This is a genomic window from Nonomuraea roseoviolacea subsp. carminata (assembly GCF_024172185.1).
GTDB lineage: Bacteria > Actinomycetota > Actinomycetes > Streptosporangiales > Streptosporangiaceae > Nonomuraea > Nonomuraea roseoviolacea.
In genome coordinates, this window is sequence record NZ_JAMZEC010000001.1 from 6785116 (window position 1) to 7012218 (window position 227103).

Sequence of the window (227103 nt, forward strand, 5' to 3'; positions counted from 1 at the left end):
GGCGGCCCGATAGGCGCGGAACACGGCCACACGTCGGTCATGGGAGGTCGTCGCGCCGGCCGGGATCGGGGTGTCGGGGAGCGCGCGCAGGATCAGCGCCGCCAGCAGGTGGGACAGCAGGGCGGGCGACGCCAGGCGCGGTGTTCGTACCGCTGCGCCGTGCTCGCGATCGAGGTGGTCGGCGGCGAGCAGGGCGAGGGACAGCCGCTGCCGGTCCAGGTGCCAGCACGCCGGCGTGCCGGCCTCCGATGCTGTGAGGCCGGAGAGGAAGCCGGGCCGGAAGAGGATCAGCGGGCCGTCGCAGGCGTCGATGTCGCTCCAGCGGTGCACCATCCCCGGCCGGATCCACACGGCACTGCCTTCCTCCAGCCGGTAGCCGTGGAAGTCCGCCTCGTGGCTCCCGGTCCCGGAGCTGACCAGGGCGAACACGTGGAAGTCGGGGCGTTGCGGTTGTGTGCGGCGGCGGTGGGCGTCCATCGAGCGCAGCGCGGCGAAACTGAGCACCTCCACCCCGTACGCCGATCCGACGGCAGGCAGATAGCGCAGTTGCCGCACAGCACCGTGTCCGTTTTTCACAACTACTGTGCTCCTTTCCGCCAAAGGCCGGACGCACCCCTCGAGTACTGTCGCGGCTGGGCCTGACTGCCAGGTCAGGCTACCGGTTCGGAGCCGCGGCAGGACGGACGGGCGCCGATCTTCGCGGCCGACAGGAAGGCATGACGATGACGGAAACGACAATGACGGTTCCCGTGCCGGGCGGGTCGCTCGACGTGCGGGTGGGCGGAGGTGCCGGTCCGGCGCTGGTGTTCGTCCACTACTGGGGCGGCTCCGCCGGCACCTGGAACGGTGTGATCGACCATCTGCCGCCCGGGCAGGCGACGGTCCGCTTCGACCAGCGGGGCTGGGGCGCCTCCCAGGCGCTGCCGGGGCCGTACCACCTCGACCAGCTTGCCGACGATCTCGCCCGGGTGGCCGGGGCGAGCGTGCGCGGAGCGTTCGTGCTCGTCGGCCATTCGATGGGCGGCAAGGTGAGCCAACTCGTCGCGGCCCGCCGGCCGGCCGGGCTGGCCGGCCTGGTGCTCGTCGCGCCCGCACCGCCACAGCCGCCCGCCGCGGTGACCGAGGAGTACCGGCAGGGTCTGTCGCACGCCTACGACTCGCCCGAGACGGTGCGGCACGCCCTCGACCATGTCCTGACCGCCACGCCGCTGCCCGGGATCCTGCGGGACGCCGCGGTGCGCGACAGCCTCGCCGCCCGGGCCGAGGCCCGGCACGAGTGGCCCCTGCGCGGCATCGCGCAGGACGTCACGGGCGCCGCGCGGGACATCGAGGTCCCGGTGACGGTGCTGGCCGCGGCGGACGACGTGGTGGAGCCGCCACATGTCCTGCGCGACCACCTCCTGCCGCACATCCCGCACGCGACCCTGACGACCGTCCCCGGGGCCGGCCACCTGCTGCCCTTGGAAGCCCCCGCCGCCGTCGCGACCGCCCTCGGGGACTTCCTCACGGCCATCCGGCGCTGACCGCGCGATCCCGTAGCCGCCCAACGGGCAGGGTAGGGGGATGAGAGTGGTCGTCCTTTCCGACACGCACGCGCCCCGCCGCTGGCGCTCCTGCCCGCCCCGGGTGGCGGGGCACCTGCGCGGCGCCGACGTGATCCTGCACGCCGGTGACGTGTGCGTCGCGTCCGTGATCGACGAGCTGTCGGCGTACGCGCCGGTCCACGTCGTCAAGGGCAACAACGACGGCCCGGACGTGGTCGCGCCCGAGACGCTGGAGCTGACCCTGGACGGCCTGCGCGTCGGCATGATCCACGACAGCGGGCCGGCCAAGGGGCGTCTCCCGCGGATGCGCCGCCGCTTCCCCGGCGCCGATCTGGTCGTGTTCGGCCACTCCCACATCCCGATGGACGAGACGGGCGACGGCCTGCGCATCTTCAACCCGGGCTCGCCGACGGACCGCCGCCGCCAGCCCCACGGCACGATCGGCCTGCTGACGATCGAGCGCGGCGAGCTGCGGGAGGCGCGCATCGTCCCCGTCACTCCCTGAACTACGCGGCCGCCCGCCGGCACGACACGCCGCGCAGCGGAGCGGGCCCGATCACGCTGTCTTGGCGCCGAGGGCCGGGGCGACGGGCCGGCCCGCCGCGGGGGCGCTCAGGTGGAGCGGCGTTCGAGTAGGTCCTCCACGAGGGTGTTCACCAGGTCGCCGGGGATGCTTGGCCCCAGCAGGGCCCGATGGACGATCGGGCCGACGAGGGCGTCGATCGCGGCGTCGGGGGGCGAGCCTGGACGTGATCTCCCCGGTGTCGATCGCCCGCGCGAGCAGGTCGCGTTTCCGTTCGCGGCGCGAGTCGAGGTAGCGCTGGTGGAAGCTCGCGGCCGTGGCGGGATCGTGCCGGGCCTCGGCGACGAGCGGTGGCGACGCGGTGCTGTAGCCTTGACGCAACGTCTCGTCTAGACATCGCGTCGCGTCCAGAGGAACCCCTCGCCTCGAAGGAGCTCACATGTCCGCCACGACCGACCGCCAGGCCCTCGTCCTCGGAGCCTCCCGGGGCCTGGGGCTCGTTCTCGTCGGCGAGCTCGCCCGGCGCGGCTGGCGCGTCATCGCCACGACCCGCAGCGACGGCGCCGACCTGCGGGCCGTCGCCGACGCCTCGGACGGACGGGTGACGACCGAAACGCTGGAGATGACCAGCCCCGAACAGCTCGGCGCGCTGCGCGAGCGCCTGGCCGGCCGCCGGCTCGACCTGCTCTTCGTCAACGCCGCGATCGACCGGGGCGACCTGCCCGTCCACGAGGTCCCGACCGGCATGTTCACCGAGGTGATGATCACCAACGCGCTGAGCCCGCTGCGCGCCCTGGAGGCCCTGCGCGGACTCGTCGCGCCCGGCGGCACCGTCGCCGTCATGTCGTCCGAGCAGGGCAGCATCACGCGCAACACCGAGCCCGGCTACGAGCTCTACAAGGCCAGCAAGGCCGCGCTCAACCAGCTCATGCGCAGCTATGCCACCCGCCATGCCGGTGACAGGCAGACCAAGCTGCTCATCGACCCCGGCCACAACCGGACCCGGCTCGGCGGGCCCGACGCGCCCCTCGACCCCCAGGAGAGCATCCCCGCCGTCGTCGACGTTCTCGAAGCCCAGGCGGGCGCCCCCGGCCTGCGGTTCCTGGACCGCCACGGCGAGACCGTCCCGTGGTAGGGCGTCACGTCCCTGGCCGACGAGGACTGGTACAGGACCGACATCGCGGGCTCGGTGCACGACGTCCACGGCCCGGTCATGCACGAGTACGGCCACGCCGCCGCCTTCCACAGCGACTGGGCCGGCATGCGCTCGTGCGTCTCGGACGGCGGCAACGCCCCCGACGTCGTCGAGTACATGGGCTACCCGGTGCCGCTCGACGGCGGCTACCACATCCCCGGCGACCGGAAGTAACGGGACCGGATCAGCGGCCAGAGCGGTGACGAGACCCACCTGTTCCCGACCCGCCGCTGGATGACGACCAAGCTCTCGCTGCTGGTCGCCGAGAACGCCGGGTGGAAGCCCAACCGCACCCTCACCCCGTTCCTCAAGCCGTCGATCGTCACCGCGGCTGACATTCCTCCTGACCAGATCACATTTCATGACATGTCGAGTCTTGTGATGGCAGGACCCCTTGCAAAGCGGACACGATCTCTTCACCCTCGACCCGTAGGCGTAAAGATCAGCTCTACCCCGGCGGGCCCGCCCCCGCCGGGCGTGAAGGAGAGCGTGTGCCGAACACCCCCCGCCGGCGGGCGATCCTGACCGGGATCATCGCCGTCCTCACCCTCATCCTGCCGCTCGGCGCCCCCGCGCCCGCGGCGAGCGCGACCGCCGCCCCCGGCGCCGACAAGATCAGCCCCGCCGTCCGGTCCGACCTCGACGCGGACGGCAAGTCCACCTTCTGGGTACGCCTCAAGGGCGCGGCCGACCTCAGCGCCGCCCGTAAGGCCAGGACCAAGGAGGCCAAGGCCGAGCAGGTCTTCGAGGCCAAGACCGAGCAGGCCGCCACCTCCCAGGCCGGCCTGCGCAAGCTCCTCGACGCCCAGGACGCCGACTACACCCCGTACTGGATCGTCAACGCCGTCCGCGTCACCGCCGGGCCCAAGCTGGCCGCCGAGATCGCCGGCCTGCCCGAGGTCACCGGCATCGAGCCGGTCCGCACACTCACCCTCCCCAAGCCCGACCCGGGCAAGGCCGAGGCGCGCGTCAACGCCGTCGAGTGGAACATCGACCGCGTCGGCGCCCCGCGCGTGTGGAGCGAGCTGGGCGACCGCGGCGAGGGCATCGTCGTCGCCCACATCGACTCCGGAGCCCAGTTCGACCATCCCGAGCTGGCCGCCTCCTACCGGGGACGCAACCCCGACGGCAGCTACACCCACGACTACAACTGGTTCGACCCGGCCCACGTCTGCCCGTCCGCCGCGCCGTGCGACAACAACGGCCACGGCACGCACACCATGGGCACCATGGTCGGCGCGAACGGCATCGGCGTCGCCCCCGGCGCCCGGTGGATCGCCGCCAAGGGCTGCGAGACCAACACCTGCACCGACGCCTCCCTGCTGGCCGCCGGCCAGTGGGTCCTCGCCCCCACCGACCTCAACGGGCGGAACCCACGGCCCGACCTCGCGCCCGACATCGTCAACAACTCCTGGGGCGGCGCCGGCTTCGACCCCTGGTACAAGGAGACCGTCGACGCGTGGGTGGCGGCCGGCATCTTCCCGGCCTTCGCCAACGGCAACGAGGGCCCGGCCTGCCGTACCAGCGGCTCGCCCGGCCAGTACGTGAGCAGCTACAGCGCCGGCGGCTTCGACGTCAACGGCGTCCTCTACGCCCGCTCCAGCAAGGGCGAGGGCGAGAACGGCGAGATCAAGCCGAACATCGCCGCCCCCGCCGTGAACGTGCGCTCGTCCGTGCCCGGCGGCGGCTACGACTCCTACACCGGCACCTCCATGGCCTCACCGCACGTCGCGGCCACCGTGGCGCTCCTCTGGTCGGCGGCGCCGGCCCTCCAGGGCGACGTGGCGGCCACCCGGCCGCTGCTCGACTCCACGGCGATCGACGTCAACGACACCTCCTGCGGCGGCACCGCCGCCGACAACAACGTCTGGGGCGAGGGCCGGCTCGACGCCTACGCCGCCGTCCGGCTCGCGCCCCGCGACGGCGTCGGCGACCTGGCCGGCACCGTCACTTCCACCACGGGCACTTCCACCACGGGCACTTCCACCACGGGCACTTCCACCACGGGGACCTCCGGCGGCGCGCCCGTGGCCGGCGCCACCGTCACCGTCACGGGCCCCATCACCCGCACCGTCGTGACCGGCCAGGACGGCGCCTACGCGGTGCCGCGCCTGCTGCCCGGCGAGTACCGGATCACCACCGAGAAGTTCGGCTACGGCAAGGGCACCGCGACCGCCGCCGTCGTCGCCGGGCAGAGCGCCAGGGCCGACGTCACCATGGCCCAGCAGCCCTCGGCCGTCCTGTCCGGCACGGTCACCGCCGCCGGCGCGCCGGAGGCCGGGGCCACGGTCGAGGCGACCGGCACCCCGGTCAGGACGGTCACCGACGCCGCCGGCCGCTACCGGCTCACGCTGCCGCACGGCGACTACACGATCACGGTCACCCCGTCCTCCCGCTGCTCGCGCGGCGCGTCCGTGGGCATCGCCCTGACCGGCGACACCGTCAAGGACATCGAGCTGGGGCTGCGCGGCGACGGCTTCGGCTACACCTGCCGCACCGGCACCGAGCCGTACGTCGCGGGCACCGACAAGCTGGCCCTCACCGGCGACGACGAGGCCCAGCAGGTGACGCTGCCCTTCCCGGTCCCGTTCTACGGCACCGGGCAGGCCAAGGCGTGGATCGCCACCAACGGCATGGCCACCTTCGCCGCCGACAAGGTCACCAGCGGCGGCAACGGCCGGCTGCCCACCACCGGCACGCCCAACAACGCCGTCTACCCGTACTGGGACGACCTGGTCGTGGACGCGAGCGCCGGCGTCTACACCGGCGTCACGGGCACGGCGCCGCACCGCCGGTTCGTGATCGAGTGGCGCAACGTCCGCTACTACAACGACGCCGCGCAGCGCATCTCCTTCGCCGCGCTGCTCGGCGAGGACGGCACCGTCAGCTACCGGTACAAGGACGTCGACAGCCAGCGCGACCAGGGCACCAGCGCCACCGTCGGCATCGAGAACGCGACCGGCACCGACGGCATGCTCTACTCCTACGAGGAGCCGGCCCTCACCGACGGCCAGAGCCTCACCTTCACCGCCAGCCGGCACGGCCTGGTCATCGGCGTGGTCACCGACGCCAACGACGGCGACCCGCTGCCCGGCGCCACGGTGCGGATCGGCGACGTGGCCACGCTCACCACCGGTCCCGACGGCGCGTTCTCCGGCCAGGTGCTGGCGGGCGACTACCAGGTCGAGGTGTCCAAGGAGAACTACGGCACCTTCACCAAGCCCGTCACCATCGCCCCGGCCACGATCACCCGGATCGACACGGCCCTGGTCACCGGCCGGGTCAGCTCCTCCGTGGGCGAGATCACCCTGGTGATGCCCACCGACGCCACCCGGACGCGCACGTTCGAGCTGACCAACCTCGGCTCGCCCACTGCCTACACCGTCACCGCCGACCCGGCGCAGAGCTGGCTCGCCATCACGCCCACGGCCGGCGACCTGGCCAAGGACCAGCGGGTCACGCTCAAGGTCACGGCCTCCAGCGCCGGCGTCCAGCCCGGCACGCTCCGCTCGGGCAAGCTGGTGGTCAAGTCGGCCAGCGGGCGGCAGCCCGTCATCGAGGTCAAGGTGACGGTCGTCGTGCCGAAGTACCAGGTCGCGGTGGACGTGGGCGCGAGCAAGGGCCTGGTCGACGCCGCCGGCGACTCCTGGACGGCCGACCGCAAGTACACCCAGGGCCAGCACGGCTACGTCGCCACCGCCAACCGCACCGCCTCCACGTCGAAGACCATCAAGGGCACCGACGACCAGGCGCTGTTCCGCACCGCCCGCGAGGGCATGCTGGAGTACCGCTTCGACGGCGTGCCCGCCGGCACCTACACCGTCGAGCTGGGCTTCGCCGACATCAAGTCGACGGGCATCGGCAAGCGGGTCTTCGACGTGCTGGTGGAGGGGCAACTGGCCATCCCGGCGCTGGACCTGGCGCTGGAGGCGGGCACGTACACGGCCGTGAGCAGGCAGTACACGGTGAAGGTCACCGACGGCCAGCTCAACGTCCGCTTCGCCACCCGCGAGGGCAGCACGATCGTCAACGCGGTCCGCGTCTCCGAGCGGCCGGACAAGGCGACTCCCTGACGCGTCCGGGGATCACCTCCTGACGCGCCGGGCGCGACTCGCCCCGCCGATGCGGGGCGAGTCGTGACCGGGGGCGGATCCTTCCTTGACCCGGTGCCGGGTATCCCTGGGGGAAGGCGCTACGCGTAGGGCATGACCCAGGGGAGGGCCCGGTGACGACGCAGAAACCGGCCGCCGGCGAGCCGATGACCTCACCGCTCGCCCCGGCCAAGAGGCGCCGCGCGGGCGCGGTGCTCGCCAACTGGCTGTCCACGACCGACCACAAGGTCATCGGCTACCTCTACCTCATGACGTCGTTCGGGTTCTTCCTCGTGGCCGGCCTGATGGCGATGATCATCAGGGCTGAGCTGTTCGAGCCGGGGCTTCAGGTCGTCACGAACCAGCAGTACAACCAGCTCTTCACCAACCACGGCGTGATCATGCTGCTGCTGTTCGCCACGCCGCTGTTCGCCGGGTTCGCCAACGTCATCATGCCCCTGCAGATCGGCGCGCCCGACGTGGCCTTCCCCCGGCTGAACGCGGTGGCGTACTGGCTGTTCCTGTTCGGCGGGCTGATCACGCTCTGGAGCTTCGTGGTGCCCCTCGGGGCGGCCGACTTCGGCTGGTTCGCCTACACGCCGCTGTCGTCGATCACCTTCTCGCCCAGCATGGGCGGCGACTTCTGGATCATGGGCCTGGTGATGTCCGGGCTCGGCACGATCCTCGGGTCCGTCAACTTCATCACCACGATCATCTGCATGCGGGCCCCCGGCATGACGATGTTCCGGATGCCGATCTTCACCTGGAACGTCCTGCTGACCAGCATGCTCGTGCTCATGGCCTTCCCGGTGCTGGCCGCGGCCCTGCTGGCGCTGGAGATCGACCGCAAGTTCGGCACCCACGTCTACGACGCCGCCAACGGCGGCCCGATCCTGTGGCAGCACCTGTTCTGGTTCTTCGGCCACCCCGAGGTCTACATCATCGCGCTGCCGTTCTTCGGGATCATCACCGAGGTCATCCCCGTCTTCTCCCGCAAGCCGCTGTTCGGCTACGTCGGCCTGGTCGGGGCGACGATCGCGATCGCCGGCCTGTCGATGACGGTGTGGGCGCACCACATGTTCCCGACCGGGCAGGTGCTGCTGCCGTTCTTCTCGTTCATGACGTTCCTCATCGCGGTGCCGACCGGGGTGAAGTTCTTCAACTGGATCGGCACCATGTGGCGCGGCCATCTGAGCTTCGCCGCGCCGATGATGTTCGCCATCGGCTTCCTCATCACGTTCCTGCTCGGCGGGCTGACCGGCGTCATCCTGGCCTCGCCGCCGCTCGACTTCCACATCAGCGACACCTACTTCGTGGTGGCCCACTTCCACTACGTGGTGTTCGGGACGGTCGTGTTCGCGATGTTCGCCGGCTTCTACTTCTGGTGGCCCAAGATGACCGGCCGGATGCTCGACGACCGGCTCGGCCAGGTCCACTTCTGGATGCTGTTCATCGGCTTCCACACCACGTTCCTCATCCAGCACTGGCTCGGGGTCGCCGGGTTCCCGCGCCGCTACGCCGACTACAGCCCGGCCGACGGCTTCACCACGCTCAACCAGATCTCCTCGCTCGGCGCGTTCCTGCTGGGCCTGTCCACGCTCCCGTTCATCTACAACGTCTGGAAGACCGCCCGGCGCGCCCCGCGCGTCACGGTGGACGACCCGTGGGGCTTCGGCAACTCGCTCGAATGGGCGACCTCGTGCCCGCCGCCGCGGCACAACTTCACGTTCATGCCGCCCATCCGTTCCGAACGGCCGGCCTTCGACCTGCACTACCCGCGCGAGCCCCTGGACAAGGCCGCCTGAGCCGGCCCGCGCCCCGCGGCAAAGCAGACGAAGGGGTTTAAGGGCCGCCTGAGGTGCCATATGCACACGAGATGGGCCGACACGCCGGAAGGGGCACCTCGTGATGATGGACGGAAAGCGGCAGGAGCGGACGGGCAGGCCGCCGCACGTCGTGGTGGTGGGCGGGGGGTTCGGCGGGCTCAGCGCCACCCGTGAGCTCGCCCGCGCCGGCGCCAGGGTCACGATCGTCGACCAGCACCCCTACACCACCTTCCAGCCGCTGCTTTACCAGGTGGCGACGGCCGCCATGGCCGCCGGCGACGTGACGTACCCCCTGCGCGCCTTCGCCGCGAGGTATCCCACCGTGCGCGTGCACGCCGCCGGCCTCGGCAAGCTGCTCCTCGACCAGAAGCAGGTCGAGCTGACCGACGGCGCCGTCCTCGACTACGACTACCTCGTCCTCGGCACCGGGGTCAGCACCAACTGGCTGTCCATCGAGGGCGCCGAGAAGAACGCGCTTCCCCTGTACTCCGTGCGCGACGCCAAGACCCTGCGCAGCCGCCTGCAGACCTGCCTGGAGGAGACCGCCCTGGGCAAGCGGCCCACCACCCACGTGGTGGTCGTCGGCGGCGGCGCCACCGGCGTCGAGATCGCCGGGTCCATGGCCGAGCTGCGCATGCGGACGATCCCGCTGACCTACCCCGAGATCAAGCCCGAGCAGACCAGCATCACCCTGGTCGAGCGGTTCGACTACGTGCTCGCGCCGTACAAGCCGCACCTGCGCGACGCCGCCGCCCGCGACCTGCGCGAGCGCGAGGTGCGGCTGCGCCTCGGCGCCACCGTCGCCTCCGTCGAGCCGGACGCCGTCGTCCTGTCCGACGGCACCCGCCTGCACAGCGACGTCACCGTCTGGGCGCTCGGCGTGACCGCGCCCAAGGAGATCGCCGACTGCGGCCTGCCCCAGGGCAAGGGCGGCCGGGTCGTCGTCACCGAACGGCTGAACCTGAGCGAGCACCCCGAGGTCTTCGTCGTCGGCGACCTCGCGCTGCCGCCGGAGCCGCTGCCGCAGCTCGCCCAGCCCGCCATCCAGATGGGCAAGCACGCCGGCCGGCAGATCGTCGCCGCGGCGACAGGGCGGCCCACCGTGCCGTTCCACTACCGCGACCCCGGGATCATGGCGATCGTCGGCCGCTGCGCGGCCGTCGTCCAGCTCCCCAACGGCTTCACCTTCCGGGGACTGCCCGCCTGGCTGGCCTGGATCTTCCTGCACGTCGCCTACCTGCTCGGCGGGCGCAACCGGACCAGCGTCCTGGTCAACTTCTTCTGGCGTTACTTCGGGCCGCGCAGGAGCCGCGCGTCGGTCGCGGAGTAGCCACGTCCCGGCGAACGAGGGGGTTCGCGTCATGCGCAAGGCCGACGGTGGGAGCGTGCTGTTCATCGGCAACGCGACCACCCTCATCCGGTACAACGGCTTCACCCTGCTCACCGACCCCAACTTCCTGCACCGGGGGCAGCGCGCCCACCTCGGCTACGGCCTCACCTCGCGTCGCCTCCTCGACCCGGCCCTGGAGGTGGAGGACCTGCCGCCGCTGGACGCGGTCGTCCTGTCGCACCTGCACGGCGACCACTGGGACCGGGTGGCGCGCGACGGCCTCGACAAGGCCACGCCCGTCATCACGACGACGCACGCCGCCCGGCGGCTCAGGAAGCAGGGCTTCGAGCGGGCCGTCGGCCTGAAGACCTGGCAGGAGCACCAGCTCCGCGACGGCACCGACGCGCTGACGGTGACCGCCGTGCCCGCCCGGCACGCCCCCGGCGCGGTCGAGGGGCTGCTGCCGCCGGTGATGGGCAGCGTGCTGGAGTTCCGCCGCGAGGGCCGCGTCGATCTGCGCCTGCACATCAGCGGCGACACCCTGATGGACCGCCGCCTGCACCAGATCCCGAGACGCTTCCCCGACCTGGACGTGGGCATCGTCCACCTGGGCGGCACCAAGCTGCTCGGCACGGTCATGGTCACCATGGACGGCCGCCAGGGGGCGGACTGGGTGGACCTCATCAGCCCCCGGCGGGTGCTGCCCGTCCACTACGACGACTACACGGTCTTCAGCTCGGGCCTGGACGACTTCCGTGAGCACATGGAGCGTTCCGGCCACGCCGACCGCGTCGTTTTCCTCGACCGCGGCGACACCTACACGCTGCCGGTCCGCCCACCGGCCCCCGCCCGCACCTGAGCCGGGCCTCCGGCTCCGCGCGCACGGTCGGGCGGTGGGCTCCGCGCGGCCGGTCAGCCGGTGGGCTCCGCGCGGCCGGTCAGCCGGCGGGCGGCAGGCGCAGCTCGGCGAGGACGCCGCGGTGGTCCGTGCCCGGGACGTCGAGGATCTCCGTGCGGCCCACCGCCGCGCGCCGGTCCACCAGGACGTGGTCGATCGTGATGAACGGCGGCACGGCACGGCCGTTCGGCCAGGTCGGTACCAGCCCCTCGCCGCTCTCCTCGGCCGCGTCCACGTAGCCCCGGGCGAGCAGGTCGCGGAAGGCGCGGTGGTCGAGGCTCGCGTTGAAGTCGCCGGCCAGCACGCGCGTCACCCGCGGCGAGGGCGGCGGCAGCGCCTCCAGGGAGGCGGTCCACTCCTCGGCGCGGCGGCCCAGCGGCGGGTGGGGGTGGACGGCGACCACCTGCGCGGTCGTCCCGCCCGGCAGGGTGATCGTCGCCGCGGGCATGTTGTGCCCGATGACGGTGAACAGGCCGGTCAGCTCGGTCAGCGGGTGCTTGCCGTACAGGCCGCTGCCGGCCGAGTCGCGCTCGGCCTGCAGCACCCGGTACGGCATGAGCGCGCCCAGACCGGCGGCGTCGAGCGCGGCGGCCTCCCGGTGGGTGAGCTCCAGCGCGCTGAACACGTCCGGGTCGTAGGCCCGGACGAGCCGCACCACCGCGGCGGCGTCCGCCCGGCCGAACAGGTTGACCGACAGGACCCGCAGCACCGGCCCCGGAGCCGCGGCGGCGGCCGGCGCCGCGGGCGGGATCGCCCGCGGGGCCACCGTCGCCGCCAGCGTCGCGCAGGACACGGCCGTGACCAGCGCCGCCCGCCGGTTCCGGAAGAGGAACAGCACCGTCAGCAGCGCCGTCACCACCACCGCGTACGGCGTCAGCGTCATGAGCTGGATGTCGAACGAGCCCTGCTCCACCCCCGCCAGCCGCTCCAGCGTCCACACGGCGAAACACCCGGCGACGATCCACGAGGGGCGGCGCCTCCCGCGGCGGGCCGGCTCCGGCTGGTCACCCGTCTTCGGCTGGTCACCCGGCTCCCGCCGGCGATCGGTCGTGATGCCCACCCTCGATGCCCGCCTTCACGCACGGTGACGTATCCGGGGCAGACCCTAGACGCGCACCGGCGGCCCCGGCCACCCCCGCCGCAGCCACCCGCGCCGGACCCGCGCCGACCTGCGCGGACACCGGAGCGCTTGCTGATAAAGCTCTCAGCCAGGGCGTGGCCGGGCGGCGGAGCCGGGCCGCGCCGCACGGGTTAGGGTGCTGGCATGCCTACCGCACTGATCACCGGCGCGACCGCCGGCATCGGCGCCGCCTTCGCCCGGCGGCTGGCCGCCGACGGCTTCGGCCTCGTCCTCGTGGCCCGTGACGAGCAGCGGCTCGGCGAGGCCGCCGACCGGCTCAAGCTCAGGTACGGCGTGAGCGTCGAGGTGCTGCCCGCCGACCTCGCCACCGACGAGGGGCTGGCCCGGGTCGAGTCGCGCCTGCGCGAGGACGACGGCCGCCAGGTCGACCTGCTGGTCAACAACGCCGGCTTCGGCCACCCAGGGGCCTTCCTGGACGTGCCGGTCGAGGACGAGCTGCGCATGCTCAAGGTCCACTGCGAGGCCGTGCTGCGGCTGACCCTGGCCGTCCTGCCCGGCATGCGGCGGCGCGGCCGGGGCGGGGTGATCAACGTGGCGTCCGTCGCCGCGTTCTTCACCCGCGGCACCTACAGCGCCTCCAAGGCGTGGGTGGTGAACTTCAGCGAGTCCACCGCGGTCGAGATCCGCGAGCCGAGGGTGCGGGTCATGGCGCTGTGCCCCGGGTTCGTGCGCACCGAGTTCCACGAGCGGGCGTCGATGGACATGTCGGGCGTTCCGGAGTTCCTGTGGCTCGACGCCGACGAGGTGGCGCGCGTGGCCATGCGGGATCTCGCGCTGGGCCGGCGGGTGTCGGTGCCCGACGCCCGGTACAAGGCGATCGTGGCCGTCGGCAAATTCGTGCCGCGCGGGCTGGCCGGCGCCGTGTCGGCCCGCCTGGGCCGCCGCTGATCCCGCGTACCGCCTCGACAGGCCGCCGCGCGTCTGTCTCCACAGGCCGCCGCGCAAAAGGATGGGCCCCCGCCGCGGGAGGGGGTCGCGGTGGGGGCCCGGCCGGTCACGAGCGCGGCTCGTGGCCGGCGCCTTGGGAGGTCAGCGGCCGGAGTGCGCCGGCCGGCGACCGCTGATCGATGTCGTCACAGGCCGCGGTTCTGCTCGTGGCCGATCGCCAGGCCGCTGGCCGGGTCGAAGAAGTGCAGGTTGTGCGTGTCCACGACCAGGTCGATGTTCTGGCCGGGGCGGACGTGGCTGCGGGCGTTGACGCGCGCGGTCCACAGCGACTTGTCGCCCACCAGCGGCAGCGCGGCCTCGTCGTCCTCGCCCTGGTCGGCGGCGGCGACGGTGTCCTTGTGCTCGACCGGCGGGGCGTCGATGAGGAACAGGACGTTGATCTCGGAGCCGAGCTCCTCCGTGACCTCGGCCTTGACGGGCAGCGTGGCCCAGCCGTTGGCGTGGTTGCCGGCCGCGTTCGCGTCCTCGAAGTCGGAGGGCCGGATGCCCAGGATGATCTTCTTGCCGATGAACTTGTCGAGGCCCGGCTTGTCGGTGAACGTCGACTCGGCGATCGGCAGCCTGATGTCGGCGAACGTGACGGCCGCGCCGCCGTCGCCGCGCACCAGCTCGGCGGTGACGAAGTTCATCGACGGCGAGCCCATGAAGCCGGCGACGAAGAGGTTGACCGGCTTGTCGAACAGGTTCTGCGGGGTGTCCACCTGCTGGAGCAGGCCGTCGCGCAGGACGCAGACGCGGTCGCCCAGGGTCATGGCCTCGACCTGGTCGTGCGTGACGTACACGGTGGTGACGCCGAGGCGCTCGTGCAGCGTGTTGAGGGAGGCGCGCATGGAGACGCGGAGCTTGGCGTCCAGGTTGGACAGCGGCTCGTCCATGAGGAACGCCTGCGGCTCGCGGACGATGGCGCGGCCCATGGCGACACGCTGGCGCTGACCACCGGACAGGGCGGCCGGCTTGCGCTTGAGGTACGTCTCGAGGCCGAGCATCTTGGCGGCCTCGTTCACCCGCTTCTGGATCTCCGGCTTGGGCATCTTGCGGAGCTTGAGGCCGAAGGCGAGGTTCTCCTCGACCGTCATGTGCGGGTAGAGGGCGTAGTTCTGGAAGACCATCGCGATGTCGCGGTCCTTCGGCGGCAGGTGGTTGACCACCTTGTCGCCGATGGCGATCTCGCCGCCGCTGATGTCCTCCAGGCCGGCGATCATCCGCAGCGCGGTCGACTTGCCACAGCCGGAGGGGCCTACCAGCACCATGAACTCGCCATCCTTGATCTCAAGGTTGAGCCCGTTCACGGCCTTCACGCCACCGGCGTAGACCTTGTCGACATTGGTCAGAACGATGGATGCCATGCCATTCCTTCGCGGTCCAGGGCGGTGGCCCGGATGTTGTGCGAGTGTCCACTCACATGGATACGTTTTCAAGCATCTCACCCGAAACGGACAGGGGTGTCAAGGGTTGCCGGGTGGGCGGCTTCTTCGGGAGGGGCGGGGTTCCGGTCCGGTGGAAACCATGATGGAATCGTTTCCATGGAGGCGAAGCGGGCGACCATCAAGGACGTCGCCGAGGCGGCGGGCGTGGGCGTGGCCACGGTGTCCCGGGTGCTGTCCGGGGGGTCGGCCAGCCCCGCCACCCGGGAGCGGGTGCTGGCCGTGGCGGCCCATCTCGACTACCGGCCGAGCGCGCTCGGCCGCAACCTGCGCCAGCGCCGCACGGGCGGCATCGGCCTGCTCGTCCCCGACCTGACCGACACCTTCTTCGGCCAGCTCGCCGAGGGCGTGCTGGCCTGCGCCAGGTCCGCGGGGGAGCCCGTGGTGCTCGGCTCCACCGGCGACGACCCCGAGCAGGAGGCCGAGCTGGTGGGCATGCTGCTGGAGCAGAGCGTGGACCGGGTGATCGCCGTCCCGTCGGGCGGCGCCGACACCTGGGAGCCCGCGGCGCGGGCCGGCATGACGGTCGTCTTCGCCGACCGGCTGCCCGCCGAGCGGCCCGGCGACGCCCCGTCCGGCCCCATGTCGGGGTCGGCGTCGGGCTCCACGGCCGACCTCATGCTGCTCGACGGCGTCCCGCCGCCCCCGCCCGCCGCGCCGGCCCCGCCCACCGGCGTGCCCGCCGTCCTGGCCGACGACCGGGCCGGCATCCGCACGGCGGTGCGCTACCTGCGCGGCCTCGGCCACCGGCGCATCGCGTTCCTCGGCGGCCCCGGACACGACCGGCGCGTGGCCGCGTTCCGTGAGGCGGTCGGTTCGCCGGTGGACGAGGAGCTCGTCGTGTTCGCCACGGGCAGCCGCGATTCGGCCTACGCCGCCGCCTCGGGCCTGTTCCAGAGCCGTCCCGACCTGACGGCCGTGCTGGCGGGCGGCAACGTGCTGGGGGAGGCCGCCGTCCTGGCCGCCCGCGAGCTGGACCTGCGGGTGCCCCGCGACGTGTCGCTGGTCATGTACGACGACGTGCCGTGGGCGGAGCTGTGCTCGCCCCCGCTCACGGTGATCGCCCAGCCGGGGCGCGACATCGGCTACCGGGCGTGCGAGCTGGTGCTGCGCGCCTCGGGCCGCCGCCCGCGCACGGTCGTCCTGCCCACGGAGCTCATCGTCCGGGGGAGCTGCGGCCCGCTCCGCTGAGACCGCGTGTCGCCGGAGCCCTCGCCCGCCTCCATGCCCGCGCGGCGCGGAACCGCCGCACGGACCGCGTCATACCTGAGAGCTACCCGCAAGTGGGCTCCGCGGAGGGACGATGACCACAAAGGGTGATCCCTAGCGTCGGTGCCGGAACGATCTCCGGCTCGGAAGGACCGACAGTCATGGCATCCCCGCCCCTGGGACTCCACCCGCGTCCGTCACGGCGAAGCGACCCGCCGGCGACGGCGGAAGCGGCCGACCGGCCGGGTCGCGTCGGGACGGGCCGGTCCCCTGCCCGCACGGCTATCACCCACCGGCCGCCGCGGCGGGCGCGGCGGCCGCGGTGGTCGGGGCGGGCGGGGCAGCCGCGGTGGGCGCGCCTGCGCCGGACGCTGCTGGCCGGGCTCGTCGCCGGGGCGCTGGCCGTCCCGGTGTCCGGCGCGGCCCGCCCGGGAGCGGTCCCGGCGCCGGCCCCCGCCACCGTGTGGCCGCTGCGCTCCGCGGCGCCCGCCGCCCTCGCGGAGCGCTACGCCGCGACCCGCGCGGACATCCTGGCGGCCGGACGGGCGGCGGAACGCGCCGGTCACCGCCGGCGGGCCGGGGCCCTGCGCGCGATGGCCGCCCCGGACCGGCGGTTCCTGTCCTTCGACGGGCGGGACGGCGGTCGCACGGTGGAGGTCTTCGGCGACCTGTCCAGGGCGGAGCGGATCGCCGTGCTGGTGCCCGGGTCCGACACCGGTCTGGACACGTACGCGAGACTGCTGGCCGGCGCGACCCGGCTGCGGGCGGCGCTCGACGGCAGGGTGGCGCTGCTCGCGTGGCTGGGCTACCGGACGCCGGCCACGCTGAGCGCCGAGGTGCTGACCGCGGCGCGCGCCGCCGAGGGCGCGCGCGCCCTGCGCGGGTTCGTGCGCACGCTGCGCCGCCTCAGGCCCGACGCCGGGATCGCGCTGCTGTGCCACTCCTACGGGTCGGTGGTGTGCGGGCGGGCCGCGCCGGGCCTGGAGGTGACCGACATCGTCCTGTACGGCAGCGCCGGCGTGGGCGCCGACTCGGTCGCGGCCCTGCGCACCCGCGCCACCGTCTGGGCCGGGCGCGCGGGCGGCGACTGGGTGGCCGCCGTGCCGCACACGCGGATCGTCCTGCCGTTCGCCACGCTCGGCTTCGGGGCCGACCCGGTCGCGCCGGAGTTCGGCGCGCGGCCCTTCGCGGCGGGCGACGGCGGGCACAGCGACTACCTGAAGGCGGGGACGATCTCCCTCGCCAACCTCGCGGCGATCGCGTCGGGCGGGGCTCCGGTGGAGGCGGGCGGACATGCGTGAGGCGGGTGCCCGTCGCCCGGCGGGACGGATCGAGGGCCTGGCGGGGCGGGGCGAGCGCCGGGGAGGTCGGATCGAGGGCCTGGCGGGGCGGGGCGAGCGCCGGGGAGGTCGGTTCAAGGGCCTGGCGGGGCGGATCGAGGACCTGGTCGGGCGGATCGAGGCGGGTACTCCCGACGGGCGCGACCGGGCGCTGGACGGGCTGCGCGCGCTGGCGATCGCGGGAGTGGTCCTCGGGCACTGGCTCGTCACCGCCCTCGTCCTGGACAGCGGCGCGCTGCGCGGCGCGAGCCCGCTGGCGTACCAGCCCGAGCTGGCCCCCGTCTCCTGGACCCTGCAGACCCTGGCGGTGTTCTTCTGGGTGGGCGGCAGGACCGCGGCGCGCGGGTACGCCGCCGCGCGGGCCGGGGGAGTGGGCTACGGGTCGTGGGTGCGCGGCCGGCTGGCCCGGCTGGCCCGCCCGGTCGTGCCCGTGCTGGCCGTGTGGAGCGTCGTGGCGGTGGCCATGCTCGCCCTGGGCGCCGGGCAGCAGACCGTGTACGCGCTGTTCAGGCTGGTGCTCTCCCCGATGTGGTTCCTGCTGGTCTACGCCGCGCTGACGGCCGCCACCCCGCTCGCCGCCCGCACGCATCCCGGGTGGCCGCTGGCCGTCGTCGCGCTGGCCGATCTCGTCCGGTACGGGCTCGACGGCCCCGCCTGGGCCGGCTGGATCAACCTGCCGGCGGGCTGGCTGGTGCCGTACTGCCTGGGCGCCGCCCGCGTCTGGGACGGCCCGCGCGCCCGCGCGGCCGGGTGGTGGCTGCTGGCCGGGGGCGCGGCGCTGACGGCCGGGCTCGTGCTGTGGGCGGGGTACCCGGCCGCGATGGTCGGCGTGCCGGGCGCCGCCGTCTCCAACCTGTCGCCGCCCACGCTGGCCGCCGTCGCCTTCGGCCTGGCGCAGTGCGGGGCCGCCCGGCTGCTGCACGACCCGCTGCGACGGGCGCTGCGGCGACCCGCCGCCTGGGCCGTGGTGGCGCTGGTGAACCTGGCGGCGATGACGCTGTTCCTCTGGCACCAGACCGCCATGATGGCGGTGACGGCGCTCGGCCTGCTCGCCGGACGGCCTCTGCCCGGCCTGCACACGGTCCCCGCGGACGCGGGCTGGCTGCTGGCCCGGCTGGCCTGGCTGCCCGCCTTCGCGGTGGTGCTGCTGGTGTGCCTGGCGGCCTTCCACGCGTACGAACGAGGCTCTTCCGGGACGGTCGATCGCCAGGGCTCCTCGTCGGCGGCCCGCCGGCTGGGCTCCTCGGCGCGCCCCGGAACCGATCCCGCCGATCGGCCCGCGCGCGCCGGAACCGGTCTGGACGGCCGGTCCACGCGCGCCGGAACCGGTCTGGACGGCCGGTCCGCGCGTGACGGAGCGCGCATGGACAGTGGGTCCGCGCGTGCCGGAAGCGGCCTCGGTCACGGGGAGGCGGTCGGGAATGTCTAGGGTAGGCGTGGTGATCGGGAGGGTGGCATGGGCGTGAGCCGGGTGGCGGATCTGGCGCGCACCCTGCGCGCGGACCTCTGGACGACCGCCGCCGACCCGCTGCCGCGCAGGGCGGGGTCGCGGCTGCTGGCGCGGCTGCCGCACACGCTGGTGGTGGTCTACGCGGTCCTGCTCGCCCTCACCGGCCGGGCGTACCCCGCATACCCGGTCTTCGCCGTGCTGGCCTGGGTCCACGCGGCGGTGCTCGTCGTGGCGATGTTCCGTCCGCTGCCGGCGTGGTGGGCGTCCCTGGCCGTCATGATCGTCGGTTCGTCGCCCACCGATCCGAACCTGGACCTGCCGGCCGACCCGGCCTCGATGATCGACGTGGCGGACGTGCCGGTGTACCTCGACGGCGTGATCCGGCTCTCCTGGTCCTGGACCGGAACCGGGATGGCCCTGGAGGCCGGGGTGCTGTTCCTGGTCGCGCTCAGGGTGCGGCCACGTGTGGCGGCCGAGACGCTGACGATCACCGCCCTGGTGGCGGCGGTCTACGTGGTGACCTGGAACCTGCACCCGAGCTCCGGCGACGCGGTGAACTCCATGGCGTTCTTCCTGATCGCGACCGTGACGGGCGCCGCGTTACGCGGCCGCCGCGTGGCCCGGGCCCGCCTGGTCGAGCAGCAGGAGCTGACCGCCGACGAGCGCGCGCGCCGCACCGTCCTGGAGACCCGCAACCGGATCGCCCGCGAGCTGCACGACGTGGTCGCCCACCACATGTCGGTGATCTCCATCCAGGCGCAGGTGGCGCCCCACCTGGTCGAGAACCCGCCCCCGGAGCTGACGGAGAACCTGGCGGGCATCCGCGAGAACGCCGTCGAGGCGCTGACCGAGCTGCGGCGGATCCTCGGGGTGCTGCGTTCGGAGGACGCCGAGGCCGACGGCCTGCGCCACAGCCCGCAGCCCACCCTCGACCGGCTGGAGGAGCTGATCGGCAACGTACGCGGGGCCGGGCTGGCCGTCACCGTCGAGACCGCCGGCGAGCCCCGGCCGCTGTCGCCCGGCGTGGAGCTGTCGGCGTTCCGCATCATCCAGGAGGCGCTCAGCAACGTGCTGCGGCACGCGCCCGGGGCGCGGGTGCGGGTGGGGATCGGCTACCTGCCCGCCGCCCTGGCGATCCGGGTGGCCAACACCGCGCCCGAACGCCCCCCTCCACCCGCGAACGGACCCGGGCACGGGCTGCTGGGCATGCGCGAGCGCACGGCCATGCTGGGCGGCGAGCTGGTCGCGGGCCCGGCCCCCGGCGGCGGCTTCGAGGTGACGGCCATCCTCCCCGCCGCCCCGGCCCCGCCGCCTCCCCGGCAGCCCGGCCCCCTTCCCGATCCTCTTCCCGAGCGCCTTCCCGACCCCCGCGAGGACCCCGCCCCATGACGACCCCCATCCGCGTGGTGATCGCCGACGACCAGATGATGGTGCGCCAGGGCTTCACGGTGCTGCTCGGCGCCGAGCCCGGCATCGAGGTCGTCGGCCAGGCCGTGAACGGTCTGGAGGCCGTCGCCGTCACGGAGGAGCTGGCCCCGGACGTCGTCCTCATGGACATCCGGATGCCCGAGCTCGGCGGCATCGAGGCGACCCGCCGCATCACCCGGCTGGCCGGCGTCAGTGCCAAGGTCCTCGTCCTGACCACGTTCGACCTGGACGAGTACGTGTACGAGGCGCTGCGCGCGGGCGCGTCCGGGTTCCTGTTGAAGGACGCCTCGGCGGCCGAGCTGGCGCACGCGGTGCGGGTGGTGGCGGCGGGTGAGGCCCTGCTGGCGCCGAACATCACCAAGCGGCTCATCGCGGAGTTCTCCCGCATCGCCGGCGCGCCCCGCGTCCCGCTCAAGGAGCGGGTGGGCGACCTGACGGAGCGCGAGACCGAGGTTCTGGCCCTGATCGCCCAGGGGTTGTCGAACGCGGAGATCGCCGCGCGCCTGGTGGTGGCCGAGCAGACCGTGAAGACCCATGTGAGCCGGATCCTGGTCAAGCTGGGCCTGCGCGACCGCACCCAGGCGGCGGTCTTCGCCTACGAGGTCGGCCTCGTCCGCCCGTCCGGCTACTGAGCCTCGTCCGGGGAGACGTCGAACAGGGCGGCGTGGCGGTCGACCATCATGTCGCGCCCCTTGAGCTCGGCGACCATCTCGGGGGTCGCGATGCCGCCGTCGCCGAAGAAGCCCGAGCCGCCCTCCGGCCCGAGCGGCACCGCGATGAGCGGCCCGAGCCTGGCGTACTCCAGCGGCTCGCCCTCGCCGGTGATCAGCGCGCGGATGTTCCCGGCGACCACCTCGGCCTGGCGACCGGCGGCCGCGGCCACGTCGCGGTCGGCGTTCGCGATGTCCCCGAGGGCGAAGACGCGCGTCTCGCCCTCCACCCGCATCCTCGGGTCGACGCGGACGTAACCGCGCTCGTCCCGCACCCCGGCCAGCGACCCGCCGTCGAGGTACTCGGTGTGCAGCTCCACGCCGAACGTGCGGTACCAGATGTCGGCGGCGATCTCGTCGCCCTCCGTCGTCGTCACGCGGATGGCCCCGCGCGTGGCGGGCGGGGCGCCGGGCAGCTCGCGCAGCTTGACGCCGAGCCGCAGCTCGACGCCCAGCTCGGCGAGCTGGCGGCGTAGCTCGTCGCGCAGCTCCTGGACGAACGGGCCGGCCAGGACGTCGTCGGCGACGTCGGTGACGACCACGTGCTTGTCCGGGGCGAACGCCTTGATCTCACCGGCCAGCTCCAGCCCGGCCGGCCCCGCGCCCACGATGAGCACCCGCCCGGCGCGGGCCAGCTCCTCGTGCGCCGCCCGGTGGCGCGCCTTGGCGGCGTCGAGGCCGGGCTCGTCGTTCTTGGCGGGGAAGGGGTAGGAGGAGCCGGTGGCGAGGACGAGGTAGTCGGGTTCGAGGACGCCGCCGGACTCCAGTTCGACCCGCCGCCCGTCCACGCGTACGGCGCGGTCACGGACGAACCGGCCGTGGACGAGCAGGCGGTCGTACGGCAGGTAGATGCGGTCCACCAGGTCGGGCTGCACCAGTGTGCGCAGCGCGGCGACGTTGTGCACGAACCCCTCGGTGGGGTCCACGAGGGTGACGTCGGCGACCTCGTCGAGCGTCTTGGCGACGCTGACGCCCCCGTACCCGCCCCCGAGGACGACGACGGACGGCCGGCCGGTGGATGTGGTCTCGGTCATGGCGAATCCAGCCTTTGCGGATCGGTGTGAGTGAGCGAAAACAGAGCCGCTACTAATTTCTTAGTGACAAGCTACACGCTAGCTCCTACTGAACGCGACAGGGAGCCCCTCGTCTTGCCGGCCGGATGAGCGGCGGCGTCCAGGAGGGGCGTGCGCGCCCGGATGGTCACCGTCCGCCGGGCGGGCCCGTGCGCTAGCGTGGGAGCATGGCGGCAACCCCCAACCGAAGCCACGGCGTGACGCCCGAGGCGTGCGTACGCGGCGACGCCGCGCTGGCCCGCGCGTTCGTGTTCCTGGGGAAGCGCTGGAACGCCGTCATCCTGGGCGCGCTGAGCGAGGGCCCGGCCGGCTTCCGCGAGCTGTCGCGCTTCATCGGCGGGATCTCCGACTCCGTGCTGTCCGACCGTCTCGCCGACCTGGCCGCCGCGGGCCTCATCACGCGGCGGGTCGAGGAGGGTCCGCCGGTCGCGGTGTCGTACGCGCTGACCGAGCGCGGCGAGGCGCTGATGCCGGCGCTCGCCCAGATCTCGGCCTGGGCCCAGGAGCACCTGCTCGCCGGCGACTGCTAGCGGGGCGGGCATCTCCCGCTAACGGGCGGCCTGCCGCGGCCTGCCCTGCCCTGCCCGGCCTGGCCTGGACCGACCCTGGCTCCGACCGGCGCCGGCAGTCGGAGCGACGGCAAGATCAGAGCAGGCGCCGGCCGATATCAGTCCGCTTCCGAAGTCTGCGCGAGCTCGGCCAGGTGACGCAGCGAGTCGGACAGATGCTCGGGGCCGAACGGCGGGAACCGGATGTACTCCCGGATGGACGGCGGCACCGCCGACCAGTCGTAGCTCAGCGTGACCTCGGTCTCGGACGGACCGAGCGGCGCGAGGTCGTACCGCCAGAGCCAGCCCCCGAGCACGAGCTGCCCGTCCTCCTTCTCCTCTCCCGTCAGCCAGCCGATGACGCGCGGCGCGTCGAGCATCTGGACCTGGTTGGCGACCCGGTAGGCACCGGACGGATGGTTGGCGTGATACATGTCCATCCGGAACACCTGCCCCACCTCGGTCAGCGGAGCCTGGTCGACAGCCTTCCGAACCCAGCCGGTGCCGTCGATCGACGCATGGGTCGTCGGATCCGCCAGCACCGCGAACACCTCCTCGGCGGACGCGGCGACAGTCAGGGTGGCACTCACATTCTCCTGGTCCATGGTGTGCACGCTCCTCGTCATCTCATCCCGGGTTTCCCGCAGGCGCGGAAGGGATGCTTTGCCACCATGGAGACGACGCGGCGAGGTGAAACTCATCGGTCGCGTCACTCCAGGACCGTGGTGTCTCAGCCGAGGTCTGGCATCGCCGCCCGTTCGATGATCACGATCGGGATCTGCCTTGACGTCTCCCGCTGGTAGCCGATGTAGCGCGGCCAGATCCCCGTCATCGTCTCCCACAGGCGGTCTCGCTCGTCCTCGGCCGCCGGGCGGGCCACCGCGTCGAACACCTCGGCCCCGACCTGCACCCTGACCTGTGGCTGAGCGAGCAGATTGTGGTACCAGAGCGGGTGGTCCGCGGCGCCGCCGTTGGAGGCGACCACGAGGTAGCGGTCGCCGTCGCGCCCGTAGATCAGGGCGGTGCGCCGGGGAAGTCCTGAGCGGCGGCCGATCGTGGTGATCAGCAGGGTGGGGGCGCCGTGGAAGAGGTGACCGCGGGTGCCGCCGGACTCGGCGTAGCTCTTGACGTGCCTGGCCACCCACGTGGTGGGGCTGTCGATCGGCTCCTGGCTCATCGGGCCGCTCCGCCCACGCGGCGGTCGGCCCACGCGCGTGCCTGGGCGAACCAGTGGGGCGCGGTGCGGTGGCCGTTGAGCACGTGCCCGGCGCCGGGGATCACGACGGTTTCCAGCTTGGCGCGGGGACCGTAGAAGGGGGCCTCCTGGGCGTGCAGCGCGGCGGAGGAGGAACGGGCTCCGGCCAGCAGCTTGTCGTGCTCGCCGTTGACGATCAGTACGGGGTCCTGGATGCGCTTGTTGATCGAGGGCGGGGTGTAGGAGTCGCCGGGCGGGAAGACGTCCGTCGTCTTGGCGGCCTCGTCGGCGGCGATGACCTTGGGGTCGGCGTTGGGCCGGTGGTAGAACCAGTCGGCCCGCAGACCGGGCCGGGTGGTGAGGTAGCCGTCGTCGAGCCCGCGCCCGGCGAAGGCGGGGTCGTCGGTGGCACGGTGGATCCCCGCGCCCATCCGCGCGATGGCGGCCTCGTCCGGCACGCTCGACTCGCCGGTCAGGATGACGCCGTCCACCTCCGCCGGATGTGCGGCGGCCACGGTGCGGGCGAGCGTCGAGCCCAGCGAGTGGCCGACCAGCACGACCTTGGCGAACCGGCCGCCGCCCAGACGGCCCTCGCGCAACTGCCGGATGAGCTGGCGGATGACGATCTGGTGGGTGTCCTGCCGGAAGCGGGCGCTCGGCGGGTATGAGCTCGCCCCGGTACCGAGACGGTCGATGGCCAGCGTGGCGTACCCCGCGGCGGTCATCGTCTCCACGTAGGAGGGCTGCTGCCGGTCGCCGCGCATCCGCCAGTAGGCCTGGCCGTAGAAGCCGCCGGGGATGAGCAGGTGAACGGTGGCGGCGTGGCCGCGCGGCAGGCACAGGGTGCCGGCGACGCGCTGGTCGGCGGGGCCGCCGGCGGTCATCGCCACCTTGGCGCTGACGGCCCGGCAGGCGGGGGCGGCGTTCGCCGCCACCGGGATCATCGATGTGGCGGGGATCGAGACGAGCGTCAGAAGTACCGCTGTCGTGATGCGCATGAGGCTCCTTCGTCATAACCAAATTTGGCTAACCAAATTTGGGTATCGAACTATGGCTGATCCACACCCGCACCGTCAAACCGGTCTCCGGCCGATCAGGCCGGTCCCTCGCCCCGTTCCAGCCGCCCGATCAGGTCCCGCACCCACGCCGCCTCATCCGCCGCCTGCGCCGCACGCAGGGCGAACAACTCCGCCACGTTCCTTGGGCGCTTTCCCTCCTGGGCCGTGGCCACGATCTGCGCCCGCTCGCCCTCCAGAGCGCGCACCCGCTCCTTGAGCAGCGCGATCACCTCCTCCTCGGGCAGCGCGGGAAGCAGCACCAAGGCCGCGTTGAGCAGTTCCGGACGCCGATCGGGCACCCTCAGGGCGCTTCTGAGCAGCCCGAGGAACTCCGCCTCGCCCTTCTCGTTGATGGCGTAATCGACGCGGCCCGGCCATTCGTGCACCTCGCTGGTGTCCAGAAGACCTTCCTTGGCCAGCTGACGCAGCGCGTGGTAGATCGAGCCCGACCTGAGCCCCGCCCATCGCCCGGCCTCCCATGACTCCAGTTCGGAGCCCACCAGATAGCCGTGTGCCTGACCGTGCAGCCGCACCACGCCAAGGACCAGCAGTCGCGTCGCCGACATCGTCTCCCTCACTCGCCGGGGCCGGCACCCGCCGAAGCCCCGCCGAAACAGGCTAGCCGCCGTGTCCGTGGAGTCGCCCGCGTCATTCCCGCAGCAGGCGAACAGGACGCGCGCTCCAGGTCGAGGTCGGGGGAGCGCCTTCCGGGCCGAGGTAGGTTGTCGGATCCCGCCTGTCTTTGATCTTGTGGGCGCGAAGGTGGCCGCACAACGTGGACAATCGGAGCATGGGAGACCCAGTCGAGATCGTGGATCATGACCCGGCGTGGCAGACGGAGTTCGGCGCGATCGGGACAGCGTTGCGCGGGGCGCTCGGTGACGTCGCATTGCGGGTGGATCACGTGGGCTCGACGTCGGTCCCCGGCCTGGCCGCCAAGCCGGTCATCGACATCCAAATCTCGGTACGCTCGCTGGAGCCGCTGGCGGTCTACAAGGCGCCGCTGGACCGACTCGGCCTGGTGTATCGAGCGAACAACCCGGAGTTGACCAAGCGATACTTCCGGGAGGCGCCAGGCAGCCGCCGTACCCATATTCACGTGCGTGAGCTCGGCAGCTTCTCCCAGCAACTGCCCCTGCTGTTCCGCGACTACCTGCGCGCCCACCCCGCCGCCGCAGCCGAGTTCGCGCAGGCGAAGCGACGATGCGCGAACCAGTTCCGCAACGACCGGCAACAATACGTCTCTGCCAAGGATCTCTTCGTCTGGGACATCCTGCGGCGCGCCGACACATGGGCTCAGAAAATCGGCTGGCGGCCAGGCCCGAGTGACGCCTGACGCGGCCGACAACAAGACCTGAACGACTCCGCTCGAAAGCGTCCGGACCAGGTGTCGTGCCGCAGGCCAAGAGCTGTCCCACCGCCGACTTCGTCCGGAAGTACCTCCCCCGGTGCGGCGTATGACCTCGGATACCACGTCGTGTGGTGCCCGAAGTACCGCCGCCCGGTCCTCGGCGGGCGGGTGAAAACCCGCCTGGAGGAGCTGATCCACGCCAAGGCCGACGAGCACGACGGGGAGATCGTGGCGCTTGAGGTGATGCCCGACCACGTGCAGTTGTTCGTCAAGCCGCATCCGAAGAACTCGCCGTCGTATGTGGCCAACCAGTTCAAGGGCTTCACCTCCCACCGCCTGCGCGCCGAACTCGCGCACCTGCGTTCTCAGCTGCCCACGCTGTGGTCGCGGTCCTCCGTCGTGGCCACGGTCGGCGCCGTGTCCGCTGGGACGGTGCAGCGCTACATCGAGACGCAGTATGACAGGCCGCCCAAGGGCGGTGGCCGTGCGTAGGTCCTGCAAGTTCCTCATGCGCCCGACGCGCCACCAGGTGATCGCCCTGACCGCGTGCCTGGACGACCACCGCGCCCTGTACAACGCCGCCCTCGAAGAGCGCCGCGAAGCGTACAAGCGGACGAAGATCTCTATCCGGTACGGTGACCAGTCCGCCCAGCTCAAAGAAATCCGCGCTTGCATCCCGGACCAAGCCCGCTGGTCGTTCTCCTCCCAGCAGGCCACGCTCCGGCGTCTGGACAAGGCGTTCCGCGCGTTCTTCGACCGCGTCAAAGCGGCCCGCACGCCCGGATACCCACCGTTTCAAGAGCCGGGGCTGGTTCGACACCGTCGAGTGGCCAAAGGACGGTGACGGCTGCCGGTGGGACTCCCAGCCCGGCCACCCGGCCGCCACGTTCGTGCGCCTGCAAGGCGTCGGGCATGTCCGCGTTCACCAGCATCGGCCGGTGCGGGGCCGGGTGAAGACGATCAGCGTGAAGCGGGAAGGCTCCCGCTGGTACGTGGTCCTGTCCTGCGACGACGTCCCGGCCGAGACGTTGCCCGCCACCGGAGCGGTCGCCGGAATCGACATGGGCGTGGCGTCGTTCCTGACCACCTCGGACGGCGCGCAGGTCGGCAACCCGCGCCACCTGGCCGCTTCCGCTGACCGGCTCGCCACCGCCCAGCGGGACCTCGCACGTAAGAAGCGCGGCTCGAAACGCAGGCGCAAGGCCGTCGCCCGCGTGGCCGCGCTGCACGGCAAGGTCCGTCGTCAACGACTGGACGGCGCGCACAAGGCAGCGCTGGCGCTGGTGCAGGACTACGACGTGATCGCGCACGAGGACCTGCGGATCGCGAACATGACCAAGGCCCCGGCGCCGAAGCCTGACCCCGACCAGTCGGGCGCATTCCTGCCCAACCGCGCGGCGGCCAAGGCCGGGCTGAACAAGAGCATCCTCGACGCGGGTTGGGGGGTGTTCCTGACGATCCTCGCGCACAAGGCTGAAAGCGCCGGTCGAGAGCTGATCGCTGTGAACCCCGCCAACACCTCCCGCACGTGCGCCCGCTGCGGGCACTACGCAAAGGAGAACCGCGTCACCCAAGCCGAGTTCCGATGTACGGCGTGCCGCCACGAGGCGCACGCCGACGTGAACGCGGCGATCAATATCCTCAGGGCAGGGCTTGCCCTTCGCGACGCCGCAGCGGCCTAGCGAGAAGCCGCCCCCTTCAGGGGGCGGAGGAGTCACGGGTGCAGTGTATGGCCCTCCCTCCCGGGGGCCGCTGTGCGCGCTTTTCTGTCCGTGCTCGTCTGGCGTCGAGGCGGGCAAGGCGCGGGGGGTGCGGGGGGCCGGAGGCCACCCGCTCGGGGTTCGGGGCGGAGCCCGATCAGAGCTGCCCGAGGCACTACGCGCGTAGCGCGCCCCCCGCAGGACCTTGCCTTGGAGCTGATGCGCGCCCTTGACGTTCTTGCCCGCTGTTTTTCCTTGAGCAGTCGTCCTTGGGGGGCGTTTTACAGGGCTTTTTCGATGGCGGACACGATCGCCGGGTCCTCCGGAGTGGTCCGGGGGCGGAAGCGCGCCAGCACCTCGCCCTCCCGCGAGACCAGGAACTTCTCGAAGTTCCACTGGACGTCCCCGGCCTCGCCGTCCGCGTCCGGCGTCTCGGTGAGGGTGGCGTAGAGCGGGTGCCGGTCCGGGCCGTTGACGTCGGCCTTCTCCAGCAGCGGGAAGTCCACGCCGTACGTCGTCGAGCAGAACTCCTGGATCTCCTCCGCCGAGCCCGGCTCCTGGCCCATGAACTGGTTGCAGGGCATGCCGACGACGCTGAAGCCGCGCGGTCCGTACCGCTGGTGGAGCTCGACGAGGCCGGCGTACTGCGGGGTGAGGCCGCACTTGGAGGCGACGTTCACGATCAGGAGGGTCTGCCCGCCGGCGAGCTCGCCGAGGGTCGTGGAGGAGCCCGCGAGCGTGCGGACCGGGATGTCGCGAAGGGTCATGATCCGACCCTATAGACCTCCTTCCGCGATCAGCTCCGGAGGCGGCGTTCCGGATCTCCAAACGTGATCGCCGGAAAGTGTGACGAGCCTCACATTTCACTACAAAAGCCCTGATAAGCGGCATATTACGCTCTTTGCACGTGATCTACACAGACATGGACAACTAGCGATAAAGGGTGCAATTCGGGCATGGTGGCGCTTCCCCGACCCCCGTTCGAAAGGGACCCCCACCCATGCCCATGCTTCGCCGTGCCGGAATCCTGATCCTCTCCGCCGCCCTCGTGACCTCCGGTGGAGCCACGGCCGCGCAGGCGCAGACCGCCCAGGCGGCCAGCAAGCACAACAAGGCCATCGCCAAGCACCTGGCCGCCAAGCGCGGCTGGACCAAGAACGGCCAGTTCAAGTGCCTCGTCAAGCTCTGGCACCGCGAGAGCGGCTGGAACCACCGCGCCCAGAACAGCTCGTCCGGCGCGTACGGCATCCCGCAGGCGCTGCCCGGCAGCAAGATGGCCACCAAGGGCAGCGACTGGCGCACCAACCCCAAGACCCAGATCAAGTGGGGCCTGTCCTACATCAAGCAGCGCTACGGCTCGCCGTGCGGCGCCTGGGCGCACTCCCAGTCCACCGGCTGGTACTGATCCGCGCGGCTCTCGGGCGCACCCGTTTCCCGTAAAGGTGGCGCGATCCCGGCGCCGGGCCGCGTCACGCGGAGCCAGCGAGACGGTGATCAGTCGTGAAGGATCGCGTAAACACCTGTCCGTGGCGTGTCGCTGTCCGTGACCGATGATTACGGAGCGTAATAGAAACCCGCTAGAGGAACGTCGCGGAGCCCTCCGGGCCGCCCAGCACGACCGGGCGGTCACAGGAACCCGGAGCGGCCGCGCGGACCATCCTCGTCCGAGCCACGGACGCGGACCGTCAGGGCGGCCGGCCGACCGGTCCGCCTGTCCGCACGCGACCCGACAGCAAGGATCGCATTGGACAGCAAACGCGCTCTTCGCAGCGCTCTGGCCGCGACGGCAGCCGTCGTCGCACTCGGCGCCACGGCCGCGGCGGCCAAAGCCGACTCGCGTCCGGTGGACGCCAAGGCCGGCTCGCGTCCGGGAGCCCTCCGGCGCGAGGCCGGCGGCCCTCCGGTGGTCCACGAGGGCGTCTGGCACGCTCCGGTCATCCGGATGGGCACGTGGAGCCCGTCCGTCCGACCCCGGCTCGCCACCGTGCTCACGAACGGCCGCCGCGCCGCCGACCTGCGGCCCAAGCGCAGGAACAAGGTGATCGCCCTGGACCAGGTGGTCCGCAGATCCTGGTCCTACCAGGAGTTCCGGTGCCTGGACAGCCTGTGGACCCGGGAGAGCAACTGGGACCATCGCGCCTACAACAGCAACTCCGGCGCGTACGGCATCCCGCAGGCCCTGCCCGGAGGCAAGATGAGCGGGGCCGGCGCCGACTGGCGCTCCAACCCGGCGACGCAGATCCGCTGGGGACTCGCCTACATCAAGGGCAGGTACGGGCGCCCGTGCGGCGCCTGGGGACACTTCCAGTCGCACAACTGGTATTGACGCTCGCACGAGCGGCAGTGACGGCAGCCGTTCAGGGGAAGGGACGGCTGCCCCGCCCGGAGGGCGCCCGGTGTCAGCGGGCGTCCTCCTCGCGTATCCGTCCCAGGTCTCAGTGCGTGCCCTCCTTGCGCGCGTGGAGCACGGTGATCGCCTGGATGAGCAGTTCGACCCCGAACTCGAACTCGGCGTCGTGGTCGCACGCGCCGAGCAGCGGCGCGAGGGCGCTCACCTCGGGGAACAGGGCCGGATCGACGGCCTCGGCCCCGGCCAGGTGCCGGTGGTGGACCGGCGCGAACGTCGGCGTCACCCCCACCTCCCGCAGCAGCGAGCCGACGATGAAGGCGATGAACAGCCGCACCATCCGCACCGCGTCGGGCCCGTCGAACCCGGCGCTGCGCAGGGTGGCCAGGGCCCGCTCGACCGGCAGCAGCCCGGCGGCGGAGGAGAGCTGGCGGCTGACCACGAGCATGGTGCAGCGCGGATAGTGGTGCGCGATCTGCCGGAAGGCGCGCGCCTGGCTCCGCACCCGGTCGGTCCAGTCGGCGTCGGGGTCGTCGGTGAACTCGATCTCGCTGAGCACGGCCTCGGCCACGCCGTTGAGCAGCGCGTCCTTGTTGGGCACGTGGTTGTAGAGGGACATCACGCCGACGCCGAGCTCGGCCGCGATGCGCCGCATGGACACCGCGTCGGCGCCCTCCCGCTCGATCAGGTCGATCGCGGCGGTGACGATGCGCGCCCTGGACAGGGGCTCCGTGGTCATAGCTCATTCTATTGACGGACGTACGGTGTACGTGCCAGCCTCGAAAGGGTACGTACGGTGTACGTCTCCCCCCTGGAGGTCCGATGTCGACGCACGATCTCTACACAGTCCCTCCCGAGCTGCGCACCTGGAGCCTGGACATGTCCGGGCAGAGCCGGTTCACCTGGGAGTACGACGACGGCCGGGACCGGATGCTCGCCCTGTACCAGAAGGGCAAGGACAAGCAGTGGGACTCCACCAAGCGCATCGACTGGGACCTGGAGGTCGACCCGTACGACGTGCTCGGCGTCCCCGACGAGACGCTCGCCATCCACGGCACCCCGCTGTGGGAGCGGATGGACGAGGCGCAGCGCCGCGAGGTGCGCCGGCACAGCGCCGCCTGGCAGTTCTCCCAGTTCCTGCACGGCGAGCAGGGCGCCATGATCTGCTCGGCGAAGATCGTCGAGAGCGTCCCCGACCTGGACTCCAAGTTCTACGCCGCCACCCAGACCATGGACGAGGCCCGCCACGCCGAGACCTACGCCCGTTTCCTCCAGGAGAAGGTCGGCCTGGCCTACCCGATCAACGAGCACCTCAAGGCGCTGCTGGACAGCACGCTGACCGACTCCCGCTGGGACATGCCCTACCTCGGCATGCAGGTGCTCATCGAGGGGCTCGCCCTGGCCGCGTTCGGCGTGATGCGCGACTTCACCACCAAGCCGCTGCCCAAGCAGATCCTCGCGTACGTCATGCAGGACGAGGCGCGGCACGTCGCCTTCGGCCGGATGGCGCTGCGCGACTACTACCGCGACCTGTCCGAGAGCGAGCTGCGCGAGCGCGAGGACTTCGTCATCGAGGGCTGCTACCTCATGCGGGACCGGCTGCGCGGCCGGGAGACCTGGGAGTACATGGGCCTGTCCAAGACGGAGGTCGACGAGGCCATGGAGGCCACCGACCGGTCGGAGTACCTGCGGGTCTTCCGCTCGCTGCTGTTCAGCCGCATCGTGCCGTGCGTGAAGGACATCGGGCTGTGGAGTCCCAGGCTCCAGCAGGCGTACGCGGACATGGGCGTGCTCGACATGGCCGGCCAGTCCTTGGAGGCCCTCATGAAGCAGGACGAGGACATCGCCGAACGGCTCGACGAGCAGCGCTTCGCCGAGGAGGAGGCCGAGCGGCACGCCGAGGTCGCCGAGACCATCGCCCTCGGCGACCCGGCCTCCTGACGGCCGCCCGTGGAAGCGCCCGGGAGGGCCCCGCGCTCAGGCGGGGCCCGGGTCGTCCTCCGCCACCCGGGCGATCAGCTCCTCCACCTGGGCGTTCAGCCTGGCCCCCCGCGACCACCCCGCGTAGTGGGTCACGAACACCACCACCTCACGCAGCTCGCCCTCCGACAGCAGCTTCGCGCGCAGGGCGGCGTCGAGCTGGATCTCGGCCTGGTCGTCGATGCCCTGCCCGACCAGCAGGCCGAGCAGCAGCAGGCGGCGGTCCCTCATCGACAGCACGTCGCGGGCCCACAGGTCGCTGAACTGACGCTCAGCCGTCATGCCGTAGGAGTCCACGGTCTCGATCACCGGTTCCTTCATGAGAGTGCTCCCCAGTCGGAGGGATCCTCATATCTTTCGTCACTTCCTGAGAGGAACCAATGGGGGGTTGCACGAACGTTGTACGGCGGTGACCGTGGAGGGTGACGCCCTGACTGGGACATTGCCTGGTCTGTAACAACTGGAGCCAAGGTCCGGCCAAGATTTGGTCAAGATTTCTCACCGTACATCCGGCTCACTGGGCTCGAAAACGGGCACAACAACGGCGTCGGTCCGTAAAGCGGAGGTACCCCCCGGTGAGAACGGCACGGGCCAGGGTCGCGCTCATGGCCGCGGCCCTCATGTTGCTGTCCGCTTGCGGGCAGCCCGAGTACACCTACGTGCGCGACCGGGACGGCACCACCTACTTCAAGGTGCCCTCCTCGTTCGCCCAGCTCAACGCACGCCCCATCGACCTGTACCTGAGCGGGACGCAGCCCGGCTCCCTCGCCGAGGCCGAGCGCGCGCGGCGCGTCTGGTCGGTCGCCTTCGACCAGTCGGCCGAGCCGGACGTCACCCACCTGCTCGGCTCCGCCGACCCCTTCCTCTACGCCACCGTCCACCAGCTCACCGACGAGCAGCGCGACTCCGTCTCCCTCGACCAGTTACGCGACTTCCTCTTCCCGGTGACCGAACGGGTGCGCCAGCTTTACGAGGCGCGGGCGGCCGCCTCCGGCCGGCAGCCGCTGTTCAGCGGCTTCGAGGAGATCAGCGACCAGGTCCTCACCCTGGACCGGGGCGCCAGAGGCGTCAGGGTGCGCTTCAACTACCGGATCGGGACGGAGATCCAGACCTTCGACCACACCGCCATCCTCGATGAGCAGGGCGACACCGTCTCGGTCATGCTCATCGGCTGCCAGGCGATCTGCTTCCGGGCCCGCACCGCGGAGTTCGACAAGATCGCCGCTTCGTTCCGACTGCTCCGGCTGCCCGGTTAGAGGGGGCACAGTTGAACACCACCACCCACCACGAGGGGTTGCGCGCGCCCGGCAGCGGGCCGGCCGACCCCGACTCCGTCACCAGGAAGCGGATGCCGTTCTGGGACCGGAGCAAGTTCCTCCTCGGGCTGGTCCTGGCCTTCCTGGTGCTCTCCTGGAAGACCATGGCCGACTTCGAGGGCATCGTCGGCTTCCCCGAGGCGGTCCGGGTCATCGCGTACGAGCACCAGTGGATCTTCTGGCTGCTCGGCGCCGAGGCGCTGCGCCAGCTCCACTTCCTCGTCAGCGAGCGCTCCTCCCGCTACCACGGCTTCTGGAGCCGCCGGGTGTTCGGCGGGTTCGAGCGGTGGTCGCACCGGCGCTTCGACGACTGGACGCGCTACCGGATCGCCCGGGCCATCAAGATCGTGTTCTGGGGCGTGCTGGTGGCGCTGGTGCTCGGCGCGGTGCTGGAGACCAGCCCGTTCCTGGCGCTGTTCCGGGCGCCCGCGCTGGTGTTCCAGGCGCTGCCGTTCCTGTTCCAGATCGTCTTCCTGTTCTTCGTGGTCATCATCCAGTTCGTCGGCATGTTCTGGTTCCTGTCGCGGGGCGGCGTCGAGACGTACTTCCCCGACGACATCAAGACCCGCTTCACCGACGTCTGGGGCCAGGACCACGTCGTCGAGCGCGTCCGGGAGAACATCGTCTTCCTCGAACGGCCCGGCGAGATCGAGGAGCGCGGCGGCTACGTGCCCAGCGGCCTGCTGCTGTGGGGGCCGCCCGGCACCGGCAAGACGCTCATGGCCGAGGCGGTCGCGGGGGAGACCGGCAAGCCGTACGTGTTCGTGGACCCCGGCGCGTTCACCAACATGTTCATGGGCATCGGCATCCTCAAGGTCAAGACGCTCTTCCGCAAGCTGCGCAAGCTCGCCCTGCGCTACGGCGGCGTGATCGTCTTCTTCGACGAGGCCGACTCGCTCGGCAAGCGCGGCCGGCTCGCCGTGCAGGGGCCGCCCGGCCAGGGCGGCGGCTGGTCGGCGTTCTCCGGCGCGCACGGCTGCCACGGCCTCGGCTACCTGTCCGAGGAGACCCGCTCGGCGCTGGCCTTCCGGCGCGCCCGCGAGCCGGAGGAGCCCGGCGCCCGCAACCGCTTCATCATGGGCGGCGGCATGAACAGCGGCGACCCCGGCACCCTCCAGGCGCTGCTCACCGAGCTGTCGGGCCTCAAGAAGCCGCGGGGGTTCTTCAACCGCCTCGTCCGGCGGCTGCTCGGCATGCGGCCCAAGCCGCCGCCCAAGTACCGCATCCTCGTCATGATGGCCACCAACCGGCCCGACGCGCTCGACGAGGCGCTGCTGCGGCCCGGCCGCATCGACCGCATCTACAAGGTCGGCTACCCGTCCAAGGCCGGGCGGCTGCGCACCTACCAGGGCTACTTCGACAAGGTCGAGCACGAGCTCACCGCCGAGCAGATCGACAAACTCGCCACCATCACCCCGTACGCCACCGGCGCCACCATCAAGGACCTGGTCAACGAGTCGCTGATCACCGCCATCCGCGACGGGCGCGAGGTCATCACCTGGTCCGACGTGCTGCGCGCCAAGCGGCTCAAGCAGCTCGGGCCGCCCGAGGACGTCGAGTACATCGAGCGGGAACGGCACGCGGTCGCCGTCCACGAGGCGTGCCACGCCGTCGTCGCCTACGTCACCCGCTTCCACCTGGAGATCGACATCGCCACCATCGAGAAGGGCGCCGACTACCTCGGCATGGTGGCCTCCATCAAACCGGAGGACCAGTTCACCCGGTGGAAGTCCGAGTACGAGGCCGACATCATGGTCTCCCTCGCGTCCCTGGCGGGCGAGCGGATGTTCTTCGGCGAGGACAACTCCTCCGGCGTGTCCGGCGACCTGCACTCGGCGACCTACCTGACCGCGCTCATGGAGTCGCACTGGGGCATGGGCTCCGGCGTCACCTCGCTGCCCGCCCTCCAGGAGCTGGAGATCATGGGCGGCAAGGCGATGCCCCGGCGCGGCGGCGGCCCCGTCGGCATCGCCGACAAACCGCCCGTCCAGGGGCAGGCCGACCTGACGCCCGACGTGCTGGGGGAGCGGATCGAGTTCAACCTCGTACGGCTGCTGGAGCGGACCGAGCGGCTGCTGGAGGAGCACCGGCGCGACGTGCTGTGCGTGGCGCACGCCCTGGAGACGCACAAGACGCTCAACGGCGACGACGTGGTGGCCGTCATCGAGCGGCGGCCCGGGGCGATCATCAACGGCACCGTCTACGCCGCGGACGAGCTGTACGAGGAGCTGGAGGAGTACCACCGGGAGGCGGCGCGGGCGCATAAGGAGCACAGCCGCATCGACCGGGACCTGCCGGAGGCCGCCGGGCCGCCGGCCGCCGACGAGGTGGTCACCGGGGAGATCGTGGAGACGGCGCCCGCCGGGGCGCTGCCGGCGGCCTCTTCCGTGGTGAGCCCCGTCACCACGGCGGAGTCCTCCGTTGTGGGGACGTCCGCGGTGGTGGCGTCGCCGGGGACCGGGACCGGGACCGGGACCGGGACCGGGGCCGGCGCTGGGGCTTGGGCCGACGGGCGGCCGGAGTTCGTGCCGTGGGCGCCGGAGACCGGACCGGCCGTCGCCTCCGGAGCCGGGCCCCTGGCCGCGCCCGTCCCCTCCCCGCCCTCGGCCGCGCCCGGTCACGGCGGGGCGCGCGGGTATGGCGGGCCGTTCCCCCAGCCGGGAGCCGAGGCCGTCACCGCCGAAGCCGTGGCGCTCCCGGCGCGTGCCCCGCGCGGCCGCGGCTGGGTGCTGGTCACGAGCCTGCTCGCCCTCGTGACGCTCGTCCTGCTGGTCGGCCTGACCATGACCGGGATGGCGCCGCCCACCGGCACCGGTCAGGGCGCGGGGGTCGCGTCGCCGGGGCTGCTGCTCATCGTGTTCGTCATCGTGGTCGCGGTGATCGTCGGCATCGGACTGGCGCTCGTCGCGGTCCGCGGCATGCGCACGGCCCAGGTCAAGGCCGAGCGCGAACGCGACGAGGCGCACGCCCGGGCGCAGCTCCTGGCCGCCGCCATGGACCCGGACACCGCGATGCGGCTGCTCGGCTACGACGGCAGGCACAGAGGGGAGGGGTGAGCTCAGGGGGGCGCCTTCGGCCGCACATGATCGCACGATCCGCACAGCGGAACGTACGGACCGGTGCGGATTAACACGACGTTCACATTCGGGCAAAAACCGGGAAACGGCCACCCGTAAGACTCGGCGTGGCTGAGAGAGACCCCGAAAGGACCGTTCGTGAGCTACAAGGCTGAGTACATCTGGATCGACGGCACCGAGCCCACCGCTCTGCTGCGCTCGAAGACCAAGATCCTTGCCGACGGCGCCGAGCCGCCCGTGTGGGGATTCGACGGCTCCAGCACCAACCAGGCCGAGGGCCACTCCTCCGACCGGGTGCTCCGCCCGGTGTTCACCTGCCCGGACCCGATCCGCGGCGGCGCGAACATCCTCGTGCTGTGCGAGGTCGAGGAGATCGACGGCACCGCGCACAAGAGCAACACCCGCGCCCTCCTCCGCCCCATCGCCGAGCAGTTCGCCGACCAGGACTCCTGGTTCGGCATCGAGCAGGAGTACACCTTCTTCAAGGGCAGCCGCCCGCTCGGCTTCCCCGAGGGCGGCTTCCCCGCGCCGCAGGGCCACTACTACTGCGGCGTCGGCGCCGAGGCCGTGTTCGGCCGCGAGATCGTCGAGCTGCACCTCGACCGCTGCCTCACCGCCGGCCTGGCGATCTCCGGCATCAACGCCGAGGTCATGCCCGGCCAGTGGGAGTTCCAGGTTGGCCCGGCCGGCCCCCTCGAGGTCTCCGACCACCTGTGGGTCGCCCGCTACCTGCTCTACCGGACCGCCGAGGAGTTCGGCGTGGAGGCCACCCTCGACGCCAAGCCCGCCCGCGGCGACTGGAACGGCGCCGGCGCCCACACCAACTTCTCCACCAAGGCGATGCGCGAGAACTACGACGCGATCATCGCCGCGTGCGAGGCCCTCGGCGAGGGTGACAAGCCGATGGAGCACGTCACCCAGTACGGCGCCGACATCGAGTTGCGCCTGACCGGCCACCACGAGACCGCCCCGTGGAACAAGTACACCTATGGCGTGTCCAACCGCGGCGCCTCCGTCCGCATCCCGTGGCAGGTCGAGGTGGACAAGAAGGGCTACATCGAGGACCGCCGCCCCAACGCCAACGTCGACCCGTACGTGGTCACCCGCCTGCTGGTGAACACCTGCTGCGCGGCGCTGGAGAAGGCCGGCCTCGTCTGAGCGTCAGCCTCTGAAGGCTGAGGGAACGCGGGCACCCCCGATGGGGCCCGCGTTCCCGTGTTTCCCGGCTGCGTACCGTCGCCGTCCGGAGGCGTTCCGTGACCGGGGCACGCCCATCCTGGCACGACGCCGCCCCGCCGGCAGGCGAACGCCGGCCGGCGGAGTGGCTTTCTTGGCTTCCGGCGGGAGGATCCTCCACCGAAGGCCCCGCATTTCCGCTAAGAGAGTCGGAAATCCAGATCGGGCGTGATGTCGGCGACGTCCATCTGCGCCTTCTGCAGGCGGCCCGAGTGGTCCCAGTTCATGGCCTGCCAGCGGGTGAACTGGTCCAGCACCCACATGCCGGACTGCCGGCTGCCGTTGCCCGACTTGCCGTTGCCGCCGAACGGCAGGTGCGCCTCCGCCCCGGACGTGGAGTTGTTGACGCTGACCATGCCGGCCGAGATGCCCTCGCGGAAGCGGAAGGCGTTGCGGGCGTCGGTCGTGTAGATGGAGCTGGACAGGCCGTACCCGGGCAGGTTGGCCAGCTCGATCGCCTCGTCCAGGGTCCGGAACGTCGTCACGCCCACGATCGGCCCGAACGTCTCCTCCAGGAACAGCCGGTCGTCCGGCCGCACCCCGTCGACCACGACCGGGTGGTAGTACAGCCCGCCCTCGCCGGTGAAGTCCCGGCGCGGGCTGTCCTGGGTGACGCGTCCCGTCGCGCCCGAGACGACCCGGTGGTGGGGCTGGATCCAGGTGAGGTACTCCTCGTACCGGTCGGCGAACTTCTGGTCGAGCAGCGGGCCCGCCAGCACGTCCTGGTCCGGCGCGCCGATCCGCGCCTCCCGCACGGCCTCGGCGAAGCGCCGCAGGAACTCGTCGTGGACGCTCTCGTGCACGATCACCGTGCCGAGGCTCGTGCAGCGCTGGCCGGCCGTGCCGAACCCGGAGAACAGCGCCCCCTCGACGGCCAGCTCCAGATCGGCGTCCGGCATGATCACCATCGGGTTCTTGCCGCCCAGCTCCAGGCACGCCGACTGCAGGTGCCGCCCGGCCAGCTCGCCGACCTTCCGCCCGACCTCGCTGGAGCCGGTGAACCCGATCTTCTGCACCGTGCCCTCCTCCAGTGCCCGCTCAAGGCCCCGGAAGGTCTCGGCGCCGTCGGCGAACACCACGTTGAGCACCCCGTCGGGCAGCCCGGCCGCGGCGAACAGCCGGTACAGGGCGTGCCCGGACGCGGCGGCGTACTCGGCCGGCTTCCACACCACGGCGTTGCCGCACAGCAGCGCCGGCACCAGGTACCAGGACGGCACGGCGACCGGGAAGTTCCCCGCCGTGATCACCGCCGCCACGCCGACCGGGTTGCGGAAGGTGAACAGGTTCTTGTCCGGCATCTCCGACGGCACCGTCTGCCCGTACAGCCGCCGGCCCTCGCCGAGGAAGAAGTCGCACGTGTCGACGATCTCCCGCACCTCGCCCAGCGCCTCCGCGTACGGCTTGCCGATCTCCTCGGTCACCAGCCGGGCCAGGCTCTCGGCGTTCGCCTCGACCAGCCGCCCGATGGAGGCGATCACCCGGCCGCGCACCGGCGCGGGCACCTTGGCCCACTCGCGCTGCGCCTCCTTGGCGGTGCGGCAGGCGGCGGCGAACGTGTCGGCGTCCGCCATCCCGACGCTCGCGACCACCTCACTGGTGCGCGCGGGGTTGGTCGACTGGTACGTGCTCGCGCTTGCGGCGTCCTTGCCACCCACGACGGAGACGATCTGACGGGTCACCGGTGCCCTCCTCATAGTTCCTACGGTCAGACAATCATCCCGCCGCAAAAAACCCAACCTCGTGGCGCTCCGCGTCATCCAGGAGTGGACGGGCCCGGCGTCCAGGCGGCGGCGTACCGCCAGAAGTCGCGGATCCACGGGCTCGGGACCGGGCTGTCGACCCCCACCTGCGTGAGGAGGACGGCCACGGTGCCGGTCGACGGGATGACGTGGGCGCTCGTCCCGGTGCCGCCGACCCAGCCGTAGCGGCCGGGGACGTTCCACGGTTCGGTGCGGGCGACGTCCACCGCGCCGCCGAACCCCCAGCCCTGGCCCTCCAGGAAGAGCGAGCCGGTCTCGCGCCGGGCGGGAGTGGTGTGGTCGGTGGTCATCAGGCGTACCGACCCGGCCGACAGCAGGTGGCGGCCGCCGGGGGCGCGGCCGTCGTTCAGGAGCATGCGGCCGAAGGCGAGCCAGTCGTCGGCGGTCCCGGCCAGTCCGCCGTTGCCCAGGGGGAAGGGCGGCGGGCTGCTCCACTGCCCGTCCGGCGCGTCGGCCAGGCGCAGGCCGCCGCCGGGGGAGGGGCGGTAGTAGCTGGTCAGCCGGTCGCGCTTGCCGTCCGGGACGTGGAAGGCGGTGTCGGTCATGCCGAGCGGTTCGAACAGCCGTTCCGCCAGGAAGTCGGGCAGCGACCGGCCGGTGACCCGGGTGACCAGCACGCCCTGGACGGTCGAGCAGGTGTCGTAGAGCCACGCACGGCCCGGCTGGTACAGCAGCGGGATCCTGGCGAGGTCGGCCATCCACACGTCGGCCTCGGGGAAGCTCCGCGGCTCGCGGCCGTCCTTCTGCACGGTCATGAGCGCCTGGATCGCCGGCGACGTGAAGTCGGACGCGAAGCCGTACCCGGCCTGCGAACTGAGCAGGTCGAACACGGTGATCGGCCGGTCGGCGGGCACCACGTCGTCCACCGGGCTCGCGGGCGTGCGGACCACCTTCGGCTCGGCGAGCTCGGGCAGCCACCGGCCGACGGGGTCGTCCAGCGCGATCCGGCCCTCCTCGACCAGCATCATGACGGCCGCGGCCGTGACGGGCTTGGTGATCGAGGCGAGGCGGAAGATGGAGTCCCTGGTCATCGGCGGGCCGTCGAGGGCGGCGGAGCCCACGGCCGCCACCTCCAGCCGGTCGCCGCGCGACACCAGGCCTACGGCTCCGGGAATCGAGCCGTCGGCGACGTGGGCCTTCAGCAGGTCGTGCAGGTCACTCATGGGTTCATCCTGTCCTGTCCGGTGCGTACGGACGGATTGACCGCTGACGTCGCGCCGACTCAGCGCCGCAGCCGTATGAGCTACGTCACCGCCGCCGCTGCGGCCTGTGTCGGCGTAGCCGTCACTACTCCCGGCGTTGCAGCCGTAGCCCCGCCGTTGATCCCGGAGGGGTAGGGACGAATGACCTCTCACGGGGACGCCTCGGATGAGACGGATGGCCGAGGATTGCCGGTCATGAGGACCCCAGTCAGGTACATCCACGGCGCGGCGTTGCTCGCCACCGGGCTGCTCGCGGGAGCGTTCGGGTACGGCGCGGCCAACGTGATCCCCACGTTCGGCGCTGTGCCGCTGGATGTGCGCCTGACCTTCCACACCACGATGATGAAGGTCAACGAGCCGGTCATGCAGAGCGCGATGGCGCTGGCCATCGCCACCACCTTCGGCCTGGCGATCGCCGGCCGCCACCGGACGCGCCGGCTGGCGCTCGGGGCCGGCGCGCTGGCGCTGGGCTCCCTGCTGATCACGCTGTTCGGCAACGTCCCCCTGCACGCGTACTTCCGGGCGTGGGCCGCCGGCCCGGTCCCGGACGGCCACGCCGCGATCTTCCAGCGCTGGGAGCTGTTCCACACCCTGCGCACGCTGACCGCGCTGGCCGCGTTCGTGCTGATCGTCACCGCCGCCGTCGTCCCCGCGCCCTCAACGATCGAGGCGCCGACTCCCTCACGAGGACCGTGAACCCATGAACGTCACCGTCATCGGCTCCACCGGCCGCACCGGCCGCCACGTCCTGGCCGAGGCGCTGCGCCGCGGCCACCGCGTCACCGCCTTCACCCGCGACGCCACCGCCCTGACGGCCGAACCGCATGCCGTCGTCGAGGGCGACGGACGCGACCCGGACAAGATGCGCGCGGCCGTCACGGGCGCGGACGCGGTGATCTCCATCATCAACGGCGGCGGCAGCGGCGACCCGCACCGCGCGGCCCAGGCCACCCGCACCGTCATCCAGGCCATGACCGAGACGGGAGTCCGGAGGCTCGTGGCCACCACTCCCTACCCGATCGTCGCCCGCCGGCCGTACCCGCTGATGTGGCTGCTCCGGCGCCTGCTGGCCACCCCGTACGCCGACGCCCGCGACCTGGAGCGGGCCGTGAGCGCCAGCGATCTGGACTGGACCATCGTCCGGCTGACCCGCCTCACCGACCGGCCCGCCACCGGGGCGGTCGTGATCCGCCGCGAACTGCTGGCCAGGCCGCGCGCCCTGACCAGGGCGGACGCGGCCGGCACCCTGCTGGACATCGCCCAGGGGACGCACCTGAGCGGCGTGGCCGTCAACGTCCACGGACGCTGAGCGGCATCGAACGCAACGGCGGTGTGCTGGAAGATGTGCGCAGCACCGAGATCGGGGTCAAGCGCCGTTACTGGATCGCTCTCGACGGCGCTGATCACGGCCCTTCATCGACGGCCGCCTCGTGGCGAGCGGCGTAGCCTGTCGGAACCTCGTGGTCGCGACCCGAGGTCGCTCGAGGCGGTCGATGCCGCACTCGACCGCGCTACGGGCCACGTCTCCGTGACAGGACCGGGTGCGAGGACGGAGGCGGGTGTTGCCGGGCAGGCGGTGGCCGGCGATGGCGAGGCGCCAGGGGGTGCCATCCTGCGCCAGGACCCCCGCCCTCTCACATCGCTTACCTGGCACGTAATTGGCACGCATACCTCCGCCCCGACAGACTTGTCTCATCAGCACCACAGACCCACCCAGACCATGACATTGGGGGCAATGAGATGTTCTTCGAGACGAGTGACGGCACCCGCCTGGCCTACGAGGACTACGGTCAGGGCCGGCCGATCGTGTTCGTGGCGAGCGCGATGCTCTGCTCCGACATGTGGGAGTACCAGATCCCGTACTTCGTGGACCGTGGTTACCGTTGCATCGCCCTGGACCGGCGCGGGCACGGCCGCTCCGACCGTCCCAGCACCGGCTACGACATGGACACCGCGGCCGACGACCTGGCCGTGCTGATCGAGCTGCTCGACCTGCGCGACGTGATCCTCGTGGGCCACTCGATGGGCGGCGCCGAGATCGCCCGGTACCTGCACCGGCACGGCGACGAGCGGATCGAGCGGATCGCGCTCATCTCGGCCATGCTGCCGTTCATGCGGCAGACCGACGACAACCCCGAGGGGATCCCCGGCGCCCTGCTGGACGCGTCGATCGCCTCGCTCGACGCCGACCGGCCCAAGTGGCTGGCCCGGCAGGCGCAGGCGTTCTTCGCCACGCACCTGGGCAACGACGTCTCGCCGGCGCAGGTCGACTTCACCATGCGTCAGTGCCTGGAGGTCTCGCCGTGGGCGGTGCGCCAGGCGCAGCGCAACGTGGTGAGCTTCGACCACCGGGCCACCCTGCCCGAGATCAAGGTCCCCACGCTGGTCGTCCACGGCGCCGCCGACTTCTCCGCGCCCATCGACGTCACCGGCCGCCGCACCGCCAAGATGATCCCCGGCGCCGTCTACCACGAGTACCCGACCGCCGGTCACGGCGTGTTCGTCAGCCACCGCGACCAGCTCAACGGCGACCTGCTGGACTTCATCGAGGGGCGTTGACCCACCGCCCGCGCGGCTCCTCAGCGGCACGACTGCTCCTGGACGGATCAGCAGCGCAGGTGCTCCTGGACGAAGGTGACGCGGGTGGCGACGTCCGCGCTGGGGAGGGGGATCACCTCGTACCCGTGCCGCCCGTACGCCTCCACCATGGCGTCGTGCGTGCGCACCGCCTCGTCGAGGTCCTGGCGGCGTTCGGCGTCGTGGGTGTAGATCTCGGGCCACGGCGGGGCGGCGAACACGCGGCGGTGGTAGCGGAAGAGTGCGGCGGCGGCCGACACGTGCGGCGGGACGGGGCGGCCGAGCAGAAGGTGGTAGCCGACCAGGTCGGGGACGCCCCGGTCGAAGAACACCGGGCCGGGCAGGGCGCGCGCCTCGTGGTGCGAGCGCATCTCCCAGGCCAGCATGACCTCGGCGAACAGCGCCGTGTCGCCCTCGTGCCGGGCCCGGCCGCCGATCGCGACCTGGTCGCGGATGATCGCCCGGCCCGCCTCGGCGACGCGGGCGTGGCCGGCGGCGCGCAGGGCCTCGATCAGCGTGGTCTTGCCGGCGCCGGGCCCGCCGGTGATCACGACGAAGTCGTCGGGCGTGCTCATGGGGGCCATCATCTCCAGGGGGTCGGGTTTCGGTGAGACGCGGCGCGAAGCGTCCCAAGGGGCGCGCATGGGGTTCGACGAAGTGGCCTCGGACGAGGACGAAGGTGGCGGAAAACGGGATGTGGTCTCGCCGGACGGGACGGTAGCGTCCGGCGCATGGCCATGCTCTCGAACGACGACCTGATCGCCTCGGCCCAGGCGGTGCTCAATCCGCGCGAGTCCGGTGACATGGCCTCCGGCCAGGTGGCCTCGATCCTGGTCACCGCCCGCGGCGAGCTCTACTCCGGCGTGTGCATCGACACGCCCTGCGGCATGGGCTTCTGCGCGGAACACGCGGCCATCGCCGCCATGGTCACTGCCGGAGAGTACCGCATCGCCCGGATCGTGGCGGTCTGGCGCAGTGAGGAGGGCGTCCTCCACGTGGTGCCGCCGTGCGGGCGCTGCCGCGAGTTCATCCGCCAGATCGACCCGGCCAACCTGGACACCGAGGTCGTCCTGGGTCGTGACCGTTCCGCCGCGCTCAGGGAACTGCTGCCGCACCACGAGTGGCCCGCCGCCGTGTAGCTCGCGAACGCACCGGGCACACCGAGGTGTTCCTCATCTCGCAGTCCTGAGCAGGGCAAGAAGCGGTGCGGGCCGGTGTCGTCCGTCAGGCGGGGGATAGGGATCGGGGTGTCAGGGCCCGGTCCCGGTCCCGGTCCCGGTTCCCGAACAGGAGATGACACATGGTCACTCCCCTCCTCAATACCGTGGGCGCCACCCCGGCCGACCTGGGCGCCGCGCGCGGCCAGATGGCGCTCTCGCTCGGCTGGCACATCGTCCTGGCCTGCCTCGGGGTCGGCATGCCGGCGATCACCCTGCTGGCCGAGTGGCGGGGCCACCGCACCGGGGACGTCCACTACCGGCTGCTGGCCCGGCGGTGGGCCAGGGCCATGGGCGTGCTGTTCGCCGTGGGCGCCGTGTCGGGCACCATCCTGTCGTTCGAGATGGGCCTGCTGTGGCCGGGGCTCATGGGCACCTACGGCGAGGTCATCGGGCTGCCGTTCTCGCTGGAGGGCATCGCGTTCTTCATCGAGGCGATCTTCCTCGGCGTCTATCTGTACGCCTGGGAGCGGCTGCCGCCCGGCAAGCACCTGCTGTCCGGCGTGCCGATCGTCCTGGCGGGCGTGGCCAGCGCCTTCTTCGTCGTCACCGCGAACGCCTGGATGCAGCAGCCCACCGGGTTCGCGCTGCGCGACGGCAGGGTGGTGGCCGTGAGCCCGTGGGCGGCGATGTTCAACCCGGCGACGCCGCCGCAGACCGTGCACATGATCCTGGCCGCGTTCATGGTCGCCGGGTACGGCATGGCCGGCGTGTACGCCGTCGCGATGCTGCGCGGCCGGCGCGACCGCTACCACCGCCTCGGGCTGCTGCTGCCGATGACCGTGGCGGCGGTCGTCACGCCGTTCCAGATCGGCGTGGGCGACTGGGCCGCGCACTTCGTGGCCGACTACCAGCCGGTCAAGCTGGCCGCCATGGAGGGCGTGTTCGCCTCGGGCCGCGACGTGCCGCTGCACCTGGGCGGCGTCGCGGTCGACGGCGAGCTGAGGTACGCCCTGGAGATCCCGTACGGGCTGTCGCTGCTCGCCCACTGGAACCCCCACGCCGCCGTCCGGGGCCTCGACGCGGTCCCGCCCGGCGACTGGCCGCCGGTCAACATCGTCCACTGGGGCTTCCAGATCATGGTGGGCATGGGCATGGCGCTGCTGCTGCTCGCCGCGTGGCTGGCGGTGTCGTGGTGGCGGCGGCGCGACATCCCGGGCACGGTGTGGTTCGCGCGCGCCGCGGCGGTGTCGGGGGTGGCGGCGGTGGTGGCCCTGGAGGCCGGCTGGGTCGTCACCGAGGTCGGGCGCCAGCCGTGGATCGTGTTCCGCGTGCTGCGCACCGCCGACGCCGTCAACCCGGCGCCCGGCCTGGTGTACGGCTTCGCGCTGGTCACGGCGGTGTACGTGGTGCTGACCGTCGCCACCGTGTACGTGCTGAGACGGCTGGCGCGGGACGTGCCGGTGCCGGTGGCGCCGCAGGAGCCCGACGTCTCCGGCTACAAGGTGGTCTGACCATGGGGCTGCCGGAGGTCATGCTCGCGGTGCTGTGGGTCGGGCTGACCGCGTACGTGCTGTTCGGCGGCGCCGACTTCGGCGGCGGCGTGTGGGACCTGCTGTCCGGCGGGGCCGGGACGGGGAGCCGGCGGCGGGAGCTGGTGGAGCACTCCATCGGCCCCGTCTGGGAGGCCAACCACGTGTGGCTGATCTTCGTGATCGTGCTGATGTGGACGGGCATCCCGTCGGTGTTCGCGGCCGTCGCCTCCACCCTGTACATCCCGCTCACGCTCGCGGCGCTCGGCATCATCGCCAGGGGAGCGGCCTTCGCGTTCCGGAAGGTGTCGACGCGGCTCTGGCAGCGGCGGCTGTTCGGGGCCACGTTCGCGTTCTCGTCGGTGGTGACGCCGTTCTTCCTGGGCACGGCGGCGGGCGCCATCGCCTCCGGCCGGGTGCCGCCGGGCATCGCGCGGGGCGACCTCGTGACGAGCTGGGCCAACCCGACGTCGCTGACGGCGGGCGCGCTGGCCGTGGGCACCGCCGCGTACCTGGCCGCCTGCTACCTGACCCGCGACGCCGAGCGCACCGGGCAGCCGGACCTGGCGGAGGAGTTCAGGCGGCGGGCGCTGGTGACCGGCGTGGTCGTGGGCGTGCTGTCGGCGGCGGGGCTGCTGGTGCTGCACGCCGACGCGCCGGGGCTGTTCGCGGAGCTGACCACCGGGCGCGCGCTGCCGTTCCTCGTGCTGTCGGTGGCGGCGGGGGTGGCGTCGCTGCCGCTGCTGTGGCTGCGCCGCTACCGGGAGGTGCGCGTCACCGCGGCGCTCGCCGTCGTGGGGCTGCTGTGGGGGTGGGGCGTGGGGCAGTACCCGGTGCTGCTGCCGGGCGTGACGCTGCGGGAGGCGGCGGCCACCACGTCCGTGCTGGCGGCGAGCCTCGGCGCGCTGGCGGTCGGCGCGGTGCTGCTGGTGCCGTCGCTGTGGTGGCTGTACGCGACGTTCCAGCGGGAGCACACCGCGGGCAAGGAGCAGGCGGAGACCTGACCCGTACCAACTCTTTACGCCATAAGCTATCCTCTTCTTCCGAGAACTCTTTACGGCATAAGGAATCAGAGGAGAACGGGATGACGACCACCACGGTCAAGCTGCACGACGGGGCCGCGCTCGACGTCGAGATCAGCGGTGACGGCCCCACCGTGCTCCTGCCCGTCAACCCCCGCCCCGTCGAGGGCCCGAAGGCGGAGGAGATGCGCAAGTGGGGCGTGGACCCGGCGCTGGGCCGCACCCTCATCGACGGCCTCGCCGACGCCTTCCGCGTCGTCGCGTTCGACTACGAGAACCACGTCCTGGCCAACCCCAAGGCCGACACGCTCACCCCCGCCAACGTCGCCGCCGACCTGCTGGCCGTGGCCGACGCCGCCGGCGCCGGGCGGTTCGCGTACTACGGCTACTCCTGGCTGGCGCTCAGCGGCCTCCAGCTCGCCATCCGCACCGACCGGCTGTCGGGGCTCGTCATGGGCGGTTACCCGCCGATCGGCGGCCCGTACGCGGAGATGCTCGCCGTCACCACGGCCACCCACGCGATGTCCTCACCCGAACCGCCCGCCGCCCCGGCCGAGCCCGCGGAGCCCGCCGAGCCGGGGGACTGGTCGAAGGCCGAGGTGACGATGAGCCCCGACCAGACCAAGCAGTTCGTCACCCTGTACGAGGCGCTGCGCGGATTCGACGACCGGGCCGTCCAGGACCGGGTCACCTGCCCGCGGCTGTGCTTCGCCGGCTCCGCCGACGTGATCGAGTACGACCAGCGGTGGGGCGGCGTCCGCGTGGACATCGCCGGGCCGTTCCTGAACCGGCGGGCCGAGCTGGAGTCGCTCGGCTGGGAGGTGCGGGTGCTGGACGGCCTCGACCACACCGGCGCCATGCAGCCGCCGGCCGTCCTTCCCGTGCTCCGCCCCTGGCTCCAGGCCCACCTGGCCGTGGACTGACGCCGTGGACTGACAGGGCGTCAGACGTAGTAGCCCTCCACCGGGACCCGCGCCTCCTCGTACAGGGCGGGTCCCTCCAGGAGGGGGCCGGCGGCCGTGGCCGGCGGCTTGAGGCCGCCGAGTTGCTCGGCGGACAGCGCGAACACCACCCGGCCGAGGAACGAGCGCTCGATAGCGCCCGTGCACATGCCGCACGGCTGGCAGCTCGTGAACATGGTGGTGGCCGCCGCGGCGTCCGGGGTGAGCTCGCGGGCCGCCCAGCGGGCCAGCTTCAGCTCAGGGTGGGCGGTGATGTCGCCGCCGGTGACCGTGGTGTTGCGCTCCTCGGCCAGCACGGCGCCGTCCGGGCCCACCAGCAGCGAGCCGAACGGCGGGTCGCCGCCCTCGCGGGCCTCGGCGGCCAGCTCGATGGCCCGGCGCAGGAAACGCTCTTCGTCGCTGGTCATGCTGTCTTCTCCGTTCGTACGAGGGGGTCAGAGGGGTGTGAGTGGGTGGTGCGGGCGGCGGCCAGCGCGGCGAGGTCGCGCCAGGCCACCTCGGGGTGCAGGGTCTCGCGCGGGTCCTCGCCGAACGGGTCGACGACCACGGTGTCCACGCCGAGCAGCCGCAGCTCCTCCAGGTCCCCGAGGACCTGGTCGAGCGTGCCCTCCCCGGCGAGCCGGTCCGGGCCGGTGATCGGGGCGGCGGTGAGCCGCAGCCGGACACGCGGGACCATGGCCGGCACGGGCCGTCCCAGCTCCGCGGCGGCGGCCTCCATCCGGCCCGCCGCCTCCCGCAGCCAGGGCACGGTGCGCCGCAGCGGGTGCCAGGCGTCGCCGAGCCGGACGGCCCGGCGGATGCCCGCGTCGCTGTTGCCGCCCACCCACAGCGGGATGTGGCCCGCCCGGTAGTCGTCCTCGTCCTCCCACGCGGCCCGCATCGCCAGCAGGTGCTCCTCGGTCAGCCTGCCGCGCCGCTCGAACGGCACGCCCAGCGCCGCGAACTCCTGCCGCGCCCACCCGACGCCCACGCCGAGCACCAGCCGGCCGCCGCTGAGCCGCTGGAGGTTCGCGGCCATCCGCGCGACCAGGAGCGGGTGGCGGTACGGGACGATGAGCACGGTCGTGCCGAGCCCGATGCGGTCCGTGACGCCGGCCAGCCACGACAGCGTGGTGAACGGCTCGTAGAACGGGGCAGGGTACTGCTCGGCCACGTCGGGCGTCACGACCACGTGGTCGGAGACCATCAGCAGGTCGAAGCCGAGGCCCTCGACGGTCCGAGCCCACCGGCGCAGGGTGGCGGGGTCGGTGCCGGGGCCGAAGTTCGGGACATTGACTCCTATACGCACCCGCCCCACGCTATCCAGCCATGCGGGCGCTCTGGAAGGGAATGGTCGCCGACTGTCGGCGGCATTGCCGTGGATTTAACGGTAATTTCGGGATATGACCGATAATGTCGATACGACCGACTGGGCCATCCTCGCCGAGCTCCAGCGGGACGGCCGGATCCCCCTCACCGAGCTGGCCCGGCGCGTCAGCCTCAGCGCCTCGGCGACCACCGAGCGGGTCAGGCGGCTGGAGGCGGCGGGCGTCATCACCGGATACCGGGCCGAGATCGACCTGGGCAAGGTGGGTTACACCGTTCTGGCGATGGTGCGGCTGAAGTACCCGGGCAACCGGCACCAGCCGCTGCACCGGCTGCTGGGCGAGCGCCGCGAGATCCTCGAATGCCTGCGCACCACCGGCGACGACTGCTACACGCTCAAGGTGGCCGCCGTCTCCATGGGACACCTGGAGCGGATCGTGGACGAGCTCGCGCAGTTCGGGAGCACCACCACGAACGTCGTCTACAGCCAGACACTGCCCTACCGGCCGCCGTCCTCGCCCTCGTCGCCGTCCGCACCCTCAGCACCCTCAGCGCCGTCCGCGCCCCTCGCGCCCTGAGGCTCATCCCGCCTGCGTGCCGGCGCGTCCGAGCCCCTCGGTCCGCACCTCCTCGGGCGCGCGGTCCGGGCGCAGGCCGCGCCACGAAGGGTGACGCAGCCGCCCGTCGCCGGTCACGTCCGCGTACCGCACCTCGCCGACCAGCCGCGGCTCCACCCAGCGGGCGTCGCGGGCGAACTCGCGCGGCACCGGAAGCCCGAACGGCGACGTGGGCCGCTCCAGCGGCGCCAGCTCCGCGCGCAGCGCCTCCAGCATGGCGTCGGTGAAGCCCGTGCCGACGTGCCCCACGTACAGCAGCCGGCCTCCCGGGTCGTACGCGCCGAGCAGCAGCGACCCGATCCCCCCGGCGCGCCGCCCCGCGCCCGGCTTCCAGCCGCCGACCACCACCTCCAGGCTGGAGAAGTTCTTCACCTTCGTCCACTCCGGACCGCGCCGGCCCGGCCGGTACGGCGAGTCGCGGCGCTTGACCACCACCCCCTCCAGCCCGAGCCGGTGGCTGGCCTGCAGCGCCGCGCGCGGGTCGCCGAGGAACGCCACCGGCGTCTGCCACCGGAAGCCCGGCCGCACCAGCCCCTCCAGCAGCTCGCGCCGCTCGTCGTACGGCAGCCGGACCGTGCTGTGGTCGCCGACGTGCAGGACGTCGAAGACCATGTACGTGACGGGGACGGTCTTGACCAGCTCGGCGATCCTCATGGGCCGGCGCTGGTGCATCCGCAGGGCCAGGGCGGCGAAGCTGGGCAGCCCGCTCTCGTCGAACGCGACGATCTCCCCGTCGAGCACGACGTCCTTCCCGCCCACGGCCCCGGCCATCGGGTACAGCTCCGGGTAGGCGAGCGTGACGTCGCGGCCGTTGCGCGACATCAGGCGCAGCGCCCCCGCCTCGACGTACGCCAGACCGCGCACGCCGTCCCACTTCATCTCCGCCGACCACAGCTCCCGCTGCGCGGGCGGCGGCAGGGGGCCGAGCTGGGCGAGCATCGGCCGGTACGTGGGCAGTCGCCCCATGACCGATGGCCTTCCCGCCCGCCGGGCGGCTACGGTCGCGCGCGGGTACAGGGCAGGTCAAGTCCCGGCAAAACAGGCGCTCAGGCGGGGAAGAACGGGCGCCCAGATGGAGAAGAGCAGGCGGGAAGAGCGGGCGCCCAGGTGGGAAGAACAGGCGCTCAGGTGGGAAGAACAGGCGCTCAGGTGGAGAAGTCGGCGAAGTCGAAGCCCGGCGACACCACGCAGCTCACCAGCACGGCCTCGTCCCCGGCCGGCCGCGCCGCCTGCCAGGCCCCGCCCGGGACCACGGCCTGCGGCACCTGCCCCTCCTCCACCAGCGGCCCGAGCACGACGGTCTCGTCGCCCACCGTGAGCGTCAGCGGCCCGCCCCGATGCCACAGCCACACCTCGTCCGACCGGACGCGGTGCGGGACCGACTCCTCGCCCGGCTGGAGCAGGAAGTAGATGCCCGTGGCGCTGGCGCGCGGGCCGGGGTAGCCGTCGGGCCGGAACTCCACCGGCGACCGCCAGGTCTGCCGGTACCAGCCGCCCTCGGGGTGAGGCAGCAGGTCGAGGGCGCGGGCGATCGGCGGGCGCTCCTCGAAGCCGACCGGCGCCCCGTGGACGTCACGGCGCAGGAACCGCGCACCGTCCAGGACGAGCTGCCCTTCCAGGCCGCTGGCCAGGGCTTCCGCCTCGTCGGCGACCTCGATGGACGGGCCGTCGGGATAGATCGTCAGCTGCACGGGCCGAGTCTACGGCCGAGGCTCTGACTAGGGTGTCAATGAGGGCTGGAAATGTCAGCCGGAGTGGCTAGTGTGCCAAGGTGATCGAACGGTGGAGCCGAGACCAGGTGCTCGCCCTCGCCCCCGACGCGCCGTCCCGCAAGGCCGCCCAGGGCGTGGCGCGGGCTGAGGCGTGGCCGCTGCTCGGGGTCGCGACGGCCGCGCCTCCCGCCGCCGTGCCCGCCGCGTCTCCCGCCGCCCTGCCCGCGGCGTCTCCCGTCGCCGTGCCCGCCGGGTCTCCCGCCGCCGCGTCTCCCGCCGACGTACCCGCGGCGTCTCCCGCTGCCCTGCCTGCCGCGCCCCCCGTTGCCCTGTCTGCGGCGTCTCCCACTGCCGTGCCCGCGATGTCTCCCGCTGACGCGCCCGTCGCCGGGCCGCGTCGGGGGGTCGTGCTGTTCGGCGAGTGCGAGGGCAGCGGGGCGACGCCGTACCAGACCTGCGTCGATCTCGACGGCCCCGCCTACCGGTGCGGCTGCCCCAGCCGGAAGGCCCCGTGCAAGCACGCGCTCGGCCTGCTGCTCGTCTGGTCGGCCGGCGACGTGCCCGCCGCCGCGCCGCCGCCGTGGGTCGCCGACTGGCTCGCCCGCCGCGCCCGGGGCGCTGCCCGCTCCGGCGCGAGCGAGTCCGCGCGGCAGTCGCGGCCGGGCGCGGCGACCGGCGGCCGGGCGGGCGCGCGGAGCGCGGCGACCGAGTCGGCCCGGCACGCGCGCGTGACCGCCGGGCTGGCCGAGCTGGAGCGCTGGCTCGCCGACCAGATCCGCCAGGGGCTGGCGACGGCCGGCGACGGCGCCTGGGACGACCTGGCCAAACGGCTCGTCGACGCCCAGGCTCCCGGGGTCGCGAGCACGGTGTCCCGCCTGCGCGAGGCGCGGGCGGCCGACGACTGGCCGGAGCGGCTGCTGGCCGAGTACGCGCTGATCGACCTGCTGGCGGTGGCCTACCGCCGCCGCGCCCACCTGTTCGCGCCGCTGGCGCAGACGGTCCTGTCACGGGTCGGATTCCCGGTCATGCGCGAGGAGGTGCTGGCCGGCCCGGCCGTCCGCGACCGGTGGGACGTGCTGGGGCGGCGCGACGAGGTGCAGGAGCGGCTGACCTCCCGCCGGGTGTGGCTGCGGGGGCGCGACACCGGGCGTCCCGCGCTGGTGCTCTCGTTCGCCCCGCAGGGCCAGGCCCTCGACCCGTCGTTCGTCACGGGCGCCACCGTGGACGCCGACCTGGCCTTCTACCCGGGCGCCGCCCCCCTCCGCGCCCTGCCGGTCACCGCGACCACGCTCGCGTCGCCGATGGGGGAGCCGCCGGGGGTGACGCCGGAGGAGGCGATGGACGAGGTGGCCGCCGCCCTCGCCGCCGACCCGTGGACCGACTCCTGGCCGCTCGTGCTGGCCGGCGTCGTCCCCGGGCGCACGGGGCTCGGCGGGTTCCCGCTGCACCGCAGCGCGTACGACCCGTGGCGGCTGATCGCGGTCTCCGGCGGGCGGCCGGTCACGGTCGCCGCCGAGTGGACGCCCCACGGCCTGCGGCCCCTGACCACGTGGGCCGACGACGGCACGGTGGTGATCCTGTGAGCTGGGACGATCTCGCCTCCACGGCCCTGGTCGGCACGGACCGCCGGCCGTACAACGGAGACCTGCTGGCCGACGCGGCCGTGGAGGTCGCCCGCCGCCGGGCCGGCCGCCGCCTCGCTCCGCCGCCCGCCGACGGCGGGCGCCCCGGAGCGCCCGGCCCCGACGCCTCCGAGCTGCCCGAGCCGGAGTCGAGCGACACCGCTGAGGGCCGGGCGGAGGCGGGCGACGCGGCGGAGGGCCGGGCGGAGGCGGGCGACGCGGCGGAGGGCCGGAGGGCAACGGGCGACGCGACGGAGGGCGGGAGGGCAACGGGCGACGCGACGGAGAGCAGGACAGCGCCGGTTGGCGCTGCCGGGAGCGGGGCCGAGTCGGGCGGCGCTGGTGAGAGCCGGGCCGTGCGGGCCGGGTCCGTGGAAGGGGGGATCGCGGACGAGGAGGAGCAGGAGGCCGTCGGCCGTCGCGCCGCGGAGAGGCTGGCGCGGATCCTCGGCGGCGAGCACGAGCGGCTGCTGCCCGAGTGGCTGGCCGCCGCGGCGGCGACCGGCCGCCGGGTCCCCCCGTACGTGCTGCCCGAGCTGCTCGACCGCGGCCGCCGCGACCACTCCATGCGCGCCCACCTCGGCGTGCTCGCCGGGCGGCGCGGCCGCTGGCTGGCCGCGCTCAACCCCTCCTGGGCGTACCTGCTGGAGGAGCCGACCGGCGAGACGTGGGAGCTGGGCAGCCCCGCCGACCGCCGCGCCTACCTGCGGCGGCTCAGGGCCGGCGATCCCGGGGCGGCGCGGCTGCTGCTGGAGAGCACGTGGGCGAGCGAGACGCCGGACGACCGGGCGGAGTTCGTGACGGTGCTGGCCGACGGGTTGTCCATGGCCGACGAGCCGTTCCTGGAGAACGCCCTGGACGACCGCCGCCGCGAGGTCCGCCAGCAGGCCGCCAACCTGCTGGCCCGGCTGCCCGGCTCCCGCCTGTCCGGGCGGATGGCCGAGCGGGCCCGCGCCTGCTTCACCATCGCCGCCGACGTCATGCGCGTGGAGCCGCCCCGGGAGTGCGACCGGGCGATGGAGCGCGACGGCGTCAAGGTCAAGCCGCCCCGCGGCATTGGCGAGCGGGCCTGGTGGCTCCAGCAGGTCATCGCCCGCGCCCCGCTGGAGATCTGGGGCCCCGACCCGGCGCCGCTGCTGGCGCTGCGCATCCCCGACTGGGACGCCGAGGTGAAGACCGCCTGGGTGCGGGCCGCCCTGTTGCAGCGCGACCCGCGGTGGGCGCGGGCGATGTTCGCCTGGGACCCGATCGCCGACCTGCTGACCGTGCTGCCGCCGGAGGAGCAGCAGGTGCTCGCGGCGGCGTTCGTGCGGGAGCACGATCTCGACAGCCAGTTGATCATGGTGTTGGGCGGCGTCTCCCCGCAGTGGCGCGAGGAGCTGGCCACGGCCGTCCTCGCCAAGATCGTCAAGGTGGCCGGCACCCAGCCCTGGAACCTCGGCGAGCTGGTCAAGCTCGCCGGCGAGCGCGTCGCCCCCGTGCTGGCCGAGCCGGCCGCCCGTTACTCGACCGAGCCGGCGGTGCAGCAGGTCGCCGCCCTGCTGCGGTTCCGCGCCGACATGATGGAGGAGCTCTCGTGAACGACCTCAGCCCGGTGAGCAGCCCCCGCCAGGGGAGCGACGCCGAGGTGCTGCGTCCCCACGCGGAGGAGCAGTACGCCGAGGAGCTGCACCTGCTCGCCAAGGAGGACGACCGGCCCCGGCCGCCCGGCTGGAAGCTGTCGCCGTGGGCCGTCACCACCTACATCCTCGGCGACGGCGACCGCGTCACGCCGAAGTACGTGGGCGCCCGCCGGGTGGTCGAGGTGGCCGTCGCCACGCTCGCCACCGACCGCGCGCTCCTGCTGCTCGGCGTGCCGGGCACGGCCAAGACCTGGCTGTCGGAGCACCTGGCCGCCGCGATCAGCGGCGACTCGACGCTGCTCGTGCAGGGCACCGCCGGCACCGCCGAGGAGGCCGTGCGGTACGGCTGGAACTACGCGCGGCTGCTGGCCGAGGGCCCGTCGATCGAGGCGCTGACCCCGTCGCCGGTGATGCGGGCCATGGCCGAGGGGCGCGTGACCCGGGTCGAGGAGCTCACCCGCATGCCGTCCGACGTGCAGGACGCGCTGATCACCGTCCTGTCGGAGAAGACGCTGCCCATCCCCGAGCTGGGCCGGGAGGTGCAGGCGCGGCGCGGCTTCAACCTCATCGCCACGGCCAACGACCGTGACAAGGGCGTCAACGACCTGTCCAGCGCGTTGCGCCGCCGCTTCAACACGGTCGTGCTGCCCGTGCCGGCGACGGCCGAGGAGGAGGTGGACATCGTCGCGCGGCGCGTCGACCAGCTCGGCCGGTCGCTGGAGCTGCCGGGCACGGGCACGGGGCTGGAGGAGATCCGGCGCGTGGTGACGGTGTTCAGGGAGCTGCGCTCGGGGGTGACCGAGGACGGCCGCACCCGGGTGAAGTCGCCCAGCGGCACGCTGTCCACGGCCGAGGCCATCTCGGTGCTCACCAGCGGGATCGCGCTGGCCGCCCACTTCGGCGACGGGGTGCTGCGGCCGGCCGACGTGGCGGCGGGCATCGTCGGGGCCGTGGTGCAGGAGCCGGTGTCGGACCGGGTGGCGTGGCGGGAGTACCTGGAGACGGTCGTCCGTGAGCGTCCGGGCTGGCAGGACTTCTACCGCGCCTGCCGCGACGTCTCCTGACCCGTCCCGTCCGGCGCGGCTCATCCTGCCCGCCTGCGCGGCCCGTCCTACGCGGCCCGTCCGGCGGGTCCGTCCGGTGGGGCTCCGCCCATGAGGCTTCCATCTGTGAGGAGATGCGATGACTGTCTCGGTCCTGGGGGTGCGCCACCACGGGCCCGGGTCGGCGCGGGCCGTGCGGGAGGAGCTGCGGCGGCTGCGGCCCGACGTGATCCTCGTCGAGGGACCGCCGGAGGCCGACCCGCTCGTGGCCCTCGCCCCCGAGCTGGAGCCGCCGGTGGCGTTGCTGGCGCACGTGCCCGGGGCGCCGTCGAGCGCGGCGTTCTGGCCGTTCGCCCGGTTCTCGCCCGAATGGCAGGCCATCCTGTACGGGGCGGAGCACGGCGTGCCCGTGCGCTTCTGCGACCTGCCCGCCGCGCACACCCTCGCCGACCCGGCCTCGCGGGACGGCGGTCACGCTCCGCGCGACGGCGGTCAGGAGGGCGACGGGGAGGCGGCGGCGCCTGAGGAGGTGCGGCTGGATCCCATCGCCGCGCTGGCCTCCGCCGCCGGCTACGACGACCCCGAGCGCTGGTGGGAGGACGTCGTCGAGCACCGCGGCGACACGCCGTTCGAGGTGATCGCCGAGGCCATGGCCGCCGTGCGCCAGGGCTACGCGCCCGACGCCCGGGAGGCCCGGCGCGAGGCGTACATGCGCAGGACCCTGCGCGCGGCCCGCAAGCAGGGGCACGAGCGGATCGCGGTCGTCTGCGGCGCCTGGCACGTCCCCGCGCTGACCGGGCCGCTGCCCGCGGCCCGCGCCGACGACGCGCTGCTGCGCGGCCTGCCCAAGGTGAAGGCGGAGCTGACCTGGGTGTCGTGGACGTACGGGCGGCTGGCCTGGTGGAGCGGCTACGGCGCGGGGGTCGCCTCGCCCGGCTGGTACGACCACCTGTTCGCCGCCCCCGACCGGCCCGTCGAGCGGTGGCTGGGCGCGGCGGCGGGCGTGCTGCGCGACGAGGGCCTCGCGGTGTCGTCCGCGCACGTGATCGAGGCGGTGCGGCTCGCCCAGGGCCTCGCCACCCTGCGCGGACGTCCCCTCGCCGGGCTGGGCGAGGTCACCGAGGCGGTCCGGGCGGTGCTGTGCGAGGGGAACGAGCCGTCGGTCGAGATCGTCCAGCGGCGCATGGTCGTCGGCGACCGCCTCGGCCACGTCACCGACCGCACGCCCATGGTGCCGCTCCAGCGCGACCTGCGCGACCAGCAGCGGCGGCTGCGGCTCAAGCCCGAGGCGCTCGACCGCGACGTGACCCTCGACCTGCGCAAACCGCTCGACCTCGAACGCAGCCACCTGCTGCACCGGCTGCGGCTGCTCGGCGTCGGCTGGGGCACGCCGGGGGAGTCGCGGGGCAAGGGCACGTTCAAGGAGACGTGGCGGCTGCGGTGGCGGCCCGAGTTCGACCTCACGCTCATCGAGGGGGCGGCGCTCGGCGTCACGGTGGTCGAGGCCGCCACCCAGCGCGCCCGCGACCTGGCCACGGGCGACGGCACACCGTCCGGCGGGGGCACACCGCGCGGCGGTGGTACGCCGCCTGGCGGTGGTACGCCGTCCGGCAGGAGCACCCCGTCCGGCGGGAGCACCCCGTCCGGCGGGAGCACCCCGTCCGGCGGGGGCACACCGCGCGGTGGAGGCGCGCCGTCCGGCGGCGGTGGCTCGTCCGGGGCGGGGCGGGGCCCCGCGGCCGCGGTGTCGCTGGCCGAGCTGGCGGACCTGGTCGAGAAGTGCCTGCTGGCCGACCTGCCGGACGCGTTGCCGGAGGTGCTGGCCGCCCTGTCCGCCAGGGCCGCCCTCGACACCGACGTCACCCGCCTCATGGCCGCCCTTCCCGCGATGGCCCGCGCGCAGCGCTACGGCGACGTGCGGGGCACCCCGGCCGAGGGGCTGGCGGTGATCGTCCGGTCGATGCTGGACCGGATCCGCGTCGGGCTGCCGGCCGCGGTGACCGGGCTGGACGACGAGGCGGCGGCCACCCTGCTCGGCCACATCGACGCGGTTCACGCGGTGGTCGCCCTCCTCGACGCGCCGCCCGCGCGCGAGCCGTCCTCTCCGGAGGAGGGCGCGGCCGGGGGCGTGCGGGCGCGGTGGCTGCGCGCGCTGCGGAACCTCAGCGAGCGGCCCGGCCTGCACGGGCTGATCGAGGGGCGGCTCACCCGCATCCTGCTCGACGCCGGCGAGCTGGGCGACGCGGCCGACCGCATGTCCCGGGCGATGTCCCGCGGTCAGCCGCCGGCCAGGGCCGCGGCGTGGGTGGAGGGGTTCCTGGCGGGCGGCGGCCTGCTGCTGGTGCACGACGCCCGGCTGCTGGAGCTCGTGGACGGCTGGCTGACCGGGCTGTCCGGCGAGCAGTTCACGGAGGTGCTGCCGTTGCTGCGCCGCACGTTCGGCGGCTATGCCGTGCCGGAGCGACGGGCGATCGGCGAGCGGGTGCGCTCGGCGGGGCGGCACGTGCGGCGGCCGGAGCGCGACGTGGACGAGCGCCGCGCGGCCCCCGCGGTCGCCACGGTGCTGGCCATCATCGGCGCCCACGCCAAGCGCGCGGGCACGGCCGAGGGCGCGGGCACGGCCGAGCGCGCAGCGGACACGAGCGAGGGAGCGGACACGGCCGAAGCCGCGGAGACGAGCGAGGGAAGCGCGGGTGGGTGAGGGCATGGAGGAGCGGCTGCGCAGGTGGCGGATGGTGCTGGGCGGCGGGGAGGCCGACGGCACCGGCGTGGCGCTGGACGGGTCCGACGCGGCGATGGACGGCGCCCTGTCCGCCGTCTACGAGCGCGACGGCGGGCTCGGCGCCTCCGCGCCGCGCGTGGCCCGCTGGCTGGGCGACATCAGGACGTACTTCCCGTCCACGGTCGTCCAGGTGATGCAGAAGGACGCCATCGAACGGCTGGACCTCACCCGCCTCCTCCTCGAACCGGAGATGCTGGAGGCGGTCGAGCCCGACGTCCACCTGGTGGGCACGCTGCTCGCGCTCAACCGGGTCATGCCCGACCGGGCCCGCGAGTCGGCCCGCGCCGTGGTGCGCACGGTGGTGCGGGAGCTCGAACGGCGGCTCGCCCAGAAGACCAGGGCGGCCGTCACCGGGGCGCTCGACCGCTCCGCCCGCACCCATCGGCCGCGCCGGGCGGCCGACATCGACTGGGACCGGACGATCCGGGCGAACCTGTCGCACTACCTGCCCGAGCACCGCACTGTCGTCCCGTCGCGGCTGGTCGGGCACGCCCGCAGGCAGCGGGCGGTGCGGCGCGAGGTGGTGCTGTGCGTCGACCAGAGCGGGTCGATGGCGGCCTCGGTGGTGTACGCGGGGGTGTTCGGCGCGGTGCTGGCGTCGATGCGGTCGCTGCGGACGTCGATGGTGGTGTTCGACACGGCCGTGGTGGACCTCACCGACCGGCTGGACGATCCGGTGGAGGTGCTGTTCGGCACGCAGCTCGGCGGCGGCACCGACATCAACCGGGCCGTCGCGTACGCCCAGGGGCTCGTCACCCGGCCGGCCGACTCGATCTTCGTGCTGGTCAGCGACCTGTACGAGGGCGGGGCGCGGGAGGAGATGCTGCGCCGGGTCGCCGCGATGACCCAGGCGGGCGTGCAGGTGGTCGTCCTGCTGGCGCTGTCCGACGAGGGGGCCCCGTCCTACGACCACGACAACGCGGCCGCGCTCGCGGCGCTGGGCGTGCCCGCCTTCGCGTGCACGCCCGACGCCTTCCCCGAGCTGATGGCCGCCGCGATCGAGCGGCGCGACCTGGGCCACTGGGTGGAGAGCCACACCTTGTGACGGGCGCGGCCGTCAGTGGCCCGCCTGCTCGGGGCGGGCCCGCTTCGGCAGGAGGAACGACAGCGCGAGCGTGAGCCCGAGCAGCCCGACCTCCACCCAGACGGTGGCCTGCATCGCCGCGCCGAAGCTCCACCGCGCCTTGAGCAGGTGGAAGAAGAACGTCCCGAGGACGGCGGTGCCGAGCGCGGCCCCGAGCTGCTGCACGGCCGTGAGCGTGCCGGAGGCGGAGCCGGACTCGTGGTTGTCGACGCCGGCCAGCACGATGTCGAAGAACGGTGCCATGATCATGCCCATCCCGATGCCGGCGATCGCGAGGCCGGGGGCGAGCTGCCAGGGGGAGACGTCCAGGCCGGTGAGGTGGACGGTCACCGCGAACACCGCCGCTCCGGCGGCCATGACCACGGCGCCGATCTGTAGCAGGCCGCGACCGAGCCTGTCCTGCAGGCCCGACATCGCCAGGCCGAAGCCGGCCACGGAGCCGAGCGCCTGGGGCAGCAGCGTGAGCCCGGTCTTGAGCGGGCTGTAGTGCAGGCCGACCTGCGTGAACAGGGACAGGACGAGGCTGAAGCCGATGAGGCCGGAGAAGAACGCGAGCCCCGCGACCAACCCGCCGGTGAACGCCCGCTTGCGGAACAGGCTGGGCGTGACCAGCGGGTCCTTGCCGCTCCTGGCCCGGCGCGACTCGTAGCCGGCGAACAGGGCGAACAGCACGACGGAGCCGGCCATCGAGACGAACGCCCAGGCCGGCCAGTCGAGCTCGGGGCCCTGGATGAGCGGGTAGACGAGCAGGAACGCGGCCGCGGACACGAGCAGCACGCCGACCAGGTCCAGCCTGGTGGCGTCGGAGAGCCGGATCTCCGGCAGGAACTTCAGCCCGGCCAGCACCGCCGCCACCCCGAGCGGCAGGTTGATCAGGAAGATCATCCGCCAGCCCGCGCCGAACAGGTCGGCGTCGACCAGCCATCCGCCGAGGATCGGCCCGCCGACCGACCCGAGCGTCATGACGGGGCCGAACGCGCCGAACGCCTTGCCCATCTCCTCCGGCGGGAACATCTCCTTGATCATTCCGAGGCCCTGCGGGAGCATGACCGCCCCGAACAGGCCCTGCAACGCCCGGCCGGCGATGAGCAGCTCGGGATTGCCGGCCAGGCCGCACAGCAGTGACATGACGGTGAACCCGGCCGCGCCGATCAGGAACATCCGCTTGCGGCCCAGCAGATCGCCGAGCCGGCCTCCGGTGATGAGGCCGACGGCCATGGCGAGGGTGTAGCCGGCGCCGAGCCACTGCACCAGGCTCTCCTGGCCGCCGAGGTCCTGGCGGATGGTGGGGGCCGCGATGGTGGTGATGAGGGCGTCGAGCATGTCCATGACCTCGGCGGCCAGGATGACGCCGAGGGCCGGCCAGCGCCAGCGGTGAAGGGGCGGCGCCGCGACGGCGCCGGGTGCGGTGACGGTCATGGGGGAATCTCCTCGAAAACATCGTTCGTGATCTACGAACGCCGTTCGTCAACGAACACCGTTTTATGTGCGAACGGTGTTCGTGTCAAGTACAGTGTTCGTATGCGAAGCGCGAACAGTGACGATGACCTCCCGGAAGTCCCCCTGCCGCCCTGGCGCAAGGCACGCAAGCCCTCCCAGCCGAGACCCCAGCTCAGCCGCGACCTGATCGTCGAGACCGGCCTGCGGGTCCTCGACGCCGAAGGACTCGACGCGCTCAGCATGCGGCGGGTCGCTCAGGAGCTCGGCACCGGCCCCGCCTCGCTGTACGCGCACGTCTCGGCCAAGGAGGAGCTGCTGGAGCTGATCTACGACCGGGTGCTCGGCGAGGTCCGGCTGCCGGAGTACGACCCGTCCCGGTGGCAGACGCTGCTGCGCCAGTGCGCGCTGGAGCTGCACCGCGTCATCGTCGGCCACGCCGACGTCGCCCGCGCGGCGCTGGCCAGCATCCCCACCGGCCCGAACGCGATCCGGCTGTCCGAGTTCATGTTCGGCCTGCTCATCGACGCCGGGATGCCGCCGCGCGACGCCTCGCTGGCCTTCGACCGGATCGTCCTCTACGTCTGCGCGGACGCCTTCGAGGGCTCGTTGCACTACCCGCGCATGAAGGCGCTGGGCCACACCAAGCTCACCGAGTACTTCCACATGTACGTCGCGCAGATCGAGGAGTACTTCACGTCCCTGCCGCCCGACCGGTTCCCGCACCTCAGCGCGAACGCGCGCGCACTGGTCGCCGACGGCGGCGAGGCCCGCTTCCGGTACGGCCTGGACCTGCTGTTCGACGGCCTCGTGGCGCGCATGCCGGCCGGCGGGGACAAGCCGGGCGCCTGAGGGCTTTCGGGTCCTGGGTCCTTAGGCCGAATTGCCTAGGACCCGGGCCCGATGTGCCGCGACGGCCGGAACCCTAGCGTGCCGGTATGACAACGACTCTTGAAGCTCCCCCCGTCCCCGGCGTGGTCTCCGCCAGTTACCGGACGCTCAGCGTGGGCCTGGTCGCCCTGGTCATGCTGGTGGCGTTCGAGGCCATGGCGGTGGCCACGGCCATGCCCGTCGTGGCCCGCGAACTCGGCGGCATGCCCCTGTACAACCTGGCGTTCAGCGCCACCCTGGCGGCCAGTGTGATCGCGACCGTGCTCGGCGGGAGGTGGAGCGACGTGCGCGGCCCCGTCGCGCCGCTGTCGGCGGGTGTGGCGAGCTTCGTGGCCGGGCTGCTGGTGGCCGGGCTCGCGCCCACGATGGAGGTGCTGGTCGCCGGCCGGTTCGTGCAGGGACTCGGGGGCGGTCTCGTCCAGGTCTCGCTGTACGTGCTGGTGGCCCGGCTCTACCCGCCGGCGATGCACCCCAAGGTGTTCGGGTTGTTCTCGGCCGCGTGGGTGGTGCCGTCCATGGTGGGACCGGCCATCGCCGGGTTCGTCGTGGAGAACGCCGACTGGCGGTGGATCTTCCTCGGCGTGTCGCTGATCGTGGTCCCGTCCGCGCTGCTGCTCTGGCGGGGCATCGCCGACCGCGCCGACGCGGCCCGCGGCGGCGTCGGCGACCAGGAGGGCGCGCCTCCCGCGCGCCTCGGCGGCAAGCTGGTCTGGGCCACGCTGACCGCCGTCGCCGCCGCCCTCATCCAGTACGGCAGCGCGCTCAAGCTCGCCGGTCTGCCCCTGCTCGCCGCCGGCGTCGTCCTGCTGGCCGTCGGCCTGCCCAGGCTCCTGCTGCCCGGCTCCCTGCGCGTCGCCCGCGGCCTGCCCACCGCGCCGGTGCTGCGCGGCCTCGCGTACGGCGCGCTCATGGCCACCGAGGTGCTCATCCCGCTCATGCTGAGGAGCGAGCGCGGCCTGTCCCCGACGGGCGCCGGCATCGTGCTGACGATCGGCGCGCTCGGCTGGTCCACCGGCTCCTGGATCAAGGGCCGCGGCGTCATCGGCAACGTGGCCGCGGTCCGCGGCGGCGCCGCCCTGATCGCCGTGGGCATCGCGCTCGTCTCGCTGGTCCTCGTCGACTCCGCGCCGCTCGTGGTGGCCCACGTCGCCATGGCGATCGCCGGCCTCGGCATCGGCGTCCTGCACCCGACGGTCTCGGTCATGGTGCTGGAGATGTCCCGGCCGGGCGAGGAGGGCGGGAACACCGCCGCGGTGGGCGTCGGCGAGTCCGTCTTCACGGTCGTGGCCGTGGCCGGCGCCGGAGCCCTGTTCACGGCGTCGGGCGAGTCGTATCTGGTCGGGCTGGCGTTCACGTTCGCGCTGGCCGTGCTCGCGGTCGTCGTGGCGCCCCGTTTTGCCCAGTCCGCCGGGGCGGGCACACTGGAGGGAGCCGCGTCATAAAGGGGGGCACATGCCGCGAGTGCGGGAGGCGGAGGTCTACCGGATCGTCCTGCCGTTCGGCAGACGGTCCGAGAGCCTGCTCGTGAAGCTCACGGACTACGCCGGCATGACGGGATGGGGCGAGGCACTCGCCCCCCACCCGAAGACGTTCTCCCGGCTGGAGGAGACGCTCGGCGCGCTGCTGATCGGCGTCGACTGGGAGCACCCCGACACGCTCCCCGCCAGCGACCCGGCGGTCGACATGGCCTGCTGGGACCTGTGGACCCGCATGCGCGGCGTCCCCCTCGCCCACGCGATCGGCGGCGACCGCACCTCGCTCATGGCCACGGTCCGCCTCACGCCCGACACCTCGGCCGAGAACCTCGTCGCCCGCGTCAACCAGCAGGTCTGCGCCGGATACGGCCACGTCACGCTCGACGTACGCCCCGGCTGGGACGTCGAGCCGGTCCGGGCGGTGCGCCAGGCGTATCCCGCGCTGACGCTCGCCGTGGACGGCGGCGGCTCCTACACCGACGAGGGCCAGCTCGTGGCGCTCGACTCCTACGGCATCGAGGTCATCGAGCGCCCGTTCGCCGTGGACGACCCCTACCGCCACGCCTCGCTGCAGGACCAGGTGTCGGCCGCGGTCGCCGTCGAGGTGCGCTCGACCTCCGACCTGGACGACTACCTGACGCTGCGGGCGGCCCGCGTGCTGCTGCTGCGCCCCACGGCGTTCCCGTCCCTCACCGAGGCGCGCCGCGCCCACGACCGCGCCGCGGCGGCCGGCTGGGACATCCAGTGCGCCGGCGGACAGGGCGCGGGCCTGGCCCGCGCGGCCACGGTGGCGGTGGCCAGCCTGCCGGGCTGCACGCTGCCGTGCGACGTCACCCAGCCGCCGCGCGCCAACCAGATCGTCACGCCCATCGTGGGGGCCAACGCGGGCGTGGTGGCGGTGCCGCTGACGCAGCCGGGCCTGGGGCACACGATCGACGAGGCCCGCGTGCGACGCCTGGCCAAGGACCACGCCCGGGCGTGACCCTGGTGTGATCCGGTCCCTCTACCTTGATCGCCTACGGGTGGCGAGGGAGGGGGCGGGGCGGTGGAGGACGTGCCGGGGCTCACGTGGTGGCGGGTGCTGTGGGTGAGGTTGCTTCTCGAGCCATCGAGCCTGCTGCCGTCATGGGTGAGATACGCGCTGGGCGTCATACTGGTGGCGGCGGCCGGTGGGGGAGCCGTGTGGCTGCTCGCTCGCACGCTTCAGCCCTGGGGCGTCGGTGAGGAGCAGTCCGGCGGGATCGTCGTGTTCACGAACGTCGTCAAGCTGCTGGCGCTACTGGTGATGTGCTGGGCGGTCCTGGCGTACGCCGTTCACAACCGCCCGACGCGCTTCCGCTGGCGCAACCCGAGACCGCGGACCGCGGACCCCGACGGGCTGCGGGCTCTGGTGGCGGAAGCGGCGGAGCTGGTGGGCTGGGACCGGCCGCTCCCGGTCATCCGCCTCAGCGCGTGGCCGAAGGTGATCGTGATCCGGAGGTTCCACGGGGGTGTGGTCAAGCTCGGTGTGCCCTTGCTGCTCGGCCTCAGCAAGGAGGAGCTGCGCGTCATCCTCGTGCGCGAGCTCATCCTGTCCCACAGGGTGCCGAGACGCCTCATGTCGGTCCTCGGCCTGAACTCCGAGGACCTCGAGCGGGCGGCGAGAGGTGAGCGGTTCCGGTGGCGGCCCTGGCTACGCGCGCACGCCTACAGAATGCGGCGTGACCTGTGGGAGGACACCGGGGAGATGGTGGGCGGCGCGCAGATCCTCGAGCGTGCGACGTGGCGCGAGAACCTGATCATCCATGCCTTCGTCTGGCACCTCCGGCGTCATGTGCACACGATGCCGTTCCCGACCTACTTCACCGACGTCTACCGCTCCTTCGGCCGGTTGCTCGCCGAGGACGACCTGCTGGCGCGGATCGCCCCGAACGTGGACTCGTACTGGATCGAAGAGATCGACGCGCACGAGCGGAGGCTCACCGAGGAGTTCGGCTGGAAGCCGGGCAGACCCGTGGACCCTGTCACCGATCCGGCGCTGACCGACCTGCCCGCGAAGGTGGAGCACAGACTCGGCCGGGTCCTGCTGCGTTACTACACCAACGACCGGAACACGGCGCGCCGGAGCCTCCCCCTGGCGGAAACCACAGCCGAGCAGTGGCTCTTGCACCACGAGGACCAGCTCGAACAGCTACGCGCCGCCGCCCGCGCCGTCCTCGGCGGCTCCCACAAGATCACCGACCTGGTCCGCCTCGCCGCCGACGACGGCCGTCTCAAGGAGCTTGACTGGTGGCACGCCAAGACCGTGTGCCCCCACCCCACCCGAGCCGTCTGCGTCCTGCTCCCCCTTCTCCAGGTCGGTCTGCGCCGTCAGGGGTACGTCCACCACGACCCCGTACGGCAGCGACTCCTGACCGGCCCCGAAGGGGACAAGGTGGACGTGGTACAACTGGCCGGGAAGATCGCCGCAGAGCTTCGCGAAGGGGGCGACATGGCCCGACATGACCCCGACGAGGACGCCCGCCGCCTCGCCGCGGAGTCGCTGGCCGGTGGCGACGCGACCGGGTGGTTCGAGCGCCTGTACGCCGGGTCGGCGGCGGGCGAGGCGGTCGTCCCCTGGGACTCCGGCGGCCCGCACCCGTTGCTCGTCGCCTGGACGGAGGGGCATGAGCCCGAGCGGCGCGACTCGCCGAAGGCGCTGGTCGTGGGCGCCGGGCTGGGGGACGACGCCGAGCACGTGGCCGCCCTCGGCTACGCCACGACGGCGTTCGACGTCAGCGAGTCCGCCGTGCGCCTGGCCCAGGAGCGCTTCCCCGGCACGGCCGTCTCCTACCAGGTCGCCGACCTGTTCGACCCGCCCGCCGGGTGGCGCCGCGCGTTCGACCTGGTCGTGGAGATCATGACGGTGCAGGCGCTGCCCGAGCCGCTGCACCAGGACGCCATCGAACGGATCGCCTCCTTCGTCCGGCCCGGCGGCACGCTGCTGGTCATCGCCTCCGGCCGGGACGAGGGCGATCCCGCGGGGGCGCCCCCGTGGCCGCTGACCCGGGCGGAGGTCACGGCGTTCGCGGTCGGCGGGCTCGGGGTGGGCGAGATCGAGGACCTGCGCGAGCCGGGCCGCCGCCGCTGGCGCGCCACCTTCCACCGCCTCACGAGCTAGGCGAGGACGGCGTCCAGCAGCAGGGAGCCCGCTCCCAGCAGGGCGGCGTCCCGGCCGGCCCGCGCCGGCGCGATCTCCAGGTCGCGCGTGGCCAGCGGCAGGCACCGCTCGTAGACCGCGGCCCGGATCGAGGTGATGAGCGGTTCGGCCGCCGAGAGGCTGCCGCCGACGGCCACCACGTCGGGGTTGAAGAAGTTCACGAGCACGGTGAGCACCTCGCCGATGCGGCGCCCGGCGGTGCGGACCATGCTGGTCGCCTCCGGCACGGCGTCGTTGACCAGGTCGACGACGTCGGAGGTGTGCCGCACCGCGACGCCCGCGTCGGCCAGCGCGGCGATGAGGGCGGCGCCGCTGGCGTACGCCTCCAGGCAGTCGTGGTGGCCGCAGGCGCAGATCACGGAGGAGTCGGAGCTGACCCGCACGTGGCTGATGTCGCCGGCCGCGCCCCGGCCGCGGTGCAGGCGGCCGTCGACGATGGCGCCGCACCCTATGCCGGTGCCCACCTTGAGCACCATGAGGTTCTCGCGGCCCGGCCAGGAGCGGGCCTCGCCGGCGGCCATGAGGTTGGCGTCGTTCTCGACCAGGACGGGCAGGTCGTAGCGGGCGCGCAGGTGGTCGGCGACGGGGAAGTCGTTCCAGCCGGGCATGCGCGAGGGCGTCACCACGCGTAACGTCGCCGGGTCCACGGGGCCGGGCACGCCGGTCCCGACGCCGCGCAGCGGCACCGACGGCGGCACCCGCTCGGCCAGCAGCCGGTCGAACGCGTCCGCCAGCAGGTCGAGCGTCGCCTCCGGCCCCTCGGTGATCTCGCACGGGACCTCCTCGACGACCAGCGGGGCGCCGCTGAGGTCGAGCAGCCCGAGCCGGGCGTGGTGGGCGCCGAGGTCGGCGACCGCGAGCACGCCGGCCGTCGGCGACAGGCACAGGCGGCGCGGCCTGCGTCCGCCGCGCGAGGTGCCGGAGCCCTCCTCGACCAGCAGTCCGGCTTCGATGAGCTCCTCCACGCGCAGCGACACGCTGGACGCCGCGAGGCCCGACATCCGGGCCAGGCCGGCGCGAGACTCGGCCGCGCCGGTGGCGACGAGCCGTAACAGGTCCCCCTGAGCCCCCTGTACGGGCAGCCGCTGCTTCATGGGAGATGCATACCATCGATCTACTTCCGCCAGCAACGTGTTGACTTCGTACGAAATCCACCATTACGGTCCCCTTTATCTTCGACATCGAAGGAAGTGGACGCTCATGAAGAAGATGCTCGCTGTGCTGGCCGTCTCCGTGTTAGGCCTGACGGCCTGCGGCGAGACGAGCAACACCGCCGTGCCCGCCGTGCCCGGCGAGTCGAAGGCCGCGACCGACGTGCTGGCGAACGCCCCCGTCGCCGAGGCGGCCGCGATCCTCCCCGGCTCGACCATGGAGAAGATCAAGAAGCGCGGCGAGCTCCTCGTGGGCGGTTCGCTCGACGCCCCGCTCCTGTCCCAGCAGAACCCCGCCACGGGACAGGTCGAGGGCTTCGACGCGGACCTGGGCAAGGCGCTGGCGAAGTACATCCTCGGCGAGCCGAAGGTCAAGATCGTCAACTCGGCGTCGGAGACCCGGGAGGCGCTGCTGGCCAACGGCACCGTGGACGTCGTCTTCCAGACGTACACGATCACCGAGGAGCGCGCCAAGCAGGTCGCGTTCGCCGGCCCGTACTACACCTCGGGCCTGACGATCGCCGTGAAGAAGGGCACGTCCGGCATCACCAAGCCGGAGGACCTGAACGGCAAGAAGGTGCTCGCGGGCGCCAACACCCCGGCCATCCCCGCGATCAAGAAGCTCGCCCCCCAGGCCGAGATCATCACCTTCGGCAGCGACCCCGAGTGCGTGCAGGCCCTCAAGCAGGACCGCGGCGTCGCCTACGTCCAGGACGAGACCCTGCTCATCGCCGACGCCAAGAAGGACCCCTCCCTCCAGATCGTCACCAAGCCCTTCACCGTCGACCCGTACGGCATCGGGCTCAAGCACGGCGACGACCAGATGAAGACGTTCGTCAACGACTGGCTCGGCAAGATCCAGGGCAACGGCGTCTGGCAGGGCATCTGGAAGAACTCCATCGGCACCGTCGTCACCGGCGACGCGCCCCAGCCGCCCAAGATCGGCTCCGTCCCGGGATCCTGATGTCCGTCATCCTCGACCACCTGCCCGAGCTCTGGCAGGGCCTGGTCGTCACGCTCCAGCTCACCGCCGCGTCCTTCCTCGGCGCGGCGGTGCTGGGCGTGGTCGTCACCGCCCTGCGCGTGAGCCCCGTACGCGTGCTGCGCGCCATCGGCACCGCGTACGTGGAGACGTTCCAGAACCTGCCGCTGCTGGTGCTGCTCGTCCTCGCGGTCTTCGGCCTGCCCGAGATCGGCATCCAGGCCGACCTGCTCGTGACGGCGATCGTGGTCATCGCGGTGTACGAGGCCGCCTACATCGGCGAGGCGCTGCGCTCCGGCGTCAACGCCGTCTCCAAGGGGCAGGGCGAGGCGGCGCGGGCCATCGGGCTGACCTTCACCCAGTCGCTGCGGCACGTGATCCTGCCGCAGGCGCTGCGCACGGTCGTCCAGCCGCTCGGCAACATCTTCATCGCCCTGACCATGAACACCGCCCTGGCCGGCGCGGTCGGCGTCATCGACCTCACCGCCGCCGCCAACCGGGTGAACCTGGTCGAGGCGCAGCCCATCCCCATCTTCGTCGGCGCCGGGCTCGCGTACGCGCTGCTCGCCGCCTGCGCCGGCTTCGTGACCGGCCGCCTGGAGAAGAAGCTGGTGATCCTCAGATGAGCACCATGCTCTTCGACGAGCCGGGGCCGCGCGCCCGGCGGCGCATGCGCGTCGCCACCGTGCTCGGCGCGCTGGCCACCGTGGCGCTCGCCGTGCTCGCCGTGCGGCAGTTCGCCGCCAACGGCCAGCTCGACGCCGCCCGCTGGCAGCCGTACGCGACCTGGCCCATGTGGCGCTACCTGCTGACCGGCCTCGGCTCGACCGCGCTGGCCGCGGTGGTGTCCGCGGCACTCGCCATGGCGTTCGGCCTGGCACTGGGGCTCGGGCGCCTGTCGCCGCGACGGTGGGCGCGCGTGCCCGCCGCCGGCTACGTCGAGGTGGTGCGGACGGTCCCGGCGCTGCTGCTGGTGTACGTGGTGCTGTTCGCGCTGCCCCGGTACGGCCTCGACCTGCCGCTGTTCTGGAAGCTGGTCGTGCCGCTGAGCGTGTCGCACGCGGCGTCGTTCGCCGAGATCTTCCGCGCCGGCATCCTGTCCGTCGAGCGCGGCCAGAGCGAGGCCGGCCTGGCCGTCGGGCTGACCCCGGGGCGCACCATGCGCCTCATCGTGCTGCCCCAGGCGGCCCGGCGGGTGCTGCCCTCGATCGTCAGCCAGTCGGTGGGCCTGCTCAAGGACACCTCGCTCGGCTTCGTCGTCAGCTACACCGAGCTGCTCTACAGCTCCAAGGTGCTGGCCAACTACAACGGCCTGCTCATCCAGACCTACATCGTGGTGGCCCTGGTCTACCTGGTGGTCAACATGTCGCTGTCCAAGCTCGCCCGCACGCTGGAGGCCCGCCGGCGCGCCGTCCTCAGGAGGAGAACCACCCGTGCCTGACCCCACCACGTCGAGCCACGCCGTCCTCGCCGAGGTCGTGCGCTCCGGCTTCACCGAGAGCGTCCACTACGGCAGCGCCGTCGGCCTGGACCCGTCGGGGCACGCCGAGGTCACGCTCGGCCCCGTGGACGCCCCGGTGCTGCCCCGCTCCTCCACCAAGCCGTTCCAGGCGCTGGCCTGCCTCACGGCCGGCGCCGCGCTGGCCGGCCCGCGCCTGGCCATCGCCGCGGGCAGCCACACCGGCGAGGACTTCCACGTACGCGTGGCGGGCGAGATCCTGGCCGACTACGGCCTCGGCTTCGACGCCCTGGCCTGCCCGCCCTCCTGGCCGGAGGACCAGGCCACCGCGCACGCGCTCGTCCGGCAGGGCCTCGGCCCCACCCGCGAGCGCATGAACTGCTCCGGCAAGCACGCCGCCATGCTGGCCGCCGCGGTCGCCAACGACTGGGACGTGCCGACGTACCTGTCCGCCGACCACCCGCTCCAGCAGCGGGTCCGCTCGGTCACCGAGGAGCTGGCGGGGGAGAAGGCCGCGCACGTGGCCGTGGACGGCTGCGGCGCGCCGCTGTTCGGGCTGTCGCTGACCGGCCTCGCGCGGGCCGTGCGCGCCCTCGTGACGGCCGCGCCGGGCAGCGGGCCGCGCCAGGTCGCCGACGCCATGCGCACCCATCCCGAGTACGTCGGCGGCACCGGGCACCAGAACACCGAGCTGATGCGCGCCCTGCCCGGCGCCCTGGTCAAGGGCGGCGCCGAGGGCGTGCTGGTCGTGGCGCTCGGCTCCGGGCACGCGGTGGCCGTGAAGGTCATCGACGGCAGCCCGCGCGCCACCACGGCCGTCGCCCTGGCCGTCCTGCGCCGCATGGGGGTGGACGTGTCGGGCGCCGAGGAGTTCGAACGCGTGGACGTGCTGGGCGGCGGCGTCCCGGTGGGACGGATCGTCACGCCCCTCCGCAGCCCTCGGTGAGCGACTTGGCCGGGGTGTCGGACGTCTTGGCCTTCGGGGTCCTGCGCGGCCCCGGCGTGCCCGTCTCGGCCGACGGCGTCGCCTCAGGTGCGCCCGTCTCCGCCGACGGGGTCGCCTGAGGCGTGGCCGCCGTGGCGGAGGCGGTCGGCGCGAGCGTGGCGCTCGCGACCGCGCCGGCCGGGACGCTCCGCGTGGACGCGTGGATCGCGTCGCGGGTGACCTGGCGGATCTTCTCCCAGTCGGGGTAGCCGGTGTTGATCAGCGGGGGCACGAACTGGACGCTCGTCACCTTCGCGCCCTTGACCTTCAGCGCCAGCGGCACCAGGTCCTTGAGCATCGGCCGCGGGATGTCGGTGCGGATCAGCTCCTTGGTGGCCAGCGCGATGCGGCGGAAGCGGATCAGCACGGTCGCCGGGTCGGCCTGGTCCAGCAGCGCCCCGATCACGCAGCGCTGGCGGCGCATCCGGGTGAAGTCGTCGCTGTAGGTGCGCGAGCGGGCGTACCACATGGCGTCGGCGCCCTTCAGCCTCCGCGTGCCCGCCTTGACCAGGCCCTCGTTGTACTTGCCGAACACCACGTCCTGCTCGACGTGGATCCGCACGCCGCCGATCGCGTCGATCAGCCGGGCGAAGCCCCACATGTTGACCAGCGCGTACCAGTCGATCTTGAGGCCGAGGGTGTAGCCGATGGTGTCCATCAGCACCCCGGGGCCCTGGTGCTGCTTCCCGCCGAAGATCTCGGGGTGGGCGTCGGCGTACTCCCACACGCTGTTGAGCAGGTCGCTGCGCCCGCCGCCGGGGTCGGGCGGCAGCCGGAAGCCGTCCGGGAAGTGCTGGGCCATCGGCGTGCCGGGCCGGAACCGGACGTCCTCCAGGTTGCGGGGCAGGCTGATGAGCACGGTGTTGCCGGTCTTCACATCGACGCTGGCCACGTTCATGCTGTCGGTGCGCACGCCGATCCGGTTGTCGTCGGCGTCGCCGCCGAGCAGCAGGATGTTGACCCGCTCGCGGCCCGCCCACGGGTCCTGCGGCCGGGACGACCCCTGCGCCACGGGCTGCGGGGTCTCGGGCGCGGTGAAGATGCCGTCGATGGCCTGCCGTGAGGTCCACACGTACTGCGCGGTCAGCCCGAACGGGAGCACCACCAGCACCGCCATCAGCCCCGCGAGCGTGCCGGTGAGGATCTGCCCGGCCTGGGGGAGGCCGCCGGGCCGCAGCACGACGAACGAGTGGACGATCAGGGCGAACCAGGCCACGCCCAGCACCGCCGCGGCGGAGGTGATCGACACGAGCCAGGAGTCCTCGGCGACCACGTTGCCGAGGAGGTTGTCGGTGGTCAGCACCAGGGCGAGGAGCCCCAGCAGCAGCGCCACGTACAGGCTGAGCAGCACGAGCCCGGTCCTGCGCCACCCGGCCCGCAGGTGCGCCGCGCCGGGCGCGAGCGCCGACAGCGCGAGCCAGCCGAGGACACCCCTGGCGCTCACCGGTTTCGTTGCCTGCCCCACGCCATCCCCGTTCCCCGTGAACCACTTCGTAGGCCGAATCGAGGCGGCAGCCTACGCGTCCAATGCGAAATCTCTCGTTATGCCGGAGTGAACATCAACAGCCGATTCGCCGTCGGGCTCGGCCGCGCGGCGGCCCGCCTGACGCGGATGACCGCTCTGCCGGATATTGAAGCGCCCCGCCGGGTCCCGCGTCCCCATCTTCGCCAGGACCGGAGGGTCCGCCCGGGATGCCCACCAATGCGGCGAAACCCTATGGTGTCTCTTATGTACGAGATCACCGTTCTGCCGATGAAGCCCGACTTCGAGGGCGAGGTCGTCGCCACGCTCGTCTCCCGGCGCACGGGCTCCCGGCGGGCGGTGCTCTACCTGCACGGGTTCACCGACTACTTCTTCCAGGACCACCTGGCCGAGCACTACATCGGCCGCGGCATCGACTTCTACGCCCTCGACCTGCGCAAGTACGGCCGCTCCCTGCTGCCCCACCAGACCAGGGGCCTGGTCAGGAGCGTCACCGAGTACTTCCCCGAGATCGACGAGGCCGTCCGCCTCATCGGCCGCGACCACGACGAGGTGACGATCAACGCCCACTCCACCGGCGGGCTCGTCGCGTCGCTGTGGGCCGACCGGGTCCGCGGCCGCGGTCTCGTGCGCGGGCTCGTCCTCAACAGCCCGTTCTTCGACCTCAACGTGCCCACCCCGCTCCGCGTGGCCGCCGACCTGCTCAAGACGCCGCTCTCGTACACCAGCAGGGCGCTGCCGCTGCCCCCCAGCACCGTGTACGGCCGCACCCTGCACCGCTCCGAGGGCGGCGAGTGGGACTACGACCTGGAGCTGAAGCCGCTCGGCGGCTTCGCCGTGCACGCCATGTGGCTGGCCGCGATCCGCCGCGCCCAGCGCCGCCTGCACGCCGGGCTCGCCGTGGACGTGCCCGTGCTCGTGCTCGCCTCGTCCCGGGGGCTGCGGGTGCGCGACTTCGTCCCCGAGGCCAGGTCGGCCGACGTCGTCCTCGACCCCGAGCACATCGCCCGCTGGTCCACCTGCGTGGGCCCGCACGTCACGTGCGTGCGCGTGCCCGACGGCGTCCACGACCTGGTGCTGTCGGCCGAGCCGGTGCGCAGGCGCGTGTTCGCCGAGATCGACCGCTGGATGGACGCGTACGTCACCGCGGACCTCCCGGACGCCGACCAGGGCCCGGACGCCGACCAGAGCCCGGACGCCGACCAGAGCTCGGACGTCTACCAGGGGAACGCGAACAGGCCGTAATAGGCGGCCGCCACCAGCAGCAGCCCCGTGCCGCCCAGCACACCGGCCATCGCCACGTGCTGCCAGCGGCTCGGCCGCATCCCCTCGCGCAGCGCGGACACCACCGCCGCGACCGCGGTCACCTCCTGCACGAGCATCAGCGCGGCCAGCACCCGCACGATGACCCAGCCGGCCAGCACCGCCGGCCACGCCCCGGCCTGGTTGACCGCGAACAGCACCAGCACCGTGATGAACAGCACCACCGAGGCCAGCATCCCCAGCCCCGTCCACGCCATCCTGCTCAGCCGCCGCCTGATCGGCGGCCACAGCCGCGCGTCGGTCTCGCCCAGCACGAGCGGCCCGCCGCGCAGCCGCACGAGCATGACGGCGACCGGGCCGGCCACGTAGCCGACCGCGGTCAGGCACAGCGTCAGCCCGAGCATCGCGCCGCCCGCGTACCACGGCGCCGCCGGCACGTCCGCCGCCTCGAAGCGCTGGACCGGCGTCGCGCCCGCCAGGTGCACCGGCGGGACCGCCGTGCCCGGCAGGCCGATGATCCAGTTGGCGAGCGTGTCCAGGTAGCCGGAGGTGAAGTCGCCGCCGTTGATCCGCATCGCGTGGTCGCCGCCGGCCATGAAGCGGATCGTGTACCGGTCGTTGCCCGACTCCGACAGCGCCGTGGTCAGCGCCCGCGTCGACTCCACGAACGGGATCGACGGGTCCTGCGTGCCGTAGAAGGCCAGCACCGGCTGCCTGACCCGGCGCAGCGCCGGCATCGCGTCGTAGCGCAGGAAGTCGAAGCCCACCCCGCCCATGGCGCGCGTCAGCAGGTCGCGCACCCCGATCGGCGCGCGCAGGCGCAGGAGCTGCTCGTTCAGCGCCCACGCCACCTGCCGCAGCGGGGAGACGTTCGGCGAGGACACCAGCACCGCGAACCCCACCGACGGGCTCTTCGCCGCCGCGATCGGCACCACCCAGCCGCCCTCGCTCACGCCCCACAGCCCGATCCGCGACGGGTCCACGTCCGGCCGCTTCGCCAGCAGCCCCACCATGCGCAGCGTGTCGTCGGCCAGCAGGCCGAAGTCGCGGTCGCGGAAGTTGTAGCCGACCGTGCGCTTGTCGTAGGCCAGCGTCACCACGCCCGCCCGGGCCAGGAACTCCGCCTGCGGGGTGAACTCCGTCCGCGACCCGTTGCCCGACCCCGACACGAACACCAGCGCCGGATGCCGCCCCGGCGTCAGCGGCGCCCGCACGGTGCCCTCCAGGGTCTGGCCCTCGGCCGCGACCGTCACGCTCTGCTCGGCGAAGCGCGCGGTCTGCGCCACGGGACGCAGCTCGGCGCGCGGCTGCGCCGGGATCGCCTGGAACGTGTGGTCGGCCTGGAGCGGCGGGGGATCGAACGCGGGCGGCAGGACGTAGCCGACGCAGGCCAGAGCCACCAGCACCAGACCGGCGGCGACGCTCAAGGTGCCACGGCCCGCGCCCATCGGCCTCCCCATGTGCGTTGGTTTGCCCGCTGATCATCCAGCCTACTCCCGGGTTGTGTGGCGCATGAGGCCACATTTGTCGGTGAGAGCTGTTAGCTTCCTGCGACATGCGCATCCTGCACACCTCCGACTGGCACCTCGGGCGCTCGTTCCACCGGGAGAGCCTGCTGGAGGGGCAGGCGGCGTTCGTGGACCACCTGGTCGAGACCGTGCGCGCCGAGCGGGTCGAGGTGGTGGCGGTGTCCGGCGACGTCTACGACCGGGCGCTGCCCCCGGTCGACGCGGTCTCCCTGTGCAACGAGGCGCTGGCCCGCCTGCGGTCCGCGGGCGCGCGCGTGGTCCTCATCAGCGGCAACCACGACTCGGCGCGGCGCCTCGGGTTCGGCGCGTCGCTGTTCGACGCCTCCGGCGTCCACCTGCGCACCGACCCCGCCCGCGCCTGGGAGCCGGTGCTCGTCGGCGACGTGGCCTTCTACGGCATCCCCTACCTGGAGCCCGAGCTGGTCCGCGCCCCCTGGGAGCTGGACGAGCGCAGCCACACGGCGGCGCTGACGTACGCGATGGAGCGCGTGCGCGCCGACGCGGCCCGCCGCCGCGCCTCGGTCGTGCTCGCCCACGCGTTCGTCACCGGGGGAGAGGCGAGCGACAGCGAGCGCGACATCACCGTCGGCGGCGTCGCCCACGTGCCGCTCACCGCCTTCGACGGGGTCAGCTACGTCGCGCTCGGCCACCTGCACGGCCGCCAGCGCATGTCCGAGACCGTCCGCTACTCCGGCTCGCCGCTGGCCTACTCCTTCTCCGAGGCCGGCCACGTCAAGGGGTCGTGGCTGGTGACGATCGGGGCCTCGGGGGCCGTCGACTCCGTCGAGTTCGCGCCGGCGCCCGTGCCCCGGCCGGTGGCCCGCCTGCGCGGCCTCATCGACGACCTGCTCACCGCCCCGTCGTACGCCGTCCACGAGGACCACTGGCTGCAGGTCACCCTCACCGACCCGATACGGCCCAAGTCCGCCATGGACCGGCTGCGCGCCCGCTTCCCCCACACGCTCGCCCTGTCCTTCGACCCGGTCGGCGCGGCGCCCGCCGCCGCGCCCGCGCGGCTCAGCGGCCGCCCCGAGGCGGAGGTGGCGCTCGACTTCGTCCGCGAGGTACGCGGCGAGCCCGCCGGCGCCGACGAGGAGGAGCTGCTGAGACAGGCCATCGAGGCGTCGCGGATGAAGGAGGCGATGGCGTAGATGCGCCCGCACCTGCTCTCCCTGACCGCCTTCGGCTCGTTCCCGGGCACGGAGACGGTCGACTTCGACGCGCTCGCCGAGGCGGGCCTGTTCCTCGTGCACGGCCCCACCGGCGCGGGCAAGACCACCATCCTCGACGCGCTCTGCTTCGCCCTGTACGGCCAGGTGCCCGGCCAGCGCAACAGCGCCCGCGCCCTGCGCTGCGACCACGCGCCGCCCGGCACGGGCCCGTCGGTCACGCTGGAGGTCACGATCCGGGGCCGCCGGCTGCGCGTGCGCCGCTCGCCGGTCTGGCAGCGCCCCAAGCTGCGCGGCACGGGCGTCACCGAGGAGAAGGCCAAGGTGGTGGTGGAGGAGCGCGCCGGGGGTGGCTGGCAGGGGCTCACCACCCGCTCCGACGAGGCCGGCGACCTCATCGGGGGGCTGCTCGGCATGAACGCCGACCAGTTCTGCCAGGTCGCCATGCTGCCCCAGGGCGACTTCGCCCGCTTCCTGCGCGCCGACGGCGACGACCGGCGCCGGCTGCTGGAGCGGCTGTTCACGGTCAAGGTGTTCACGCAGGCGGAGTCGTGGCTGGCCGAGCACCGCAAGCAGACCTGGCGGGAGCAGGTGGAGCTGCGGCAGCAGGTCGACTACGCGATCCAGCGCCTCCAGGAGGCCGCGGGCCCGGACCTGCCGACGGCCGCGATCCCCGGCGGAGCCCCCGCACCTGACGCCACCTTCCCGGACGGCTCCGGCGACCCGAGCGCCTTGGCGGGTGGCTCCGGCGACCTGAGCGCCTTGGCGGGTGGCTCCGGCGACCTGAGCGCCTCGGCGGGTGACGCGAGCAGCGCGGGCGACCTGTCGGGTGTCTCCGGCGACCCGAGCGCCGCCTCAGCGGGTGGCCTCGACAGCCCGGGAGACCCGACCGGCTCCCGGATCAACGTCCCCTCCCCGAGGACCCCCGCCCTCTCCCCGGCGACGCCCGCCTTCGAGGCCGGGAGGACCCGAGGCGGCCGGGTCGAGGCCGACGCGGTCAAGCGCGGGGAGGCGACCGGCGCGACCCCGGCCGCATCCCCGCCGACACCCGAGAGCGACCCGCTGGCCTGGGCGGGTGCGCTGCTCGACGCGGCCCGCGCCGTCGCGTCCCGCACCAGCGGCGGCCACACCGAGGCCGAACGCGCGCTCCGAGCGGCCCGCACCCGCTACGAGCAGGCCACGGCCCTCGCCGCCCGCCAGCGCCGCCACGCCGAGGCGCTGACGATGCGCCGCACCCTCGACGAGCGCGCCGACGAGCGCGCCGAACTCCAGGCGATCCTGGACGACGCGCTGCGCGCGGACCGGGTCATGCCGCTCATCATGGCCGCCCGCCAGCGCGCCGAGGCCGCCGCCAAGGCCCACGCCCTCGCCGCCGACGCCCTGGCCCGCGCCCGCCCTCTCCTGCGCCCCGCACCCGCCACGTCCCCCGCACCCGCCACGTCCCCCGCACCCGCCACGTCCCCCGCACCCGCCACGTCCTCCGCCGCCCGTACGGGGGAGGGCGCCTCTCCCGGCATGGTGGAGCCGGAGCGGCTGGCCGCGCTCGAACGGGAGCGGCAGGCGGAGATCGCCCGCCTGTCCGAGCTCCTCACCGAAGAGGCGCGGCTCCTCGTCGTCCGCCGCGACCTGGCGCGCGTCGAGGGCGAGCTCACCCAGCTCGTCACCGAGGAGGAAACCACGACGGCCCGGCTGGCGACACTGCCCGCCCTCGTGGAGGAGGCCGAGCGCAGGCTCGCCTCCGCGCGCGTGGACGCCGCCCGCATCCCGGCCGCCGAAGCCGTGCGCGCCTGCGCCGCCGAGCTCATCGGCGCCGACCGCGACCTCGTCCGGGTGGGCGACGAGATCATCCGGCTGGAGCGGCAGGAGGCCGAGGTCGCCGCCGCCGAGGACGAGCTGCCCGCACGGCTCGCCCAGGCCCACGAGCGGCTGACCGCGACCCGCGCGGAGGCGGCGGCGATCCCGGCCGCGAGCGCCGCGCTGGACGCCGCGAGGGCGTCCCGCGACACGGTGCGGCGCCGCGACGCGCTCGCGTCCGAGATCGAGACGGCCGCCGCCACCCGCCAGGCGCTCGTGGACAGGGCCCAGGAACTGCGCGAACGCTGGCTCGACATCCGCCAGGCCCGCATCGACGGCATGGCCGCCGAGCTGGCCCGCGACCTGACCGAGGGCCGTCCCTGCGCGGTGTGCGGCTCCGACCACCACCCCGCGCCCGCCTCACCCGCGCCCAGCGCCCCGTCACCCGACGACGAACGTGCCGCCGAGAGCGCCCACGAACGCGCCCTCGCCGAACGCGAGGCGGCCGAACGCGCGCTGGCCACGCTCCAGTCCCGTCACGCCGACGCGGCGGAGGCCACACGCGGGCTGGACCTCGACGCCGCCGAGTCGGCCGTCCATGAGGCGGAGCGGGAGGTGGCGCGCCTGGAGGCGCTCGCCGCCCGTGAGCCGGGACTGGCCGCCGCGTACGAGCGGATCGAGGCGGAACGCGACCGGGTGCGGGAGCGGTCCCGGGAGCTGGGCGAGGCGCTGGCCGCGCGCCGCGCCCACCAGAGCCGGCTGCGCGCCGAGCGCACCCGCCTGGCCGCCCGCCTCCTCCAGAGCGACCTGCCCGTCCTCGCCCCCTTCCGCCCGGCCGTTCCTGAGGGGATGTCCGAGGCACGCCCGGAGCAGACGCCCGACGCCGCCCTCTTCGAGCCCGGCGCGCCTCGGGACGCGGACGCGCCGTCGCCACGAGAGGACACCTCTTCGCATGCTGGGGCGTCTTCGCGTGGGGGTGTGCTCTCGGGAGGCGGCGCGCCCTCACAAGAGGCCGCGTTCTCGGAGGGCGGCGCGCCCTCACAAGAGACCGCGTTCCGAGAAGACGGCGCGCTCTCACAAGAGGGTGCCTCATGGCATGGCGGCGGGTCTCCACATGAGGGTGCGTTCTCGCCAAGAGGCGCGCTGTCACAGGACGCCGGGTCGTCGCACGGTGCGGCGCCTCCGCATGGCGGCGCGTTCTCGGAAGGGGGCGGCGAGCCGCTGCCGGAGGGCCGGGAGCTGCCGTCGGAGGTCGGGGTTGCCGCGCTCGCCGAGGCCGAGGAGGCGGTGCGGCGGTTGAGGGTCTCGGCGGGGTGGGAGCCCTCACTGGCGGCCGAGGCGGCGAGGCTGGCGCGCGAGCGGCTGGAGCTGGAGGAGCGGGCCCGCCGGGTCACCGCGCGCCTGGCCGCGGGCCGTACCCGGCAGGAAGAGCTGAGCGGCGACGCGACGCGCCTGACCGCACGCCTCGACAGCGCGCGCGGCGGCGACGCGACCCTCACCGCGCGTCTGTCCCGGCTGAACGACGAGGCCGGACTGCTCCGCGAGGCGCTGGAGGCGACGCGGCGGGCCGCCACCGCCGAGCGGGAACGCGACGACGCGGCGCGCGCCGCGGAGCGGGCGGCGGCCGAGGCCGGGTTCGGCGACACGGCCGAGGCGGCCGGCGCGGCCCGTACGCCGGCCGAGCAGGAACACAGGGCGGAGGCGCTGCGGCGGCTGGACGACGAGTACGCGGCGGTCACCGCGACCCTCGCCGACCCCGAACTGGTGGCCGCCGCGGCCGAGCCCGTTCCCGACCTGGAGACGCTGGCGGCCGAGCGCGAGGAGGCCGAGCGCGCCCACACCGCCCTCGCGTCGGCCCGCGACCGGGCGCAGGCCAGGGAGCGGCGGCTGCGCGAGCTCATCGCGGAGCTGAAGGCGGGCATCGACCGGTGGCGTCCGGCCGCCGAACGGCACCGGCTGGCCGAGCGGCTGGCCGCCCTGGCCAGCGGCACCTCCGGCGACAACCAGTGGAGCATGAGCCTGTCGTCGTTCGTGCTGGGGGAGCGGCTCAGGCAGGTGGTCGACGCCGCCAACGAACGGCTCGACCACATGTCGGCCGGCCGCTACCTCCTCCAGCACGACCTGCGCAAGACGGCCGGCGCGCGGGGGCGTTCGGGCGGCGGGCTGGGGTTGAGGGTGTCCGACGGGTGGACGGGCGTGGACCGCGACCCGGCCACGCTGTCCGGCGGCGAGAGCTTCATCACCTCGCTCGCGCTGGCGCTCGGGCTGGCCGACGTGGTCACGGCCGAGGCGGGCGGGGCGGAGATCGGCACGCTGTTCGTGGACGAGGGGTTCGGCACGCTGGACGAGGACACGCTGGACGGGGTGCTCGACATCCTCGACGGGCTGCGCGACGGGGGGCGCGCGGTGGGCATCATCAGCCACGTCGCCGAGCTGCGCAGCCGCATCCCGGCCCAGCTCAAGGTCACCAAGACCCGCACCGGCTCGACCCTCACGGCGCGCGTCTCCTCGCCCGCCTGATGGGCCGGTGACGTGGGAGCGGACCTCAGGGCGCGGGAGCGGACGCCGGCGGGGGTGCCGTGCTCCGGCGCACCATCAGGCTCGTCGGGACGAGGTCCGTGCCCGGCGGCGACGACTTCCCGTCGCGGATCTGGGCCAGCACCTGCCGCACGCACCTCCGGCCCACCTCGGCGAAGTCCTGGTGCACGGTGGTCAGCGGCGGCACGAAGTACGCCGAGTCGGGGATGTCGTCGAAGCCGACCACGCTGACCTCGCCCGGCACGGTGCGGCCGCGCTCGTGAAGCGCGCGCAGCAGCCCGAGCGCCATCTGGTCGTTGGCCGCGAACACCGCCGTGCAGCCGGGCTCCCCGGCCAGCGCCAGGCCGGCGGCGTAGCCGGACTCGGCCGACCAGTCGCCGGGCAGGGCCGGCGGCACCGGCCGCCCGGCCTCCTCCAGCGTGGCGCGCCAGGCCCGGGCGCGGCTCTGGGCGGCGTACGAGGTGCGCGGCCCGGTCACGTGCCACACGGTGCGGTGCCCCAGGTCGAGCAGGTGGCGCACGGCCTGGCGGGCGCCGTCGGCCTGGTTGGTGTCGACGACGCTGTAGCGGTCGCCGGCGTCGGAGTCCACGACCACGACGTGCACCCCGGGCGGCAGCGTCACGCTGACCGTGTCGAGCAGGTAGATCTCGATGATCGCGATGACCGCGTCCACGGCCAGCTCGCCCATCCGGGTGAACGCCCCGAGCACGTTGTCCTGGGTCGGCACGTCGATGGGGATGAGCGTGATGGCGTACCCCTCGGCGGCGGCGTGGGTGGCGATCGCCTCCACCGTGCGGCTGTTGCCGGTGGAGGCCAGGCTGAACAGGATGACGCCGATGGTGTTGAACTGGCCGTACCGCAGCGCGCGGGCGGCGCTGTTGGGCCGGTAGCCGAGCTCGCGCATGGCGGCGAGCACCTGTTCGCGGGTCGAGTCGATGACGCCGGGGTGGCCGTTCGAGACCCGCGACACGGTCTGCGACGACACGCCCGCCAGCTTGGCGACGTCGGCCATGGACACGCGCTGCTTGCGCCGCCCGCCCGGGATGTCGGACCCGCCGCGCTGGGCGCTCCCGCTGATCGGGCTGCCCGGGTGCTCCCGGTCGCCCCGTTGGGCGTTCCCGCCGACAGGGGTGCCCGCCTGTCCCCGGTCGTCCCGGCGGACGTCCCCGTTGGTCGGGGTGCCCGTCTGCTCCCGGTCGCCCCGGTTCACTGCTTCCATGCTGCCCGCCCCTTCGTCGCCGGGCGAGGACGCGACCTCGTACGAAGTCGTGACCTCCCGTACGGCCGTTAACGTCCGGGAAACCTTGACGGCCCGTGTGGGCGGTGCCACGATACCGCACGGACGTTTACGTAAACATCCCCTGCTCGATCTTCTCCGACAACCCCCGGCCGGCCACGCCGGGGGTTTCGTCTCCGAGTAATGTTTACGTAAACATGATCCCGAGGTCGGGCATCCCGGCAGGGAGGAGGAACCGGTGGTCGCAACACCCCAGGCCGGCGCGCCGAGCGCGAGGAGGACGGCGTCCCCGGGGCGGCGGCGGTCGTGGACGGGCTGGCGGTTCGTGGGACCGTTCATGGCGGTGTTCGCGCTCGTCTTCCTGGCGCCGATCGCGTACTCGGTCTACCTGAGCCTGTTCCGCACCCAGCTCATCGGCGGCACCACGTTCGTCGGCGCCGGCAACTACGTCAAGGCGCTGGGCGACCCGCAGTTCTGGTCCGCCTTCGGCAGGGTGGCGCTGTTCCTGGTGGTGCAGGTGCCGATCATGCTGTTCCTGGCGCTGCTCGTGGCCCTGGCCATCGACAGCGGCCGGCTGTACGGGGCGAGCTTCTTCCGCATCGCGGTCTTCCTGCCCTACGCCGTGCCCGCCGTGGTCGCGGCGCTGATGTGGGGCTTCATGTACGGCACCCGGTTCGGCCTCATCGGCAACCTCAACGACCTGCTCGGGGTGTCGCTGCCCGACCCGCTGTCGTCCGACCTGATCCTCGCCTCGATCGGCAACATCGTGACCTGGGAGTTCGTCGGCTACAACATGCTGATCCTGTACTCCGCCCTGCGGGTGGTGAACCCGTCGCTGTACGAGGCGGCGGAGATGGACGGCGCCGGCCAGCTCCGCATCGTCTGGGCGATCAAGCTGCCCGCCCTGCGCGGGGCGCTGCTGATCGCCACGATCTTCTCGATCATCGGCAGCTTCCAGCTCTTCAACGAGCCCGCCATCCTCCGGGACCTCGCGCCGAACGCGATCACGACGTACTTCACGCCGAACTACTACGCCTACTCGCTGTCCTTCCGCGGCCAGCAGTTCGACTACTCGGCGACCGTCGCCATCGTCATGGGCGTGATCACCATGGTCATCGCCTACGTCGTCCAGCTCCGCGGCATGCGCAAGGGGGCCTGACCATGACCGCCACCACCTCCGCCACCACCCGCGAGACCGGCGCCCCGAGCCGCCGGGCTCGCGGCCGGGCCGCCGCCGGCCCGCTGGTGATCCGGCGCCGCGCGCGGCGGGGCCGGCGCAGCGTCACGCTGACCGCCCTGACCACGATCATGCTGGTCTACACCCTCCTCCCGCTGGCCTGGCTGGTGATCAACGCCACCAAGACCCAGGAGGGCCTGCTCGGCTCGTTCGGCCTGTGGTTCGACGGCGACTTCGCGCTGTTCGGCAACATCGCCGGCACCTTCACCTACGGCGGGGGCATCTTCACCCGCTGGCTGCTCAACACCCTGCTGTACGTGGTCGTCGGCGCGGGCGGCGCGACGCTGCTGGCGACGATCGCGGGCTACGGGCTGGCGAAGTTCGACTTCCCCGGCAAGAAGGCCGTGTTCGCGGTCGTCATCGGCGCGGTCGCGGTGCCGGGCACGGCGCTGGCCGTCCCGACGTTCCTCATGTTCTCCACCATGGGCCTCACGAACACGCCGTGGGCGATCATCATCCCGTCGCTCATCTCGCCGTTCGGCCTCTACCTCATGTGGACGTTCGCCTCCGACGCCGTCCCCGACGAGATTCTCGAATCGGCGCGCGTGGACGGCGCCCGCGAGTTCCAGACGTTCTTCCGCATCAGCCTGCCGCTGCTGGCGCCCGGGATCGTCACGGTCCTGCTGTTCACCGTGGTCGCGACCTGGAACAACTACTTCCTTCCGTTGATCATGCTGAAGGACCCGGCCTGGTACCCGCTCACGCTCGGCCTCAACAGCTGGAACGCCCAGGCGACCACCGCCGGCGGCGAGGTCATCTTCAACCTCGTGATCACCGGATCGCTGCTCACCATCGTCCCGCTGATCGCGGCGTTCCTGCTGCTCCAGCGGTACTGGCAGTCGGGACTGGCCGCCGGAAGCGTCAAGGGCTAGCCCCCACCGACCTGGCTCACCCATGAAAGGGACATCCATGACGACAACCCGCCGCCACGCCCTGCTGCTGGGCGCCGCACTGTCGGTGTCGCTGCTCGCCACCGCCTGCGGCTCCTCCGGCGACACCGGATCCGGGACCGCCGCCGCCACCCGGAGCGCGTCGGCCGACGACCTCCAGGCCGCGCTCGACGCCGGCGGCAGCATCACGGTCTGGGCGTGGGAGCCCACACTGAAGCAGGTGGTCGCCGACTTCCAGACGAAGTACCCCAAGGTCAAGGTCAACCTGGTCAACGCCGGCACCGGCAACGACCAGTACACGGCCCTGCAGAACGCGGTCAAGGCCGGCTCTGGCCTGCCCGACGTCGCCCAGATCGAGTACTACGCCCTGCCGCAGTTCGCGCTCGGCAAGGCGGTCACCGACCTGACGGCCTTCGGCGCGGACAAGCTCGACGGCACCTTCACCCCCGGCCCGTGGAACTCCGTGCACTCCGGCAGCGGCATCTACGGCCTGCCCATGGACTCCGGCCCGATGGCGCTGTTCTACAACAAGGACGTCTTCGACAAGCACAAGATCGAGGTGCCGAAGACCTGGGAGGAGTACATCGCGGCGGCCAAGAAGCTGCACGAGGCCGACCCGAAGGCGTACATCACCAACGACGTCGGCGACGCCGGCTTCACCACCAGCATGATCTGGCAGGCCGGCGGCAAGCCGTACAAGGTGGACGGCACCAAGGTCGGCGTCGACTTCAGTGACGCGGGCACGCAGAAGTACACCGCGGCCTGGCAGCAGCTCGTCAGCGGCAAGCTCGTCGCGCCGATCGCCTCGTGGAGCGACGCCTGGTACAAGGGGCTCGGCGACGGCACCATCGCCACGCTCGTGATCGGCGCGTGGATGCCGGCCAACCTGGAGACCGGCGTCAAGGCCGGGGCCGGCAAGTGGCGGGTCGCCCCCATGCCGCAGTGGGAGAGCGGCGGCAAGGCCAGCTCCGAGAACGGCGGCAGCTCGCTGACCATCCCCGAGGGCGCCGCCAACAAGAAGCTCGCCTACGCCTTCCTCAAGTACGCCAACGTGGACGAGGGCGTGCGGACCCGCGTGGACGGCGGCGCGTTCCCCGCGACCACCGCGCAGCTCGGCTCGCCGGAGTTCAAGGACAAGAAGTTCCCGTACTTCGGCGACCAGCAGGTCAACCAGGTGCTCGCCGAGTCGGCGGGCCAGGTCGTCGGCGGCTGGTCCTACCTGCCGTACCAGGTCTACGCCAACAGCGTCTTCAACGACACCGTCGGCAAGGCGTACATCAGCGGCACCACGCTGCAGGACGGCCTGAAGGCGTGGCAGGACGCCACCGTCAAGTACGGCCAGGAGCAGGGTTTCAGCATGCAGTAGCCCGCACGCCCGCCGTGACGGCGCAGGCCCGGCCGGTCATGGTGATCCGGCCGGGCCTCGGCGCTTCTCAGGCGAGGGAGAGCAGGCCCGGGATGTCGGCCACGCCGGGCAGCAGGTGGGTGTGGCGGGCCGCGCCGAGGGCGGCGGCGTCCAGCCCGCCGGTGAGCACCCCGACCACGATGCCCGCGCCCGCGTTGGAGCCGGCTTCGAGGTCGCGGACCGTGTCGCCCGCCGTGAGCACCCGGCTGACGTCACGGACGCCGGTCGCCTCCATCGCCCGGAAGATCATGTACGGCGCCGGGCGCCCGGCGGCGACGTCGTCCACGCACACGACCGCGTCGAGGAACCCGTCCCCCCAGCCGATCCGGGCCAGCAGCGCGTCGGTCACGCCCCGGTCGAAGCCGGTGGTGAGGGCCACCTTGACACCGGCGGCGCGCAACGCGGCGAGGGCCTCGGGGACACCGGGCAGAGGGGCCGGCGGCCGGTCGGCGTACGCGGCGTCCAGGCGGTCACGGAAGTCGGCGAAGACCGCGTCGACGGTGCCCCCTTCGGGCGGGCCGCCCGTCTCCCCGGTGAGCAGCGCGGTGATGGCCTCGCGCTTGTCGGCTCCCATCCAGCGCCGGATGTCCGCGGGGGTCGGGTGGCCGCCCGCGGCGCGCACGGCCTCCTCCAGCGCGATGTAGACGGCGCCGTGCTCCTGGACGGTGGTGCCGGCGATGTCCAGAACCGCCAGTTCGATCATGACATGTGTCCTCAGGGGTGTCGGGTGGGGCCGCTCAGCCGGCCGGTGCCGGCGGATGCGGGTCGTCGCTCCGCGGGTGGGCCGGCTCCTGCGCGTTGGAGCTGCGCAGGAGCGCCGGATGGGCCTGCTGGGAGTTCTCGATGGTGAAGGAGACGAGGTCGGGCCGGTAGCGGTCGTCGGAGTACTCGACGGGCTCGCCGGCGGAGGAGAGGGTGCGGCGGCGCTCGCGCAGCAGGGGCGCTCCGGGGGAGATCTGCAGGAGTGCGGCGTCGGTGTCGTCGGCGGTGATGGCGTCGATGACGTGGCGGGCCACGCTGAGGTCCACGCCCTGGCCGCTCAGGAAGGCGAAGACCGACCCGGAGTCGCAGTCGTGGTCGAAGAGCAGCCGGCCGACGGGCCAGACGAACGTGGTGCGCTCGATCATCGTGGGCAGCCCGTCCAGCAGCCGCAGCCGCAGGAGCTGGACGACCGGTTCCCCCTCGTCCAGGCCCAGCGCGTCGGCGGCCTCCGGCGACGCCGGCCGCCGGGCGATCTCCAGGGTGCGCTGGCCGGGCGTCCGGCCGACCCCCCTGGCCCATCGGGAGAACGACAGGAACGTCTCGAAGGGCTGGGACATCGCCTGGCTGCGCACCACCGGAGGCTTGCCGCGACCGCCGCCGACCAGCCCCTCGGCGCGCAGCGCGGCGAGTGCCTGGCGGACCGGTCCGCGGGAGGCGCCCCACTGCTCGCACAACTGCGACTCGGAGGGCACGGCCGCGCCCACCGGCAGCTCGCCGGAGACGATGCGGCGGCGCAGGTCGGCGGCGATGCGCTCGTGCAGGGGTGCGTCCATGCCGCTTGACAATACAGGAGCACGAGCGCGGGCCGGAAGTGGTGATGTCCTGAAATAGCTAACTGAGCTGCGGAAATGAAGTTCCGACGAACAGGAGGTGACAGATGGCCCGGCGCTCTTGACGGCGGGCGGCGGCGCTGAGCACCTTACTTGTCATGACAAGTCATCCGCCGCGGACCCAGACACTCGACTCCGCCGACCTCGTCATCGTCGGCGCGGGCATCGTGGGTCTCGCCCACGCCGTGGACGCGGTGCGCCGCGGCTTGTCCGTCGCCGTCGTCGAACGCGACGAACGGGCCACCGGCGCCTCGGTGCGCAACTTCGGGCACGGCTGCTTCACGGTCCAGGACGGCGACGCCCTCCGCTACGCCACGGCCGCCCGGACCGCCTGGCTGCGCCTGGCCAAGGAGGCCGGGTTCTGGCTGCGCGACGGTGGCACCGTCGTCGTCGCGCGGGCCGAGGACGAGTACGCGGTGCTGGAGGAGTTCCACGCCGCCCGCGGCGACCAGGTGGTGCTGCTGGACCCGGCCGAGGTGGCCGCCAGAGTGCCCACCGGGCCGGGCGTGACCGGCGGCGCCTGGCTGCCGATGGACGTGCGCGTCGACCCTCGCGAGGCCGCCCACGCGATCGCCGGCTGGCTGGCGACCCGGGGCGTCCGGTTCCACTGGGGCACCATGGCGCACACCGTCGAGCCGGAGCTGGTGCGCACCAGCCGGGGACCGATCCGGGCCGGGCGGGTGGTGATGGCCGTGGGACACGACGTGGACCGCCACTTCCCGGAGCTGGCGGAACAGGCCGCGGTGCGCCGCTGCGCCCTGCACATGCTGCGCGTCGGCGACCCGCACGGCCGCGCGGTGGACCCCGCGGTGCTCACCGGCTTCTCGCTCCTGCGCTACGACGGCTTCGCCGCCTGCCCCACCCTGCCGGCGCTGCGCGCGCGGCTGGAGGCGGACCACCCGGCCCTGCTCGCCGCCGGGCTGAACCTGATGTTCACCCAGCGCCCGGACGGCGATCTGGTCATCGGCGACACCCACGCCTACGCCGCCACCCTCGACCCGTTCAACGCCGACGAGCTCGACCGGCACGTCCTCGCCGAGACCGGACGCCTGCTCGGCGTCGACCGCCTGACCGTGCGCGAGCGCTGGCGCGGCGTGTACGCCTCGGCCGGGCGGCCGTTCCTGGTCGCCACGCCCATGTCCGGCGTCCGGGTGGTCTCCGTCACCTCCGGCATCGGGATGACCACCGCGCTCGGCCTGGCCCCCGAGGTCCTCGACGACCTGCTGGCCTGACCCCGGCCCGCGACCACGACCCTCAGGAAGAGAGAACCCCATGCGTACACGACGTCTTCCGGCCGCCGTGGCGGCGGCCTCGGCCCTGCTCGTGCTCCTGTCCGGCTGCGGCGGCGCCGGAGCGTCCGGCGCGGCCGGTGCGACCTGTCCCGGCGGCAGGGTCCGTTTCGGCATCGAGCCGTACGAGGACCCGGCCAAGCTCAAGCCCGCCTACGACGTCCTCGCCGCCGCGTTGCAGCGCAAGCTCGACTGCCCGGTGGAGCTGAAGATCGTGGACGACTACGCGGCCGAGGTGCTCGCGATGCGCAACGGCCAGCTCGAACTGGCCCAGTTCGGGCCGCTCGGCTACGTGTTCGCCAGCCGGATGGCCGACGCGCGGGCCGTCGCCTCGTTCGCCGACGCGAAGGGCGCCCTGACCAGCTACACCGGCGGCATCTGGGTGCCGGCGACGTCGCCGATCACCTCGGTCAAGGACCTCGCCGGGAAGTCCCTCGCGCTGTCCAGCCCCGGCTCGGCCTCCGGCGACGCCCTGCCCCGCTACGCGCTCAAGACCGCGGGCCTCGCCGAGTCCAGCGTGCGGATCGACTACGCGGGCGGGCATCCCGAGGCGCTGCTCGCCCTGGTCAACGGCAAGGCCGACGCCGCCGAGATCAACAGCCAGCAGCTCGCGACCGCGCGGGCCGCCGGCACCTTCGACGCCTCCAAGTACCGCCAGATCTGGAGATCCGAGCCGGTCCCGAACGACCCGATCACCGTGCACGGCAAGCTCGACCCGCGCTTCCGCGAAGCGGTCACCAAGGCGCTGCTCGACCTGGACGCCGCCGACGTCGCCAAGGTCGGCGCCTTCCTCGACGTCGATCCGCCCGGTCCGCTGGTCGCCGTGACCACGGAGACCTACAAGCCGCTGTTCGACCTCGCCACCGCGCTCGGCCTGACCGAGAAGGACGTCTGACGATGACGCCCACCGGGGAGGTCCGGCACGTGGAACCGCCCGCCGCCCCCTCCATGGACGGGGCGGGCGTCGCGCTCGCGGTCCGGGGGCTGCGCAAGTCGTTCGCCGGCCGGACGGTGCTGGACGGGCTGGACCTGCGGCTCCGGTCCGGGGAGTTCCTGGCGCTGCTCGGCGCCAACGGCTGCGGCAAGTCCACCGCGCTGCGCTGCGTCGTCGGGCTGGAGACGCCCGACGGCGGCATGATCCACATCCACGGCCGCGAGGCCGGCGCGGCGCGGGACGCCGAGTCGGCACGGCTGCGCCGGCGGACCGCCATGGTCTTCCAGCAGGTCCACCTCGTGCGCCGCCGCAGCGTGCTCGACAACGTCTGCGCCGGGGCGCTCGGCCGGCTGCCGTTGCGCCACTCGCTCACGCCGCTGCTGTTCCCCCGCGAGCTGCGGGAGGAGGCCATGGCCTGTCTGGACCGGGTCGGCCTGGCCGCCCGCGCGGCCGAACCCGCCGGGCGCCTGTCCGGCGGGCAGCAGCAACGGGTCGCGATCGCCCGCGCCCTGTGCCAGCGGGCGAGCATCGTCCTCGCGGACGAGCCGGTGTCCGCCCTCGACCCGGTGGCCGCCGACCAGGTGGTCGGCCTGCTGGCCGAACTCGCCCGTGAGCAGAGGCTCGCCGTCGCCGCCGTGCTCCACCAGCCTTCCCTCGCCCGCCGGCACGCCGACCGCGTCGTCGGCCTGCTGGACGGGCGGGTCGCCGTCGACGCCCCCGCCGGGGCCCTCACCGAAGCGGACCTGGCGGCCCTCTACGCCGCCGACCGCCGACCCGCCGAGCAGGAGCACCGCTGAGCATGGACGTCCGCACCCCGAGCCGCCCCCTCGCCCCGCCACGGCGACCCCGGCCGTCAGCGGCGACCGGCGTCGTCGTCACGGTCCTGGTGGCCGCGCACGTGCTGGCCTGGCAGGGCACGGAGTTCTCCCCGGCGGCGCTCGTGGAGGGCTGGCGCGGAATGGCCGACTTCCTCGGCCAGGCCCTCCCGCCGGACCTGTCGTGGTCGCGGGTGCTCTCTCCCGGCATCCGCGCCGCCCTCGTCACGCTCGCCATCGGGCTGCTCGGCACCACGCTGTCCGTGCCCTTCGCGCTCGGGCTCGCGCTGCTCGCGGCGCGGACGACGACGCCGGACCGGTGGGCCTACCAGGCCGGACGGTCGATCCTGTCGTTCCTGCGGGCGGTGCCCGACGTCGTCTTCGCGCTGGTGTTCGTCACCGCCGTGGGGCTGGGCCCGTTCGCCGGCGTGCTCGCGCTGATCTTCCACAACACGGGGGTGATGGGCAAGCTGTGGGCGGAGGCGATGGAGGAGATCGACCTCGGTCCGCGCGACGCCCTGCGCACCAACGGCGCCTCCGGGCTCCAGGTCGCCCTGCACGCCGTGCTCCCGGCGGTGGTGCCGCAGTTCGTGGGCCTGCTGCTCTACCGGTTCGACGTCAACGTGCGCTCGTCCCTGGTGCTCGGACTCGTCGGCGCGGGCGGCATCGGCTTCCTCGTCAACCAGTCGATCAAGCTCTTCCGGTTCGACGAGATGGTCACCCACCTCATGGTGGTGATGGCGCTCGTCGTCGCGGTCGACCAGCTCTCGGCGTTCGTGCGCCGCCGGATCGGCGCCTGACCCGGCTGGTCAGGCGCCTCCGTGCGGGCGGCGCAGCACGCACACCTCGCGCGGCCCCAGGGTGAGGTCGGCCGCCAGGCACGGCCCCCGGAGCACCTCGCCCGCGACGCCGTCCACCGCGACGGCGCGGTCGGTGCGGTTGACGAGGAACCAGTAGTCGGCCTCGCCGTCGGTGCGCACCGCCAGCTCCACCGCTCCGGCCACGGCGGCCGGCAGCTCGGAGCGCACCCCGCTGGTCGCGAGCAGGTGCGCCAGCACCGGGGCCAGGCCCTCGGGCCCGAGCCGGGTCGAGACGTACGAGGCCGACCCGGTGCCCACGGGACGGGTCGTGACCGCCGGCCGGCCCGCGTGGTCGCCGGAGGTGTAGGCGGCCACGACCTTGACCCCGGAGTCGGTGACGTCGATCCGGTCGCTCCACAGCGTGCCGGAGACGCCGAGGTCGAGGTCCACCCGCTCGTCGTCGAGCAGCGGGCCGAACTCCTCGATCCGGATGCCCAGCAGGTCGCGCAGCGCGCCGGGGTAGCCGCCCAGCCACACGTGGTCGTCCTCGTCCACGATCCCGGAGAAGTAGGTGGTGACGAGATGGCCGCCGCCCGCCACGTACGCCTCCAGCCGGCCGGCCAGCTCCCGCGGCACGACGTGCAGGATCGGCGCCACCAGCAGGTCGTAGCCGGTGAACGGGCCGGCCGAGCCGATCACGTCCACGCGCACCCCGGCCGCGGCGAACGCCGAGTACCAGTCGAGCGCCTCCTGCCGGTAGCGCAGCCGGGACGAGGGGTGGGAGTCCAGCTCGCTCGCCCACCAGGAGTCCCAGTCGAACACGATCGCCGCGGCGGCGGGGCGCCGGCGCGTCCCGGCGACCGGGGCGAGCGCCTCCAGGGTCGCGCCGAGGTCGGCGACCGAGCGGAAGACCTCGCTGTCGGTGCCGGCGTGCGGGATCATCGCCGAGTGGTACTTCTCGGCCCCTCCCGCCGACTGCCGCCACTGGAAGAAGCACACGGCGTCCGCCCCGTACGCCACGTGGGTGAGCGAGTCGCGGGCCAGGCCGCCGGGCCGCTTGGCCTTGTTGACCGGCTGCCAGTTCACTGCGCTGGTCGAGTGCTCCATGAGGAACCAGGGCCGGCCCCCGGCCAGCATGCCGGTCAGGTTGGCCGAGAACGACAGCTCGTCCTGCGCCTGCGGGCCGGTCAGCAGGTAGTGGTCGTTGGAGACGAAGTCCACCTCGCGCGCCCAGGCGGCGTAGTCCATGCCCTTGGTCTCGCCCATGACCATGAAGTTGCTGGTGACCGGGATGCCGGGGGTGAGCTCGGCCAGCAGGTCCCGTTCGGCCCGCAGGTGGTCGCGCAGCGCGTCGGAGGAGAAGCGTTTGAAGTCGAGCTGCTGGGTCGGGTTGGGGTAGGAGGCGGCCAGGCGCGGCGGCAGCACCTCCTCCCACGCGCCGTACGCCTGCGACCAGAACGCGGTCGCCCACGCCCGGTTCAGCTCCTCGACCGTGCCGTACCGCTCGCGCAGCCAGACCCGGAACGCGGCGGCGGCGTCGTCGGAGTAGTCGTAGACGTTGTGGCAGCCCAGCTCGTTGTTCACGTGCCAGGCGGCCAGGGCCGGGTGGCTCCCGTACCGCTCGGCCATGGCCCGCACCAGCCGCAGGGCGTGCTCGCGGAAGACCGGCGAGGTGGGCCGCCAGTGCTGGCGGGCGCCGGGCCACAGGGTGCGGCCGTCGTGGTCGACGGGCAGGATCTCCGGGTGCCGGGCGGTGAGCCACGGCGGCGGGGACGCCGTCGCGGTCGCCAGGTCCACGGCGACGCCGTTGGCGTGCAGGAGGTCCATGACCTCGTCCAGCCAGCCGAAGGTCCACGCGTCCTCCCGCGGCTGCAGGCGCGCCCAGGAGAAGATCGCCAGCGAGACGATGTTCACCCCGGCGGCGCGCATCGCCCGGACGTCCTCCTCCCACACCTCCCGGCCCCACTGCTCCGGGTTGTAGTCCGCGCCGAAGGCCAGCCGCCCGCGGCTCGGGTCCGTGGGCCAGCGAAGCCAGCGAGGCTGCCGATGAGCTGTCACTGCCACTCCTCACAGGGGGAGCCAATGTTCACGTGAACATGTTTACGTAAACATAGGCTAGCGGAAAGGGACGGCCCCGGGAACGCGTCGCGGGCGGTCGCTCCTCGTGGGAGCGCCGCCCGCGCCGAGGCCCCGCTCGGGGCCGCGTGGAAAGGGGCCCGCTACTTGCCGACGCCCTCCGTCAGCCCGCGCAGGAACTGCCGCTGCCCGATGAGGAACAGCAGGATCGTCGGCAGGGCCGCGATGGTCAGGCCCGCCAGCACCACCGGCCAGTCCGTCAGCAGCCGGCTCTGCATCGACACCAGGCCCACCGGCAGCGTCTTCAGCGACTCGTCGCTGACGAACACCAGCGCGAACGCGAACTCGTTCCACGCGAACAGCGCCTGCAGCAGCGCCGCCGACACCAGGATCGGCCGCGACATCGGCAGGATCACCCGCCAGAAGATCTGCGCCCGCGTCGCCCCGTCGATGGTGGCCGCCTCGTCCACGGAGCGCGGCAGCTCGATCATGTACGCCCGGATCAGGAAGATCGTGAACGGGATGCGGAACGCCGTGTAGAGCACGATCAGCGCCCAGTACGTGTCGAACAGCCCGATCGCGGTCAGCAGCCGGAACAGCGGGATGAGCGCCACCGTCGGCGACAGCAGCAGCCCGCCCAGCACCAGCAGCGCCACCCCGTTGCCGAACGGCAGCTTCAGCCGGCACAGCCCGTACGCCGCCCACGCGCTGATCAGCGTGGTGGCCACGATCGAGGCCGAGGTCACGATGACGCTGTTGGTGAAGTAGCGGACCACGCCGAGGTCCCAGGCGCGCGCGTAGTTCTCCCAGCGCAGCTCGCCCGGCAGCCCCCACGGCTGGTTGAAGACCTCCTGGTTGTCCTTGAACCCGCTGAGCACCATCCACAGCACCGGGTACAGCACGGCCACGGCGAAGGCGCCGAGCAGGGTCCAGCCGAGCACCCGGCCCACCACCGAGCGGAAGCTCATGGTGGCGCGGGGCCGGTGCTTGGCGGTGGTCCGGCGGTCGAGGCCGGAGTCCAGCGCGATCACGTGTCATACCTCCGGCGTCGGGAGAGGGCCAGTTGCCCGGCCGCGATGGCGAAGGTGATGACGAAGATCACCGTGGCCACGGACGCGGCGTACCCCATGTCGTCCTCGAAGAAGGCCTTGCGGTACAGCCAGGTGCCGAGGACCTGGCTGGAGTTGTCCGGGCCGCCGGCCGTCATCACCATGACCTCGTTGAAGACGAGGAACGCCCCCGAGATCGTCAGGATGACGATCAGCGTGGTCATCTCGCGCACCATCGGCAGCGTGATGGAGAAGAACGTGCGCACCGCGCCGCTGCCGTCCACCTTCGCCGCCTCGTAGTACTCGCGGGGGATGCGCTGCATGGCCACCACGAACAGCACGGCCGTGTAGCCGATCGACTGCCACTGGCTCATCGCGATGACGCTCCAGATGGCCGACGACTCCTCGCCGAGCCAGGCGCGGGCGAGGTGGCCGAGGCCGACGGCCTGCAGCGCCTCGTTCACCAGCCCGTACCTGGGGTTGTAGAGGAAGGAGAACAGGACGCCGGCGACGGTGATCGACATGGCGGCCGGGATGAAGTACAGCGTGCGGAGCAGGCCGCGCAGCCGCTTGCCGACGAGCTCCTCCAGCAGCGCCGCCAGGACCAGCGACAGGCCGGCCTGGAAGACCAGGGAGACGACGGCGTAGGCGATGTTGTTGAGCAGCGCCCGCCAGAACACCGGGTCGGTGAACATCTCGGTGTAGTTGTCCACGCCCACGAACCGGGGCTCGGGGGAGAAGGCGTTCCAGGAGAAGAAGCTCAGCCGCAGGTTGTCCACGATCGGGTAGTAGACGAACACCAGCAGCAGGGCGACGGCGGGCAGCACCCAGACCCAGGCGCGCCAACGGGTCAGCAAGGCGCCCATGGCATCAACCCACTTCCTTCTTCGCCTTCGCGGCCGCCTCGCGGACGCCGGTCATGACCTGCTCGGGGCTCTTGGAGCCGGACAGCATGCCCTCGACACCGGACAGGTACGCGCTGGCGACCTCGGCGTGGGTGATCGTGTCCAGCCAGATCGCGAAATTTCCGGCCTTGTCCATGTCGGCCAGGGCGTCCGTGAGCTGCTTGTTGGCGTTGGCCGTGCTCGCCGAGCCCTTGACCGGGCTGAGCCAGCCGAGCTCCTTGGTCAGCGCCGCCGCGTTCTGCTGGCTGGTCATGAACTTCAGGAAGTCCACCGCCAGCCCGGCGTTCTTGCTCTGGGCGTTGACCAGGAACCCGTCCGGCGCGCCCGTGAGCGCCGAGGCGTCGCCGGCGGCGCCGGCCGGCGCGGGCAGGCGGAAGAAGCCCCAGTCGAGCGGCGGCTTGGCCTTGTCGACCGCCTCGAACTCGACCGACTCCAGGTAGTGCATGCCGGCCTTGCCGGACAGGAACTGCGCCTGCGCGGTCTCGTGCGACAGGCCGTTGGCGTCCTTGGTGCCGCAGCGGCCCACCAGGTCGGAGAACTGCTTGAGCGCCGTGACGTAGCCGGGGTCGGTGAACGCGCCGCTCGCCGGGTTGTAGTCGGCGGTCAGCGTCTTGGCCGGCACGTCGTAGGCGTTGAGCTGGGTGATGTAGTGGATGGCGGCCCAGCCGTACTGGTTGCCGAACGCGATCGGCTGCACGCCCGCCGCCTTCAGCTTGTCGCAGGACGTCAGCAGGTCCTCGAACGAGGTCGGCACCGTGACGCCCGCCTTGTCGAAGACGGCCTTGTTGTAGGCGAGGTACTTGCCGTCGAGGTCGAGCGGCATGCCGTAGTTCTTGCCGCTGTACTCGAACGCCTTGAGCGCGGCCGGCGCGAACGTCGAGCCCCACGGCGTGCTCGGGCCGATCTCGCTCGTGAGGTCGGCCGCCAGGCCCGCCCGCACGAACTTGTTGGTGAAGTCGCCCGCCCACGAGAAGTAGATGTCGGGCAGGTCGCGCGAGGCGCTCAGCACCCGGATCTTGTCCTTGTACGCCTGGTCGCCGACCTGCTCCAGCTTGACGTCGACCTTCGGGTTGGCCTTCTCGTACTCGGCCACCACCTTCTCGAAGTACGGCGCGTACTCGGGGTTGGCGAACTTCGTCACCATCGTCAGCGTGCCGGACTTCTCCTTGGGCGCGGCCAGGTCGGCCTTGCCGGGCGTCGCGCTCGTCCCGCCACCGCCGCAGCCTGCCGCGGCGACGATGAGGGTGGCCAGGGAGAGCGCGCTCCAGCGGTGCTTGTTCATGCTGACTCCTTGCTGTTGGGCAGGACCGCCGCGGGGGCGTCACGGGGGGTGGCGAGGGTGGCGTCGAGGGGGGCCTCGTGCCCGAAGGCCCCGTAGGAGGCGCAGGCCGCGGACGCGTAGGCCGTGGCGGCGGCGGCGAGGTCCGGTAGGTCCTCGCCGCGGACGGCGCCGACGAGCAGGCGGGCGATGAACGCGTCTCCCGCTCCCAGGGTGTCCACCACGGTAACCGGCTCCGCGGGTGCCCAGACCGTCTCGTCGCCGCTGATCAGCACGGCCCCCTGGGAGCCGAGCGTCACCGCGACGGTCGAGGGACCGAGATCCCGCACCCGGCGGGCCAGCGCGTGCGCCTCTTCGCGCGCGCCGGACGGGGCGGACAGGATCGCGATGCCGGCGTGGCGGGCGTGTGCCTCGACGTACTCCCAGGGGCGCTCGGAGAAGTCGAACGACAGCAGGCGCGCGGCCGTGGCCAGCTCGGGAAGCTGGTCCTCCATTAACGAGCACTCGCCGGTGTGGACCACGTCGGCCTCGGCCAGCCGTTCGAGGTCGGCGGCGGTCAGGCGGAAGCGGGACACGCCCTCCTGGCCGCCGGTGAACTTGCGCTCCCCGGCGACGAGGCGGACGGTCGCGGAGGCGTTCCGTCCCTCGACGACGCGCAGCAGCGACAGGTCCACGCCCTCGCCGGCGAGCGCGGCGCGCACCACCCGGCCCGCCGCGTCGGTGCCCACGGCGCCCAGGTAGCCTGATGCGGCGCCGAGCCTGCGGGCATGGACGGCGACGTTGACGGCGTTCCCGCCGGGATACATGACGCCGAGGTCGGGATAGCAGTCGACGACGTTGTCGCCGACGGCAACCAGGCGTGGGTTCACACGGGCTCCTGTGACTGGGAAGGTTCTCACTCACTTGGGTGAGAACGTTCTCAATCTGTGGGACCCATGTCAAGAGTTGCCGCCGAATCCGCTACGGTGGCCCGTTGATCACCCCTTTCGCTCTCCCGGCGAAGGGGGATGATGTCCAGGACACGACCAAGCAGCACCGGGGGTGCGCATGAGCGGCAGCGTCCGGCGGACGACCATGCCGTCGATCGAGATCGTCGCCAAGGAGGCGGGCGTCTCCACGGCGACGGCCGGCCGGGCCCTCGGCGGCTACGGCTCGGTGAGCAGGAAGAGCCGCGAGGCCGTCCTGGCCGCCGCCGAACGCCTCGGCTACCGGCCCAACAGCCTGGCCCGCAGCATGATCACAGGGCTGACGCACACGCTCGGCGTGCTCGTGCCCGACATCGAGAACCCGTTCTTCTCACGCGCCCTGCGCGGCATCGCCGACGCCGCCCACGAGCGCGGCTGGGAGGTGCTGCTCGTCAACACCGACGAGGACCTCACGCTCGAACGCAAGGCGCTGGGCGTGCTCACCGAGCGCCGCGTCGACGGCCTCGTCGTGGCCCCGACGGACGTCGCCGACCGCGACGCGCTGCAGGCCGTCGTGGACGCCGGCATCCCCATCGTGCTGCTCGACCGGCGGGTGCCCGGGCTCGACGCCGACACGGTCGGCATCGACAACCGGGTCGCCGCCAAGGACGCCACCGAGCGGCTGCTCGCACTCGGGCACCGGTCGGTCGCCTTACTGACCGGCGGCGATGAGAAGCTCCGTCCCAAGCTGTCCCGTCCCGGCCTGCGGGGGGTCGAGCGGCTGGGGGCCACCACGGTCGGCGCGCGCGCCGCCGGCTACCGCGACGCGCTGGTGGAGGCGGGGATCGAGCCCCGGCCGGAGCTGGTCAGCGCGGAGGGCTTCCGCCGGGAGGACGCGGCCGCCGCCACCCGGCGCCTGCTCGCGCTGCCGGACCCGCCGACGGCGATCCTGGCCCTGGACAGCCTCCTGGCGCTCGGCGTGCTCCAGGCGCTGCGCGGGCTCGGGCTGCGCTGCCCGGTGGACGTGTCGCTGGTGGCCTTCGACGACGCGGACTGGGCCGAGGCGATCTCGCCGCCGCTGAGCGTGGTGGCGCAGCCGATCTACGAGCTGGGGGCGGAGGCGGGGCGGCTGCTCCTCGACCGCGTCCAGGGCAGCGACAAACGCTTCACCCACCGGAGGCTGCCGACGCGGTTCATCGAGCGGGAGTCCGCCGCTCCTCGGTGATCTTTCCGTTACGGCTCCGCCCGGTCGGCGCCAGTCGTCGTACGGGGCTGAGGGCCTCCAGGGAGACGGCCGCTGAACCCGCACCTGGCGGGGCGCCGTCACGCGCGTCCCCTTGGCCGGTGCCGGGGCATTGTGGTTACGCTGAGTCAACGGGATGCGGGTGACGCCGAGTCCGTGTTCTCCGGTTCGTCGTCGGCGCATCCGGGGCTCTTCGGCGGGCTTCCTGCGCCGGGCGCGCGGCGTCACGTCATCGACCCGCTCGCCCCGCCTGCACCGGGCGGCGGCGTCCTCCTCGCCCGCGCACCGGCCTGGAGCAGGCGCTGGACGACCGGGAGGCCCCTGGCCCGGTGGCCCGTTCAGGGAACACGCGTGCACCGGTGTCCGCTCACGCGGATGACCCCGGGGCTGGAGGGGCGTCGGCGCGCAGGGAGCGCCGGGGAGTCGTATCCCGGCGGCGCGCTCACGCTGAGTGGCCGGAGTACGGCGACCAGGGCGGGCCGGTCACACCAGCCAGCCCTTCGCCTCGGCGATCTCCACGGCCTCGGCCCGGGTGCGGGCGCCGAGCTTCTGGATCGCGGCCGACAGGTGGTTGCGCACGGTGCCCGGCGACAGGTAGAGCTCGCGGGCCAGCTCGGCGATGGTGCCGTGCCCGCGCGAGGCGGCCAGGATCTCGGTCTCGCGCGGCGTGAGCGGGGAGGAGCCCTCGCTGAGCGCCTGCACGGCCAGAGCAGGGTCGATCACCCGCTGCCCGGCCGCGACCCTGCGGATGGCGTCCGCCAGCTCCGTGACCGGCGCGTCCTTGAGCAGGAACCCCGAGGCCCCGGCGGCCAGGGCCGCGTGCAGGTAGCCGGTGCGGCCGAACGTGGTGACGATGATCACCTTGGTCCCGGGCACCGCCTCGGACAGCCTGCGCGCCGCCTCCAGGCCGTCGATGCCGGGCATCTCGATGTCGAGCAGGGCGAGGTCCGGGCGGAACGCCTCGCAGGCGCCCACGACCTCGTCACCGCGCCCGACGTCGCCGACCACCTCGATGTCGGGCTCCATCCCCAGCAGGGTCGCCATGGCGCCGCGGAACATGGTCTGGTCCTCCGCGAGAAGCACGCGGATGGTCGTCATACGGGTCTCCCTCGTGATCGGCGGAACGCGGGGTCGGGGTGGCGTGGGGTCGGGGATCGGACGGTCGGGCGTCGGGGGCCGGGGCCGGGGCCGGGGGGTCGGGAGTTGGGGGTCGGGGTCCGGGGTCGGGGTCGGGGGTCGGGGTCGGGGTCGGGGGTCGGGGTCGGGGGTCGGGGGGCGTGAGGTCGGGGGTCGAACGGTCGGGGTCGCGGGTCGGGCTGGCAGGTGCGGGGGAGGGGCGGCTGGTGGGGAGGGGTGGCTGGTCAGGTGAGGGGGATGCGGACGTGGAGACGGAAGCCGCCGCCCTCGGGGCGTTCACCGGCGGTGATCGTGCCGCCCAGGGCGGCGGCGCGCTCCGACAGCCCCACCAGCCCGTTGCCCCCGCCCGCCCGGCTCGGCCCGGCCGACGCGCCCGGCCCGGCCGACGCGCCCGGCCCGGTCGATCCGCTCCGCCCATCGGACGCGGCGGGCCCGTCCGGCTGGGCCGGGCCCTCGCCGTCGTCGCGGATCTCGACCCCCGCCGAACGCTCGTCCAGGGTCAGCGTGATGGAGCAGGTCCGGGCCCTGCTGTGGCGCAGGATGTTCGTGACGCCCTCCCGTACGGTCCAGGCCAGCAGTCCCTCCACCGGCACCGGCAGGTCCCAGGTGTCCGGCATCGTCACTTCGCACGGGATGTCCGCCGAGCGGGTCGCCGAGACCGCCCCCGAGAGCTCCGCGGCCAGGGTCGGCTGCCTGTAGTTGGTGACGGCCTGCCGCACCTCCGCCAGAGCCCGGCGGACCACGGCGTCGATGTCGGCCAGTTCGGTCTCCGCCCGTCCGGGATCGACGGCCACGAGCCTGCGGGTCAGCTCCGTCTTCACGGCCACCACCGAGAGGCTGTGGCCGACGAGGTCGTGCAGGTCGCGGGCGATGCGGTTGCGTTCCTCGACCACGGCGAGCCGGGCCAGCTCGCGCCGCGTCTCCCGTAACTCCTCGATCAGGTCGGCGGTCCGCCGGCCCTGGGCGGCGAACAGGCCCGGCAGCAGCACGAACGCCCCCAGCACGACCACCACGCTCGGATCGGCGCGATGGGCCAGCGCCAGCAGGCACGCCGCCGCCGTGATGCCGGCCACCTCCTTGCCGCGCAACCGCCAGCCGGCGATCCGGGTCGCCCACGTGGCGAGGACCATCCAGTGCCAGCCCGCCCACGCCTCCAGCGTCAGCGCGGCCGCGACGAGCGCCACGTACCAGTGGCGTTCGGGACGGGCCCTGGCCAGGCCGCCGAGCGCGACGACGCCGAGCGCCCACGGCACGGCGAGGACCTGGCTCCACAGCGGCGGCCGCAGGGCGACGTGGTAGAGCACCGCCAGGCAGGTCGCCAGCAGCATGAGCAGCGACCGGACGTCGTAGAGCCCGGCGAGCGAGGCTCGCCGGGCCCTCCATCGGCTCAGCAGGCTCATCGGGCGTGGGACTCGCGCCGCCACAGGGCCAGGGCCGCGGCCCCGGCGACGAGCGCCCAGGCGCCGAGCACCGCCAGGCCCGTCGCCGACGGCCCGTGCCCGCCGACGATCGCGAAACCGGCCTGGGCGAGGTTGTAGGTCGGCAGGTAGTGCCGGATCTGCTCCAGCGCGTACGGCATGGTGCCGGACCCGATGAGGCCGCCCAGCGCGGCCAGCGCGAAGAACACCACCACGATGCCGATCTGGGCGCTCTTGCCCTTCAGCGTCAGGCCCAGGGACAGGCCGAGCAGCGCGAACGGCAGCGAGCCGAGCAGCAGCAGGCCGAGCAGCGCCGCCCACCGGCCGGCGGACAGGTGGACGTGTCCCGCGGTCACCGCGGCGACCGTCACGCCGGCGACACCGGGCACGATCATCAGCACACCCTGGACGATCTTCCCGGCCAGCCAGTGGCGGTCGGCCAGCGGGGTGACCTTGAGCTGGCGCAGCCAGCCCCGCATCCGGTCCTCGGCGACGCCGCCGCCGGAGCCGATCAGGCCGCCCGCCGCGGCGGCGTACACGGTCATGGCGACCATGGCGAGCGCCGAGTCGGACGTCCGGCCGTAGATCAGGTACAGGCCGACGGGCGTGACGACGAGGAAGAGGAGGTACTTGACATTGCGAAGAGCTCTGAAGACCTCGAACCGCACGAAGCTGAACATTACGCACTCTGCCTTCCGGACGTAAGGGGATCTTGGGGGAGAGGGGCGGGACGGCGGCGTCAGTTCCGCGCCGAGGTGAGCTTGATGAGGGCGTCCTCCAGGTCGGCGCCGGTGACGTGCAGGTCGCGCACGCCGCCGATCGAGGAGTACAGCGCCGCGACGGCGCGGTCGGCGTCGCCCGCCCGGAGGGTGACGTCGTCGCCGTGGACCTCGACCTCCAGCACGCCGGGCAGGGCGAGCAGCCGCGCCGGGTCGGGGGAGTCGAGCACGCACCGGATGGTCCTGGCGCCCGCCATGGCCTTGATGGTCGAGGGGGTGCCGCTGGCGACGACCTTGCCGCCGGCCATCACGATGACCCGGTCGGCGTGGGCGTCGGCCTCCTCCAGGTAGTGGGTGGCGAACACCGTGGTCGTCCCGCTCGCGCGGACCGCGGTCCAGAACGCCCGCCGGGACTCCACGTCCATGGCGACCGTCGGCTCGTCGAGGAAGAGCAGCTCCGGCTGTCCGGCCATGGCGACCGCGAAGCGCACCCGCTGGGCCTGGCCGCCGGACAGCTCGTCGCACCCGCGCCGGGCGAGGCTGGTGAGGCCGGCCAGCTCCAGCACCTCGGCGACCGCGCGCCTGCCGCCGTGGAGCCGGACGGCCAGCGTGACGACGTCGGCGACGGAGGTGTCGGCGGGCAGCCCGCCCGACTGGAGCATCGCGCCGACCCGGCCCTGGGCCACCGCCCGGCCCGGCTCGGTGCCGAGGACGCCGATCGTGCCGCGGTCGGGCTTGGCCAGCCCCAGCATGAGGTCCACGGAGGTGGACTTGCCCGCGCCGTTGGGGCCCAGCAGCGCCACGGTCTCGCCCTGGGCCACGTGGAAGGTGACGTCGTCGAGGGCGCGCACCCGTCCGTAGCTCTTGCTGACTCCGGTGAAGGTCACGGTGTTCGTCATGTCTTCGACGGTAGGTCCGCGATCTTCCCCGGATAAGTGTCCCCGGTCGTGACCTGACCCATGACGACCGTCACGGACGTCCCCCTGACGCGGAGGATCGCCGCAGGTCAGGAGCCTGGCGATGCCGCGGCCTGGGACACGGCGAATCCCGGGGGCCGCCCCGGACCTCAGGCGAGGGCGGCCCCCGGGTGTCTCGTGAGTCGGCGGGGCGGACGTCAGGCGAGGGCGGCCCCGGGGTGTCTCGTGAGTCGGCGGGGCGGACGTCAGGCGAGGGCGGCCCCCGGGTGTCTCGTGAGTCGGCGGGGCGGACGTCAGGCGAGGGCGGCCCCGGGGTGTCTCGTGAGTCGGCGGGGTGGGTGTCAGTCGAGGGCGGCGACGAGGCCCGGCAGGACAGCGGGGTCGTCGAACAGGCCCGTGGCGCCCAGCCCGGACAGGCGCTCCGGAGGCGTGAGCCCTCCCGTGAACGCCAGGCAGCGCATGCCCGCCGCCCGCGCGGCCCGCACCCCGAAGGGGCTGTCCTCCACCACCACGCACCGCTCCGGCGGGGTCCCCATGGTGGCGGCGGCGTGCAGGAACAGGTCCGGGGCCGGCTTGCCCCGGGCGACGTCCTCGGCGCTGAAGACGAGGCCGGCGAAGCGCGTGGCCAGGCCGGTCAGCCGCAGGCTGCGCGCGATCTTGGCGTGGCCGCCGTTCGAGGCGACGCACGCGGGCACGGTCAGGCCCTCCAGCGCCTCGGGCATGCCCGGCACCGGCGTCAGCTCGGCCTCCATGGCCGCGTCGTGCTCCTCGGCCAGCCGTTCCCGCCAGCCCGGCGGGACGTTCCTGCCCACCTCGCGCCACCAGTGCTCGTCACTGCACCCCACGAACCGGGCGGCGTACTCGCGCTCGTCGATCTCCCACCCCAGGCGGCGCAGCGCCGCCGTGCCGACGCGGACCGAGATGCGCTCGCTGTCCACCAGCACGCCGTCGCAGTCCAGGATCACCAGCTCGACGGGCAAACCTCCTCCTCTCACGGCAGTGCCCTGTCATGGCGGTCCCCCCGCCGGAGCTCCGGCGGGGGGACCGTACCGGCCCGCGTACGGGATCAGTAGTCGACCTTGAACATGTAGTTGCGCTTGTCCAGGTCGTGGCCGCGCACGGCCTCGTAGTGACGGGCGACCCGGTCCATCAGCACGGCGATCGCCAGCGGCGAGAACTCGCCGCGCAGCTCCGCCGGGATGCCCGGCAGGGTCAGGTTCTTCGTGTCGATGTGGAAGGTCTTCTTGCTGGCGTACGTGTCGAGGAACCGCTTGGCCCGCTCGGCCATGGGCCGCGACGGGTCCTCGCCGAGCAGGTTGATGACGGCCACGTCGTCGTTGACGACCTCGAACGCGCCCTGGAAGAACTCGCCCGAGTTGAAGCCCGCCGCGTGCTTCCACTGCATCTCCTGCAGGAAGCACATGGCCAGCCCGTACGCCCAGTTGAAGCTGGGGCCGGAGCCGAGGACGTAGGTGATGGGCTCGTCCTTGAGCGTCTCGGCGACGATCCGGGCCCGCTCCTCGTGCTCCTGGGCGGCCGACAGCAGGGCCTCGGGCAGCGCCTCCAGAGCCTGGTCGAGCAGCGCCCAGTCACGCTCGACGCCGGTCTGCCGCATGACGGCGTACGCGGCGAGCTGCAGGAACAGGTCGCTCTGGCCGGTGAAGGCGACGTTGGCCGCCTCGGCCAGCGGGCCGCCGTCCTTGCTCACGATGGCGACGGTGGCGCCGGTGCTGCGGGCGTACTGGGCGGCGGCCACGGTCTCCTTGGTCTTGCCCGTGTAGGAGGCCAGGAACACCAGGGAGCCCTCGCCGAGCCGCTTGGTGCGGCCGGTGTTCAGCTCGTCGCTCTGCAGCTTGTAGACGGGGACGGTGTCCTCGCGCTCCAGCAGGTAGTGGCCGGGGTAGGCGGCGATGAGCGAGCCGCCCGCGCCCACGAAGAACACGTTGCGCAGGCCCTTCGAGACGGCCTCCGCGACGAGCTCCTCCAGCTGGGGGCGCTGGGCGATGGTGTTGCGCGCCTTCTCCGTCAGGTCGGACTCGATGGGCTTGAGCGGCAGCTGGTCGGTCACGATCTCTCCGTTCGCTTCTCAATGAATTGAGAACGTTCTCAACGATGCGTTGGTAACGTTCTCACTCGAAGTGAGAGCCCGTCAAGAGCCGGATCGGGGAGAAGGCGTGCTGGTAGCGTCAACGTATCAAATGGTGAGACGCTCATTCAGATAATGAGACAAGGCCCCTCATGTCCCAAGCCGGAACGCTCGGCCGCCGCCGCGTCTCCCGGGTCGCCGTCGCGAGCTGCGGCACCGCGATCGAGTAGGGGTCGGGAGTTGCCTTCTGGTCGGAGAAGGTGGAGGTCTGTCGCTGAGGGAACTGGCCTTTCCTGGGGCGGAGCGCTTCTTATTCTCGAAGCGCCATGTGCGAGGCTCGGTGGCGCTCTCCAGGGTACGCTGCGAAGTTCGCGCTCCGCTCTCGCGTCGATGCCCGGTGGCGAAACTGTCTTGTCGGTCAAAGTGGGGCGGCGTGACGGTGTTTCTAACGGGGAATTGACGGTTCTGGGTGGGGGATGTAAAGCCGAGCCATAGAGTAGTCACATGACTTCGGGGCGTGTCATGGAGAAGCGACACTCTGGGTGCCGTACCCGTTTGGCGCTGACTCCTGTGCAGAGCCGGATCCTCGACGATCAGGCTCACGCGGCCCGCACCATGTGGAACCTCCTGCATGACTGGTGGCTGATGCTTCCGCAGGACAAGCGGTCTCTCGCGGCAGCCGACGCCGCGATACGCCAGGCTCGTAGAGATATCGACTGGCTTGCCGTCCTGCCCGCTCAGGCCGCCCAAGCGGTACTCAAGACCTATTTCCGGGCGTGGAAGAACTGCTGGGAAGGTCGGGCTGGCGAGCCGAACTACAAAGCCCGCGGCCGCACGGTGATGAGCGTGGACATCCCCCAGGGCCGCGACCTTCAGATCGAGCGGGTGCACCGACGCTGGGGCATGGTGAACATCCCCAAAGTTGGCCGTGTGCGCTTTCGTTGGACCAGGGATTTACCAGTGGGAAAGAAGGCGGACGCTGATAACCGGATCACTGGGGCCAGGTTGGTCAAAGATGCGCTCGGCTGGCACATCGCCTTGCGCGTCCAGACCGTCGAGCCCGCGCCCGAACCGCACATCGGCCCCGAGGTCGGCATCGATGCAGGGGTGCGCATCCCACTCGCCTTATCCGATGGTCGCCACCAGCATCACGGCCGACCGGCCCACCTTCCGGACGGCTCAGCTGACCGGGACAAGTGGCTGAGTACCGCAGAGAAAGCCAAGCTGCTCCGGTTGGAGCGGCGGGCCGCCCACCGCAGGAGCAGCCGCATACCCGGCCATCGCACATCGAACCGGCTCAAGCGGACCTATGACCAGATCGCTGCCCTTCGTGCGAGAGCCAAGCACAGGGCGATCGACTGGCAGCACCAGACGACCACCCGCCTGGCCAGAACCTATGGCGTGATCGTGGTGGAGCAACTGGACGTCGCGAACATGACCAAGAGCGCCCGTGGCACCGTCGACCAGCCCGGAAAGAACGTCTCGCAGAAATCCGGCTTGAACCGTTGCATCAGTCAGGAGGCATGGGGCCGTACTGTGACGATGCTGACGTACAAGACCGCTCGCAACGGTGGCACCTTGCACAAGGTTCCAGCTCCCGGTACTTCCCAACGCTGCTCGGCGTGCGGACTCATCACCCAGGGCAGCCGGAAGTCCCAGGCCATGTTCGTATGCGAGAACGAAAGCTGCGGTTGGTCCGGCAATGCCGACCAGAACGCGGCACGTAACATCTTGCATCTGTACCGGATGGGCCTCGCGCTCGTTCCGGCTGCCGGGAGGGCAGTCGTCAGGCGCGCTCGTCGCGTCAAGCCCACCGCCGCAAGGTAGGTGGGAATCTCCTGCTCCAGTCGGGAGAGCACTTCAAGACTTCTACGTCACGGCGGCGGCGCCGGTTCTTGGCGGTCTGCTGAGCTTACTGAACGGTTCTGTGCTACCCGAGGCCTTGATCGGCCCCTGGAGGACCGGTCAACAGGTCTCGTAGCCGGGGAACAGCAGTGACAGCTCGCGCGGATGAGCCGCGATCAGCCGCAGCTCGTCGTCGGTCAGCGGGCGGCCGGTCATCGCGTTGCAGAGCTGCACCACCCGGAACGCCAGGTCCTCGTCCCGCACCTCGGCGCCCAGGCCCTCCATGACGTGACGGAACCCCGCCTTGCCGCCGTACTCGCCGGTCAGCACGACCCGGCCGGCGCGGTCGTGCCAGTCCGCCGGGAACGGGCCGAGCGTCGTCTCGTCGTACAGCTCGTAGTTGCCGTGGTCCTTCAGCGCGCCGTCGGCGTGGATGCCGCTCTCGTGGGCGAAGGCGTTGCGTCCCACACCCACCTGGTTGTACGGCAGCGGCTGCCCGAACGCGTACGACGCCCACAGCCCGAACCGGCGCGCCCACGACAGGTCCAGCGGATCGCCGATCTCGGCGTCCTTGGCCTCGAGGCCGAACCCGTGCCGGAAGGCGAGGATCGTGGACAGCAGGTCGGCGTTGCCGGAGCGCTCGCCGATGCCGTTGACGCAGGTGTTGACCCACGCGTCCTGACCGGCCTCCAGGTCGCCGAGGGCTCCGGAGACGGAGTTGGCCACGGCCATCCCGAGGTCGTTGTGGCAGTGCGTCTCGACCGGCATGCCGGTGGCCGAGGCCAGCTCCGCGAACCGCTCCCGGATGCGGCCGGGCGTGTCGCCGCCGATCGTGTCGCAGTACCGTACGCGGTCGGCGCCCGCCTCCTTGGCGGCCAGCGCGAACTCCACCAGGAACCCGGTGTCCGTGCGCGACCCGTCCTCCGCGTTGACGCCGACCGTCTCGGCGCCCGCGTCCTTGGCGGCGCGGACGGCGGCGGTCATCTCCCGCACGATCGCGTCGCGGTCGAGCCGGCCGCGGAACTTGTTCTGGATCATGTAGTCGGACGTCGAGATGGACAGGTTGTAGTGCCGCAGGCCCAGGGGCGCCGCGCGCTCCACGTCCGCCGCGACGCCCCGGCACCAGCCGGACAGCCGCAGCCCGCCGAACGCCCCGGCCTCGGCCAGCGCCACCTGCGCCCGGACGTACGGGACCTCGTGGAACAGGAACGGGAAGCCGATCTCGGACTGCGCCACGCCGAGCTTGGCCAAGTAGAAGTTGACCATGGTCTTGCCGAACTTGGACAGGCCGGTGCGCGCGGTCTGCACGCCGTCCCGGTTGGTCACGTCGAGGAAGTGAATCTGAGGCATGTCCTCACGTTGACACGCGTTTTCAATGTGTATCAATATTGATTTTCATCAACACTAACTGAGTGCTTATGTGGTTGGGAGCGGGGACGTGGAGTGGATCGACGCCGCCACGGCGGCCGAGCGGCTCGGGGTCAAACCGGCGACGCTCTACGCGTACGTGAGCCGCGGGCTGCTCACGCGGCGGCACGGCGACGACCGCAGGAGCCTGTTCGACGCCGCCGAGATCGAACGGCTGGCGCGCCGCGGCCGGCCCCGGGGACAGCCGCCGGAGCTCGTGGTGGAGTCGGCGGTCACGGCGCTGGGGCTCGACCGGCCGTACTACCGCGGGCGCGACGCGCTCACCCTGGCCAGGACGTCCGGGTTCGAGGCGGTCGCCGAGTGGCTCTGGACCGGCGCTCCCGCCGCTCCGGCCGGTGCGCCGGAGGGGGCCGGGTGGTGGGCGTGCGAGGAGGAGGCGTTGCGGGCCGCGGTGAAGGCGCAACAGGGGCTCCCCGCCGACCTGCTGCCCCTGGACCGGCTCCAGGTCATCACGACGGTGCTGGGGGCGGGCGACTCGCTGCGCCACCAACTCGACCCGGCCTCGGTGGCCGCCACCGGCCGCCGCCTCATCGCCGGCCTCGTGACCGCCCTGCCCCAGGCGGACATCTCCGAGCCCAGCCCTTCAGCCGACGGAATCCCCGGAGGCGAGACCTCAGGCGACGGCCTCTCGGACGACGGAGTCTTGGGTGACGGGGCTTCGGGCGGCGGGACCTCGGGGGAGACAACCTCGGACGACTCAGGCGACGGAACGTCGGGTGGCGGGGCCTCGGGAAGCCGAATCCCGGCGGATGTCGGGTCGGTGGCTGAGCGGCTCTGGACGCGGTTGTGTCCGCGGCCTGCCACGCCCGGCCTGCTCGCCGCGCTGGAGGCCGCCCTCGTCCTGCTCGCCGACCATGAGCTGGCCGCCTCCACCCTGGCCGCCCGGGTGGCCGCCTCGGCCCGCGCCGATCCGTACGCGGTGGTGCTCACCGGCCTCGGCGTCCTCGGCGGCCCACTGCACGGCGGCGCGTCGTACGGCGCGGAACGCCTGCTCGCCGAGGTGACCGAGCCCGGGCGCGCGGCACGCGTGATCGCCGACCGGGTGCGGCGCGGCGAGCGCATCCCCGGCTTCGGCCACAGCGTCTACAAGAACGGCGACGCCCGCGGCGAGCTGCTCCTCTCGCTCGTACGGGAGGCGGCGCCCGGCCACGAGCGGCTCGCCGCCGCACAGGCCGTCCTCGACGAGGTTCGCAGACGCCGGCTGCCCGAGCGGAACGTCGACTTCGCCCTGGCCGCCCTCACCGCCGTCGCCGGGATGGTGCCGGGCGCCGGAGAGGCGATCTTCGCGGTGGCGAGGACGGCAGGATGGCTGGCCCACGCCATGGAGGAGTACGAACGCGGCTCGCTCCTACGACTCCGCGCCTCCTACACGGGCCCGTCCCCCGAACGCGCCACGGACACCCCGTCGGCCACCTGACCCCGCCGCCCGACCCCGCCGCCCGACCCGGCGGTGCCACCTGCATCCGTCGCGCCCTCGTGGGCGCCCCGCCGACCCCCGGCGCTTCACCCCAGCGCCCGGGAGAGCGAGCTGGCCGCCGATGCGCCAGGACGAGGGCGGCACGTCACCTACATGTGGCCCGCCATGACCCGCCGCATGTCCGAGGCGGCTCGCAGCGTGCCCAGGACGGTGCCGGTGACCTTGGAACGGCCCGCTCTGCGCAGGTAGTCCACCTCCACCTCCGCGATCCGCCAGCCGGCGGCCGCCGCGCGCAGCACCATCTCGAGCGGGTAGCCGAACCTGCGGTCGTTCAGCCCGAGCGCCAGCAGCTCCGACCGCCGGACGGCCCGCATGGGGCCGAGGTCGTGCAGCGGCGCCCCGGTGCGGCGGCGCAGGCCGCGGGCGATGACGGCGTTGCCGAGCCGGGCATGCCACGGCCAGACGCCCGCGGCGCGCGGCCGGCGGGCGCCCAGGACCAGGTCGGCGGCGCCCTCCATGACGGGTTCGGCGACTCTCGGGAGCTGGCGGGGGTCGAGCGAGGCGTCGGCGTCCATGAAGCAGACCACCTCCGCGCTCGCGGCCAGCAGCCCCGCGTGGCAGGCGGCGCCGAAGCCGCGGCGCGGCTCGCCGACCACGCGGGCGCCGAGATCACGGGCGACCTCGGCCGAACGGTCGGTGGAGCCGTTGTCGACCACCACGGCGCGGTAGCCGTCGGGCATGCGCCCGAGCACCCAGCCGAGCGCGGCCTCCTCGTTCAGACAGGGCAGGATCACCTCGACGGTCACGTCCACGCGAGCTCCTTCATGACCACCCGGACTCCTTCATGACCACCCGGACTCCTTCACGACCACCCGGACTCCTTCACGACCACGCGAACTCCTTCATGCCCGCCTCGAACCCGATCTCGGCGTGAAATCCGAGCTCACGGCCCGCCCGCTCGGGTGAGGCGACGATGTGGCGGACGTCCCCGAGCCGGTAGTCACCGGTGATCCGCGGAGCCGGGCCGCCCCGCTCGGCGGCCAGCGCGGCGGCCATCTCGCCGACGGTGTGCGGGGTGCCGCTGGCGATGTTGTAGGCGCGCGCCTCGCCGGGGCGTGCGGGTGCCAGGGCGGCGGCCAGGTTGGCCCGGGCGACGTCGCGCACATGGACGAAGTCGCGCGTCTGGGCCCCGTCCTCGAAGACCTTCGGCGGGCGCCCCGCCTCCAGCTCGGAGCGGAAGATCGCGGCGACGCCGGCGTAGGGGGTGTCGCGCGGCATGCGCGGGCCGTAGACGTTGTGGTACCGGAGCGCGACGACGCTTCCGCCCGTCTCCCGCGCCCAGTTGGCGGCCAGGTGCTCCTGGGCGAGCTTGCTCGTGGCGTAGGCGTTGCGTGGATCGAGCGGCGCGTCCTCGGCGATGGTGACGCGGCGGACCGGCAGGCCGCAGCCGGGACAGACGGGGTCGAACCGGCCCTCCTCCAGGTCCCGTGCCGCGCGCGGGCCCGGGCGCACCGGGCCGTGGCCGGGGCACTCGTAGGAGCCCTCGCCGTAGACCACCATCGAGGAGGCCAGCACCAGCCGGTCGACCCGATGGCGGGCCATGGCCGCCAGCAGCACGGCCGTGCCGTACACGTTGGCCGAGGCGTAGTCCGGCAGGTCGGAGACGTCCACGCCGAGACCCACCTTGGCGGCCTGGTGCACCACGAGGTCCATCCCCGGCAGCAGCCGGTCCAGCGTCGCGCCGTCGCGCACGTCGGCGCCGGTGCGCAGATCGAGGCCGGCGACCTCGTGCCCGTCGGCCTCGAACGCCTCGGCCACGTGACCGCCGATGAATCCGGCCGAGCCGGTCACCATCACTCTCACCTGGCCGACGCTAGCCCCGCCCGCGGCCGGACCGGGGCGACGTTCGCACTTCGTAAGAGTTCTTGTGAAGTGCGAACGTCTCACGCTCCGGGGGTCACGAACGGCCTCCGAGATGTGAGGCTGCCGGCGTGAAGCTCATCGTCGTGCTCGTGGGCCTGGCCCTCGCCGTGGTGCGGACGGTGTCCGGGGCGCCGGGTCTGGGCTGGTACCTGCTCGCCTGGGCGCTGTTCGCCGTCGCGGTGTGGCTGGCGCGCCGGGAGCCGGACGGACGGCTGGCCGTCCTGGTCGTCGCCGGGGGCGTCGTGATGGCGACGGCCGGGCTGTCGGCGCCGCCGAGCAGCAGCACCGACTCCTTCCGGTACGTCTGGGACGGCCGGGTCCAGGCCGCGGGCGTCTCCCCGTACGACCACCCACCGGCCGACCCGGCACTCGCCGGGCTGCGCGACCGCTGGCTCTTCCCGTCCCGGTGCGACGCCCGCGACCTGTGGCCGCTCCCCGACGGCGGATGCACCAGGATCAACCGTCCCACCGTGCCCACCATCTACCCGCCGGTCGCCCAGGGCTACTTCCTGCTGGTCCACTGGCTCTCGCCGGACGGCGCCCGGCACAAGGTCCTGCAGCTCGGCGGCTGGGTGACGGCCGTCGTCGTGCTGCTCGCCCTGTGCGGATGGAACGTCCGGACGGCCGCCTGCTGGGCGTGGTGCCCCGCCGTCCCCGTCGAGGCCGTGAACAACGCGCACGTGGACATGCTCGCCGTGCTGCTGGTCGTGTTCGCCATGCGCGCCCCACGCGCCCGCGGCGCGCTGCTCGGCGCCGCCGTGGCGGCCAAGCTGCTGCCCGCCGCGGCGCTGCCCGGCGCGCTGTCGGGAATCCTGGCGAAGGGGGCGGACCGGCGACGTGCCGTCCGGACTCTCGTCCCGGCCGCCCTGGTCGTGGCACTCGCCTACCTGCCCTACGTGCTGGCCTCCCGGGCGCCCGTCGTGGGCTACCTGCCGGGCTACCTCCAGGAGGAGCGCTACGGGAGCCCCGCCGACGGTCACCGCTACGCCCTCGTGCGGCTGGTGCTGCCGGACGCCTGGGCGCCCTACGCCGCGATCGCGCTGCTCGCGCTGATCGCCTTCTTCGTCCTGCGCCACGGCGATCCTGAACGGCCCTGGCATGGCGCGCTGATCGTGACCGGATCGCTGCTGCTGCTCCTCACACCGGGCTATTCCTGGTACGCGCTGCCGGTCGTCGCGCTGGCCGCGATGGCCGGCCGGTGGGAGTGGCTGGGCGTGGCGCTGGCGGGCGGGGTCGCCTACGTCGCGGGACCGATGGCGGCCACGAGCCCGGCGACCGCCTTCTACACCGCGGCGGCACTGGCCGTGCTGGTCGGCTGGGCCGTACGCCGATGGGTTCCGCCGGCTCACGGGAGCGGGCCCCCGGCCTACGGGAACAGGCTGTCGCATCACGAGAGCGCACCGCCCGCTCATGAGAGCAGGTCCCCGGCTCACGAGGGCAGGTCCCCGGCCCGCGAGAGCAAGCTCCCGGTCCGCAAGCCCAGGCCCCCGGCCCCCGAAGCGGGAGCGGGAGCGCGCCCATGACCTCGCCTACGCGCTCCCCTTCGTCGCCCTTGTCGGTCTCCGTCCCGGAAGGACCACGCATGTCGCCCCACTGTCCGGCGCAGATCCTGATCATCGCCAAGGAACCGGTGGCGGGGCGGGTCAAGACCCGTCTGACCCCGCCGTTCAGCCCGCGACAGGCCGCCGCGCTCGCCGAGGCCGCCCTCCGCGACAGCCTGCGCGCGGTGTCCGCCACGCCCGCCACCCAGCGGCTGCTCGCCCTGGACGGGCTGCCCGGCGGCTGGCTGCCCGCCGGATTCGTGATCATCCCTCAGCGCGGCACGAGCCTGGACGAGCGTCTCGCGGCGGCGTTCTCGGACGCCCACCGGCTCCGGCCGGACCCCGTCGTGCTCATCGGCATGGACACCCCGCAGGTGACCCCCGCCCTGCTCGGCGAGGCCGTCGACGCGCTGGAGCGCCACGACGCGGTCTACGGCCCGGCGGCCGACGGCGGCTTCTGGCTGCTCGGGCTGCGCAGGCCGGATCCCGCGCTGCTGCTGGGCGTGCCGATGTCGCACCCGGAGACCGGCAAGCTCCAGCTCGACCGGCTGGACCGGGCCGGGCTGACCGTTCATCTGCTGCCCGAACTGACCGACGTCGACACCGCCGCCGACGCCGCGATCGTGGCCGCCCACGCGCCGGACTCCCACTTCGCCGCCACGTTCCGGGCGCTCGGCCGATGATGGGGCAGTTGTACGCCGACGCGCTCGGCGGGGCGAGCGCCGAGCTGGAGTACGTGGACGGCACCCGCGTCGCCCTGGACGCCGCGCGCTGGTTCGACCTGATCGACGGCGACGAGGCGCTGCTGGAGCGGTGCGCCAGCCCGACGCTCGACATCGGCTCCGGCCCCGGCCGGCTCACCGTCGAGCTGACCCGCCGCGGCGTGCGGGCGCTCGGCATCGACATCACGCCCAGCGCCGTCGCCCTGACCCGCAGGGCGGGCGGCTTCGCCCTGCTCCGCGACGTCTTCGACGAGGTGCCGGGCGGCGGCCGGTGGACGACCGCGCTGCTGGCCGACGGCAACATCGGCATCGGCGGCCACCCGGAGGCGCTCCTGCGCCGGGTCAGGCAACTGGTCCGGCCGGACGGCACGGTCCTGGCCGAGCTGGCACCGCCCGACGCGAAGAGCCGTGTGGACCGGGTGCGGCTGCGCCGCGGCCCGCGCGTCGGCGACTGGTTCGGCTGGGCGACCGTGTCGGCGGGCGACATCCGGCGCCTCGCCCACGCCGCCGGGTTCCGGCGGGTGGAGCGCTGGACGGCGCACGGCCGGTGGTTCGCGGCGCTGAGCCGCCGGGTGTCCTCGACCTGAAGCCGGCCACCCTCACACAGGCGCCGAGGCCGTGGCCGAGGTCCGGTCCACGTACGCCGCCAGCGCCCGCACCCGTTCCGCGTGCTGGTCGTGCCCCACGATCACCGGCGGCTCGTTGTACGGCATGGCGTCCGACGACCGGCGCAGCTTGACGTACTGACCGCACGCGTCGATCGCGTACGGCTCCATGTCGTCCTGCAGCGCCCCGATCACCGTGATCCCGTACGTCTCGCCGATGCGCCGGAACAGCGCCACCGCCTCGCGCCGGTGCTCCTTGCCCAGGTTGCGGCCCAGCTCGTCCAGCACCAGGCACAGGTGGCCGCCGCCGGAGGAGGCGATCGCCGCCGCGCACACCAGCTTGACCGCCTTCTCGTCCATCAGCGCGGTGTTGGCCCGCCGGTTGTACGGCACGAACCCCTGCCCCTCGCCGCGCCGCCACTTCGGCGTCACCCGCCACTGCCAGCGCTGCTCCGGGTCGGCCGGCGCGGGCGGCACCGGGAACTCCAGCGTCGCGCCGTAACCGCCGTACGAGGTGTCGAGCTTCTCGAACTCCTCCGCCACGCGGGTGAGCCGCGCCTTGATCGCCGCGCTGAGCGCCGCCCGGTGGACGGCCGTCGACTGCGCCGCCTCCTCCGCGCCCTTGTCGGCCGCCGCCAGGTCGCGCTGCCGCGACACGAGCTGCGCCTCGATCTGCCGCCGCTGGTGCTTCTCGTAGTCCTCCTGCCCGCGCAGGTACGACGCGAGCGCCCCGCACACCGCCGCGAACGTCGCCTGCTCGCGCGCCGTGCTCCCGCCCCGCTCCGACAGCAGGAACGCCAGCTCCTCGGGGATCTCCGCGTCCTCCTCCGGGAACGTGTCGCGCAGCGCCTGGTCGAAGTGGCGCTCGGCGATCCGCCACCACTCCTCGGCGGTACGCGGCCGCTCCTCCTCGGGCAGCGCCCGCAGCCACTCGCGGGCCGTCTCGGCCGGACCGCCCCAGTCGGCGGCCAGCGCCGCCAGCTTCAGCGCCTCCCGGTCGGCGCCGACGCGGGTCTCGTGCTCGCGCGCCTGGGCGCGTTCGGCCTCGTGCCGCTGCCGCCGGCCTTCCAGCCGTTCGATCTCCATGTCCCGGGTACGGGCCCGGAAGTCGAGCCCGGCGGCCTGACGCTCGGCCTCGGCCACGGCCGGGACGACCTCCTCCAGCGCGCCGGCCAGCTCCTCCAGCCGCGCCCGCCGCTCGGACAGCCGCTCCTCCACCTCGGCGAGCCGCACCCCGGCCCGCGCGCCGTCGAGCCGCCGCTGCGCCTCGGCGACGGACTCCTCCTCGTCGCGTACGGCCTGCGCCGCGGTCTCCTGCGTGTCGCGGGCCCGGTTCAGGCGCTGCTCGGCGGCCTTGATCCGCGCCTCGCGCCCGGTCGCCACCCCGTCGAACGCCCCCACGACGCTCACCCCGGCCGCGCTGACCAGCACCGACCCCGGCAGGTCGCGCAGTGCCCGGGCCGCCTCGTCCAGCCGCCCGGCGTCGACGATCACCGCGTGCTCGTGCGGCCAGCCGCGCAGCCCGCCCAGGCTCAGCCCCGGGGCGCGGGACTGGTCACGCGCCTGCTCGGCCACGTCCAGCGCGTCCAGCAGGCCGGTCGCGTGGAGACCCGCCGCGGTCAGGGCGTTGAGCTGCGCCGCCGCCGGGCCGCCCTCGGCGTCGTCCAGCGCCGCCTGGGCGGAGGCCACCTCCTGGTCGGCGACGCCCAGGGCCTTCAACGCCTCGTTCAGCCGCAGCCGCGCCTCGCGCAGCTCCCGCTCGGCCGCCGGGACGTCACGGCCGTCGGCGAACCGGCGCGCCTCCTCCAGCTCGGGGATCCGGCCGCGCAGCTCGTCTGCGGAGTTCTCGGCCACGGCCCGGTCGGCCTCCAGCTTGGCGGCCCGCGCCTGGAGCGCCGCCAGCTCCCGCCGCGCCTCGGTGACGCGCCGGTCCAGCGTGTCGTCCTTCAACGTGGCGATCTCGGCCTTGACCATGGCGATCGCCTCGGCCGCCGCCTCGTTCGCCGCCCGGTGCCCGGCGAGCTCCTCGGCCATCGCCTCGTCCTTGGCCGCCGCGTCGGCCAGCTTGCGCGCCTGCCTGCCGCGCCAGCACCGCAGCGCCTCGGCCAGCCGTACCCGGGCCTGGTCGCGACGGTCGAACGTGGTCAGCAGCGCCTTCGACTCCGCCTCGAACTCGGCCAGCCGCTCGCCCGCCTGCGCCGCCCGCACCCGCTTGGCGTGCTCGTCGCGGCGTGCCTCGCGCTCCTGCTCCAGCTCGGCGTCGAGCCCGGTCAGCGCCGCGATCGCCTCGAACACCCGCTCCGGGGAGATCTCGTTGAGCGGCTGGGACAGCAGGTTGGTGGCCACCTTGCTGCGGACCGAGGTGGACAGGAACGACACGCAGCGGACGCGGTCGCCGTACAGGACCTTGGTGAGGTCGCGCGCCACCACGTCGCGCCGCCCGGCGGACCGGGGGAGGGACGCCCAGATCTCGTCGGCCCGCGCGACCCGCTCCGCCTCGGACGCGGCGGACGCCAGGTGGACGCCGTCACGCCAGCGGATCTCCAGGTGCGGCGCCTCCTGGTTGACGCGCAGCCACACGGTCATGGCGCCGCCGGAGGTGTCGGGCACGGCGAACAGCTCCCCGCCGGCCGGCGGCTCGTCACCGTCTCCCTCGGCTTCGACGCCGACGCCGGCCGCGGCGCTCGTTCCGGTGCCGGGGCCGGTGTCGGCGCCGGGAGCGGTGACTTCGAGAGCTTGCGCGCCGGGACGGAGGTCGTCTGCTCCGGTGACCGCCGCCTTGGGCTGCAGGACGCGCGACAGATCACCCGTACGCACCTCGGGCGGCCCGAAGACGCCCACGATGTAGCCGTGGTCGGCGCTCGCCCACTGCCGCCCGCCCGCCCCGCTGGCCAGCTCCGCGTTGAACAGCAGCTCCGACACGGCCTTGGCGCCCGAGGCGAACCGCCACTGCTCGTCGCCCAGCAGCGCCGTGATCGACGCGATGAACGACGACTTGCCCGCTCCGTTGGAGTCCTTGGGACCCGCGCCGGCGACGACGATGAGCGTGCCCGGGACGGTCGGCACCGGATGGGTCGAGAGCCGCGAGATGTTGACCGCCTGCACGGCGATCAGCACCCGGTCCCCGACCACGTTCTCCACCTGCGACACTCGAACTCCCGCCACCCTTCCTGCACACTCACGCCATCCACTGACCCGGCTCGCCGCCGGACAGCCTCGTACCTGTCCACCCACCCGGCCCTGAGGCCGCGCGGTCCCGCCTCACCCGCGCGACCTTGAGGCCGTCCGGGTCCTGCCTTGTTCCGCCCCGCCTGGCTGACCGTCAGGCGGTGACGCCGTCCTCATTCGTCCGGCGACGCCTTCGCCAGCGGCCCGGCCGACCGGTTGGGCCTTCGTCACCTGCCGGCTGATCCATCAGGGTGTCGTGTCCGTTCGCCCCTCCCTGCGGCGCAGTGACGCCCTCTCCATCCACGGCCCCACGGCCCCACGGCTCGCCTAGCCGCCGGATCTTCGGGCTCGTACGGCTGTCGCGAGCGGCGTGTGCGGGCCGGCCGCCAGGATCAGCTCCTCCTGCAACCGCCGCCGCGCCGCCGGGGTGAGCCGGTGGAACTGCGGGCCGGGCACGTACCCGCCCGCCTCCTCGCCCGCCTTCACCTGCGCCAGCAGCCCGGCGTGCCGCAGCACCCGCAGCGCCGCCTCCAGCTCGCCGATCGGCACCTGGGTGTGCCGCCGCAGCTCCTCGGCCGGCGTGGGATGCGGGGACAGCCACGTGTCCTCCGGCAGCACGCCTTCGGCCCGGGGGATCGCCACGGAATGCACGAGCACCAGCGTGAGCACCGCCCGCTCGGCCTCACCCAGCCCCGTCGAGCCGCCGGGCCCGTTCGAGACACCCGGCCCGACGGGTCCCCGCCGGCTCCGGGCGCGTCCAGGACCAGCGAGGGCGCCGCTGTTCCCGGGTTCGCCTCCGGTCGAGGCGGTCGCGGCCACCGCCCCGGCGGCAATGTCCGCGGGCGACGCATTCGCAGCTACGGGTGCGGCGGCTGTGCGTGCGGGAGAGGCGCTCGCGCCCGCGAAGGACGCGCTCACGTCCACGGGGGACGCGTCCGTGTCCGCAGGCGATGCGTTCGTGCCTCCGGGGGACGCGCTCGTGTCTGCCGAGAGGACCGTCGTGTCCGCGACTCGGGCGTGTGCGCCTGTGTCGTCGGCGGCCGACGCGAGCCGGGCCGCGTCACCCGTCCCGCCGGACCGGTCGAGAGAGCCGGGATCGCCGGTCTCGCCGGGGAGGCCGGAACCGGGAAGACCCGTGTCGGCGGACTCACGAAGCCGCCCGAGCGCCCGGGTGGCGGTCTCGTCGGAGTATCCGGAGATCCAGCGTTCGCGGTGCTGGATCAGCGTGCGGCCGCGCCGGGCCAGCATCTCGCCGAGCGTGTGCCGCAGCGCCGGGTCGCGCAGGGCGGCGAAGCGGGCCTCCTGGGCGGGCTCGGCGGCGTACTCCACCACCATGTACGCGGCCACCAGCTCGGCGCGCCGCCTCTCGTCGTAGCCGTCGAGGAGATCGTCGAAGTCGGACACCCCGGCCTCGGCTCGCCCCCCGGGAGACGGCGCCCCGGCCGCCCGGGACCCTCTCCTCCCGCCCTCGGCCTGGAGCTGTCCCGGCTCGCCACCGAGGGGGGTCTCCACGGCCGCCGACCCGCTCTCGACCGCGCCGGCCGCCGGCTCGGCGGGCACAGCGCCCTCAGGCGCAGAACCCTGGGACGCGTCCTGATCCGCTCCGGTGCCCGTCGTCGCGCGGGCCGCCGCGACGATGTCGGAGTCGGCCACCACCCGCAGTTCCTGGCGCTCCGGCTCCGGGATCCGGCGTACGAGCTCCTTGAGCTGCGCCAGCGACGACACCGGCCACAGCGCGCACCTCGGGCCGAGCGTCACCAGCCCGTCGGCCATGACCACCCACGCCGAGTCGTGCAGGCGGCGCAGCGCCCCCACCGCCCAGTTGCGCATGAGGTCGTCCGTGCGGCCGATCAGCGCCCGGTACGTCGCCAGCACCAGCTCCACCGGCGCGGGCTCTCCCGGCCACGGGTCGACGGAGTGATCGGTCCAGCAGCACTTGAGGCACGCCGCCAGGACGCGGCGCGTCTCGCCGGAACGCTCCACCGGCACCGGCGCCACCTGGTGCTCCTCCAGCAGCGCCGGGGTGACGCCGTCGGGCCACACCGGGAGCGCCTGGCCGGTGGAGTCGGGCCGGGTGAGCCGCAGCATGCCCGGCGGGGCCGGGGCCCCCGCGCCCAGCGCCAGGGGACCGCCGGCGCGGGCCAGCACGTGGGCGGTGGCGCCGTCCACGGGCACGCGCTTCGAAGCCCTGGTCATGACGCGCCTCCGGGAAGGCTCGCCGCGCCCACGACAGGCCGGCGCGAAGCGTCCGTGAGCGCGACGCCCGAGGCGGCCGCGAGCAGAACGCCTGAGGCGCCCGCGAGCAGCACGCGAGATGCGCGTTCCCCGTGCAGGAGGGTCCGGGCGAGAGGCGGGGTGCGGGTCATGAGGTGCGCTCCAGGTGGCCGTGGGACAGCCAGGCCGGTTGCCGGTCCGGGTCGATGCTGAGGTCGTCGGACCAGGTCAGCCGGTACGGCAGCTCCGGCCGCAGGTCGATCGTGGTCAGGTCGGCGAGCAGCCGCCGGGCGGAGGGCCAGTCGTCGCCGAGCACGTCGGCCAGCGCCACCCGCGACGACGACCCGAGCAGCGACTCCGCGACCCCCGTCAGGCGCTCCACGACCGCGCCGGGCGAGGAGTCGAGAGAGTCCTGCGGCCCCGGGTCCGGCAGGGCCGAGCGCGGGGGAGTGGGCTGCGCCGGCGCCGGGCGGGGCGCCTCGTCCACGGCCCGCGCGATCGCCGCCGGGTCGTGCCACGGCGCCGGCGCGTCGAACACGAACCCGTCGAGGACCGCCGCCAGCCGCTCCTTGGAGGCGGTCTGCGTGAACGTGCGCCACGTCTCGGTCGGCAGCAGGGTGAGGTTGCGGGTGGTGCCCGCCGAGTCGGCCAGGCGGCCGGCCGCGCGGCGGGAGGCGTCGCTGTAGGCGTAGATGGCGGCCCGCAGGTCGGTGCAGACCCGGTCGAGCTCGGGCCAGCGGGTCAGGATGGTGCCGTGCAGGCTCTGGGCGCGCCGGGCGATCTCCTCGGTGCCCCACAGCTTGGGCGCCTGCTCGCGCAGCTCCTCGATCGTGCCGGTGGTGAGGGTGATCAGCTCCAGCGCCCACAGCCGGAACGCGCGGGCGAGGTTGGCGGCGCTCTGCCGCGCCTCGTCCATGGTGGTGCGGGGGTCGGCGACGTTGAGGTCTTCGAGGGCGAGCAGCCGGTGCATCTCGGACTGGCCGCCGTCGTCCATCATCCGCCGGATGAACATCAGCCCCACCACGCTGGTGAACGACGCGCGGTAGCGGAGCTGGTTGGGCTTGGGGAACACCTCGCGGATGGCCCCGAGCCCCTTGAGCACCCGCAGCCGGTTGTCGAACTGGTCACCCGGGTAGGCCCGGCAGGCGAAGCGCATCTGCTCGTGCGTCAGCCACTCCTCGCCCGCCTCCGCGAACGCGGCGAACAGGGTCTCGGCGATGTCGACCAGGGCCGGGTCGTCCACCACGGCGCCGCTGTCACGGGCCAGGGCCGCGAACATGCGGCGGTAGGTCGACAGGACCGCCTCGTCGGAGAGCGCGGCGTCGAGAGTCAGGGGCTGATCGGGCACGCGCTCTAAGGTAAGGCTTCCGGCCGACAATCTCGGACCGCGGCGGGACACGGCCTGGCCGCTCCGGTTCGGCGCGGCGCGGACGATGCGGGAGAATCCAGGCGCACCGGTACGGGTCGGCGAAGGAGCGGGCGGGCGTGAGGAGTGTCGAGGCGCAGTTGCTGCACCGCCCGCCGGGCCTGGGCGCCGGTGAGGTCGTGCGGCGCCTGCTCGCCGTGCAGGCCCAGGACGTCACCGCCGCCTGCCTGGCCTTCCGCGCCCGGTCGCCGTCGCTGGGTCTCGCGGACGTCGAGACGGCGTGGCGCGAGCGCGAGATCGTCCGCGCCTGGGGGCCGCGCGGCACCCTGCACTTCGTCCACGCCGACGACCTGCCGTGGCTGCACGCCCTCACCCGGCGCGACACCGCCACCCTGCGCCGCCTGGGCCAGGAGGGCGTCACCGGCGACGACCTGCTGCCCCTGATCGAGGGCGCCCTGGCCGGTCAGGGGCCGCTGACCAAGGCCGAGCTGGAGGAACGGCTGGCGGGCAGGGCGCGCGGGCAGGGCGTCGTGCACCTGGTCGCGCTGGCCGCCTTCCACGGGCTCGCCGTGCTGGCGCCGCCCCGGGACGGCAAGCCGACGTACGTCCACGCCGCCGACTGGCTCGGCGCCCCGGTCACGCCCGAGCCCGACCGGGAGCGGGCGCTGGCCGAGCTGGGCCGCCGCTACCGCCGCGCCCACCGGCCCTCCGAGCCGGAGGACCTGGCCGCCTGGTCCGGGCTCTCCCTCGGCGAGGCCCGGACGGCCTGGCGCCTGAGCGGCCCCGATCCGGACACGACGGACCTGCTGCCCGCCGAGGACGTCCCGGTACGGCTCGTTCCCGCGTTCGACGAATGGCTGCTCGGCTGGAGGAGCCGCGATCCCGTCGTGCCCGCCGCGCACGCCGGGCAGGTGTTCCCCGGAGGCGGGATCCTGCGCCCCGTGGTGCTGGCCGGGGGAGTGGCCGCGGGAGTCTGGGAGCGCAGGGGCGCGGAGGTGACCGTGAGGCCCTTCGGCCCGCTGCCGGCGGCGCCCCTGGCGGAGGAGGTGGCCGACGTCCGCCGGTTCCTCACCCGGACGACGGGGTGATGATCTCGTCTGCCGCCCACCGGGCCACGCCCTCGGGGAACGGCGGACGCAGGTTGAGCACGATGTGGGTCAGCCCGATCGCCGCCAGCTCCTTGACCACCGCGCGGGTGGCCGCCGGGTCCTCGTACGAGACCATGACCTGCGTGGAGCGGGTCAGCGACGCCGGGTCGCGCCCGAGGGCCGCGCACCGCTCGTCGAGCGCCCGGTTGCGCTCCGCCAGGAACTCCAGGGAGTTGTGCGGCGGCCCCGGGACGTTCCAGATGTCGGCGTGCTCGGCCACCACGCCCAGCGTCCGGTCGCCCCAGCCGCCGATCAGGAGCGGCGGCCGGCGGGCCGGCTTGGGCTCGCACACCACGTCGCGCAGCCGGTGGTGGCGGCCGTCGAAGTCGAAGCGGTCCTCGGTCCACATGCGCCTGATGATCTGGCAGGACTCCGCGAGCCGGCTCACGCCCTCGCCCGGGGAGACGACGGGCAGCCCGTACGCGCCGTACTCCCGCGCGACGAGGGTGTCGCCCGGCTGACGCGTCCCGCCCACGCCGAGCCCGAGGACGAGCCGTCCCGGCGCGACGGCGTCCACGGTGGCCGCCATCTTGGCGAGCAGGGCGGGCGCCCGCGTGATGTTGCCGGTCACGAGGTGGCCGAAGGACAGGCGCTCGGTGCGGGCCGCGAGGGCCGTCAGCATGGTCCAGCCCTCGTGGATGGGCGTGTCCACCGGCCCGAACAGCGGCAGGAGGTGGTCCCACAGCCAGGCGTGCTCGATGGCGGGCAGCTCGTCGGCCTCCTGCCAGACGCGCAGCAGGTCGGTGTACGTGACGCCGACCGGAACGGTCTTGATGCCGAAACTCAGCAATGTCAGCTCCACTGATCGTCAGTAAGACTGATGATTACCGTAGTGCGAGAATTCCCCTGTGTCGAGACGCCGACTGGGTTACCTGTTCAAGCACGCGCAGCTGCGCCTGACCCGGCTCACCGGGCCCGCGCTGGAGCCGCTGGGCATCGACGGGCGTGAGCTGGCCGTGCTGACCGTGCTCGACGCCCGCTCACCGGTGTCGCAGCAGCAGGCCGCCCAGGAGCTGCGCATCGACCGCACCACGATGGTCGCCATGGTCGACGCGCTGGAGCGCAAGGGGCTCGTGGCGCGCCGCCCCCACCCCGACGACCGGCGCAAGAACGCGGTGGAGCTCACCGAGCGCGGGCGCGACGTGCTCACGCGGGGCGCGGCGGCGGTCGAGGAGGCCGAGCGCGCGTACCTGGAGCCGCTGACGGAGGACGAGCGGCGCGTGCTCCGCGCCGCCCTCGACCGCCTGGCCACGGACGAGGACTAGCGAGCCAGGCTCACAGCGGGTTCATCAGGTACGCCCCGGCCACCACCGACGCGCACGCCACCACCAGGAAGAAGAACACGTAGAAGCCGCCCGGCAGGAACGTCAGCCGGGCGAGCTGGTCGGCGTCGGAGTCGCGGGCCTGCCGCATCCGCCGCTTGCGCTGTAACTCGATGATCGGCCGCACCCCGCCGAACAGCAGGAACCACACCGCCACCATGGCCGCCGCCTGCTGCACCTCGTTGGGCGCGTACATCGACAGGGCGAACACCGCGCCGCCGGTCGCCAGCAGGATCAGCGCGCCGTACAGGTTGCGGATCAGCAGCAACATGCACACGAGGAAGAGCAGCACGCTCCAGATCAGCAGCGTGATGCGCCCCTGCTCGGTCAGCCACGCGGCGGCCAGACCGAGCAGCGACGGCGCGAGGTAGCCGGCGAGGGCGGTGAGCACCATGCCGGGACCGTTGGGCCGCCCCCGGGTCAGCGTCACGCCCGAGGTGTCGGAGTGCAGCCGGATGCCTTCGAGCTTGCGCCGGGTGAGCAGCGCCATCAGCGCGTGGCCCCCTTCGTGCGCGATCGTGACCAGGCCCCGGCTGAGGTGCCAGGAGGTCCTGAACGACACGATCGCGAGCGCCGCCAGAGCGGTGGCCGGCACGACCCAGGGGGCGGGATCGGGTTGTGCCTTGATGAGGTGGGCCCAGAGCTCGTCCATCGAGACAAGACCCTATCCGGGCCGCGGCCCCCGCGCGCGGGCCGCTTGACGGCGGGCTCGCTGGGCAGGGGGGTGACGCCGGCGTTTCCGCGAGGGGGCGCGTTCGCGCGCTGGTCACAGGCCGTTCGCCGGTGCGAAGTGACGGGCGTGATCTGATACAAAAGTGAAGGATCGGCTGGATACATGGCGCGACACCACCCGGGACCGGGAGCTACGGTCACCCGATCAGCCGGCGGGAAGAGGGACGGCGTGGCACGGATGAAGGCTTTCAGGCGCGGCGAGGCGACCCGCCAGGACGCACCGGAGCACGAGATGGACCCTCGTGCCGTCGAGGAGGCGCCGTACCGGCCGACCGTCATCGACAACGCCGTCTACCAGGACGGTCACCGGGTGGACAATCCCGGCTCGCTCGCCGACGCGTTCGAACGGCTGAAGAAGACCCCCGAGAGCCTCGCCTGGATCGGCCTCTACCGGCCGAAGGAGTGGGAGCTGGTCAAGCTCGCCGAGGAGTTCGAGCTGCACGAGCTGGCGCTGGAGGACGCCATCGTCGGCTCCCAGCGCCCGAAGGCCGACCGCTACGGCGACACGCTGTTCGTGGTGCTGCGCGCCGCCCGCTACCTCGACGACGTCGAGGAGGTGGCGTTCGGCGAGGTGCACGTGTTCGTCGGCCCCAACTTCGTCATCACCGTACGCCACGCCGAGGCGCCCGACCTGCACGCCGTGCGCAAGCGCATGGAGTCCGACCCCGACCTCCTGCGGCAGGGCCCCCAGGCGGTGCTGTACGCGATCCTCGACGCCGTCGTCGACGGCTACGCACCCGTCGTGGCCGGGCTGCAGAAGGACCTGGAGGAGATCGAGGGCCAGGTGTTCAGCGGCGACCCGTCGGTGTCGCGGCGCGTGTACGAGCTGTCGGGCGAGGTCATCGAGTTCCAGCGGGCCACCGCGCCGCTCGTGCGGCTGATCGACGGCTTCATCGCCGGGGCCGCCAAGTACGGGGTCAACGACGAGCTGCAGAGCTACCTGCGCGACGTGGCCGACCACGCCATCACGGTCAACGAGCGGGTCGCCGCCTTCCGCCAGATGCTCCAGGACATCCTGGTGATCAACTCGACGCTGGTCACCCAGGCGCAGAACGCCGAGATGGCCAAGATGACCGAGGCGAGCATCCAGCAGGGCGAGGAGGTCAAGAAGATCTCCGCGTGGGCGGCCATCCTGTTCGCGCCGACGCTGGTCGGCACCATCTACGGCATGAACTTCGACCACATGCCCGAGACCCACTGGGTGTTCGGCTACCCGTTCGCGATCGTGCTCATGGGTGTGGTCTGCGTGACCCTCTACCTCGTCTTCAAACGGCGCGACTGGCTGTAGCGCGGCGGCTCACTGCTGGGCGGGGCCCTGGTCGGTCCAGCCGGCCGCCAGCACGATCCGCGTCTCCCGGCCGTCGCCCGTCCCCGGGCTGTCGCTGCTGGACAGCACCTGCGAGCTGGCCGGGTCGACGACCAGCGTCCGCCGCACGCCCGTGGCGGCGTCCAGCGTGAACGCGAACGCCTCGCCCGGCCGGCCCTTCGGATCGGCCGAGCGGCCCAGGTAGCGCACGTTCGGCAGGTCCGCCAGCAGCCGGTACGCGGCGGCCCGCACGGCGGGCGGCGACGGCTTGCTCCACAGCAGCCCGCTCACCGCGTCGGCCAGCACCCCGTCGCCCGAGCCGGGCGGCAGGAGCGCCGCCACCCGCCGCCTGAGCGCGCCGGCGTCGGCGGGCAGCCCCTCGATCTGCGCGACCGACAGGGAGCGGCCCGCCATGCTGAACGGTTTGGCGACCGGCCTCACCCCGCTCCCCGCCCCCGGCCCGGAGATCCAGGCGCGGCCGTCGCGGGCCGCCCACAGGGTGGTCACCTCCGCGCCGGTCTGCCGCGTGACGCGCCAGTACGCGCCCCGCGCCGGCGGCTCGGAGGCCGCCGTGGTCGCCGCCGCCAGCAGCACGGCCCGGCCCGTGGCCGCCGCGTCGATCCGCGCGGGCACGGGCGGGGCGCCCGCGCCTCCGGAGGCGCCGTACGCGACGACCACGGCCGTCAGCGCCGCCGCCGCGCACACCAGCGACGCCGCCCACCGCCGGGAAGCCCGCCTTCCGGGTCTCGTCGCCCACGACATCTGCCACCAGCGGGTACGCCGCCGCTCCAGGCGGGCCCGCACCCGGGCCCGCGCCGCCGGGTCGGGCCGCGGCGGCTCGCCGTACAGGTCGCGGACCAGCTCCAGCTCATCCACGGCCGGCCTCCTCCATCTCCGCCATCGGGTTGCTGCCGCCGAGCGCCGCGCGCAGCTTGCGCCGGGCCCGGCTCAGCCGCGACCCGACCGTGCCGTACGGGATGTCCAGGGCCGTGGCGATCTCCTCGTGGCTCAGCCCGGCCAGTGCCACGAGCAGCACCACGTCCCTGTCACGCCGATGGAGCCCCGCCAGGGCGGCGGCCAGCTCCGGCCGCAGGCTCTGCGCGCTCACCTGCGCGCTGACGCGGTCCTCGTGCCCGGGGGCGCTCTCCGCGCCGGGCCCGTGACGGCCCAGCGCCCGCAGCGCCCGCGCCTCCTGGCGCCGATGCCGGCCCACCAGCTTGGTGGCGATGCCGAACAACCACGCCCGCACGCTCGCCCGCGACGGGTCGTACTGGCCGCGCTTGCGGAAGGCGATGAGGAACGTGTCCGCGGCGACGTCCTCGGCGTGGTCCGGGCCGAGCCGCTGCGCGACGTAGGCGTGGATCTCGCCGAAGCAGTCGTCGAAGACGGCCGCGAACGCCTCGGCGTCCGTCAGCGGCGCCCCCTCCAGCCGCTCGCGCGCGTGCGCGTCGCCCACCCGCGCGCCGAGCCACGGCATCGCCGTCACGATGCTTCCCCCGTCATGTGCCACCCTCCGGACGCGATCAGCCGACACCGTTCATCTCCCGATCCGCCCGATCGCTTTCACGCCCGGAGAACACGAGGGTACGGCCCCGGGCCCGCCGACGGGAGCGGGGCCGGGGCCGTACCGGATCATGGATGGATCACTGCACGGGCGGGTTGGCGTTCTGCAGGAGCTGACGGAACTGGGCGGAGAACCAGTGGCCGGACAGCGGCGCGTTGGGCAGCGCCCCGGTCAGGTTGTGGCCGTTGCGGTCGTTGCCGGTGTACGTCGGGTCGCACATCCGGTCGAAGCCCTTGCCCTCGTCGTTGTCGATCTGCTCGCTCGCGCCGTCGGACTCGCCAGGCGGCTTGATCCACACGTACGCGTCGAGGCCGGGCGCCGGGTTGGGCCGCGGGCGCTCGCCGAGGCCGGCGCCGCTCTGGTTGCACCAGTTGCCGGCGTGGATGCGCCGGTCGACGCGCGACTGGTTGACGAACTCGTCCACGTTGGTGGAGGTGCTGGGACCGGTGGGCCGGGCCGCGCCGCCCCAGCCGTTGCGCGAGGTGTCGATGAGCATGCCGATCGTCGACGGGAAGCCCTTGGACACCAGCGCGTTGCGGAACGCCTGGGCGAAGGTCAGCTCGTCCACGTAGTCGTTCCAGTCCAGCCACTTCGACTGGCGCACGGTCGTGCCGTTCACGGTGGTGCTCACCGTGAAGTACGGCTCGGTCAGGGCGGAGTAGTTGGCGGTGTTGGTGATGAAGCCGTCCACGCTGGCGTAGCCGGCCGTGGTGCCGCGGGCGGTGGAGGCCATGAGGTCGGCGGTCGGGCCGAAGTTGCTGGACCAGCCGATCCAGCCGTGGTGGGCGGCGTCGAGGTAGGTGTAGACGTTCGGGATGGCGTGCAGCTTGTTCAGGGCGTACTGGATGCCCTGCACGTACGCGCCGGACGACTGCGCCTCGGCGCACTTGGCCAGGTTGGTGTTGGTGACCAGGTTGGGCAGGGAGTCGATCTCGACGACGGTCACGATCCGCAGGGCCGCGTACTTCGGGTCCGCCAGGATCTCGGCGATCGGGTCGATGTACTCGCTCTTGTAGCGGGCCAGACCGTTCTGCGAGATGAGCAGCTCGCCGTTGGAGGCCAGCGCGGAGCAGTCGCGGTTGGGCAGGTTGTAGATGACGAACTGGATGGTCAGCGGCGCGCTGCCGTTGGCCGCGTCCTGGGTGAGGGCGGCGTCGAGGTGGGCGCGCACGCCCTTGGCGCCGCCGGTGCCGGCGATGGCCGCGATGCGGTCGATCCACACGCCGGTGGAGGTGTTGGCGACCGCCGAGCCGCCGGGCTCGGCCGCGGCCTTGGCCGACCAGTCGCTGTTGACGTAGCCGGTGGCCCCGGCGTACGGGTTGTCGACGTGGCCGGGTCCGCCGCCGCCGGTGTCGTTGTCGGCCTCGGTGGCGGTGACGGTCACGCTGGTCAGGCCGCTGGAGGCGACGGTGATCGGGCGCGTGCCGTTGGTGGTGTCGCTGTCCTCGGCGGCCGAGACGGTGACGTTCTGCGGGGTGTTCCAGTTGGCGGAGGTGAAGGTCAGGCTGCCTCCGCCGGTGACGGTGAGGTCGCTGTCGCCGGTGCCCGCGGTGGAGGTCACGGTCACGTTCGAGGTGGGCTGGACGGCCAGGCGCACCGCGTACGTGGCGCTGCCGCCCTCGGGCACGCTCAGGGAGGTCGGCGTCACCTGGAGGGCCTGCTGGCCGGGGTTGGGGCCGCCTCCGCCGCCGCAGGTCACGCCGTTGAGGGCGAAGCCGGTCGGGTTGGTGTTGGTGCCGCTGTAGGAGCCGTTGAAGCCGATCGTCCACTGCGCGCCACTGGCCTGGCTGCCGTTGTAGCTCAGGCTGGCCGCGGTGACGTTCTGCCCGGTCTGGCTCCAGTCCGCCGACCAGCCGTTGGTCACCCGCTGGTTGCCCGGCCAGGTGTAGGTCAGCCGCCAGGAGGTGAGCGCGTCGCCCGTGTTCGTGATGGTGACGTTGGCGCCGAAGCCGCCGCCGCTGTCCCAGGTCTTGCTGTACGCGACCGAACAGGCGACGGCGGCCTGCGCCGCGGGTGCCGACATCAGCGCCGTGGCGAGCCCCGCGAGCAGGGCGCACACCGCGACGAGAAGGCGGTTTCTCATGTGGGGGGTCCTCTCAGAAGTGGGAGCGCTCCCATCCATAGCCCGGAATCACATCCGTGTACAGACTCCGGTGAGCCGGAGTCCCGAACCCGCACCAGAGCCGTGAAAGTTTCATCCGGGCCCGTGATCCCGCACGCCGCGTGGTGAAACTTTCACGTCCCCGCCCGTCCCGACCTGGAAACCGCCGTCCCGGCCCCGCCGTCTCCTGTGCGGGGCTCCGGAGCGCGCTTAACATCCGCGTAACCCCAGCGTGTTGGGAGCGCTCCCATCAGTAAGTCGAGAGGACCTACATGAGACACCGCCTCCTCGCCGCGCTCGCCGTCCTCGTCCTGTCCGTCTCCACGGCGCTGGCCGGCGCGGGCACCGCCATGGCCGCGGTGGCCTGCTCGGTCACGTACGTGAAGTCCTGGGACAGCGGCGGCGGCTTCGGCGCCAACATCACCATCACCAACACCGGTGATCCGCTCACCTCCTGGCGCCTGACCTACGCCTGGCCCGGCAACCAGCAGGTCACCAACGGCTGGTCGGCCGCCTGGAGCCAGTCCGGCCAGAACGTCACCGCCGCGAACCTCAGCTACAACGGCACCCAGGCCAGCGGCGCCCAGTGGACGATCGGCTTCAACGGCTCCTACAGCGGCACCAACACCAACCCGACCAGCTTCGCCCTCAACGGCGTGACCTGCGGCGGCAACGGACCCGGCCCCGACCCCGGCGAGCAGGCCCTCCAGGTCAGCCCCACGGCGGTCACCGTGCCCGAGGGCGGCACCGCCACCTATGGCGTCCGCCTGGCCAAGCAGCCCACCTCGAACGTGACCGTCACCTCCACCGCCGGCAGCGGCGACGCCGACCTCACCGTCACCTCCGGCGCCAGCCTCACCTTCACCTCCGCCAACTGGAACACGGTTCAGAACGTCACCGTCTCGGCCGCCCAGGACAGCGACACCACGGGCGGCAGCCGGTCCATCACCGTCGCCTCCAGCGGCCTGACCAGCGTGAGCGTCACCGCCACCGAGGCCGACGACGACGCGCCGCCGGCCAACAACTACGTGGCCGAGTTCACCACCCAGTACAACAAGCTCAAGGACCCGGCCAACGGCTACTTCTCGCCCGAGGGCATCCCGTACCACTCGATCGAGACCCTCATCGTCGAGGCCCCCGACCACGGCCACGAGACGACCTCCGAGGCGTTCAGCTTCTGGCTGTGGCTGGAGGCGCAGTACGGCAGGGTCACCGGCAACTGGGCGCCGTTCAACAACGCCTGGAACGTGATGGAGCAGTACATCATCCCGTCGGCCGCCGGCCAGCCGGGCGGCTCCTCCACCTACAACCCGAACGACCCCGCCGACTACGCGCCCGAGAAGCCGCAGCCCAGCGGCTACCCGGTGGCGCTCGACACCGGCGTCGTCGCCGGCCAGGACCCGCTCGCCAACGAGCTGCAGAGCACCTACGGCAACCGCAACGTCTACGGCATGCACTGGCTGCTCGACGTGGACGACGTCTACGGCTACGGCACCGGCCGCGGCGCCAACCTCAGCGAGTGCGGCGACAACACCAAGCGCGTCACCTACATCAACACCTTCCAGCGCGGCCCGCAGGAGTCCACCTGGGAGACCGTCGCCCACCCGTCGTGCGAGACCGGCCGCTTCGGCAAGCCCGGCGCCGGCTACCCGCCGCTGTTCATCCAGGGCGGCGGCGCCAACCAGTGGCGCTACACCGACGCCCCCGACGCCGACGCGCGCGCCGTCCAGGCCGCGTACTGGGCGCTGACCTGGGCCACCGCGCAGGGCAAGCAGTCGCAGATCTCCACCACCCTGACCAAGGCCGCCAAGATGGGCGACTTCCTGCGCTACGCCTTCTACGACAAGTACTTCAAGAACCCCGGCTGCACCTCGAAGTCCTGCACCCCGGGCAGCGGCAAGAGCAGCTCGTCGTACATGATGACCTGGTACTACGCCTGGGGCGGCGACACCGGCGGCGCCTGGGCGTGGCGCGTCGGCTCCAGCTCCTGGCACCAGGGCTACCAGAACCCGCTGGCCGCCTGGGCGCTGTCGTCGGCCGGCCCGGCCTCGCTGCGCCCGCAGTCGCCGACCGCCGCCTCCGACTGGCAGACCAGCCTGAACCGGCAGCTCGACTCGTACCTGTGGCTGCAGTCCGCCGAGGGCGGCATCGCCGGCGGCGCGACCAACAGCTGGAACGGCGACTACCAGGCGCCGCCCGCCGGCACACCCACCTTCTACGGCTGGGCCTACGACTGGCAGCCCGTCTACCACGACCCGCCGAGCAACCGGTGGTTCGGCTTCCAGGTGTGGTCGCTGGAGCGCGTGGCCGAGTACTACTACGTCACCGGTGACGCCAAGGCCAAGGCCATCCTCGACAAGTGGGTGCCGTGGGCGCTGGCCAACACCACGTTCGGCGGCGGCGACTACCGCATCCCCAACGACATGACCTGGACCGGCGCCCCCGCGGCCAGCTACAGCGGCGGCGGCACCCCGGGCCCGAACCCCGGCCTGCACGTCACCGTGGCCAACACCACCGACGACGTCGGCGTGGCCGCCGCCTACGCCCGCACGCTCACCTGGTACGCGGCCAAGTCCGGCAACGCGGCGGCCAAGACCGGCGCCAAGAACCTCATCGACGGCATCCTCGCCCACAAGGACGCCAAGGGCGCCGTGGTGAGCGAGACCCGCGAGGACTACAACCGCTTCGACGACCCGAACAACGACTCCACGAACACCGGGCTGTACATCCCGCCGGGCTACACCGGCACCATGCCCAACGGCGACCAGATCGCCCCCGGCAAGACGTTCCTCGACATCCGCTCCTTCTACAAGAACGACCCCGACTGGCCCAAGGTCCAGAGCTACCTGAACGGCGGCTCCGCGCCGTCCTTCACCTACCACCGCTTCTGGGCGCAGGCCGACATCGCCATGGCCGCGGCCGACTACGGCACCCTCTTCCCGAACGGATGACCGCTCGATGACGAGACCGACCATCACGAGCCTCATCGCGCTGCTCGCGCTGGTCGGCGCGATCCTGCTGACCCCCAGGCCCGCCGCCGCGGCGACCGGCCCGCGGGTCAGCGGGACCCGCGTCGTCGAGGCGAACGGCAACGCGTTCGTCATGCGCTTCTGGAACGCCCGCACCCCCTGACCGGGGGCACCGGCCCACCTCAGGGCCGAGAGCTCACCTCAGGGTCGAGAGCTCACCTCAGGGCCGCGGCGATCTCGGCGAGCAGGGCGTCGAGGTCGCCGCGCAGGCCCGGCTCGACCGCGCCCTCACGCAGCCGGTCGCCGAGCTTGCGCCGCACCTCCGCGACCCCGTCGGGCGAGGTGACGTGCGCCATCGTCTGGCGCAGGTCCAGCGCCGCGTCGGCCCGGATCCGGCCGGCCGCGGCGCCGGCGCTGAGCTCGTCGTGGAAGCGGTCCAGGGCGTGGGGGAGGGGGTGCGCCGCGAACGAGTAGCGCGGCGAGGAGGAGACCAGGGGCGCCGCCGCCGGGAGGTCGTCGGCCGTCTCCTGGGGCTGTGGCTCGGCCACCGCCGAGGCCGGGCCGGTGGGCATAAGGTGCGCCTGCTCGGGGGCTCGCGTATCGGGGGGCGCCTGTTCGGGGGCTCGCGTATCGGGGGGTGCCTGTTCGGGGGCTCGCGTATCGGGGGGTGCCTGTTCGGGGGCTCGCGTATCGGGGGGTGCCTGTTCGGGGGCTCGCGTATCGGGGGGTGCCTGTTCGGGGGCTCGCGTACCGAGGGGTGCCTGCTCGGCCGCCCGCGGCCCGAGGGACGCCTGCTCAGCGGCCCGCGGGCCGAGCCACAGCACCGTCCCCGCGACCGGCGCCAGCGCCAGCACCGCCAGCCCGTAGCGCAGCCTGCGGCGGACCGCCGCGCGGCGCAGCGCCGCGGCCAGCCGCAGCGCCACGTCACCGGCGGTGGGCCGCCGCGCGGGCGACGGGTCGAGACAGCGCGCGCACAGCGCCGCCAGCTCGCCCGGCACGCCGGCCGGGCGCGGGCACGGCCGCGTCCGGCGCGCCCCCTCCAGCTCCTCCCACGTGGTCTCCGGGTACGGCGGGGCGCCGGTGAACATCTCGTACAGCAGTACCCCGAGCGCGTACACGTCCACGGCCGGGTGGACCGGCGCGCCCGCCAGCCGCTCCGGCGAGACGTACGGCGGCGTGCCGCGCTGGTCGTCCGGGTCGCCGATCGGCGCGGCGATGCCGAAGTCCAGCAGCTTCGGGCCGGAGCCGGTCAGCAGCACGTTCTCGGCGGACACGTCGCGGTGGACGATGCCCTGCCGGTGCGCCGCCTCCAGCACGCGGGCGATCCGCGCGGCCGTGGCCGCCGCCTCGCGCCACGGCAGCGGCCCCGCCGACAGCCGCTCGGCCAGGGGCACGCCGTCGAGCAGCCGCATCACCACGTACGCCGCGACCCGGCCGCGCGCCGTGACCGTCTCGCCGTAGTCGTAGACCTCGATGGCGTCCGGGTGCTCCAGCCGGGCGGTGGTCCTGGCCTCCCTGCGCGCCAGCTCCCGCTCCTCCTGCAGCACCTTCACCGCGACGAGCCGCTCCAAGGCGCTGTCGCGGGCCCGCCACAGCACCGACGTGCCGCCGGAGGCGATGCGCTCCAGCAGCACGTACCGGCGGGCCAGGACGTCGCCCGGCTCATGCTGAGTCACGGACGACCAGCTCCGCGGGCAGGATGGGGTTGACCGAGACGGTTCCGGACAGCAGCAGCCGGGTGGCCAGCATGGCCAGCTCCTCCACCGGCTGGCGCACGGTCGTCAGCGCCGGGACCGCCCGCCGCGCCAGCGGGGAGTCGTCGAACCCGATCACCGCGACGTCGTCCGGCACCCTGCGGCCGGCCCGGGCCAGCGCGTTGAGCGCCCCGGCCGCCATGAGGTCGGACGCGGCGAACACCGCGTCCAGGCCGGGGGAGCGGCGCAGCAGCCACTGCATGGCGTGGGTGCCCGACGGCAGCCCGAAGTCGCCGTAGGCCACCGGGACGTCGCTCATCCCGGCCTGGCGCAGCGTCGTGACGAAGCCCTCCAGCCGGTCCTGCGCGGCCGGGAGGGTCGGCGGGCCGGCGATCACGCCGATGGAGCGGCGTCCGCCGAGCAGCAGGTGCTCGGCCGCCTGCCGGGCCCCGTCGCGGTTGTCCACGTCGGCGTACGGGACCTTCACGTCGTCGGGCGGCCGGCCGATCCCGCGCACCGGGATGCCGGAGGTGGACAGCGTGATCGCCAGCGGGTGCTGCTTGCGGGCCGCGATCAGCAGCACCCCGTCGGCTCCGGCCGCGAGCGCGGGCAGCGTGCCCGGATCGGCGGGCGGCACGGTCATCACCATCATCGGCAGGCCGAGCTCGGCCAGGACGTCGCCGCTCGCCGACAGGAACCGCGCGTAGTACGGGTCCGAGAACAACCGGTGAAGGTGGTCGCAGACCACCACCGCCACCCCTCCGGCCGCCCGCCGCGCCGGAGCGCCGCGCGGCGCCCGATGGCGCACGTACCCCAGACGCGACATCGCGTCGTAGACCTGACGGCGGGTCGACGTGCTGACCCTGACCGTGCCAGTCAATACGCGAGAAGCCGTCGCCTGGGAGACCCCAGCTTCGGCCGCTACCTGTGCGAGCGTGGGCAAATCGGTCACGGCGCACCTCGCCCAAGATCTATTGGGAGCGCTCCCTAAACTATCAGTGTTTCGGGGCTGTTAACAGATGCAGTCACGCTCCCGGTCAGGAAGTGCACGTCAGGGCACCTGCCGGAAATCCCGGGGTCACGGTTCGGTGATCGTCAGCCGAGGAGCTTGCGGGCCGCCTGCTCGATCTCCTCCTCCGACAGCAGGACGTGGTCGGCGGCGGCGCCGAGCGGGACGAAGCTGTCGGAGGACGTGACCCGGGCGATCTGCCCCGTGAACCCCGCGTCGACCAGCTCGGCCACGATGCCTTCCGACACCGCGCCGGTGTGGCGGGTCTCGTCGGCGATGAGCACCTTGCCGGTCAGCTCGGCCGCCCGCAGCAGGTCGTCGACGGGCAGCGGCGCGAGCCAGCGCAGGTCGAGCACCCGGCAGCTGTAGCCCTCCTGGGTCAGCCGCACGGCGGCGCGCAGGCTCATCCGCACGCCGTTGCCGAAGGTCGCGATCGTCAGGTCGCGCCCGTCGCCGTAGGAGCGCGCCCGGCCGATCGGCACGTGCGTCTCGCTCCAGCGCGAGGGCGGCGTGTACGGCGCCAGCCAGCCGCCGTCGCCGTCCTCGAACAGGTCCTTGGTGTGGTAGAGCGCGATCGGCTCCAGGAACACGCACACCGACCCCTCGGTGCGGGCCGCCGCGAGGCAGGTGCGCAGCATCGCCGAGGCGTCGTCGGGCCGCGACGGCGAGGCGATCACCAGGCCGGGGATGTCGCGCAGCGCGGCCACCGCGTTGTCGTTGTGGAAGTGGCCGCCGAAGCCCTTCTGGTAGGCGTAGCCCGCCACCCGCACCACGAGCGGGTTGCGGTAGGAGCCCTTGGAGAAGAACGACAGGGTGGCCGCCTCGCCGCGGATCTGGTCGAGCGCGTTGTGCAGGTAGGCGAGGTACTGGATCTCCGGGACGGGCAGCAGCCGCGACACGCCCGACCCGAGCGCCAGGCCGAGGATGGCCTGCTCGTCGAGGTGGGTGTCGAAGACCCGGCCCGCGCCGAACCGCTTCTGCAGGCCGCGCGTCACGCCGTACACGCCGCCCTTCTTGGCGACGTCCTCGCCGAAGACCATCATCTCGGGGTGGACGGCCAGCGCGTCGGCCAGCGTGCGGTTGATCGACTGGGCGAGCGTCATCGGCTTCTCGGCCTCGGGCGGCGCGCCGGCGAAGGCGCGTTCGCGGGCGGCCGGCTCGGCGGCGACCGGGGCGATCTTGGCGATGAGCTCGGGGCGGCGCGGCGCGATCGGCGCCATGATCTCCGCGGCCGAGCCCAGCCGGGGCGCTCGGGTGGTCTCCAGCGCGATGCGCAGCACGTGCTCGCGTGTCGACTCGTACTTCCTGAGCAGTTCCTCGGGGGTGACCAGGCCCGCCTCGACGAGCAGGCGCGCGCCCGCGACCAGCGGGTCGCGCTCCAGGTCGGCGCGCAGCTCGCGCTGGGTGCGGTAGGCGACCTCGACGTCGGAGCCGGCGTGGCCCATCAGCCGCACGGTCTTCAGGTGCAGGAACGCGGGGGAGCGGTGGACGCGCACATGCTCGGCTGCGCGCACGGCGGCGGCGTGGGCCTCGACCAGGTCGCAGCCGTCGGCCGGGAAGTACGCGATGCCGGGACGCCGGGCCGCGGCCTCCACCCAGCCCGTCGGGGTGCGGACGCTGATGCCGATGCCGTTGTCCTCGCAGACGAACAGGATCGGCATCGCCTGACCCTGGTGGGTGGCGTAAGCGGCGGTGTTGAAACCGGTCAGCGCGGAGGCGTGGTTGACGGAGGCGTCGCCGAAGCTGCACACCGTGATCGCGTCGGCGGGCCAGGCCGTCGGGACGCCGAGCGCCCGGCCGCGCTCGATGGCGAAGGCGACGCCGACCGCGCGCGGCAGGTGGCTGGCGATCGTCGAGGTCTGCGGGATGATCGCGAGGTCGGGATGCCCGAACACCTTGTGCCGCCCGCCAGCCACGGGCTCCTCGGCGGCGGCGCACAGCCCCAGCAGGACGTCGCGCAGGCCCTGGTCGGGCAGCCGTCCGGCCTGCTCGGAGCGGGTGAGGTAGAACGCGCCGGAGCGGTAGTGCAGCAGGGCCGGGTCGGTGGGCCGCAGGGCGGCGGCGACGGCCGCGTTGCCCTCGTGGCCGGCCGAGCCGATCGTGTAGAAGCCCTCGTCGCGCTCGCGCAGCCAGCGCGCGGCGATGTCGAGGAGGCGGCTGTCGATCTGGCGGTGGAAGAGTGTCCGGGCCTGCTCGCCGGTCAGCGGGCTCCCCTCCCGGACGGGACGGCCCGGATCTCGCGCCGGGGCCGCCGTCAGCGCCGCTACCGCTTCGATGAAGTGAGTCTCAACTGTGTCCCGCGCCACAAGCCCGATTATGTATCCCCGCCGCCGCCCGCGTCTGCCTTCGGCGGTGACATGTTCTGGACCGGTCCGATTGACGATGATCTATGCGAGTTTGTCAGGTTTGAGAACACTGACGGGTTCCCGTGCGTCTACTGAGAAGAAAACGTGGCACCCTCAACGCCGCGTTGAACCACTGGGGTCTCTGAAAGGAGCCCGAATGTTACAACGCATCCAAACGGCCGCCGTCGTGCTCGCGATGGGAGCCGGGGGCCTGGTGCTGGCCCCGGCCGCCTCGGCCGCCGCGGCACCCGCCGTCACCAAGGTGGACGTCGATCCCGGGCCGCCGATCGTCGTCTCCGACAAGGCCGTGACGGCGACCTTCTCGTTCGCCACCAAGGACGCCGGCTCGGCCGAGCTCCAGCTCAAGCCGCCCGGCGTGAGCGCCGGCAGCCCGATCACGCTCACCTCCAAGCCGTTCGGCCAGTGGACCAGGTGGACCGGCAGCCGCGCCTTCGAGGCCAAGGACGCCGGCACGTGGAACGTCCTGGCCGTGGCGCACGGCTCGGGCGGCTCCGGCGAGAAGTCCGTCACCGGGACGTTCGAGGTCCGCAAGACGCTCGACACCAAGATCGTCGACTTCGACGCCGACCCCGACCGCGTCTCCCGCGGTGACACGATCAAGGTCTCCGGCACGCTGCTCGCCGGTGGCAAGGGGTACGCCGGGCAGAGCGTGACCATCACGTTCCGCGAGCAGGGCACCGACGCCTACCGGCACGTCGCCAAGGTGGCCACCGGTCCCGGCGGCGCCTTCGGCGCGCGCGTCAGGGCCGAGACCACCGGCTGGTGGCGGGCCGAGTTCGGCGGCACCACCGAGGCCGCGTCCTCCGTCAGCGACACCGACCGGGTGGACGTCAGGGCCGGCGACCGCGACACCGACATCGCCGGCTTCGACGCGGCGCCCGAGCCGGTCGACAAGGGCGACACGCTCCGCTTCACCGGCGCCCTGCGCTCCGACGGCGACGGCGTCCCGGGCCAGCGGGTCTCCGTTCTGTTCAAGGCCCAGGGCTCGGACCGCTGGGAGTACGTCACCAGCGACGTGACCGGCCGCCACGGCCGCTTCCTGGCCTCGGCCACGGCCACCGGGTCGGGCTGGTGGCGCGCCGTCTTCCGCGGCGCCCGCGGCTTCGACGGTTCCTCCAGCGACGCCGACTGGGTGCGGGTCGACCGGCCCACGCCGCCGCCGGCGGAGAAGGCCGGCACGCGCGTCGTCGCGTTCAACGCCTACCCGGAGCCGGTCAAGCGCGGCAAGTACCTGAAGGTGCGGGGCCTGCTGCAGATCGACGACGAGGGCACCTGGGAGGGGTACGCGGGCAAGGTCGCGCTGTACTTCAAGCCCGCCCACGCGCGCTCCTGGCAGTACGTCAAGACCACGCGGTCCGGTGACAGCGGCAAGCTGTGGACCAAGGTCAAGGCGTGGAAGTCGGGCTCGTGGAAGTTCGTCTACGCCGGGGACGGCGACACGTACGGCGACACCAGCCGCGCGGACTATGTGCGCGTCGTGAGGCGATAGCTCTCACCGCCGCATGAGGTGAGGCCCGGGGCGCCCGCCCCGGGCCTCACGCGTGTCAGTTCTGTTCGGGCGCCTTCGCCCCGAGGCTGAGGAGCATGGCCTTGATGTCGGTCATGTCACTTTCGACTCGCCCGAGACGCTGGTCCATGGTGTCGAACCGCTTGTCGATGGCCTCGAACCGCTGGTCCATGGCCTCGAACCGCTGGTCCATGGCCTCGAACCGCTGGTCGATGGCCTCAAACCGCTGGTCGATCGCTTCAAGGCGATCGTCGATCTTCGCGAACCGGCCGTCGACCTGTTCGAAGCGGAGGTCGATGACGTCCAGCCGCTCGTTGACGTGCTGAAATCCCTGCTTCATCTCGGCGCGAGTCGTGTCGATCCGCTGGTCGAGCTTGGTGCACCGCTGGTCGAGCTTGGTGAGGACACTGCGTCCGACCAGGTCGATGCGGTCGTGCAGGGCTCCGAATCGCTCCGCGACAGGCGTGTCAGGCATGCCGCTCATCGTATGAGCCTCGAGGGTGCTGACGCGGACCTTCAGGTGTTCTACTTCCATCCGCAGGTCGAGCATTGGGCGTTCCTTTCAGGGAGAAGCGGATTGGGGGGTGAACGCCGCTCCTTACGCTCACGCGGAGAAGACTACATTCGGTCACCAGTTCGTCGCACAGCGAATCCGCGAACTACTCCGCGCGCCGGAACTGCGCGATGGCGGCCGTCATCAGCGCCAGTCCCAGGGCGGCCACCAGCCCCAGTTCCAGCCCCACCGGCACCTGGAGGTCGAACCACCGCACCCCCGGGTTGAGGACCGCGTCGACCTGGGCCGGGACGTCCAGGTGGCTGAAGACGGCGTGCCGCATCGGGTCCACCGCGTACGTCATCGGGTTGACCACCGTCAGCACGTGCAGCCACGACGGCAGGTTGGCCAGCGGGAACATCGCCCCCGACAGGAACATCATCGGCATGATCGCCATCTGCATGAGCCCGAAGAACGTCTGCATGTTCTTCATGCGCGCCGCCAGCGTCACCCCGAACGCGGTGATCGTGAACGCCGCGAGGAACATCTCCGCCAGCAGCGTCAGCATGAGCGACGGCGCGTAGGGCACCCCCACGAGCCCCGCCATGGCGAGGATGACGACGCCCTGGCCCGTGGCCACGAGGGCGCCGCCCAGGCACTTGCCCACCACGATCGCGCCGCGCGAGACCGGCGCGACGAGCATCTCGCGCAGGAAGCCGAACTCGCGGTCCCACACGATCGAGCCGGCCGAGAACATGCCGGTCATGATGACCGTCATCGAGATCATGCCCGGGTACATGAACGTGCGGAAGTCGACGCCCGGGATGGAGCCGCGCACCAGCGACCCGAGCCCCGTGCCCATGACGAACAGCCACAGCACGGGCTGCAGCAGCATGGACGCCATGCGGGTGCGGTCGTTGACGAAGCGCAGCATCTCCCGGTGCAGCACCACCTTGACCGCCCGGAGGTCGTGGCCCGCGCCGCGGGCCGGGATCCGGACGCCGATCGCCTCGGTCGCCATCGTTCATCGCCTCGCCATCGTCATCGCCTGGCCATCGTGCGCATCCACGACATCGCGTCGGCGCCCGACTCGGCGTCGCGGATGGTGGAGCCGGTGTAGGACATGAACACGTCGTCCAGCGACGGCCGCGACACGCTGACCGACGTGATGGGCATGCCGAGCTCGGCGAACAGCCGCGGCACGAACTCCTCGCCGGAGGCCACGGCGAACGTCACCGCCCCCTCGTGCACGGCCGCCTCCACGCCGAACCGCTCGCGCAGGGCCGCGATGGCCCTGGCGTCGTCGCCGGTGTGGATCTGCACGCGGTCCTTGCCGACGCTGGCCTTGAGCGCCTCGGGGGAGTCGATGACCACCACCTCGCCGTGGTCGATGATCGCGATGCGGTCGCAGTACTCGGCCTCGTCCATGTAGTGCGTGGTCATGAAGATGGTGATGTCCTCAAGACGGCGCAGCTCGTTGATGTAGCCCCAGATGGCCGAGCGCGTCTGCGGGTCGAGGCCGACGGTGGGCTCGTCGAGGAACAGCACCCGGGGCGAGTGGAGCAGGCCGCGGGCGATCTCCAGGCGCCGCTTCATGCCGCCGGAGAACGTCATGACCTTGGCGTCCTTGCGGTCCCAGAGCGCCACCATCTCCATGACCTGCCGGATCCGGTCGCCGACGACGTTCTTCGGCACCCCGTACAGCTCGGCGTGGAAGCGGAGGTTCTGCTCGGCGCTGAGGTAGCCGTCGAGGGTGGGGTCCTGGAAGACGAGCCCGATGTTGCGGCGGACCTCGTCGCGCTCGCGGACCACGTCGTGCCCGGCGACGAGGGCGCTGCCGCCGGTGGGGTTCACCAGGGTGCACAGCATGCTGATCGTGGTGGTCTTGCCGGCGCCGTTCGGCCCGAGGAAGCCGAACACCTCGCCGGGCGCCACCTCCAGGTCGACGCCCTTGACGGCCTCGACCTTGCCGTAGTTCTTGCGTAAGCCGTGGACGGCCACGGCCGGTGCGGTGCTCATTCAGCCCTCCGCCAGGATCTGGAACATGGACTTGCGCGTCTGCCTGAGCAGGTTCTTGGCCTCGGCGACCTGCCGGTCGTTGGCCGTGTGCGTCAGATGGACGAACGCCTCGCCGAGCTGGCCCCACAGCAGCCGCAGCTCGTGGCGGTCCTCGGGGATCGTGCGGGCGACCTCGTCCCAGGGCGCCGAGTCGCGCAGGTGGCGCTCGGCGTGCTCACGGCCCCGCTCGGTCAGCCGGTACGCGCGCCGGCCGCCGCCCTCCTCGCCGATGATCAGGCCCTCGTCCTCCAGTTGCTGGAGCGCGGGATAGACCGAGCCGGGGCTGGGCCGCCAGATCCCGCGGCTGCGCGACTCGATGTCCTGGATCATCTGGTAGCCGTTCTTCGGCTCCTCGGCGAGCAGGCTGAGCAGCGCCGCGCGCACGTCGCCGCGCCGGACGCGGGGCGCCTCGCCCTCCCAGCCCGGCGGGATGTCGGGCAGATGCAGATGCGGCGGTGGCGGCGGTGGCGGCGGCGGACCCGGAGGTCCGGGGTGGGGGCCAGGGTGATGGCCGTGGTGGGGGCCCGGGGGGACGGGCGGGAACGGCGGGTGGTCGCGCCAGTCATGGGGGTCGAACGTCATCATGATCCTCTCCAACTATCGAGATACTGTGACGATATATCTAGATAGTTGGCAGAACAATGCCCCATCCGGGGTGAGTGCGACAAAAAGCGGCGGTGTTAGCGGGCGTTAACAGCGGCGTCTACGGCGGCCCGCGCCATCGCGCGCAGCAGCGGCCGCATGTCGCGCGCCGGAAGCTCGCCCGCGCTGTGCGGGGTCGAGTTCAGCAGCCCGAAGACCGCGTGGGTGGCGGCGCGCAGGCGGGCCGCCGGGCAGCCCGGGTGCAGCTCGGCCAGCACGGTCACCCACTCCTCGACGTACAGGCGCTGTAGCCGGCGGATCCGGCGCCGGTGCGGCTCGGGCACGTTGCCCAGCTCCCGGTCGTGCACGGTGATCAGCGCCGGCTGCTCCAGCGCGAAGGTGATCTGCACGTCGAGCAGCGCGTCCAGCGTCTCGGCCGAGGAGGCGGCCGGTGTCGCGGTGGAGGTGACGACGGCCGCGGCCGACTCGCGCAGCCGCGAGCTGACGTCGAGCAGCATCTCGGCCAGCAGCGCCTCCTTGCCCGCGAAGTGCCGGTAGAGCGCGGGGCCGGAGACGCCGACCGCCGCGCCGATGTCCTCGATCGACACCCCGTGGAAGCCTCGGGCGGCGAACAGCCGGGCCGCGGCGTCGAGGATCTCGGCGCGCCGGTTGCCGCGATTGCGGGTAGGGGTACGGGCGGTCGTCACGTCTCACATGCTAGACGGTTACGTTAACGATGACTAACATCTCGAACAGGACGAGAGGGGAGTCATGAGCGACTGGCCCGTGCTGAGGTCGTCGGCCGACCCCGGCGGCGAGGACTTCAAGCGCAACGCCGAGCACAACGAGCGGCTCGCCGCGGAGCTGCTCGAACGGCTCGCGGCCGCGGCCCAGGGCGGCCCCGAGCGGGCGCGCCGCCGCCACGTCGAGCGCGGCAAGCTGCTGCCACGCGACCGGGTGGACGGCCTGCTCGACCCCGGCTCGCGCTTCCTGGAGCTGTCGCCGCTGGCCGCCAACGGCCTCTACGACGACCAGGCGCCCGCGGCCGGCATCATCACCGGCGTCGGCCGGGTCTCCGGGCGCGAGTGCGTGGTCGTGGCCAACGACGCCACCGTCAAGGGCGGCACGTACTATCCGATCACCGTCAAGAAGCACCTGCGCGCGCAGGAGGTGGCGCTGCACAACCGCCTGCCCTGCGTCTACCTCGTCGACTCCGGCGGCGCCTTCCTGCCCAAGCAGGACGAGGTCTTCCCCGACCGGGAGCACTTCGGCCGCATCTTCTACAACCAGGCCACGATGTCCGCGCAGGGCATCCCGCAGATCGCCGCGGTCCTCGGCTCCTGCACGGCGGGCGGCGCGTACGTGCCCGCCATGAGCGACGAGGCCGTCATCGTCCGCGACCAGGGCACCATCTTCCTCGGCGGCCCGCCCCTGGTGAAGGCCGCCACGGGCGAGGAGGTCAGCGCCGAGGAGCTGGGCGGCGGCGACCTGCACGCCCGGGTCAGCGGCGTCACCGACCACCTGGCCGCCGACGACGCCCACGCGCTGGCCATCGTCCGCGACATCGTCTCCACGCTCGCGCCCCGCGCGCCCAGGCCCTGGCCGGTGACCGCGCCCGAAGAGCCGCGCCACGACCCGCGCGAGCTGTACGGCATCGTGCCCGGCGACACCCGGCAGCCGTACGACGTCCGCGAGATCATCGCGCGCGTCGTGGACGGGTCGCGCTTCCTGGAGTTCAAGGCCGAGTACGGCCCGACGCTCGTCACCGGCTTCGCGCACGTTCACGGCCACCCGGTCGGCATCGTCGCCAACAACGGCATCCTGTTCAGCGAGTCGGCGCTCAAGGGCGCCCACTTCATCGAGCTGTGCGACCAGCGCGGCATCCCGCTGGTGTTCCTGCAGAACATCAGCGGCTTCATGGTCGGCAAGGCGTACGAGGCGGGCGGCATCGCCAAGCACGGCGCCAAGATGGTCACGGCCGTCTCCTGTGCCCGGGTGCCGAAGTTCACCGTCGTCATCGGCGGCTCGTTCGGCGCGGGCAACTACGCGATGGCCGGGCGGGCGTACTCGCCGCGCTTCCTGTGGATGTGGCCGAACGCCCGCATCTCGGTCATGGGCGGCGAGCAGGCGGCCAACGTCCTGACCACGGTCGGCTCCGCCGACGCCGACGCCATCCGTGCCCAGTACGAGCACCAGGGCAATCCGTACTACTCGACGGCCCGGCTGTGGGACGACGGCGTGATCGACCCGGTCGACACCCGCACCGTCCTCGGCCTGGCCCTGTCCGCGGCGGCCAACGCCCCGCTCGAACCCGTCCGCTACGGCGTCTTCCGGATGTGACCGCGCGCATGAGTCCTTCGCTGTTCGACACCGTCCTCGTCGCCAACCGCGGCGAGATCGCCGTCCGGGTGATCCGGACGCTGCGCCGGCTCGGCATCGCGTCCGTGGCCGTGCACACCGCCTCGGACGCGGGTGCGCGGCACGTCATGGACGCCGACCAAGCCCTCCAGATCCCGAAATATCTGGATATGGAGGCGATTGTCGCGGCGGCCCAGGCGTCCGGCGCCCAGGCCGTCCATCCCGGCTACGGGTTCCTCGCCGAGAACGCCGCCTTCGCCCGCCGCTGCGCCGAGGCCGGGCTGGTCTTCGTCGGCCCGCCGCCCGAGGCCATCGACGCCATGGGCGACAAGATCCGCGCCAAGGCCACCGTGTCGGCCGCCGGCGTGCCCGTCGTCCCGGGCGCCGCCGAGCCCGCCGAGTCGCTGGCCGGCTGGGCCGACTTCCCGGCCCTGATCAAGCCCTCCGCGGGCGGCGGCGGCAAGGGCATGGTGCTGGTCCACTCGGCCGCCGAGCTGCCCGAGGCCATCGAGTCGGCCCGCCGTACGGCCCGTGCCGCGTTCGGCGACGACACGCTGCTCATCGAGCGCTACGTGGCCAACCCCCGCCACATCGAGATCCAGGTGCTGGCCGACGCCCACGGCGGCGTCGTCCACCTTGGCGAGCGCGAGTGCAGCCTCCAGCGCCGCCACCAGAAGATCGTCGAGGAGGCGCCGTCGCCGTTCGTGGACGAGAGCCTGCGCGCCCGCATGGGCGCGGCGGCCGTCGAGGCGGCCCGCTCGGTCGGCTACACGGGGGCCGGCACGGTCGAGTTCATCGTGGACGGCACGACCGGCGAGCACCACTTCATGGAGATGAACACCCGTCTCCAGGTGGAGCACCCCGTCACCGAGCTGGTCACCGGCCTCGACCTGGTCGAGCTCCAGCTCCGGGTGGCGGCGGGCGAGCCCCTGCCCTTCGGCCAGCAGGACGTACGGCTGCGCGGCCACGCCGTGGAGGCCCGCGTCTACGCCGAGGACCCCGCGCGCGGCTTCCTGCCGACGGGCGGGCGCGTCCTCGCCCTGAGCGAGCCCGCGGGCGAGGGCGTCCGGGTCGACTCCGGCCTGTCCGAGGGCATGGTCGTGGGCAGCGAGTTCGACCCCATGCTGGCCAAGGTGATCGCCTGGGCGCCGTCCAGGGACGCGGCGCTGCTGCGGCTGGACCAGGCGCTGGCCCGCACCGCCGTGCTCGGCCTCACCACGAACGTCCCGTTCCTGCGCGCCCTCGTCACCCATCCGGCGGTCCGCTCCGGCGCGATGGACACCGGGCTGGTCGAGCGGGTCCTGCCCGACCTGCCGCTCGCCGGCGAGCCGCCCGCCAAGGCGCTGGCGGCCGCCGCGCTGGCCTTCCACGCGCTGCCCCAGGGCGCCGACCCGTGGGAGGTCACCGACGGCTGGCGGGTCGGCGCGCGGGCGTGGACGACGTGGCGGCTGGAGTCGCGCGGCGGGGTGCACGCCGTCCAGGCGCGCGGCCTGCCGTACGAGGCGGCCGAGGTACGCGTACCCGGAGACGGCCCTGGCGCCCACCCCGGCGGCGGTCCCGCGGCCCACCCCGGCGGCGGTCCCGCCGTCCATCCCGGTGACGGCCCTGACGGCCGGTCCGGCGACGGCGCAGATCAGGGCACGCCCGCGCGGATCCGGCGCGACGGCTCCCGCCTTTCCGTCACCCTCGGCGGGCGCACCGGCCACTACGCCTGCGCCCGCGACGGCGACACGCTCTGGCTCGGCCGCGACGGCTCCGCCTGGGCGTTCACCCGCCACCTCATCGGCGACCCCGGCGACCGCCCCGGCGCGGCGGGCACGGGCGACGGCGTCGTCCGCAGCCCCATGCCCGGCACCGTGCTCGTGGTCAAGGTCCAGGCGGGCGACCTGGTCGCCGAGGGGGAGCCGCTGCTCATCGTGGAGGCCATGAAGATGGAGCACACCGTCACCGCCCCGCTCGCCGGCCGCGTCACCGAGTTGCCGGCCCAGGCCGGCCGTCCGGTCGACATGGACGCCGTCCTCGCCGTCGTCACGCCCGAGGAGGAGTCGTGATGCGCCGGCCGTACGGGCTGGAGGGCCTGCCCCACCAGGTCACGGTCTACGAGGTCGGCCCGCGCGACGGGCTGCAGAACGAGGCCGCGGTCGTCCCCGTCGAGGCGAAGGCGGAGTTCGTCGCGCGCCTGGCCGGGGCCGGCCACAAGGTGATCGAGACGACCAGCTTCGTCCACCCGAAGTGGGTGCCGCAGCTCGCCGACGCCGAGGAACTGCTGGCCCGGGTCGAGCGCCGGCCGGGCGTCCGCTACCCGGTGCTCGTGCCGAACGAGCGCGGCCTGGACCGGGCGCTGGCCCTGGAGGTGGACGAGATCGCCGTCTTCGCCAGCGCCACCGAGACGTTCGCCGCCAAGAACCTCAACCGCAGCCTGGAGACCCAGTTCGACATGTTCGAGCCGGTCGTCGCCCGCGCCCTGGCCGCCGGGGTGCGGGTCCGCGCGTACGTCTCCATGTGCTTCGCCGACCCGTGGGAGGGGCCGACGCCGATCCCGCAGGTCGTCGAGGTGGGCGAGCGGCTGCTCGGGCTCGGCTGCCACGAGCTGTCGCTCGGCGACACGATCGGCGTGGCCACGCCCGGCCACGTCACCGCGCTCATCGAGGCGTTCGGCTCGCCCGACCGGCTCGCCGTCCACTTCCACGACACGTACGGCCAGGCGCTCGGCAACACGCTCGCCGCGCTCCAGGCCGGCGTGACCACCGTCGACGCGTCCACGGGCGGCATCGGCGGCTGCCCGTACGCCGAGTCGGCCACCGGCAACCTCGCGACCGAGGACCTCGTCTGGATGCTCGACGGCCTCGGCGTCGAGACCGGCCTCGATCTCGGCAAGCTCGTGGAGACCAGCACCTGGCTGGCCCGGCTGCTCGGCCGCCCCAGCCCGTCCCGCGTCGTCCAGGCCCTCTCGAAAGGCTGACCACCCATGTTGACCGGCGAGTACGAAGAGCTGCGCAAGACCGTCGAGGCGTTCGCCCGCGACGTCGTCGCCCCGGTGATCGGCGACCACTACGAGCGGGAGGAGTTCCCGTACGGCATCGTGCGGCAGATGGGCGCGATGGGCCTGTTCGGGTTGCCGCTCCCCGAGGAGTACGGCGGCATGGGCGGCGACTACTTCGCCCTCTGCCTGACCCTGGAGGAGCTGGCCCGCGTCGACTCCAGCGTGGCCATCACGCTGGAGGCGGCGGTGTCGCTGGGCGCCATGCCGATCTACCGGTTCGGCACGCCCGAGCAGCGCGAGGAGTGGCTGCCCAGGCTCGCGACGGGCGAGGTGCTCGGCGCGTTCGGGCTGACCGAGCCGGGCGGCGGCTCCGACGTGCCGGGCGGCATGCGCACCACGGCGGTGCTCGACGGCGACGAATGGGTGATCAACGGGACGAAGGCGTTCATCACGAACTCCGGCACCGACATCACCGGCGTGGTCGCCGTCGCCGCGCTCACCGGCGACCGGGAGATCTCCACGATCCTCGTGCCGAGCGGCACCCCGGGCTTCACCGTGTCCAAGAAGTACTCCAAGGTCGGCTGGAACGCCTCCGACACCCGGGAGCTGGCCTTCAGCGACTGCCGGGTGCCCGCGGCCAACCTGCTCGGCGAGCGCGGGCGCGGCTACGCCCAGTTCCTGCGGACCCTCGACGAGGGCCGCGTCGCCATCGCCGCCCTCGGGGTGGGCCTCGCGCAGGGCTGCGTGGACGAGTGCGTGCGCTACGTCCGCGACCGCCGCGCCTTCGGCCACCCGATCGGCCACTACCAGGCCATCCAGTTCAAGATCGCCGACATGGAGGCCCGGGCCCACACCGCCCGCCTGGCCTACTACCACGCGGCCGAGCGGATGCTGGCGGGGCAGGCGTTCAAGAAGGAGGCGGCCATCGCCAAGCTGGTCTCCTCGAACGCGGCCATGGACAACGCCCGCGACGCCACGCAGATCTTCGGCGGGTACGGGTTCATGAACGAGTACCCCGTGGGCCGCTTCTACCGCGACGCCAAGATCCTGGAGATCGGCGAGGGCACGAGCGAGGTGCAGCGCATGCTCATCGCCCGCCAGCTCGGCCTCGGCGACCTCTGACCCGCGCCCGCCGGCTCGGCCTCGGCGGCCTTCGACCCGCGGCCGTCAGCTCGGGCCGTCAGCTCGGGCGGTCGGCGAGGGCGAGCCACGGCTCGTGGGCGCCGCCGAACGGGCCCTGACGGGAGCCCACGGCCGTCATCAGCATGGCGGCCGTCTCCTCCGCCCGGGCGACCACCTCCGCCGGGTAGCCCAGCAGCACCTGGTGCTCGGCGAACTCGTCCTCGTCGTCCAGGAACAGCCGCCCGTCGCGCATCCGGATGACGTCGAGGTCGAGATCCACCATGGTGACCTCGGCGAGCTCCGCGACGTGGCCGCCGCCCTCGCGCCACTCGGGCACCGTCGTGACGTCCACGTACACGTCGGTCCGGTGCGGGCGCGCGTGGAAGCTCGCCGTCCACCACCCGTCGCGCGGGAACAGCATGACGATCGCGGTGTCCCAGGTCACCGGCGGGCTGTCGCCCTTGCGGGCGACGGTGCCGGGAGGCGCCGCGACCCACACGCCGTGCTCGTCCTCGCCGAGCAGCGTCCCCCGGTGGTGCCAGTGCAGCGCGCCCCCGTACTTGCGGTACACGACCATGATCTCGCTCACGCCCGGAACGCTAACCCAAGGCCGGCGCCCCGCCCAGGGCAGGGGGTGACGTACGGTCGGATCATGACGCCGATCGACACCGTGGGGACGGCAGGGGAGCTGGTCGTCAGACGGGCCACGGAATCCGACGCGGAGGAGCTGTTCGGGCTGGCCCGGGAGTTCGCGCTGTCGTTCCGGCCCGAGCGGGCCGCGTTCGACGAGGCTCTGCCGCGGCTGCTGCGCGACCGGGACGCGCTGCTGATCACCGCCGTGATGTGCGGGCGGGTCCACGGCTACCTGCTGGGGTTCGCGCACCTGACGCTGTTCGCCAACGGGCCGGTCGCCTGGGTGGAGGAGGCCATGGTGCGCCGCGGGTCGAGGCGGCAGGGCATCGGGCGGGCGCTGCTGGAGGAGTGCGAGCGGTGGGCCCGCGCCCGCGGCGCCCGGTACCTGTCGATGGCCACCCGGCGGGCGCCGGAGTTCTACCACGCGCTCGGCTACGAGGAGTCGGCCGCGTTCTTCCGCAAGATGCTCCGCTAGGGCTCGCGCGGGACGCTTCGCCAGGACCTCCGCGGCGGCCGGCCGCGTTGCCCGCGCAGGCGGGCACGGCTGCCGCTGCCCAGGGGCGTCCGCTCAGGTGGGAGCGTATGGGGCGGGCTCGTCCTGTCGGAGGCGGATGGCATCCTGTAGGGCGTGACGATCCACACGGTGAGCCCGCTCTTCGTCGGCCGGGCGGGCGAGCTGGCCGCGCTCCGCGACGCCCTCTCCCGCGCCCGCGCGGGATCGTCGTCCACCGTGCTCGTCGGCGGCGAGGCCGGCGTGGGCAAGACGCGGCTGGTCAGGGAGTTCACCGGCCGGGCCGACGACGCGCTGGTGCTGGTCGGCGGCTGCCTGGAGCTCGGCACCGACGGCCTGCCGTTCGCCCCCTTCAGCGCCGTGCTGCGCGGCCTGGTGCGCGAGCGCGGCCGCGACGGGGTCGCCGCGCTCGTGCCCGGCGGCACCACGCGCGGGCTGGCCCGGCTGCTGCCCGAGTTCGGCGAGCCCGACGGCGACGGCGCCGAGGCCCGGGCCCGGCTGTTCGAGCAGGTGCTCGGGCTGCTCGAACGACTGGCCGAGGACCAGCCGGTGGTGCTCGTCGTCGAGGACGCCCACTGGGCCGACCGCTCCACCCGCGACCTGCTGTCGTTCCTCGTCCGCTACCAGCGTTCCGACGCGGGCCTGCTCATCGTCGTCACGTACCGCACCGACGAGCTGCGCCGCACCCACCCGCTGCGCCCGCTGCTGGCCGAGCTGGGCCGGGTGGGCTGGGTGCACCGGATCGAGCTGCGCAGGCTCACCCGGCGCGAGGTCGTGAAGCAGGCGGCGAGCATCCTGGAGCGCGAGCCCCGGCCCGCCGACATCGAGCTGATCTACGCGCGCAGCGAGGGCAACCCGCTGTTCGTCGAGGCGCTGCTGAGCGAGGCCGGCGGCGGCCTCGCGCTGCCCGAGTCGCTGCGCGACCTGCTGCTGGCCGGCGTCGAGCGGCTGCCCGAGGAGACGCAGGAGCTGCTGCGCGTGGCCAGCGCCGGCGGCCAGCACATCGAGCACGCGCTGCTGTCGGCCGTCTCCGGCCTCGACGACGCCGAGCTGTCGCGCGCCCTGCGGCCGGCCGTCGCGGGCAACGTCCTCGTGGTCGACGGCGAGGGCTACTCCTTCCGCCACGCGCTGATCCGCGAGGCCCTGCACGACGACCTGCTGCCCGGCGAGCACACCCGCCTGCACACCCGCTTCGCGCAGGCGCTGGAGCGTGACCCGTCCATCCTGCCCGCCCCGCGCGGCGCGATCGAGCTGGCCCACCACTGGCACTCCGCCCACGACGCCACCTGGGCGCTGGTCAGCGCCTGGGCGGCGGCCGCCGCCGCGCGCAAGTCCACCGCCTACGACGAGCAGCTCCGCATGCTGTCGCGCGTGCTGGAGCTGTGGGGCCAGGTGCCCGACGCCGCCGAACGCATCGGCGCCGACCACGTCGAGGTGCTGTCCCAGACCGTGACGGTCGCCCACCTGGCGGGCGAGTACGAACGCGGCATCGCCCTGGCCGGGGCGGCGATGGCCGAGCTCGACCGCGACGCCGAGCCGACCCGGGCCGCCGTCCTGCTGCGCAAGCGCGGCATCATCCGCTACGACGCGGGCCGCTTCGGCCACCTCGACGACCTGCGCCAGGCGGCCGCCCTGACCGCCGACGGGCCGGTCCGGCTGCGCGCCCGCGTCCTCGAGAACCTCGCCCGCATGCTCCACACGGACGACGTGTGGGAGGAGAAGACGGCCACCGCCGAGCAGGCCATCGCGCTGGCCCGCGAGGCCGGCGACGCCGCCTGCGAGGCCCATGCCCTGATCGCCCTCACCTGGGCCCGCGCCCGCGACTACGACCGGTCCGAGGCCCACCTCGACGGCTTCGCCGAGGCCCGGCGGCTCGCCCTCGGCGCCGACGCCTTCAACGCGCTGCTCGGCTGCGCCATCTCCGAGTCCGACACGCTGGAGGGCGCCGGCCTGCACGAGCGGGCCGCCCGGGTGGCCCGCGACGGCGTCGCCGAGGCCGAGCGGTACGGCGTGGCCCGCACCTCCGGCGCGTTCCTGTCGATCAACCTGGCCGAGCCGCTGCTGTCGCTCGGCCGCTGGGACGAGGCCCTCGACGTCATCGAGCACGCCCTCGACCTGCTGCCCCCGCCGCCGCACCAGGCCAGCCTGCAGGGGTTCAGTACCGACATCGCGCTGGCCCGCGGGCAGCTCGACCGGGCCGAGGAGTCGTTCGAGCGGGCCCGGTACGTCCTGTCGCGCGGCGTCTTCCGCGACCAGAACCTGCTGCCGCACGCCGGCCGGGAGATCGCCCTGCTGCTGGCGAGCGGCCGGGCGGACGACGCGCGGGAGGCGGCCGTGCGGGCCGTGCGTGAGCACGCGGCGGGCGCCGGGCCGCGCTACCTGTGGCCGCTGCTGGTGACGATCGCCCGGCTGGGCGGGCCGCTGCCGCCGGAGGTCGCGGAGGTGGCGGGGCGGATGCGGGTCCAGGGCGCGCTCCAGCGGGCCCACTGGCTGACGTTCACGGCCCTGACGGGGGCGCCACGGTACGCGGCGGACGGCGGCGACGGTACGCGGGGCGGTGGCGACGGCGAGCCCGCGTGGCGGCTCAAGGCGTGGGACGAGGCCGTGGCGGCCTGGGCGGAGCTGCGCCAGCCGTACTCGGAGGCGCTCGCCCTGGCCGACGCGGCGCGGGCGGCGCTGGCGTGCGGTGAGCGCCAGGAGGCCGCGACCCGTGTGGCGCGGGCCCGTGAGCTGGCCGAACCTCTGAAGGCCGCGCTCCTGCTCGACCAGCTCGACGCCATGCTGGGCCGCGCCCAGGGCGCCTCGGGGCGCTCGCGGGCCGCCGGTGGCGGCGACGGCGCGCCGGTCGGGCCGCCGCTGGGGCTGACGGCCCGCGAGCTGGAGGTGCTGCGGCTCGTCACGGCCGGGCGCAGCAACCGCGAGATCGCCGGCGAGCTGGTGATCGCGGTCAAGACGGTGAGCGTCCACGTGTCCAACATCCTGGCCAAGCTGGGCGCCGCGTCACGAGGGGAGGCCGCCGCCACGGCCCACCGCCTCCGCCTCTTCGACGGCCCGCAGTAGCCACCGCCTGCGCCTCTCGACGGATCGCAGCAGCCACCGCCTGCGCCTCTTCGACGGATCGCGAGAGCCACCGGGTCCGCCGTTTTCGATGGTTGCCGTAGCAGCTGCGGAGCTGGGCGGCGCCGGCCGGGGGTCAGCGGGGGCGGAGGGCGTCCAGGAGCAGGGCGAGCGTGCGGCGGCGGAGGTCGTCGGGCCAGGACCCGGCCAGGGCGCCCTGGGTCGCGGCCGAGACCAGGGCCATGACCTCGTCGAGGCGGACGTCGGGGCGGACGGTGCCGGCCTCCCGGGCGGCGTCCAGCAACGTGCCGAAGGTCTGCGTGAACGCCGCGATCTGCTCGCCCGGCTGGATGGCCGTGCCCTCGTCGGCCAGCAGGCCGGCGACGGTGTCGACCCTGGCCGAGCTCTCGACGAGGAACGTGAAGTAGTCGAAGAACGCGGTTCCCGGGGGGCCGTCGGCGAGCAGCGCCTCGGCCTTGTCGATGAGTCGCTGCCGCAGCTCCTTCATGATCGCGGCGAGAAGGTCCCGCTTGGTGGGGAAGTGGCGGAAGATCGTGCCGATGGCGACACCCGCTCGATCGGCCACCTCCTGGGTGGACGCGGCGGGCCCCCGCTCGGCGAACACCTCCTCGGCGGCCGCGAGGATGCGGGCGCGGTTGCGCCGGGCGTCGGCGCGCAGGGGTTTGCTCGCTGTCATTCGTCCACCCTGTTGACAAGATGAGTCGTCGCTCATATTTTCAAAAGTGAGTCATCGCTCATCTTACTTCCCCGGGGAGGACGCCCATGTCAACGGAGACGCCGCAGGACCTCTTCGCCCGCTTCCAGCAGAACGTCCTGGCCGGCAGGCCCGCCCTGGACGAGGAGATGCTCGCCGACGATGTCGTGGTGGAGCAGCCGTTCGCCTCCGCCGGCCGCCGCAGGACCGAAGGCCGCGCGGAGGTGGCGGCCATGACCCGGGCGGGTCGTGAAGCTCTGCCCGTCGTGTTCGAGGAGTTCCTTGACGTGCGGATCCACGAGACCGCCGACCCGGAGGTGATCATCGCTGAGTACCAGATGGCAGCCACCATGCCCGTGACGGGAAGGCGGGGACAGGCGCATTTCGTGGTGGTCCTGCGCGCCAGAGAGGGACGTATCGTGCACTGGCGCGAGTATCAGGACCGGCCCGCGATAGCCGAGGCCCTGGCCTCGATGACCGGCGGATCAGCCGGCCCGGGCTGAGTCAGGCGGGAAACGAGCCTTGCCACCAGTCGAGCACTCTCAGCGCGCGCAGGGTGTTCCAGCGGCTCGGCCTCCCCACGCCGTCCTCCAGCGCGAAGTGGACGCGACCCGGGTGGACGCGGTCGAGCGGCCACCGCCCGTCGGGCCGCCGCTTCGAGCGGACGATCTCCACGGCCTCCGCCAGGCGCGCATTCGGTTCGGCCCCCGACCGCCTGAAGTAGTCGAGCGCGCGCAGCACGTCGTGGTGCCAGTAGTACGGGAACGCGAAGTCCAGAAACGCCGCGTCGGCGACCTCGCCGGTGCTCCTGCGGCGGAACAGCCCCCGTTCCAGCAGATACTCCTCCCCGCCCCGCCGCGCCTCGCGCGCCGCCGCGGAACCGCCGGTAGCGCGCTCGAACGCGAGCAGCCCGTCCAGCACGTCGACCGTCGTGTGGAACGACGAGCGCACGGACCCGTTCTCGGCCTCGCAGTTCCATCCGCCGTCGGGGAGCCGCTCGCCGACGATCCGCTCCACGATCGCCGAGACGTCCACCCCGAAGCGGGCGCCGGTCTCGATCGTCCTGCCGTTGATGCACGGCTCGACCTCGCCGTCGAAGTAGCGCTGCCCGGCGTGCTCCCACCGTCCGTGCTCGGCGACGCGTGCGATCGCGCGGCGCGCCGCCTCCGACGCCGGATCGAGCCCGAAAATCTGCAGGGTCTGCAGGGTGTGCATCGTCGCCGTCCACGGCTGCCCCGGCTCGTCGCCGGTGGAGGAGGCGGGGAAGCAGGCGCCGCCGTCCCACAGCCCGTCGGCGCCCTGGAGCGCCAGGAGACGGGCGCCCCAGCCCTCGCGCTCCACGCGCGCCCGCTCGGCGGCGACCTCGCCGGGCGAGGCGTGCGTGAGGTCGCGCAGCACCTGCCAGCGGATGGCCGGGTCGGCGTCGAGCAGCCAGTCGATCACGCTCATCGCCGCACCCTAGGCCATGGGTGAGGCGGCGTCCACCGTGCCGGGTACCCGTCAGGCCCGTTCGCCGGGGTCAGCCGGTGAGCTGGGCTTCGAGGCGGTAGCCGTCCACCGTGACGTACACCTGGTCGCCCGGCCGGGCGTTCAGGCGCATCAGCACCGGCTGGAGCGAGTCGAAGACCGGCTGGTGGCCCTGCCACACCAGGACGATGGCGTTGTCCCCCGGCCCCGTCACCGACAGGAGCGTGCCGGGGCGCATCCCGAGCTGCGCCGCGTACCCCTCCGGGACCGGCACCGGGCCGCCGCGCAGGTGCTCGGGCGTGACCTCGATGCGCTGCCAGCGGCGCGGTTCGGACGACGGGCCCGGGATGGGCGGCGGCGGGGTGGACGGCGCGCCCGCGAGGCTCGGCAGCATGGGCGAGCGCCCGCCCGACAGGGCCGAGAGCGTGGCCAGCGCCGCCGACGGGTCGATGGAGCCGGCCCCGGCCGCGGGGATCGGCTGGCCGCCGCGGTGGTGGTGCCCGTTGGCGCCGGGCGTGCGGCGGGGGAGCGGCTGCGCGGGCGAGGGGGCGGCCGCCGCGTCCTGCGCCGAGGTCTCGGGCGGCAGCGCTTCGAGCCACGCCTTGGCCGAGTGCGCCCGGATGCCGAGCTCGCCGAGGAGCTCCACCACGTCGGCGTCGGCCGGCTGCGCGGCGAGCAACTGCCGCGTGCGCGCCTGGAGGCGCTGGATGTCGCCCACGACCAGCCACCCGTCCTGGAGGCGGCGGTCGGGCATGAGCGTGACGAGCACCCGCCACAGCGGCGTGCGCAGCGACGGCACGATCACCGGGTGCGCCGGGTCGGCGCCGATGAGCTGCTCCTGCGTGGCGGCGGCGCCGAGCCACTCGGTCAGCCGGAACATGTGGCCCGTCACGGGCGCCGACTCCGACGAGCGCAGCCAGTGGAGCACGCGCTCCTCCGCGGTGCGCTGCGCGTGGGAGAGCTGGTCACGGTCGACGAGCATCTTGTGGGCGAGCGTACGGAGGCTGACGGGGTCCTCGGCGAACAGCCGGTGGACCGCCACGGCCAGCTCCAGTTTGTCCAGCCCGCGGAACAGGCTGTCCACCACCCGGACCATCGCGTGGTCCATGTCGGACGGCACAGGCGACGGCGCCGGGGAGGCGGGGGCTCCGGTGTAGTCGCCCATGAGGGGAGAGGAGACGGGGACCGCCGGGCGCTGGCCGTTGACCTGCGGGCCGGGCTGTGCGGGCTGTCCCGGTTGCCCGGGTTGTCCCGGCTGGGTGGCGTCCGGGGTCTGGCCGTTCGGGGCGGGGGCGCCGGTACGGGGGCCGGTGGGGGACGCGCCGGGCCGGACGGGGAGGGCGCCCGTGTCCTGCCGGCCGGGGGCGCCGGGGCGGGCGAAGGCGCCGGTGTCGTGGGAAGTGCCGGGCCGGCCGGGGAACGTGCCCTGCGGGTCAGCGGTGTCCGGGCGGGGGAACGACCCGGTGTCGGAGCCGGGCCGTCCCGGGAAGGCGCCCGTGTCGTGCTGCGGCGTGCCCCCGCTCTGGCGGGACTCGGAGCCGGCCGCGGGGAAGCCGCCGGTCTGGTGGGGCTCGGGGCCCACGGCGGGGAAGCCGCCGGTCTGGTGCGGCTCGGGGCCGGTGGCCGGGAAGGAGCCGCTCTGGTGCGGCCGGGGGCCCTGGCCGGCGGCCGGGAAGGGGCCGGACTGCTGCGGCGCGGCGCCCGGCTGCGACGTCGCGTCCTGGCCCGCGGCGGGGAAGCCGCCGCTCTGGTGCGGCTCGGGGCCGGTGGCCGGGAAGGGGCCGCTCTGCTGGGCGGCGGCGGGGAAGGGGCCGCTCTGCTGGGCGGCGGCCTGCGGCTGGGCCGGGAATGCGCCGCTCTGCGGGTCGGGCTGCGCGGGGAAGGCCCCGCTCTGCGCCTGCGGCTGCGCCGGGAACGAGCCCGTCTGGTGCGCGGCGGGCTGGGCGGGGAACGGGCCGGAAGACGCGGCCGCGCCCTCACCGGAAGCGCCGGCGGGGCGCGGGACGAACGGGCGGGTGACCTCGGGATGAGCTGCCGGTGCGGCGGCGGTCGCGCCGGTCTGCGTCAGCTCGTGTTGGATGCGGCCGAGCACCTCGCGCAGCACGGAGTTGATGACCACCTCCGGCGTCGCCGAGGGCGTGGCGAGGTCGGCGGGGGAGAGCCGGCGCAGCCGCTGCCAGCCGCCGAGGCCGGCCACCGCCGTACGGGTGGCGTCGGACCAGCCCGGCAGCGCCGGGTCCACCCGGTGCACCGACAGCGCCGGAAGAAGGTCGGACAGCGGGAGGTGATCCCAGCGGGCGGCGGCCAGGCGGGCGACCCGTTCACAGATCCAGTCGAGTCCGGCCGTCGCGAGCGCCCGCGACAGCGACACGGAGGACCACCACGCGGCCGGCAGACGCGGGTCGCCCAGCGCCTCCGCGACCTGCTGGGGCCTGCTCCAGCGCAGGGCGGGGACCAGGTCGCTCAGGCAGATCGATGACTCGACTTCCATCGGCGGACCTTAACCTCCCCAGAGTGAACAGCGTTGCCAGGCGATACGCATGTGGCTCATGGTGCAGCCTACGCGGCAAGCTATCAATCGGCGTGAATAGGGTAAAGACGGTGCACTTCCAAACCGTACCGTGGCCGACCGCCCACCAGGGCCACACATTCCGCACCCGCCTGGCATCCCGCCCGGAGAGCTGCCGCTTCGCCGTCGCCGTTGAGGCGGGCTGTGAGATATCCGGCAGCGAAGGCGTCGCCCGCGCCGGTCGTGTCGAGCGCGTGGACGGGCACGCCCTCCGCCGTCGCGACGATCCGGCCACCGCTCGCTGAGAGCGCCCCCTTCGACCCCAGCTTGACCACCGCCGTGCCGTAACGCTCGCTGAGGAGCTCGGCGGCGCGTTCCGGCTCGGGGACGCCGGTCAGCACGAGGGCCTCGTCCCGGTTGGGGATGATCAGGCGGGCGGGCGCCGACTCGTCCAGGAACCGCTCGACCCCGAACTCCCGCAACGGCCCGGTGGACGCGGGGTCGACGCTGATCGCGATGCCCGCCGCGGTGGCCCGTTCCATCGCCAGCCGGGCCAGCGCCAGACCCGGCTCGGTGAAGAAGGTGTAGCCCGACAGGTGCAGGAGCGCGACGCCGTCGAGGAAGGCGTCGTCCCAGTCGGCGGGGGAGATCCGGCCGCCGGCGCCCCGGTTGGTGAGCATGGACCGTTCGCCGGTGGCGTCCACCATCGCGATCACCACGGCCGTCGGGTGGGCCGGGTCCACCTGCGCGTACGGGCGCACCCCCGCCCTGACCAGCTCGGCGGTGTGCCACTCGCTGCTGTCGTAGCCGAGCCGGGTCAGCAGGCGGGTGTCGGCGCCGAGGTGGGCGGCCCAGCAGGCGGTGTTGGCGCCGGAGCCGCCCGGACGCAGCGCGATGTCGGCGGCGGTGTCGGTGCCGGCCGCGACGGGGGCGCTGTGCAGGGCCACGACGTCCGTCACCACGTCGCCGACCACCAGCAGCCCGCCGCCACCCGTCGTGCCGGACGCGGAAGCCGTCCGCTCCGGCGCCTCGCTGCGCGGGCCCGCCGGGTCCGAGGGGGCCCGCTCCGGCGCCTCACCCTGGGCGGCCGGTGCGTCCCGGCCGGCGCCGGCCGGGAGGGGCGCGCCGGGGACGGCGGTGGCGGAGGCGGCCGGGGGTGGGGCCGGCGGCTGGGCCGCGGAGGAGGAGGTCGAGGGTGGGGCCGGCGGCTGGGCCGCGTCGGTCACGGCCGGGACCAGGCGAGCGCGATGCGGGCCGCGAGCGCGGTGTTGCCGCGGACGGCGGCCAGGTTGGCCTCCAGGGAGGCGCCGCCCGTGCCGCGCACCAGGTAGCCGAGCAGGAACGGCGTGATCGCCTGGCCGGTGACGCCGTCGCGGGCCGCGGCCTCCAGCGCCTCGGCGAGCACCCGGTCGTGCAGGGCGGGGTCGAGCTGCTGGTCCACCGGCACCGGGTTGGCGACGATGAGCGCGCTCTCCGGGCCGCCGAAGGCGTCCTGGGCGCGCATCACGTCCGCGACCTCCTCGGGCGTCTCGACCCGCCACTCGACGGGCAGGCCGGAGGAGTGCAGGTAGAAGCCCGGGAACTGGTCGGTCCGGTAGCCGGCCACGCTGACGCCGCGGGTCTCCAGCCGCTGGAGCGTCGCGGGCACGTCGAGGATCGACTTGACGCCGGCGCACACGACCGTGATGCGGGTGCCGGCGAGGGTGCCGAGGTCGGCGGACTCGTCCTGGTCCTCGGTCCAGCCGCGGTGGACGCCGCCGAGGCCGCCGGTGGCGAACACCCGGATGCCCGCCCGCGCCGCCAGGAACGACGTGGCCGAGACGGTCGTCGCCCCGCTGGCCTTCAGCGCCGCGGCCATCGGCAGGTCGCGCTGGCCCAGCTTGCGCAGCCCCGGCTCGGACGCGACGCGCTCCAGCTCGGCGTCGGTCAGCCCGGCGCGGGCGACGCCGTCGAGCACCGCGATGGTGGCCGGCACGGCGCCCGCCTCGCGGACGATCCCCTCCAGCTCCCGGGCGACCTCGAGGTTGCGCGGCTGCGGCAGGCCGTGGGAGATGATCGTGGACTCCAGGGCCACGACGGGCGCACCGGCGGACAGGGCCTCGGCGACCTCGTCGGACGGCTGGAGAAGGGGGTCGGCGGCGGTGCGCATGTGGCTGTGGTGCTCCTTCGTGCGGTACGCCCAGGGGCAGGGCGAAACGTGGACTTTAGTCCATTTGCGGGGTTTGCGGCTAATTGGGGTGCGTGTCCCCCCGGCGCCGGCCCCGCCCCAGCTTACGGCCCCTGCGGCGACGCCCCACAGGGCCGTCGCGGGGAGGGACGTCGCGGGGTCGGGCGTCGTAAGGTGCCGGTATGGCGAAATATGACGTTGTAGTGGCGGGTGGTGGGCACAACGGCCTGGTGGCGGCGGCCTACCTGGCCCGCGCCGGGCGCCGGGTGCTCGTCCTCGAACGCCTCGACCACGCCGGAGGGCTCGCCATCTCCGCCCGCGCCTTCCCCGGCGTGGACGTACGGCTGTCGCGCTACTCCTACCTCGTCAGCCTCCTCCCCACGAAGATCGTCCAGGACCTGGGCCTCGGCCTGGAGCTGCGCCGCCGCCGCTACGCCTCGTACACCCCCAAGGACGGCACCGGGCTGCTCGTCGACAACGAGGACGAGGCCCGCACGGCGGAGTCGTTCCGGAACGTCACCGGCGGCGACGCCGACCACAAGGCGTGGCGCGACTTCTACGCCATGGTCGCCCGCACGGCGCGCGCCCTCGCCCCCACCCTCCTCCAGCCCCTGCCCACCCGCGCCGACGTCGAGCGGCTGGTCGGGCCGGAGGCGTGGCGCGACCTGTTCGCCCGGCCCGTCGGCCAGGCGGTGGACGAGCGCTTCGGCGACGACACCGTACGCGGCGTCGTGCTCACCGACGCCCTGATCGGCACCTTCGCCGACCCGGCCGCGGACCTGGCGGCCAACCGCTGCTTCCTCTACCACGTCATCGGCGACGGCACCGGCGAGTGGAACGTCCCGGTCGGCGGCATGGGCGCCGTCTCGGGGGCGATCGAGGCGGCGGCCAGGCGGGCCGGCGCCGAGATCACGACCGGCGCCGAGATCGTCGGCATCGCGCCCTCCGGCGAGGTCACCTTCCGCACCGGCGACGGCGAGCACACCGTGACCGGCGGCCGCGTGCTGGTCAACCTGCCGCCCGCCGTCCTCGACCGGGTGCTCGGCCGCTCGGCCGACGTGCCCGAGGGGGCGCAGCTCAAGGTCAACATGGTGCTGTCGCGGCTGCCCCGGCTGCGCGACGCCTCCGTCGACCCGCGGGCCGCCTTCAGCGGGACGTTCCACATCAACGAGGGCCGCGACCAGCTCGCGGCGGCCCACGCGCAGGCCACGCGCGGCGAGATCCCGCGCCTGCCGCCCGCCGAGGTGTACTGCCACTCGCTCACCGACCCCTCCATCCTCGGGCCCGAGCTGCGGGGGCGGGCCGAGACGATGACGCTGTTCGGCCTGCACATGCCGGCTCGGCTCTTCCGCGCCGACCCCGAGGGCGCGCGGGAGGCGGCGCTGCGGGCCACGTTCGCCTCGCTCGACCGGGTGCTGGCCGAGCCGATCGAGGACTGCCTGCTGCGCGCCCCCGACGGCACGCCCTGCGTCGAGGTCAGAACGCCGGTGGACCTGGAGAACGAGGCGGGGCTGCCCGGCGGCCACATCTTCCACCGCGACCTGAGCTGGCCGTACACCGAGCAGGGGAGCGGCTGGGGCGTGGAGAGCGAGCACGAGCGGATCCTGCTGTGCGGCGCGGGCGCCCGCAGGGGCGGCGGCGTGAGCGGCATCCCCGGCCACAACGCCGCGATGGCCGTGCTCACCGCCTGATCGTTCTCATGCGGGCCGGCCGGTCCGTTCATGGGGTTCTCATGATGTGCCCTTAGTTTGTGAGCATGAGTGAGCCCGCACGGTTGCTGGTGGTGGACGACGAGCCCGCGTTGCGTGAGGCGCTGCAGTCGAGCCTGGAGTTCGAGGGTTACAAGGTGAGCACCGCCAACGACGGCCAGGCCGCGCTGGACGCGCTGGTCGGCGAGCCGTACGACGCCGTGCTGCTCGACGTGATGATGCCGCGCCTCGACGGGCTGACCGCGTGCCGCCGGCTGCGCGCGGCCGGCAACCACGTGCCCGTGCTCATGCTGACCGCCCGCGACGCCGTGGGCGACCGGGTGTCCGGCCTCGACGCGGGCGCCGACGACTACCTGGTCAAGCCGTTCGAGCTGGACGAGCTGCTGGCCCGCGTGCGCGCGCTGCTGCGGCGCGGCGCCCTGCACGCCGGCACGCCCGAGAACACGCTCGCGTACGGCGACCTGCGCATGGACCCGGCGACCAGGGAGGTCACCCGCGGCGACCGGCCGCTCGACCTGACCCGGACCGAGTACCTGCTCATGGAGCTGTTCCTCGCCCACCCGCGCCAGGTGCTGACCCGCGAGCAGATCCTCGGCGAGGTGTGGGGCTTCGACTTCGAGCCGACCTCCAACTCCCTCGACGTGTACATCATGTACCTGCGGCGCAAGACCGAGGCCGGCGGCGAGCCGCGCGTGATCCACACCGTGCGCGGGGTGGGGTACGTCCTGCGGGCGGCGACATGAGACGCTTCGGCAGCCTGCGCTCGCGGCTGACGCTGCTGGTCACGGTCGCGGTGGCGCTGGCCATCGCGCTGGCCTCCGCGCTGTCGTGGGTGGTGGCCGAGCGGCAGATGCTCGGCACGCTGGACCAGGCGATCATGGAGCCTGAGAAGCCCGAGGACCAGCGATGGCTGCAGGAGCACTGCCGCCCCGAGGGCACCGAAGGACATTTCGCCGAGACCGTGACGCTCCTGTACGCCGACCGCACCACCTGCTCCGTGGGCTCGCCCATCAAGGCCACCGAGGAGGACCTGCCCCGGGTCGCCCAGCCCGGTGAGCCGGTCTACCGCAACGGCCAGACCGTCGACGGGCACGGCGTGCGCGTGGTGACGACGAGCTTCGCGCCCGGCGTCGCCGTCCTGGAGTCGCGGCCGCTCGACCACCTGAACAGCTCCCTGCGGCGGATGGCGCTCGGCCTGGCCGGCCTCACGGCGCTCGGGGCTCTGGCCGCCGCCTGGACCGGCCTGGCGATCTCCAGGGCCGCCCTGGCGCCCGTGGGCCGCCTCACCAAGGCCGTCGAGCACATCGCGCAGACCGAGGACCTCAGCACCCGCATCCCCGTCCAGGGCACCGACGAGATCGCCCGGCTGGGCACGTCGTTCAACGCCATGACCACGGCCCTGGCCGGGGCGCGGGAGCGGCAGCGCCAGCTCGTCGCCGACGCCGGCCACGAGCTGCGCACGCCGCTGACCACCCTGCGCACCAACATCGACCTGCTGCTGCGCAGCGAGGAGACCGGCCGCAGCATCGAGCCCGGCGCGAAGAAACGGCTGCTGGTCAACGTCAAGGCGCAGTTCGCCGAGCTGTCCACGCTGGTCGGCGACCTGCTCCAGCTCGCCCGCGGCGACACCGACCACGAGCCGCACACCGAGCTGGGCCTGCACGACGTCGTGCTGGCCGCCGTCGAGCGGGCGCGGCTGCGCGGCGCCGAGGTCACCACCGACCTCGGCCAGTGGTACGTCGTCGGCGGCGCCGCCTCCTTGGAACGTGCCGTGCTGAACCTCATCGACAACGCCGCCAAGTTCGGCCCCGGCCAGGTGGACGTGGTGCTGCGCGAGGGCACGCTGACCGTGCGCGACCACGGGCCCGGCATCGCCGCAGAGGAGCTGCCGCACGTCTTCGACCGGTTCTGGCGCTCGCCGTCGGCCCGCGCCATGCCCGGCTCCGGGCTGGGGCTCGCGATCGTGGCCCAGGCCGTCGCCGAAGCGGGCGGACGGGTGCGCCTTGACAACGCCGAGGGCGGCGGAGTCATCGCCACTGTCGAGATTCCTGGGAAATCTCACTCGGCCCTCAGATAGCCACAAGTGTGTTCAAAGAAGGATGTTCTGCACTAGTAGCATGCAGACACCAGTCAAGACGCGCCTCGTCGAGGTGGTCGTCCCGGTCCACAATGAGCAGCGGGCGCTGCGCAAGAGCATCGTCCGGCTGCACGGCTACCTGACCCGCACCTTCCCCTACGGCTTCCGCATCACGATCGCCGACAACGCCAGCACCGACGGGACCTGGCACGAGGCCCGGCGGCTGGCCGCCGAGCTGTCCCACGTACGGGCCGTCCACCTCGACGCCAAGGGCCGCGGCCGGGCGCTGCGGCACGTGTGGTCGGCCAGCGAGGCCGACGTCGTCAGCTACATGGACGTCGACCTGTCCACCGACCTCGACGCGTTCCTGCCCCTGGTGGCGCCGCTGATGTCCGGCCACAGCGACCTCGCGATCGGCACCCGGCTCTCCCGCGGCGCCAACGTGGTGCGCGGCCCCAGGCGCGAGTTCATCTCCCGCGCGTACAACCTGCTGCTGCGCTCGGTCATGGGCGCGCGCTTCTCCGACGCCCAGTGCGGCTTCAAGGCCGTGCGCACCGAGGTCGCGCAGGCGCTGCTGCCCGCCGTCGAGGACGAGCAGTGGTTCTTCGACACCGAGCTGCTGCTGCTCGCCGAGCGGCACGGGCTGCGCATCCACGAGGTGCCCGTCGACTGGGTGGACGACCCCGACAGCCGCGTCGACGTCCTGCGCACCGCCCTCGACGACCTGCGCGGCATGGCCCGGGTCGCCCGCAGGACGCTGTCCGGCGCCGCCCGCATCCCCGTCCCCCTCCGCGTGCGCCAGGCCGAGCTGCCGCGCGGCATGGCCCGCCAGCTTCCCCGCTTCGCCGTCGTGGGCGTCCTCAGCACGCTCGCCTACCTGCTGCTGTTCTCCGGCCTGCGCCAGGCCGTCCCGGCGTTCACCGCGAACGCCGTCGCCCTGCTCGTCACCGCCGTGGCCAACACCGCCGCCAACCGCCGCTTCACCTTCGGCGTCACCGGGTCGTCCGGGGCGCTGCGCCAGCAGGTCGAGGGCCTCGTCGCGTTCCTCGTCGGGCTCGCCCTGACCACCGGCGGCCTCGCGCTGCTGCCCGCCGGCGTCTCGCACGGCGTCGAGCTGGTCGCCGTGGTCGTGGCCAACGCGCTGGCCACGCTCGTGCGGTTCCTGCTGCTGCGCGTGTGGGTCTTCAACCCCCGGAGGAACGCCCGATGACGACCGCCGTGAGCCTGGCCGGCCGCCGCCGCGCGTCCCGGCGCGCCGCCGCCCCCGCGCCGCGCTGGTCGCGGCCCGCCCTGTGGGCCGTGCTCGCCGCCGCCTTCGTCCTGTACGCGTGGGCGCTCAGCGGGTACGCCAACGAGTACTACGCCGCCGCCGTCCTGTCCGGCACCAAGAGCTGGAAGGCGTTCTTCTTCGGCGCCGTCGACGCGGGCTCCTACATCACCGTGGACAAGCCGCCGTTCGCGCTCTGGGTGATGGGACTGTCGGCCCGGGTGTTCGGGTTCGGGACGTGGAGCATGCTGCTGCCGCAGGCCGTCGCGGGCGTGGCCGCCGTCGCCCTGGTGCACGGCGGTGTGCTGCGCGCCTACGGCGGCGTCCGGCAGGGGCATGTGGCCGCGCTGCTCGCGGCCGTCGTCATGACCCTCACGCCCATCACCGTGGCCATCAACCGGGACAACAACCCCGACACCGTCCTCGTGCTGCTGCTCGTGCTGGCGGCGTGGTTCTGCCTGGAGTCGCTGCGCACCGGGCGGCTGCGGCCGCTGCTGCTGTGCGCGCTGTTCGTGGGGCTCGCGTTCAACACCAAGATGCTCCAGGCGTACCTGGTGGTGCCGGCGTTCGCGCTCGCCTACCTGGTGTGCGCCCGGGGGACCGTGGCGCGGAGGATCGGGCACCTGCTGGCGGCCGGCGCCGTGCTGGCGGTCTCCAGCGCCTGGTGGATGGTGATCGTGGACCTGTGGCCGGCCGGGTCCCGCCCGTACATCGGCGGATCGACCGACAACTCCGTCCGGGACCTCGTCATCGGCTACAACGGCCTGGGCCGGATCTTCGGCCAGGGCGGCCCCGGCGGGTCAGCCGGGTTCGGCGGGGGCGCTTCCTTCGGCGGCGAGTCAGGTGCCGGGCGGCTGTTCAACGACATCATGGCCGGGCAGATCTCGTGGCTGCTGCCGTTCTGCGCGCTCGCCCTGGCGTTCGCGGCGCTGACCCGCTGGACCGCCCGCCGCGCCGCCGCCGAGGGGGCGGCCGGAGATCCGGACGGCGCGCCCGCGACCTCGCCTTCGGACGGCGTGCCCGGGGGCGGCGACCGTGACGGCGCGAGCGGTGCGGCGTGGCTGGTCTGGGGCGGCTGGCTGGCCGTCCACTACGTGGTGTTCAGCTTCTCCAGCGGCACCTTCCACCCGTACTACACCACCGCCATGGCCCCGGCCGTGGCCGCGATCACCGGCATGGGCGGCGTGCTCATGTGGCGGGCCTTCCGCCGGTCGCGGACCTGGGCGTGGGTGCTGCCCCTGGCGGTCGCGGTCACGGGCGGCTGGTCCTTCGCCGTGCTGCGCCGCACCCCCGACTTCGTGCCGTGGCTGGCGTGGGCCGTGCTCGCCGCCACCGTCCTCGCCGTCGCCGGGCTGGCGACGGCCGGGCTCGTCCTCGCCGGCCGCGGTCGCCTGGCCGCCCGGGTCGCCGTGGGCGCGCTGGCCGCCACGCTGGTCGCCGGGCTGGCCGGGCCCGCCGCGTACGCGGTCTCGCCGCTCGGCTCGCGGGTGAACGGCACCAACCCGACCGCAGGGCCGTCGGCGGGCCGCACGGGCTTCGGCCCCATGGGCGGGATGCCCCCCGGCGGCATGCCGCCCGGTCAGTACGGCGCCTTCCGCGGCCGGTTCCCCGAGGGCACGCGGCCCCCGCAGGACGGCCAGAACGGCCAGGAGCCGCAGGCCGACGGCCGGAGCGGCCGGATGACGGGCGGCCCGGGAGGCGGCGTCGGCGACTCCATGGTCGAGTACCTGCTGGCCCACCAGGGCCCGGCCGAGTGGCTCGTCGCCGTGGACAGCGCCCAGCAGGCGTCCTCGATCATCCTGTCCACCGGCAAGCCGGTGATCGCGATGGGCGGCTTCACCGGCAGCGACCCGGCCATGACCGTCGATCGTCTCAAGGAGCTCGTCTCCTCCGGCCGGCTGCGGTACGTGCTCGGCGGCGGCGACCGCGGCGGTCCCGGCCGGGGTGACAGCGAGGTCTCCACCTGGGTGCGGGAGAACTGTGCCGCCGTGGACGGCCAGGACGGCCTCCACGACTGCTCCGCCGCGGCCTCCTGACGGATATAGGCTGGCCCGGTGCGGAGTACGTCCCGGGCCGATCAGGCAGACCAGCGCAGGGCCGAGCTGCTCGAGGCCACGCGCAAGGTGGTGCTGGAGCGGGGTCTGGCCCACACCAGGATCGCCGACATCGCCAAGTCGATCAACGTGAGCGGTGGCCTCATCCACTACCACTTCGCGACCAAGGACGAGCTGATCACCGCCATGCTCCGGGCTACGCTCGACATCGAGAGCGCCAAGCTCGACGAGCTGGTCGCGGGCCCGGGCTCGGCGGTGGAGCGCCTCGACCGGGTGCTGCGCTACTACATCCCGGAGTCGCCGTCCGACCAGAGCTGGCTGCTCTGGATCGACGCGTGGAACACCGCGCTCAGGGAGCCGGCCGTCAACGAGATCATGCTGGAGCTGGAGACGGCCTGGCTCGACGCGCTGGCCCGGGTGCTGTCCGACGGCACGGAGGCGGGGGAGTTCGCCTGCGAGGACCCGGCCGGCGCGGCCGAGCGGATCGACGCCATGCTCGACGGGCTCATCATCCGCTATACCCTGCATCCCGACGTGCTCGACCGGGGGCGGCTGCTGGCCCACGCCCGCACCGCCGCCGCCGGCGAGGCCGGCATCCCGGTGACGTCCTTCTCATGACGGTTACGTCATGACGGGGCCGGGGCTCTCCCGGCGCGCTCAGGCGGGCAGCGCGGCCAGGAGGAACGCGAGGCGGGCCGCGGCCGACTCGACGTCGTCGGCCGTGCCGAGCCGGTAGCCCCACGAGGTGACGAAGCTGCCGTCCTCGGCGCACGTCACGGTCTCGGCGAGCGTGGTGGAGAAGCGGTTGCGCACCGACACGTACGCCGGGTCACTGGCCAGCGAGAGGCTCTGGACCGCCAGATCGGCGTGACGACCGGCGTGCCACGCGAACCGCTCAAGGCTGAGCGCGGTATCCAGCATCATGCGTCACCTCCGCAACGTCTCCCGCGACAGAATTGCACGATCTTGTGGAGGCGGGCAAGCAATTGCGAGGATCAATGCGCGGATTGTTTCCGATATTGGTCAAGAACGCGGATGATGACGTCCCTGCCGTCCTCGTCGAAGACGGCCACCTTGGCGAAGTCCTCGAAGGCCCGCACGTAGAAGGCGATGTCGTCCGGGTCCCGTAGCACCAGGTCCTTGGTCAGGGTGGCGACGCCGACCATGGCGTCGTTGTAGATCCAGAACCCGTTGATCGGAGCGGACGGCATCTCCGCGGTGTAGGGGACGACCCCGAACTCGACGTTCGGCAGGGTGCTGACGGCCAGCAGCCGGTCGAGCTGGCCGCGCATGACGTCGAGCGGGGCGAGCCGGGTGTGCAGCGCCGACTCGGGCAGCACGAACCGGAACGTCCGCGCGCGGTCGTAGAGGATCTCCTGGCGCTGCATCCGGACCCGGACCGCGGCGTCGATCTGCTCGGGCGCGCTGTAGAGGCGCTTGACCTTGCTGAACACGTGCCGGGAGTACTCGGCGGTCTGGAGCAGGCCGACGATGATGTTCGGCTCGAACACCCGGAAGAGCCGGGTGCGGGCCTCCAGGTCGCGGATGTCCTCCTGGAGCGCGGCCAGGCCGCTGCGGTGCCGCTGCTTCCAGTCGTCGTGCCGCTCCAGCAGCGCGATCGCCTGCCGGATCAGGTCGTCGGTGGTCTCGGCGCCGGCCCCCACGGCCTGCGCCCACACCACGACGTCGTCCTCGGTGGCCGTCTGCCGGGCGTTCTCCAGGCGTGAGACCTTGGACGGCTGCCAGCGCAGCCGCTCGGCCAGGTCCTTCCCCGACAGGTGCGCGGCCTCGCGAAGCTGCCGGAGCTGACTGCCGAGGTCGATCCGCGCCTGCTGAAAGGACGTCACGCCGCAAGAGGCTAGACGGGACGGGGTGGATCATGCCAGAGGCAGTGGCGCAATCGTGACCAAGCAACAGCGGAATGTGGCGAACCGGATGCCGGATCGCTCTTTCACGGTGTCGGTGGCTCCGCCAGAACGCGGCGGGCGATCTCGGTGATCAGCTCCCGGGGCACCTCCACCGCGTCCTCCCCGTCGAGGACGTCGCGCAGGTCGGCGAGGGCCTCGGGATCGGTCAGCCGCAGGCCCTGCACCACGATGGTGCCGCGGTCGGTCTCGTACAGGGTGGGGCAGGCGCCCGCCTCCGACGTGGAGCCGAGGAACCGCATGCGCATGGTTGGGTCCTTCCCCCATGGACAAAGATCTGCAATTGCGCGCAATTGTATGGCTCGCAGGGATACATCCGATCGTTTTTGGAAAAATCGGCATATTGGGGCAGAGGGGGGATTCTCCGGTCAGAAAGGCCGACAGGGAAAGTCAGCCCGCGGATCAGCCCAGAGCCTGCATGAACGGGAGGAACTGCCGGGTGCGGTCACCAGGCAGGCTCCCGTTCCGCACCATAAGAGAGACCTCCCACGGCCGCCCCATCCCGTGGGCCACCGCCCAGGCGACCAGCTCCTCCTGGGCGAGGTCGAGGTCCATGCGCACCTCGCCGCCGGCGTCGAGGGCCAGGTCGCCGATCAGCGCTCGCGCCGTGGCGGGGTCCTCGGCCACGACGGGACCGATGACGACGTCCGTATCGTTGCGCCAGCAGTGGCCGAAACCCTTCTCCGCCACCCGGACGGAGACCCCGAACCCGAACATGCGACGCAGCACCTCCGACCGGTCGGTGCCGAAGATCTCCGCGTCGAGCGCCAGGATCGCGCCGAGGTCGTCACCGGTCGCCGGGCGGGTCACGCCGGACGGCTCGCCCGCGAACACGCCGGTGTGCTTGGCGACCCGGCCCACGGTGCGGAAGCCGAGCCGCTCGTACAGCGGGCGGCCCTCCTCCGTGGCGTGCAGCGAGACGGTACGGTCGCCGGCCTCCTCCAGCGCGTGCTCCATGAGCGCGCGGGCGAGCCCCTGGCGGGCGTGACGCTCGGCGGTGAGGACCATGCTGATCACGGCGTGGTCGTGGCCGTAGCGGGTCAGGATGTTCGTCGCCGCCAGCCCGTCGCCGTCGGGCGCGTCGATGCCGTAGCCCTGGCCGACGTCGAGCAGCAGCGCCCACTTGTGGCGTTCGGGCCCCCACTGGCGCGAGGTGGCCAGGCGGGTGCAGGCGTCCAGGTCGGCTGAGCCGAGGCGGCGGATCCTCATCACGCCCGGCATCCTTCCGTATCCGGAAGCGGGCTCACAAACCGTTTTGTCCCGCTGTCCCCATCGCCTGGTGGGTTTGGTGGGGTATAAGAGAAAGGAGCGTGTCGTGGCGGTTGATGTGGGTGGGACTACCCGGCAGGGCGGCCTCATCAGCCGCGACGACGCGCTCCGCCCCGCGCGGGCCGTGCCCCGGTGCCCCGGGGCTCAGCCGCTCACCTGCGCCATCCCGAGCAGCAGCATCGCGTCGTGGTCGGGGGTGCCCGGTTCCGCCTGGTAGACGACCAGCCGATGCCCGTCGCTGCGCGCGACGGTCAGCACCTCGTACGTCAGGTTCATGGCGCCCACGGCCGGATGCCGGAAGCACTTGCGGCCGTTGGCCCGCTTGCCCACGTCGTAGCGCTCCCACAGGGCGGCGAACTCCCGGCTCTTGACGGCCAGCTCACCCACCACGGCGACCACGTCGGGCGCGTCGGGGTACGTCCCCGCGGCGGCACGCAGATGGGCCACCGTGGCCGCGGCCACCTCGTCCCAGTTGCCGTAGACGCTTCTGCCCTGCGGGTGCAGGAAGGTGTAGCGCGCGGTGTTGCGCAGCGGGGCCGGCCACTCCTCGATCCCCGGCAGCAGCCGCATCCCCGCCTCGTTGGCGGCCAGCAGGTCGTTGGCCCGGCTCAGCACCTGGGCGGGGTGCGGGGCGACGATGTCCAGCAACCGGCGCACCTCCGCCCTGACCTGCCGGACCGGCCGGACGGCGGCGGGCCTGGCCGCGGGAGCGTTGGCCAGCTCGAACAGGTGCTTGCGCGCGTCCTCGTCCAACCGCAGCACGCCCGCGATCGCCTCCAGCACCGCCGGGCCGGGATTGCCCTGCTTGCCCTGCTCCAGGCGGGTGTAGTACTCGATGCTCACCCCGGCGAGCATCGCCACCTCCTCGCGGCGCAGCCCTGGCGTCCGGCGGCGCCCGGTGGTGGCGGGCAGGCCCGCCTCCTGGGGCGCGATCCGGGACCGCCGCGCCCGCAGGAACTCGCCGAGATCGGTCTTCGCTGCCATCGCCCCAGTATGTCGCCCCGCCGGCGGCCCGAGGGTGGCCCTGCCAGGGCACCCCTTCGGCGGGCCTGCCTCACCGCCTTCCGCGGCAGGCAAGATGCCATCGCACGCTGATCGGGCACCGACCAAGGAGACAACGATGGCAGTCGTGGCAATCGTCGGATTGGGCATCATGGGCCGGGGCATGGCCGCCAACCTGGCCCGTGAGGGGCACGAGGTGGTCCTGTGGAACCGCAGCCAGCTGCGGCCCGAGGTCCTGTCGGCGATCCCGGCCGACGCGCGGATGGCGGCCACCCCGGCCGAGGCCGCCCGCCGGGCCGACGCGGTCTTCGAGGTGACCGCCGACGACGGGTCCTCGCGCGCCGTTTGGCTGGGCCCCGAAGGCATCCTGGCCGGCGCCCGCCCCGGCACGGTCCTGATCACGTCGGCCACCCTGTCGGTCGACTGGATCGCCGAGCTCGCGGCCGCCTGCGCGAAGCAGGACCTCCCCTTCCTCGACATGCCGGTCACGGGCGGGGCGGAAGGCGCAAGGACCGGCAACCTCACGATGCTGGCCGGCGGCGACGCGGCACTGCTGTCCGGTCTCGACCCGGTGCTGGGGGCCGTCGCCCGGCAGGTCAGGCACTTCGGGCCCGTCGGCGCCGGCACGCGCTTCAAGCTGGTGCTCAACACGTTGCAGGCCGTGCACATGGCCGCGTTCGGCGAGGCGATGAGGCTCGCCGCGGAGGCCGGGCTGGACCTCGGGCAGGTGGGGGCCGCGCTGCTGGAGCGGCCCGGCGGGGTCGTCACCAAGCTGGCGCACGACAACCTCGTCAGCCCGCCCGACCCGATCAACTTCTCCGCCGAGTGGGCGCGCAAGGACCTCGACTACGCGTCCCGCCTGGCGGGGCCCGACGGGTACCCCTTCCTCGACGCGGTGCTCGGGGCCTTCACCCGGGTCGTGGCCGAGGGCCGGGGCGGGGAGGACTGGAGCGTCGTCAACCGGCCCGCGTCCTGACCGGCTCCGGCCTGTCGGGGGCCGGTCAGGACGGCCGCTCCGAGGAGTCCGGCAGGAGGTCCTCGGGGACGTCCACCGGACAGGCGCGCAACTCCTCGCCGAGGGCCTTGGCCTGCGGATCCATGCGGGGGCTGGCGGCCACGCCGCGGCCCAGCAGGCCGTGGACGACGAAGTTCAGGGCGCGCAGGTTGGGCAGGTCGTGGCGGTCGATGCGGTACGGGGCCAGCTCGGGCAGCAGCTCCTTCAGCCGGTCCACGGTGAGGGTGGCGGAGAGCCAGGCGTGCCGTTCGGGGGTGCCGACCCAGACGCCCAGGTTGGCGTTGCCGCCCTTGTCGCCCGAACGGGCTCCCATGATGCGACCCAGGGGGATCCGCCGCATCCGCGTGACCGGCATCTCCTCTCGCCGGCCCGGCGCCAGGGGGGCCTCGGCTGGTGCAGGGCCGTTCGCCTCCTTCCCCACGGGAGCTGGTGCGGGGTCTTGTGAGTCCTGCGGGAGGGGGCGGCCGTCGAGGTGGACGGTCCAGGGGACCTCGGCCGCCGGGACCAGGACCGGCCAGTAGATCCCGTACGGCGACGCGTCCCCCGGGGGCGTCAGCGCGTGGAAGCCCGGATAGCCCGCCAGCCCCGTCTCCACCACCGCGGAGGAGAAGACGCGGCCCGCCGTGCGCCGGTCACGGTCCATGACGGTGATCCGCAGCAGCCCCCGGTCCGTGAGCGTGACGTCCACCTGGTCGAACGACTCCCGCGGCACCCGCGCCCAGATCGCCTCCTCCGCGACCCGCGCCTTGTCCGCCACGTCCAGGCCCGTCAGCACGAGCGTCATCGTGTTGCGGTAGCCGGCCGGGACGGTCACCGCGACCTTGAGCGTGTCCGGCGGCGGCTCCCCGCGCGTCCCCGTAATCCGCACCCGGTCAGGACCGTCGTCCGACAGCGTGACGGTGTCGAAGCGCGCCACCACGTCCGGGCCGGGATAGCGCGGTCCGGCGATCTCGTACACGAGCTGCGCCGTGACCGTCCCCACCGAGACGAGGCCGCCCGTGCCGGGGTGCTTGGTGATGACCGACGAGCCGTCGGCGTGCAGCTCGGCGATCGGGAAGCCGCAGTGCGCGAGGTCCGGGACGTCCTGGAAGAACGCGTAGTTGCCGCCCGTCGCCTGGCAGCCGCACTCGATGACGTGGCCCGCGACCACCGACCCGGCCAGGGCGTCCAGGTCGTCCGGGCCCCAGCCGTAGCGCCACATGCCCGGGCCCGTCACCAGGGCGGCGTCCGTGACGCGGCCCGTCACCACGACGTCGGCCCCCGCGGCGAGCGCCCGGGCGATGGGCCGCCCGCCGAGGTAGGCGTTGGCGGTCAGCGGCTCGGCGTCGAGCCGTTCGCCGGTGTCGGCGTTGACCAGGTCGAGCGGCCGTCCCATGAGGTCGTCGCCGGTGACGTGCGCGACGGCGGGGGACAGGCCGAGCCGGGCGGCCAGCTCGTGGACGGCCTCGGCGCAGCCCGCCGGGTCGAGGCCGCCCGCGTTCGTGACGATCTTGATGCCGCGGTCGAGACAGGGGCCGAGCACGTCCTCGAGCTGCCTGAGGAACGTCGGCGCGTAGCCGGGACGGCCCTTGAGGCGGTTGCCGGCCAGGATGAGCATGGTCAGCTCCGCCAGCCAGTCGCCGGTGAGCACGTCGACGGGACCGCCCTCGACCATCTCGCGGGCGGCCGAGAGCCGGTCGCCGTAGAAGCCGCTGCAGTTCGCGATGCGGAGCGCCGTCACAGTCACACCTCCGGCGGCGCGGTGACCGTCATGACGGCTTCTCCCCGGAGGACTCAGCCGGCTTGACCGACTCGTCCGGCTTCTCCTCGCCCGGCGCGGCCGGGACCCAGGACGGCGGGCGCTTGGCCATGAACGCGGCGATCCCCTCCTGCCCCTCCCGGGACGTGAAGCGCTGCGCCGACAGCGCGGTCATCCGCCGCAGCCCCTCCTCGAACGGCATGGCCGGCACCTCGCGCACCAGCCGCTTGGTGATCGCCAGCGCCTCCGGCCCGCCCTTGACGAGCATGTCCGCGTAGTGGGCGACCGCCGCGTCCAGCTCCTCCGCCGGCACGGCGCGCGACAGCAGCCCGATCTCCACCGCCCTGGCGGCGTCGAACACCTCGCCGGTCATCAGGTACTCGGCCGCCGCCCGGGGATTCAGCCGGCGCAGCACCGGTACGGAGATCATCGCCGGCACCACGCCGAGCCGTACCTCGCTGAACGCGAAGGACGCCGTCAGCGGCGCGACCGCGAAGTCGCAGGCCGCCACCAGGCCGAGGCCGCCGGCCCGGGCGGTGCCGTTGAGCCGGCAGATGACCGGCTTCGGGCTCTCCCAGAGCAGCGCCATGATCTCCGGGAACGACGCCGTCACCGGCGCGTCGGCGGCGCCCGAGGCGGGCTCGATCCGCTGCTCCTTCAGGTCGGCGCCCGAGCAGAAGACCGGGCCGGTGCCGGTCAGCACGATCACCCGTGCCTCCGGCTCGGCCAGCGCCCAGGTCAGCCGTTCCTCCAGGTCGCCGAGCAGCCGCACGGACAGCGCGTTGCGGTTCGGCGGCGAGTCGAGGGTGATCGTGGCCACTCCGCCGGCGAGCTCCCTGTGGACCAGGCGCGTCATGTGTTCTCCTCGTCGATGATCGCCAGCACCGCCCCGGCCTCGACCTGGTCGCCCGTGCCCACGCGCAGCGCGGACACGATCCCGGCGGCGGGCGCGGTGATCCGATGCTCCATCTTCATGGCTTCCAGCACCAGGACGGCCTGTCCCTTGCCCACGCGCTGCCCTTCCTTGACCTCCACGCGAAGGACGCCGCCCGGCATGGGCGCGAGCAGCGAGCCGGGGGCGGCCCGCTCGACCGGCTCCGGCAGGCGCGCGAGCGGCGTCAGCTCGGCGTGGACGCCGCCCGAGTCGACGTAGACCCTGCCGCCGTGGCGGGCGACCTGGAACGCCCGCCGCACGCCGTCCGCCTCCAGCACCACCAGCTCCGGCTCGGCGGACACCACGGCGACGCCGTCCGGCAGCGGGTCGTAGACCGTCTCGGCCTCCTCGAAGCGGGCGGTCCGCGGCTGCGAGCGGACGTTGCGCCAGCCGCCGGGAAGGCTCGCGAGGACGCGGGCGTCGCGGCGGTTGGCGGCGGCCCCGGCCAGGGCGGCGGCGAGCACGGCGAGCGGCGGCGGCCCCGGCGGGTCCGCGGGCAGCAGCGTGCCGCGGTGCTCGTCGAGGAAGCCGATGTGCGTGTCACCGGCGCGGAACGCGGGATGGTCGAGGACGGCGACCAGCAGGTCGCGGTTCGTGGTGACGCCGTGCAGCCGGGCCCGGCGCAGCGCCGCCGCCAGCTTCCGGACCGCCTCGCCGCGCGTGGCGCCGTGCGCGATCACCTTGGCGAGCATCGCGTCGTAGTACGGCGGCACCACGGAGCCCGGCTCCACCCCGGAGTCCACGCGGACGCCGTGCCCCGGGATCTCGACGTGCGCCAGGACGCCCGTCTGCGGCAGGTGGTCGCGGTCCTCGGCGTACAGGCGGGCCTCGACGGCGTGGCCGCGCGGCCCCGGCGGCGACTCCGGCAGCGCGGAGCCCTCGGCGATCTCGATCTGGAGCCGCACCAGGTCCACCCCGTACACCAGCTCGGTCACCGGGTGCTCCACCTGGAGCCGGGTGTTCATCTCCAGGAACGCCACCCGCTCGCCCTTGACCAGGAACTCCACGGTGCCCGCGCCCACGTAGCCGATCGCCCGGGCCGCGCGGACCGCCGCCGCGCGCAGGCTCTCGCGCACGCCGTCGCCGATCCCCGGCGACGGGCACTCCTCGACGACCTTCTGGTGGCGGCGCTGGATGCTGCACTCGCGCTCGCCGAGCGCCCACACCGTGCCGTGCGTGTCGGCGAGGACCTGCACCTCGACGTGCCGGGCGCCCTCCAGCAGCGGCTCCACGAACACCGTGCCGTCGCCGAACGCCGCCTCGGCCTCCCGCCGCGCCGACTCCACCTGCGCGGCGAGGTCGGCGGGGGAGCGCACCACGCGCATCCCGCGCCCGCCGCCCCCCGCCGACGCCTTCACCAGCAGCGGGTACGCCGGCTTCCCGTCGTCCTCTCCCGGTACGGCTCCTAGCGGGAGATCCGCGCCGGCCGTCCACGAAGGCAGGACCGGGACTCCCGCCTCCGCCATCAGCCGCTTGGCCGTCACCTTCGACCCCATCGCGGCGACCGCCTCCGGCGGCGGCCCCACCCACACGAGCCCCGCCTCCAGCACCGCCCGCGCGAAGTCCGCGCTCTCCGACAGGAACCCGTAGCCCGGGTGGACCGCGTCGGCCCCCGAGGCCCGGCACGCCGCCACGATCCGGTCGATCGCCAGGTACGTGTCCGCCGGGCGCGTGCCGGGCAGGCGTACCGCGGCGTCGGCCTCGGCCACGTGCGGCGCGCGGGCGTCGGCGTCGGAGAACACCGCGACGGTCTCCACGCCGAGCTCACGGCAGGTCCGGAAGACGCGGCGGGCGATCTCGCCCCGGTTGGCCACCAGCAGACGGGTGATCACGGCCGGAACACCCCGTATCCCGCCGCCTCGGGCACCGGCGCGCTGTTGACCGCCGACAGGCACAGCCCGAGCACGGTCCGGGTGTCGCGCGGGTCGATCACCCCGTCGTCGTACAGCCGCCCGGACAGGAAGAACGGCAGCGACTCCGCCTCCACCTGCGCCTCCACCATGGCTCGCATCGCCGCGTCGGCCTCCTCGTCGTACACCTGCCCGCGCGCCTCGGCGGAGGCGCGGCCGACGATCGACAGCACCCCGGCGAGCTGCGCGGGCCCCATGACCGCGGACTTGGCGCTGGGCCAGGCGAACAGGAACCTCGGGTCGTAGGCCCGGCCGCACATGCCGTAGTTGCCCGCGCCGTACGAGGCGCCCATGACCACGGTCAGGTGCGGCACGGTCGAGTTGGACACCGCGTTGATCATCATGGCGCCGTGCTTGATGATGCCGCGCTGCTCGTACTCCTTGCCGACCATGTAGCCCGTGGTGTTCTGCAGGAACAGCAGCGGGGTGCGCGTCTGGTCGGCGAGCTGGATGAACTGGGCCGCCTTCTGCGACTCCTCGCTGAACAGCACGCCCCGGGCGTTGGCCAGGACGCCGAGGGGGTAGCCGTGCAGCCGCGCCCACCCGGTGACCAGCGACGCGCCGTACAGCGGCTTGAACTCGTCGAACTCGCTGCCGTCCACGATCCGCGCGATCACCTCGCGCGGGTCGAACGGGACGCGCAGGTCGTCCGGGACGAGGCCGAGCAGCTCCTCGGCGGGAAGGGCGGGCTCGCGCACCGGCGCGAGCGGCCGGGCGCCGAGCTTGCGCCAGCCGAGCGAGCGGACGATCCGCCGCCCGAGCCGCAGCGCGTCGTGCTCGTCGGCGGCGAGGTGGTCGGCCAGGCCGCTGACGCGCGCGTGCATCTCGGCGCCGCCGAGCGACTCGTCGTCGGACTCCTCGCCGGTCGCCATCTTGACCAGCGGCGGACCGCCGAGGAACACCTTCGCCCGGTCGCGCACCATCACCACGTGGTCGCTCAGCCCGGGCACGTAGGCGCCGCCGGCGGTCGAGTTGCCGAAGACCAGCGCGATCGTCGGGATGCCGGCCGCCGACAGCCGCGTCAGGTCGCGGAAGACCTGACCGCCCGGGATGAAGATCTCCTTCTGTGTCGGCAGGTCCGCGCCGCCGCTCTCCACGAGATTGACGTACGGCAGGCGGTTCTTCAGCGCGATGTCGGAGGCACGCAGGGTCTTGCGGAGCGTCCACGGGTTGGAGGCGCCGCCCCGCACCGTGGGGTCGCTGGCGCAGACCACGCACTCCACGCCCTCGATCACCCCGATGCCCGTCACGACGCTCGCGCCGACGTGGAAGTCGCTGCCCCAGGCGGCCAGCGGCGACAGCTCCAGGAACGGGGAGTCGGGGTCGAGCAGCAGCTCGATCCGCTCGCGGGCGAGCAGCTTGCCGCGGGCGCGGTGCCGCTCGCGGTACTTCTCGCCGCCGCCCGCCACCGCCTTGGCGTGCTCGGCGTCCAGCTCGGCCAGCTTGGCCAGCATCGCCGCGCGCCGCCGCGTGTACTCGGGGTCGCCGGTGTCGAGCCTGCTCCCGATCACATGTCCTCCGCGGAAGTCGACGCCGGTGTCGATTCGGGTGCGGGCGTCAACCCGATGGCCCGGGCCCACAGCCGGGTCAGCAGGTCCACGGCCGTGCGCTCGTCGGCCGGCTCGCCGAGGTCGAGCCAGACGCGGGCGAAGTGCTCGACCATGCCGCCCAGCATGATCGCGGTCAGCCGCGGGTCGAGCGCGGGGTCGGCCAGGCCCTGCTCCTGGAGGCGGCGCAACCCGTCGGCGCCGCGCCGCACGAACACCTCGCGCAGCTCCAGCAGCAGCTCGCGCAGGCCCTCCTCGGCCGCGGCCTGCTCCAGCATCCGCACCAGCCGCGAGTTGGCCGACCAGGCGCGCAGGTAGAGCCGGTTGGCGGCCTCGATCCGCGCGTACGGGTCGCCGGAGGCCGCGGGGCCCACCACGCTGGCGGCGAACATCTCGCCCACGACCGCCGTGGCCACCTCGCGGAACAGCACCTCCTTGGACGGGAAGTACGTGTAGAAGGTGCCGTGGGAGACGCCGGCCCTGGCGCACACGTCGTCGACCCGCACGGCGTCGTACCCGTGCTCGTCGAACGCCTCCCGGCCGGCCCGCACCAGCGCCTCCCTGGTGCGCCTGCCGCGGGCCGTCAGCGCGTCCGACTTGACGATCACGTCAACAGCGTAACCCCCGTGCCGCGCCGAGGGAAGGCGCCATCACGGAGTCCGGCGGGCCCGCACAGCGGAAGGCGCCCGGCCGGGAACCGGTCGGACGCCTTCGGGTGACGCTCGGGGGACGGGCCCCTCCATGGGTCAGCCGCAGTGGCTCCAGCCCGACTTCCAGGTCTGCGTCTTCCAGCTGCCGCCCCAGATCACGCACTGCTTCTTCGCGCTCTGGCGCACCGGGCCCGCGTACGCGGTGAAGCTGCCCGGGTTCGCGCCGCTGGAGCCGCCCTTCACCTGGAGAATGGCGTTCATCGGGACCTTGCCCGGATACACGTACTTCGACATGGTCGCCACGCAGTTCTGGCCCGAGCCCGCGTTGTAGAGCAGGTAGATCGTGGCGTCGCCGCCGAGCGCGTGGCTGTCGATCACCTTGTAGCCCGCCCCGCACACCTGAGCCGCCGAGTACGGGTTCGGCTTGAGCGGGGCGGCGGTGGTGGGCTTGACCGTCGGCTTCGCGGTGGTCGGCCTGGCCGTGGGCTTCACGGTGGGCTTGGCGGTGGGCTTCGCGGTCGGCTTGGCCGTGGGCTGCGCCGGAGGCTGCGAGACCTGGTCGCCGCCCGGGGTTTCGGTGGGCTCCGCGGCCGGGTCCACCATGTCGTCCGAGTGCTTCTTCGTCCTGGTGGGCTTGCTGGTGGGGGCCGGCGCGGAGGTCTTCTCCTCGTGCTTGGGCTCCTCGTGCTTCGGCGGGGCCACCGTGGCGGGGATCTGTGCCTGGGTGGCGACCGGCTGGAGGGGGCTCGGCTGCTTCTGCGCCGCCGCCGTCTCCGTCGGCTCGGGCTCCTCCAGGTCGGGCGTGGGAATCGCACCGGTCGTCGGCAGGCCCGGCTCGGGGGTGGCCTCCACATGGGGCGGCTCCACCGGCTGCCCGCCGCCCGAGCCGTCGGTGGGGCTCGCCTGGGTCTGGTTGCCCACGGCGACGACCTCGGTGGGCTTGCTCTGGGACTGCACGATGACCGCGCCGGCCACGACGAGCAGGGCCGCGGCGGCGGCGCCGGACAGGGCGAAGGTGAGGGTGCGGCGCTGCTTGGCGGCCTGCTCCGGCTGATCCTGCCCGCCCGGCTGCCCGCCGGGGCCGTTGACGCCGTGGCCGCCCTGACCGGCACGGCCGTTCCCGGGACCGCCGTGACCGCTCCGGCCGTTCGCGGGACCGCTCTGGCCGTTCGCGGGGCCGCTCTGGCCGTTCGCGGGCCCGCCGTGGGCCGCGCCACTGTGGCCGGCGGGCGGGGAGCCGTGGCCGGCGATCGCGGCGGCCAGGTGGGGGTGACCGGCCTGACCGGTGGGGTGGCCGGGGTGGCCGGGGGCGTTCACGCCGCCCATGCCGGGGCCCATCGCGCCGGCGCCCGGCTGGCCGCCGTGCTGGCCCGGCCACGGAGCCTGCCCGCCCGGCCCCACGGGGTGGGCGCCGCCCGCGACAGGCTGCTGCCCGCCGGGGTGCTGCCCGCCTGGCTGGGGCATCCCCTGCTGGGCCGCCCCCGGGTGCTGGCCGGCGGCAGCGGCCTGCGACATGCCGGGGTGCTCGCCTGCGGCGCCCTGATGCGGCGCGCCTTGCTGGGGCATGCCCTGCTGGGCCGCGCCCGGGTGCTGCCCGGCAGCGGCGGCCTGGGACATGCCCGGGTGTCCGCCCGCGGCGGCCTGGGGCGTGCCGGGGTGCGCGCCGGCGGCAGGCCGCGCGCCGGGGTGGCCGCCCGGCTGCTGGGCCGCGTTGGGGAGATGCGCGCCCGTCTGGTGCGGGCCGGAGTGGGGCGCCGCGCCCTGCGGGCCGCCGGAAACGGGCTGACCGCCGGGCACGGGCTGACCACCCGAGACGGGCTGACCGCCGGGTATGGGCTGACCGCCCGAGACGGGCTGACCGCCCGAGACGGGCTGACCACCCGGAACCGCCTGGCCGCCCGTCACCGGCTCGATCGCCGCCTTCGGCGCGGGCTGACCCGTGAGCCGGACGATCAGCTCGTCCGCGCTCGGCCGCACCGCCGGGTCCTTGGACAGGCACAGGGCGACCAGCTCGCCGAGCGTGCCGTCCATCCCGCCGAGCTGCGGCTCCTCGTGCAGGATGCGGTTCATCACGACGGGGATGGAGTCGGCGCCGAACGCCGGCGCGCCCGTCGCGGCGAACACCATGGTGACGCCCCACGCGAACACGTCCGCGGCCTCGGACACCACGCCGCCGCTGAGCTGCTCGGGAGCGAGGTACGAGGGCGTGCCCATGGCCATGCCGGTGGCCGTCGCCCCGGGCGAGTCGAGCGCCCGCGCGATGCCGAAGTCGATCACGACCGGCCCCTCGGGGCCCATGAGCACGTTGGCGGGCTTGAAGTCGCGGTGCAGGATCCCCGCCCGGTGGATGGCCGCCAGCGCGGTCGCCGTACTGATCGCGAGCCGCTCCAGGGCGGCCCCCCGGCGCGGCCCCTCGTTGATGACGAGCTGGCGCAGCGACGGGCCGGGCACGAACTCGCTGACGATGTACGGCCGGCTGCCCTCCAGGTCGGCGTGGAGCACCGGCGCCGTGCAGAACCGCGCCACCCGCTGCGCCACGGCGACCTCGCGCAGGAAGCGGCTGCGGGCCTCCGGGTCGGCGACCGCGGCGTGGTGCAGGAGCTTGACCGCCACCTGCTCGCCGGAGTCGTCACGTCCCAGATAGACGACGCCCTGGCCGCCCTCGCCGAGACGGCCGAGGAGCTCGTAGGCCCCCAGCCGTCGCGGATCGTCCGCCGCCAACGGCTGGTACGGATTCACGTTGGACCCCCATGACCACGCATGACTTCATAACAACTGGGGCAGAACGCTACCAGCGTGATGTTTGGTGCGTGGCCCGACCTTGTCATTTCTTTCATGATTTGTCGGGTCATGTCAGTGCTTGTGTGCGGATTGTGGCCAGGACCACGCTCGCCGTGAGCCCCGCGGACCGGCATGACAGGGGCATGACAGGGGCTAGATGGCCTTGCCCGGGTTGAGGATGCCCAGCGGGTCGAACACCGCCTTGATGCCCTGCTGCACCTCCTGCGCGACCGGCCCGGACTCCAGCGCCAGCCAGCGGCGCTTGAGCAGGCCGACCCCGTGCTCGCCGGTCAGCGTGCCGCCGAGCTCCAGTGCCCGGGTGAACACCTCGTCGGCCGCCGCCCACACGTTCGCCGGCGGCTCGGCCAGGCCGTGCTCGAAGACGAACACCGGGTGCAGGTTGCCGTCACCGGCGTGGGCCACCGTGCAGATCTTCACCTCGTGCCTGGCCGCCGCCGCCTCGATCCCCTCGATCATCTCGGGCAGCACCGAACGCGGCACGCACACGTCCTCCACCAGGCACGCGCCCAGCCGCTCCTTGGCCTCGTAGGCCATGCGGCGCACGCCGATCAGCTCCTCGGTCTCCTGCGGGCTGGAGGAGACGGCCACGAACGAGGCGCCGTTCTCCACGCACAGCGCCTCCATGCGCTCGACCGCGGCCTGGCCGTCGGAGGCGTCGGACTGGCCGATGAGCATGGCGTTCGTCCCGGCCTCCAGCCCGATGTTGCGCCAGTCGTCGATCGCCTCCAGCGTCGCCCGGTCGAGCAGCTCCATCAGCGACGGCTGGCAGCCGGCCGCCATGATGGCCGCCACCGCGGCGCCCGCGTCGCGCAGCGAGCCGAACTCCGCGGCGAACGTCGCCGGCGGCCGGGCGGGCGCGCGCCGCAGCCGCACCGTGGCCGAGGTGATGACGCCGAGCGTGCCCTCCGAGCCGACGAACAGCCCGGTCAGGTCGTAGCCGGTGACACCCTTCATGGTGCGGCGGCCGGTGTCGAGGATCCGCCCGTCGGCCAGCACGACCTCCAGACCGAGCGCCGAGTCGCGGGTCACGCCGTACTTGACGCAGCGCAGCCCGCCCGCGTTGGTCGCCAGGTTGCCGCCGATCGTGGAGATCTCGTACGACGACGGGTCCGGCGCGTACATGAGCCCGTGCTCCCGGGCGGCCCGGTCGAGGTCGGCGGTGATCACGCCGGGCTCCACCACGGCGATCTCGTCGGCGGGCGACAGCTCCCTGATCGCGGTCATGCGGGCGAGGGACAGGACGAGCGAGCCGTCGGTCGCCGTGGCCGCCCCCGCCAGGCCGGTGCCCGCGCCGCGCGGCACGACCGGGACGCGGTGCTCGCTCGCCCAGCGCATCGTGGTGACGACGTCGTCGCGGGTGGCGGCCAGCACCACGCCGAGGGGCTTGCCGGGCTCGACGAACGTGCGGTCGCGCGCGTAGGAGTCGGCCACGTCGGGATCGGTGACGACACGCCCGGCGGGAAGGGCGTCGACCAAGGCATCGATGGGTCTCACATGAAGAACCTTACGGTTTGCGCGTATCGACGCTTACGGCCAGACTGCCCGGGTGGAAGTGACGTGTCCGGTGTGTTCCCAGGCTGACCAGGTCGTCTCCGTGCCGGGAGCCGTGGCGGCGGGGACCACGTACCGCATCGGACGCGTGCGGCTGCCCGGCGAGCGTGAGATCGCCGACCTGCCGACGGCCGTGTCGCTCGGCGCGACCAAGCACCAGATGAGCCGCACCCAGCTCGCCGTGTGGATGTCGTTCCCCAGCCGCCAGTACGCGCCCTGGGTGCGCAACCAGGGCTACATCCTGCTCGGGGTGGCCGCCCTCGTGCACCTGGTGGTGTCGCTGGTGATCGCGATGGGCAAGGACTCCGGCTGGGGCGAGGTGCTGCTCGCGCCGTTCTGCCTCACCGGCCTGTTCTGGGGATTCGGCCTGCTCCAGGTGCTCGGCTCGTACGGCGCCCGCCGGCGCGACCGGGCCGAGGAGCCCGCGCGCGAGCAGGCGCTCCAGGTGTGGGAGCGCCTGCGGTACTGCGCGCGCGACAACGTCGTCTTCGAGCCCGGCGTCGACGGCGTCTCGGTCCATCCGAGCGAGACGCGCGACTACATCTTCGGCTTCAGGCGCGCCGGCCGCTCCTGAAGCCGTTGCGTGCGGCCGCTCTCCGAAGGAGGTGCGGCCGCCTTCGCAAAGAAGCGGTCAGGCGTGCTCGTCGGCGACCAGGCGGGCGCACACGGCGAGGCCGGTGATGGCCTGCTCCAGCTCGTCGAGCCCCGGGAAGGTGGGCGCGATGCGGATGAAGCGGTCGTCGGGGTCCTTGCCGTAGGGGTGGGTGGCGCCGGCCGGGGTGAGCGCGATGCCCGCCGCCTTGGCCTTGGCCACCACCTCGCCGGCGTGTGGCACCTCCAGGCTGATGAAGTAGCCGCCGACCGGGCTGCTCCAGGTGCCGAGGTCGCCCAGCTCCTTGGCCAGCACCCGGTCGACCAGCTCGAACTTCGGCCAGATCAGCTCGGCGTGGCGGCGCATGTGCGCGGCGACGCCCTCGGGGTCGCGCAGGAACTCCACGTGCCGAAGCTGGTTGACCTTGTCGGGGCCGATGGACTGCTTGGAGGTGTTGTACAGGAACCACTCGACGTTGGCGGGGGAGGAGCCGAAGAACGACACGCCGCTGCCCGCCAGCGTCACCTTGGAGGTGGAGGCGTAGACGAACACGCGGTCGGGGTTGCCGTGCTCGGCCGCCAGCGCGAGGAGGTCGGCCAGCTCGGCCGGGGCGTCGGTGAGGTGGTGCACCGCGTAGGCGTTGTCCCAGAAGATCCGGAAGTCGGGCGCGGCGGCCGGCATGGCGGCGAGCCTGCGCACCGTCTCGGCGCTGTAGGTGACCCCGGACGGGTTGCTGTACTTGGGCACGCACCACATGCCCTTGACGCTGGCGTCGGTGGCGACCAGGCGCTCCACGACGTCCATGTCGGGGCCGTCGGCGTTCATCGGGACGGGCACCATCGTGATGCCGAACCGCTCGGTGATCGTGAAGTGGCGGTCGTAGCCGGGCACGGGGCACAGGAACGTGACCTTCGGCTCCTCGACCCACCGCCGCGCGGCGCCCGGGACCGGGGTGAGCAGCGCGTGCACGATCGTGTCGTGCATCAGCGCCAGGCTGGAGTTGCCGCCCACGACGAGCTGGCCCGCGGGCACCTGGACCAGCGGCGCGAACAGCTCGCGCAGCTCCGGCAGGCCCTGCAGGCCGCCGTAGTTGCGGGTGTCGGTGCCGTCGGCGGCGCGGAAGCTCGTCGGCAGGCGGAGCATGTCGTCGGAGAGATCGAGCTGGCGCGGGGACGGCTTGCCACGGGTCAGGTCGAGCGAGAGGCCACGCTGGACGAGGTCGGCGTAGTCGCGCTGAGCGTTCACGAGATTCTCTCCTCCGAATGGGTCGGATACGAAGGATAGAAGAAGCGGCCCCGTGAGCAGGAATCGGTCCGCCATGTGGAAGGACGGACGGGGCGAATCATGACGAACGCGCCGCGGGGCTTCACGCGGGGCGATCGGTGGCGTGCAATGGAGGGCGCCGGGGGTCCGGTACGGCAAGGCCATCACTCCGCCCGGGAGGGAGCAGGCGTGACGACTGTTGGTGAGACCTCGATCGCCCAGGTGAGGCGGCGCCGCACCGGCACCGTGGTCGTCTCCTGGCTGTCCACGACCGACCACAAGGTCATCGGCTACCTCTACCTGATCACCTCGTTCGTGTTCTTCCTGGTCGCCGGGGTCATGGCCATGGTGATGCGCGCGGAGCTGGCCCGGCCCGGCATGCAGCTCGTCAGCCAGGAGCACTACAACCAGCTCTTCACCATGCACGGCACCGCGATGCTGCTCATGTTCGCCACGCCGCTGTTCGCCGGGTTCGCCAACGTCGTGATGCCGCTGCAGATCGGGGCGCCGGACGTGGCGTTCCCGCGGCTGAACGCGGTGGCGTACTGGCTGTTCCTGTTCGGCAGCCTGATCGCGACGGCGGGGTTCTTCACCCCGGGAGGCGCGGCCGACTTCGGCTGGTTCGCCTACACACCGCTCGCCTCGGCGACCTACTCGCCCGGCATGGGCGGCGACTTATGGATCATGGGCCTCGCGCTGTCGGGCCTCGGCACGATCCTCGGGTCGGTCAACTTCATCACCACGATCATCGGGATGCGCGCGCCCGGCATGACGATGTTCCGGATGCCGATCTTCACCTGGAACACCCTGCTGACCAGCATGCTCGTGCTCATGGCGTTCCCCGTGCTGGCCGCCGCGCTGCTCGTGCTGGAGTCGGACCGCAAGCTCGGCACCCACGTGTTCGACGCGGCCAACGGCGGCCCGATGATCTGGCAGCACCTGTTCTGGTTCTTCGGCCATCCCGAGGTCTACATCATCGCGCTGCCGTTCTTCGGGATCATCACCGAGGTCATCCCCGTCTTCTCCCGCAAGCCGATCTTCGGCTACATGGGGCTGGTCGGCGCGACGATCGCGATCGCCGGCCTGTCGATGACGGTGTGGGCGCACCACATGTTCCCGACCGGGCAGGTGCTGCTGCCGTTCTTCTCGTTCATGACGTTCCTCATCGCGGTGCCGACCGGGGTGAAGTTCTTCAACTGGATCGGCACCATGTGGCGCGGCCACATCAGCTTCCAGACGCCGATGCTGTTCGCGATCGGCTTCCTGGTGACGTTCCTGCTCGGGGGCCTGACCGGCGTCATCCTGGCCTCGCCGCCGCTCGACTTCCACATCAGCGACACCTACTTCGTGGTCGCGCACTTCCACTACGTGGTGTTCGGGACGGTCGTGTTCGCGATGTTCGCCGGCTTCTACTTCTGGTGGCCCAAGATGACCGGGCGGATGCTCGACGACCGGCTCGGCAAGGTGCACTTCTGGACCCTCTTCGCGGGCTTCCACACGACGTTCCTCGTGCAGCACTGGCTGGGGGCGGCCGGGTTCCCGCGCCGCTACGCCGACTACAGCCCCGCCGACGGGTTCACGGCGCTGAACGAGATCTCGTCGGTGGGCGCGTTCCTGCTGGGCCTGTCCACGCTGCCGTTCCTCTACAACGTCTGGAAGACCGCCCGGCGCGCCCCGCGCGTCACGGTGGACGACCCGTGGGGGTTCTGCAACTCCCTCGAATGGGCGACTTCGTGCCCGCCGCCGCGGCACAACTTCACGTTCATGCCGCCCATCCGCTCCGAACGGCCCGCCTTCGACCTGCACTACCCGCACGAGAAGCCCGCCACGGACCGGGAGGAGAAGGGAACGGCGGACTGATCTTTCCCGGCGCGGGTCCCGGCGCTTGGGTGGATGTACCCGATCTGTCGCACATTGCCCGGTGAGTCGTCCATCGTGGGACGCGCTCGTCGCGCTGCTCTGCTACGGGGCGGCCGTCGCCGGCGGAGTGACCGCCATAACCCTCCTATTCTGAAATGTCCTAAATACATCACATTTCAACAACGCCCTTTACGTCCCCTTTACCCACCCTCTAACGTCCGGCATTGCACACCCTATGGCCATGCGCCCGGCGATCCCGGGCAGAGAGGGTTCCTGGTGCCCAGCACGAAACGCCTGTTAACAGCCATGCCCGCGGCGGCCCTGCTCGCGGCCGCGCTCACCGTCCCCGCCGCCACCTCCCCGGCGGCGGCGTCGGCGGCCGTGTACCAGCCGACGAGGGCCGACTACTACATCAACTACGCCCCGCCCCGGGACGAGCCGGAACCCGGCGAGCCGCCGTCGCCCAACAGCCGGCGCGCCCGCGCTCAGTCCCCGGCGGAAAAGGTCGACCGTAAGTACACCGAGGGCAACCCGGCGGCCGCCCGCGTCCTCGCCGCGCGCGAGCAGGAGGCCATCAAGACCGGCCGAAACCCCGCTGAATTCATCTTCAAGAACGCGAAGCAGACGAAGACCGCCAAGCTTCTCACGCTGCTCGTCGAGTTCAACGAGAACGCCAACGACGACTTCTCCGGCTTCAACCGGCTGCGCACCCCGGACAGCGCCCCCGACGACTGCGTCGTCGAGCCGCCCGGCACCCTGAAGAACGGGCCGCTGCACAACAACATCCCCGACCCGGCCACGCTCCCGCACCAGGACAACAACTCGTTCTGGGTCAAGGACTTCAGCACCGAGCACTTCAACAAGATGCTCTACACCGACAAGGGCATCACCGAGCGCGTCCGCCCCGACCTCAAGGACCCGCGCGACGGCAAGCCCGGCATCGACATCTCCGGCTTCACGATGAAGAAGATGTACGAGGAGATGTCCAAGGGCGCCTACTCCGTCACCGGCTCGGCCGCCGGCTGGATCAAGGCCCCGCACTCCGAGGCGTGGTACGGCGCGGCCGCCTGCGGCGGGGCGCCCCAGGACATGTCCGGCCACCCCGACAACCCGACCGGCGCCGGCCAGCTCGCCATCGACGCCGTCAACGTCCTGGCCCAGACCCAGCCGAACTTCCCGTGGGCCGACTACGACCTCGAGGACGTCTCCGACGCCGACGGCGACGGCAACTACGCCGAGCCCGACGGCGTGATCGACCACCTCGTCCTCGTCCACGCCGGCAAGGACAAGTCCGCCGACGGCGGCGCCGAGGGCACGTACGCCATCTGGGCCCACTCCAGCGCCGTCGCCGGCGGCTACAAGGTGCCCGGCAGCGACAAGAAGATCTCCAACTACATCGTGCAGCCCGAGGACTCCGGCGTCGGCGTCTTCGCCCACGAGTACGGCCACGACCTCGGCCTGCCCGACCTGTACGACACCAGCGGCGCGGCCAGCAGCGCCGTGGACTTCTGGGACCTCATGTCCAGCGGCTCCCACTCCGGGCCGATCTTCCAGTCGATGCCCTCGCACATGGGCCTCTGGGACAAGTGGGTGCTCGGCTGGGCCAACCCGAAGGTGTTCAACCCGGGCGACGCCGCCAAGCTCGTGACCGTCGGCCAGTCGTCGCGCACGCCCAAGCTCACCCAGGACGGCGTCCGCGTCAACCTCGCCTCCACGCCGCTGAAGATGGTCGACCCGCACAGCGGCGCCAACGCGTGGTGGTCCGGCATGGACCAGGAATGGGCCAACGTCTCCCTCACCCGCGACGTGCCCGTCCCCGCCGGGAGCGACGTCCGCTTCTGGATGTGGAACAACTACGACATCGAGCAGGACTGGGACTTCGGCTTCGTCGAGGTGTCCACCGACGGCGGCCAGACCTGGGCGCAGCAGAAGGTGTACGACGAGGCCGGCAACGAGGTCACCACGCCCGACGGCTACCCGGACCCGAACAAGAACCTCAAGACGTTCGGTGACAAGAAGTACGGCCTCACCGGCAGCACCAACGGCTGGCGGCACGACTACGTCAACCTCACGCCGTTCGCCGGCAAGAGCATCAAGCTGCGCCTGACGTCCAACACCGACGCCGCCTTCACCCCGCGCGGCTGGCACGCCGACGACTTCCAGCTCACCAACGGCGGCACCGCCGTCTGGAGCGACGACGTCGAGAACGGCGCCAACGGCTGGAAGGCGACCGGCGGCACCTTCACCAACACCAGCGGCCAGGGCTGGACCATCAACAACGGCTCCCGCCAGATCGACCGCTTCTACCTCGCCGAGTGGCGCAACTTCGACGGCTTCGACAAGGGCCTGCAGTTCGCCTACGACAGCACGTACTCGCGGGACGGCGCCTGGAAGGTGCAGAAGGTCAAGTACAACGCGCCCGGCCTGCTCGTCTGGTACCGCGACTCCACCTTCACCAACAACTCGATCGGCAACAACCTCCAGCTCCCGCCGAGCATCGGCTCCAAGGGCAGCCTGCTCGTGGTCGACTCCCACTACGACCCGCTGCGCCGCACCGGCACGGCGGCCGCCAAGGACCCGACCCGGCACAAGAACATGGAGGGCCGCTCGCAGTCGTCCAACGCCGCCTTCTCCTTCGGCAAGACGTACCCGTTCAAGGAGTGCCTGGAGGCCGCGGACGAGCCGTTCAGCGAGTACTGCACGGACGTCCCCGCGCTGAACGGCGTGCCGAACTTCACCGACGCCAAGACCTGGTACCCGGGCCTGGAGGTGCAGGACGGCAGCCTGTACTACCGCGACTTCGACGCCTCGACGGTGGTGCCCTCCAAGGGCGACCAGCCGTACAGCACCCGCGTCGTGCACCTCGACGGCACCCCCGCCACCGAGCTGTACGGCACGGACATGGGCAACGGCCACAAGCTCGGCTCCGGCAACCCCGGCGACGAGGGCAAGGCCCTGGGCGTCCAGTTCAAGCTGGTCTCCCCGCTGCCGGGCAACCTGGGCGCGATCGTCCAGGTGACCCCGCCCAAGAAGTGATCTCCACGCGCTGATCCGCAGGGCCGCCGGGACACCCCCCGGCGGCCCTACGATTGGGCACTATGAGCGAACTGCGCACCAAGGCCGAGCACACCGAGGCGATCCGCAAGGACCGCCGCGTGGCAGTGGTGATCAACACTCGCTCACGCCGCGGCCGGCGCCACTACGTCGAGGTCATCGAGCGGCTGCACCAGCTCGGCTTCGAGCCGCTGGCCGAGATCGGCGTCTACAACCCCAAGCGGCTGCGCGAGCTCCTCGACACCGCCCTGGCCACCCGCCCCGACCTGCTCGTCGTCGGCGGCGGCGACGGCACGCTGTCCTCCGCCGTCCGCCACGTCGCCCACCGCGACGTCGCCCTCGGCGTGCTGCCGCTCGGCACCACCAACAACTTCGCCCGCAGCCTCGGCCTGCCGCTCGACCTCGCGGGCGCGATCCGGGTCTTCGAGACGGGCAAGGTCGCCGACATCGACCTCGGCATGGCCGACGACCGGCCCTTCGCCAACCTGGCCAGCTTCGGCGTCTCGGTCGAGGTGGCGGGCAAGGTCAAGCCGTGGCTCAAGCGGATCGTGGGCCGTCCCGCGTACCCGCTCACGGCTCTCACCATCCTGCCGGGCCACCGGCCGTTCCGGGCGTACATCACCGTCGACGGCACGCGGCACGAGCTGCTCACCCACCAGCTCAACATCGCCAACGGCCGCTTCCACGGCGGCTGGCAGGTCGCCAAGGACATCAGCATCGACAACGGCATGCTCGTGGCCTACCAGCTCGGGTCCGGCAAGAAGCTGCGGCTGCTCGGCGAGACGCTGGCGCGCGCCACGACGGGCCGCTGGCGCAGCCTGGCCGGCGGGCCGTTCGTGGTGGGGCGCGAGATGCTGCTGGAGACGGACCCGCCGATGGCGGCGGACGTGGACGGCGAGGTACGCCTGCGCACGCCGATCCGGCTGCGGGTGGTGCCGAACGGGGTCCGCGTCATGGTCCCGTCCTCCTTCGAGGACCGCTGACCCCGTCGTACCTGCTGGAGGGGCTCGAAGCGCGGTCCTCACGGGGGGCGCGCTTCGCGCGACGAGGCTCGGGCTGTGACAGCGGGGGAGCTGCGACGGCCGGCGGCGAACACGGCCGGATGCCCGCGAGTCGATCGTCGACCTGGCCCATGCGGTGATCGCCGAGCAGCATGGGAGGGCATGGCTGACCTGCCCGGCGCACGCCTTCGGGCCGCATCCGGCAGAGGCAGGCGGGCCGGCGCTCCGGACCTGCGAGGGCGGTGGCGGGCACGCGGTGGCGGCGGTCGGGGAGCTGGGGTGACGGGGCCAGACAGTGGGATTCGGGACCCTCGCTGAGGCGTGTCCGGATGTGACAGAACACCGTCATGGCGGCCACGTGCCGCCACCCGTGACAATGGACGCATGCCCGCTCCACACCGTGTCGTCGTCGCCGTGTTCCCCGATGTCGATCTCCTCGACGTCACCGGGCCCGCGGAAGTGTTCGCGGTCGCGAACCGGGAGATGGCCGGGGGGACGCCCTACCAGGTGCTCCTGGCCGGGCCCGACGGCGGTCAGGTGCGGACCAGCGCCGGGGTCCGGCTCGCCACCGACCTGTCGGTCGACCAGGTCGGCGAGCGGGTGGACACGCTCGTGGTGCCCGGTGCGGTGGACGGCCGGGGCATGCCGGTGATCGATCCGGCCCTGGTCGGCTGGATCGGCGAGACCGCCCGGCACGCGGGCCGGGTCGCGTCGGTGTGCGTCGGCGCGCACCTGCTGGCCGCCGCCGGGCTGCTGTCGGGCCGGACGGCGACCACGCACTGGGCCACCGCCGACCGGCTGGCCGCCGAGCATCCCGACGTGACCGTGGACCCCGACCCGATCTACGTCCGGTCGGGGAACGTCTGGACCGGCGCGGGCATCACCGCCTGCATGGACCTCGCGCTCGCCCTGGTCGCCGAGGACCACGGCGAACGGCTCGCCCTGGCGGTCGCCCGGCAACTGGTGATGTACCTCAAGCGGCCGGGCGGGCAGAGCCAGTTCAGCGTCCCGCTGTGGCTGGCGCCGAGCGAGCGGCGCGACATCGACGAGCTGCGGGCGTGGATCACCGCGAACCTCGCCGCCGACCTGTCGGCGGCGGCCCTCGCGGAACGGATGTGTCTCAGCGAACGGCACTTCGCGCGGGTCTTCCGCAAGGAGACCGGCGTCACCCCGGCCGCCTACGTGGAGGCGGCCCGGGTGGAGGCGGCGCGGCGGCTGCTGGAGGGCACCGACGAGCCGCTCGACCAGGTGGCCGCCGCGTGCGGGCTGGGCTCGGTGGAGACGCTGCACCGGGCGTTCCGGCGGCGGCTCGGCACCACCCCGGCGGCCTACCGGCGACGGTTCCGCACCGCCGCCTAGCTTCTCTTCCCCGCACCGGCCGGCGGTTCACCCTGCCGGTTTTCCGGTAATTCTGGCTGGAATTAACGACAATTCAGGAGCACGAGATGACTGTTTCGACGACCCTGCGCGACGTGATCGGCCTGGAGGGCGCGTTGCCGGCGCTGTCCACCGGCACCCTGATCATGATCGACTTCCAGAACACCTACCGCACCGGCGTCATGGCGCTCCCGGACGCCGACCGCGCCCTGGACGCCGCCGCCCGCCTGCTGGACCGGGCCCGCGCCGCGGGGACCCCCGTGGTGCACGTCGTCAACGACGGCGGCGAAGGCACCCTGTACGACATCCGCGCCGAGATCGGGCAGATCGCCACGGCCGTCACGCCCCGGGACGGCGAACCGGTCGTGGTGAAGCGGTTCCCGAACGCGTTCCACGAGACCGACCTGCCGGAGACGCTGCGCCGGCTGGGCGCCGGGCCGGACCTGGTGCTGGCGGGCTTCATGACCCACATGTGCGTGCAGTTCACCGCCCAGGGCGCGTTCAACCTCGGCTACCGGCCCACGGTCGTGGCCGAGGCGTGCGCGACCCGGCCGCTGGCGGGCCCGGGCGGCGCGCCGATCGCGGCCGATCTCCTGCACGCCGCCGCCCTGACCACGATCGGTGACCTGTTCGGCCGGGTAGCCACCCGCGTGGCCGACCTGCCCGCCTGACCGGCCCCGTCCAGATCGCGGGTGCGCGCCCGCGACCTGGACGAGGTCACTCGGTGCCCCGGCCCAAGGGTCCGAACGCCACGCCCTTGTCCCGCTTCAGGACCTGGTCCCCCGGGCCATACGCGGTGACCGTGACCGGTGGCGAGTCCAGGAGGGTGGGCGGCTCGCCGACGGCGTCCTTGCCGTCGTCGGGGTCCGGGATCAGTTTCCCCGGCACCCGGGCGATGAAGAAGCCGTTGGCCAGGCGCGCATCGGTACGCCGCCCGTCCGCCCAGTCGATCTCGACCCGCCGTACATCGGTGGTGACCCGGCCGACGACGATCCGGTAGATGTCGTCCTTCTCGGCCTGGTCCGGCCCCACCGTGTACGAGTGGTCATGGCTGGTGTACGCGTCCACCTGCAGGGGGCCCGGGAAGCCGGTCAGGCTGCCCGGAGCCTTGAACCCCCAGTACGTGAAGACGGCTCGCGGCTGGTTCTCCTTCTGCGTGGTCGGCGTGCACAGGACGAAACCGGACAGGCTGCCGACCAGAGCGGTGGACCCGCCCTTGTCCCGGTACTCCACCAGCTCCCGGAAGTCCTTGACCGTGCCGTACTGGGTCATCCGCCGGTTACCGTCCATGTTGTGCACCGGACTTCCCTTGGGCATGCACTCCCGTACGCTCCGCAACTGCTCAGGGGTGTTGGCCGGCAGGTGTTCCACCCTCGCCGCGGCGACCTGGCCGGAGCCTCCGGACGTCATGACGAGCACCGAGGTGATCACCGAGGCGGCCGCGGCGAGCCCGGCGACCGACCATGACGCGCGCCGGCGCCGCACGGCGGCGTTGCGTGCCCGTGTGGCGTGGGCGAGCCCGTCGACGGGCCTGGCCTCGCCCGCCATGAGGCGCAGTTCCGCGGAGATCTGCTGTTCGTCGATGGTCATCTCAGGCCTCCAGGGTGACGGTCGTGCCGAGCAGCTCGCGCAACCGGGCGATGGCTTGGTGGGTCTGGCTGCGCACGGTCCCCACCGAGCAGCCCATGATCTTGGCGGCCTCGGACTCCGAGAGGTCCTCGTAATAACGGAGCACCAGGACCGCCCTCTTGCGCGGCGGCAGGACCCGTAGCGCCTGGGCGAGGGTGATGCGCGTCTCGACCTCGTGAGTCCGGTCGTCCGTGGCCCGGTCCGGCGGGGTCAGCACCAGCCGTTCGCGGGACCAGCGCGGGCTTCGCCAGCGCCCGACCTGTTCGTGGTACATGACCTGGCGCGCGTACGCCTCCGGATTGTCGCGGATGCGCCGCCAGTGTCCCGCGGTCTTGGCCAGCGCCGTCTGGAGCAGGTCCTCGGCCGCGTGCTGATCGCTGGTCAGGAGGTAGGCGAACCTGATCAGCCTGTCGGAGCGGGCGGTGACGAAGTCGGTGAAGTCTCGCTGCTGCTCGGGGTTCAAAAGTTCTCCTCGGGTGTCACCTCCTTAGATGCGGTCGGGCCCGCGGATCTATGGTGTGGCGCCGGAGGGCGGTTTCCCGACCCGGCGTGCCGGCCGCCCCGGCTCGTTCGCCGCCTGTTCCCTGGCCCAGGCCAGCAGCAGGTCGGACCTGCTCGGCGGCTCGCCGTCGGCCGTCTCCTGGTATCTGGCGGCGGCCTCAGGTCCGACGTCGACGGGCCAGACGGTGATCAGATACACCTCCGGGCAGACCTGCCGGTACGCCTCGTTGTTGCGGCTCCTGCCGCGGGCGTGGACCCGCATCCGGTAGCGGCCCGGCGCCTGCGGGGTGAGGCCGGGGAACCCCGGGGGAGGCTCGCCCATCAACCCGCACAGCACCGTCTCGCCGGTCAACGTGATGAGGTCGATCTCCGTGCCCGCCTCCCACGCGCCGGGGGGAGGCGTGGGCGGGGTGGCCGTCGCGAGCTGGATCGTCACGTCGAGAAAGCCCGTGTGCACCCCCGTCCAGATCACCGCGAGCCCCGGCCGGGAGGAGGCCAGGTCGTCGAGTGAGTGGTCCGGATTGCCCTTGTCGAACGCGCGGTCGCCCACCGTGAGCTGGTGGTAGGAGACGAAGACCCGCTCCGCTCGTTCTGTGCGCACGATCTCGGCCATGGAGGTGATCGTAAGGCGCGATGATCATCTCATGTGCCTGTCGCGCCGACGCCTGACGGCCGTCGTCTCCGAAGCCGGCTATCGCGATGACGAACCGCTCGTCGCCGGGATACGGCCTCGTCCTTGGGCCGCATGCCCCTTGGCCTTGTAGAGCGGTTGCACCTCCGGGGCGAGCCTGTGGGAGCCGTCCAGCAGCCGCCGCGCCGCGAGCTGGTCCCGGCGCAGCAGCGTGACGACCTCGCGCAGCGGCGCCGGTTCGCAGAGCCCGTACGGGGTCTCGACCAGGCCAGTAGAGTGCCGCTCGATGAACCCCGATCGGACCAACACCCTCATCCACGCGTTGTCGGCCTGGATCGACCAGTCGCCCGACAACCTTCACCGTGACCCCGAGGCGCTGCTGTGGGGCAGGGTCGCCAAGGTCGCCGAGGAGGCGGGCGAGGCGATCAACGCCCTCGTCGGCGTCACCGGCCAGAACCCCCGCAAGGGCCGCTCCGCCACCCGGAAGGAGCTGGAGTACGAGCTGCTGGACGTGGCGTTGACGGCCCTGACCGCCCTCGCGCACCTGCGCGCCGACGAGCCGGAACCGGCGGCCCTGCTCGACCTGCTCGCCGGGCACGCCGAAGCCGTCGCCCGGCGCGCCGGGCTCGCCTGAGCACCTCACCCCGAGCCACGGTTCGCCTGAGCGCCTCACCCGAGCCACGGTTCGCCTGAGCGCCTCACTCGGGGGCGGGCAGACCGTACGTGACGCCGGTGAGGCGTTCGGACAGCCGCCACAGCCGCTGGGCCGTGACGACGTCGCGGATGGCGCGCTCGCGGCCGCGCGCCGTGGGCTCGCCCCGCAGTTGCAGGAACCCGTCGGGCACGATGTACCGGCCTCCGGGCAGGTCCGGGACCGTCGCCGCGAACAGGGACGTCTTGGCGCCCTCGGGCGTGGGGCGGAAGGCCGCGCGCACGAGCAGGCCGGTCAGGGTCGTGTACAGCCTTCCCCGCGCGCTGTTGGCGCCGCCGGTCAGCACGTTGGTACGGGTCAGTCCGGGCGCCACGGCCATGCTGCGCAGCGCCAGTCCCGCGGCGTCGGCCCGGCGCTGCAGCTCCATCGCGAAGTAGAGGTTCGCCCGCTTGGCCTGCACATAGGCGAACGCCGCGCGGTAGCGCCGCTCGGCGTTGAGGTTGCCGAGGTCGAAGCGGGCGAAGCGCTGCCCCTCGCTGCTGACGGTGACCACGCGCGGGTCCGGCGCGGCGAGCAGGTGCGGCAGGAGCAGGCCGGTCAGCGCGAACGTGCCGAGGTGGTTGACGCCGAACTGCGACTCGAAGCCGTCCTCGGTCAGGGCGAACGGCACCATGGCCACGCCGGCGTTGTTCACCAGCAGGTCGAGCCGGTCGTGGTCCCAGCCGGAGGCGAACTCCCGGATGGAGGCGAGACTGGCCAGATCCACGCGGCGCGTCTCCAGGCGGGCGCCCGGCGCCTCGGCCCGCATGCGGTCGAGCGCGGCCCGGCCGCGTCCCGGGTCGCGGCAGGCCAGGACGACGTGGGCGCCGCGGCGCGCCAGCTCTCGGGCCGTGACGTAGCCGATGCCGCTGTTCGCGCCGGTCACGACCGCCACCCGGCCGGACTGGTCGGCCATGTCGTCGAAGGTCCACGGGGGACGAGGGGGACGGGCACGCATGGTGAACACCTCGGGGGTCGCGGGGAAGCCGGTATCGCAACTTGGAGTTGCGATAGATTCATCCTGCCCATCGTCCCCTCGTATCGCAACTTGGAGTTGCAATGGAGTCTTCCCGTTCCACGGCCCGGCCCGTCGGCCGCGGCGCCAAGGTGCGCGCGGCGGTCCACGCCGCCACGCTCGCCGAGCTCGTGGACAAGGGGTACGCGGCGCTGACCGTCGAAGGCGTCGCCCAGCGGGCCGGGGTCCACAAGACGACGGTGTACCGGCGCTGGAAGGACCGCGAGAGCCTGCTCGTCGACGCCCTCGCCGAGCACCTGGCGGCGGACGTGCCCGTCCCCGACACCGGGACGGTCGAGGACGACCTGCGGGCGCTGGCCCGCTCGCTCGTCCAGTCGTACACCAGCCCGACCGGGCGGGCCGTCCTGGCCGCCATGTTCACCGGAGCGGCCCATCTGCCGGAGATCGCCGCCGCGGGCGGTCACGTCTTCCGCGACCGGCTGACCAGGGCCGAGCCGGTGGTGCGGCGTGCCGTCGAGCGGGGCGAACTGCCCGTGGGCACCGACCCGGGCGAGGTCCTCAGGACTCTCGCCGCGCCGGTCTACCTGCGGCTGCTCGTCACGGGCGACCCGGTGGACGAGACCACCGCCGACCAGGCCGCCCGGGTGACGCTCGCCGCCGCGCGGGCCGGCGCCTTCGCGCCGCCCGACGCCGACGCCGACGCCGCAGCGCCGTAAGTGATTGCTTACGCCGCGACGAGGCACGAGCTGTACAGTGAAATCATGAACCCTCCGGGATCGTGGTGCGAGCGGCCCGAGCCGCAGGCTCCCTCGTGCGAGCTCCCGTCGCCGTGGAGCGAGCCGAAGCGACCGGCCGGCTGGTGCGAGACTCCCCAGTCGCCGGTCGTGTCCCTCCTCGGCCACCTGCTGAAGGCCGCGGCCAGGCGCTGACGGTCTGCGGGCCGTAGCCGAGCGCTGACGGCCCGTCGGGACGGCGGGGCCGCTGTCGATCGTCCGCGGCCCCGCGATCAGCCGTGCCGTCGTCCGCGGTGGTGCGCCAGCCCCGGGATAGAAGGGCGATTCGGTGGGTAGGCGCCTTCCTCGTCAGAGGGAGGCGACGACGTGAACGAGACCCACAGACTGGTCAACGACCTGTCCGATCAGGTCACCCGGCTCGTCAAGGACGAACTGCGCCTGGCCCGGCTGGAACTGACCGAGAAGGGCAGGCACGCCGGGTTCGGCGCGGGCCTGTTCGGCGCCGCGGGCATGCTCGCGTTCCTCGGCGGCGCGGCGCTGGTCGCCGCGGTCGCGCTGCTCCTGGCGCTGGTCATGCCGGCGTGGGCGGCCACCGCGGTGGTGGCGGGCGCGCTGTTCGTCATCGCGGCCGTCGTCGGCCTGATCGGCAAGAAGCAGGTGGAACGGGCCAAACCTCCGGTGCCCAGCGAGGCCATCGAGAGCATGAAGACCGACATCGACGTGGTCAAGGGGAGTGTGCGGCGATGAGCGAGACGGACCCCGGATACAGCGAGCAGCACGCCGGGAACGTCGGCGCCCACAGGGTGACCGTGGGCATGCCGACCGACGAGGAGTCGATCAACGTGCCGCAGACCCGGGCGGGCGCGGCGGAGAACGCGCTCAAGGCCGAGGCGGACCGGACGGAGCACGAGAGGTTCGATCCGGAGCCCCTGGTGCGGGACGACCGTACGGCGGCTGTGGAGGAACGCGAGGGTGAGGCCCGCTCCCAGGGCCCCCAGCAGGTGACGGCCGAGGCCAGGCACGGGGCCGGGCCGGGCGCGAGCACCGCCGCCGGCACGGGCCGGGCGGCCGGCGCCGGACACGCGCGCGAGGCGCGGCCGGCGCGTCATGGCGGTGGCGGTGAGGACGACGAGGAGGAACAAGTGCGCAGACGCATCGAGGAGACCCGCGGGCAGCTCGGCCAGACGGTGGCCGAGCTGGCGCAGAAGGCGGACGTGAAGCACCGCGCCGGTGAGATGGCCGGCAGCGCCAAGGCCAGGGCCGGCGAGATGGCCGGCACGGTCTCGCACAAGGCGGGGGAAGTCGCGGGCACGGTCTCGCACAAGGCCGGCGAGATGGCGGGCACGGTCTCGCACAAGGCCGGCGAGGTCACGGGCACGGTCTCGCACAAGGCCGGCGAGATGGCGGGCACGGTCACGGAGAAGGTCCGCGAGGTGACGCCCGACCAGGTCAAGGACATGGCCGACAAGGTCACCACGCAGGCCAGGAGGCGGCCGGCGCTGCTCGTGCTGGCCGCGGCCGGCACGGTGGCCGTGTTCGTGCTGCGCCGCGCCATGAGGCGCACCAGGCACAGGTGAGCGGCAAGGACCAGCAGGCGCCTCGGGCACAGCTGAGCGCCACGGAAGGACAGGCCGGACGGGGCGTCCCCGAGCGCCCCGCCGACTTTCCGCGCAGGGCGTGGTGGAGCGTGCTGAAGCGCACGTTCATCGAGTTCAAGGACGACAACGTCCAGGACCTCGCCGCCGCCCTCACCTACTACGCGGTGCTGTCGATCTTCCCGGCGATGATCGTGCTGGTGTCGCTGTTCGGGCTGCTCGGCCGGGACGACACGGCGGTGATCGTCGGGCACCTCGCGGTGCTGGCCCCCGCGGAGGTGCGCGACCTGCTCCAGCAGGGGGTCGCGGGCGTGCAGCGGGTGGGGTCGGCGAGCGTGTTCGCCCTCGTCGGCTTGGCCGTCGCCCTGTGGTCGGCCTCCGGGTACATCGCGGCCTTCATCCGGGCCTGCAACGCCATCTACGACATCGAGGAGGGCCGGCCGTTCTGGAAGACGACCCCGCTCCGGATCGGCCTGACCGTCCTCGTGACCGTGCTGCTCGCCGTCGGCGCGATCGCGGTGACGCTCACCGGCCGCCTCGCCGACGTGGCGGGCCGGGCGCTGGGCCTGGGCGGCGTGGTGGTGACCACCTGGAACATCGCCAAGTGGCCCGTCCTGGCGCTGATCGCGGCCGGCCTGATCATGGTGCTCTACTGGGCGGCGCCCAACGTGCGCCAGCCGGGCGTGCGCTGGATCAGCCCCGGCGGGCTGCTGGCGGTCGTCCTGTGGGTGGTCGTCTCGGCCGGGTTCGCCCTGTACGCGAGCCACTTCGGCTCCTACAACAAGACGTACGGCACCCTCGCCGCGGTCGTGGTGTTCCTCATCTGGCTGTGGCTGTCGAACATGGCGTTGCTGTTCGGCGCGGAGCTCGACGCCGAGCTGATGAGGGAGCGCGCCATCGCCGAGGGAAGCCCGGTGGAACGCGAGCCGTACGCCGAGCCGCGGGACGAGCCGAAGGCCGATAATCTGCCTGAGTGAGGCGTCGGCGAGCAGGTATCGCGTCCGTGCTGCTGATCGCCGCCGTGACCGCCGGATGCGGCGGCGGGGCGGCGGTCAGCGATCTCGGCGTGGTCGTCAAGGGCGCCAAGGGCGCCACCGTCCCGGTCGAGCTGCGCTCCGGCCAGCGCTTCTCGCTGGCGGTGCCGGACGACCGGTCCGCGGGCGACAGCTGGACCCTGGAGGCGCTGCCCGACGCCACGGTCGCCTCGTTCATCAGCAAGGAGGCGCGGCGCGACGACGCGCGGGGCGTCACCTACTTCGTCTTCAACGCCAAGCGGCCCGGCACCAGCACCATCAGGCTGTACGACTGCTGGCGCTGCGGCGGCGCGACGACGCCCCCGACCGAGGAGAGCCGCCTGCGGTCCGGCGAGGCGATCTTCGACCTGACCGTGTCCCCGCGCTGAGCCGGTGACACGAACCGTCCTTGATCGAAACGATTCGGGTCGGGCAGGCTGCGAGGATGGACTACGGCAGGGACTTCGTACGGGTGCGCGCCGCGGCGGACGGCACCGAGACGATCTCGTGGTGGACCGGCGACGTGTACGGCTGGCGGCGCGACGACGGCCCCCACCACCTGTTCGGCTTCGAGGGTCTCAACGTCGCCCGCGCCGAGCGCGACGACAGCGGCGGCTGGCGGCTGCTGACCCGCGAGGCCGCCGCCTACCTCGACCCGGTCACCCGGGAGGTCCTCACCACCTGGGACAACCCGTTCACCGGCGCGGCCGTCGAGGTGATGCACGTCTTCAACGACCCGGTCAACCAGCCGCTCGGCGACCGGCCCGTGCCGTTCACCCGGGTCGGCGACCAGGTGGTCCACCACGTGGACGTGCGCCTGGCCTATCCGTCGCCGCTGCCGGTCGCCGACTTCCCCGACCACTCGGCGGGCGACACGTACCGGGCGATGGAGCTGTTCCAGTTCTTCTCCCGCGCCGCCGACCTGGACGCGGGCGCGCCGGACGTGCCGAGCCACTTCTCCTGGTGCCGGGTGTCGCCGTGGCTGCCGTGGATGGCGATGGGGCAGCGGGAGGGGGCGCTGGTCTACCACTGCCGGGGCGGCAAGGTGAGCGAGGTGCCCGAGTGGCTGGCCGGCTTCGCCGGGGAGCGGTTCCTGCGCGCGCCCGAGACCTGGTCGGCGCCGAACATGACGAGCTGGACCGCCTTCCGCGACCGCCCCCGCGCAGGCGGCGACGAGAGCCGGGCCGCCGGGTAGGGTCGGCCGGTGAGCACCGACCTGTTCTGCGAGATCGTCGCGGGGGAGCGGCCCGCGTTCGTCGTCCACGCCGACGAGGTGGCCGTCTCCTTCCTCGACGCGCGTCCGGTGTTCAAGGGCCACGTGCTGGTGGTGCCCCGGCGGCACGTCGAGACGCTCGCCGACCTGCCCGGCGCCGACGTGGGGCCGTTCTTCGCGCGGGTCCAGGCCGTGGCCCGCGCCGTGGAGGAGGCCCTGCAGGCCGCCGGCACGTTCGTCGCGATGAACAACCACGTCAGCCAGAGCGTGCCGCACCTGCACGTCCACGTGGTGCCGCGCAACCGCAAGGACGGCCTGCGCGGCTTCTTCTGGCCGCGCACGACGTACGACTCCGACGACGAGGCCCGCGCGTACGCCGCCCTGATAGCGAAGGCCCTCGCCCCCGGACAGGCCGCGGACGCCGCCGAGTAGGCTCGCGCGGTGTGGAGTACCTCGTCGGCGTCGCCGTGGCGGCCGGGCTCGTGGGCGTGCCCGCGCTCGTGCTCTGGCGGGTCATGCGCGGCCGCCGGGAGCTGGGCACCAGCCCGGCCGAGCGGGCCACGTTCGAGACGCTGCACACGGCCTCCCTCGCCGGCCCGCCGCTGCGGGCCGGGCTGACCGCCGACGGCGCCGAGCGGGCCTCGCGGCACCTGCGGGCGCTGCTCGGCTCCTCCGCCCTCGCCATCACCGACGGCGAGCGGCTGCTGGTGTACGACGGCGCGGGCGAGCACCACGCCGGCCAGGCGTTCGAGCAGGCGCGGGCGACGCTGAAGGACGGCCGCACGCAGGTGCTGGCCGTGGACTGCGAGCTGCTGGAGTGCCCCGTCCGGCACGCCGTGGTGGTGCCGCTCACCACCGACGACCGGGTCGTCGGCACGCTGGCCGCCTACGGCCCGCACGCCTCGGCGGGCCTGGTCAAGGCCGCCCAGGAGGTGGCCGGCTGGGTCGACTCGCAGCTCGAACTGGCCGAGCTGGACCGTTCGCGCACGCTGCTCATGGAGGCCGAGGTGCGGGCGCTGCGCGCGCAGATCTCGCCGCACTTCATCTACAACTCGCTGACCACCATCGCCTCGTTCGTGCGCACCGACCCCGAGCGGGCGCGCGAGCTGCTGCTGGAGTTCGCGGACTTCACCCGCTACTCCTTCCGGCGGCACGGCGAGTTCACCACGCTGGCCGAGGAGCTGCGCTCGATCGACCGCTACCTCACCCTCGAACGCGCCCGCTTCGGCGACCAGCTCCGGGTGACCCTGCGCATCGCCCCCGAGGTGCTGCCCGTGGCCGTGCCGTTCCTGTGCCTGCAGCCGCTGGTCGAGAACGCCGTCCGCCACGGCCTGGAGAGCCGTAACGGCGTCGGCCGCATCATCATCGTGGCTGAGGACGGCGGCGCCGAATGCCGCATCAGCGTCGAGGACGACGGCCTCGGCATGGAGCCCGACCGGCTGCGCCGCATCCTCGCCGGTGAGATCGCCCCGTCGGGCGGCGTGGGGCTGGCCAACGTGGACGAGCGGCTGCGCCAGGTCTACGGCGACGAGTACGGGCTGGTGGTGGAGACCGGCGAGGGAGCGGGCACGAAGGTCAACGTCAGGTTGCCGAAGTATCACCCGGGCGTCTCGGCCCGTTGACCGCGCCGGTGGATGTCGGTTTCATCCATGTCTATGGCGCAACTCAGGGTCCTCGCGGTCGATGACGAGCTGCCCGCGCTGGAGGACCTGTCGTACCTGCTGCGCGCCGACCCCCGCATCGGCGAGGTGGCGACCGCCCGTGACGGCGCCGCGGCCCTGCGGCTGCTGGACCGCGCCATCGCCGAGGGCCGGCCGATCGACGCGGTGTTCCTCGACATCCGGATGCGCGGGCTCGACGGCGTCGTGCTGGGGCGGCTGCTGTCGCGCTTCGCCAACCCGCCGCGCGTGGTGTTCGTGACCGCGTACGAGGAGCACGCCATCGAGGCGTTCGAGATCAAGGCTGAGGACTACCTGCTCAAGCCGGTGCGGCCGGAACGGCTGGCCGAGGCGATCCGGCGGGTCGCGGTCTCGGCGGAGACGCCGGTCGAGGGCGGCGAGTCCGACACGATCCCGGTCGAGCTGGGCGGCGTGACCCGGTTCGTCTCCAGCGCCGACGTCGTCTACGTGGAGGCGCACGGCGACTACGCCCGCCTGCACACGCCCACCGGCAGCCACCTGGTGCGCATCCCGCTGGCCACGCTGGAGGAGCGCTGGGCCTCGGCGGGGTTCGTCCGCGTGCACCGCAGCCACCTGGTGGCGGTCAAGCACATCGAGGAGCTGCACATCGACTCCGGGCGCTGCACGGTCCGGGTGGGGGAGACCGAGATCCCGGTCAGCCGCCGCCACACGCGCGAGCTGCGCGACCTGCTCGTCCGCCGCGCCCGGAGAGGCCGCCCCGAATGAGCCGTCACCCCGCGGAGGGCGCCCCGCACGAGCCGCCGCGCCCGCAGAGGACCCCCCGCATGAGCCGCCGCGCCCAGAGGCCGCCGGACGAGCCGCCGCGGCGGGTGGCCGTGACCAGCCCGCGGACCGCCGCCGCGCGCCGCCCCCGCTACCCGGCGACCCGGGAGATCGACGAGCAGACCCACCTCGGCGAGGTCTACATGCGCTCGCTGCTGCGCACCCAGTTCCGGCTGGCGATGTTCGTCTGCACCGTGCTGGGCTGCGTGGTGTGCGGGCTGCCGCTGCTGTTCCTGCTGATCCCGCGGCTGCGCGAGGCCGAGCTGCTCGGCGTCCCCCTGCCGTGGGCGGTGCTGGCCGGTCTCATCTACCCGGCGTTCGTGATCGGCGCCTGGCTGTACGTGCGCCAGGCCGAGCGCAACGAGCGCCATTTCGCCGACCTGGTCGAGCGCCCGTGAGTCTCACCGCCGTGCTGATCGTCGTCGTGGCGGCGGTGCTCATCGGCGCGTTCGGCATCCGCGTCTCGCGCACCACCTCCGACTTCTACGTCGCCTCCCGCACGGTCAGCCCGCTCTGGAACGCCTCCGCCATCGGCGGCGAGTACCTGTCGGCCGCCTCCTTCCTGGGCGTGGCCGGGCTGGTCCTGTCGTTCGGCGCCGACATGCTGTGGCTGCCGGTGGGGTGGACCGGCGGCTACCTCGTGCTGCTCGTGCTGGTCTCGGCCCCGCTGCGCCGCTCGGGGGCGTACACGCTGCCGGACTTCGCCGAGGCGCGGCTGGAGTCGATGACCGTGCGCCGGGCCGCGAGCGTGCTCGTCGTGCTCATCGGCTGGCTGTACCTGATGCCGCAGTTCCAGAGCGCCGGCCTGGTGCTGCGGGAGATCACCGGGGCGCCGCGGTGGGCGGGCGGGCTGCTCGTGGCGCTGGTCGTCGCGGTCAACGTGCTGTCCGGCGGCATGCGGTCGATCACCTTCGTGCAGGCGTTCCAGTACTGGCTGAAGCTGACGGCGCTGGCCGTGCCGCTGGTGTTCCTGCTCATGGCGTGGCGGGCCGGCGGCGCGCCCGGGCTGAGCCCGCAGGACGCCGCCACCTGGCAGGTGCCGCTGGCCGGCGGCAAGGAGTACGCGCTGTACTCGACGTACTCGCTGATCCTGGCCACGTTCCTCGGCACCATGGGCCTGCCGCACGTGCTGGTGCGCTTCTACACCAACCCCGACGGGCGGGCCGCGCGCCGCACCACGCTCGTCGTGCTGTCGCTGCTCGGCGCGTTCTACCTGCTGCCCGCCCTGTACGGCTGGCTCGGCCGGCTGTACGCGCCCGACCTGGTCCGCACCGACGCCGTCGTGCTCACCCTGCCCGGCCGGATGGTCGGCGGCACGCTCGGCGACCTGCTGACCGCGCTGGTCACGGCCGGGGCGTTCGCCGCGTTCCTGTCCACCTCGTCCGGCCTGACCGTGTCGGTGGCCGGGGTCATCGCGCAGGACCTGCTCAAGGGCGGGGTGCGCTCGTTCAGGATCGCGACGCTCATGGCGGTCGCCGTGCCCCTCGGGCTGGCGCTCCAGGCCCGGGCGCTGCCGGTGGCGGACGTGGTGGGGCTGGCGTTCGCGGTGGCCGCGTCGTCGTTCTGCCCGCTGCTGGTGCTCGGCATCTGGTGGCGGCGGCTCAGCACCGCGGGCGCGCTCGCGGGGCTGTTCGTGGGCGGCGGGCTGGCCTGCGCGGCGGTGCTCGTCACCATCGTCGGCGGCCCGTACGAGGGGCCCGCGAACGCGCTGCTCGCCCAGCCGGCGGCCTGGACGGTGCCGATCGCGTTTGTGGTGATGGTCGCCGTGTCGTTCCTGACGCCGCACCGGGTGCCGCCGGGCGTGGCCCGGACGATGGTGCGCCTGCACACGCCCGAGGACCTGAACCTGGACCGCGGCGACTGGCGGCCCCGCTCCTCCTGACCCGCGCCCGGGAATGCGGGGCGGGGGCCGGGTGTTGAGGCGGGCATCCGGTTGAAGTTTCAATCAAATGGAGGTGGGACATGCCCGCCATCACCGCCGACACCCTGACCCTGCCCCGCGTCGCCGTACCCGACCCGGCCCTCGCCGGACGGCGTCCCGTGCGGTCGGTGACGACCGCGCCCAGCGGGTTCGAGGGCGAGGGCTTCCCGGTGCGCCGCGCGTTCGCCGGGGTGCCGCAGTCGCTGCTGGACCCGTTCATCCACATGGACCAGATGGGCGAGGTCGAGTACGCGCCCGGCGAGCCCAAGGGCACCCCCTGGCACCCGCACCGCGGCTTCGAGACCGTCACCTACATCCTCGACGGCGTCTTCGAGCACCAGGACTCGCACGGCGGCGGCGGCACGATCACCGACGGCGACACCCAGTGGATGACCGCCGGGTCCGGGCTGCTGCACATCGAGAAGCCCCCGGAGCACCTCGTGGTCTCGGGCGGGCTGTTCCACGGCGTCCAGCTCTGGGTCAACCTGCCCCGCGCCCACAAGTTCCACCTGCCCCGCTACCAGGACATCCGCGGCCGCCAGGCGGCGCTGCTCGCCTCGCCCGACGGCGGCGCGCTGATGCGCGTCATCGCCGGTGACCTGGACGGGCACGCCGGCCCGGGCGTCACGTTCACCCCGATCACGATGGTGCACGCGACCGTGAGCCCCGGTGCGCGGCTGGAGGTGCCGTGGAACCCCGGGTACAACGCCCTCGCGTACGTGCTGGCGGGCCAGGGCTTCGCCGGGCCCGAGCGCAGGCCGGTCCGGAAGGGGCAGCTCGCCGTCTTCGGCCCGGGCGGCGCGCTCACCGTCGAGGCCGCCACGGCGCAGCCGCAGGCCGAGCCGAACCTGGAGGTGCTGCTGCTCGGCGGGCAGCCCATCCGGGAGCCGGTCGTCCACTACGGCCCCTTCGTGATGAACACCCGCGCCGAGATCATCCAGGCGATGGAGGACTACCAGGCCGGCCGCCTGGGCGTCGTCCCCGCCGACCGCGTCCCGCACGCCGACGGGCCCGTCCCGGGAGAGGAGTGACATGCCGATCGAGAGGATCGACGAGCTGGCCGAGGAGTACGAGCGCGGCCGTCTGTTCTTCGACTCGAAGGACTACATCGGGGCCGCCCGCATCCTGGCCGAGGTGGTGGCGGCGGCGCCGGACAACCTGGGCGCCCGGCTGCTGCTGGCCCGCGCGTACTACCACTCGGCCCAGCTCGGCCGGGCCGAGGCCCAGCTCCGGCTGATCCTGGAGCGCGACCCGGCCGAGGAGTACGCGTGCCTGCTGCTCGGCCGCACGCTCCAGCGCCAGCACCGGGCGAAGGACGCCGAGCCGTACCTGCGCCTGCACGCCGCGATGACCGGCGCCTGACCGGCCCGCGACGACCGGCCCGCGGTGACCGGCGGGAGCGCCCCGGCCCCCCGACGGTCAGCGGGCCGGCGGGGGGCGCTCGCCGGAGCCGCGGGCGACCAGCTCGACCGGGACCTTGACCCGGCGCGGCGTGTCCGAAGGGCTCAGCAGCAGGTCCACCGCGCTGCGCCCCAGCCGGGTCACGTCGTAGCGCACCACCGTCACCCCCGGGTCGAACACGTCCGCCAGCGCGAAGTCGTCGAACCCCACGTACGCCGGGCGCTCGGGCCGCTCGCGCAGCGCCTGGATGATGCCGGTCGCCGCCCGGTTGTTGGTGGCGAAGAACGCCGTGGGCGGGTCGTCCAGCCCCAGCAGCCGGGTCACCTCGTGCCCGGCCCGCCACGGGTCGAAGACTCCCCGCACCACCAGCGACTCGTCCACCTCCACCCCGGCCTCCCGCAGCGCGGACCGGTAGCCGGTGGCGCGGGCGTGGACCGAGCTGAGCGCCTCGTCGTCGGAGATCAGCGCGACGCGCCGGTGACCGCGCGCCAGCAGGTGCTCGGTCGCCATCCGCCCGCCCCGGACGTCGTCCAGCAGCACCACGTCGGCGTCCTCCAGCCCGCGCGGCACCCGGTCCACGAACACCGTGGTCAGCCCGCCGTGCTCGGCCAGCCAGCCGTGGTCGGCGCCCGAGGGCACGATGATCAGCGCGTCCACGCCCCGGGCGTACATGGACTCCACCAGCATCCGCTCCCGCTCCGGCCGCTCCTCGTAGGAGCCGAAGACCACGAGCGCCTCGTGGTCCGCCGCCGACGCCTCGACCGACTTGGCGAGCCGGGAGTAGAACTCGTTGGAGATGTTCTCCATGATCAGCCCGATGGTCAGCATCGTGGCGCCGCGGGCCAGGCGGGCGGCGGCCTCGTTGCGGCGGAAGCCGAGCGCGCTGATGGCCTCCTGCACCCTGCGCTGGAGGACGGGGCTGACGTGCGGCTCCTGGTTGACCACCCGGGAGACGGTCTTGAGACTGACGCCGGCCTTGCGGGCCACGTCCTCCATGGTGGGTTTACGCGCGGTCATACTACTGTGCCCCCATGGACGATGAATGGATCTGTGGCCGGCTGGGCGAGGACGAACCGTGGATGCTGGGCGCGGTCAACCCGCCGGTGTTCGAGAACTCGCTGTTCACCTTCGCCAGCGCCGGCGAGCTGGGCGAGGCCATCAAGGACGAGGACGAGCGCTACGTCTACTGGCGCGGCACCAACCCGACCGTGGACCTCGCGCAGCGCAAGCTGGCGGCGCTGGAGCGGGCCGAGCGGGCCAAGTGCTTCGCCTCCGGGATGGGCGCCATCGCGGCGACGATCTCGTCGCTGGTGTCGGCCGGCGACCACGTGCTGGTGCTGGGCGCGGTCTACGGGCCGACCACCCAGTTCCTGCGTTACCTGGAGAAGTTCGGCGTCACGCATACGCACGTCGACGATCTCGCCAGTGGTGACAGCGCTATCAGTGAGAGCACCCGTCTACTGTACTTCGAGTCGCCCTCCTACATGCGCTACGAGATCTTCGACATTTCCGCCGTGACGGCGTGGGCGGCCGAGCGCGGCCTGGTGACGGTGATGGACAACACCTGGTCCACCCCGATCTTCCAGAAGCCGCTCACCATGGGCGTCGACCTGGTGATCCACTCGCTGTCCAAGTACGTGGGCGGCCACAGCGACCTCGTCGGCGGCGTGGTGGCCGGGCCGTCGCGGCTGATCAGGCCGCTCGCGCTGACCGAGTACCAGCTCTACGGCGCCGCCATGTCCCCGCACGACGCCGCCAAGGTGATCAAGGGGCTGCGCACGCTGCCCGTGCGGATGCCCGCCCACCAGGAGCGCGGGCTGGCGGTGGCGCGCTTCCTCGACGACCACCCGGCCGTGCGGCGCGTCAACCACCCCGGGCTGCCCTCGCACCCGGGCCACGCGCTGGCCGCGCGGCAGATGGCGGGCTTCTCCAGCGTGTTCAGCCTGGAGCTCGACACCGAGTCGCGCGAGGAGGCCGGGGCCTTCATCGACCGGCTGCGGCACTTCCGCGTCGGGGTGTCGTGGGGCGGCTTCGAGAGCCTGGTCAACGCGCCGGCGCTGTCGGTCGAGGAGAGCGTGCGGGCCACCATGGGCATCCCCGTCGGGCTGGTGCGGCTGTCGGTGGGTCTGGAGCCGGCCGACACATTGATCAAGGACCTGGGGGTGGCGCTGGAGGGGGTCGGTCGCCTAGCGTGACCTGCACGCTGACAGCGCTGTCTCATCCCGTGCGGAGGCACCGATGAAATCCCCCCTTCTGCCCGCTTCGTCCGCAGCCATGGCCGTGACCCTCCTCCTCGCGGGCTGCGGCTCCGGCTCCTCCTCGGGGGAGGTGAAGCTGCGCATGATCGAGAGCCTGACCAGCCCCGAGCGGACCAAGCTGATCAAGACCTTGATCGACGGCTTCGAGAAGGCGAACCCGGGCGTGGAGGTGGAGCTCGTCTCGCCCCCGCTGGACAGCGCCGATCAGAAGATCACCCAGATCCTGCAGACGAAGAAGGACCTGGACGTGCTGGAGGTCCGCGACCACACGGCCAAGTCCTTCTCCAACAACGGCTGGCTGGCCGAGCTGCCCACCACGCAGTGGGCCGGCTGGTCCGACCTGACCGAGCTGGCTCAGAAGAAGGCCGTGGAGGTCGGCGGCAAGGCCTACCTCTACCCGTACGGCTTCTACCAGCGCACGCTGTTCTACCGCACCGACTGGGGCCTCGCCCAGCCGCCGAAGACCTGGCAGGAGCTGTACGAGGCCGGCCGGAAGATGACCTCCGGCGACCGGTTCGGCTACTCCTTCCGGGGCGGCAAGGGCGGCGCCGACTACGCGGTCATGATGATCAGCGCGTACGACGGGGAGGCCCTCGACCCGCAGAAGTCGTTCTTCCTCAAGGACAAGCGGACGATCTTCTCGACCCCCGAGGCCGCCCAGGCCCTCGACCTGTACGTGAAGATCTTCAAGGAGGCGTCGCCGCCCGACTCGGTCTCCTGGGGCTACCCCGAGATGGTCCAGGGCTTCACCTCCGGCGTCACCGGCATGCTCATCCAGGACCCGGAGGTCATCAAGACGGTCCAGGAGAGCGCGGTCAAGGCGTGGTCCACGGCCCCCATCCCGAAGGGCCCGTCGGGCTACGCCTTCCAGCCGGTCGGCTACGCCGGCTGGGGCGTCACCTCCTTCAGCAAGCACCAGAAGGAGGCCGTCAAGCTCGTGCAGTACCTGTCGGAGGCCCAGCAGAGCATCGCCTTCGCCAAGGGCAACTCCCTCATCCCGATCTCCAGGCAGGCGCAGAGCGACCCGCAGTTCTCGCAAGGGGCGTGGAAGGCGTACCTGGAGGCGCAGCAGGACCCGAAGCAGGTCATCACGGTCCGGCCGGTCGACTACCCGGGCTGGAGCCAGTTCATCGCCGACTCCGACCGTGACGTCCAGGCGCTCATCACCGGCAAGAAGACCGTGGCCGAGGTGCTGAAGGCGTGGGACGCGTTCTGGGCGGACCAGGCGAAGAAGGTCTCGTGAGCCGGGCCGCACAGGCCGCCCGTCCCGCCTTCACCGGGCGCAAGGCCAGGTTCGTCGCGCTGTGCCTGCTGCCGGGCGCGGTGTTCGTGCTGCTGTTCACCTACTACCCGATGATCCGCGGCGCGGTCATCGCCTTCCAGCGCTACAACCTGTTCGACATCACCTCGACGCCGTTCGTCGGGCTGGACAACTTCCGGGCGGTGCTGGCGGAGGACCGGTTCTGGACGGCGCTGCGCAACACCGGCACCTGGGTGGCGGTGTCGCTGTTCTTCCAGTTCTTCCTCGGGTTCGGGCTGGCGCTGCTGCTGCGCCGGCACTTCCGGGGCCGCGGGCTCTACCAGGCGTGGGTGTTCTTCCCGTGGGCGATGTCCGGCTTCCTCATCGGGCTGCTGTGGCGGTGGATGTTCAACGGGCAGTTCGGCGTGGTCAACGACCTGCTGCTGAAGGCCGGGATCATCGACGAGCGGATCGGGTTCCTGGCCACCCCGGGCTGGGCGATGACGTCGGTGATCGTGGCCAACGTCTGGTACGGCGTGACGTTCTTCGCCATCATGATCATGGCCGCGCTGCAGTCGGTGCCGGCCGAGCTGTACGAGGCGGCCTCGGTCGACGGCGCCTCCCGGCTGCGGCAGTTCTGGCACGTGACGCTGCCGCACATCCGCCCCACGCTGGCCCTGATCGTGCTGCTGCGGATCATCTGGATCCTCAACTTCCCCGACCTCATCTACGCGATGACCGGCGGCGGCCCGGCGGGCGGCACCGACATCATCACCACGTTCCTCATCCAGCAGGTCATCGGCGGCGACTACGGCCGCGCCGGGGCGGTCGGGATGCTCGTCCTCGGCCTGCTGCTCGCCTTCAGCGTCTTCTACCTGAACGCCACCCGATTCGAGAGGTCCCGATGAGACGCCTGGCCAAGGGGACCGTGCTGGCCGTCTGGCTGCTGATCACGCTGTTCCCGCTGTACTGGATCACCGTCACCTCGCTCAAGCCCAAGGCGGAGATCTTCTCCATGCCGCTGCGGTACTGGCCGGGCGAGGTGACCTTCGAGCACTACGCCGACCTGTTCTCCTTCGCCGACTTCGGCGCGTACCTGCTCAACAGCCTGCTCGTCTCGCTGGCCGCGGCGGCGGCCGTCACCGTGATCGGGGTGCTCGGCGGCTACACGCTGGCGCGCTTCTCCTTCCCCGGCCGGGGCGCGCTGATGCTGGCGTTCCTGGTCACGCAGATGATCCCGCTGTTCATCGCGCTCGGGCCGCTCTACCTGCTGATGTCCGACCTCGGCCTGCTCAACCACCTGGCGGGCCTCATGGTCGTGTACGTCGCCATGCTGGTGCCGTTCGCCACGATCATCATGCGCGGCTTCTACGAGCGGATCCCGGTGGCGCTGGAGGAGGCGGCGCAGGTGGACGGCGCCTCCCGGCTGGCGGCGATGGTGCGCGTGGTGATCCCGGTCATGCTGCCGGGCATCGCGGCCACGTTCATCTTCGCGTTCGTGCAGTGCTGGAACGAGCTGTTCCTGGCCATCACGTTCATCGACAGCGAGGACGCCAAGACGATCCCGGTGGCCATGAACTCCTTCATCACCCAGTACGACATCGACTGGGGGTCGATGGCCGCGGCGACCGTGGTGTCGGTGATCCCGACGCTGGTGCTCTTCGCCGTGATCCGGCGCTACATCGTGGAGGGGCTCACCGCGGGCGCCGTCAAGGGGTGAGCCCGGGAGGCGACCGTTCGTCGCGCGAATGGGACCTTTCACCGCAAGCGCCGCACGGTTGGCCGCCATGCCGCGGCGGCTCGCCGAACGACCCCCTGTGAGACCTCCACTACGGATAGGTTGCGCTCTTACGGTGTGCGTGATCCGCATCACAGTGGAGGTCTCCGTGACGACTCAAGAACATGACGCGTCCGTTTATGAGCAGGTGCAGACGAGCAGCGAGTTCCAGGACCTGAAGCGGCGCTTCCGCCGCTGGACGTTCCCGATGACGGTGGCGTTCCTGTCCTGGTACCTGCTGTACGTCGTGCTGTCCGGCTTCGCCCGCGGCTTCATGGGCATCAAGTTGTTCGGCAACGTCAACGTCGCCCTGGTCCTCGGCCTGCTCCAGTTCGTGTCGACGTTCTGGATCGCCTGGGCGTACGCGCGGCACGCCGACAGGAAACTCGACCCGATCGCCGACAAGCTCCGCCACGAGGTCGAGGAGAAGACCCGATGAGTTCCACAGCGCTCGCCACGACCCTTTTCCTGGCCTTCGTCGCGCTGACCCTCGGCATCACGTTCTGGGCCAGCCGCCAGACCAAGACGGCCGCCGACTACTACGCGGGCGGCCGCTCCTTCAGCGGCGCGCAGAACGGCCTGGCGATCGGCGGCGACTACATGTCGGCCGCCTCCTTCCTCGGCATCGCCGGCATCATCGCCCTGTCCGGGTACGACGGGTTCCTGTACTCCATCGGCTTCCTCGTGGCCTGGCTGGTGGCGCTGCTGCTGGTCGCCGAGCTGATGCGCAACTCCGGCAAGTTCACCATGGCCGACGTGCTGGCCTTCCGCATGAGCCCGCGCCCGGTCCGCACCGCCGCCGGAGTCTCCACGATCACGGTGAGCATCTTCTACCTGCTCGCCCAGATGGTCGGCGCGGGCGCCCTGGTCGGCCTGCTGCTCGGCATCACCTCGCCGTCCGGCAAGGCGCTGACGATCGTCGGCGTCGGCGCCCTCATGATCGTGTACGTGGTGTTCGGCGGCATGAAGGGCACCACCTGGGTGCAGATCGTCAAGGCCGTGCTGCTCATGGGCGGCGCCGCGCTGATCACGATCCTCGTCCTCGGCCACTTCGGCTTCAACCTGTCGTCGCTGCTCGGCGAGGCCGCCACCCAGAGCGGCAAGGGCGGCAACTTCCTCATCCCCGGCCTGAAGTACGGCACCGAGGCCCAGGGCCTGGCCGGCAAGATCGACCTGATCAGCCTCGGCCTCGCCCTGGTGCTGGGCACGGCCGGCCTGCCGCACATCCTCATCCGCTTCTACACCGTGCCCACCGCCAAGGACGCCCGCAAGTCCGTGCTGTGGGGCATCGGCATCATCGGCGTGTTCTACCTGCTCACGCTCGTCCTCGGCTTCGGCGCCGCCGCCCTGGTCGGCAGCAAGGCCATCGCCGCCGCCGACAAGGCGGGCAACACCGCCGCGCCCCTGCTGGCCAAGGCCGTCGGCGAGACGTTCCTCGGCGAGGTGGGCGGCACCATCCTGCTCGCGCTCATCGGCGCCGTCGCCTTCGCCACGATCCTGGCCGTCGTCGCGGGCCTCACGCTCGCCTCCTCCTCCAGCTTCGCCCACGACCTGTACGCGCACGTCTTCAAGCGCGGCAACGTCTCCGAGCGGGAGGAGGTGCTGGTGGCCCGCATCTCCGCGTTCGTCATCGGCGCCGTCTCGATCGGCCTGGGCATCCTGGCGCAGGGACAGAACGTCGCCTTCCTGGTGGCGCTGGCCTTCGCCGTCGCCGCCTCCGGCAACCTGCCGGCCATCCTCTACAGCCTGTTCTGGAAGAGGTTCAACACCGCCGGCGCGGTCAGCGCCATCTACGGCGGCCTGGTGTCCGCGCTCATCCTGGTGATCTTCTCGCCGGTGGTGTCCGGGTCGCCGACCGCGCTGTTCAAGGACGCCGACTTCGCCTGGTTCCCGCTCAGCAACCCGGGCATCATCTCGATCCCGCTCGGCTTCCTGTGCGGCTGGCTCGGCACCGTGCTGAGCAAGGAGCACAACGCCGCCAAGTACGCCGAGATCGAGGTCCGCTCGCTCACCGGCGTCGGCGCCGAGAAGGCCGCCGAGCACTGACCCCACGCGAGACCACGCGGGGCCCGGCCGACCGGCCGGGCCCCGCGCCGTGTCCGGGTGCCGTCAGGTGCCGACGGGCTCGGCGCGCAGCCGGGCCGAGTGCTTCACCAGCGTGATGAGCACCTCCCGGCTGGAGTCGCGCTTGCGCGCGTCGCACATCACGATCGGGATCGACGGGTCGAGCTGCAACGCCATGCGCACCTCGTCCAGCTCGAACGTCTGCGCCCCCTCGAAGCAGTTGACCGCCACCACGAACGGCGTGCCGCGCCGCTCGAAGTAGTCCACCGACGGGAAGCAGTCGGCCAGGCGCCGGGTGTCGGCCAGGATCACCGCGCCCAGCGCCCCCTCGGCCAGCTCGTCCCAGACGAACCAGAACCGCTCCTGGCCGGGCGTTCCGAACAGGTACAGGACGTAGTCGTTGGACAGCGTGATCCGGCCGAAGTCCATGGCCACGGTCGTGGTCCGCTTGGCCTCCACCGCGGAGATGTCGTCGACGCCGACGCCGCGGTCGGTCAGGACCTCCTCGGTCCGCAGCGGCCGGGTCTCGGACACCGCTCCCACCATCGTCGTCTTGCCGGCGCCGAAGCCACCGGCGATCAGGATCTTGATCGCCGTGGGAAGGCGCGGGCGCTCAGAGCGACCGAAGACCATCGAGCACCGCCCTGTACATCCTCACGTCACGCATGTCCACCTCGGATTGCGGTTCCTGGGCCGAGACGAGCTCCCTGTCGAAGAGATCGCCGAGCAGCACGCGGATCGTTCCCGCGGGCAGGTTCAGATGTGCGGCGATCTCCGCCACCGACTTCGGTTCGCGGCAGAGCTGCAGGATGCGCAGGTGCTCGGGGTCGAGCCCCGCGTCCGGACCCGGCAGCGGCCCCACCGCGAGCGCCATCGAGATCAGGTCGAACCGGCCGTGCGCGGGCCGGGTGCGGCCACGCGTCACCACGTAGGGCCGGATGATCTCCGGATCGACCCAGTGCTCCTCGACGGGATCGTCCGGGGGAGTCACCTGTCGCTCCCGGCCACGGCCTCGCCGGCGCGCGCGGGCGAGGTCAGGTACTGGCCGACCCGCGCCACCAGCATCGCCATCTCGTACGCGACCAGGCCGATGTCGGCGTTGCGCGTGCACAGGACCGCCAGGCAGGCCCGCTCGCCGGCGTTGGTGACGATGAGGAACTGCGACTTCCACTCCACCACCGTCTGCCGGATCGCGCCGCCCTCCACGCGCTCGGAGACGCCCTTGGCCAGGCTCTGCAGCCCGGACGCGACGGCGGACAGGTGCTCGCCGTCGGTCCGCTCCAGCGCCGCCGAGGAGGCCATGAGCAGCCCGTCCGAGGAGAGCACGATCGCGTGCTCCGCCTCGGGGATGCGCCCGATCAGGTCGTCGAGCAGCCAGTTGAGGTCCGTGCCGGAACTCGGTGTCACGTGTCGCCTCCCGGTCGCTGCTCGCCCATGAGTCGGGCCGCATCGGACCTGCCCAGGCGAGTGCCCGACTGCAGGGATCCCATCATCGCCCGGATCTCCTCCGGGGAGCGTTCGTCATCGTCGTGCTCCTCCGCCGCCCGCGCGGGCGGCGGCTCGTCCTTCAGGGCGGGCGCCAGGTTCGCCTGGGGCACCCGCAGGGGCAGGCCGCCGGGCGTGAACGCCGGCGCGGACGGCCCGTCCGCGACCGGCGGCTCGGGCGCCCGGTCCGGCTCTGGTGGTGGCTGCTCCATCTCCGGCCTCCGATGGTTCGGGACCCTGCGTGGGCGGCCGAGGTCGGCCGGCTCCCTCGGTTCGGGGAGGTCGGTCAGCTCGTCCGGCTCCAGCGTCAGCGCCCTGCGGTTCGAGGCGACCTTGAGCGTGCGGACGTTCTCGCCGTTCACCGGCCGCGGCGCGGTGGCCAGGCCGGTCTGCCGGCGCGGCAGCGTGGCCGGCAGGTCCTCGGGCGGCTTCGGGGTGTCGTCCGCCTGCACGAGCTCCTGCGGCAGCAGCACGACGACCGTCGTGCCGCCGTACGGGGACGCCTTCAGCACCACCTGGATGCCGTGGCGCTCGGCCAGCCGGCTGACCACGTAGAGGCCGAGCCGGGCCGTGCCGGTGATGCGGAACTCGGGCGGGTCGGCGATGCGCTCGTTGGCCGACACCAGGTCCTCGGGCTTCATGCCCAGGCCCCGGTCCTCGACCTCGATCACGTACCCGTTGGCCACGAGCTGGCCGCTGACCTGGACCGTCGTGTACGGCGGCGAGAACGACACCGCGTTCTCGATCACCTCGGCGAGCAGGTGGATGACGTCGCCGACGGCCCGGCCGACGAGCACCACCTCGCCCATGGGGGCGATGGTGACGCGCGTGTAGTCCTCGACCTCGGCCAGGGCGCCGCGGACCACGTCCACCATCGGCACGGACCGCCGCCACGTGCGGGCGGGGGAGGAGCCGGACAGGACGATGAGGTTCTCGGCGTTGCGCCGCATGCGGATCGCCAGGTGGTCCAGCCGGAAGAGCTCCTTCAGCTCCTCCGGGTCGGTCTCGCGGCGCTCCATCACGTCGAGGACGGTGAGCTGCCGGTGGACCAGGCCCTGCGTGCGGCGGGCCAGGCTGAGCAGGATGTCGCGGATGCTGCGGCGCAGCTCGGCCTGCTCGGCGGCGACCCGCAGTGCGGTCTGCTGCACGGTGTTGAACGCCTGGCCGACCTGGCCGACCTCGTCGTCGCCGAACTTCAGGGCCGGCGCCTCGACGTCCACGTTGACGCTCTCGCCGCGGCCGATGCGGTCCACGACGCCGGGCAGCCGCTCGTCGGCCAGCTCGTGCGCCGCGTCGCGCAGCCTCTGGAGCTGGGCGAGGAGCTGGCGGGTCGTGGAGATCGACAGGGCGATCGAGGCGACGACCGCGATGAGGCCGAGGCCGCCGGCCAGCACCAGGCGGATGATGACGCCGATGCTGACGGGCGTGGCCCGCTCGACCACGCGGTCGCCCGCGCCGATGACGAAGGTGTTGAACTCCGCCAGCGCGCGCTCCGTGGCCGAGGCCCACTGCTCGGCGCCGAACGGGATGCCGTCGCGGCCGCCGCCGTACTCGGCGACCAGGGTCTCCAGGTTGTGCAGGCGGACGATGCCGTTGCTCAGCATGAGCGCGTCGTAGCCGGGGCGCTCGGAGTCGGGCAGGTCGATGGCGGCCTGCTCGGTCATGACGTGCCAGGCGCCCACGGTCTCGGTGAACTTCGTCTTCTCATCGACGCTCAGCCGCCCCTGGGCGATCGCGCCGGCCAGCATCGCGTCCTCGCGGGAGAGCAGCTCGCGCGCCTTGCTGAGCATCGCCAGCGTGCGGACGTCCTTGGCGATGCCCTGGTCGTCGACCGCGCCGATGAGGCTGTACATGCCGTAGAAGGAGTCGATGATCTCGTCGTACGTGGTGGCGGCCTGGGCGCGGGTGAGCTGGCCGGCGTCCACGGTCTGCCGGATGCTGTCGAGGCCCTCCAGGCGCTTGAACGTTTTATTCAGACGGTCGATGCCGTCGTCGTCCAGCGCCCAGTCCACGATCCACGCCTGCGCGGCGGTCGTGAAGGCGGCCCGCGCCTTGTCGGCCGCCTGACGCTCGGCCTTGAGGTCCTGCCGGGTGCGCGTGGAGGGGTTGCCGAGGCGGATCATCGTCATCCGCCGCTCACGCTGCAGCTCCACGAGCAGCGGCTCGCTCGGGTCGATCACGCTGGCGTCGATCTGCGACACCCACAGCAGGTTGACGCCGTCACGCAGGGTGACCCACGCCGCGAAGGCCCAGAGCGCTGTCAGGGAAAGGAGCAACGCCGTGACCTTGGTCCGCAGACGTGAATTGCGGGGGCGCATAGTACCTACCCTGCGAAGTCATTCGAATGGCTGACGACCAGGACGTGCCGTGGCATACCAGCGCTGACAATGTCGGGACCTTAGCAAGGGCCTGATCATGGCTCAAGTTACCGGGGTGATTTGAACCCACTTATCCGTTCTTGTCGGAACTTTTTGTCAATTATCAATACGCCCAGCTAGGCTGCGCCGCGTGACCGGCACGGACCCTCAGGCGTACTTCGGCATTCGCAACGAGCTGGCCGACAAGCTGCTCCGGGGCGCGGACCAGCTCGCGGGCGTGCCGGCGGAGAGCAGGGCGCGCGTCCTGCGCGCCGCCCTCGACGCCGTGCCGGAGGCCGCCGGGCCGCTGCGCGCGTACCCCGCCCTGTACGCGGACGGGGAGAGCTCGGCCAGCCGGCTCGCGTTCAGCTGCCTGTCGGCGGCGGCGACGTTCCCCGGCGCGCCGCGCGGCACGATCGCGGAGCTGGGGGCGCTGACGGCCGTCCTGTTCGCGGTGGACGACCTCGCCGACGGGGTCGCGGACGGCCTCTCGACCGGCTTCGGCGCCTTCTTCTCCCTCCTGCCGGCGGCGCTCGCCGGCCCCTCCGCGGACCCCGGCCCCTCCGCGGACCCTGGCTTCTCCTCGGGCCCCGGCGCGGGCGCGGGGACGGTAGGGGAGGTGCTGGGCGCCTGGCGGGGCTGGGCCGCCCGCTTCCGCGCCCACGCCGGCGGGCACACCGAGGCGCTCGCGGGGCAGCTGCGGCTCGCGGGCGCCGCCATGGCCCGCGAGCGCGCCTGGTCGGCCGGGCGCGAGCCGTGGCCCTCGTACGACGACTACCTCGCCAACGGCAGGATCACCATCCTCTACCCCACCTGGTGGGCCGCCGCCCTCGTCCTGTGCGGCCCGCGTCCCGTCCGGTGGGAGACCGTCGAACGGGCCACGCTCCTCGGCGCGTCCTGCGTGCGGCTGGCCAACGACATCAGGACGTTCGAACGGGAGAAGGCTGAGGGCAAGCCGAACTCCATCGGCATCCTCCAGCGGAGCGGCGCCACGGCCGAGGAGGCCGTGACCCGGGTGGCGGCCCACATCGGCGAGCTGGAGGCCGCCTTCCACGCCGCGCTGGCGGAGCTGCCGGAGGAGCTGGCGGGCATCGCCGAGGGCCAGCGCCGCAGCGTCGCCTTCAACGGCCGCTGGTACCTGGCCCGCGACACGCACGCGTACACGGTGGGCGAGCTGACGGCCGACACCGCCGCGCACCGCGCCCGCTGACCACCGGCGTTCAGCGGCTCCCGCCGGACTCCGGCAACCGCGTCCCGGCCAGGTGGACGGCGGCGAGCACCGCCGCGCGGACCACCGCCACCGGCGTGTAGAGGTCCTTGTCGTGCCAGAGCGGCGGATGGCCGCCGCCCGCGCGGCCCACCAGGTACGCGTGCCCCAGCGCCGCGGCCCGCGCGCACCGCGGGTCGTCCCGCCGGCGCGTCATGAGCAGCACCTGCAGACCGTACGCCGTCTCCTCGGCCGTGCCCTCCCAGCGGCCCCAGGAGCCGTCCGGACGCTGCGTCGCCAGCACCCACTCGACGGCCGCCCGCACCGCCCCGGCCGACGCCTCGCCGCCGTGCTCGTCCAGCGCCAGCGCGCAGCCGGCCGTGGCGTAGTAGGGGGAGGCGTGCCAGCGGTCGCTCCAGCTCCCGTCCGGCCGCTGCCGGTCGCGGATCCAGGCCGCCACCTCGCCCATCGGGCGCCGGTAACGGGCGGCGGCCCCGGGGCGCCGGGCGGCGTACGCGCCGAAGGCGTCGAGGACGTGCGCGTTCACGGTGACCGAGCTGCCCTGCTCGCCGGGCCAGGTGGCGAAGTGCGTCCCGGTGTGGAAGACCCACAGGCTCGCCGGCTCGTACGGCACGCCGAGCAGCGCCAGCGCGTACAGGGCCACGGACGTCGTGTCGGCGTCGGCGGGCAGCCCGGAGCCGGCGGGTGTGCCGGCGGGGCCGATGGCCGCCCTGAGGTCCGCGACCATCTCCGGCGGCGCCTCCACCGGCACGCCCGCCCGCAGCAGCCAGCTCAGCACCCAGCCGCGCTCGAACACCGTGATCGGCAGCCCGACGGGCACGGGACCGCCGTGACGGCGCACGACGGCCTCCAGATGTCCCCGCGCCGCCCCTTCCAGGCACCGCGACTCCGGGCCGCCGGGCTCGCCGTCCGTGGCGTCAGGGCGAGGGGCGCGCCGGCCCAGCCAGGCGGCGGTGGCGGCGGGGGAGGCGCCCACGGTCCCTATCTCGGTGGGTTGGACGGATCGGGTCCCCGCGGCGGACGGGCCCGCGATCTCCAGGGCGTGCGGCAGCTTCGCCGGGAGCTTCGCGCCCGACTCCAGCGCCGCCCGGATCAGGCGCGTCCCGTCGTGCCCCATGCCGGCGGGCAGCGGCAGCGGCCCGTACGCGTCCAGCCCGCTCTCCCGGGCGGCCGGTCCCGCGAGGCGTTCGTTGATGAGGGCGACGAGTGAGGGGACGATGTGCTCGACGGCCGGCGTGTCCGGAAGCCCGCCGGGCCCGGCCTCGGCCAGCTCGCCCAGCCGGCGGGTCAGCGCGCGCAGACCTCGCCGCGCCGCCTCCGTGATCTCCTCGGGAGTCGCCGGGGCCACGGCGTCCGCCCCGGCCCCGGCGTCAGTGTCGGTGCCGGTGCCGGTGCCGGTGCCGGGCTCGGCGTCGGTGTCGGCCTCCGGTTCGGCGCCCGGCCGCGATCGGCCGGGCGGCAGGAGCGACAGGAGGGCCTCCGTGGCGCTCAGCGTGGGCACGAGCCCGTAGCCGTCGGGCGCGCCCCACGACCCGTCCGCGTTCCGCGCGCCGAGCAGGTACGCGATCCGCTCCCCGTGCCCGGTCAGCCAGGGCGCGAGCGCGACCACCCGGCCGGTCTCGTACACCGAGGGCGAGACCTGCCCCCACGGCCGCAGCATCATCCCGGCCACCAGCTCGCCCGCCGCCCGGGCGACATCCTCCGCCGCGCCGGTCACCGCGCCGGTCACCGCGCCGGTCGCCGTGTCGAGGGTCGTGCCGGTCGTCGTGTCGCTCTCGTCGGGGGAGAGCTCGCCGACGCTCACGCGCCGTCACCCGCCCCCATCGGCCACATCCAGTCGTGCGCGCCGCCCACGCCGATGGCGGGAGCCGCCACGGGGGGCCGCCACGCGTCGGGCTCCTCGTCCGTCCCGGACGGCAGCAGCCTCAGGAGCAACGCCTCCTTGGGCCGTACCGACGCGCCCGGCACGAGCGTGAAGCGCTGCGGGTTCGTCAGCACCGGCCGGTACCTGGCGAGCAGCCCGGCCACCACGAGCGCCGCCTGGAGATGGAACAGGTGCTGCCCCAGGCACACGTGCGGCCCCGCGCCGAACGGGACATAGGCGTAGCGATGCCGCCGCTGCTCACGCTCGGGCGCCCAGCGCTCCGGGTCGAACTCCAGCGGCCGTTCCCAGAACTCCTCCAGCCGGTGGGTCGTGTACGGGCTGACCAGCACCTGCGAGCCCGCCTTGACCGGGACACCGCCGATCTCCGTGTCGGCCACGACCTGCCGCGGGATGATCCAGCCCGGCGGGTGGACGCGCAGCAGCTCCTGGAGCACCATCCGCAGGTACGGCAGCTCCTGGACGTGCGACGGCCGCACCGGGCCGTCGCCCACGACCCACTCGATCTCGTCGCGCAGCCGCGCGTTCACCTCGGGGTGGTCGTGCAGCAGCGTCCACAGCCAGGTCAGCGCCATGGCCGTGGTCTCCGAGGCGGCGCCGTAGATGCTGACCAGGTCGTCGCGCACCTGCCGCAGGTCGGCCGCGCCGTCCTCGCGCATCCGCGCCCTGATCAGCGCCGAGACCAGCTCGTCCGGCCGCCCGCCGTCGTCGCCGTCCGGCGCGTCCTCCGCGCGGGCCTCCTCGATCAGCGGGTACACGATGTCGTCGATCCGCTGAGCGGCGGCCAGGAACGCGCGGTCCCCGGGCACGCGCATCGAGTACGGCACGAACGGGAACAGCAGGCGGAACCCGATGGACGTCGCGCAGGTGGCGAACTCCGGCAGCAGCCGTTCGCCCACCTCCCGCGAGATGCGCCCGCCGAACAGCACCTTGATGACGGTCTGGTTGGTGATCGTGGTCATCAGGTGGGCGGCGTCCACGAGCCGGCCGGTGCGCGCATCGCGCTCCAGCTCGCCGACGTGCCCGGCGACCACCTCGGCCATGTCCTCGGCGAGCGAGGCGACGCGGCGGGCGGTGAACAGCGGCTGGAGGATCCGCCTGCTGGACGCCCACCCCTCGCCGTCGCCGAGGATGCTGCGCCCGGTGACCCGGCGCAGCGGCCGCCAGAACATGCCCTCGCGCGCGAAGTTCGACCACTGCGTCTTCAGCACCTGCTGGACGTGGTCGGGATGGGAGACCAGGTACGGCCGGAACGGGCCGATGTCGAGCCGGACGATCCGGCCACCGGCGTCGGTGCCCATCCGGGCCAGCTCGGCGACGGGGTCCTTCATGAGCCGCGGTACGGCACGGTAGAAGGGAAGGACTCGGGGCTTGGTCACGGTGGGGTCCGTGGCAAGCGGCATGTCGATGTTCCCCGCCTCTGTCCGGATATGCGGCTGATGGCTCTCAAGCAACATGCGCCCAGGAAGCGCGCTTTTCTGACTTTGGTCACTAAAGTCCGTCAAGTATCACATGATCATTGTCGCTGATCAAGGCTGGATAACGGGCCCGGTTTTCCGGATGTCCGTAACGGGCTCCTCACGCAGGGTGGCCGGTCAGGGGCGGGAGGCCTCGTCGAGCAGGCGCAGCTCGTCGGCGTCCAGCTTGAGGGCGGCGGCCTCCAGCAGCGGACGGAGCTGCCCGACGTCGCGGGCGCTGGCGATCGGCGCCGTGACCGTGGGCTGCGCGGCCAGCCAGGCCAGCGCCACCGACGCGGGCTCCACCCCGTGCGCCGAGGCCACCCGTACGAGCGCCTCGATCGTGCGCGGGCCGTGCTCCGTGTCCAGGTACTCGCGCGCCCGCTCGGCCCTGGGGCTGTCGATCGTGACCCCGGGGCGGTACTTCCCGGTCAGGAAGCCGCGCGCGAGCGACGACCACGGCGTGCTGGACAGCCCCTCACGGGCCACCACGTCCCGCAGCTCGCCCTCGTAGCCGCGCTCGACCAGGTTGTAGTGCTGCTGAAGCGCCACGTAGCGGGCCAGGCCCGCGTCGTCGGAGACCTTCAGCGCCTCGGCCAGCCGATCGGCCTCGTAGTTGGAGGCGCCGATGTGCCGGACCTTGCCCTCGCGCACCAGCGCGTCGAACGCGCCGAGCGTGTCGGCGAGCGGCGTGTCCCGGTCGTCCACGTGCGCCCAGTAGAGGTCGATGTAGTCGGTGCCCAGCCGCCGCAGCGACCCCTCGACCGCCGTGCGGATGGTGTCCGGGGCCAGCCCGCGCACGCCCTCCAGCATGCCGACCTTGGTGGCCAGCACGATCGACTCGCGATTGCCGCGCTCCCGCAGCCACTCGCCGATGATGAGCTCGGAGGTGGGCTCCCCGGTGGCCCAGTGGGGGTAGACGTCGGCGGTGTCGATGAAGTTGCCGCCGCCCTCGACGTACGCGTCGAGGACCGCGAACGCGTCCTGCTTGCCGGCGGTCCAGCCGAAGACGTTGGTGCCGAGCGCTATGGGGAAGACGGACAGATCCGTATGGCCGATCACTCTCATCGGGCCAGTATTTCGCCCCCTCCGTAAACGCTCTCCACGCACCCCCGTAAACCCCGGACCGGACGGACCGAACCACCGCCGCAACCACCGCCGCGACCACGGGCGCGACCGTCGCCAGGGGCGGCAGAGCGGTCTCGCCGTGACGGGATGGCGGGCCGGAACCGGCGGAGGCTAAGGTTCGGCTGTGGTGAACGGTGACGCGCGGACGCGCATCCTGGACGCGGCGGAGGAGCTGTTCGCCGGAGGCGGCTACGAGGCCACTCCCACCTCCGTCATCGCCCGGCTGGCCCAGGTGCCGAAGGGGCTCGTCTTCCACTACTTCCCGCGCAAGATCGACGTGCTCGTCGCCCTCGTCGACGAGCGGACGCTCGTGGAGGAGGGCCGTGACGTCGACGCCGTCCCCGGCGATCCGGCCGGCACGCTGTCCCGGCTGGCGCGGGGGCTGCCGCTGCGGGCCTCACCGGCGATGCGCCGGATCCTGTTCCGCGAGGCCGACACCCACGGGTCCGTACGCGACCGGCTCGGCCGCCTCAACGGGGAGCTGATCCGGCGCGCCCGCTTCGCCCTGGAGCTGGCGCTGCCGGGGGCGCGGGGCGACGCCGCGCGACTGGAGGTGGCGGCGGCCACGTTCGCCGCCGTCCTGCTCTACCAGGAGACCCTCTGCCAGCTCACCGGCCACCAGCTCGACCCCGACGCCGTCGCCGAGCTCATCGCCCACTCCCTCGCGTAGCGGCTCGCCCACCCGGCGGCCTCCCTCGCCCTGCGGCCGGTGATCGGCCGGCGGCCGGCGGGCGGCCGGTCAGGCGCGGAGGAAGGTCAGGATGGGTTCGGTCTGGCCGAAGATCAGGTGTCCCACCCCGGGCAGGAGCCGCACGGTCGCCTGGGGGACGCACCGGCGGACGCGCTCGGCGGTCCCGGCGGAGTCGATCATGGCGTCACGGTCGCCGACCGTCACCAGCATCGGCATGGTCAGACGGCGAAGCGCCTCGTCGGTGAACGTGGGCAGGCGCGCCGTGCGCGGCTTGAACTGCGTGAAGGTCAGGACCAGGTCGTCGAGGACGGATGCGTCCCGCACCTTCTCCAGGCCCGCGACCGTCCGCGCCGACCGGCGTACGCCCCGGCGCCCGAACACGCTGAGCAGGACGGCCTTGAGGAGCCAGGCCGACCTGGTTCTGCCCACGCCGCCTGGGCACAGCAGAGCCAGGCGCGTCACCCGGTCGGGCCGGCGGATGGCGTAGTCCAGGGCCATCCAGCCGCCGAGGGAGACGCCGACGACCGGGGCGGCGGTGATGCCGAGGGCGTCCAGCACCTCGTCCAGCCACAGGGCGTAGGCGTCGGAGTCGAGGGGCGGGCGGGAGGGCGCGCTCAGGCCGGGTTCGCCGATGAGATCGACGGCGTGGACGCGGAAGTGCCGCGACCAGGAGGCGACGTCGCTCCGCCACATCATGGCGTTGCCCCCCGAGCCGTGCAGCAGGACCACGGGGGAGGCGTTTTCAGGGCCGGAGGCGACGACGAAGGTCTCGCCCTGACGGGTGGGGACGTGGATGTGGTCGGCGGGAACCGGCCAGGTGCGCAGTCCCTCCCGGTAGCGGCGCCGGATCTCACTCGCGCCTGCGGGGGACTTGTAGATCGTGCTCATGCGAGCATGCCGTTGTCGTACACCTCTTTACCCTAACACTCCCTATGAGAGGGAAGCTAAGGGTATTTCGGGGAGTGAGCTCACGCGCGGTCGAGGTTCAGCAGCTCGTCGAGCGCGGTGCGCAGGTGGCCGAGCAGCTCCCACACGTCGTCCACCCGCTCGGGGCAGGCGACGACGCCGAAGTCGAGCATGCCGTCGTACGAGAAGCACGTGATGTTGAGCCCGCCGCCCACGTCGCTCACCACCGACAGCGGGTAGTACGACAGCACCCGCCCGCCGCACAGGTACAGCGGGAACTGCGGGCCCGGCACGTTGCTGACGATGATGTTGACCGGCGGGAAGGCCACCGACGCCAGCCGGAAGAGCGCCGGCGTGGCCAGGGCCGTGACCGGGACGGGCAGCACCGAGCACAGGTCCTCCAGCCAGGAGGCCGGCGCCTGGGCGAACCTGCGCTTGGCCGCGCGCATCGCCGCCCCCGTGGCGCGCAGGCGTTCGCGGGAGCCGGCCACGTTCGTGGGGAGCGGGGCCACCATCGCGGAGATGCGGTTGCCCACGCCCTCACGCGCGCCGCCCGCGCGCACGGCGACGGGGACGGCGGCGACCAGCGGCTCCTCGGGCAGCGCGTCCCGCTCGACCAGCCACGCCCGCAGGGCCGAGGCGCACAGCGTCATGACGACGTCGTTGACGCTGATGCCGTTCGCCTTGGCCACGCTCTTGACGTCCTTGAGCGGCACCGAGCCGAACGACACGCGCCGCTCGGCGCTGACCGGGCCGTTGAACGGGGTGCGCGGGGCGGCCAGCCGCGGCACCTCGGGACGCTCGTGCCGGTCGCCGCTGACGAGCCTGGCCGTACGGGCGATCAGGCCGGCGCCGGGCAGCGTGGAGACCAGCGGGATGGCGTCGAGGTCGGCGGCGGCGCGGACCACGGAGCGCAGCGCGAGGAGGGGCTGCGTGGCGTTCCGCACGGCTGCCCCGGCGAGCATCCGCACCAGCCCGGGCTCGTCGTCGGAGTTCTGCGCGGCGCTCGTGGTGTGGGTCTCGGCGGAGGCGGCACTCGCCTCGGCGGCGACGGCGTCCGCCCTGGCGGCGACGGCGCTCGCCTCGGCGGTGATGGCGTTCGCCCCTGTGGCGGCGGCGCTCGCGTCGGTGGAGCCGGCGGTCCGGCCGCGCGGTCCGGCGGGGGCGCGCAGGGGGACGACCGTGGCCCCGGCTCGGGACGCGGGCGCGCGGCGGTCGCCCGGCGCGAGGTCGAGCAGGGCGGCGAGCGTCTCCGCCCCGGTGACGCCGTCGATGGCCGCGTGGTGCACCTTCGTGTAGACCGCGACCAGGCCGCCCGCCAGCCCGCGGATGAGGTGCATCTCCCACAGCGGGTGCGCCCGGTCGAGCCGCCGGGCGTGGATCCGCGCCACCTCCTCGGCGAGCCGCCGCTGGTCGCCCGGCTCCGGCAGCACGGTCTCGAACAGGTGGTTCCCGATGTC

At 73.0% G+C, this 227103-nt stretch carries 198 protein-coding genes and 2 pseudogenes (2 of these 200 cut by a window edge); 111 read left to right on the plus strand and 89 right to left on the minus strand.

What is annotated here, in order from left to right; all coding sequences use genetic code 11:
• Positions 1-576, minus strand: the 5' portion of a protein-coding gene (locus HD595_RS31365; protein ID WP_253775293.1) for a helix-turn-helix transcriptional regulator. It extends 300 nt beyond the left edge of the window; 576 of the gene's 876 nt are visible here — the first part of the coding sequence; it begins with the start codon at positions 574-576; the stop codon falls past the left edge of the window.
• Between the two features lie 161 nt (positions 577-737).
• Here HD595_RS31365 and HD595_RS31370 point away from each other — a divergent pair, with 161 nt between their 5' ends.
• Entirely contained in the window at positions 738-1523 is a 786-nt protein-coding gene (locus tag HD595_RS31370; RefSeq protein WP_253775295.1) for an alpha/beta fold hydrolase, read from the plus strand.
• Between the two features lie 40 nt (positions 1524-1563).
• The gene (locus HD595_RS31375; protein ID WP_253775297.1) at positions 1564-2049 is read left to right on the plus strand and encodes a metallophosphoesterase family protein; all 486 of its coding nucleotides are present in this window, start codon (positions 1564-1566) and stop codon (positions 2047-2049) included.
• Between the two features lie 51 nt (positions 2050-2100).
• Here the strand turns inward: HD595_RS31375 and HD595_RS47300 are convergent, their stop codons facing one another.
• Positions 2101-2448, minus strand: coding sequence for a TetR-like C-terminal domain-containing protein (locus HD595_RS47300; protein ID WP_420540726.1), 348 nt, complete (start codon positions 2446-2448; stop codon positions 2101-2103).
• Positions 2449-2506: 58 nt separating this feature from the next.
• On the opposite strand from HD595_RS47300, the gene HD595_RS31380 reads away from it, so the two are divergent.
• The 6 genes from HD595_RS31380 to HD595_RS31405 all read left to right on the plus strand — a co-directional run bounded on the left by HD595_RS31380 (position 2507) and on the right by HD595_RS31405 (position 11368).
• On the plus strand, positions 2507-3202 hold the full coding sequence (locus HD595_RS31380) for an SDR family NAD(P)-dependent oxidoreductase (protein WP_253775299.1): 696 nt from the start codon (positions 2507-2509) through the stop codon (positions 3200-3202).
• 54 nt (positions 3203-3256) lie between these two features.
• Positions 3257-3436: a hypothetical protein gene (locus HD595_RS31385; protein ID WP_253775301.1), complete on the plus strand. Its 180-nt coding sequence runs from the start codon at positions 3257-3259 to the stop codon at positions 3434-3436.
• A 317-nt stretch (positions 3437-3753) separates the two neighbouring features.
• Positions 3754-7335: a S8 family serine peptidase gene (locus HD595_RS31390; RefSeq protein ID WP_253775303.1), complete on the plus strand. Its 3582-nt coding sequence runs from the start codon at positions 3754-3756 to the stop codon at positions 7333-7335.
• 185 nt (positions 7336-7520) lie between these two features.
• Entirely contained in the window at positions 7521-9158 is a 1638-nt protein-coding gene (gene ctaD, locus HD595_RS31395) for an aa3-type cytochrome oxidase subunit I (RefSeq protein ID WP_253781384.1), read from the plus strand.
• A gap of 103 nt (positions 9159-9261) precedes the next feature.
• A complete protein-coding gene (locus HD595_RS31400) occupies positions 9262-10509 on the plus strand; it encodes an NAD(P)/FAD-dependent oxidoreductase (protein WP_253781385.1) in 1248 nt (415 codons plus the stop codon).
• A gap of 31 nt (positions 10510-10540) precedes the next feature.
• Positions 10541-11368 (plus strand): MBL fold metallo-hydrolase, encoded by an 828-nt coding sequence (locus tag HD595_RS31405; protein WP_253775305.1) that lies wholly within the window; start codon positions 10541-10543, stop codon positions 11366-11368.
• Between the two features lie 79 nt (positions 11369-11447).
• Here HD595_RS31405 and HD595_RS31410 read toward each other — a convergent pair whose 3' ends face one another.
• Positions 11448-12467: an endonuclease/exonuclease/phosphatase family protein gene (locus HD595_RS31410; protein WP_253775307.1), complete on the minus strand. Its 1020-nt coding sequence runs from the start codon at positions 12465-12467 to the stop codon at positions 11448-11450.
• 204 nt (positions 12468-12671) lie between these two features.
• Here HD595_RS31410 and HD595_RS31415 point away from each other — a divergent pair, with 204 nt between their 5' ends.
• Positions 12672-13436, plus strand: a complete 765-nt coding sequence (locus HD595_RS31415; protein ID WP_253775309.1) for an SDR family NAD(P)-dependent oxidoreductase — start codon at positions 12672-12674, stop codon at positions 13434-13436.
• Between the two features lie 185 nt (positions 13437-13621).
• On the opposite strand, the gene HD595_RS31420 is transcribed toward HD595_RS31415, so the two are convergent.
• Positions 13622-14842, minus strand: a complete 1221-nt coding sequence (locus tag HD595_RS31420) for an ABC transporter ATP-binding protein (RefSeq protein WP_253775311.1) — start codon at positions 14840-14842, stop codon at positions 13622-13624.
• 177 nt (positions 14843-15019) lie between these two features.
• Between HD595_RS31420 and HD595_RS31425 the strand changes: the two genes are divergently transcribed.
• The 5 genes from HD595_RS31425 to HD595_RS31445 all read left to right on the plus strand — a co-directional run bounded on the left by HD595_RS31425 (position 15020) and on the right by HD595_RS31445 (position 20979).
• Complete coding sequence (locus HD595_RS31425) at positions 15020-16111, plus strand: LacI family DNA-binding transcriptional regulator (protein ID WP_253775313.1); 1092 nt, start codon at positions 15020-15022, stop codon at positions 16109-16111.
• A gap of 179 nt (positions 16112-16290) precedes the next feature.
• Positions 16291-17430: an alpha/beta hydrolase gene (locus tag HD595_RS31430; protein WP_253775315.1), complete on the plus strand. Its 1140-nt coding sequence runs from the start codon at positions 16291-16293 to the stop codon at positions 17428-17430.
• On the plus strand, positions 17423-18898 hold the full coding sequence (locus HD595_RS31435; protein WP_253775317.1) for an acyltransferase family protein: 1476 nt from the start codon (positions 17423-17425) through the stop codon (positions 18896-18898). The genes HD595_RS31430 and HD595_RS31435 overlap by 8 nt, the downstream gene beginning before the upstream one ends.
• A gap of 27 nt (positions 18899-18925) precedes the next feature.
• Positions 18926-20308 (plus strand): sensor histidine kinase, encoded by a 1383-nt coding sequence (locus HD595_RS31440; protein ID WP_253775319.1) that lies wholly within the window; start codon positions 18926-18928, stop codon positions 20306-20308.
• Entirely contained in the window at positions 20305-20979 is a 675-nt protein-coding gene (locus tag HD595_RS31445) for a response regulator (RefSeq protein WP_253775321.1), read from the plus strand. The genes HD595_RS31440 and HD595_RS31445 overlap by 4 nt, the downstream gene beginning before the upstream one ends.
• Here HD595_RS31445 and HD595_RS31450 read toward each other — a convergent pair.
• Complete coding sequence (locus tag HD595_RS31450; protein ID WP_253775323.1) at positions 20973-22091, minus strand: NAD(P)/FAD-dependent oxidoreductase; 1119 nt, start codon at positions 22089-22091, stop codon at positions 20973-20975. The two genes, HD595_RS31445 and HD595_RS31450, sit on opposite strands and share 7 nt — an antisense overlap.
• 206 nt (positions 22092-22297) lie before the next feature.
• Between HD595_RS31450 and HD595_RS31455 the strand changes: the two genes are divergently transcribed.
• Positions 22298-22660, plus strand: a complete 363-nt coding sequence (locus HD595_RS31455) for a winged helix-turn-helix transcriptional regulator (RefSeq protein WP_253775325.1) — start codon at positions 22298-22300, stop codon at positions 22658-22660.
• Positions 22661-22797: 137 nt separating this feature from the next.
• On the opposite strand, the gene HD595_RS31460 is transcribed toward HD595_RS31455, so the two are convergent.
• The 4 genes from HD595_RS31460 to HD595_RS31475 form a co-directional block, all read right to left on the minus strand.
• The gene (locus HD595_RS31460; protein WP_253775327.1) at positions 22798-23292 is read right to left on the minus strand and encodes an SRPBCC family protein; all 495 of its coding nucleotides are present in this window, start codon (positions 23290-23292) and stop codon (positions 22798-22800) included.
• Between the two features lie 116 nt (positions 23293-23408).
• On the minus strand, positions 23409-23855 hold the full coding sequence (locus HD595_RS31465) for a nitroreductase family deazaflavin-dependent oxidoreductase (RefSeq protein WP_253775329.1): 447 nt from the start codon (positions 23853-23855) through the stop codon (positions 23409-23411).
• Positions 23852-24871: an alpha/beta hydrolase gene (locus HD595_RS31470; RefSeq protein WP_253775331.1), complete on the minus strand. Its 1020-nt coding sequence runs from the start codon at positions 24869-24871 to the stop codon at positions 23852-23854. Before HD595_RS31470 ends, HD595_RS31465 begins: the two co-directional genes overlap by 4 nt.
• A gap of 95 nt (positions 24872-24966) precedes the next feature.
• Positions 24967-25497 carry a PadR family transcriptional regulator gene (locus tag HD595_RS31475; RefSeq protein ID WP_253775333.1) on the minus strand — a complete coding sequence of 177 codons (531 nt, stop codon included), beginning with the start codon at positions 25495-25497 and terminating at the stop codon, positions 24967-24969.
• Between the two features lie 224 nt (positions 25498-25721).
• Here HD595_RS31475 and HD595_RS31480 point away from each other — a divergent pair, with 224 nt between their 5' ends.
• From HD595_RS31480 to HD595_RS31495, 4 genes and pseudogenes are all read left to right on the plus strand, one after another.
• A complete protein-coding gene (locus tag HD595_RS31480; protein ID WP_253775335.1) occupies positions 25722-26267 on the plus strand; it encodes a GrpB family protein in 546 nt (181 codons plus the stop codon).
• A gap of 51 nt (positions 26268-26318) precedes the next feature.
• Entirely contained in the window at positions 26319-26774 is a 456-nt protein-coding gene (gene tnpA, locus HD595_RS31485) for an IS200/IS605 family transposase (protein ID WP_308211278.1), read from the plus strand.
• Between the two features lie 37 nt (positions 26775-26811).
• Positions 26812-27126, plus strand: a complete 315-nt coding sequence (locus HD595_RS31490) for a hypothetical protein (protein ID WP_253775339.1) — start codon at positions 26812-26814, stop codon at positions 27124-27126.
• 1 nt (position 27127) lies between these two features.
• Positions 27128-27964: pseudogene (locus tag HD595_RS31495) on the plus strand (RNA-guided endonuclease InsQ/TnpB family protein); the annotation flags it as partial.
• A 299-nt stretch (positions 27965-28263) separates the two neighbouring features.
• Here HD595_RS31495 and HD595_RS31500 read toward each other — a convergent pair.
• Entirely contained in the window at positions 28264-28749 is a 486-nt protein-coding gene (locus HD595_RS31500) for a glutathione peroxidase (RefSeq protein WP_253775341.1), read from the minus strand.
• A gap of 341 nt (positions 28750-29090) precedes the next feature.
• On the opposite strand from HD595_RS31500, the pseudogene HD595_RS31505 reads away from it, so the two are divergent.
• Positions 29091-29387: pseudogene (locus tag HD595_RS31505) on the plus strand (aggregation-promoting factor C-terminal-like domain-containing protein); the annotation flags it as partial.
• 339 nt (positions 29388-29726) lie between these two features.
• Entirely contained in the window at positions 29727-30308 is a 582-nt protein-coding gene (locus HD595_RS31510) for an aggregation-promoting factor C-terminal-like domain-containing protein (protein ID WP_253775343.1), read from the plus strand.
• Positions 30309-30417: 109 nt separating this feature from the next.
• Here HD595_RS31510 and HD595_RS31515 read toward each other — a convergent pair whose 3' ends face one another.
• Positions 30418-31068 (minus strand): TetR/AcrR family transcriptional regulator, encoded by a 651-nt coding sequence (locus HD595_RS31515; protein WP_253775345.1) that lies wholly within the window; start codon positions 31066-31068, stop codon positions 30418-30420.
• 83 nt (positions 31069-31151) lie between these two features.
• Between HD595_RS31515 and HD595_RS31520 the strand changes: the two genes are divergently transcribed.
• The gene (locus HD595_RS31520; protein ID WP_253775347.1) at positions 31152-32270 is read left to right on the plus strand and encodes a ferritin-like domain-containing protein; all 1119 of its coding nucleotides are present in this window, start codon (positions 31152-31154) and stop codon (positions 32268-32270) included.
• A 36-nt stretch (positions 32271-32306) separates the two neighbouring features.
• On the opposite strand, the gene HD595_RS31525 is transcribed toward HD595_RS31520, so the two are convergent.
• The gene (locus HD595_RS31525) at positions 32307-32630 is read right to left on the minus strand and encodes a carboxymuconolactone decarboxylase family protein (protein WP_253775349.1); all 324 of its coding nucleotides are present in this window, start codon (positions 32628-32630) and stop codon (positions 32307-32309) included.
• Between the two features lie 254 nt (positions 32631-32884).
• Here HD595_RS31525 and HD595_RS31530 point away from each other — a divergent pair, with 254 nt between their 5' ends.
• From HD595_RS31530 to glnII, 3 genes are all read left to right on the plus strand, one after another.
• Positions 32885-33565: a hypothetical protein gene (locus HD595_RS31530; RefSeq protein ID WP_253775351.1), complete on the plus strand. Its 681-nt coding sequence runs from the start codon at positions 32885-32887 to the stop codon at positions 33563-33565.
• 11 nt (positions 33566-33576) lie between these two features.
• The gene (locus HD595_RS31535) at positions 33577-36681 is read left to right on the plus strand and encodes an AAA family ATPase (RefSeq protein WP_253775353.1); all 3105 of its coding nucleotides are present in this window, start codon (positions 33577-33579) and stop codon (positions 36679-36681) included.
• 159 nt (positions 36682-36840) lie between these two features.
• The gene (gene glnII, locus HD595_RS31540) at positions 36841-37860 is read left to right on the plus strand and encodes a glutamine synthetase (protein ID WP_253775355.1); all 1020 of its coding nucleotides are present in this window, start codon (positions 36841-36843) and stop codon (positions 37858-37860) included.
• A gap of 218 nt (positions 37861-38078) precedes the next feature.
• Here the strand turns inward: glnII and HD595_RS31545 are convergent, their stop codons facing one another.
• Complete coding sequence (locus tag HD595_RS31545) at positions 38079-39617, minus strand: aldehyde dehydrogenase family protein (RefSeq protein WP_253775357.1); 1539 nt, start codon at positions 39615-39617, stop codon at positions 38079-38081.
• A gap of 74 nt (positions 39618-39691) precedes the next feature.
• A complete protein-coding gene (locus HD595_RS31550; protein ID WP_253775359.1) occupies positions 39692-40861 on the minus strand; it encodes a serine hydrolase domain-containing protein in 1170 nt (389 codons plus the stop codon).
• Between the two features lie 234 nt (positions 40862-41095).
• On the opposite strand from HD595_RS31550, the gene HD595_RS31555 reads away from it, so the two are divergent.
• The 3 genes from HD595_RS31555 (at position 41096) to HD595_RS31565 (ending at position 43459) form a co-directional block, all read left to right on the plus strand.
• Positions 41096-41596, plus strand: a complete 501-nt coding sequence (locus HD595_RS31555) for an anthrone oxygenase family protein (RefSeq protein WP_253775361.1) — start codon at positions 41096-41098, stop codon at positions 41594-41596.
• Positions 41597-41600: 4 nt separating this feature from the next.
• Complete coding sequence (locus HD595_RS31560; RefSeq protein ID WP_253775363.1) at positions 41601-42209, plus strand: NAD(P)-dependent oxidoreductase; 609 nt, start codon at positions 41601-41603, stop codon at positions 42207-42209.
• Between the two features lie 431 nt (positions 42210-42640).
• Positions 42641-43459: an alpha/beta fold hydrolase gene (locus HD595_RS31565; RefSeq protein WP_253775365.1), complete on the plus strand. Its 819-nt coding sequence runs from the start codon at positions 42641-42643 to the stop codon at positions 43457-43459.
• A 47-nt stretch (positions 43460-43506) separates the two neighbouring features.
• Here HD595_RS31565 and HD595_RS31570 read toward each other — a convergent pair whose 3' ends face one another.
• The gene (locus tag HD595_RS31570) at positions 43507-44052 is read right to left on the minus strand and encodes an AAA family ATPase (protein ID WP_253775367.1); all 546 of its coding nucleotides are present in this window, start codon (positions 44050-44052) and stop codon (positions 43507-43509) included.
• A gap of 156 nt (positions 44053-44208) precedes the next feature.
• On the opposite strand from HD595_RS31570, the gene HD595_RS31575 reads away from it, so the two are divergent.
• The 4 genes from HD595_RS31575 (at position 44209) to HD595_RS31590 (ending at position 48111) form a co-directional block, all read left to right on the plus strand.
• Positions 44209-44616, plus strand: coding sequence for a cytidine deaminase family protein (locus tag HD595_RS31575; protein ID WP_253775369.1), 408 nt, complete (start codon positions 44209-44211; stop codon positions 44614-44616).
• A 161-nt stretch (positions 44617-44777) separates the two neighbouring features.
• Positions 44778-46148: a cytochrome ubiquinol oxidase subunit I gene (locus HD595_RS31580; protein WP_253775371.1), complete on the plus strand. Its 1371-nt coding sequence runs from the start codon at positions 44778-44780 to the stop codon at positions 46146-46148.
• Between the two features lie 2 nt (positions 46149-46150).
• Positions 46151-47170 carry a cytochrome d ubiquinol oxidase subunit II gene (locus tag HD595_RS31585; RefSeq protein ID WP_253775373.1) on the plus strand — a complete coding sequence of 340 codons (1020 nt, stop codon included), beginning with the start codon at positions 46151-46153 and terminating at the stop codon, positions 47168-47170.
• Positions 47171-47250: 80 nt separating this feature from the next.
• Entirely contained in the window at positions 47251-48111 is an 861-nt protein-coding gene (locus HD595_RS31590) for an alpha/beta fold hydrolase (RefSeq protein WP_253775375.1), read from the plus strand.
• 20 nt (positions 48112-48131) lie between these two features.
• On the opposite strand, the gene HD595_RS31595 is transcribed toward HD595_RS31590, so the two are convergent.
• Together HD595_RS31595 and HD595_RS31600 are read right to left on the minus strand one after the other, a co-directional pair.
• Positions 48132-48557: a nucleoside deaminase gene (locus HD595_RS31595; protein ID WP_253775377.1), complete on the minus strand. Its 426-nt coding sequence runs from the start codon at positions 48555-48557 to the stop codon at positions 48132-48134.
• Complete coding sequence (locus HD595_RS31600; protein ID WP_253775378.1) at positions 48554-49438, minus strand: LLM class flavin-dependent oxidoreductase; 885 nt, start codon at positions 49436-49438, stop codon at positions 48554-48556. Before HD595_RS31600 ends, HD595_RS31595 begins: the two co-directional genes overlap by 4 nt.
• A 94-nt stretch (positions 49439-49532) precedes the next feature.
• Here HD595_RS31600 and HD595_RS31605 point away from each other — a divergent pair, with 94 nt between their 5' ends.
• The gene (locus tag HD595_RS31605) at positions 49533-50033 is read left to right on the plus strand and encodes an Lrp/AsnC family transcriptional regulator (protein ID WP_253775379.1); all 501 of its coding nucleotides are present in this window, start codon (positions 49533-49535) and stop codon (positions 50031-50033) included.
• Between the two features lie 3 nt (positions 50034-50036).
• On the opposite strand, the gene ligD is transcribed toward HD595_RS31605, so the two are convergent.
• Positions 50037-51038, minus strand: coding sequence for a non-homologous end-joining DNA ligase (gene ligD, locus HD595_RS31610; protein ID WP_253775381.1), 1002 nt, complete (start codon positions 51036-51038; stop codon positions 50037-50039).
• Between the two features lie 179 nt (positions 51039-51217).
• A complete protein-coding gene (locus HD595_RS31615) occupies positions 51218-51763 on the minus strand; it encodes a cupin domain-containing protein (RefSeq protein ID WP_308211279.1) in 546 nt (181 codons plus the stop codon).
• An 80-nt stretch (positions 51764-51843) separates the two neighbouring features.
• Between HD595_RS31615 and HD595_RS31620 the strand changes: the two genes are divergently transcribed.
• From HD595_RS31620 to HD595_RS31640, 5 genes are all read left to right on the plus strand, one after another.
• Positions 51844-53367: an SWIM zinc finger family protein gene (locus HD595_RS31620; RefSeq protein WP_253775383.1), complete on the plus strand. Its 1524-nt coding sequence runs from the start codon at positions 51844-51846 to the stop codon at positions 53365-53367.
• Positions 53364-54986, plus strand: a complete 1623-nt coding sequence (locus HD595_RS31625) for a DUF5691 domain-containing protein (RefSeq protein ID WP_253775385.1) — start codon at positions 53364-53366, stop codon at positions 54984-54986. Before HD595_RS31620 ends, HD595_RS31625 begins: the two co-directional genes overlap by 4 nt.
• The gene (locus tag HD595_RS31630; RefSeq protein WP_253775387.1) at positions 54983-56092 is read left to right on the plus strand and encodes an ATP-binding protein; all 1110 of its coding nucleotides are present in this window, start codon (positions 54983-54985) and stop codon (positions 56090-56092) included. Before HD595_RS31625 ends, HD595_RS31630 begins: the two co-directional genes overlap by 4 nt.
• Before the next feature lie 118 nt (positions 56093-56210).
• Positions 56211-58772, plus strand: coding sequence for a DUF5682 family protein (locus HD595_RS31635; protein ID WP_253775389.1), 2562 nt, complete (start codon positions 56211-56213; stop codon positions 58770-58772).
• Between the two features lie 4 nt (positions 58773-58776).
• Complete coding sequence (locus tag HD595_RS31640) at positions 58777-59898, plus strand: VWA domain-containing protein (RefSeq protein ID WP_253781386.1); 1122 nt, start codon at positions 58777-58779, stop codon at positions 59896-59898.
• A gap of 12 nt (positions 59899-59910) precedes the next feature.
• On the opposite strand, the gene HD595_RS31645 is transcribed toward HD595_RS31640, so the two are convergent.
• Entirely contained in the window at positions 59911-61356 is a 1446-nt protein-coding gene (locus HD595_RS31645; RefSeq protein ID WP_253775391.1) for a DHA2 family efflux MFS transporter permease subunit, read from the minus strand.
• A 102-nt stretch (positions 61357-61458) separates the two neighbouring features.
• Between HD595_RS31645 and HD595_RS31650 the strand changes: the two genes are divergently transcribed.
• The 4 genes from HD595_RS31650 (at position 61459) to HD595_RS31665 (ending at position 66879) form a co-directional block, all read left to right on the plus strand.
• The gene (locus tag HD595_RS31650) at positions 61459-62226 is read left to right on the plus strand and encodes a TetR/AcrR family transcriptional regulator C-terminal domain-containing protein (protein WP_253775393.1); all 768 of its coding nucleotides are present in this window, start codon (positions 61459-61461) and stop codon (positions 62224-62226) included.
• Between the two features lie 86 nt (positions 62227-62312).
• Positions 62313-63707 carry an MFS transporter gene (locus HD595_RS31655; protein WP_253775395.1) on the plus strand — a complete coding sequence of 465 codons (1395 nt, stop codon included), beginning with the start codon at positions 62313-62315 and terminating at the stop codon, positions 63705-63707.
• 10 nt (positions 63708-63717) lie between these two features.
• On the plus strand, positions 63718-64722 hold the full coding sequence (locus tag HD595_RS31660) for an enolase C-terminal domain-like protein (protein WP_253775397.1): 1005 nt from the start codon (positions 63718-63720) through the stop codon (positions 64720-64722).
• A gap of 105 nt (positions 64723-64827) precedes the next feature.
• Complete coding sequence (locus HD595_RS31665; RefSeq protein WP_253775399.1) at positions 64828-66879, plus strand: class I SAM-dependent methyltransferase; 2052 nt, start codon at positions 64828-64830, stop codon at positions 66877-66879.
• Here the strand turns inward: HD595_RS31665 and HD595_RS31670 are convergent.
• Positions 66876-68012 carry an ROK family transcriptional regulator gene (locus HD595_RS31670; RefSeq protein ID WP_253775401.1) on the minus strand — a complete coding sequence of 379 codons (1137 nt, stop codon included), beginning with the start codon at positions 68010-68012 and terminating at the stop codon, positions 66876-66878. The two genes, HD595_RS31665 and HD595_RS31670, sit on opposite strands and share 4 nt — an antisense overlap.
• Positions 68013-68118: 106 nt before the next feature.
• Between HD595_RS31670 and HD595_RS31675 the strand changes: the two genes are divergently transcribed.
• Genes HD595_RS31675 through HD595_RS31690 form a run of 4 tightly spaced genes read left to right on the plus strand, consistent with a single transcriptional unit; the run spans position 68119 to position 71456 of the window.
• Positions 68119-69033, plus strand: coding sequence for a glutamate ABC transporter substrate-binding protein (locus tag HD595_RS31675; RefSeq protein ID WP_253775403.1), 915 nt, complete (start codon positions 68119-68121; stop codon positions 69031-69033).
• Complete coding sequence (locus tag HD595_RS31680) at positions 69033-69677, plus strand: amino acid ABC transporter permease (protein WP_253775405.1); 645 nt, start codon at positions 69033-69035, stop codon at positions 69675-69677. Before HD595_RS31675 ends, HD595_RS31680 begins: the two co-directional genes overlap by 1 nt.
• Positions 69674-70492, plus strand: coding sequence for an amino acid ABC transporter permease (locus tag HD595_RS31685; protein ID WP_253775407.1), 819 nt, complete (start codon positions 69674-69676; stop codon positions 70490-70492). Before HD595_RS31680 ends, HD595_RS31685 begins: the two co-directional genes overlap by 4 nt.
• On the plus strand, positions 70485-71456 hold the full coding sequence (locus HD595_RS31690; protein ID WP_253775409.1) for an asparaginase: 972 nt from the start codon (positions 70485-70487) through the stop codon (positions 71454-71456). Before HD595_RS31685 ends, HD595_RS31690 begins: the two co-directional genes overlap by 8 nt.
• On the opposite strand, the gene HD595_RS31695 is transcribed toward HD595_RS31690, so the two are convergent.
• Complete coding sequence (locus HD595_RS31695) at positions 71431-72939, minus strand: LCP family protein (protein ID WP_253775411.1); 1509 nt, start codon at positions 72937-72939, stop codon at positions 71431-71433. The genes HD595_RS31690 and HD595_RS31695 overlap by 26 nt on opposite strands.
• A 285-nt stretch (positions 72940-73224) precedes the next feature.
• Here HD595_RS31695 and HD595_RS31700 point away from each other — a divergent pair, with 285 nt between their 5' ends.
• Positions 73225-74223 carry an alpha/beta hydrolase gene (locus HD595_RS31700; protein WP_253775413.1) on the plus strand — a complete coding sequence of 333 codons (999 nt, stop codon included), beginning with the start codon at positions 73225-73227 and terminating at the stop codon, positions 74221-74223.
• Here HD595_RS31700 and HD595_RS31705 read toward each other — a convergent pair.
• Positions 74196-75689: an alpha/beta hydrolase family protein gene (locus HD595_RS31705; RefSeq protein WP_253775415.1), complete on the minus strand. Its 1494-nt coding sequence runs from the start codon at positions 75687-75689 to the stop codon at positions 74196-74198. The two genes, HD595_RS31700 and HD595_RS31705, sit on opposite strands and share 28 nt — an antisense overlap.
• Positions 75690-75796: 107 nt before the next feature.
• On the opposite strand from HD595_RS31705, the gene HD595_RS31710 reads away from it, so the two are divergent.
• A complete protein-coding gene (locus HD595_RS31710) occupies positions 75797-76921 on the plus strand; it encodes an exonuclease SbcCD subunit D (protein WP_253775418.1) in 1125 nt (374 codons plus the stop codon).
• A complete protein-coding gene (locus HD595_RS31715) occupies positions 76922-81253 on the plus strand; it encodes an AAA family ATPase (protein ID WP_253775420.1) in 4332 nt (1443 codons plus the stop codon).
• A 25-nt stretch (positions 81254-81278) separates the two neighbouring features.
• Here HD595_RS31715 and HD595_RS31720 read toward each other — a convergent pair whose 3' ends face one another.
• Positions 81279-82490: a LacI family DNA-binding transcriptional regulator gene (locus HD595_RS31720; protein ID WP_253775422.1), complete on the minus strand. Its 1212-nt coding sequence runs from the start codon at positions 82488-82490 to the stop codon at positions 81279-81281.
• 256 nt (positions 82491-82746) lie between these two features.
• Here HD595_RS31720 and HD595_RS31725 point away from each other — a divergent pair, with 256 nt between their 5' ends.
• The 3 genes from HD595_RS31725 to HD595_RS31735 are packed head-to-tail and all read left to right on the plus strand — an operon-like array spanning position 82747 to position 86001.
• On the plus strand, positions 82747-83667 hold the full coding sequence (locus HD595_RS31725; protein WP_253775424.1) for a carbohydrate ABC transporter permease: 921 nt from the start codon (positions 82747-82749) through the stop codon (positions 83665-83667).
• 2 nt (positions 83668-83669) lie between these two features.
• Entirely contained in the window at positions 83670-84617 is a 948-nt protein-coding gene (locus tag HD595_RS31730) for a carbohydrate ABC transporter permease (protein ID WP_253775426.1), read from the plus strand.
• Between the two features lie 37 nt (positions 84618-84654).
• Positions 84655-86001, plus strand: coding sequence for an ABC transporter substrate-binding protein (locus tag HD595_RS31735; protein WP_253775428.1), 1347 nt, complete (start codon positions 84655-84657; stop codon positions 85999-86001).
• A gap of 67 nt (positions 86002-86068) precedes the next feature.
• On the opposite strand, the gene HD595_RS31740 is transcribed toward HD595_RS31735, so the two are convergent.
• Both HD595_RS31740 and HD595_RS31745 read right to left on the minus strand, forming a co-directional pair.
• Positions 86069-86743 (minus strand): phosphonatase-like hydrolase, encoded by a 675-nt coding sequence (locus HD595_RS31740; protein WP_253775430.1) that lies wholly within the window; start codon positions 86741-86743, stop codon positions 86069-86071.
• Positions 86744-86777: 34 nt separating this feature from the next.
• Positions 86778-87575 carry a GntR family transcriptional regulator gene (locus HD595_RS31745; protein WP_253775432.1) on the minus strand — a complete coding sequence of 266 codons (798 nt, stop codon included), beginning with the start codon at positions 87573-87575 and terminating at the stop codon, positions 86778-86780.
• Positions 87576-87730: 155 nt separating this feature from the next.
• Here HD595_RS31745 and HD595_RS31750 point away from each other — a divergent pair, with 155 nt between their 5' ends.
• Genes HD595_RS31750 through phnE form a run of 4 tightly spaced genes read left to right on the plus strand, consistent with a single transcriptional unit; the run spans position 87731 to position 91470 of the window.
• A complete protein-coding gene (locus HD595_RS31750; RefSeq protein WP_253775434.1) occupies positions 87731-88864 on the plus strand; it encodes a TIGR03364 family FAD-dependent oxidoreductase in 1134 nt (377 codons plus the stop codon).
• A gap of 40 nt (positions 88865-88904) precedes the next feature.
• Complete coding sequence (locus tag HD595_RS31755) at positions 88905-89816, plus strand: phosphate/phosphite/phosphonate ABC transporter substrate-binding protein (RefSeq protein ID WP_253775436.1); 912 nt, start codon at positions 88905-88907, stop codon at positions 89814-89816.
• Between the two features lie 2 nt (positions 89817-89818).
• A complete protein-coding gene (locus tag HD595_RS31760; RefSeq protein ID WP_253775438.1) occupies positions 89819-90652 on the plus strand; it encodes a phosphonate ABC transporter ATP-binding protein in 834 nt (277 codons plus the stop codon).
• A gap of 2 nt (positions 90653-90654) precedes the next feature.
• Complete coding sequence (phnE, locus tag HD595_RS31765) at positions 90655-91470, plus strand: phosphonate ABC transporter, permease protein PhnE (protein WP_253775440.1); 816 nt, start codon at positions 90655-90657, stop codon at positions 91468-91470.
• A gap of 9 nt (positions 91471-91479) precedes the next feature.
• Here phnE and HD595_RS31770 read toward each other — a convergent pair whose 3' ends face one another.
• The 5 genes from HD595_RS31770 to HD595_RS31790 form a co-directional block, all read right to left on the minus strand.
• Positions 91480-93528, minus strand: coding sequence for a beta-galactosidase (locus HD595_RS31770; protein ID WP_253775443.1), 2049 nt, complete (start codon positions 93526-93528; stop codon positions 91480-91482).
• 161 nt (positions 93529-93689) lie between these two features.
• A complete protein-coding gene (locus HD595_RS31775) occupies positions 93690-94577 on the minus strand; it encodes a carbohydrate ABC transporter permease (protein WP_253775444.1) in 888 nt (295 codons plus the stop codon).
• Positions 94574-95461, minus strand: coding sequence for a carbohydrate ABC transporter permease (locus HD595_RS31780; protein WP_253775446.1), 888 nt, complete (start codon positions 95459-95461; stop codon positions 94574-94576). The genes HD595_RS31775 and HD595_RS31780 overlap by 4 nt, the downstream gene beginning before the upstream one ends.
• A gap of 4 nt (positions 95462-95465) precedes the next feature.
• A complete protein-coding gene (locus HD595_RS31785) occupies positions 95466-96782 on the minus strand; it encodes an ABC transporter substrate-binding protein (protein ID WP_253775448.1) in 1317 nt (438 codons plus the stop codon).
• Positions 96779-97648 (minus strand): PfkB family carbohydrate kinase, encoded by an 870-nt coding sequence (locus HD595_RS31790; protein ID WP_253775450.1) that lies wholly within the window; start codon positions 97646-97648, stop codon positions 96779-96781. Before HD595_RS31790 ends, HD595_RS31785 begins: the two co-directional genes overlap by 4 nt.
• 178 nt (positions 97649-97826) lie before the next feature.
• On the opposite strand from HD595_RS31790, the gene HD595_RS31795 reads away from it, so the two are divergent.
• On the plus strand, positions 97827-98909 hold the full coding sequence (locus HD595_RS31795; protein ID WP_253775452.1) for a LacI family DNA-binding transcriptional regulator: 1083 nt from the start codon (positions 97827-97829) through the stop codon (positions 98907-98909).
• A 501-nt stretch (positions 98910-99410) separates the two neighbouring features.
• On the opposite strand, the gene HD595_RS31800 is transcribed toward HD595_RS31795, so the two are convergent.
• The 6 genes from HD595_RS31800 to HD595_RS31825 all read right to left on the minus strand — a co-directional run bounded on the left by HD595_RS31800 (position 99411) and on the right by HD595_RS31825 (position 105186).
• Entirely contained in the window at positions 99411-100025 is a 615-nt protein-coding gene (locus HD595_RS31800) for a response regulator transcription factor (RefSeq protein ID WP_253775454.1), read from the minus strand.
• Positions 100026-100288: 263 nt separating this feature from the next.
• A complete protein-coding gene (locus tag HD595_RS31805) occupies positions 100289-101464 on the minus strand; it encodes a histidine kinase (protein WP_253775456.1) in 1176 nt (391 codons plus the stop codon).
• The gene (locus HD595_RS31810; protein WP_253775458.1) at positions 101461-102150 is read right to left on the minus strand and encodes an ABC transporter permease; all 690 of its coding nucleotides are present in this window, start codon (positions 102148-102150) and stop codon (positions 101461-101463) included. Before HD595_RS31810 ends, HD595_RS31805 begins: the two co-directional genes overlap by 4 nt.
• A gap of 71 nt (positions 102151-102221) precedes the next feature.
• Positions 102222-103100, minus strand: coding sequence for an ABC transporter ATP-binding protein (locus HD595_RS31815; RefSeq protein ID WP_253775459.1), 879 nt, complete (start codon positions 103098-103100; stop codon positions 102222-102224).
• 359 nt (positions 103101-103459) lie between these two features.
• Entirely contained in the window at positions 103460-104098 is a 639-nt protein-coding gene (locus tag HD595_RS31820; protein ID WP_253775460.1) for an HAD family hydrolase, read from the minus strand.
• An 86-nt stretch (positions 104099-104184) separates the two neighbouring features.
• On the minus strand, positions 104185-105186 hold the full coding sequence (locus HD595_RS31825; protein ID WP_253775462.1) for an SIS domain-containing protein: 1002 nt from the start codon (positions 105184-105186) through the stop codon (positions 104185-104187).
• Positions 105187-105759: 573 nt separating this feature from the next.
• Here HD595_RS31825 and HD595_RS31830 point away from each other — a divergent pair.
• Positions 105760-107031, plus strand: a complete 1272-nt coding sequence (locus HD595_RS31830; protein WP_253775464.1) for an RNA-guided endonuclease InsQ/TnpB family protein — start codon at positions 105760-105762, stop codon at positions 107029-107031.
• Positions 107032-107169: 138 nt separating this feature from the next.
• On the opposite strand, the gene HD595_RS31835 is transcribed toward HD595_RS31830, so the two are convergent.
• The gene (locus tag HD595_RS31835; RefSeq protein ID WP_253775466.1) at positions 107170-108399 is read right to left on the minus strand and encodes a LeuA family protein; all 1230 of its coding nucleotides are present in this window, start codon (positions 108397-108399) and stop codon (positions 107170-107172) included.
• Between the two features lie 88 nt (positions 108400-108487).
• Between HD595_RS31835 and HD595_RS31840 the strand changes: the two genes are divergently transcribed.
• A complete protein-coding gene (locus tag HD595_RS31840; protein WP_253775469.1) occupies positions 108488-109894 on the plus strand; it encodes a citrate synthase in 1407 nt (468 codons plus the stop codon).
• Positions 109895-110043: 149 nt separating this feature from the next.
• Here the strand turns inward: HD595_RS31840 and HD595_RS31845 are convergent, their stop codons facing one another.
• On the minus strand, positions 110044-110706 hold the full coding sequence (locus HD595_RS31845; protein ID WP_420540727.1) for a glycosyltransferase family 2 protein: 663 nt from the start codon (positions 110704-110706) through the stop codon (positions 110044-110046).
• A gap of 70 nt (positions 110707-110776) precedes the next feature.
• Positions 110777-111748, minus strand: coding sequence for an NAD-dependent epimerase/dehydratase family protein (locus tag HD595_RS31850; RefSeq protein WP_301310951.1), 972 nt, complete (start codon positions 111746-111748; stop codon positions 110777-110779).
• A 137-nt stretch (positions 111749-111885) separates the two neighbouring features.
• Here HD595_RS31850 and HD595_RS31855 point away from each other — a divergent pair, with 137 nt between their 5' ends.
• From HD595_RS31855 to HD595_RS31865, 3 genes are read left to right on the plus strand one after another with little or no spacing between them, the layout of a single operon-like run.
• Positions 111886-113340, plus strand: a complete 1455-nt coding sequence (locus HD595_RS31855; RefSeq protein ID WP_253775473.1) for a glycosyltransferase 87 family protein — start codon at positions 111886-111888, stop codon at positions 113338-113340.
• Between the two features lie 59 nt (positions 113341-113399).
• Positions 113400-114041 (plus strand): TIGR04282 family arsenosugar biosynthesis glycosyltransferase, encoded by a 642-nt coding sequence (locus HD595_RS31860; protein ID WP_253775475.1) that lies wholly within the window; start codon positions 113400-113402, stop codon positions 114039-114041.
• Positions 114038-114667 carry a class I SAM-dependent methyltransferase gene (locus tag HD595_RS31865; protein WP_253775477.1) on the plus strand — a complete coding sequence of 210 codons (630 nt, stop codon included), beginning with the start codon at positions 114038-114040 and terminating at the stop codon, positions 114665-114667. Before HD595_RS31860 ends, HD595_RS31865 begins: the two co-directional genes overlap by 4 nt.
• A 12-nt stretch (positions 114668-114679) precedes the next feature.
• Here HD595_RS31865 and HD595_RS31870 read toward each other — a convergent pair whose 3' ends face one another.
• From HD595_RS31870 to HD595_RS31880, 3 genes are all read right to left on the minus strand, one after another.
• Positions 114680-117835 carry a coiled-coil domain-containing protein gene (locus tag HD595_RS31870; protein WP_253775479.1) on the minus strand — a complete coding sequence of 1052 codons (3156 nt, stop codon included), beginning with the start codon at positions 117833-117835 and terminating at the stop codon, positions 114680-114682.
• A gap of 345 nt (positions 117836-118180) precedes the next feature.
• Entirely contained in the window at positions 118181-120049 is a 1869-nt protein-coding gene (locus HD595_RS31875) for a hypothetical protein (RefSeq protein WP_253775481.1), read from the minus strand.
• A 166-nt stretch (positions 120050-120215) separates the two neighbouring features.
• Complete coding sequence (locus HD595_RS31880) at positions 120216-121415, minus strand: hypothetical protein (RefSeq protein WP_253775483.1); 1200 nt, start codon at positions 121413-121415, stop codon at positions 120216-120218.
• 137 nt (positions 121416-121552) lie between these two features.
• On the opposite strand from HD595_RS31880, the gene HD595_RS31885 reads away from it, so the two are divergent.
• Complete coding sequence (locus HD595_RS31885; protein ID WP_253775485.1) at positions 121553-122521, plus strand: winged helix DNA-binding domain-containing protein; 969 nt, start codon at positions 121553-121555, stop codon at positions 122519-122521.
• On the opposite strand, the gene HD595_RS31890 is transcribed toward HD595_RS31885, so the two are convergent.
• Positions 122502-123371 carry an LLM class flavin-dependent oxidoreductase gene (locus HD595_RS31890; protein WP_253775488.1) on the minus strand — a complete coding sequence of 290 codons (870 nt, stop codon included), beginning with the start codon at positions 123369-123371 and terminating at the stop codon, positions 122502-122504. The genes HD595_RS31885 and HD595_RS31890 overlap by 20 nt on opposite strands.
• A 58-nt stretch (positions 123372-123429) precedes the next feature.
• On the opposite strand from HD595_RS31890, the gene HD595_RS31895 reads away from it, so the two are divergent.
• A complete protein-coding gene (locus HD595_RS31895) occupies positions 123430-123846 on the plus strand; it encodes a MarR family winged helix-turn-helix transcriptional regulator (protein ID WP_253775490.1) in 417 nt (138 codons plus the stop codon).
• Positions 123847-123856: 10 nt separating this feature from the next.
• On the opposite strand, the gene HD595_RS31900 is transcribed toward HD595_RS31895, so the two are convergent.
• Positions 123857-124555, minus strand: coding sequence for a M50 family metallopeptidase (locus HD595_RS31900; RefSeq protein ID WP_253775492.1), 699 nt, complete (start codon positions 124553-124555; stop codon positions 123857-123859).
• Between the two features lie 258 nt (positions 124556-124813).
• Between HD595_RS31900 and HD595_RS31905 the strand changes: the two genes are divergently transcribed.
• On the plus strand, positions 124814-125923 hold the full coding sequence (locus HD595_RS31905; protein WP_175593597.1) for a magnesium and cobalt transport protein CorA: 1110 nt from the start codon (positions 124814-124816) through the stop codon (positions 125921-125923).
• Positions 125924-125932: 9 nt separating this feature from the next.
• Here HD595_RS31905 and HD595_RS31910 read toward each other — a convergent pair whose 3' ends face one another.
• The 3 genes from HD595_RS31910 to HD595_RS31920 form a co-directional block, all read right to left on the minus strand.
• Positions 125933-126817, minus strand: a complete 885-nt coding sequence (locus HD595_RS31910) for a CU044_5270 family protein (RefSeq protein ID WP_253775494.1) — start codon at positions 126815-126817, stop codon at positions 125933-125935.
• Positions 126810-127418, minus strand: a complete 609-nt coding sequence (locus tag HD595_RS31915; protein WP_301310958.1) for an RNA polymerase sigma factor — start codon at positions 127416-127418, stop codon at positions 126810-126812. Before HD595_RS31915 ends, HD595_RS31910 begins: the two co-directional genes overlap by 8 nt.
• Positions 127419-127584: 166 nt before the next feature.
• Positions 127585-129588, minus strand: coding sequence for a glycoside hydrolase family 6 protein (locus HD595_RS31920; protein ID WP_301309659.1), 2004 nt, complete (start codon positions 129586-129588; stop codon positions 127585-127587).
• Between the two features lie 290 nt (positions 129589-129878).
• On the opposite strand from HD595_RS31920, the gene HD595_RS31925 reads away from it, so the two are divergent.
• Both HD595_RS31925 and HD595_RS31930 read left to right on the plus strand, forming a co-directional pair.
• Positions 129879-132557 (plus strand): glycoside hydrolase family 48 protein, encoded by a 2679-nt coding sequence (locus tag HD595_RS31925; RefSeq protein ID WP_253775498.1) that lies wholly within the window; start codon positions 129879-129881, stop codon positions 132555-132557.
• A gap of 7 nt (positions 132558-132564) precedes the next feature.
• Positions 132565-132738 (plus strand): hypothetical protein, encoded by a 174-nt coding sequence (locus HD595_RS31930; protein ID WP_253775500.1) that lies wholly within the window; start codon positions 132565-132567, stop codon positions 132736-132738.
• 52 nt (positions 132739-132790) lie between these two features.
• On the opposite strand, the gene HD595_RS31935 is transcribed toward HD595_RS31930, so the two are convergent.
• From HD595_RS31935 to HD595_RS31945, 3 genes are all read right to left on the minus strand, one after another.
• Complete coding sequence (locus HD595_RS31935) at positions 132791-134251, minus strand: serine/threonine-protein kinase (RefSeq protein WP_253775502.1); 1461 nt, start codon at positions 134249-134251, stop codon at positions 132791-132793.
• Entirely contained in the window at positions 134238-135221 is a 984-nt protein-coding gene (locus HD595_RS31940; RefSeq protein WP_253775504.1) for a LacI family DNA-binding transcriptional regulator, read from the minus strand. Before HD595_RS31940 ends, HD595_RS31935 begins: the two co-directional genes overlap by 14 nt.
• Before the next feature lie 143 nt (positions 135222-135364).
• Positions 135365-137584 carry a thiamine pyrophosphate-dependent enzyme gene (locus tag HD595_RS31945; RefSeq protein WP_253775506.1) on the minus strand — a complete coding sequence of 740 codons (2220 nt, stop codon included), beginning with the start codon at positions 137582-137584 and terminating at the stop codon, positions 135365-135367.
• Between the two features lie 196 nt (positions 137585-137780).
• Here HD595_RS31945 and HD595_RS31950 point away from each other — a divergent pair, with 196 nt between their 5' ends.
• A complete protein-coding gene (locus HD595_RS31950; protein WP_253775508.1) occupies positions 137781-139133 on the plus strand; it encodes a hypothetical protein in 1353 nt (450 codons plus the stop codon).
• A gap of 55 nt (positions 139134-139188) precedes the next feature.
• Here HD595_RS31950 and HD595_RS31955 read toward each other — a convergent pair whose 3' ends face one another.
• The 5 genes from HD595_RS31955 to HD595_RS31980 all read right to left on the minus strand — a co-directional run bounded on the left by HD595_RS31955 (position 139189) and on the right by HD595_RS31980 (position 142991).
• Positions 139189-139701 carry a hypothetical protein gene (locus HD595_RS31955; protein WP_253775510.1) on the minus strand — a complete coding sequence of 171 codons (513 nt, stop codon included), beginning with the start codon at positions 139699-139701 and terminating at the stop codon, positions 139189-139191.
• Positions 139702-139810: 109 nt separating this feature from the next.
• Positions 139811-140665, minus strand: a complete 855-nt coding sequence (locus HD595_RS31960; RefSeq protein ID WP_253775512.1) for an ABC transporter permease — start codon at positions 140663-140665, stop codon at positions 139811-139813.
• 20 nt (positions 140666-140685) lie between these two features.
• Entirely contained in the window at positions 140686-141663 is a 978-nt protein-coding gene (locus tag HD595_RS31965; RefSeq protein WP_253775513.1) for an ATP-binding cassette domain-containing protein, read from the minus strand.
• Positions 141664-142287 carry a PadR family transcriptional regulator gene (locus HD595_RS46230; RefSeq protein WP_301309660.1) on the minus strand — a complete coding sequence of 208 codons (624 nt, stop codon included), beginning with the start codon at positions 142285-142287 and terminating at the stop codon, positions 141664-141666.
• A 95-nt stretch (positions 142288-142382) separates the two neighbouring features.
• Positions 142383-142991, minus strand: coding sequence for an SACE_7040 family transcriptional regulator (locus HD595_RS31980; RefSeq protein WP_253775515.1), 609 nt, complete (start codon positions 142989-142991; stop codon positions 142383-142385).
• Positions 142992-143055: 64 nt separating this feature from the next.
• Between HD595_RS31980 and HD595_RS31985 the strand changes: the two genes are divergently transcribed.
• From HD595_RS31985 to HD595_RS32000, 4 genes are read left to right on the plus strand one after another with little or no spacing between them, the layout of a single operon-like run.
• Positions 143056-144624, plus strand: coding sequence for a carboxyl transferase domain-containing protein (locus HD595_RS31985; RefSeq protein WP_253775517.1), 1569 nt, complete (start codon positions 143056-143058; stop codon positions 144622-144624).
• A gap of 8 nt (positions 144625-144632) precedes the next feature.
• On the plus strand, positions 144633-146693 hold the full coding sequence (locus HD595_RS31990) for an acetyl/propionyl/methylcrotonyl-CoA carboxylase subunit alpha (RefSeq protein ID WP_253775519.1): 2061 nt from the start codon (positions 144633-144635) through the stop codon (positions 146691-146693).
• Positions 146693-147604 carry a hydroxymethylglutaryl-CoA lyase gene (locus HD595_RS31995; RefSeq protein WP_253775521.1) on the plus strand — a complete coding sequence of 304 codons (912 nt, stop codon included), beginning with the start codon at positions 146693-146695 and terminating at the stop codon, positions 147602-147604. The genes HD595_RS31990 and HD595_RS31995 overlap by 1 nt, the downstream gene beginning before the upstream one ends.
• 6 nt (positions 147605-147610) lie before the next feature.
• Positions 147611-148747, plus strand: a complete 1137-nt coding sequence (locus tag HD595_RS32000) for an acyl-CoA dehydrogenase family protein (RefSeq protein WP_253775523.1) — start codon at positions 147611-147613, stop codon at positions 148745-148747.
• Between the two features lie 58 nt (positions 148748-148805).
• Here the strand turns inward: HD595_RS32000 and HD595_RS32005 are convergent, their stop codons facing one another.
• The gene (locus HD595_RS32005) at positions 148806-149336 is read right to left on the minus strand and encodes a DUF402 domain-containing protein (RefSeq protein ID WP_253775525.1); all 531 of its coding nucleotides are present in this window, start codon (positions 149334-149336) and stop codon (positions 148806-148808) included.
• Positions 149337-149399: 63 nt separating this feature from the next.
• On the opposite strand from HD595_RS32005, the gene HD595_RS32010 reads away from it, so the two are divergent.
• Positions 149400-149855 carry a GNAT family N-acetyltransferase gene (locus HD595_RS32010; protein WP_253775527.1) on the plus strand — a complete coding sequence of 152 codons (456 nt, stop codon included), beginning with the start codon at positions 149400-149402 and terminating at the stop codon, positions 149853-149855.
• A 153-nt stretch (positions 149856-150008) separates the two neighbouring features.
• A complete protein-coding gene (locus tag HD595_RS32015; protein WP_253775529.1) occupies positions 150009-152951 on the plus strand; it encodes a helix-turn-helix transcriptional regulator in 2943 nt (980 codons plus the stop codon).
• A 133-nt stretch (positions 152952-153084) separates the two neighbouring features.
• Here HD595_RS32015 and HD595_RS32020 read toward each other — a convergent pair whose 3' ends face one another.
• Complete coding sequence (locus HD595_RS32020; protein WP_253775531.1) at positions 153085-153645, minus strand: TetR/AcrR family transcriptional regulator; 561 nt, start codon at positions 153643-153645, stop codon at positions 153085-153087.
• 86 nt (positions 153646-153731) lie between these two features.
• Here HD595_RS32020 and HD595_RS32025 point away from each other — a divergent pair, with 86 nt between their 5' ends.
• Positions 153732-154166: a nuclear transport factor 2 family protein gene (locus HD595_RS32025; RefSeq protein WP_253775533.1), complete on the plus strand. Its 435-nt coding sequence runs from the start codon at positions 153732-153734 to the stop codon at positions 154164-154166.
• Between the two features lies 1 nt (position 154167).
• On the opposite strand, the gene HD595_RS32030 is transcribed toward HD595_RS32025, so the two are convergent.
• From HD595_RS32030 to HD595_RS32045, 4 genes are all read right to left on the minus strand, one after another.
• Positions 154168-155112, minus strand: a complete 945-nt coding sequence (locus tag HD595_RS32030) for a hypothetical protein (protein ID WP_253775535.1) — start codon at positions 155110-155112, stop codon at positions 154168-154170.
• 70 nt (positions 155113-155182) lie between these two features.
• Positions 155183-157621 carry a hypothetical protein gene (locus tag HD595_RS32035; protein ID WP_253775536.1) on the minus strand — a complete coding sequence of 813 codons (2439 nt, stop codon included), beginning with the start codon at positions 157619-157621 and terminating at the stop codon, positions 155183-155185.
• Between the two features lie 83 nt (positions 157622-157704).
• Entirely contained in the window at positions 157705-158865 is a 1161-nt protein-coding gene (locus HD595_RS32040) for a carbohydrate kinase family protein (RefSeq protein WP_253775538.1), read from the minus strand.
• Complete coding sequence (locus HD595_RS32045; RefSeq protein WP_253775540.1) at positions 158862-159788, minus strand: pseudouridine-5'-phosphate glycosidase; 927 nt, start codon at positions 159786-159788, stop codon at positions 158862-158864. The genes HD595_RS32040 and HD595_RS32045 overlap by 4 nt, the downstream gene beginning before the upstream one ends.
• Positions 159789-159988: 200 nt before the next feature.
• Between HD595_RS32045 and HD595_RS32050 the strand changes: the two genes are divergently transcribed.
• From HD595_RS32050 to HD595_RS32075, 6 genes are all read left to right on the plus strand, one after another.
• On the plus strand, positions 159989-161497 hold the full coding sequence (locus tag HD595_RS32050) for a phytoene desaturase family protein (RefSeq protein WP_253775542.1): 1509 nt from the start codon (positions 159989-159991) through the stop codon (positions 161495-161497).
• A gap of 65 nt (positions 161498-161562) precedes the next feature.
• Complete coding sequence (locus tag HD595_RS32055) at positions 161563-162258, plus strand: response regulator transcription factor (protein ID WP_253775544.1); 696 nt, start codon at positions 161563-161565, stop codon at positions 162256-162258.
• The gene (locus HD595_RS32060) at positions 162255-163592 is read left to right on the plus strand and encodes a HAMP domain-containing sensor histidine kinase (protein ID WP_253775546.1); all 1338 of its coding nucleotides are present in this window, start codon (positions 162255-162257) and stop codon (positions 163590-163592) included. The genes HD595_RS32055 and HD595_RS32060 overlap by 4 nt, the downstream gene beginning before the upstream one ends.
• Before the next feature lie 40 nt (positions 163593-163632).
• Positions 163633-164802 (plus strand): bifunctional glycosyltransferase family 2/GtrA family protein, encoded by a 1170-nt coding sequence (locus HD595_RS32065; RefSeq protein ID WP_253775548.1) that lies wholly within the window; start codon positions 163633-163635, stop codon positions 164800-164802.
• Positions 164799-166895, plus strand: a complete 2097-nt coding sequence (locus tag HD595_RS32070; protein WP_253775550.1) for a glycosyltransferase family 39 protein — start codon at positions 164799-164801, stop codon at positions 166893-166895. Before HD595_RS32065 ends, HD595_RS32070 begins: the two co-directional genes overlap by 4 nt.
• A gap of 18 nt (positions 166896-166913) precedes the next feature.
• Positions 166914-167531, plus strand: a complete 618-nt coding sequence (locus HD595_RS32075; RefSeq protein WP_253775552.1) for a TetR/AcrR family transcriptional regulator — start codon at positions 166914-166916, stop codon at positions 167529-167531.
• A 39-nt stretch (positions 167532-167570) separates the two neighbouring features.
• Here HD595_RS32075 and HD595_RS32080 read toward each other — a convergent pair whose 3' ends face one another.
• The 5 genes from HD595_RS32080 to HD595_RS32100 all read right to left on the minus strand — a co-directional run bounded on the left by HD595_RS32080 (position 167571) and on the right by HD595_RS32100 (position 171091).
• Positions 167571-167837 (minus strand): hypothetical protein, encoded by a 267-nt coding sequence (locus HD595_RS32080; RefSeq protein WP_253775554.1) that lies wholly within the window; start codon positions 167835-167837, stop codon positions 167571-167573.
• A gap of 71 nt (positions 167838-167908) precedes the next feature.
• Positions 167909-168760 (minus strand): helix-turn-helix domain-containing protein, encoded by an 852-nt coding sequence (locus tag HD595_RS32085; protein WP_253775556.1) that lies wholly within the window; start codon positions 168758-168760, stop codon positions 167909-167911.
• 104 nt (positions 168761-168864) lie between these two features.
• Positions 168865-169086 (minus strand): hypothetical protein, encoded by a 222-nt coding sequence (locus HD595_RS32090; RefSeq protein ID WP_253775558.1) that lies wholly within the window; start codon positions 169084-169086, stop codon positions 168865-168867.
• A 154-nt stretch (positions 169087-169240) separates the two neighbouring features.
• Positions 169241-170047, minus strand: coding sequence for a GNAT family N-acetyltransferase (locus tag HD595_RS32095; protein ID WP_253781388.1), 807 nt, complete (start codon positions 170045-170047; stop codon positions 169241-169243).
• 204 nt (positions 170048-170251) lie between these two features.
• Entirely contained in the window at positions 170252-171091 is an 840-nt protein-coding gene (locus tag HD595_RS32100; protein WP_253775560.1) for a helix-turn-helix transcriptional regulator, read from the minus strand.
• 136 nt (positions 171092-171227) lie between these two features.
• On the opposite strand from HD595_RS32100, the gene HD595_RS32105 reads away from it, so the two are divergent.
• On the plus strand, positions 171228-172085 hold the full coding sequence (locus tag HD595_RS32105; protein WP_253775562.1) for an NAD(P)-dependent oxidoreductase: 858 nt from the start codon (positions 171228-171230) through the stop codon (positions 172083-172085).
• A gap of 25 nt (positions 172086-172110) precedes the next feature.
• On the opposite strand, the gene HD595_RS32110 is transcribed toward HD595_RS32105, so the two are convergent.
• From HD595_RS32110 to HD595_RS32145, 7 genes are all read right to left on the minus strand, one after another.
• The gene (locus HD595_RS32110) at positions 172111-173844 is read right to left on the minus strand and encodes an acyclic terpene utilization AtuA family protein (protein WP_308211284.1); all 1734 of its coding nucleotides are present in this window, start codon (positions 173842-173844) and stop codon (positions 172111-172113) included.
• A 28-nt stretch (positions 173845-173872) separates the two neighbouring features.
• A complete protein-coding gene (locus tag HD595_RS32115) occupies positions 173873-174718 on the minus strand; it encodes an enoyl-CoA hydratase-related protein (protein WP_253775564.1) in 846 nt (281 codons plus the stop codon).
• Positions 174715-176628 carry an ATP-binding protein gene (locus HD595_RS32120; RefSeq protein WP_253775566.1) on the minus strand — a complete coding sequence of 638 codons (1914 nt, stop codon included), beginning with the start codon at positions 176626-176628 and terminating at the stop codon, positions 174715-174717. The genes HD595_RS32115 and HD595_RS32120 overlap by 4 nt, the downstream gene beginning before the upstream one ends.
• A complete protein-coding gene (locus HD595_RS32125; protein ID WP_253781390.1) occupies positions 176625-178160 on the minus strand; it encodes an acyl-CoA carboxylase subunit beta in 1536 nt (511 codons plus the stop codon). The genes HD595_RS32120 and HD595_RS32125 overlap by 4 nt, the downstream gene beginning before the upstream one ends.
• Positions 178161-178213: 53 nt before the next feature.
• Positions 178214-178861, minus strand: a complete 648-nt coding sequence (locus HD595_RS32130) for a TetR/AcrR family transcriptional regulator (RefSeq protein ID WP_253775568.1) — start codon at positions 178859-178861, stop codon at positions 178214-178216.
• A gap of 138 nt (positions 178862-178999) precedes the next feature.
• Positions 179000-181642 (minus strand): serine/threonine protein kinase, encoded by a 2643-nt coding sequence (locus tag HD595_RS46245; protein ID WP_308211286.1) that lies wholly within the window; start codon positions 181640-181642, stop codon positions 179000-179002.
• Between the two features lie 195 nt (positions 181643-181837).
• Positions 181838-183199: an FAD-binding oxidoreductase gene (locus HD595_RS32145; protein WP_253775570.1), complete on the minus strand. Its 1362-nt coding sequence runs from the start codon at positions 183197-183199 to the stop codon at positions 181838-181840.
• A 100-nt stretch (positions 183200-183299) separates the two neighbouring features.
• Here HD595_RS32145 and HD595_RS32150 point away from each other — a divergent pair, with 100 nt between their 5' ends.
• The gene (locus HD595_RS32150) at positions 183300-183830 is read left to right on the plus strand and encodes a hypothetical protein (RefSeq protein ID WP_253775572.1); all 531 of its coding nucleotides are present in this window, start codon (positions 183300-183302) and stop codon (positions 183828-183830) included.
• A 57-nt stretch (positions 183831-183887) separates the two neighbouring features.
• On the opposite strand, the gene HD595_RS32155 is transcribed toward HD595_RS32150, so the two are convergent.
• A complete protein-coding gene (locus HD595_RS32155) occupies positions 183888-185093 on the minus strand; it encodes an aspartate aminotransferase type Ic (protein WP_253775574.1) in 1206 nt (401 codons plus the stop codon).
• Positions 185094-185300: 207 nt separating this feature from the next.
• Here HD595_RS32155 and ctaD (HD595_RS32160) point away from each other — a divergent pair, with 207 nt between their 5' ends.
• From ctaD (HD595_RS32160) to HD595_RS32180, 5 genes are all read left to right on the plus strand, one after another.
• A complete protein-coding gene (ctaD, locus tag HD595_RS32160) occupies positions 185301-186971 on the plus strand; it encodes an aa3-type cytochrome oxidase subunit I (RefSeq protein ID WP_253775576.1) in 1671 nt (556 codons plus the stop codon).
• A gap of 306 nt (positions 186972-187277) precedes the next feature.
• The gene (locus tag HD595_RS32165; protein WP_253775578.1) at positions 187278-190007 is read left to right on the plus strand and encodes an immune inhibitor A domain-containing protein; all 2730 of its coding nucleotides are present in this window, start codon (positions 187278-187280) and stop codon (positions 190005-190007) included.
• 62 nt (positions 190008-190069) lie between these two features.
• Positions 190070-191008: a diacylglycerol/lipid kinase family protein gene (locus HD595_RS32170; RefSeq protein WP_253775580.1), complete on the plus strand. Its 939-nt coding sequence runs from the start codon at positions 190070-190072 to the stop codon at positions 191006-191008.
• A 402-nt stretch (positions 191009-191410) separates the two neighbouring features.
• Complete coding sequence (locus HD595_RS32175; RefSeq protein WP_253775581.1) at positions 191411-192385, plus strand: GlxA family transcriptional regulator; 975 nt, start codon at positions 191411-191413, stop codon at positions 192383-192385.
• A gap of 86 nt (positions 192386-192471) precedes the next feature.
• Positions 192472-193074 (plus strand): isochorismatase family protein, encoded by a 603-nt coding sequence (locus HD595_RS32180; protein ID WP_253775583.1) that lies wholly within the window; start codon positions 192472-192474, stop codon positions 193072-193074.
• Between the two features lie 46 nt (positions 193075-193120).
• On the opposite strand, the gene HD595_RS32185 is transcribed toward HD595_RS32180, so the two are convergent.
• From HD595_RS32185 to HD595_RS32195, 3 genes are read right to left on the minus strand one after another with little or no spacing between them, the layout of a single operon-like run.
• On the minus strand, positions 193121-193993 hold the full coding sequence (locus HD595_RS32185; protein WP_253775585.1) for a hypothetical protein: 873 nt from the start codon (positions 193991-193993) through the stop codon (positions 193121-193123).
• A 1-nt stretch (position 193994) separates the two neighbouring features.
• Positions 193995-194495 (minus strand): SigE family RNA polymerase sigma factor, encoded by a 501-nt coding sequence (locus HD595_RS32190; RefSeq protein ID WP_253775587.1) that lies wholly within the window; start codon positions 194493-194495, stop codon positions 193995-193997.
• A 48-nt stretch (positions 194496-194543) separates the two neighbouring features.
• Positions 194544-195146 carry a hypothetical protein gene (locus HD595_RS32195; protein ID WP_253775589.1) on the minus strand — a complete coding sequence of 201 codons (603 nt, stop codon included), beginning with the start codon at positions 195144-195146 and terminating at the stop codon, positions 194544-194546.
• 304 nt (positions 195147-195450) lie between these two features.
• Between HD595_RS32195 and HD595_RS32200 the strand changes: the two genes are divergently transcribed.
• Positions 195451-195798, plus strand: coding sequence for a MazG-like family protein (locus HD595_RS32200; protein ID WP_253775591.1), 348 nt, complete (start codon positions 195451-195453; stop codon positions 195796-195798).
• 64 nt (positions 195799-195862) lie between these two features.
• Here HD595_RS32200 and HD595_RS32205 read toward each other — a convergent pair whose 3' ends face one another.
• Positions 195863-196813, minus strand: a complete 951-nt coding sequence (locus HD595_RS32205) for an oxidoreductase (RefSeq protein WP_253775593.1) — start codon at positions 196811-196813, stop codon at positions 195863-195865.
• A 101-nt stretch (positions 196814-196914) separates the two neighbouring features.
• On the opposite strand from HD595_RS32205, the gene HD595_RS32210 reads away from it, so the two are divergent.
• The 14 genes from HD595_RS32210 (at position 196915) to HD595_RS32275 (ending at position 207131) form a co-directional block, all read left to right on the plus strand.
• Positions 196915-197547: a TetR/AcrR family transcriptional regulator gene (locus HD595_RS32210; protein WP_253775595.1), complete on the plus strand. Its 633-nt coding sequence runs from the start codon at positions 196915-196917 to the stop codon at positions 197545-197547.
• Between the two features lie 45 nt (positions 197548-197592).
• Positions 197593-197760 carry a hypothetical protein gene (locus tag HD595_RS32215; RefSeq protein WP_253775597.1) on the plus strand — a complete coding sequence of 56 codons (168 nt, stop codon included), beginning with the start codon at positions 197593-197595 and terminating at the stop codon, positions 197758-197760.
• Between the two features lie 171 nt (positions 197761-197931).
• Positions 197932-198312 carry a phage holin family protein gene (locus HD595_RS32220; protein WP_253775599.1) on the plus strand — a complete coding sequence of 127 codons (381 nt, stop codon included), beginning with the start codon at positions 197932-197934 and terminating at the stop codon, positions 198310-198312.
• A complete protein-coding gene (locus tag HD595_RS32225; RefSeq protein WP_253775601.1) occupies positions 198309-199142 on the plus strand; it encodes a DUF3618 domain-containing protein in 834 nt (277 codons plus the stop codon). Before HD595_RS32220 ends, HD595_RS32225 begins: the two co-directional genes overlap by 4 nt.
• The gene (locus HD595_RS32230) at positions 199139-200137 is read left to right on the plus strand and encodes a YihY/virulence factor BrkB family protein (RefSeq protein WP_253775603.1); all 999 of its coding nucleotides are present in this window, start codon (positions 199139-199141) and stop codon (positions 200135-200137) included. Before HD595_RS32225 ends, HD595_RS32230 begins: the two co-directional genes overlap by 4 nt.
• Positions 200134-200562, plus strand: a complete 429-nt coding sequence (locus HD595_RS32235; protein ID WP_253775604.1) for a protease inhibitor I42 family protein — start codon at positions 200134-200136, stop codon at positions 200560-200562. The genes HD595_RS32230 and HD595_RS32235 overlap by 4 nt, the downstream gene beginning before the upstream one ends.
• 56 nt (positions 200563-200618) lie before the next feature.
• A complete protein-coding gene (locus HD595_RS32240) occupies positions 200619-201368 on the plus strand; it encodes a DUF1838 family protein (RefSeq protein ID WP_253775606.1) in 750 nt (249 codons plus the stop codon).
• 9 nt (positions 201369-201377) lie between these two features.
• Entirely contained in the window at positions 201378-201818 is a 441-nt protein-coding gene (locus HD595_RS32245) for an HIT family protein (RefSeq protein WP_253775608.1), read from the plus strand.
• A gap of 11 nt (positions 201819-201829) precedes the next feature.
• A complete protein-coding gene (locus tag HD595_RS32250) occupies positions 201830-203008 on the plus strand; it encodes a sensor histidine kinase (protein WP_253775610.1) in 1179 nt (392 codons plus the stop codon).
• Between the two features lie 33 nt (positions 203009-203041).
• Complete coding sequence (locus HD595_RS32255; RefSeq protein ID WP_253775612.1) at positions 203042-203791, plus strand: LytR/AlgR family response regulator transcription factor; 750 nt, start codon at positions 203042-203044, stop codon at positions 203789-203791.
• Positions 203792-203850: 59 nt separating this feature from the next.
• Complete coding sequence (locus HD595_RS32260) at positions 203851-204246, plus strand: hypothetical protein (RefSeq protein ID WP_175595272.1); 396 nt, start codon at positions 203851-203853, stop codon at positions 204244-204246.
• Positions 204243-205730 carry a sodium/solute symporter gene (locus tag HD595_RS32265; protein ID WP_253775614.1) on the plus strand — a complete coding sequence of 496 codons (1488 nt, stop codon included), beginning with the start codon at positions 204243-204245 and terminating at the stop codon, positions 205728-205730. The genes HD595_RS32260 and HD595_RS32265 overlap by 4 nt, the downstream gene beginning before the upstream one ends.
• An 80-nt stretch (positions 205731-205810) precedes the next feature.
• Positions 205811-206800 (plus strand): pirin family protein, encoded by a 990-nt coding sequence (locus tag HD595_RS32270; RefSeq protein ID WP_253775616.1) that lies wholly within the window; start codon positions 205811-205813, stop codon positions 206798-206800.
• 1 nt (position 206801) lies between these two features.
• A complete protein-coding gene (locus tag HD595_RS32275; RefSeq protein ID WP_253775618.1) occupies positions 206802-207131 on the plus strand; it encodes a tetratricopeptide repeat protein in 330 nt (109 codons plus the stop codon).
• Between the two features lie 57 nt (positions 207132-207188).
• On the opposite strand, the gene HD595_RS32280 is transcribed toward HD595_RS32275, so the two are convergent.
• Positions 207189-208187: a LacI family DNA-binding transcriptional regulator gene (locus tag HD595_RS32280; protein ID WP_253775620.1), complete on the minus strand. Its 999-nt coding sequence runs from the start codon at positions 208185-208187 to the stop codon at positions 207189-207191.
• A gap of 14 nt (positions 208188-208201) precedes the next feature.
• On the opposite strand from HD595_RS32280, the gene HD595_RS32285 reads away from it, so the two are divergent.
• The 6 genes from HD595_RS32285 (at position 208202) to HD595_RS32310 (ending at position 214491) form a co-directional block, all read left to right on the plus strand.
• Entirely contained in the window at positions 208202-209365 is a 1164-nt protein-coding gene (locus HD595_RS32285) for a trans-sulfuration enzyme family protein (RefSeq protein WP_253775622.1), read from the plus strand.
• 43 nt (positions 209366-209408) lie between these two features.
• On the plus strand, positions 209409-210671 hold the full coding sequence (locus tag HD595_RS32290; RefSeq protein ID WP_253775624.1) for an ABC transporter substrate-binding protein: 1263 nt from the start codon (positions 209409-209411) through the stop codon (positions 210669-210671).
• Entirely contained in the window at positions 210668-211576 is a 909-nt protein-coding gene (locus HD595_RS32295; RefSeq protein ID WP_253775626.1) for a carbohydrate ABC transporter permease, read from the plus strand. Before HD595_RS32290 ends, HD595_RS32295 begins: the two co-directional genes overlap by 4 nt.
• Positions 211573-212388, plus strand: a complete 816-nt coding sequence (locus HD595_RS32300) for a carbohydrate ABC transporter permease (RefSeq protein WP_253775628.1) — start codon at positions 211573-211575, stop codon at positions 212386-212388. Before HD595_RS32295 ends, HD595_RS32300 begins: the two co-directional genes overlap by 4 nt.
• A gap of 166 nt (positions 212389-212554) precedes the next feature.
• Positions 212555-212884, plus strand: a complete 330-nt coding sequence (locus tag HD595_RS32305; RefSeq protein ID WP_253775630.1) for a DUF485 domain-containing protein — start codon at positions 212555-212557, stop codon at positions 212882-212884.
• Positions 212881-214491: a solute symporter family protein gene (locus HD595_RS32310; protein ID WP_253775632.1), complete on the plus strand. Its 1611-nt coding sequence runs from the start codon at positions 212881-212883 to the stop codon at positions 214489-214491. The genes HD595_RS32305 and HD595_RS32310 overlap by 4 nt, the downstream gene beginning before the upstream one ends.
• Before the next feature lie 63 nt (positions 214492-214554).
• On the opposite strand, the gene HD595_RS32315 is transcribed toward HD595_RS32310, so the two are convergent.
• The 4 genes from HD595_RS32315 to HD595_RS32330 are packed head-to-tail and all read right to left on the minus strand — an operon-like array spanning position 214555 to position 218270.
• Positions 214555-215142 (minus strand): GTP-binding protein, encoded by a 588-nt coding sequence (locus tag HD595_RS32315; RefSeq protein ID WP_253775634.1) that lies wholly within the window; start codon positions 215140-215142, stop codon positions 214555-214557.
• Positions 215123-215500 carry a DUF742 domain-containing protein gene (locus HD595_RS32320; RefSeq protein WP_253775643.1) on the minus strand — a complete coding sequence of 126 codons (378 nt, stop codon included), beginning with the start codon at positions 215498-215500 and terminating at the stop codon, positions 215123-215125. The genes HD595_RS32315 and HD595_RS32320 overlap by 20 nt, the downstream gene beginning before the upstream one ends.
• Positions 215497-215916 (minus strand): roadblock/LC7 domain-containing protein, encoded by a 420-nt coding sequence (locus HD595_RS32325; protein ID WP_253775645.1) that lies wholly within the window; start codon positions 215914-215916, stop codon positions 215497-215499. Before HD595_RS32325 ends, HD595_RS32320 begins: the two co-directional genes overlap by 4 nt.
• Positions 215913-218270 (minus strand): sensor histidine kinase, encoded by a 2358-nt coding sequence (locus HD595_RS32330; RefSeq protein WP_253775647.1) that lies wholly within the window; start codon positions 218268-218270, stop codon positions 215913-215915. Before HD595_RS32330 ends, HD595_RS32325 begins: the two co-directional genes overlap by 4 nt.
• Before the next feature lie 232 nt (positions 218271-218502).
• Here HD595_RS32330 and HD595_RS46950 point away from each other — a divergent pair, with 232 nt between their 5' ends.
• Positions 218503-219561, plus strand: coding sequence for a terpene synthase family protein (locus HD595_RS46950; protein WP_253775649.1), 1059 nt, complete (start codon positions 218503-218505; stop codon positions 219559-219561).
• A gap of 10 nt (positions 219562-219571) precedes the next feature.
• Here HD595_RS46950 and HD595_RS32340 read toward each other — a convergent pair whose 3' ends face one another.
• The 3 genes from HD595_RS32340 to HD595_RS32350 form a co-directional block, all read right to left on the minus strand.
• A complete protein-coding gene (locus tag HD595_RS32340; RefSeq protein WP_253775651.1) occupies positions 219572-221383 on the minus strand; it encodes a prenyltransferase/squalene oxidase repeat-containing protein in 1812 nt (603 codons plus the stop codon).
• Positions 221380-222864 (minus strand): cytochrome P450, encoded by a 1485-nt coding sequence (locus HD595_RS32345; protein WP_253775653.1) that lies wholly within the window; start codon positions 222862-222864, stop codon positions 221380-221382. The genes HD595_RS32340 and HD595_RS32345 overlap by 4 nt, the downstream gene beginning before the upstream one ends.
• Before the next feature lie 192 nt (positions 222865-223056).
• Complete coding sequence (locus HD595_RS32350) at positions 223057-223986, minus strand: aldo/keto reductase (RefSeq protein ID WP_253775655.1); 930 nt, start codon at positions 223984-223986, stop codon at positions 223057-223059.
• A gap of 187 nt (positions 223987-224173) precedes the next feature.
• Between HD595_RS32350 and HD595_RS32355 the strand changes: the two genes are divergently transcribed.
• The gene (locus HD595_RS32355; RefSeq protein WP_253775657.1) at positions 224174-224716 is read left to right on the plus strand and encodes a TetR/AcrR family transcriptional regulator; all 543 of its coding nucleotides are present in this window, start codon (positions 224174-224176) and stop codon (positions 224714-224716) included.
• 69 nt (positions 224717-224785) lie between these two features.
• On the opposite strand, the gene HD595_RS32360 is transcribed toward HD595_RS32355, so the two are convergent.
• A complete protein-coding gene (locus HD595_RS32360) occupies positions 224786-225625 on the minus strand; it encodes an alpha/beta fold hydrolase (RefSeq protein WP_253775659.1) in 840 nt (279 codons plus the stop codon).
• 80 nt (positions 225626-225705) lie between these two features.
• On the minus strand, positions 225706-227103 hold the 3' portion of the coding sequence (locus HD595_RS32365; protein ID WP_253775661.1) for a wax ester/triacylglycerol synthase domain-containing protein. The gene runs 231 nt beyond the window's last position; 1398 of the gene's 1629 nt are visible here — the last part of the coding sequence; its start codon lies beyond the right edge, outside the window; it ends in the stop codon at positions 225706-225708.

What these genes read in the sequence shown, in the direction of transcription:
- HD595_RS31380 (WP_253775299.1), top strand. Translation starts at nt 2,507, where the DNA reads ATGTCCGCCACGACCGACCGCCAGGCCCTCGTCCTCGGAGCCTCCCGG.
- HD595_RS31465 (WP_253775329.1), bottom strand. Translation starts at nt 23,855, where the DNA reads ATGAGCCAGGAGCCGATCGACAGCCCCACCACGTGGGTGGCCAGGCAC.
- HD595_RS31740 (WP_253775430.1), bottom strand. Translation starts at nt 86,743, where the DNA reads ATGATCGAACTGGCGGTTCTGGACATCGCCGGCACCACCGTCCAGGAG.
- HD595_RS32115 (WP_253775564.1), bottom strand. Translation starts at nt 174,718, where the DNA reads ATGACGCGCCTGGTCCACAGGGAGCTCGCCGGCGGAGTGGCCACGATC.
- HD595_RS32065 (WP_253775548.1), top strand. Translation starts at nt 163,633, where the DNA reads ATGCAGACACCAGTCAAGACGCGCCTCGTCGAGGTGGTCGTCCCGGTC.
- HD595_RS31865 (WP_253775477.1), top strand. Translation starts at nt 114,038, where the DNA reads ATGATGGGGCAGTTGTACGCCGACGCGCTCGGCGGGGCGAGCGCCGAG.
- HD595_RS32030 (WP_253775535.1), bottom strand. Translation starts at nt 155,112, where the DNA reads ATGAGCGTGATCGACTGGCTGCTCGACGCCGACCCGGCCATCCGCTGG.
- HD595_RS31875 (WP_253775481.1), bottom strand. Translation starts at nt 120,049, where the DNA reads ATGACCAGGGCTTCGAAGCGCGTGCCCGTGGACGGCGCCACCGCCCAC.
- HD595_RS31990 (WP_253775519.1), top strand. Translation starts at nt 144,633, where the DNA reads ATGAGTCCTTCGCTGTTCGACACCGTCCTCGTCGCCAACCGCGGCGAG.
- HD595_RS31455 (WP_253775325.1), top strand. Translation starts at nt 22,298, where the DNA reads ATGGCGGCAACCCCCAACCGAAGCCACGGCGTGACGCCCGAGGCGTGC.
- HD595_RS31795 (WP_253775452.1), top strand. Translation starts at nt 97,827, where the DNA reads ATGAGCGGCAGCGTCCGGCGGACGACCATGCCGTCGATCGAGATCGTC.
- HD595_RS31750 (WP_253775434.1), top strand. Translation starts at nt 87,731, where the DNA reads ATGACAAGTCATCCGCCGCGGACCCAGACACTCGACTCCGCCGACCTC.
- HD595_RS32165 (WP_253775578.1), top strand. Translation starts at nt 187,278, where the DNA reads ATGCCCGCGGCGGCCCTGCTCGCGGCCGCGCTCACCGTCCCCGCCGCC.
- HD595_RS32010 (WP_253775527.1), top strand. Translation starts at nt 149,400, where the DNA reads ATGACGCCGATCGACACCGTGGGGACGGCAGGGGAGCTGGTCGTCAGA.
- HD595_RS31720 (WP_253775422.1), bottom strand. Translation starts at nt 82,490, where the DNA reads ATGGAAGCAGTGAACCGGGGCGACCGGGAGCAGACGGGCACCCCGACC.
- HD595_RS32215 (WP_253775597.1), top strand. Translation starts at nt 197,593, where the DNA reads ATGAACCCTCCGGGATCGTGGTGCGAGCGGCCCGAGCCGCAGGCTCCC.
- HD595_RS32180 (WP_253775583.1), top strand. Translation starts at nt 192,472, where the DNA reads ATGACTGTTTCGACGACCCTGCGCGACGTGATCGGCCTGGAGGGCGCG.
- HD595_RS31435 (WP_253775317.1), top strand. Translation starts at nt 17,423, where the DNA reads ATGCGTGAGGCGGGTGCCCGTCGCCCGGCGGGACGGATCGAGGGCCTG.
- HD595_RS31500 (WP_253775341.1), bottom strand. Translation starts at nt 28,749, where the DNA reads ATGACCCTTCGCGACATCCCGGTCCGCACGCTCGCGGGCTCCTCCACG.
- ligD (WP_253775381.1), bottom strand. Translation starts at nt 51,038, where the DNA reads ATGGGGCGACTGCCCACGTACCGGCCGATGCTCGCCCAGCTCGGCCCC.
- HD595_RS31915 (WP_301310958.1), bottom strand. Translation starts at nt 127,418, where the DNA reads ATGCCGTGGCTCGGCGCGCGGGTGGGCGACGCGCACGCGCGCGAGCGG.
- HD595_RS31370 (WP_253775295.1), top strand. Translation starts at nt 738, where the DNA reads ATGACGGTTCCCGTGCCGGGCGGGTCGCTCGACGTGCGGGTGGGCGGA.
- HD595_RS32095 (WP_253781388.1), bottom strand. Translation starts at nt 170,047, where the DNA reads ATGAGGATCCGCCGCCTCGGCTCAGCCGACCTGGACGCCTGCACCCGC.
- ctaD (WP_253781384.1), top strand. Translation starts at nt 7,521, where the DNA reads ATGACCTCACCGCTCGCCCCGGCCAAGAGGCGCCGCGCGGGCGCGGTG.
- HD595_RS32285 (WP_253775622.1), top strand. Translation starts at nt 208,202, where the DNA reads ATGGACGATGAATGGATCTGTGGCCGGCTGGGCGAGGACGAACCGTGG.
- HD595_RS31805 (WP_253775456.1), bottom strand. Translation starts at nt 101,464, where the DNA reads ATGAGCCTGCTGAGCCGATGGAGGGCCCGGCGAGCCTCGCTCGCCGGG.
- HD595_RS31930 (WP_253775500.1), top strand. Translation starts at nt 132,565, where the DNA reads ATGACGAGACCGACCATCACGAGCCTCATCGCGCTGCTCGCGCTGGTC.
- HD595_RS31755 (WP_253775436.1), top strand. Translation starts at nt 88,905, where the DNA reads ATGCGTACACGACGTCTTCCGGCCGCCGTGGCGGCGGCCTCGGCCCTG.
- HD595_RS31635 (WP_253775389.1), top strand. Translation starts at nt 56,211, where the DNA reads ATGACTGTCTCGGTCCTGGGGGTGCGCCACCACGGGCCCGGGTCGGCG.
- HD595_RS32315 (WP_253775634.1), bottom strand. Translation starts at nt 215,142, where the DNA reads ATGGTCTTCGGTCGCTCTGAGCGCCCGCGCCTTCCCACGGCGATCAAG.
- HD595_RS32225 (WP_253775601.1), top strand. Translation starts at nt 198,309, where the DNA reads ATGAGCGAGACGGACCCCGGATACAGCGAGCAGCACGCCGGGAACGTC.
- HD595_RS31550 (WP_253775359.1), bottom strand. Translation starts at nt 40,861, where the DNA reads ATGAGTGACCTGCACGACCTGCTGAAGGCCCACGTCGCCGACGGCTCG.
- HD595_RS31660 (WP_253775397.1), top strand. Translation starts at nt 63,718, where the DNA reads ATGCCGCGAGTGCGGGAGGCGGAGGTCTACCGGATCGTCCTGCCGTTC.
- HD595_RS32060 (WP_253775546.1), top strand. Translation starts at nt 162,255, where the DNA reads ATGAGACGCTTCGGCAGCCTGCGCTCGCGGCTGACGCTGCTGGTCACG.
- HD595_RS31760 (WP_253775438.1), top strand. Translation starts at nt 89,819, where the DNA reads ATGACGCCCACCGGGGAGGTCCGGCACGTGGAACCGCCCGCCGCCCCC.
- HD595_RS32175 (WP_253775581.1), top strand. Translation starts at nt 191,411, where the DNA reads ATGCCCGCTCCACACCGTGTCGTCGTCGCCGTGTTCCCCGATGTCGAT.
- HD595_RS32270 (WP_253775616.1), top strand. Translation starts at nt 205,811, where the DNA reads ATGCCCGCCATCACCGCCGACACCCTGACCCTGCCCCGCGTCGCCGTA.
- HD595_RS32020 (WP_253775531.1), bottom strand. Translation starts at nt 153,645, where the DNA reads ATGACAGCGAGCAAACCCCTGCGCGCCGACGCCCGGCGCAACCGCGCC.
- HD595_RS31900 (WP_253775492.1), bottom strand. Translation starts at nt 124,555, where the DNA reads ATGGACGAGCTCTGGGCCCACCTCATCAAGGCACAACCCGATCCCGCC.
- HD595_RS31570 (WP_253775367.1), bottom strand. Translation starts at nt 44,052, where the DNA reads ATGAGCACGCCCGACGACTTCGTCGTGATCACCGGCGGGCCCGGCGCC.
- HD595_RS31645 (WP_253775391.1), bottom strand. Translation starts at nt 61,356, where the DNA reads ATGACCGTCACCGCACCCGGCGCCGTCGCGGCGCCGCCCCTTCACCGC.
- HD595_RS32070 (WP_253775550.1), top strand. Translation starts at nt 164,799, where the DNA reads ATGACGACCGCCGTGAGCCTGGCCGGCCGCCGCCGCGCGTCCCGGCGC.
- HD595_RS31445 (WP_253775321.1), top strand. Translation starts at nt 20,305, where the DNA reads ATGACGACCCCCATCCGCGTGGTGATCGCCGACGACCAGATGATGGTG.
- HD595_RS31425 (WP_253775313.1), top strand. Translation starts at nt 15,020, where the DNA reads ATGGAGGCGAAGCGGGCGACCATCAAGGACGTCGCCGAGGCGGCGGGC.
- HD595_RS31400 (WP_253781385.1), top strand. Translation starts at nt 9,262, where the DNA reads ATGATGGACGGAAAGCGGCAGGAGCGGACGGGCAGGCCGCCGCACGTC.
- HD595_RS32300 (WP_253775628.1), top strand. Translation starts at nt 211,573, where the DNA reads ATGAGACGCCTGGCCAAGGGGACCGTGCTGGCCGTCTGGCTGCTGATC.
- HD595_RS31680 (WP_253775405.1), top strand. Translation starts at nt 69,033, where the DNA reads ATGTCCGTCATCCTCGACCACCTGCCCGAGCTCTGGCAGGGCCTGGTC.
- HD595_RS32290 (WP_253775624.1), top strand. Translation starts at nt 209,409, where the DNA reads ATGAAATCCCCCCTTCTGCCCGCTTCGTCCGCAGCCATGGCCGTGACC.
- HD595_RS32195 (WP_253775589.1), bottom strand. Translation starts at nt 195,146, where the DNA reads ATGGCCGAGATCGTGCGCACAGAACGAGCGGAGCGGGTCTTCGTCTCC.
- HD595_RS32350 (WP_253775655.1), bottom strand. Translation starts at nt 223,986, where the DNA reads ATGAGAGTGATCGGCCATACGGATCTGTCCGTCTTCCCCATAGCGCTC.
- HD595_RS31745 (WP_253775432.1), bottom strand. Translation starts at nt 87,575, where the DNA reads ATGGACGCACCCCTGCACGAGCGCATCGCCGCCGACCTGCGCCGCCGC.
- HD595_RS32360 (WP_253775659.1), bottom strand. Translation starts at nt 225,625, where the DNA reads ATGAGCACGATCTACAAGTCCCCCGCAGGCGCGAGTGAGATCCGGCGC.
- HD595_RS32090 (WP_253775558.1), bottom strand. Translation starts at nt 169,086, where the DNA reads ATGCGCATGCGGTTCCTCGGCTCCACGTCGGAGGCGGGCGCCTGCCCC.
- HD595_RS31815 (WP_253775459.1), bottom strand. Translation starts at nt 103,100, where the DNA reads ATGACGAACACCGTGACCTTCACCGGAGTCAGCAAGAGCTACGGACGG.
- HD595_RS31955 (WP_253775510.1), bottom strand. Translation starts at nt 139,701, where the DNA reads ATGCTCGACCTGCGGATGGAAGTAGAACACCTGAAGGTCCGCGTCAGC.
- HD595_RS31735 (WP_253775428.1), top strand. Translation starts at nt 84,655, where the DNA reads ATGACGACAACCCGCCGCCACGCCCTGCTGCTGGGCGCCGCACTGTCG.
- HD595_RS31860 (WP_253775475.1), top strand. Translation starts at nt 113,400, where the DNA reads ATGTCGCCCCACTGTCCGGCGCAGATCCTGATCATCGCCAAGGAACCG.
- HD595_RS46230 (WP_301309660.1), bottom strand. Translation starts at nt 142,287, where the DNA reads ATGATGACGTTCGACCCCCATGACTGGCGCGACCACCCGCCGTTCCCG.
- HD595_RS31925 (WP_253775498.1), top strand. Translation starts at nt 129,879, where the DNA reads ATGAGACACCGCCTCCTCGCCGCGCTCGCCGTCCTCGTCCTGTCCGTC.
- HD595_RS31835 (WP_253775466.1), bottom strand. Translation starts at nt 108,399, where the DNA reads ATGCCTCAGATTCACTTCCTCGACGTGACCAACCGGGACGGCGTGCAG.
- HD595_RS31655 (WP_253775395.1), top strand. Translation starts at nt 62,313, where the DNA reads ATGACAACGACTCTTGAAGCTCCCCCCGTCCCCGGCGTGGTCTCCGCC.
- HD595_RS31415 (WP_253775309.1), top strand. Translation starts at nt 12,672, where the DNA reads ATGCCTACCGCACTGATCACCGGCGCGACCGCCGGCATCGGCGCCGCC.
- HD595_RS31670 (WP_253775401.1), bottom strand. Translation starts at nt 68,012, where the DNA reads ATGAAGCAGCGGCTGCCCGTACAGGGGGCTCAGGGGGACCTGTTACGG.
- HD595_RS31525 (WP_253775349.1), bottom strand. Translation starts at nt 32,630, where the DNA reads ATGAAGGAACCGGTGATCGAGACCGTGGACTCCTACGGCATGACGGCT.
- HD595_RS32105 (WP_253775562.1), top strand. Translation starts at nt 171,228, where the DNA reads ATGGCAGTCGTGGCAATCGTCGGATTGGGCATCATGGGCCGGGGCATG.
- HD595_RS32045 (WP_253775540.1), bottom strand. Translation starts at nt 159,788, where the DNA reads ATGCGCACCGCCGCCGACCCCCTTCTCCAGCCGTCCGACGAGGTCGCC.
- HD595_RS31715 (WP_253775420.1), top strand. Translation starts at nt 76,922, where the DNA reads ATGCGCCCGCACCTGCTCTCCCTGACCGCCTTCGGCTCGTTCCCGGGC.
- HD595_RS32100 (WP_253775560.1), bottom strand. Translation starts at nt 171,091, where the DNA reads ATGGCAGCGAAGACCGATCTCGGCGAGTTCCTGCGGGCGCGGCGGTCC.
- HD595_RS31905 (WP_175593597.1), top strand. Translation starts at nt 124,814, where the DNA reads ATGAAGGCTTTCAGGCGCGGCGAGGCGACCCGCCAGGACGCACCGGAG.
- HD595_RS32185 (WP_253775585.1), bottom strand. Translation starts at nt 193,993, where the DNA reads ATGACCATCGACGAACAGCAGATCTCCGCGGAACTGCGCCTCATGGCG.
- HD595_RS32055 (WP_253775544.1), top strand. Translation starts at nt 161,563, where the DNA reads ATGAGTGAGCCCGCACGGTTGCTGGTGGTGGACGACGAGCCCGCGTTG.
- HD595_RS31800 (WP_253775454.1), bottom strand. Translation starts at nt 100,025, where the DNA reads ATGACGACCATCCGCGTGCTTCTCGCGGAGGACCAGACCATGTTCCGC.
- HD595_RS32200 (WP_253775591.1), top strand. Translation starts at nt 195,451, where the DNA reads ATGAACCCCGATCGGACCAACACCCTCATCCACGCGTTGTCGGCCTGG.
- HD595_RS31440 (WP_253775319.1), top strand. Translation starts at nt 18,926, where the DNA reads ATGGGCGTGAGCCGGGTGGCGGATCTGGCGCGCACCCTGCGCGCGGAC.
- HD595_RS31605 (WP_253775379.1), top strand. Translation starts at nt 49,533, where the DNA reads ATGACCGATAATGTCGATACGACCGACTGGGCCATCCTCGCCGAGCTC.
- HD595_RS31515 (WP_253775345.1), bottom strand. Translation starts at nt 31,068, where the DNA reads ATGACCACGGAGCCCCTGTCCAGGGCGCGCATCGTCACCGCCGCGATC.
- HD595_RS31730 (WP_253775426.1), top strand. Translation starts at nt 83,670, where the DNA reads ATGACCGCCACCACCTCCGCCACCACCCGCGAGACCGGCGCCCCGAGC.
- HD595_RS32170 (WP_253775580.1), top strand. Translation starts at nt 190,070, where the DNA reads ATGAGCGAACTGCGCACCAAGGCCGAGCACACCGAGGCGATCCGCAAG.
- HD595_RS31710 (WP_253775418.1), top strand. Translation starts at nt 75,797, where the DNA reads ATGCGCATCCTGCACACCTCCGACTGGCACCTCGGGCGCTCGTTCCAC.
- HD595_RS31650 (WP_253775393.1), top strand. Translation starts at nt 61,459, where the DNA reads ATGCGAAGCGCGAACAGTGACGATGACCTCCCGGAAGTCCCCCTGCCG.
- HD595_RS32280 (WP_253775620.1), bottom strand. Translation starts at nt 208,187, where the DNA reads ATGACCGCGCGTAAACCCACCATGGAGGACGTGGCCCGCAAGGCCGGC.
- HD595_RS32260 (WP_175595272.1), top strand. Translation starts at nt 203,851, where the DNA reads ATGAGCCGCCGCGCCCAGAGGCCGCCGGACGAGCCGCCGCGGCGGGTG.
- HD595_RS32275 (WP_253775618.1), top strand. Translation starts at nt 206,802, where the DNA reads ATGCCGATCGAGAGGATCGACGAGCTGGCCGAGGAGTACGAGCGCGGC.
- HD595_RS31685 (WP_253775407.1), top strand. Translation starts at nt 69,674, where the DNA reads ATGAGCACCATGCTCTTCGACGAGCCGGGGCCGCGCGCCCGGCGGCGC.
- HD595_RS31850 (WP_301310951.1), bottom strand. Translation starts at nt 111,748, where the DNA reads ATGGTGACCGGCTCGGCCGGATTCATCGGCGGTCACGTGGCCGAGGCG.
- HD595_RS31575 (WP_253775369.1), top strand. Translation starts at nt 44,209, where the DNA reads ATGGCCATGCTCTCGAACGACGACCTGATCGCCTCGGCCCAGGCGGTG.
- HD595_RS31520 (WP_253775347.1), top strand. Translation starts at nt 31,152, where the DNA reads ATGTCGACGCACGATCTCTACACAGTCCCTCCCGAGCTGCGCACCTGG.
- phnE (WP_253775440.1), top strand. Translation starts at nt 90,655, where the DNA reads ATGGACGTCCGCACCCCGAGCCGCCCCCTCGCCCCGCCACGGCGACCC.
- HD595_RS31590 (WP_253775375.1), top strand. Translation starts at nt 47,251, where the DNA reads ATGACGACCACCACGGTCAAGCTGCACGACGGGGCCGCGCTCGACGTC.
- HD595_RS32210 (WP_253775595.1), top strand. Translation starts at nt 196,915, where the DNA reads ATGGAGTCTTCCCGTTCCACGGCCCGGCCCGTCGGCCGCGGCGCCAAG.
- HD595_RS32345 (WP_253775653.1), bottom strand. Translation starts at nt 222,864, where the DNA reads ATGCCGCTTGCCACGGACCCCACCGTGACCAAGCCCCGAGTCCTTCCC.
- HD595_RS31480 (WP_253775335.1), top strand. Translation starts at nt 25,722, where the DNA reads ATGGGAGACCCAGTCGAGATCGTGGATCATGACCCGGCGTGGCAGACG.
- HD595_RS31560 (WP_253775363.1), top strand. Translation starts at nt 41,601, where the DNA reads ATGAACGTCACCGTCATCGGCTCCACCGGCCGCACCGGCCGCCACGTC.
- HD595_RS32035 (WP_253775536.1), bottom strand. Translation starts at nt 157,621, where the DNA reads ATGGAAGTCGAGTCATCGATCTGCCTGAGCGACCTGGTCCCCGCCCTG.
- HD595_RS31595 (WP_253775377.1), bottom strand. Translation starts at nt 48,557, where the DNA reads ATGACCAGCGACGAAGAGCGTTTCCTGCGCCGGGCCATCGAGCTGGCC.
- HD595_RS32125 (WP_253781390.1), bottom strand. Translation starts at nt 178,160, where the DNA reads ATGCTGGCCAAGCTGGCCGAGCTGGACGCCGAGCACGCCAAGGCGGTG.
- HD595_RS31995 (WP_253775521.1), top strand. Translation starts at nt 146,693, where the DNA reads ATGCGCCGGCCGTACGGGCTGGAGGGCCTGCCCCACCAGGTCACGGTC.
- HD595_RS31920 (WP_301309659.1), bottom strand. Translation starts at nt 129,588, where the DNA reads ATGAGAAACCGCCTTCTCGTCGCGGTGTGCGCCCTGCTCGCGGGGCTC.
- HD595_RS31700 (WP_253775413.1), top strand. Translation starts at nt 73,225, where the DNA reads ATGTACGAGATCACCGTTCTGCCGATGAAGCCCGACTTCGAGGGCGAG.
- HD595_RS31785 (WP_253775448.1), bottom strand. Translation starts at nt 96,782, where the DNA reads ATGAACAAGCACCGCTGGAGCGCGCTCTCCCTGGCCACCCTCATCGTC.
- HD595_RS31470 (WP_253775331.1), bottom strand. Translation starts at nt 24,871, where the DNA reads ATGCGCATCACGACAGCGGTACTTCTGACGCTCGTCTCGATCCCCGCC.
- HD595_RS31780 (WP_253775446.1), bottom strand. Translation starts at nt 95,461, where the DNA reads ATGGGCGCCTTGCTGACCCGTTGGCGCGCCTGGGTCTGGGTGCTGCCC.
- HD595_RS31960 (WP_253775512.1), bottom strand. Translation starts at nt 140,665, where the DNA reads ATGGCGACCGAGGCGATCGGCGTCCGGATCCCGGCCCGCGGCGCGGGC.
- HD595_RS31965 (WP_253775513.1), bottom strand. Translation starts at nt 141,663, where the DNA reads ATGAGCACCGCACCGGCCGTGGCCGTCCACGGCTTACGCAAGAACTAC.
- HD595_RS32205 (WP_253775593.1), bottom strand. Translation starts at nt 196,813, where the DNA reads ATGCGTGCCCGTCCCCCTCGTCCCCCGTGGACCTTCGACGACATGGCC.
- HD595_RS31585 (WP_253775373.1), top strand. Translation starts at nt 46,151, where the DNA reads ATGGGGCTGCCGGAGGTCATGCTCGCGGTGCTGTGGGTCGGGCTGACC.
- HD595_RS32240 (WP_253775606.1), top strand. Translation starts at nt 200,619, where the DNA reads ATGGACTACGGCAGGGACTTCGTACGGGTGCGCGCCGCGGCGGACGGC.
- HD595_RS31375 (WP_253775297.1), top strand. Translation starts at nt 1,564, where the DNA reads ATGAGAGTGGTCGTCCTTTCCGACACGCACGCGCCCCGCCGCTGGCGC.
- HD595_RS31555 (WP_253775361.1), top strand. Translation starts at nt 41,096, where the DNA reads ATGAGGACCCCAGTCAGGTACATCCACGGCGCGGCGTTGCTCGCCACC.
- HD595_RS31405 (WP_253775305.1), top strand. Translation starts at nt 10,541, where the DNA reads ATGCGCAAGGCCGACGGTGGGAGCGTGCTGTTCATCGGCAACGCGACC.
- HD595_RS31430 (WP_253775315.1), top strand. Translation starts at nt 16,291, where the DNA reads ATGGCATCCCCGCCCCTGGGACTCCACCCGCGTCCGTCACGGCGAAGC.
- HD595_RS32000 (WP_253775523.1), top strand. Translation starts at nt 147,611, where the DNA reads ATGTTGACCGGCGAGTACGAAGAGCTGCGCAAGACCGTCGAGGCGTTC.
- HD595_RS32255 (WP_253775612.1), top strand. Translation starts at nt 203,042, where the DNA reads ATGGCGCAACTCAGGGTCCTCGCGGTCGATGACGAGCTGCCCGCGCTG.
- HD595_RS31580 (WP_253775371.1), top strand. Translation starts at nt 44,778, where the DNA reads ATGGTCACTCCCCTCCTCAATACCGTGGGCGCCACCCCGGCCGACCTG.
- HD595_RS31450 (WP_253775323.1), bottom strand. Translation starts at nt 22,091, where the DNA reads ATGACCGAGACCACATCCACCGGCCGGCCGTCCGTCGTCGTCCTCGGG.
- HD595_RS31950 (WP_253775508.1), top strand. Translation starts at nt 137,781, where the DNA reads ATGTTACAACGCATCCAAACGGCCGCCGTCGTGCTCGCGATGGGAGCC.
- HD595_RS32050 (WP_253775542.1), top strand. Translation starts at nt 159,989, where the DNA reads ATGGCGAAATATGACGTTGTAGTGGCGGGTGGTGGGCACAACGGCCTG.
- HD595_RS31985 (WP_253775517.1), top strand. Translation starts at nt 143,056, where the DNA reads ATGAGCGACTGGCCCGTGCTGAGGTCGTCGGCCGACCCCGGCGGCGAG.
- HD595_RS31420 (WP_253775311.1), bottom strand. Translation starts at nt 14,842, where the DNA reads ATGGCATCCATCGTTCTGACCAATGTCGACAAGGTCTACGCCGGTGGC.
- HD595_RS31565 (WP_253775365.1), top strand. Translation starts at nt 42,641, where the DNA reads ATGTTCTTCGAGACGAGTGACGGCACCCGCCTGGCCTACGAGGACTAC.
- HD595_RS32025 (WP_253775533.1), top strand. Translation starts at nt 153,732, where the DNA reads ATGTCAACGGAGACGCCGCAGGACCTCTTCGCCCGCTTCCAGCAGAAC.
- HD595_RS31475 (WP_253775333.1), bottom strand. Translation starts at nt 25,497, where the DNA reads ATGTCGGCGACGCGACTGCTGGTCCTTGGCGTGGTGCGGCTGCACGGT.
- HD595_RS32310 (WP_253775632.1), top strand. Translation starts at nt 212,881, where the DNA reads ATGAGTTCCACAGCGCTCGCCACGACCCTTTTCCTGGCCTTCGTCGCG.
- HD595_RS31640 (WP_253781386.1), top strand. Translation starts at nt 58,777, where the DNA reads ATGGAGGAGCGGCTGCGCAGGTGGCGGATGGTGCTGGGCGGCGGGGAG.
- HD595_RS31675 (WP_253775403.1), top strand. Translation starts at nt 68,119, where the DNA reads ATGAAGAAGATGCTCGCTGTGCTGGCCGTCTCCGTGTTAGGCCTGACG.
- HD595_RS31705 (WP_253775415.1), bottom strand. Translation starts at nt 75,689, where the DNA reads ATGGGCGCGGGCCGTGGCACCTTGAGCGTCGCCGCCGGTCTGGTGCTG.
- HD595_RS32080 (WP_253775554.1), bottom strand. Translation starts at nt 167,837, where the DNA reads ATGATGCTGGATACCGCGCTCAGCCTTGAGCGGTTCGCGTGGCACGCC.